This is a genomic window from Nostoc sp. C057 (genome assembly GCF_013393925.1).
GTDB classification, from domain to species: domain Bacteria; phylum Cyanobacteriota; class Cyanobacteriia; order Cyanobacteriales; family Nostocaceae; genus Nostoc; species Nostoc muscorum_A.
On sequence record NZ_CP040281.1, the window covers coordinates 1,631,994 to 1,862,679 of the forward strand.

Annotated in this window: 221 protein-coding genes, 2 tRNA genes and 4 pseudogenes (1 of these 227 running past the window's edge); 125 read left to right on the forward strand and 102 right to left on the reverse strand. The window is 41.2% G+C overall.

What is annotated here, in order from left to right; all coding sequences use genetic code 11:
• A protein-coding gene (locus tag FD724_RS07380) for a hypothetical protein (RefSeq protein ID WP_179072149.1) crosses the window boundary here: on the forward strand, positions 1-137 show its 3' end. It extends 445 nt beyond the left edge of the window; 137 of the gene's 582 nt are visible here — the last part of the coding sequence; its start codon lies off the left edge, out of view; the stop codon is at positions 135-137.
• Here FD724_RS07380 and FD724_RS07385 read toward each other — a convergent pair.
• The 4 genes from FD724_RS07385 to FD724_RS07400 all read right to left on the reverse strand — a co-directional run bounded on the left by FD724_RS07385 (position 91) and on the right by FD724_RS07400 (position 3,709).
• Positions 91-831: a DUF3102 domain-containing protein gene (locus FD724_RS07385; protein WP_179072150.1), complete on the reverse strand. Its 741-nt coding sequence runs from the start codon at positions 829-831 to the stop codon at positions 91-93. The genes FD724_RS07380 and FD724_RS07385 overlap by 47 nt on opposite strands.
• Positions 828-1,544, reverse strand: a complete 717-nt coding sequence (locus FD724_RS07390; protein WP_179072151.1) for a sigma-70 family RNA polymerase sigma factor — start codon at positions 1,542-1,544, stop codon at positions 828-830. The genes FD724_RS07385 and FD724_RS07390 overlap by 4 nt, the downstream gene beginning before the upstream one ends.
• Before the next feature lie 192 nt (positions 1,545-1,736).
• Positions 1,737-3,239: a phage terminase large subunit gene (terL, locus tag FD724_RS07395; protein WP_179072152.1), complete on the reverse strand. Its 1,503-nt coding sequence runs from the start codon at positions 3,237-3,239 to the stop codon at positions 1,737-1,739.
• The gene (locus FD724_RS07400) at positions 3,221-3,709 is read right to left on the reverse strand and encodes a helix-turn-helix domain-containing protein (protein WP_179072153.1); all 489 of its coding nucleotides are present in this window, start codon (positions 3,707-3,709) and stop codon (positions 3,221-3,223) included. The genes terL and FD724_RS07400 overlap by 19 nt, the downstream gene beginning before the upstream one ends.
• Before the next feature lie 100 nt (positions 3,710-3,809).
• Here FD724_RS07400 and FD724_RS07405 point away from each other — a divergent pair, with 100 nt between their 5' ends.
• Genes FD724_RS07405 through FD724_RS07425 form a run of 5 tightly spaced genes read left to right on the forward strand, consistent with a single transcriptional unit; the run spans position 3,810 to position 6,621 of the window.
• A complete protein-coding gene (locus FD724_RS07405; RefSeq protein WP_179072154.1) occupies positions 3,810-4,595 on the forward strand; it encodes a hypothetical protein in 786 nt (261 codons plus the stop codon).
• Positions 4,582-5,619 carry a DUF6464 family protein gene (locus tag FD724_RS41995; RefSeq protein ID WP_179071153.1) on the forward strand — a complete coding sequence of 346 codons (1,038 nt, stop codon included), beginning with the start codon at positions 4,582-4,584 and terminating at the stop codon, positions 5,617-5,619. The genes FD724_RS07405 and FD724_RS41995 overlap by 14 nt, the downstream gene beginning before the upstream one ends.
• The gene (locus tag FD724_RS07415; RefSeq protein WP_179072155.1) at positions 5,606-6,010 is read left to right on the forward strand and encodes a DUF6464 family protein; all 405 of its coding nucleotides are present in this window, start codon (positions 5,606-5,608) and stop codon (positions 6,008-6,010) included. The genes FD724_RS41995 and FD724_RS07415 overlap by 14 nt, the downstream gene beginning before the upstream one ends.
• 4 nt (positions 6,011-6,014) lie before the next feature.
• On the forward strand, positions 6,015-6,224 hold the full coding sequence (locus FD724_RS07420) for a hypothetical protein (RefSeq protein WP_179072156.1): 210 nt from the start codon (positions 6,015-6,017) through the stop codon (positions 6,222-6,224).
• Entirely contained in the window at positions 6,211-6,621 is a 411-nt protein-coding gene (locus FD724_RS07425; RefSeq protein WP_179072157.1) for a hypothetical protein, read from the forward strand. Before FD724_RS07420 ends, FD724_RS07425 begins: the two co-directional genes overlap by 14 nt.
• Here FD724_RS07425 and FD724_RS07430 read toward each other — a convergent pair.
• From FD724_RS07430 to FD724_RS07440, 3 genes are all read right to left on the reverse strand, one after another.
• Entirely contained in the window at positions 6,618-6,863 is a 246-nt protein-coding gene (locus tag FD724_RS07430) for a hypothetical protein (protein ID WP_179072158.1), read from the reverse strand. The genes FD724_RS07425 and FD724_RS07430 overlap by 4 nt on opposite strands.
• Complete coding sequence (locus FD724_RS07435) at positions 6,860-7,702, reverse strand: tyrosine-type recombinase/integrase (RefSeq protein ID WP_179072159.1); 843 nt, start codon at positions 7,700-7,702, stop codon at positions 6,860-6,862. The genes FD724_RS07430 and FD724_RS07435 overlap by 4 nt, the downstream gene beginning before the upstream one ends.
• Before the next feature lie 107 nt (positions 7,703-7,809).
• Positions 7,810-8,112 (reverse strand): HU family DNA-binding protein, encoded by a 303-nt coding sequence (locus FD724_RS07440; protein ID WP_179072160.1) that lies wholly within the window; start codon positions 8,110-8,112, stop codon positions 7,810-7,812.
• A gap of 91 nt (positions 8,113-8,203) precedes the next feature.
• Here FD724_RS07440 and FD724_RS07445 point away from each other — a divergent pair, with 91 nt between their 5' ends.
• From FD724_RS07445 to FD724_RS07475, 8 genes are all read left to right on the forward strand, one after another.
• Positions 8,204-9,082, forward strand: coding sequence for a hypothetical protein (locus FD724_RS07445; protein ID WP_179072161.1), 879 nt, complete (start codon positions 8,204-8,206; stop codon positions 9,080-9,082).
• 236 nt (positions 9,083-9,318) lie between these two features.
• Complete coding sequence (locus FD724_RS07450) at positions 9,319-9,792, forward strand: hypothetical protein (protein WP_179072162.1); 474 nt, start codon at positions 9,319-9,321, stop codon at positions 9,790-9,792.
• An 85-nt stretch (positions 9,793-9,877) separates the two neighbouring features.
• The gene (locus FD724_RS07455; protein WP_179072163.1) at positions 9,878-11,275 is read left to right on the forward strand and encodes a DUF4055 domain-containing protein; all 1,398 of its coding nucleotides are present in this window, start codon (positions 9,878-9,880) and stop codon (positions 11,273-11,275) included.
• A gap of 147 nt (positions 11,276-11,422) precedes the next feature.
• Entirely contained in the window at positions 11,423-11,761 is a 339-nt protein-coding gene (locus tag FD724_RS07460; RefSeq protein WP_179072164.1) for a hypothetical protein, read from the forward strand.
• The gene (locus tag FD724_RS42000) at positions 11,758-12,012 is read left to right on the forward strand and encodes a hypothetical protein (RefSeq protein ID WP_372726505.1); all 255 of its coding nucleotides are present in this window, start codon (positions 11,758-11,760) and stop codon (positions 12,010-12,012) included. The genes FD724_RS07460 and FD724_RS42000 overlap by 4 nt, the downstream gene beginning before the upstream one ends.
• Positions 11,942-12,088 carry a hypothetical protein gene (locus FD724_RS07465; protein WP_179072165.1) on the forward strand — a complete coding sequence of 49 codons (147 nt, stop codon included), beginning with the start codon at positions 11,942-11,944 and terminating at the stop codon, positions 12,086-12,088. Before FD724_RS42000 ends, FD724_RS07465 begins: the two co-directional genes overlap by 71 nt.
• Before the next feature lie 95 nt (positions 12,089-12,183).
• Entirely contained in the window at positions 12,184-12,405 is a 222-nt protein-coding gene (locus FD724_RS07470) for a hypothetical protein (RefSeq protein ID WP_179072166.1), read from the forward strand.
• A gap of 5 nt (positions 12,406-12,410) precedes the next feature.
• Positions 12,411-12,674, forward strand: coding sequence for a hypothetical protein (locus tag FD724_RS07475; RefSeq protein ID WP_179072070.1), 264 nt, complete (start codon positions 12,411-12,413; stop codon positions 12,672-12,674).
• 33 nt (positions 12,675-12,707) lie between these two features.
• Here the strand turns inward: FD724_RS07475 and FD724_RS07480 are convergent, their stop codons facing one another.
• A complete protein-coding gene (locus FD724_RS07480; protein WP_179072071.1) occupies positions 12,708-13,001 on the reverse strand; it encodes a hypothetical protein in 294 nt (97 codons plus the stop codon).
• A gap of 45 nt (positions 13,002-13,046) precedes the next feature.
• Between FD724_RS07480 and FD724_RS07485 the strand changes: the two genes are divergently transcribed.
• The 10 genes from FD724_RS07485 to FD724_RS07530 all read left to right on the forward strand — a co-directional run bounded on the left by FD724_RS07485 (position 13,047) and on the right by FD724_RS07530 (position 17,110).
• Positions 13,047-13,850 carry a hypothetical protein gene (locus tag FD724_RS07485; protein ID WP_179072167.1) on the forward strand — a complete coding sequence of 268 codons (804 nt, stop codon included), beginning with the start codon at positions 13,047-13,049 and terminating at the stop codon, positions 13,848-13,850.
• A complete protein-coding gene (locus FD724_RS07490; protein WP_179072168.1) occupies positions 13,850-14,542 on the forward strand; it encodes a hypothetical protein in 693 nt (230 codons plus the stop codon). The genes FD724_RS07485 and FD724_RS07490 overlap by 1 nt, the downstream gene beginning before the upstream one ends.
• 11 nt (positions 14,543-14,553) lie before the next feature.
• Positions 14,554-14,802, forward strand: coding sequence for a hypothetical protein (locus tag FD724_RS07495; protein ID WP_179072075.1), 249 nt, complete (start codon positions 14,554-14,556; stop codon positions 14,800-14,802).
• Positions 14,803-14,805: 3 nt separating this feature from the next.
• Complete coding sequence (locus tag FD724_RS07500; protein ID WP_179072076.1) at positions 14,806-15,093, forward strand: hypothetical protein; 288 nt, start codon at positions 14,806-14,808, stop codon at positions 15,091-15,093.
• A complete protein-coding gene (locus FD724_RS07505; RefSeq protein WP_179072169.1) occupies positions 15,090-15,503 on the forward strand; it encodes a hypothetical protein in 414 nt (137 codons plus the stop codon). Before FD724_RS07500 ends, FD724_RS07505 begins: the two co-directional genes overlap by 4 nt.
• Positions 15,503-15,934, forward strand: a complete 432-nt coding sequence (locus FD724_RS07510) for a hypothetical protein (RefSeq protein ID WP_179072170.1) — start codon at positions 15,503-15,505, stop codon at positions 15,932-15,934. Before FD724_RS07505 ends, FD724_RS07510 begins: the two co-directional genes overlap by 1 nt.
• Positions 15,931-16,233: a UPF0175 family protein gene (locus FD724_RS07515; protein WP_179072078.1), complete on the forward strand. Its 303-nt coding sequence runs from the start codon at positions 15,931-15,933 to the stop codon at positions 16,231-16,233. Before FD724_RS07510 ends, FD724_RS07515 begins: the two co-directional genes overlap by 4 nt.
• Positions 16,226-16,381, forward strand: a complete 156-nt coding sequence (locus FD724_RS07520) for a hypothetical protein (RefSeq protein ID WP_179072171.1) — start codon at positions 16,226-16,228, stop codon at positions 16,379-16,381. The genes FD724_RS07515 and FD724_RS07520 overlap by 8 nt, the downstream gene beginning before the upstream one ends.
• Positions 16,345-16,614: a hypothetical protein gene (locus FD724_RS07525; RefSeq protein ID WP_179072172.1), complete on the forward strand. Its 270-nt coding sequence runs from the start codon at positions 16,345-16,347 to the stop codon at positions 16,612-16,614. The genes FD724_RS07520 and FD724_RS07525 overlap by 37 nt, the downstream gene beginning before the upstream one ends.
• Positions 16,615-16,810: 196 nt before the next feature.
• Entirely contained in the window at positions 16,811-17,110 is a 300-nt protein-coding gene (locus FD724_RS07530; RefSeq protein WP_179072080.1) for a hypothetical protein, read from the forward strand.
• Between the two features lie 18 nt (positions 17,111-17,128).
• On the opposite strand, the gene FD724_RS07535 is transcribed toward FD724_RS07530, so the two are convergent.
• Complete coding sequence (locus FD724_RS07535) at positions 17,129-17,314, reverse strand: hypothetical protein (protein WP_179072081.1); 186 nt, start codon at positions 17,312-17,314, stop codon at positions 17,129-17,131.
• A gap of 15 nt (positions 17,315-17,329) precedes the next feature.
• Between FD724_RS07535 and FD724_RS07540 the strand changes: the two genes are divergently transcribed.
• From FD724_RS07540 to FD724_RS07555, 4 genes are all read left to right on the forward strand, one after another.
• On the forward strand, positions 17,330-17,752 hold the full coding sequence (locus FD724_RS07540) for a hypothetical protein (RefSeq protein ID WP_179072082.1): 423 nt from the start codon (positions 17,330-17,332) through the stop codon (positions 17,750-17,752).
• A gap of 28 nt (positions 17,753-17,780) precedes the next feature.
• Positions 17,781-18,359 (forward strand): hypothetical protein, encoded by a 579-nt coding sequence (locus FD724_RS07545; protein WP_179072173.1) that lies wholly within the window; start codon positions 17,781-17,783, stop codon positions 18,357-18,359.
• Positions 18,360-18,599: 240 nt separating this feature from the next.
• Positions 18,600-18,866 carry a hypothetical protein gene (locus FD724_RS07550; RefSeq protein ID WP_179072174.1) on the forward strand — a complete coding sequence of 89 codons (267 nt, stop codon included), beginning with the start codon at positions 18,600-18,602 and terminating at the stop codon, positions 18,864-18,866.
• 1 nt (position 18,867) lies between these two features.
• Positions 18,868-19,479 carry a hypothetical protein gene (locus FD724_RS07555; RefSeq protein ID WP_179072085.1) on the forward strand — a complete coding sequence of 204 codons (612 nt, stop codon included), beginning with the start codon at positions 18,868-18,870 and terminating at the stop codon, positions 19,477-19,479.
• 57 nt (positions 19,480-19,536) lie between these two features.
• On the opposite strand, the gene FD724_RS07560 is transcribed toward FD724_RS07555, so the two are convergent.
• Positions 19,537-19,812 (reverse strand): hypothetical protein, encoded by a 276-nt coding sequence (locus FD724_RS07560; RefSeq protein ID WP_179072175.1) that lies wholly within the window; start codon positions 19,810-19,812, stop codon positions 19,537-19,539.
• Positions 19,813-19,834: 22 nt separating this feature from the next.
• A complete protein-coding gene (locus FD724_RS07565) occupies positions 19,835-20,008 on the reverse strand; it encodes a hypothetical protein (protein ID WP_179072176.1) in 174 nt (57 codons plus the stop codon).
• A gap of 181 nt (positions 20,009-20,189) precedes the next feature.
• Between FD724_RS07565 and FD724_RS07570 the strand changes: the two genes are divergently transcribed.
• Positions 20,190-20,384, forward strand: coding sequence for a hypothetical protein (locus FD724_RS07570; protein WP_179072177.1), 195 nt, complete (start codon positions 20,190-20,192; stop codon positions 20,382-20,384).
• A gap of 69 nt (positions 20,385-20,453) precedes the next feature.
• Positions 20,454-20,765, forward strand: a complete 312-nt coding sequence (locus FD724_RS07575) for a hypothetical protein (protein ID WP_256874475.1) — start codon at positions 20,454-20,456, stop codon at positions 20,763-20,765.
• Between the two features lie 70 nt (positions 20,766-20,835).
• On the opposite strand, the gene FD724_RS07580 is transcribed toward FD724_RS07575, so the two are convergent.
• The 3 genes from FD724_RS07580 to FD724_RS07590 all read right to left on the reverse strand — a co-directional run bounded on the left by FD724_RS07580 (position 20,836) and on the right by FD724_RS07590 (position 22,001).
• Positions 20,836-21,087, reverse strand: a complete 252-nt coding sequence (locus FD724_RS07580; protein WP_218651504.1) for a hypothetical protein — start codon at positions 21,085-21,087, stop codon at positions 20,836-20,838.
• 62 nt (positions 21,088-21,149) lie between these two features.
• Positions 21,150-21,479 (reverse strand): hypothetical protein, encoded by a 330-nt coding sequence (locus tag FD724_RS07585; RefSeq protein ID WP_179072089.1) that lies wholly within the window; start codon positions 21,477-21,479, stop codon positions 21,150-21,152.
• Between the two features lie 6 nt (positions 21,480-21,485).
• A complete protein-coding gene (locus FD724_RS07590) occupies positions 21,486-22,001 on the reverse strand; it encodes a transposase (RefSeq protein ID WP_179072090.1) in 516 nt (171 codons plus the stop codon).
• Between the two features lie 62 nt (positions 22,002-22,063).
• On the opposite strand from FD724_RS07590, the gene FD724_RS07595 reads away from it, so the two are divergent.
• The 10 genes from FD724_RS07595 to FD724_RS07640 all read left to right on the forward strand — a co-directional run bounded on the left by FD724_RS07595 (position 22,064) and on the right by FD724_RS07640 (position 27,742).
• Positions 22,064-22,513 carry a hypothetical protein gene (locus tag FD724_RS07595; RefSeq protein WP_179072178.1) on the forward strand — a complete coding sequence of 150 codons (450 nt, stop codon included), beginning with the start codon at positions 22,064-22,066 and terminating at the stop codon, positions 22,511-22,513.
• An 80-nt stretch (positions 22,514-22,593) separates the two neighbouring features.
• Positions 22,594-22,956 (forward strand): hypothetical protein, encoded by a 363-nt coding sequence (locus FD724_RS07600; protein WP_179072093.1) that lies wholly within the window; start codon positions 22,594-22,596, stop codon positions 22,954-22,956.
• Positions 22,925-23,230, forward strand: a complete 306-nt coding sequence (locus tag FD724_RS07605; protein ID WP_179072179.1) for a hypothetical protein — start codon at positions 22,925-22,927, stop codon at positions 23,228-23,230. The genes FD724_RS07600 and FD724_RS07605 overlap by 32 nt, the downstream gene beginning before the upstream one ends.
• Positions 23,211-23,519, forward strand: coding sequence for a hypothetical protein (locus FD724_RS07610; protein ID WP_179072180.1), 309 nt, complete (start codon positions 23,211-23,213; stop codon positions 23,517-23,519). Before FD724_RS07605 ends, FD724_RS07610 begins: the two co-directional genes overlap by 20 nt.
• Positions 23,520-23,785: 266 nt before the next feature.
• Positions 23,786-24,400 carry a hypothetical protein gene (locus tag FD724_RS07615; protein WP_179072181.1) on the forward strand — a complete coding sequence of 205 codons (615 nt, stop codon included), beginning with the start codon at positions 23,786-23,788 and terminating at the stop codon, positions 24,398-24,400.
• A gap of 22 nt (positions 24,401-24,422) precedes the next feature.
• Positions 24,423-24,809 (forward strand): hypothetical protein, encoded by a 387-nt coding sequence (locus FD724_RS07620; protein WP_179072097.1) that lies wholly within the window; start codon positions 24,423-24,425, stop codon positions 24,807-24,809.
• Between the two features lie 5 nt (positions 24,810-24,814).
• Complete coding sequence (locus tag FD724_RS07625) at positions 24,815-26,557, forward strand: hypothetical protein (protein WP_179072182.1); 1,743 nt, start codon at positions 24,815-24,817, stop codon at positions 26,555-26,557.
• Positions 26,554-26,991 carry a hypothetical protein gene (locus FD724_RS07630; RefSeq protein WP_179072100.1) on the forward strand — a complete coding sequence of 146 codons (438 nt, stop codon included), beginning with the start codon at positions 26,554-26,556 and terminating at the stop codon, positions 26,989-26,991. Before FD724_RS07625 ends, FD724_RS07630 begins: the two co-directional genes overlap by 4 nt.
• Positions 26,988-27,389, forward strand: coding sequence for a hypothetical protein (locus FD724_RS07635; RefSeq protein WP_179072101.1), 402 nt, complete (start codon positions 26,988-26,990; stop codon positions 27,387-27,389). Before FD724_RS07630 ends, FD724_RS07635 begins: the two co-directional genes overlap by 4 nt.
• Complete coding sequence (locus tag FD724_RS07640) at positions 27,386-27,742, forward strand: hypothetical protein (RefSeq protein WP_179072102.1); 357 nt, start codon at positions 27,386-27,388, stop codon at positions 27,740-27,742. The genes FD724_RS07635 and FD724_RS07640 overlap by 4 nt, the downstream gene beginning before the upstream one ends.
• Positions 27,743-27,961: 219 nt before the next feature.
• On the opposite strand, the gene FD724_RS07645 is transcribed toward FD724_RS07640, so the two are convergent.
• Positions 27,962-28,465 carry a 2TM domain-containing protein gene (locus FD724_RS07645; RefSeq protein ID WP_179072183.1) on the reverse strand — a complete coding sequence of 168 codons (504 nt, stop codon included), beginning with the start codon at positions 28,463-28,465 and terminating at the stop codon, positions 27,962-27,964.
• 515 nt (positions 28,466-28,980) lie between these two features.
• Between FD724_RS07645 and FD724_RS07650 the strand changes: the two genes are divergently transcribed.
• On the forward strand, positions 28,981-29,697 hold the full coding sequence (locus tag FD724_RS07650; RefSeq protein WP_114085806.1) for an ROK family protein: 717 nt from the start codon (positions 28,981-28,983) through the stop codon (positions 29,695-29,697).
• An 879-nt stretch (positions 29,698-30,576) separates the two neighbouring features.
• On the forward strand, positions 30,577-31,131 hold the full coding sequence (locus FD724_RS07655; RefSeq protein WP_114085805.1) for a peptidoglycan-binding protein: 555 nt from the start codon (positions 30,577-30,579) through the stop codon (positions 31,129-31,131).
• A 45-nt stretch (positions 31,132-31,176) separates the two neighbouring features.
• On the opposite strand, the gene FD724_RS07660 is transcribed toward FD724_RS07655, so the two are convergent.
• The gene (locus FD724_RS07660) at positions 31,177-33,597 is read right to left on the reverse strand and encodes a sucrose synthase (protein ID WP_179075437.1); all 2,421 of its coding nucleotides are present in this window, start codon (positions 33,595-33,597) and stop codon (positions 31,177-31,179) included.
• A 1,192-nt stretch (positions 33,598-34,789) separates the two neighbouring features.
• Positions 34,790-34,862, reverse strand: a tRNA-His gene (locus FD724_RS07665).
• A gap of 124 nt (positions 34,863-34,986) precedes the next feature.
• On the opposite strand from FD724_RS07665, the gene FD724_RS07670 reads away from it, so the two are divergent.
• The 3 genes from FD724_RS07670 (at position 34,987) to cobA (FD724_RS07680) (ending at position 37,059) form a co-directional block, all read left to right on the forward strand.
• A complete protein-coding gene (locus tag FD724_RS07670) occupies positions 34,987-35,370 on the forward strand; it encodes a DUF4359 domain-containing protein (protein ID WP_114085803.1) in 384 nt (127 codons plus the stop codon).
• A 151-nt stretch (positions 35,371-35,521) separates the two neighbouring features.
• Positions 35,522-36,283 (forward strand): sirohydrochlorin chelatase, encoded by a 762-nt coding sequence (locus FD724_RS07675; protein WP_179072184.1) that lies wholly within the window; start codon positions 35,522-35,524, stop codon positions 36,281-36,283.
• The gene (cobA, locus tag FD724_RS07680) at positions 36,280-37,059 is read left to right on the forward strand and encodes a uroporphyrinogen-III C-methyltransferase (protein ID WP_179072185.1); all 780 of its coding nucleotides are present in this window, start codon (positions 36,280-36,282) and stop codon (positions 37,057-37,059) included. The genes FD724_RS07675 and cobA (FD724_RS07680) overlap by 4 nt, the downstream gene beginning before the upstream one ends.
• A gap of 30 nt (positions 37,060-37,089) precedes the next feature.
• On the opposite strand, the gene FD724_RS07685 is transcribed toward cobA (FD724_RS07680), so the two are convergent.
• Positions 37,090-37,710: a hypothetical protein gene (locus tag FD724_RS07685; RefSeq protein WP_179072186.1), complete on the reverse strand. Its 621-nt coding sequence runs from the start codon at positions 37,708-37,710 to the stop codon at positions 37,090-37,092.
• 428 nt (positions 37,711-38,138) lie between these two features.
• Between FD724_RS07685 and FD724_RS07690 the strand changes: the two genes are divergently transcribed.
• The 7 genes from FD724_RS07690 to FD724_RS07720 all read left to right on the forward strand — a co-directional run bounded on the left by FD724_RS07690 (position 38,139) and on the right by FD724_RS07720 (position 46,811).
• Positions 38,139-39,107: a homogentisate phytyltransferase gene (locus FD724_RS07690; protein ID WP_179072187.1), complete on the forward strand. Its 969-nt coding sequence runs from the start codon at positions 38,139-38,141 to the stop codon at positions 39,105-39,107.
• A gap of 3 nt (positions 39,108-39,110) precedes the next feature.
• Complete coding sequence (locus FD724_RS07695; protein ID WP_179072188.1) at positions 39,111-39,584, forward strand: M48 family metallopeptidase; 474 nt, start codon at positions 39,111-39,113, stop codon at positions 39,582-39,584.
• A 402-nt stretch (positions 39,585-39,986) separates the two neighbouring features.
• Entirely contained in the window at positions 39,987-42,128 is a 2,142-nt protein-coding gene (locus tag FD724_RS07700) for a hybrid sensor histidine kinase/response regulator (RefSeq protein ID WP_256874480.1), read from the forward strand.
• A gap of 181 nt (positions 42,129-42,309) precedes the next feature.
• On the forward strand, positions 42,310-43,539 hold the full coding sequence (locus tag FD724_RS07705; protein WP_179072189.1) for a tetratricopeptide repeat protein: 1,230 nt from the start codon (positions 42,310-42,312) through the stop codon (positions 43,537-43,539).
• Positions 43,540-43,629: 90 nt separating this feature from the next.
• Positions 43,630-45,219 (forward strand): uroporphyrinogen-III C-methyltransferase, encoded by a 1,590-nt coding sequence (cobA, locus tag FD724_RS07710; RefSeq protein ID WP_179072190.1) that lies wholly within the window; start codon positions 43,630-43,632, stop codon positions 45,217-45,219.
• A gap of 34 nt (positions 45,220-45,253) precedes the next feature.
• Positions 45,254-45,850: a dephospho-CoA kinase gene (gene coaE / locus FD724_RS07715; protein ID WP_179072191.1), complete on the forward strand. Its 597-nt coding sequence runs from the start codon at positions 45,254-45,256 to the stop codon at positions 45,848-45,850.
• Between the two features lie 634 nt (positions 45,851-46,484).
• Positions 46,485-46,811 carry a hypothetical protein gene (locus tag FD724_RS07720; RefSeq protein WP_114085793.1) on the forward strand — a complete coding sequence of 109 codons (327 nt, stop codon included), beginning with the start codon at positions 46,485-46,487 and terminating at the stop codon, positions 46,809-46,811.
• Between the two features lie 81 nt (positions 46,812-46,892).
• Here the strand turns inward: FD724_RS07720 and FD724_RS07725 are convergent, their stop codons facing one another.
• From FD724_RS07725 to FD724_RS07740, 4 genes are all read right to left on the reverse strand, one after another.
• Positions 46,893-48,296: a hypothetical protein gene (locus tag FD724_RS07725; RefSeq protein ID WP_179072192.1), complete on the reverse strand. Its 1,404-nt coding sequence runs from the start codon at positions 48,294-48,296 to the stop codon at positions 46,893-46,895.
• A 397-nt stretch (positions 48,297-48,693) separates the two neighbouring features.
• Positions 48,694-50,049 carry a Rieske 2Fe-2S domain-containing protein gene (locus FD724_RS07730; protein ID WP_179072193.1) on the reverse strand — a complete coding sequence of 452 codons (1,356 nt, stop codon included), beginning with the start codon at positions 50,047-50,049 and terminating at the stop codon, positions 48,694-48,696.
• A gap of 115 nt (positions 50,050-50,164) precedes the next feature.
• Positions 50,165-50,761 carry an NTP transferase domain-containing protein gene (locus FD724_RS07735; RefSeq protein WP_179072194.1) on the reverse strand — a complete coding sequence of 199 codons (597 nt, stop codon included), beginning with the start codon at positions 50,759-50,761 and terminating at the stop codon, positions 50,165-50,167.
• A gap of 466 nt (positions 50,762-51,227) precedes the next feature.
• Positions 51,228-51,677 (reverse strand): beta-lactamase hydrolase domain-containing protein, encoded by a 450-nt coding sequence (locus FD724_RS07740; protein WP_179072195.1) that lies wholly within the window; start codon positions 51,675-51,677, stop codon positions 51,228-51,230.
• Positions 51,678-51,843: 166 nt separating this feature from the next.
• Here FD724_RS07740 and FD724_RS07745 point away from each other — a divergent pair, with 166 nt between their 5' ends.
• A complete protein-coding gene (locus tag FD724_RS07745; RefSeq protein ID WP_179072196.1) occupies positions 51,844-52,545 on the forward strand; it encodes a hypothetical protein in 702 nt (233 codons plus the stop codon).
• On the opposite strand, the gene FD724_RS07750 is transcribed toward FD724_RS07745, so the two are convergent.
• Both FD724_RS07750 and FD724_RS07755 read right to left on the reverse strand, forming a co-directional pair.
• Positions 52,542-53,111, reverse strand: coding sequence for an IS630 family transposase (locus tag FD724_RS07750; RefSeq protein ID WP_179075439.1), 570 nt, complete (start codon positions 53,109-53,111; stop codon positions 52,542-52,544). The two genes, FD724_RS07745 and FD724_RS07750, sit on opposite strands and share 4 nt — an antisense overlap.
• A complete protein-coding gene (locus FD724_RS07755; RefSeq protein WP_179071244.1) occupies positions 53,093-53,602 on the reverse strand; it encodes a helix-turn-helix domain-containing protein in 510 nt (169 codons plus the stop codon). The genes FD724_RS07750 and FD724_RS07755 overlap by 19 nt, the downstream gene beginning before the upstream one ends.
• A 265-nt stretch (positions 53,603-53,867) precedes the next feature.
• Between FD724_RS07755 and FD724_RS07760 the strand changes: the two genes are divergently transcribed.
• Positions 53,868-54,977 (forward strand): LLM class flavin-dependent oxidoreductase, encoded by a 1,110-nt coding sequence (locus FD724_RS07760; protein ID WP_179072197.1) that lies wholly within the window; start codon positions 53,868-53,870, stop codon positions 54,975-54,977.
• Here the strand turns inward: FD724_RS07760 and FD724_RS07765 are convergent.
• The 4 genes and pseudogenes from FD724_RS07765 to FD724_RS07780 form a co-directional block, all read right to left on the reverse strand.
• A complete protein-coding gene (locus FD724_RS07765) occupies positions 54,949-56,337 on the reverse strand; it encodes an amidase (protein WP_179072198.1) in 1,389 nt (462 codons plus the stop codon). The genes FD724_RS07760 and FD724_RS07765 overlap by 29 nt on opposite strands.
• A 102-nt stretch (positions 56,338-56,439) precedes the next feature.
• A complete protein-coding gene (locus FD724_RS07770) occupies positions 56,440-58,794 on the reverse strand; it encodes an arylsulfatase (protein ID WP_179072199.1) in 2,355 nt (784 codons plus the stop codon).
• Between the two features lie 37 nt (positions 58,795-58,831).
• Entirely contained in the window at positions 58,832-59,734 is a 903-nt protein-coding gene (locus FD724_RS07775; protein ID WP_256874481.1) for a bile acid:sodium symporter family protein, read from the reverse strand.
• 119 nt (positions 59,735-59,853) lie between these two features.
• Positions 59,854-60,093 (reverse strand): annotated as a pseudogene (locus FD724_RS07780) (transposase); the annotation flags it as partial.
• A gap of 493 nt (positions 60,094-60,586) precedes the next feature.
• Between FD724_RS07780 and FD724_RS07785 the strand changes: the two are divergent.
• Together FD724_RS07785 and FD724_RS07790 are read left to right on the forward strand one after the other, a co-directional pair.
• A complete protein-coding gene (locus FD724_RS07785; protein WP_179072200.1) occupies positions 60,587-62,380 on the forward strand; it encodes an asparagine synthetase B in 1,794 nt (597 codons plus the stop codon).
• Positions 62,381-62,627: 247 nt separating this feature from the next.
• A complete protein-coding gene (locus FD724_RS07790; protein ID WP_179072201.1) occupies positions 62,628-62,876 on the forward strand; it encodes a hypothetical protein in 249 nt (82 codons plus the stop codon).
• A gap of 55 nt (positions 62,877-62,931) precedes the next feature.
• Here the strand turns inward: FD724_RS07790 and FD724_RS07795 are convergent, their stop codons facing one another.
• Entirely contained in the window at positions 62,932-63,963 is a 1,032-nt protein-coding gene (locus FD724_RS07795; protein ID WP_179072202.1) for a VOC family protein, read from the reverse strand.
• A 189-nt stretch (positions 63,964-64,152) separates the two neighbouring features.
• Between FD724_RS07795 and FD724_RS07800 the strand changes: the two genes are divergently transcribed.
• From FD724_RS07800 to msrB, 6 genes are all read left to right on the forward strand, one after another.
• The gene (locus tag FD724_RS07800; RefSeq protein WP_179072203.1) at positions 64,153-64,776 is read left to right on the forward strand and encodes a DUF3859 domain-containing protein; all 624 of its coding nucleotides are present in this window, start codon (positions 64,153-64,155) and stop codon (positions 64,774-64,776) included.
• A gap of 6 nt (positions 64,777-64,782) precedes the next feature.
• Positions 64,783-66,657 carry an asparagine synthetase B gene (locus tag FD724_RS07805; RefSeq protein ID WP_179072204.1) on the forward strand — a complete coding sequence of 625 codons (1,875 nt, stop codon included), beginning with the start codon at positions 64,783-64,785 and terminating at the stop codon, positions 66,655-66,657.
• A gap of 46 nt (positions 66,658-66,703) precedes the next feature.
• The gene (locus tag FD724_RS07810) at positions 66,704-67,942 is read left to right on the forward strand and encodes a decarboxylase (RefSeq protein ID WP_179072205.1); all 1,239 of its coding nucleotides are present in this window, start codon (positions 66,704-66,706) and stop codon (positions 67,940-67,942) included.
• A 179-nt stretch (positions 67,943-68,121) separates the two neighbouring features.
• Positions 68,122-69,318, forward strand: a complete 1,197-nt coding sequence (locus FD724_RS07815) for a hypothetical protein (RefSeq protein ID WP_306297083.1) — start codon at positions 68,122-68,124, stop codon at positions 69,316-69,318.
• A 458-nt stretch (positions 69,319-69,776) separates the two neighbouring features.
• Positions 69,777-70,310 carry an MgtC/SapB family protein gene (locus FD724_RS07820; RefSeq protein WP_179072207.1) on the forward strand — a complete coding sequence of 178 codons (534 nt, stop codon included), beginning with the start codon at positions 69,777-69,779 and terminating at the stop codon, positions 70,308-70,310.
• 213 nt (positions 70,311-70,523) lie between these two features.
• Complete coding sequence (gene msrB, locus FD724_RS07825; RefSeq protein ID WP_179072208.1) at positions 70,524-71,018, forward strand: peptide-methionine (R)-S-oxide reductase MsrB; 495 nt, start codon at positions 70,524-70,526, stop codon at positions 71,016-71,018.
• A gap of 139 nt (positions 71,019-71,157) precedes the next feature.
• Here msrB and murI read toward each other — a convergent pair whose 3' ends face one another.
• The 5 genes from murI to FD724_RS07850 form a co-directional block, all read right to left on the reverse strand.
• Positions 71,158-72,024 carry a glutamate racemase gene (gene murI, locus FD724_RS07830; protein WP_179072209.1) on the reverse strand — a complete coding sequence of 289 codons (867 nt, stop codon included), beginning with the start codon at positions 72,022-72,024 and terminating at the stop codon, positions 71,158-71,160.
• A 127-nt stretch (positions 72,025-72,151) separates the two neighbouring features.
• Positions 72,152-74,047, reverse strand: coding sequence for an N-acetylmuramoyl-L-alanine amidase (locus FD724_RS07835; protein WP_179072210.1), 1,896 nt, complete (start codon positions 74,045-74,047; stop codon positions 72,152-72,154).
• A 316-nt stretch (positions 74,048-74,363) separates the two neighbouring features.
• On the reverse strand, positions 74,364-76,259 hold the full coding sequence (locus tag FD724_RS07840; protein ID WP_179072211.1) for an N-acetylmuramoyl-L-alanine amidase: 1,896 nt from the start codon (positions 76,257-76,259) through the stop codon (positions 74,364-74,366).
• A gap of 830 nt (positions 76,260-77,089) precedes the next feature.
• Positions 77,090-78,568, reverse strand: a complete 1,479-nt coding sequence (locus tag FD724_RS07845) for a cation:proton antiporter (protein ID WP_179072212.1) — start codon at positions 78,566-78,568, stop codon at positions 77,090-77,092.
• Between the two features lie 199 nt (positions 78,569-78,767).
• Complete coding sequence (locus FD724_RS07850) at positions 78,768-78,968, reverse strand: hypothetical protein (protein WP_179072213.1); 201 nt, start codon at positions 78,966-78,968, stop codon at positions 78,768-78,770.
• 29 nt (positions 78,969-78,997) lie between these two features.
• Between FD724_RS07850 and FD724_RS07855 the strand changes: the two genes are divergently transcribed.
• Positions 78,998-79,738 carry an SIMPL domain-containing protein gene (locus FD724_RS07855; protein WP_114085770.1) on the forward strand — a complete coding sequence of 247 codons (741 nt, stop codon included), beginning with the start codon at positions 78,998-79,000 and terminating at the stop codon, positions 79,736-79,738.
• A 91-nt stretch (positions 79,739-79,829) separates the two neighbouring features.
• On the opposite strand, the gene FD724_RS07860 is transcribed toward FD724_RS07855, so the two are convergent.
• Positions 79,830-80,189, reverse strand: a complete 360-nt coding sequence (locus FD724_RS07860; RefSeq protein WP_012408517.1) for a single-stranded DNA-binding protein — start codon at positions 80,187-80,189, stop codon at positions 79,830-79,832.
• A gap of 363 nt (positions 80,190-80,552) precedes the next feature.
• On the opposite strand from FD724_RS07860, the gene FD724_RS07865 reads away from it, so the two are divergent.
• The 3 genes from FD724_RS07865 to mreD all read left to right on the forward strand — a co-directional run bounded on the left by FD724_RS07865 (position 80,553) and on the right by mreD (position 83,113).
• Positions 80,553-81,560: a rod shape-determining protein gene (locus FD724_RS07865; protein ID WP_094330992.1), complete on the forward strand. Its 1,008-nt coding sequence runs from the start codon at positions 80,553-80,555 to the stop codon at positions 81,558-81,560.
• A gap of 99 nt (positions 81,561-81,659) precedes the next feature.
• On the forward strand, positions 81,660-82,469 hold the full coding sequence (gene mreC / locus FD724_RS07870; protein WP_179072214.1) for a rod shape-determining protein MreC: 810 nt from the start codon (positions 81,660-81,662) through the stop codon (positions 82,467-82,469).
• Positions 82,470-82,495: 26 nt separating this feature from the next.
• Complete coding sequence (gene mreD / locus FD724_RS07875; RefSeq protein ID WP_179072215.1) at positions 82,496-83,113, forward strand: rod shape-determining protein MreD; 618 nt, start codon at positions 82,496-82,498, stop codon at positions 83,111-83,113.
• Positions 83,114-83,808: 695 nt separating this feature from the next.
• On the opposite strand, the gene FD724_RS07880 is transcribed toward mreD, so the two are convergent.
• Entirely contained in the window at positions 83,809-84,006 is a 198-nt protein-coding gene (locus tag FD724_RS07880; RefSeq protein WP_114085767.1) for a hypothetical protein, read from the reverse strand.
• Between the two features lie 945 nt (positions 84,007-84,951).
• Here FD724_RS07880 and sds point away from each other — a divergent pair.
• On the forward strand, positions 84,952-85,923 hold the full coding sequence (sds, locus tag FD724_RS07885; RefSeq protein WP_114085766.1) for a solanesyl diphosphate synthase: 972 nt from the start codon (positions 84,952-84,954) through the stop codon (positions 85,921-85,923).
• Between the two features lie 291 nt (positions 85,924-86,214).
• On the opposite strand, the gene FD724_RS07890 is transcribed toward sds, so the two are convergent.
• Positions 86,215-86,688: a hypothetical protein gene (locus tag FD724_RS07890; RefSeq protein ID WP_179072216.1), complete on the reverse strand. Its 474-nt coding sequence runs from the start codon at positions 86,686-86,688 to the stop codon at positions 86,215-86,217.
• A gap of 204 nt (positions 86,689-86,892) precedes the next feature.
• Here FD724_RS07890 and hetZ point away from each other — a divergent pair, with 204 nt between their 5' ends.
• The 3 genes from hetZ (at position 86,893) to FD724_RS07905 (ending at position 92,065) form a co-directional block, all read left to right on the forward strand.
• Complete coding sequence (gene hetZ, locus FD724_RS07895) at positions 86,893-88,098, forward strand: heterocyst differentiation protein HetZ (RefSeq protein ID WP_179072217.1); 1,206 nt, start codon at positions 86,893-86,895, stop codon at positions 88,096-88,098.
• The gene (locus FD724_RS07900) at positions 88,091-89,068 is read left to right on the forward strand and encodes a PatU (RefSeq protein WP_114085763.1); all 978 of its coding nucleotides are present in this window, start codon (positions 88,091-88,093) and stop codon (positions 89,066-89,068) included. Before hetZ ends, FD724_RS07900 begins: the two co-directional genes overlap by 8 nt.
• Positions 89,069-89,764: 696 nt before the next feature.
• Positions 89,765-92,065 carry a DUF3488 and DUF4129 domain-containing transglutaminase family protein gene (locus tag FD724_RS07905; protein ID WP_179072218.1) on the forward strand — a complete coding sequence of 767 codons (2,301 nt, stop codon included), beginning with the start codon at positions 89,765-89,767 and terminating at the stop codon, positions 92,063-92,065.
• A gap of 156 nt (positions 92,066-92,221) precedes the next feature.
• Here FD724_RS07905 and FD724_RS07910 read toward each other — a convergent pair whose 3' ends face one another.
• The gene (locus tag FD724_RS07910) at positions 92,222-92,698 is read right to left on the reverse strand and encodes a hypothetical protein (protein ID WP_179072219.1); all 477 of its coding nucleotides are present in this window, start codon (positions 92,696-92,698) and stop codon (positions 92,222-92,224) included.
• 85 nt (positions 92,699-92,783) lie between these two features.
• Entirely contained in the window at positions 92,784-94,058 is a 1,275-nt protein-coding gene (locus FD724_RS07915; protein ID WP_179072220.1) for a proton extrusion protein PcxA, read from the reverse strand.
• Positions 94,059-94,295: 237 nt separating this feature from the next.
• On the opposite strand from FD724_RS07915, the gene FD724_RS07920 reads away from it, so the two are divergent.
• From FD724_RS07920 to FD724_RS07930, 4 genes are all read left to right on the forward strand, one after another.
• A complete protein-coding gene (locus tag FD724_RS07920; protein ID WP_245246105.1) occupies positions 94,296-94,406 on the forward strand; it encodes a tetratricopeptide repeat protein in 111 nt (36 codons plus the stop codon).
• A gap of 96 nt (positions 94,407-94,502) precedes the next feature.
• Positions 94,503-94,625, forward strand: coding sequence for a hypothetical protein (locus FD724_RS40690; RefSeq protein WP_256874482.1), 123 nt, complete (start codon positions 94,503-94,505; stop codon positions 94,623-94,625).
• Between the two features lie 350 nt (positions 94,626-94,975).
• Entirely contained in the window at positions 94,976-100,399 is a 5,424-nt protein-coding gene (locus FD724_RS07925) for an ATP-binding sensor histidine kinase (protein ID WP_179072221.1), read from the forward strand.
• A gap of 184 nt (positions 100,400-100,583) precedes the next feature.
• Positions 100,584-101,435: an SDR family oxidoreductase gene (locus tag FD724_RS07930; protein ID WP_179072222.1), complete on the forward strand. Its 852-nt coding sequence runs from the start codon at positions 100,584-100,586 to the stop codon at positions 101,433-101,435.
• A 164-nt stretch (positions 101,436-101,599) separates the two neighbouring features.
• Here FD724_RS07930 and FD724_RS07935 read toward each other — a convergent pair whose 3' ends face one another.
• The gene (locus FD724_RS07935) at positions 101,600-102,322 is read right to left on the reverse strand and encodes a carbonic anhydrase (RefSeq protein WP_114085756.1); all 723 of its coding nucleotides are present in this window, start codon (positions 102,320-102,322) and stop codon (positions 101,600-101,602) included.
• A gap of 562 nt (positions 102,323-102,884) precedes the next feature.
• On the opposite strand from FD724_RS07935, the gene FD724_RS07940 reads away from it, so the two are divergent.
• The 3 genes from FD724_RS07940 to FD724_RS07950 all read left to right on the forward strand — a co-directional run bounded on the left by FD724_RS07940 (position 102,885) and on the right by FD724_RS07950 (position 111,471).
• Entirely contained in the window at positions 102,885-105,617 is a 2,733-nt protein-coding gene (locus tag FD724_RS07940; protein WP_179072223.1) for a toll/interleukin-1 receptor domain-containing protein, read from the forward strand.
• A gap of 133 nt (positions 105,618-105,750) precedes the next feature.
• The gene (locus tag FD724_RS07945) at positions 105,751-108,531 is read left to right on the forward strand and encodes a peptidoglycan-binding protein (protein ID WP_179072224.1); all 2,781 of its coding nucleotides are present in this window, start codon (positions 105,751-105,753) and stop codon (positions 108,529-108,531) included.
• A 348-nt stretch (positions 108,532-108,879) separates the two neighbouring features.
• The gene (locus tag FD724_RS07950) at positions 108,880-111,471 is read left to right on the forward strand and encodes a chloride channel protein (RefSeq protein ID WP_179075442.1); all 2,592 of its coding nucleotides are present in this window, start codon (positions 108,880-108,882) and stop codon (positions 111,469-111,471) included.
• Between the two features lie 131 nt (positions 111,472-111,602).
• Here FD724_RS07950 and FD724_RS07955 read toward each other — a convergent pair whose 3' ends face one another.
• Both FD724_RS07955 and FD724_RS07960 read right to left on the reverse strand, forming a co-directional pair.
• Positions 111,603-112,397 carry a MinD/ParA family protein gene (locus tag FD724_RS07955; protein ID WP_179072225.1) on the reverse strand — a complete coding sequence of 265 codons (795 nt, stop codon included), beginning with the start codon at positions 112,395-112,397 and terminating at the stop codon, positions 111,603-111,605.
• A 43-nt stretch (positions 112,398-112,440) separates the two neighbouring features.
• A complete protein-coding gene (locus FD724_RS07960; RefSeq protein WP_179072226.1) occupies positions 112,441-113,502 on the reverse strand; it encodes a DUF3365 domain-containing protein in 1,062 nt (353 codons plus the stop codon).
• A 435-nt stretch (positions 113,503-113,937) separates the two neighbouring features.
• Here FD724_RS07960 and FD724_RS07965 point away from each other — a divergent pair, with 435 nt between their 5' ends.
• The 15 genes from FD724_RS07965 to FD724_RS08035 all read left to right on the forward strand — a co-directional run bounded on the left by FD724_RS07965 (position 113,938) and on the right by FD724_RS08035 (position 126,032).
• Positions 113,938-114,177, forward strand: coding sequence for a CTB family bacteriocin (locus FD724_RS07965; protein WP_179072227.1), 240 nt, complete (start codon positions 113,938-113,940; stop codon positions 114,175-114,177).
• 85 nt (positions 114,178-114,262) lie between these two features.
• A complete protein-coding gene (locus FD724_RS07970; protein ID WP_179072228.1) occupies positions 114,263-114,502 on the forward strand; it encodes a CTB family bacteriocin in 240 nt (79 codons plus the stop codon).
• Positions 114,503-114,589: 87 nt separating this feature from the next.
• Positions 114,590-114,829 carry a CTB family bacteriocin gene (locus FD724_RS07975; RefSeq protein ID WP_179072229.1) on the forward strand — a complete coding sequence of 80 codons (240 nt, stop codon included), beginning with the start codon at positions 114,590-114,592 and terminating at the stop codon, positions 114,827-114,829.
• Positions 114,830-114,917: 88 nt separating this feature from the next.
• Entirely contained in the window at positions 114,918-115,157 is a 240-nt protein-coding gene (locus tag FD724_RS07980) for a CTB family bacteriocin (RefSeq protein ID WP_114085750.1), read from the forward strand.
• Between the two features lie 94 nt (positions 115,158-115,251).
• A complete protein-coding gene (locus FD724_RS07985) occupies positions 115,252-115,491 on the forward strand; it encodes a CTB family bacteriocin (protein WP_179072230.1) in 240 nt (79 codons plus the stop codon).
• 52 nt (positions 115,492-115,543) lie between these two features.
• Positions 115,544-115,786 (forward strand): CTB family bacteriocin, encoded by a 243-nt coding sequence (locus FD724_RS07990; protein ID WP_179072231.1) that lies wholly within the window; start codon positions 115,544-115,546, stop codon positions 115,784-115,786.
• Positions 115,787-115,850: 64 nt separating this feature from the next.
• On the forward strand, positions 115,851-116,111 hold the full coding sequence (locus FD724_RS07995) for a CTB family bacteriocin (protein WP_114085747.1): 261 nt from the start codon (positions 115,851-115,853) through the stop codon (positions 116,109-116,111).
• 29 nt (positions 116,112-116,140) lie between these two features.
• Positions 116,141-116,380 (forward strand): hypothetical protein, encoded by a 240-nt coding sequence (locus FD724_RS08000; protein WP_114085746.1) that lies wholly within the window; start codon positions 116,141-116,143, stop codon positions 116,378-116,380.
• A 50-nt stretch (positions 116,381-116,430) separates the two neighbouring features.
• Positions 116,431-116,802, forward strand: a complete 372-nt coding sequence (locus tag FD724_RS08005) for a hypothetical protein (protein WP_179072232.1) — start codon at positions 116,431-116,433, stop codon at positions 116,800-116,802.
• Positions 116,803-116,936: 134 nt separating this feature from the next.
• A complete protein-coding gene (locus FD724_RS08010; RefSeq protein ID WP_179072233.1) occupies positions 116,937-117,170 on the forward strand; it encodes a bacteriocin in 234 nt (77 codons plus the stop codon).
• Between the two features lie 187 nt (positions 117,171-117,357).
• On the forward strand, positions 117,358-118,455 hold the full coding sequence (locus tag FD724_RS08015; protein WP_114085743.1) for a cyclic nucleotide-binding domain-containing protein: 1,098 nt from the start codon (positions 117,358-117,360) through the stop codon (positions 118,453-118,455).
• Between the two features lie 152 nt (positions 118,456-118,607).
• Positions 118,608-120,050 carry an NHLP bacteriocin system secretion protein gene (locus FD724_RS08020; protein WP_179072234.1) on the forward strand — a complete coding sequence of 481 codons (1,443 nt, stop codon included), beginning with the start codon at positions 118,608-118,610 and terminating at the stop codon, positions 120,048-120,050.
• Between the two features lie 2 nt (positions 120,051-120,052).
• Positions 120,053-122,296, forward strand: coding sequence for an NHLP family bacteriocin export ABC transporter peptidase/permease/ATPase subunit (locus FD724_RS08025; protein WP_372726506.1), 2,244 nt, complete (start codon positions 120,053-120,055; stop codon positions 122,294-122,296).
• Between the two features lie 185 nt (positions 122,297-122,481).
• A complete protein-coding gene (locus FD724_RS08030) occupies positions 122,482-125,409 on the forward strand; it encodes an NHLP bacteriocin export ABC transporter permease/ATPase subunit (protein ID WP_179072235.1) in 2,928 nt (975 codons plus the stop codon).
• Positions 125,410-125,435: 26 nt separating this feature from the next.
• Entirely contained in the window at positions 125,436-126,032 is a 597-nt protein-coding gene (locus FD724_RS08035) for a DUF3455 domain-containing protein (RefSeq protein WP_179072236.1), read from the forward strand.
• A 299-nt stretch (positions 126,033-126,331) separates the two neighbouring features.
• On the opposite strand, the gene FD724_RS08040 is transcribed toward FD724_RS08035, so the two are convergent.
• Both FD724_RS08040 and FD724_RS08045 read right to left on the reverse strand, forming a co-directional pair.
• Positions 126,332-127,024, reverse strand: a complete 693-nt coding sequence (locus FD724_RS08040) for a response regulator transcription factor (RefSeq protein ID WP_114085738.1) — start codon at positions 127,022-127,024, stop codon at positions 126,332-126,334.
• Between the two features lie 371 nt (positions 127,025-127,395).
• Positions 127,396-128,070: a LuxR C-terminal-related transcriptional regulator gene (locus tag FD724_RS08045; RefSeq protein ID WP_114085737.1), complete on the reverse strand. Its 675-nt coding sequence runs from the start codon at positions 128,068-128,070 to the stop codon at positions 127,396-127,398.
• A gap of 107 nt (positions 128,071-128,177) precedes the next feature.
• On the opposite strand from FD724_RS08045, the gene FD724_RS08050 reads away from it, so the two are divergent.
• On the forward strand, positions 128,178-128,834 hold the full coding sequence (locus tag FD724_RS08050; RefSeq protein WP_179072237.1) for a DUF3386 domain-containing protein: 657 nt from the start codon (positions 128,178-128,180) through the stop codon (positions 128,832-128,834).
• Between the two features lie 181 nt (positions 128,835-129,015).
• Here FD724_RS08050 and FD724_RS08055 read toward each other — a convergent pair whose 3' ends face one another.
• From FD724_RS08055 to tmk, 3 genes are all read right to left on the reverse strand, one after another.
• Positions 129,016-129,306 (reverse strand): hypothetical protein, encoded by a 291-nt coding sequence (locus FD724_RS08055; RefSeq protein WP_114085735.1) that lies wholly within the window; start codon positions 129,304-129,306, stop codon positions 129,016-129,018.
• A 5-nt stretch (positions 129,307-129,311) separates the two neighbouring features.
• Entirely contained in the window at positions 129,312-129,818 is a 507-nt protein-coding gene (locus tag FD724_RS08060; protein WP_179072238.1) for a hypothetical protein, read from the reverse strand.
• Positions 129,819-130,214: 396 nt separating this feature from the next.
• The gene (tmk, locus tag FD724_RS08065) at positions 130,215-130,862 is read right to left on the reverse strand and encodes a dTMP kinase (protein WP_179075444.1); all 648 of its coding nucleotides are present in this window, start codon (positions 130,860-130,862) and stop codon (positions 130,215-130,217) included.
• Positions 130,863-131,460: 598 nt separating this feature from the next.
• On the opposite strand from tmk, the gene FD724_RS08070 reads away from it, so the two are divergent.
• The gene (locus FD724_RS08070) at positions 131,461-131,817 is read left to right on the forward strand and encodes a hypothetical protein (protein ID WP_218651508.1); all 357 of its coding nucleotides are present in this window, start codon (positions 131,461-131,463) and stop codon (positions 131,815-131,817) included.
• Positions 131,818-132,186: 369 nt separating this feature from the next.
• Here the strand turns inward: FD724_RS08070 and FD724_RS08075 are convergent, their stop codons facing one another.
• Positions 132,187-132,903 (reverse strand): heme oxygenase (biliverdin-producing), encoded by a 717-nt coding sequence (locus FD724_RS08075; RefSeq protein ID WP_114085732.1) that lies wholly within the window; start codon positions 132,901-132,903, stop codon positions 132,187-132,189.
• A 570-nt stretch (positions 132,904-133,473) separates the two neighbouring features.
• On the opposite strand from FD724_RS08075, the gene glmM reads away from it, so the two are divergent.
• The 7 genes from glmM (at position 133,474) to hpsP (ending at position 142,611) form a co-directional block, all read left to right on the forward strand.
• Positions 133,474-134,946, forward strand: a complete 1,473-nt coding sequence (gene glmM / locus FD724_RS08080) for a phosphoglucosamine mutase (RefSeq protein WP_179072239.1) — start codon at positions 133,474-133,476, stop codon at positions 134,944-134,946.
• A 459-nt stretch (positions 134,947-135,405) separates the two neighbouring features.
• Positions 135,406-136,173 carry a glycosyltransferase family A protein gene (locus FD724_RS08085; RefSeq protein ID WP_179072240.1) on the forward strand — a complete coding sequence of 256 codons (768 nt, stop codon included), beginning with the start codon at positions 135,406-135,408 and terminating at the stop codon, positions 136,171-136,173.
• Between the two features lie 36 nt (positions 136,174-136,209).
• Positions 136,210-137,865, forward strand: a complete 1,656-nt coding sequence (gene hpsL, locus FD724_RS08090) for a hormogonium polysaccharide biosynthesis protein HpsL (protein ID WP_179072241.1) — start codon at positions 136,210-136,212, stop codon at positions 137,863-137,865.
• A gap of 11 nt (positions 137,866-137,876) precedes the next feature.
• Positions 137,877-139,037 (forward strand): glycosyltransferase family 4 protein, encoded by a 1,161-nt coding sequence (locus FD724_RS08095; protein WP_179072242.1) that lies wholly within the window; start codon positions 137,877-137,879, stop codon positions 139,035-139,037.
• A 136-nt stretch (positions 139,038-139,173) separates the two neighbouring features.
• On the forward strand, positions 139,174-140,154 hold the full coding sequence (gene hpsN, locus FD724_RS08100; protein ID WP_179072243.1) for a hormogonium polysaccharide biosynthesis glycosyltransferase HpsN: 981 nt from the start codon (positions 139,174-139,176) through the stop codon (positions 140,152-140,154).
• 52 nt (positions 140,155-140,206) lie between these two features.
• Positions 140,207-141,382, forward strand: coding sequence for a hormogonium polysaccharide biosynthesis glycosyltransferase HpsO (hpsO, locus tag FD724_RS08105; RefSeq protein WP_179072244.1), 1,176 nt, complete (start codon positions 140,207-140,209; stop codon positions 141,380-141,382).
• Between the two features lie 56 nt (positions 141,383-141,438).
• Positions 141,439-142,611, forward strand: a complete 1,173-nt coding sequence (hpsP, locus tag FD724_RS08110; RefSeq protein ID WP_179075445.1) for a hormogonium polysaccharide biosynthesis glycosyltransferase HpsP — start codon at positions 141,439-141,441, stop codon at positions 142,609-142,611.
• 2 nt (positions 142,612-142,613) lie between these two features.
• Here the strand turns inward: hpsP and FD724_RS08115 are convergent, their stop codons facing one another.
• Positions 142,614-143,327 carry a hypothetical protein gene (locus tag FD724_RS08115; protein ID WP_179072245.1) on the reverse strand — a complete coding sequence of 238 codons (714 nt, stop codon included), beginning with the start codon at positions 143,325-143,327 and terminating at the stop codon, positions 142,614-142,616.
• Positions 143,328-143,760: 433 nt separating this feature from the next.
• On the opposite strand from FD724_RS08115, the pseudogene FD724_RS40295 reads away from it, so the two are divergent.
• From FD724_RS40295 to FD724_RS08125, 3 genes and pseudogenes are all read left to right on the forward strand, one after another.
• Positions 143,761-144,724 (forward strand): annotated as a pseudogene (locus tag FD724_RS40295) (IS110 family transposase).
• Between the two features lie 323 nt (positions 144,725-145,047).
• A complete protein-coding gene (locus tag FD724_RS08120; protein ID WP_179072246.1) occupies positions 145,048-145,272 on the forward strand; it encodes a hypothetical protein in 225 nt (74 codons plus the stop codon).
• Between the two features lie 272 nt (positions 145,273-145,544).
• Complete coding sequence (locus FD724_RS08125) at positions 145,545-146,183, forward strand: peroxiredoxin (protein ID WP_114085723.1); 639 nt, start codon at positions 145,545-145,547, stop codon at positions 146,181-146,183.
• A 68-nt stretch (positions 146,184-146,251) separates the two neighbouring features.
• Here FD724_RS08125 and FD724_RS42005 read toward each other — a convergent pair.
• From FD724_RS42005 to FD724_RS08150, 6 genes and pseudogenes are all read right to left on the reverse strand, one after another.
• A pseudogene (locus FD724_RS42005) lies at positions 146,252-146,427 on the reverse strand (two-component sensor histidine kinase); the annotation flags it as partial.
• Between the two features lie 92 nt (positions 146,428-146,519).
• Positions 146,520-147,218 (reverse strand): DUF305 domain-containing protein, encoded by a 699-nt coding sequence (locus FD724_RS08130; protein WP_179072247.1) that lies wholly within the window; start codon positions 147,216-147,218, stop codon positions 146,520-146,522.
• A gap of 108 nt (positions 147,219-147,326) precedes the next feature.
• On the reverse strand, positions 147,327-149,549 hold the full coding sequence (locus tag FD724_RS08135) for a dynamin family protein (protein ID WP_179072248.1): 2,223 nt from the start codon (positions 149,547-149,549) through the stop codon (positions 147,327-147,329).
• A 480-nt stretch (positions 149,550-150,029) separates the two neighbouring features.
• Complete coding sequence (locus tag FD724_RS08140) at positions 150,030-152,111, reverse strand: dynamin family protein (protein ID WP_179072249.1); 2,082 nt, start codon at positions 152,109-152,111, stop codon at positions 150,030-150,032.
• 16 nt (positions 152,112-152,127) lie between these two features.
• The gene (locus FD724_RS08145) at positions 152,128-152,454 is read right to left on the reverse strand and encodes a DUF3040 domain-containing protein (RefSeq protein WP_179072250.1); all 327 of its coding nucleotides are present in this window, start codon (positions 152,452-152,454) and stop codon (positions 152,128-152,130) included.
• 199 nt (positions 152,455-152,653) lie between these two features.
• The gene (locus FD724_RS08150; RefSeq protein WP_179072251.1) at positions 152,654-153,046 is read right to left on the reverse strand and encodes a hypothetical protein; all 393 of its coding nucleotides are present in this window, start codon (positions 153,044-153,046) and stop codon (positions 152,654-152,656) included.
• Between the two features lie 608 nt (positions 153,047-153,654).
• On the opposite strand from FD724_RS08150, the gene FD724_RS40700 reads away from it, so the two are divergent.
• Positions 153,655-154,080 (forward strand): hypothetical protein, encoded by a 426-nt coding sequence (locus FD724_RS40700; protein ID WP_256874483.1) that lies wholly within the window; start codon positions 153,655-153,657, stop codon positions 154,078-154,080.
• A 39-nt stretch (positions 154,081-154,119) separates the two neighbouring features.
• Complete coding sequence (locus FD724_RS08155) at positions 154,120-157,596, forward strand: tetratricopeptide repeat protein (protein ID WP_256874484.1); 3,477 nt, start codon at positions 154,120-154,122, stop codon at positions 157,594-157,596.
• A 46-nt stretch (positions 157,597-157,642) separates the two neighbouring features.
• On the opposite strand, the gene FD724_RS08160 is transcribed toward FD724_RS08155, so the two are convergent.
• The 3 genes from FD724_RS08160 to FD724_RS08170 all read right to left on the reverse strand — a co-directional run bounded on the left by FD724_RS08160 (position 157,643) and on the right by FD724_RS08170 (position 158,586).
• Entirely contained in the window at positions 157,643-158,071 is a 429-nt protein-coding gene (locus tag FD724_RS08160; protein ID WP_179072252.1) for a type II toxin-antitoxin system VapC family toxin, read from the reverse strand.
• A complete protein-coding gene (locus FD724_RS08165) occupies positions 158,068-158,298 on the reverse strand; it encodes a type II toxin-antitoxin system VapB family antitoxin (RefSeq protein WP_015131253.1) in 231 nt (76 codons plus the stop codon). Before FD724_RS08165 ends, FD724_RS08160 begins: the two co-directional genes overlap by 4 nt.
• 69 nt (positions 158,299-158,367) lie before the next feature.
• Positions 158,368-158,586, reverse strand: a complete 219-nt coding sequence (locus FD724_RS08170; RefSeq protein ID WP_179072253.1) for a DUF433 domain-containing protein — start codon at positions 158,584-158,586, stop codon at positions 158,368-158,370.
• A 118-nt stretch (positions 158,587-158,704) separates the two neighbouring features.
• Here FD724_RS08170 and FD724_RS08175 point away from each other — a divergent pair, with 118 nt between their 5' ends.
• From FD724_RS08175 to FD724_RS08195, 5 genes are all read left to right on the forward strand, one after another.
• Entirely contained in the window at positions 158,705-158,977 is a 273-nt protein-coding gene (locus FD724_RS08175; RefSeq protein ID WP_179072254.1) for a hypothetical protein, read from the forward strand.
• Positions 158,974-159,372, forward strand: a complete 399-nt coding sequence (locus FD724_RS08180; RefSeq protein WP_179072255.1) for a type II toxin-antitoxin system VapC family toxin — start codon at positions 158,974-158,976, stop codon at positions 159,370-159,372. The genes FD724_RS08175 and FD724_RS08180 overlap by 4 nt, the downstream gene beginning before the upstream one ends.
• Before the next feature lie 216 nt (positions 159,373-159,588).
• Positions 159,589-160,563: a cysteine synthase A gene (locus tag FD724_RS08185; RefSeq protein WP_179072256.1), complete on the forward strand. Its 975-nt coding sequence runs from the start codon at positions 159,589-159,591 to the stop codon at positions 160,561-160,563.
• Between the two features lie 129 nt (positions 160,564-160,692).
• The gene (locus FD724_RS08190; RefSeq protein ID WP_179072257.1) at positions 160,693-161,025 is read left to right on the forward strand and encodes a ferredoxin; all 333 of its coding nucleotides are present in this window, start codon (positions 160,693-160,695) and stop codon (positions 161,023-161,025) included.
• Positions 161,026-161,148: 123 nt separating this feature from the next.
• Positions 161,149-162,288: a DUF5331 domain-containing protein gene (locus FD724_RS08195; RefSeq protein WP_256874485.1), complete on the forward strand. Its 1,140-nt coding sequence runs from the start codon at positions 161,149-161,151 to the stop codon at positions 162,286-162,288.
• A gap of 5 nt (positions 162,289-162,293) precedes the next feature.
• On the opposite strand, the gene FD724_RS08200 is transcribed toward FD724_RS08195, so the two are convergent.
• The 3 genes from FD724_RS08200 to FD724_RS40705 all read right to left on the reverse strand — a co-directional run bounded on the left by FD724_RS08200 (position 162,294) and on the right by FD724_RS40705 (position 164,970).
• Entirely contained in the window at positions 162,294-163,289 is a 996-nt protein-coding gene (locus tag FD724_RS08200; RefSeq protein ID WP_179072258.1) for a folate-binding protein YgfZ, read from the reverse strand.
• 161 nt (positions 163,290-163,450) lie between these two features.
• A complete protein-coding gene (locus FD724_RS08205; RefSeq protein WP_256874486.1) occupies positions 163,451-164,647 on the reverse strand; it encodes a PLP-dependent aminotransferase family protein in 1,197 nt (398 codons plus the stop codon).
• 65 nt (positions 164,648-164,712) lie between these two features.
• On the reverse strand, positions 164,713-164,970 hold the full coding sequence (locus tag FD724_RS40705) for a GntR family transcriptional regulator (RefSeq protein WP_256874487.1): 258 nt from the start codon (positions 164,968-164,970) through the stop codon (positions 164,713-164,715).
• A 216-nt stretch (positions 164,971-165,186) separates the two neighbouring features.
• On the opposite strand from FD724_RS40705, the gene FD724_RS08210 reads away from it, so the two are divergent.
• Positions 165,187-165,402 carry a hypothetical protein gene (locus tag FD724_RS08210; RefSeq protein ID WP_179072259.1) on the forward strand — a complete coding sequence of 72 codons (216 nt, stop codon included), beginning with the start codon at positions 165,187-165,189 and terminating at the stop codon, positions 165,400-165,402.
• Positions 165,403-165,746: 344 nt separating this feature from the next.
• On the opposite strand, the gene FD724_RS08215 is transcribed toward FD724_RS08210, so the two are convergent.
• The 6 genes from FD724_RS08215 to FD724_RS08240 form a co-directional block, all read right to left on the reverse strand.
• Entirely contained in the window at positions 165,747-167,312 is a 1,566-nt protein-coding gene (locus tag FD724_RS08215; RefSeq protein WP_179072260.1) for a hydantoinase B/oxoprolinase family protein, read from the reverse strand.
• Positions 167,313-167,377: 65 nt separating this feature from the next.
• Positions 167,378-167,650, reverse strand: a complete 273-nt coding sequence (locus FD724_RS08220) for a hypothetical protein (protein ID WP_179072261.1) — start codon at positions 167,648-167,650, stop codon at positions 167,378-167,380.
• A 54-nt stretch (positions 167,651-167,704) separates the two neighbouring features.
• The gene (locus tag FD724_RS08225; protein ID WP_179072262.1) at positions 167,705-169,798 is read right to left on the reverse strand and encodes a hydantoinase/oxoprolinase family protein; all 2,094 of its coding nucleotides are present in this window, start codon (positions 169,796-169,798) and stop codon (positions 167,705-167,707) included.
• Between the two features lie 59 nt (positions 169,799-169,857).
• Complete coding sequence (locus tag FD724_RS08230) at positions 169,858-173,439, reverse strand: COR domain-containing protein (protein ID WP_179072263.1); 3,582 nt, start codon at positions 173,437-173,439, stop codon at positions 169,858-169,860.
• A 180-nt stretch (positions 173,440-173,619) separates the two neighbouring features.
• The gene (locus tag FD724_RS08235) at positions 173,620-176,445 is read right to left on the reverse strand and encodes an ATP-binding protein (protein WP_179072264.1); all 2,826 of its coding nucleotides are present in this window, start codon (positions 176,443-176,445) and stop codon (positions 173,620-173,622) included.
• A gap of 596 nt (positions 176,446-177,041) precedes the next feature.
• A complete protein-coding gene (locus FD724_RS08240; RefSeq protein WP_179072265.1) occupies positions 177,042-178,277 on the reverse strand; it encodes a tetratricopeptide repeat protein in 1,236 nt (411 codons plus the stop codon).
• A gap of 107 nt (positions 178,278-178,384) precedes the next feature.
• Between FD724_RS08240 and cobW the strand changes: the two genes are divergently transcribed.
• The gene (gene cobW, locus FD724_RS08245; protein ID WP_114082012.1) at positions 178,385-179,425 is read left to right on the forward strand and encodes a cobalamin biosynthesis protein CobW; all 1,041 of its coding nucleotides are present in this window, start codon (positions 178,385-178,387) and stop codon (positions 179,423-179,425) included.
• 121 nt (positions 179,426-179,546) lie between these two features.
• On the forward strand, positions 179,547-180,017 hold the full coding sequence (locus tag FD724_RS08250) for an ABA4-like family protein (RefSeq protein ID WP_179072266.1): 471 nt from the start codon (positions 179,547-179,549) through the stop codon (positions 180,015-180,017).
• Between the two features lie 47 nt (positions 180,018-180,064).
• Here FD724_RS08250 and FD724_RS08255 read toward each other — a convergent pair whose 3' ends face one another.
• The 3 genes from FD724_RS08255 to FD724_RS08265 all read right to left on the reverse strand — a co-directional run bounded on the left by FD724_RS08255 (position 180,065) and on the right by FD724_RS08265 (position 181,246).
• Entirely contained in the window at positions 180,065-180,280 is a 216-nt protein-coding gene (locus FD724_RS08255) for an acetyltransferase (protein ID WP_114082014.1), read from the reverse strand.
• A 280-nt stretch (positions 180,281-180,560) separates the two neighbouring features.
• Positions 180,561-180,869 carry a DUF3181 family protein gene (locus FD724_RS08260; RefSeq protein WP_114082015.1) on the reverse strand — a complete coding sequence of 103 codons (309 nt, stop codon included), beginning with the start codon at positions 180,867-180,869 and terminating at the stop codon, positions 180,561-180,563.
• Positions 180,870-180,988: 119 nt separating this feature from the next.
• Entirely contained in the window at positions 180,989-181,246 is a 258-nt protein-coding gene (locus FD724_RS08265; RefSeq protein ID WP_114082016.1) for a 2TM domain-containing protein, read from the reverse strand.
• Between the two features lie 539 nt (positions 181,247-181,785).
• Between FD724_RS08265 and FD724_RS08270 the strand changes: the two genes are divergently transcribed.
• Positions 181,786-181,983, forward strand: a complete 198-nt coding sequence (locus FD724_RS08270; protein ID WP_114082018.1) for a DUF2795 domain-containing protein — start codon at positions 181,786-181,788, stop codon at positions 181,981-181,983.
• Here FD724_RS08270 and moaC read toward each other — a convergent pair.
• Positions 181,964-182,494 carry a cyclic pyranopterin monophosphate synthase MoaC gene (gene moaC, locus FD724_RS08275; RefSeq protein WP_163939148.1) on the reverse strand — a complete coding sequence of 177 codons (531 nt, stop codon included), beginning with the start codon at positions 182,492-182,494 and terminating at the stop codon, positions 181,964-181,966. The two genes, FD724_RS08270 and moaC, sit on opposite strands and share 20 nt — an antisense overlap.
• Before the next feature lie 33 nt (positions 182,495-182,527).
• Here moaC and FD724_RS08280 point away from each other — a divergent pair.
• Positions 182,528-182,601 (forward strand) — tRNA-Arg (locus tag FD724_RS08280).
• A gap of 38 nt (positions 182,602-182,639) precedes the next feature.
• Here FD724_RS08280 and FD724_RS08285 read toward each other — a convergent pair.
• From FD724_RS08285 to FD724_RS08295, 3 genes are all read right to left on the reverse strand, one after another.
• Positions 182,640-183,893 carry an MFS transporter gene (locus FD724_RS08285; protein WP_179072267.1) on the reverse strand — a complete coding sequence of 418 codons (1,254 nt, stop codon included), beginning with the start codon at positions 183,891-183,893 and terminating at the stop codon, positions 182,640-182,642.
• Positions 183,894-183,983: 90 nt separating this feature from the next.
• Positions 183,984-184,997, reverse strand: coding sequence for a glycosyltransferase family 2 protein (locus FD724_RS08290; protein WP_114082021.1), 1,014 nt, complete (start codon positions 184,995-184,997; stop codon positions 183,984-183,986).
• A 14-nt stretch (positions 184,998-185,011) separates the two neighbouring features.
• Positions 185,012-185,716, reverse strand: a complete 705-nt coding sequence (locus FD724_RS08295) for a C40 family peptidase (RefSeq protein WP_179072268.1) — start codon at positions 185,714-185,716, stop codon at positions 185,012-185,014.
• Positions 185,717-185,725: 9 nt separating this feature from the next.
• On the opposite strand from FD724_RS08295, the gene FD724_RS08300 reads away from it, so the two are divergent.
• The gene (locus tag FD724_RS08300; RefSeq protein WP_179072269.1) at positions 185,726-186,658 is read left to right on the forward strand and encodes a serine hydrolase; all 933 of its coding nucleotides are present in this window, start codon (positions 185,726-185,728) and stop codon (positions 186,656-186,658) included.
• A gap of 195 nt (positions 186,659-186,853) precedes the next feature.
• Here FD724_RS08300 and FD724_RS08305 read toward each other — a convergent pair whose 3' ends face one another.
• From FD724_RS08305 to FD724_RS08345, 9 genes are all read right to left on the reverse strand, one after another.
• A complete protein-coding gene (locus FD724_RS08305) occupies positions 186,854-188,509 on the reverse strand; it encodes a metallophosphoesterase (protein WP_256874488.1) in 1,656 nt (551 codons plus the stop codon).
• A 229-nt stretch (positions 188,510-188,738) separates the two neighbouring features.
• Positions 188,739-189,998 carry a glycoside hydrolase family 10 protein gene (locus FD724_RS08310; protein WP_179075447.1) on the reverse strand — a complete coding sequence of 420 codons (1,260 nt, stop codon included), beginning with the start codon at positions 189,996-189,998 and terminating at the stop codon, positions 188,739-188,741.
• Between the two features lie 110 nt (positions 189,999-190,108).
• Positions 190,109-191,251, reverse strand: a complete 1,143-nt coding sequence (locus FD724_RS08315; protein WP_179072271.1) for a hypothetical protein — start codon at positions 191,249-191,251, stop codon at positions 190,109-190,111.
• A gap of 664 nt (positions 191,252-191,915) precedes the next feature.
• Positions 191,916-192,419 carry a hypothetical protein gene (locus FD724_RS08320; RefSeq protein WP_179072272.1) on the reverse strand — a complete coding sequence of 168 codons (504 nt, stop codon included), beginning with the start codon at positions 192,417-192,419 and terminating at the stop codon, positions 191,916-191,918.
• Positions 192,420-193,043: 624 nt separating this feature from the next.
• Positions 193,044-194,033, reverse strand: coding sequence for a toll/interleukin-1 receptor domain-containing protein (locus FD724_RS08325; RefSeq protein WP_179072273.1), 990 nt, complete (start codon positions 194,031-194,033; stop codon positions 193,044-193,046).
• 35 nt (positions 194,034-194,068) lie between these two features.
• Complete coding sequence (locus FD724_RS08330) at positions 194,069-194,815, reverse strand: toll/interleukin-1 receptor domain-containing protein (RefSeq protein WP_179072274.1); 747 nt, start codon at positions 194,813-194,815, stop codon at positions 194,069-194,071.
• A gap of 263 nt (positions 194,816-195,078) precedes the next feature.
• Positions 195,079-195,981: an ROK family protein gene (locus tag FD724_RS08335; protein WP_179072275.1), complete on the reverse strand. Its 903-nt coding sequence runs from the start codon at positions 195,979-195,981 to the stop codon at positions 195,079-195,081.
• A gap of 211 nt (positions 195,982-196,192) precedes the next feature.
• Entirely contained in the window at positions 196,193-196,402 is a 210-nt protein-coding gene (locus tag FD724_RS08340) for a hypothetical protein (protein ID WP_179072276.1), read from the reverse strand.
• 76 nt (positions 196,403-196,478) lie between these two features.
• Positions 196,479-197,375 carry an ABC transporter permease gene (locus FD724_RS08345; protein ID WP_179075448.1) on the reverse strand — a complete coding sequence of 299 codons (897 nt, stop codon included), beginning with the start codon at positions 197,373-197,375 and terminating at the stop codon, positions 196,479-196,481.
• A 224-nt stretch (positions 197,376-197,599) separates the two neighbouring features.
• Between FD724_RS08345 and FD724_RS08350 the strand changes: the two genes are divergently transcribed.
• Positions 197,600-198,016, forward strand: coding sequence for a XisH family protein (locus tag FD724_RS08350; RefSeq protein WP_179072277.1), 417 nt, complete (start codon positions 197,600-197,602; stop codon positions 198,014-198,016).
• On the forward strand, positions 198,004-198,339 hold the full coding sequence (locus tag FD724_RS08355; protein ID WP_179072278.1) for a XisI protein: 336 nt from the start codon (positions 198,004-198,006) through the stop codon (positions 198,337-198,339). Before FD724_RS08350 ends, FD724_RS08355 begins: the two co-directional genes overlap by 13 nt.
• Positions 198,340-198,391: 52 nt before the next feature.
• Here the strand turns inward: FD724_RS08355 and trxB are convergent, their stop codons facing one another.
• Positions 198,392-199,762, reverse strand: a complete 1,371-nt coding sequence (trxB, locus tag FD724_RS08360; RefSeq protein WP_179075449.1) for a thioredoxin-disulfide reductase — start codon at positions 199,760-199,762, stop codon at positions 198,392-198,394.
• 74 nt (positions 199,763-199,836) lie between these two features.
• On the opposite strand from trxB, the pseudogene FD724_RS08365 reads away from it, so the two are divergent.
• The 5 genes and pseudogenes from FD724_RS08365 to FD724_RS08385 form a co-directional block, all read left to right on the forward strand.
• Positions 199,837-200,157: pseudogene (locus tag FD724_RS08365) on the forward strand (Uma2 family endonuclease); the annotation flags it as partial.
• Positions 200,158-200,599: 442 nt separating this feature from the next.
• Positions 200,600-201,127 carry a methyltransferase domain-containing protein gene (locus FD724_RS08370; protein WP_179072279.1) on the forward strand — a complete coding sequence of 176 codons (528 nt, stop codon included), beginning with the start codon at positions 200,600-200,602 and terminating at the stop codon, positions 201,125-201,127.
• 165 nt (positions 201,128-201,292) lie between these two features.
• Positions 201,293-202,624: a class I SAM-dependent methyltransferase gene (locus FD724_RS08375; protein ID WP_179072280.1), complete on the forward strand. Its 1,332-nt coding sequence runs from the start codon at positions 201,293-201,295 to the stop codon at positions 202,622-202,624.
• 352 nt (positions 202,625-202,976) lie between these two features.
• Positions 202,977-203,525: a type IV pilin-like G/H family protein gene (locus FD724_RS08380; RefSeq protein WP_179072281.1), complete on the forward strand. Its 549-nt coding sequence runs from the start codon at positions 202,977-202,979 to the stop codon at positions 203,523-203,525.
• Positions 203,526-203,642: 117 nt separating this feature from the next.
• Entirely contained in the window at positions 203,643-205,853 is a 2,211-nt protein-coding gene (locus FD724_RS08385; protein ID WP_179072282.1) for an O-linked N-acetylglucosamine transferase, SPINDLY family protein, read from the forward strand.
• 213 nt (positions 205,854-206,066) lie between these two features.
• On the opposite strand, the gene FD724_RS08390 is transcribed toward FD724_RS08385, so the two are convergent.
• The 15 genes from FD724_RS08390 to FD724_RS08460 all read right to left on the reverse strand — a co-directional run bounded on the left by FD724_RS08390 (position 206,067) and on the right by FD724_RS08460 (position 224,774).
• The gene (locus FD724_RS08390; RefSeq protein ID WP_256874489.1) at positions 206,067-208,205 is read right to left on the reverse strand and encodes a glycosyl transferase family 1; all 2,139 of its coding nucleotides are present in this window, start codon (positions 208,203-208,205) and stop codon (positions 206,067-206,069) included.
• Between the two features lie 308 nt (positions 208,206-208,513).
• Complete coding sequence (locus FD724_RS41690) at positions 208,514-214,105, reverse strand: FkbM family methyltransferase (RefSeq protein ID WP_179072283.1); 5,592 nt, start codon at positions 214,103-214,105, stop codon at positions 208,514-208,516.
• Positions 214,106-214,391: 286 nt separating this feature from the next.
• Positions 214,392-215,087: a PIG-L deacetylase family protein gene (locus tag FD724_RS08400; protein ID WP_256874490.1), complete on the reverse strand. Its 696-nt coding sequence runs from the start codon at positions 215,085-215,087 to the stop codon at positions 214,392-214,394.
• Positions 215,087-215,704, reverse strand: coding sequence for a bifunctional 2-polyprenyl-6-hydroxyphenol methylase/3-demethylubiquinol 3-O-methyltransferase UbiG (locus FD724_RS08405; RefSeq protein ID WP_179072284.1), 618 nt, complete (start codon positions 215,702-215,704; stop codon positions 215,087-215,089). The genes FD724_RS08400 and FD724_RS08405 overlap by 1 nt, the downstream gene beginning before the upstream one ends.
• 74 nt (positions 215,705-215,778) lie before the next feature.
• The gene (locus tag FD724_RS08410) at positions 215,779-216,462 is read right to left on the reverse strand and encodes a TylF/MycF/NovP-related O-methyltransferase (RefSeq protein ID WP_218651509.1); all 684 of its coding nucleotides are present in this window, start codon (positions 216,460-216,462) and stop codon (positions 215,779-215,781) included.
• A 46-nt stretch (positions 216,463-216,508) separates the two neighbouring features.
• Entirely contained in the window at positions 216,509-217,216 is a 708-nt protein-coding gene (locus tag FD724_RS08415; RefSeq protein ID WP_179072285.1) for a WbqC family protein, read from the reverse strand.
• Complete coding sequence (locus FD724_RS08420) at positions 217,213-218,253, reverse strand: DegT/DnrJ/EryC1/StrS aminotransferase family protein (RefSeq protein WP_179072286.1); 1,041 nt, start codon at positions 218,251-218,253, stop codon at positions 217,213-217,215. The genes FD724_RS08415 and FD724_RS08420 overlap by 4 nt, the downstream gene beginning before the upstream one ends.
• On the reverse strand, positions 218,225-218,695 hold the full coding sequence (locus FD724_RS08425) for a DapH/DapD/GlmU-related protein (RefSeq protein WP_218651510.1): 471 nt from the start codon (positions 218,693-218,695) through the stop codon (positions 218,225-218,227). Before FD724_RS08425 ends, FD724_RS08420 begins: the two co-directional genes overlap by 29 nt.
• Entirely contained in the window at positions 218,692-219,744 is a 1,053-nt protein-coding gene (locus FD724_RS08430) for an N-acetylneuraminate synthase family protein (RefSeq protein WP_179072287.1), read from the reverse strand. The genes FD724_RS08425 and FD724_RS08430 overlap by 4 nt, the downstream gene beginning before the upstream one ends.
• On the reverse strand, positions 219,741-220,778 hold the full coding sequence (gene pseG, locus FD724_RS08435; protein WP_179072288.1) for a UDP-2,4-diacetamido-2,4,6-trideoxy-beta-L-altropyranose hydrolase: 1,038 nt from the start codon (positions 220,776-220,778) through the stop codon (positions 219,741-219,743). Before pseG ends, FD724_RS08430 begins: the two co-directional genes overlap by 4 nt.
• Positions 220,775-221,413 carry a pseudaminic acid biosynthesis-associated methylase gene (locus FD724_RS08440; protein ID WP_179072289.1) on the reverse strand — a complete coding sequence of 213 codons (639 nt, stop codon included), beginning with the start codon at positions 221,411-221,413 and terminating at the stop codon, positions 220,775-220,777. Before FD724_RS08440 ends, pseG begins: the two co-directional genes overlap by 4 nt.
• Positions 221,403-222,140 carry a cytidylyltransferase domain-containing protein gene (locus tag FD724_RS08445; RefSeq protein WP_179072290.1) on the reverse strand — a complete coding sequence of 246 codons (738 nt, stop codon included), beginning with the start codon at positions 222,138-222,140 and terminating at the stop codon, positions 221,403-221,405. Before FD724_RS08445 ends, FD724_RS08440 begins: the two co-directional genes overlap by 11 nt.
• Positions 222,137-223,342 carry a UDP-4-amino-4,6-dideoxy-N-acetyl-beta-L-altrosamine transaminase gene (gene pseC / locus FD724_RS08450; RefSeq protein ID WP_256874491.1) on the reverse strand — a complete coding sequence of 402 codons (1,206 nt, stop codon included), beginning with the start codon at positions 223,340-223,342 and terminating at the stop codon, positions 222,137-222,139. Before pseC ends, FD724_RS08445 begins: the two co-directional genes overlap by 4 nt.
• Positions 223,300-224,289 carry a UDP-N-acetylglucosamine 4,6-dehydratase (inverting) gene (gene pseB, locus FD724_RS08455; RefSeq protein ID WP_179072291.1) on the reverse strand — a complete coding sequence of 330 codons (990 nt, stop codon included), beginning with the start codon at positions 224,287-224,289 and terminating at the stop codon, positions 223,300-223,302. Before pseB ends, pseC begins: the two co-directional genes overlap by 43 nt.
• Positions 224,290-224,348: 59 nt before the next feature.
• Complete coding sequence (locus FD724_RS08460) at positions 224,349-224,774, reverse strand: M48 family metallopeptidase (RefSeq protein ID WP_179072292.1); 426 nt, start codon at positions 224,772-224,774, stop codon at positions 224,349-224,351.
• A gap of 908 nt (positions 224,775-225,682) precedes the next feature.
• Here FD724_RS08460 and FD724_RS08465 point away from each other — a divergent pair.
• Positions 225,683-225,901, forward strand: a complete 219-nt coding sequence (locus FD724_RS08465; RefSeq protein ID WP_012407469.1) for a DUF4327 family protein — start codon at positions 225,683-225,685, stop codon at positions 225,899-225,901.
• 65 nt (positions 225,902-225,966) lie between these two features.
• Here FD724_RS08465 and FD724_RS08470 read toward each other — a convergent pair whose 3' ends face one another.
• The 3 genes from FD724_RS08470 to FD724_RS08480 all read right to left on the reverse strand — a co-directional run bounded on the left by FD724_RS08470 (position 225,967) and on the right by FD724_RS08480 (position 230,542).
• The gene (locus FD724_RS08470; protein ID WP_179072293.1) at positions 225,967-227,241 is read right to left on the reverse strand and encodes a protein kinase; all 1,275 of its coding nucleotides are present in this window, start codon (positions 227,239-227,241) and stop codon (positions 225,967-225,969) included.
• 202 nt (positions 227,242-227,443) lie between these two features.
• Positions 227,444-229,435: a serine/threonine phosphatase gene (locus FD724_RS08475; protein WP_179072294.1), complete on the reverse strand. Its 1,992-nt coding sequence runs from the start codon at positions 229,433-229,435 to the stop codon at positions 227,444-227,446.
• A gap of 294 nt (positions 229,436-229,729) precedes the next feature.
• On the reverse strand, positions 229,730-230,542 hold the full coding sequence (locus FD724_RS08480; RefSeq protein ID WP_179072295.1) for a basic amino acid ABC transporter substrate-binding protein: 813 nt from the start codon (positions 230,540-230,542) through the stop codon (positions 229,730-229,732).
• Positions 230,543-230,686: the final 144 nt, after the last annotated feature.

The following is a 230,686-nucleotide window of genomic DNA, read 5'->3' on the forward strand; positions in this document are numbered from 1 at the left end:
ACAGTGATACTTTTGTTTGCGGAAGCTTCGCCTTTACCAAGACATGTAAAATTGGGCGTGAAACTGGCTGGGAGGTAACAAAGCAAGTGGTTAGCCTTGACTTAAAACAGCTGTTTCCTTTCCGCCAATCAACTTAGCAGCCATGCCTTGAGCATCACTTGGCAAGTAGTCTTTACCAATGCTCAAACTAGCTGCCAGAACAGCTTTTAGTTCATTTTCTGGCAGATATTCAATCACCAGCGCGATCGCTTCCTTCAACTGCTCAGAAATGTCAGTCACCTTCACATCAATAATCTCAGCATCCACCGGGTCAAGCGGTTGAGATTCAGGAACCAGTTCTTTTTTGAGGAAGGGAATCTCACCCTTGGAAGTCTTGCAAAGTATCACGTCTCCTTTGCTCAACTCCTCCTTAACTTCAACTGTCTCCCCGTAGCACGGGTGCGATGGGAGTGCTACCTTATACTTTGTTGTTGGTTCTGGTGGCGGTAGTTCTGGTTTTGGTTCGGCGGCTGCTAGAGCGATCGCAGTTCTTAATGAAGGCAGTACTAATTCGGCGGTTGTCTCACGCGTGGGACAAGCTGCAATAATTTTATCCCACTTGGAAGCGATCGTAATTAGGCGGTAAGCGTGGCTACGAGAAAAATTACAATTCTCCTCAACCCAGGTTTTGAATTCTCCGTAAGCTAAAGCACCTTTTACAATAATTAGTGATTCACCTATTTGTCTGTCGCTCAAAAGCGCAAGTTTTAAATATTCAATTCCGTCTTGATACAATTGCTTAGAACGCTCAAAATCCTTGTTAATGTTAATAGCTAATTCAGTTAAATTCATAATTCTTCTTGTGACAACGATATACGTAGCTTGACCAATCCCAGGTTAATATAAGCCTTGATTTTTTCAGGAGTTGCTTTTTGGCGTTTGGCAATATCTTGAATTGAGTTGTTGCTGAAAAATTTTTCAACAATGGCAGTTCGCTGATTAGCTTGCAGCTTGCTCAAGTGTTTTAACACCGCTTTATCATCAACCTCATCGTCATCAGCTTGCATGGGTTCATGCAAAAGCTCGTCTAAACTAATAGTTATATTGCTATCTAAAGCTTCTATTTCACGCCATTTGCTTTCACTTATACCTAGCCCCAATGCGATTTGTAAGGCATCTGTTTCTCTGCCCAGAGATGCAAGCGATCGCTGTAATCTTCGCACCTTTGCCTTCGTTTCAATAGCGGTGCGCGGCAGTTTTACTGATTGCCATTGGTCACGGAGAAAATGTTGAATTTCCCCTTGAATATAGGGGATAGCGAAAGAGCTAAAAGCATTTCCTGTGCTGGGATCAAAGCGATCGGCCGCTTTGATTAACCCGATATAACCTAACTGATATAAGTCTTCATAAGGCTCCCGGCACACCTGAGACATCCGGTGGACGACCTTATGGACTAATTTCTCATTTAATTGAGCTAATAAATTCCGTTCATCAACAGCGATCAACCGCATAAGCTTGCAACCAAATATATTAACAGGGTATTTGGTGGCAAGTAATACAGTCATTGTAGGGAGTACGGAAAGTTGATATTTACTTCATAAAGTGAATAGGAGAGCAAGGCTTAGGTAATTCCTGAGTCCTATTGAGGTCAAATCCAAATTCGGGTAAGAATACTCCGCTATAAAATGCGATCATTATCAGTGTTTGCAAAATCCAAAGAGCGGCATAAAATTCAATTTTCATAGTTGGAAAACTTTTCAACTTCCCCAAGCATTATCATGGCTCACAGCCCAGTAAGTAACCTTACTCGCTAACCAGTTAATTGCTTGACTAGTGCCGTCTACCTGGTCATCATTACTCCCATTGGGGAAGGTGCTAAATTCACCAACAAAATCACCCACCCATGAAGCGATACTGGGGTCGGGGAGAAATACATTGCCAGCTTCAACAAAAGGTGCGATCGCAACAGCCCGAACTAACTTCCCACCTTCTGGCTCAATGGCAATTAATCCTGGTATCTCGCGCTCCAGCATACTAATCACGGCTGGGCCATTCGCTTTATCTTCAATAAGTTTGGCGGTGGAGTTGGGATACTTGGCTGATAGGGCGCGAATTGCTGCGATCGTGGCGTTGATGTCCATGCGATCGCGTACCTGGTCGAGTAGGTAAAATTGTCCACCCCGCTTACCCCAAACCTGCCCGACTACGAAATCGGATTTTTTAGAATCTTTGAAGGTGCAATCCCAGGACTGAATAATTAGCTCAAAATCGTCCGGTGCAACCAAGTAATACTTCCACCAAGAGCGCTTGAAGTGTCCACCGTCAGCAGGTGCGGGTCGCTGCTGGTGTTGACCCGCATAGCCATAAGAACCGAGTGCTTTCTTTTCCTGCTCCAATATCTCTTTTGAGAAGCGCTCTGGAAACATCAGTTCATCTGGCTCTGTCCTGGGGTCAATCCAACCTAAAGCAGTTGGTGACTGCGCTTTTTCAAATTCTTGAGGGATGCACAGATGCTGCCAGCCGCCTTGCTTTAAAACGTGTCCAGCTAAGTCATCGGTGTGTAATCTTTGCATTATCCCGATTCGCACAGACGATCGCAGATCATTTACCCGGTTCCTGATTGCGCTATCCCAGCGATCAATAACTCCCTGTCTGATAAGCTCAGAATTAACCTCTTGGGCATCGTGCGGATCGTCCCACAGAAGGCAATCCCCGCGATCGCCGGTGATCCGGCTGTTGAAACCAAACGCACTGCGTACACCGCCTTTGGTATTCCAAAAACTCGTTTTAGAATTATTGTCATCTCGTAACTTCCAGTCTGGTGAAAAGCGCTTCTGATACCAATCGCTCTCAACTACATCTCGGCAATAGACACTATCTCGTAACGCAACGCGGGGATTAGCTGAAAGGAAGATAGCTCTCCATGAAGGGCAAATCGTCCAAAACCAAGCGGGTGTGCAAACAGACACTACGCGACTTTTTAAACTCCCTGGCGGGACGTTGATTAAAAGGTTTTGAATTCGCTGGACGTAATGCGGATTTGTTTTATGCTTAAACCAATCAAGCAGGGTTTCTTGGATATGCCAGCACATTGCATCAATGTGCCAATTCCAGAGTAGTTCCGTACTAGGTTCTAATGTCTCCCAGCTTTCTCGAACAAAGTCTGATAAAGAAAGAGTTATTTTAATTGTCTGCGATGCAGCTGCATTAACAGCAGCTTGCTCCCACTGCTGTCTAACGCTTATGCTCTTTTTTGCCACGCATTGTTTAACTCAGCTAAAAATTCTTCAGGGCCAATACCAAGCTCAATCACGCGTTCGACCAAATCAGCCACCGTCTCAGGTTTCAACTTACGCTTGAGTTCAATGAGTTTTACAAGCGCTGTTGCCATACTCCCTTTACCCATTTCCGCGCCTGGTAGTGAAGCATGAATATCAGCGATCGCACTTTCAACTACCCAAACATCATCCAGTTCCTCACTCGTGTCGCGCCGCCTAGCAGCTTCCCGTAGCTTCGTCCCTCCAAGTTTCTCATACGGCTTTGGCTGCAATTGAATGACATTACTGCTTTTGCCTAATTGTCTGTGCAAATCCCAATTACCATCTTTTGCCCAGCGATCGATAGTGCGACGAGTGACACCAAGGGCAGCAGCTATTTCTTCTGGCGGTTCACCTGTAATATACTTTGCTTCAGCAAGTTTGATTTTGTCGCTATCTTTCTTCCTGGACATTATTGGACAATATAGAAATTATGATTTTATAGACAAATCCAGGATTCCCTACTGAGTAGCGATCGCAACCTTTTTGTCTGATTTGTCTAACGATTTTTTTATGAGTAATTTTCCCCCAGAACGCATTGAGGATGCCCTAAAATTTTGCTGCTGCTCACCCTATCAGAACCGCCAAATTTGCATTTACGCCGGGGGAGGGAGCGCAAGTCAGCATGATATGTATTGGGCGTATGCGATTTACAGCGAGGCTGGCGATCGCATTGCCTACAATAACCTGACAAATTGCTTGGATGTAGACGATGGGCTAAGGTTTTGTGAGACGCTAATTGACAGATTGGACGCACCTTTGAGCTACGAGGATGTGAGATTGTGGCGCGATATCTGTGAGTATCTAAACCGATGGCGATCGCCTCTCCCCTCACACTTTTTGAACATCGCAGTTCCAGGATGCAACTATTTGGTTGACTACGATCGCACCCACAGGCAAAAGCTTTGGGATAAATTCAAAATCCAGCTAATCACTTATGAAAAATTTTCCAAGAAGCATGAGGGTTGGAGGCTGAAAGGCAACTGGGAAGATAAAATCGATTTCCTAGAGCAGGTTTACATCTTGGGGCGCGATCCTGATAGCCTACCTTGCCCTTGGCTGGATAAGTGGGAGAGGAAACAGCAAGCTAAGAAGTATCAGGAATTGGCGGATGCTTTGAGTGCTGTAGAGCAGAGATTAAATGTTATTCATAGCTGCGATCAGTGGACGCAAACAGGGACAATTGACTACCTAACAGACAGCCCAGATATACTTAAAAGTCAGTTAGAAAACCTAAGTTATCGTTGTAGGGAAGCTAAGGGTTTGTTGTCAGAACTATTAAGAAATGAACCAGATTGAGAGATTTGAAGGGGATGGCTACACGCTGCGTCTCTGGTCGGATGCTGTGTATGAAGTCAGTACGAGCGCGATTAAAAGTTTGTTGAACCTAGCAACTCAACGACTGGAAATTCAATTAGAGATTGATGCTCGTTATCATGGTGGCGATCGTCTATGGTGGGTTCGCTTTTCTTGGCACTCAGAACTTTCGGGACGACAAGGCTTTGAGCAAATTTTAGATCAGAGCCAGATTATATGTGCCAATGCCATATTTCTTGAGCGTTTAGCATTCGATCTTAGCGATCGCATCAGAAAAACCATCCCTCCCGATGACAGTCAAAGCTGGGTTATTGTCAACCACAGAGAGGGCTTTCTAGCCGGAATTCATCAGGCAGGAAAAACGTCAGTTAATCTGATTTTGCGTAAGTTCGCGCGACACATAGACTTCACCACTAACCCCACAGGAGTGACGATTGAGGCATTCAATCCCGGTAACGCCATTCTAAGGGGTGACAGTGTAGAAGTTGGTGGAATGTTGCTGCAAGGTAAATTACTGGAATCGCTCGAAATTGGCGAAGAAAGTTGGTTTCGTTTTTCTCCTAACACGCAGCAGGTGAATACGTCCGGTAGCTCACCAGACGAAATCCGCATTACCTTCACCACCCGCCCAAGAACTGACAAACGGGCTTACATGGAGCGAATGAGGCGAATGTTCGAGCAAGGGCAAATCGAGATACCCAGAAGTGGATATTTTGACCAAATTTTGATGGATTATCCCAGACAGCCTGGAGACAGAGCAAGGATAGTAATGCCATGTCAACAGCCAAGCGCTGAAATAAGATTTACTGAGCCATCTGGTGTGCCATTACAAGAATTGAGAGGGCATCTCGAAGTGGTTAGACAAGAAATCATGTCTCCAATCGCAAACGCAATAAACGCAATAGGCGATCGCACCTGCAAATATAATGCAGGATCAAGAATGTTGCGCTGTGCTGTCAACCCCTGTGGCCCGTGCGAAGGGTGTAATGATTATGAAAAAATTTGATTGGTTTACGATACTAGGGATAATCGCTATTACCGAAAACACCATCCTCATGATTGCCCAAGGTGGCTGGTTGACTGTTGCAGGAGTGATATTTGGCGGGATTTGGGTATGGGTGGCGTATTGGGGCTGGAAAAATAGGCGACTGGTTCAAACAGTTGACTATCTCTCACGCAATAGGGCAGAAGTGGAATCTGCTAACTCTTGTCTTCGTAGCCTAGCCGAAGCTGGAATAACGATTGCCGAGGCGATTGAGGCTTGTAGCCGCCACAGTGAATCTCGTGGTTTTGTGGGGGATGTGAGTTGCAAGTGGAATGCGCGATCGCCCTATCTCCGGTGTGCTATAAATCCGAGTGGAGAGTGCCAGCAATGCAAGGACTATGAGGGGGTTTGAATTTATGAACTATCAGCAATATCTAGAACTCAAAGGTGAACCGCCCGTCAAGCTTGCCGATGGGAGATTTGGGCTACTTGTTCGAGGTGATGAACAAGAAGCTGGAATTCAAGTCCCCGGAGAGGAGCAAATTAGATGGATACCGTTAGCATCCATTGAGATTGTCGGCGATGGTGCGTTGATTGAAACAGCAGACACGAATGAGAAGCTTTGACGGATATCGCCACAGAGAAGCATTCTGCCTGATGAAATATGCTGCTGAGGATGGCAGTGAGGTGGAGTGGATCTGGAACTCACGCGACGGTGTGACACCATTTTGTGTGAGTAACCGCGCTGGGGGCAAGATGCTAAAGCACATTGACTGGTATTTAGACCGTCGCATCTTGGATTATCAGCCACTAGCGTGTGAGCGCATCTTTGTTGACTTGTCGCCCGAAAGAGCAAGACAGAGGGCACAGCACCGAGTAGAGTTTTTTTGGGATAGGGATGATTGCGCTCATATCCGCGAAATGTATGGCACAAAAGAGAATGCGGTTGAGGGGTTTATCGCCGATTCCAGAGTAGGCGAGGCTCCCGATTTGGTAGAGTTTAGTAGCCTGTCCATCACCTAGTAACGATACCTCAAACCCATCTCAGCACAAATAGGAAACAGTCTGATCGCCATAGCTTCACCTATCTTAATCCCGTGATCAGCCACTGTATCCAGCCCCCATTCAGTGCCACCTTTGTAAACTGCAAAATCCTGGTTAAACCCGATTCTAGCTACATAGCAATGTTCGCCCCGGCTAACGTAAAGTCTAGCCCCTGGCTTGATATCGCTGATGGTTGCTTCTGAGGTTCGCAGGTAATTCATAAACCAAGGTAGTTGCTGCTGGAATCTGTGGGGTTAGCGTGTAAATATTGATTCGTGGTCGATACAGAGCTATGCCCCAACGTATCGCGTACCAGCGCCAGGGGAGCGCCTTTGGCTATGGCATGAGTCGCATGGCTATGCCTCAACCAGTGCGCCGACACTTCTGGGTTTATCCCAGCAAGAGTTGCTGCCTCTTTAATTATCCGATGAGCTGCCATCCGGTCAATAGGCAAGCTTTTGCTGTTGGTAAAAACATACTCTGTGGCGCGTAGCTGCTCTAGCTCCATCCACACTGCTATTGGTACTAATACCGTTCGCATTTTAGAGCCTTTACCTAATACAGTTACCTGAATTTCACCACTGTCGCGCTCGTGAAAATCAACCCACTTAAGGCGACACGCTTCACTTACCCGCATTCCTGTAGCGTACATAAGCTTCAACAAACAACGTGATCGCACTGGCAATGATGGGTGGTTGATTAATTTTAATACCTCAGTTTGTCTGAGGATGCGTCCTGCCAACGAATTATTAGCTTTGGGGATACGCAGTGCAGCTGCTACGTTGAAGCGGATGTAATTAAGCTTGGCAGCAAAAGTAAAAAGTGACTTCACTACATTTAACTTGGTACGAGCAGAAGATTCCTTGATGCCAAGTTCATTAAGATGTATAGCGTAAGCTTGCAAGTCTTCAAGGGCGATTTCCCCCAATGACTTACCCACGTAATTTAAAAAGTATTCTGCGTTTCGACGGTAAGCTGATGCTGTAGTGGAGGCCGGTCTGCCGTGCAACCACATATTCATTAAAGTTTGGTCGCTGGAAACGCGAGATAGTTCAGACAATTGTGTTTGGCGCAAGTGCTACAAAGCAGAAGTTCCCTTGTTTTTATTGGCGCGAACATTTGTCCGGTAATGTAACAAGTCCCCATTCAACATAGGGACTTTCATTCTCAAGCCGCAATCTTCAACTCTTCAAGGCCACCCGCGACTTTTTCCTTAAAAGCTTTTCCAGCCGAAAACCCAGGCACACGGGTCGCCGCAATCTCCATCTTTTCATTGGTTTTCGGGTTGCGTCCTTCACGGGCTGCTCTATCTCGTGGATTGAAGCTCCCAAACCCCACCAACGTCACCTTGTCGCCACTGGCTACAGCTTCAATAATCGCTTCCAGCGCAGCAGTCAAGACCGCATCAGCTTGTTTTTTGGTAACACCAGTTTTGTCAGCGATCGCATCTACTAATTCACCCTTGTTCATTTTCATACCTCAAAGCACTGGAACAAAGGAACTCTAGCACTGTTACCTCTTTACAGGGAAGGGGGAAAAGGAATAAAAATACTTGCGTTTTATGAATATTAACAATGGTGAATTACTCTCGCGGCTGTTTGATGAGCCAAAGCTGGTAACAGCGCTAAACCAAGTGATACCCTATATTTCAGTATTTAAGGAACAGACTATCTTAAATTTAAGGTGCGCGAGTATTTCATCGCTTTTGACTCTGCTGCGATATCGCCAAGAACTTTTTCTTAAATTAAAGCCACTTCTAGGCTATGAAATATGTTTAGAATGTGAAGAAACTGGAGCGAATAATATGGTTGCAATTGCAGAAAGAATAGCCGTTGATAATAGCGCCACAAAAACGAGATTCTTGAGCCTAGAAACGTTGGCAAAGGCCACAAGCACATCGCCAACTGAAGTGAAAAAACTACTTGGCAGAGCTAAAGAAGTAATTCACCCGATGGAAGACGGATCGGAGATGATAACCGAAAACGCCTTTGATAGTGTGGTCTTGCAATGGGCAAGGTCTTTCAAGGATGATACATCTTCTATTACTACAGCAATAACAGAGGCTCCTAGCAAGGCAAAAACAACTCGCAATTCTACGACAAAGCTATTAACTCAAAAACTAGCCTCCGATGACATTGCCAAAATTAAGGGGGGGAAATCCGCAGGTTCTGCTAACTTAACCCTCAAAGGGATTCAAATAACTCTTGAAAACTTTTTCAACAAGGTGCGATTAGAGGATACGACCATTGTTGATGCAGTTTCTGCCTTTATTGAAGGCACAAGCGAATTTGGAATGGCACTTAGAAAAGAGCTACTAGCAGCCTACAAGCGCTCATTCAAGGGTTTAGACATCTCAGAAGTAGAAACAAAGCTTATTGCTGGAGCTAAAGCTTACCTGGAAAAAACAAGCACTCCAGAAACAGAAGAAGTTCAGAGTTAATATATAGATGCAATTAAACCTATCTCTTGACGAAAAAGGGCAAGGATATAGGCTGCTAGGCAGACGGTTGATATTTCTCGTTAGCATACCGATAGCTGAAAAATAGCAAATAAACGGGGATGCGATCGCCTAAACCTTACAAAATGCTTGTTGGGTGCGGACAGGGCGATCGCTTCAATTAGGCTCGGCTACGTGCTTAAGGCAGCGTCCGCACATTGACCAGCGCATAGGTTTTAATGATCAAATTTGTTGCAGCGCTGCAAGGCGGTGGAAATCTATACGGATTCGGATTGTCGGAAGCCAATCTCAATAGGTTGGAGTTCAACGATGAACCTATATTTTTTGACTTCGGCTATACAGGGCATCCAGAATTATTTGGATTGATTTTATACTTTGGCGAATTTGAAGAACCCTCTGAAATTGCTACAAATGCTGATGCAGTTAATGATCGCTGTATTCCTTTTATTGACGAAAAGCATGGCGTAACAGGAGAAACGTTAAGAGTTTTCCCGATCGCAAAAAGAACCATGCGGGAATTGAGAGGAACACCATTCTGGAGCTTTCAAGCTAAGACTGAAATCACCAGTCCCAATGATATGCAATTGTTTCTTTCTGGACGAACCGAACAGGAGATTGAGCAATACTTTCAAGACAAGGGATTGATCGGATCTCGGACAAAGCGGACATATAAGGGATTTAGGAAGCGTTAACAATTGAGTTTGTAACCTTGCAAGCCCAACATGAACTTCTTGAGGGAATTTTGGCTACGTACACTCCCTAGAAGTGATGTAGCTCTTGCCTCCCACCAATTCCAACAATCTACCCTCGACCCTCTCCCTTGCGGCTGCTGCATATTCAGGCAATCTGCTTCTGCTGCTTGATTGCTGGAATAATTTGGAAGGGCGAGAGAGGGCTTATCTTCCCAAAGAAACCAAGGAACCGCCCCAAGCCTGGAGCGATCGCATCCGCCGCACCACTTTTGACAATCGCTTCGAGCCTGCAATCAAAGACTACGCAGGACTTTTGAGTGTATTCAGCCTCAACGATGATACCGCCCAAAGCATCCTGGATAACCAGAATAACATCGACCTGATGGGCAATGACCTCTGGACATTTTTTCACGAGGTTGACCAATATTGCTTGCGCGATGGCTGGTGTGGGGTGATGGTGGAACACCCTCCCGAAGACCCAAATATCAATTCTCAGGCGGATTTATTGGAGAGCGATCGCCGCCCATACCTGGTTTTAGTTGACCGCCGCGATATTCTCAACTGGCAAACAACCAAGATAAATGGCAAACCCCAGTTAACGCGAGTGACTATCCGCGAAACCCGATTAGAGCCAGATGGGGATTATGGCGAGAAGGAAGCTGTTTACTATCGTGTGCTGATTCCAGGTGAGTACTTCGTTTTTCAGATCATTGAGGGCAAGGGAGAAGCACAATTACTACTGGTGGAACAAGGGACAACGAGTCTTGCAGAAATTCCCCTGGTTTATTATTCGGTAACTGAAAGCGGTTTATTCAATGCCAAAGCGCCGTTTCTGAATCTGGCAAAGCTCAACATTGAGCATTTCCAGAAACGCAGCCAGTTGAATGAAGTGCTGAGAAAGTGCAACTTGCCAGTACCGGTGCGGAAAGGTTTAATCAGAACGGTAGATGACATAAAGAAAGTCCCCCCATTGGTGATTGGCCCCAACTCGGTGTTAGATATTCCGGCGGATGGGGACTTTTTCTTTGCTGAACCTAGTGGTGTGGCGATCGCAGCTTCCAAGGACGACATCAAAAACCTAGAAGCCGCGATGGACAGAATGACTCTGGACTTCTTGACCAGTGGTGAACATCAAAAGACAGCCACAGAAGTGCTTTTGGACTCTACCAAAACCAGCGCCAACCTCAAAGGCGTGGCCCGCCGGAAGGAATCAGCGATGCAGCAGATTTTTAAACTTTGGGTGGCTTACACCGGGGAAACCGAGGGCGGCGGCATCACCCAGGATGAAGACTTACTTTCTGTGCCACTGACCCCAGAGCAGATAGATAAGTTAGAATCCCTCGCCAATCTTGGATTCATTAGCCAGCGCACACTATTGCTGCTACTGCAACGAGGTAAAACATTGCCCCGACAATTTGACATTGATGCTGAGGTGGCAATGACTGAGAAGGTTCAACAAAAAGATGAGGTATTAGCGGCGTGATTTTAGAGAATCCCCAGCAGTCTTGCCAGGAATGGCAACGCATTCTCAAGCTTCAGGACTGGGAGGTGTCAGTTATTAGGGATCTGCGGGTTAATAGTATCCCAACTAGACGGGTTTCGACTGCGCTCAACCCTCAGCCATCGAGAGTTGAGCGCAGTCGAAACTCGGTTTACTGGTACTTTATTTTTACGCAAGTCCCTTATCGCCTCTATCGACTCAATGGATGAAGCCGAGGGGCTGGTCACTTGGGATATAAACAAGAAAATTGCTGACATCAAGCTAGTTAAACCCGAAGAGTATCCATTTGATCAAATGCGCCCTTATGAGATGGAAGCAGTGCTGGTTCATGAATTGCTGCATCTGCATTTTGCCCCTTTTGATGCCAAGACTGGAACTCCAAAGGGAGTAGCCCAGGAACAAGCAATTAACGCGATCGCCCACGCATTGGTGAAACTCAAAAATGCGTCACAGCAGCCCACTCTATGACTTACAGACTCATATCCCCAGAAGGCAAAATCGTGGAGTTTAAGAGTGTTACTCGTTTTTGCCGCGAACACGGATTAAATGTCGCCAATGTCTATAACGTTTTGCGCGGCGTAGGTAAAGTTTGCCACGGCTGGCGGCTTGTAGATCCTTCCAAACCTTATCAAGCGCGAAAAAGAAAAAATGACTATCCAATCTGGACAACCCCTAACCCTAGCCCAACTCCAATCTCTCGCCACCATCCGCCAATCTGATGTTGATGAGATGGTCAAGCGATCGCTACCTCATGAAAAATTTTTCATAAATGCCATACCAGTTCGACCCAAGTAGCCATAGATACCGCGACCTAGAGACAGGGCGCTAGGGCAAGGCTAGATAAAATCGAGGCTGAATCTGAATATTTGGTCAATCAAGTTTTGCAGATAATGGCTGATTTAAAAGCTGTGGAGAGGGCGATTGTGAGTGAGCGATCGTCTGTCAATTCAGCACTCAAAAAAGCTGATGTCCTGGAGTGGGAGACGGGTTCTAGAAGTGCAGGAATGTTTGCCCAACGTGATGAATTGATTGAAAAGTTAAGATATCAACTAGGTTTACCACCAAGCCCAGATTCGATGGGTGGAGGTGGGGGGATGTTGTTGAGGAGTTAGTTAAAATGATAAAACCGATGCGGACTCAGAAAGATGCTTTAGTTTTAGGGGTTATCGAGCTATTTAAATGCTTTAGGTTAAGCCCAGAACAGGCTTATCAAGTACTAGATGATGCGAGAGATGCGATCGCCTTGGCGGTCGAGCAAAAGACAGACAACTCCGAATGTATTGCAAGAGAAGCTGTTTTAACAATATCTTTCTCACCTAATAGCTTGGTTGAAGTTTCATCGCAAGTTGACACTAAAGCCACACCAATACTTCGAGACTAGCGAGATAGTGAAAAATTTTTCAGGTTCTATTTACTAATGCCGATTAACTTTAGCAAAGTCTGCTTCTCTTTGTATGCACCTGGCAGCACACCCAATAACCCTATAAATCTGCTGATGATTTAATCCAGATTTATACCAAAGTTTATTAAAGAATTCTTGCCAATCATGATCGCCAATCCAGTACCAAACCTCGAAGATAAATTCGTTGCCGCGCCAGACACAGAGTGTTTGATATCCACCGTGCCAGTCTTCCTGGTGAAGTTCAGTTACTGTACTTGAAAATCTCTCAAAGTTGTCTGGTAAAGAGTTTAGAAGATTTCTGTCCATAAAAGGGAATCATTGCAATGAAGTTTCTTGCAAGAAATTATACTCATGTCAGGCTCTCTAAGCGATTTTTGCGAAGCACAGCTACTCAATCAACTATTCGGTGGCGTGCCCTACGCTACACCCAATACACTGTATTTTGGCTACATGGTAGGCGTACCTGGTGAAACTGGCCCTGGTGCAGAACCCAATTCCGGCGGATACCAACGCATTGCCGTTACCAACAACACCACAAATTTTGCTGTTACAGCGAACCAAATCAAGTCCAACGCCACAGAAATTCAGTTCAGCGAAGCATCCAGCAATCACGGCTTGGTACAAGCGATCGCAGTCTTCGACTCACCCACCAGTGGCAACATGCTGGTGTATTTTCCCTTGAGCAGCCCCATCAACATCACCGTCGGAGATGCAATGCGAATTCCGGTCGGTTCCTTGACTGTGCAATTTGCAGTAAGCGGTTTGAGCAATTACGTCAAGAATGCGCTGCTCAACCAACTATTCGGCAACGTACCATTCAATGTGATTACTGCTCTGTATACCGCTTACGCTACCAGTAGCCCCACAGATGCACTAGCTGGCACAGAACCTAGTGGCAACGGCTACGCACGAGTTAGCGTAACCAACAATACCAACAACTTCCCCATCGCCACAGTGGGAAGCAAAACCAACGCCACAGACATCGCCTTTGGCGAGTCCACGGGTTCTCAAGGGACTGCAACTCATGTACAGCTATTCGACGCTTCTAGTGGTGGCAATTACCTCGGACGCTATGCCCTATCTCCTACTCAGGTAATTAGCGCTGGCACAATCCCCACAATTCCCGCCACTGCCCTCACTATCACTCTTGACTAATGACAAACCTTGCATCCGGCGTTATTGCATCCACTACCACCGCCGACATCAGCACAATCAAAATCCGCAAGAATTTCGGCAAGCCTGGGGTAATTGCCACAATCACAACTGCCAGCGTGGGGGCATTGGGTAAAAAACGTTCTGTTAAGCCCGACGCAGTTGCCTTTACCTCTGGTTTATCCGGCACACTCAAACGGAAGCTACATTTTCCCGCAGGGGCGATCGCATCCGTCACCCAATCTCAAGTCAAATTTTTCCTCAATGTCTCTCCTGTAGCCCCTCCCAAAGGTTCATTGCACAGGGCGGATTTGAGTACTTTGCTGCAACCAGGTTCCTCAGCACCTGTCTTCAGTGGTTCAAGACTGGTGAGGGGAGATTTAACCCCTGTATCGTTCAAGATTCAGGGACAAAAGTTAGATGGCTTGAACGCTGAATTTACCGCCAAGCGCAAAGACGATCCTCTGGCTGCACCAATTATCAAAACTGGGTCAGCGATTCATCAAACAGATCCGGCGGTGGACAATCAAACCAAGGTTGAAACTGTGATGGGGAGTTTCTATATTGAACCTGCCGACACAGAAGACTTTCCCGACTCTGAAGTGGAATTGAGTTTCGTTCTCAAATTCAGCGATGGCAATGGTCGAGTTTACACTGTGGTATCTGGAAGTTTCACAGTTTATTCGGCAGGTTAAGCAGGCACATCATGCCCACCACTTGGAATGAAACGCAGTCCGAACTACCTCAACCATCAAGCACCGTAGTTCTTGATAGCTTTGAAAATCGAGTATTTGCTAAATTCGAGCAAGAACATTGGCTGTTGGACATATCGCCCATCAATAAGCTAATTCATTGCGATCTTGATTGTTTCCCTTTGTGGAGATACCCGACAGAGCAAGAATTACGCGATTTTGAATCTTTAAAGCTTCACAATCAACTAACAAGATTAGGTTAAACCATGCACTCAGAAGAACTAGAACTAGCAAAAATTGCATATAAAGCTTACGGGCAAACAACGGATTTTAAAAACTATCAAGGGTTGCCTATGCCTGAATGGGAAAGCCTACCTGAGAAAATTCAGCAAGCCTGGATAGCAGCATCGCAGGCAATATCCAATGAATTTTATTTGGTGCTTGGTAAAGCTGTCCTTAACAATGAAGTGCTGAGAAACGCAATTTTAAGTCAGCTTCCGCATCAGTCAGAATTCAGAGAAACGATTCTCAGCCAACTTCCTCCTCAGTCATGACATCTCCCTTCTCCAGCTTTGAAAACACCACACTCACTTTTCAGGTTGCTGACGGCACTTACGCCACTAACGCCGTCGGCAACCGTTCTCTTAACACTAAATCTGAAATCATCAAAGCTGTCCTCAAGCCTACAACAGATACCAGCACAGTTAACCGCTATGCCAACGAAATTCAGCAATTTGCTGGCGCTGATGGTCATGCAACGTTGCTAGAAGGTTACTTGGTTGAGCCGCAAGTTTACCCCAAAGGGGTGGAATTTTTAGCAGAAGCTGATATTGAAATAAATGTGGCGATCGGCAAGCCAGAAACGGGGAGATTTAAGTTATTGCCAGTGGTGCAATCTCCTTATGTGGTGGCGATGGGGATTGATGCAATTACACCAATTCGGGGGATATTTCGGAGGAACTGATGCCACTTGCCAAAATCAAAGTTACCCCCGCAAAATACAATCCATTTATCAGCGATTTTCGGCATTACTACCACATTCATATATTTGAAGCCAAAGCCGAAATGTGGGAAACTGGAGCTAAATTATCGCCGTGGGATAAAGATGCTGATGGTGGATATGGAGCTATCACAATCCCAAGACGGCGAGAAAAATATGATGGCGGAAACTGGATTACTGCGCCAAAAATAGGGGATGTACTTTTTTACAAAGATTGCCTTGGCTCTGAGTGCGTTTCACACGAGGCTGTCCACATGGCAACCAATTATCTTAGATTCAAGAATCAATTATTGCTGACTGACCAAATTGATGATAATGAAGAGAAGTTAGCCTACTGCATTGGTAGCTGCACGCGGCAGATTGTGGATAATTTGTATAAATTGAGAATATTATGAATCTCCATCTTTCAACAGCAAAATACGATAGCGTTTTATCCTATAAAACTTATATCCATCCAGGGAAAGGACATCCGGGAGAAGGGTACACACCTTTTAACGCAATAAAAGATTGGGTTGCGAGAACTACTACAACTATTGAGCTTTATGAAAAACAGCAGATATCTCTTGGAAGGTTTGCAGAGCTACTTGGAATTTCACTAGAAGAAGCAAAGGAATTTTTGAGAGCGGAAAACATACCCCTTGATTTGGGTGTAGATACAAATAAGGAGCTAGAAGAAGATATAAAAAATGCCTAACATCAGTATCAATTCAAGTAAGTTAAACTCCATCATCAACCGCGCTTTTGATGTGGCCGTAGATGCGCTTGCTGATTCATTTCAAAACGCGATCGCTTCCGACATCTGGGAATGGCGCGTGAAACCCTCCGCAACAATGGTGACTTAGTAGGCAGTCCGCGAAATATTTTGGATGAAGAAGAATTATATAATTCTCTGGTGATTGCCCGAAGCGCCAATGCTGCTGAATACACTTGGGAATCCGATCATGCTGCGATCATTCATGATGGCGCGACTACCAAAAACGGCACAGAACTACCTGCAAGACCTTGGACAAAAGTAGGATTAGAAGAGTGTGACGCAGCAGAATTAATGCAGCAGCAGTTGAATAAACTTCTATGACCAGTCCTTTGTATGAACACCCTGAATATCCAATCGGCAGTCGTTACGAACTAATAGGCTTAAGCGACTCTTTCTCTGTGGTTGAGCATAGCTTTTTATCGCTTAGGGTTAAGTATCAAAAAAGCAATGAAACTATATGGATTGGCACTAACGAAATAAGATACTGGCTTGAAAGCTGTCAGATTAGCAAGTTGTTATGAATTCACAATACTTTTTAGAGGCGGGTTACAGACAGTATCAAGAAACTGGCTTTCGCCATGCTGACTTTCTACTGCAAAAACGAATTTATGACGTTATTGGCACAAAATATTTCTTGAACATCTATGTTTACAACATAGAAAGCAGAGAAGCGTTTGACTCAGAGGTAAGGTTTACTAAAAATCTCAAGCTTTATTGCATAACCGTTTCTAAGTTCCAATCAGTAGAGGAAATCGAAAAGATATTTGAGGATTTGTGGGAGCGAATGTGCTTCGACTATCAAGAGCGCACTTCATGAAAAATTTTTCATGTATCATCAAAAATTTGCATCGGCATACTCTTTTAGCCTATTAATAACTTTCTCGTAATCGTTCACAGCAATCATTTTTGTAGAAGTAACGCCAAACTCCAAAAACACCGCCCTTACTTCTCGCTCCCGCAAGCCAAGTTCTTTGTATGCGATCGCCCACAGCCTACCAGCTTGGGCTTGAGAAATAAACATTTAATAAGTAAATAGATGATTGATATTCTTATTTTACGAGCCGACGTGCTGGCAATATTAGAAGATTCATTAGGAACTTACACCTTTCCTGATCGCACCACAGCCCCATCGATCGCCTGTCTCCCCGACCCAGATAAAGGCTGGAATTACCCAGAGAATGGCACTAAAACTTCAGGCTTAGAAGTAGTAATTAAACAGCCATATCCTGACGTGAAATCGAATATTGGGGGCGATCGCACCTTCACAAACACTTGGGAAATTCACCTCAAGCAGTGGGATACAAATAAAAGTTTGGTGGAGGTAATTGGACTATTGAGTGGAGATTTACCTGCCTATTACCTAATAGAAAGAGTCAGTCCAATGCCAGCTTCTGATAAATTATTGACTGTCGAACAATGCAAGATTTTTATTAAAGATTGGCAGGTGAGGGAACCCTGACCCCGGATCAGAATCTCCGGAGATCAGAATGAGCAAGACTTTTCAAGTTGGTGCGGGCAATAAGGTAAAGCTGTATGTGGCGCTGTTACCACTGGGCGATCGCACCGAGCCAGAAGATGTGAGTATTACGGCTGCCAGTGGCATCACCAGTGCAGCAACTAGCGTGACTGTAACTGCTTTGACAGGGGCTATAGCTGGTGGCACACCTTTAACCTTTGACAACGGCACAGACACGCTGACTGTTTATCTAACAGCAGATGCTCTTATTGGAGCTACTACGATTGCGATCGAGCCTGCAACAGCAGCATTAACAGGCAGTTCCACTGCTGAATATGTGGCAAAATTGCGGCTGCTTGGTGGTACTCAATTGAGCGCAAAACTTAACAGCGATCGGGCTGATGTATTGGTTTTGAAGATGTTCTTGGCTACAAAGACGGTGCAATCACTGGACAATCCTGGGAACTGCCTTGGACTGCGAATTTACTTTCCAGTGATGAAGCTTTCCGTCGAGTTTTTTTTGCTGCAAGCAACGCTGTTTCCGGGCGCGAGGTTTATGTTTGGCAGCAAGATCCACCACCCGCAGGTTATGCCGTGGGCGATGGCTTAAAGGGCGCTACGGTCGTGATGAATCTAGACAAAAGTCTCACCAGTACAGCGATCTGCACAGTTACATTTTCTCTAATGGGCCAAGGTTCACCAACAATTACCCGCTATTCCTTGGTTTAATCCTCCACACACAATACCTGTTCAGAGCGTCCCTGTAATCCAGTGGCGCTTTTTATTTGGGGAATTTTTAACTAGTACACCAACCTTGCCAGAACAATGGCGATGCCTACGGCGCACTAACGTGAACGCACCCCCCAAAAACGACTCTCGCCTCGGCAAAGGATACTCCTATCTATTTGCGCTTTTTTTGACAACCCTGATCGCGGCTCAGTCTACAGATATTTCCTTCAAATTTAGCAAGTCTGGGATTGAATTTGCGATCGCCTCCCGCGAACTCAATGCCCAAATCTTCTATCCCTGTGTTGTGCTAATCGCTGGAATTTTGGGACTTCCCACAGACACCATTGCACTCGCTTTAGGGCAATTTTTGACCAAGGGGCGCGAGTAATGTGGCAGCTACTTGGCTCACAAAACTACAACGATGGATTAAGCAATTATTCAAGGGAAAGAAAAAGCGTCGCAGTTCCCCAAAAATTATCAAGCGATGGTACGGAAAGGACTGCGCTGTTTTGCGAATTGAACGTACCACGCCAGGGGGACTTAGCACCTATCGCGTCACCTCAATACATGGCGAGTGTGACTACCTCATCACCCTTGACTATCTCCCCGAATTGCTTGCAGAGATGGCTGGGGAATTCAACGGAACCTCTTTCCGTCTGCGATCGCATGATAATCAGTATAATCCTGCGCTCACGCATCGCTTTGCAATATGGCGTGTCTGGCGCAATGGCGATTCTTCTCCTGTTGGTATTTGGGACTGCGATCTTCAGGGGTTCACCCAAGGCTTTGCCCTCAGAGAACTTGCACCCCGTCGCGCAGTCGCGGGTGTTGCCCTAGCGCCGCTTTCACTTATTCATATTCAGAAAAATCCCAAACTTTCATGGCAAAACCAGATGGAGCATATAGACTGGCTTTTGCTCTTAGAACAGAGGATTAGAGGAGAGCTTTCAAATCCGCATCATAACTTGAAAGCGATCGATGTCTTGCAGGATTCTGAATAATTTTTCAGGAGCGACCTGCTCTGTCTTAGTGAATTATAGAGCAGCGATCGCAGCAAGCTATGAGAAATCTACCCCCGTGATAACTTTTACTGTTGCTAATGGTGTACCAACATCTTCTACCTGGCTGTAGCAAAAAAGGTCTACTTTAGTAACGATTCCGATGTTTCTGATCCCTGAAGATACTTCAATTGAATGAACATATTCATTAAGTGAAGGAACCCTTGCAACAAAAGCAATCTCATTAAGCAAAAACCGTTCGCTACCGTCTTTTTCTTCAAGCCACCACTCAAAACAAACTCTTACCATTTTTATTACCCAAGTGATAGCCCTCACGCATTCCGTTACCTTTCATCCGCTACTCTTTTTCGACTAATTCATAGAGCAGCGATCGCACTTTTTCTTGCCAACCTGGAATCGCTTGAATTTTTTCTAAAACAGATGGTTCAATTCTCAAACTCAGTTTTGCGTCTCTCGCCTCTGCTCTGTCTGTAGTAAATTTTCCTTGATTATTTCGTATTTTTTGCATCATTCACCTCCGATTACCTCTATTATATATTAAAACCATGTCCCCGTGGTATAGAGTTTATTGATGGTAAATGGTTAAAAATACAAAACTATTTATACAAAACTCTCTTTACATCCATGTCCCCACGGTATAGAATTAATGTATGAGGGAAAAAGTTACACCCTCAAATTAAGGAGGTGAGAAAATGAGTCAATCAGGAAACGGAAAAAAAGAAGATGTTAAGCCATCGGACATTGATATCTTCGAGAAGGTTGAAAACGAAAACCCGTTAACAGAAGACCAAAGGTGGTTCAAGGAGAACCTTGGTACAGGTGAACGGGAAATCGAGATTAACCCACCTGAGTTAGACGGTTCCGAGGATGAACCTCAACAAGGCTAATCCATAGAGAAAACCCCTACCCCAATAGGGGTTTTCAATGTTTTACCCATTTTATCAAATTCAGCGAGTATGAATGATTGCACTATTGTCTATCCAAGCTACTTCCGAATTTTTGAGTGCAGAGTAGGGCGCTGGTTCATTAAAGATACGGAAATTTTCATAGGGGCTGAAAACCCAGTCAAAGATAATGATATTGCTGCACTTTATGGCGTTACTGAGCAGCAAGTGGTTATTAATTTATTTCGTATCAATGGTGGAAAATCCGGCTTTTATTTGGCAAACCTCAGAGAGAAGAAGTATTACTATTGTGGACAAAGCAGGGAAGATGTCAAAGCCCACTTGCGATCGCTTGGCATTGGACGCGAAGATCCGATGGAGTAAGCGATGATTCCCTTGCAAATCATCCTGAAAAATTTTTCAGGATGATTTATGCTGTGTTGTTTTTACGCTCTTATGAAAATCGATTAGCCTCCAACACTTTAGAAAGCCCTGCTCGAAGGTTCTCTGCTTCTTTGCCAGTAAACTCCTGAAACGCCGGACATTGTTTTCCTTCATCTCCTCTTGATACCTGGAAAGAGACTCTTACTCCGCTTTCTTCAACTTCGCGAGGTTCCTTCTGAACGTAGACAACAGCTAGCAGAACCCGCTTCCAGCGAATATTTTTCATTTGATTTGGATATCCAAAAATCAATAACCAATACAACTTTTAACCCTCCTGAAAAACTTTTCAGGAGGGTTTTTGATTACCTAGAGCGATCGCATTAGTTAGTTGAGAGCCTTTGCGATCGCATTCCCTAATTGTCTCAATGTTCTCTCTTTAGCAAAGTCAGCTGCCGCTCGTGCAGACTCAGCCAAAATTGTGTCAGTGTTTGGGGTCAACTTGAATGCACCTCCCAAATATCCCAAAGATTTGCAGTAAGAATCAGCCAAATTAGTTGAGGCAAAACGTTTAACAGTTTGGTAATCACCATTTTGAAAAGCTGTCCAAGCTTCGATTTGCAAATTGTTCTCTGGATTTCCTAAAGCTTGGAGAATTGCATTAACAGCCTGTTGAACTTTTTCTAGTGTTAGTTCTTGTTGCACAGCTTCTACCATTATTATTTATCTCCTTTTAAGCCAGTCGTTAGATGTTTCAGCAGCTACTTGGGCGGCATATAGCGGTTCCCAGTTTCGTTGTAAATGCTCGTAGATAATCCTAGAAAGGTACTGAGCAATTTTTGAGCCATCGTAATAAATGGCTGTTCTGAGCAGTATGTAGTTTTGCTTGGTTAGGAAAATGTAGTTAATGTCTCTCCTATCAACCTTTGTGGGCAAGATGATGTGTCCCAAGGGTGAGGGTGAAATTTCACCATCTACTATTGGATTTTTGTACTCAGGAAGAGCATCAAACCCCTGCCCAACAATTACTTCTGCCCATTCATCCTCATCCATTTCCCTCTTGGCAACATCCAGTCTTGCCAAGGTTTCATAGTATGGGCGGTTACGGCCTAACCATCCCCGCACATACTGATTGATTAAATCCTGTCTAGAGTCTCCTGATGCTTCACTGAACGCATCGAGCTGTTTATCGTGCTGCTCTGTGATGTAGTAATACGAAAGCGAAAACTGATAAGCCATTATCTCTGGGGTTTCATAGAAAAGTACATAGCTTTACCTGTAGGTTTGCCTATAAGTTTACCTTGAAGTGCCATAAACTTACCCCAAAAATTAACGAATGTGATACGATTCAGAAAATCAAAGCGATCGCCCCCGGCAAAGACGCGATCGCTTCCCACCTTTCGGCAGTTCCCCCAAATGGTCTTGGAGGCAAATTAATGATCGCACAAATTGATGTTGCTAAAACGCAGCCATGTAACAGCGCTGGTGGCTGTCACAATACACGCAATAAGGAAAAGCTGCAAGAAATAGCTGTATCGCTGCTAGAACAAGCTGGACTTGGAGGCAGATTTTACCCAGAAGAACGGGATTTTGTTTCGACTTCCTCGCGCTTGATTCTGCCAGTAATTGAAAATTTCTTATCCTCCACGGGAGGGCAGCCGCCAGCGCTCGCAACCGTTAGAGACTGGTTTTACAAAGGTTGTTCCGATTTGATGATCGCAGTATTAGCAAGTCAGATTCAGCAAAAATAGTTGTGGGAAAATCCACAATCTTATGGCGCTCATTGAGCGCTTTTTTATTGTTGGAGGCGTGAGCAGATCGTGAGCGATTCATGAACGCAGCCGTGAGCAGATCGTGGTCGGATATTTACAAAACAGAATGGGCTTTCAAAAGCCTTGATGATGTCCTTCCCAAAGCGATCGCTGAACTTCCAAGAAAAACACTGGTTCAAGAGTTTTACGGAGGAGCAGACAGCACGCTAAGAAGAGACTTGTTATGTCTGGTGCCAATGGAAGTTAGACCCCGTGGATTCAACTTCATCCCTCAAGATGAAAGCTTTAAAAGAAGTTCTATTGAGGTGCTTTTTGAGTTTAGAAAACTGGTTAAAAAGTACCAGTACGATACAGCAGTTCGATTGATTCACCAAACAATGGAGGAGATTTATGAGTTACAAAACTGCACAACAAGCCGCTAAAAACACCGCCAAAGCTCCTGAAACTCAATCTGAGCAAACAGGGCAAGAAGCCGGGTTTAACATGGACGACCAGTTTGAGAGCTTCGACGCTGCCGTTGCAGACAGCATCGTTGATCTGCGCGGCGCTCGGATTATGCAGATGGTTCTGACCCGGATCGGTGGTGGAGATTTGGGGAAAATCGCTCCGCAGATGTTCAAATCCTTTGAGCAAGGGACTTTGGGCGCTTTGGGGAGCAAAAGAAACAGCTATCAGAGTGTCACGAGAAACCTCTGAAAGCCCTAGCGCCAGCCGCCAAGTCGAGCGCATCGTGACGCTATTTTATATGAAAAAAATTAGCAAGCTTGCTGACACTGTACTTTGGATCTTGATTGGCTTGGGGATTGTTGGAGGGGGACTTTCTGCCTATGTAATGAGTAGTTTCTGGATTCAAGGTAATGGCGGAGAAGCAACAGTTTACCCTGACCGACCTGTTCGGGATGCTAGTGATCGCAGTAACGATCGTCTTTCTCTGGACGGAGAACGCCCGACTAAAGCAGGAAATTCAAACCAAAGAATTAGATAAATGCTGCCTGCGGCGCTCGACTTGAGCGCCAAAAAGCAGAATCTGAAGGGCTGATAAAGGGCGTTTTGCTTAGGAGGTGAGATGGACGACAAACCAAAAGCTTTGCCTCCGCTTTTCGGAGCGCACTGGTAAAGCACAACGACAATGCTCGAAATTCGTCAGGTGCTGACGCTCCTGACACCTCGAAAACCCTTACTGACAGGGCAAATGCTCCCATCGCGCCGTCAGTCGTTGGATTGATAAAATCTTTCGATTCAGCGCCCGAAATGCAGACGCTGCTCAACAGCTATTTTGGGATTGGCGACTTCCTGACCATGCTGCCGGGAATGACCCCCAGCGAAATCGGGCAGATGGCCGACAAGTTAGATCGTTTCGAATTTCCTTTTGATAATTTGCCTGCTATTGAGCAGAACCTGACAAGCTACATCAGTGGGATAACCAAGTATCACGAATTCGTGAATCGCTGCGTCAAGCAAGGTGTCGCAGGCATCGATAAGATTGATCAGTCTGTTGTTGATATCTTCGTTGCCCATAAAGGGCTTCTAGGAAATCAACAAAAACTGGCGGCAGAGAGCGGGACGGCTGTTGCTCAAATTTCCAATGAAGTTGAGCATCACATTGAACTCCAAGAACACAAGCTACAGGCGGCTTTGAAGCGGGCTGCTAAAAAGCTCAAAGCTGATAAGGAAAAGGAGACAGCCAAATCTGAAACCGAACCCAATGAAAAGCCTGTTGAAATGGTCGCTATCTTGGACACGAGGGCGCGATTACGGCGATTAATGCAGTATGGAACGACCAGCCCGAAGGCGTTCGCCCCAACGAAATCGGCTGCTGTTCCTGAAGGTGGGAAAAAACGGCACGGCGCTCAATTCAGTTTTTGAATTTTTAGCAGGTAAGTAGCCAATGGCGAAGATATCGAAGCGCCTGAAAATGGTGAAACTTGTACATTTCGGGAGTGCTTATGGCTTCTGGTTTGCGCTTGGTGTGAGTGCTGCACACTTCTCCAGGTTGTTGGTTGGGGGCTGGATTATTTATATTGCCTTGAAGTTGTCGATCGCTGGCTGGCTTCTCCTAATCCCGCCTGAAGATGCAACGCAAGAAACGTTAATGCTTCGGCGGTTGAGCGGGTTAGCAATGGCCCTGAGTATCGCAGCTTTCTGGGATGTTTTGTTTATGCTGCTCAACAACCCGATTACGTTGGGCAGCTTGATTCTTCCAGTTTGGCAAGTTGGCTTTATTGGGCTTGCTGTTGTGCTGGCAATGACGATGCTTTTGGTATTTGTGAAGTAGAAATTATGCTGGACAGGCTTTATGCTCCCGCAAGTGCGGGGCTTTTCATTTGTGGGGCGATCACAGTAATCGGCAGCTTGTCAGGTTATTTCAATTCCCGCCTGGCTTACTGTGATGCGGCGACTAACCCCTGTACCAGAGTTGCGATTTCTGTTGATGTCGCTCCTCCGAAGACAGCACAGGATGTCGTTGTGTTGCCAGGGAATGGCAAAATGCGGCTGTCACTTGGACTGGTAGCGATCGGGCTTTTGGCTGGGGGCTATGTTGTCTCTGGCTTGGAAATTGAAGGGCTGAGTGCGAAGGCCAAGCAAGAACAAATTGACGCTGACCTTGAAGATAAGCGGCAGGCGATTGTCGCCGACGAGGAAGAAAGGAAACTGATTTTGGCTTCAGGCATCCGGTATCAGGATTTTGAGCAGCAGCTGCTTGATGGGTATGCCATGCTGCTTTTGGAAAACAACCCTGAATTAGCAGAGCAGGTTTTAGCAGAGAAGCCGCCTGTCCAGCAGATTGAGGCTCAGGCTGTTACAGCCACCGCCGCTTTAACGGCTAGCCCCGTCGCAAATGACCAGGAGTTGACTGATACTATCCAGGACACAAATTTACCCATAGTTGTTGACGATAATGCCTTAAGCTCACTTATCGCTGCTGGTTCACGAGCCATTGATGGACTGATCGACACCAGCCAGAGCATGATTTTTTTGGGAACGCCAGGAGCAGGTAAGTCTGTTTCGCTGGGAGTTGTCCTTGGCAGAAAAAAAAAGAAATATGGCGATCGCGCAAAACTCTATGCGATCGCCATGAAAAACGACACATTTTCGGGGGCTGAGGTCGGTCGTCTTAATGCAGATTCTGATGTTTGTTATGCCATTTTGTTGAAGGTCATTACCGAGCTACGCAAACGGGCAGCGCTACCCAAATCAGAAAGAGAAGAATATTGCCAAGGCTCTCCAGTGATTTTGATTTTGGATGATTTTATGTCGCAGCAGAAGCTGTTGAGTTCGTCGCTGAGTAAAAAAATTGTGCGGTATCCCGAAGAATCGGGAGCTTATCAGAAAATCCCGTTGGGCGAAGCTTTTAATGCTGCGATGGCGGAAATTGTTTTTAATGGTCGTGAGTTATGGGTTCTAGGCTATGTTGCAACCCAATCATCTAACATGGATGATTTGAAATTCTTGTCTTCAAAAGGCGGAAGGGCGGGTGTCATTCTGATGTATCAAGCATTCAGAAACACCATAAGCAACCAAGGCAACTACGAAATAATTAGCCAGGCAATCGGGAATCAACACGTAATTGCTGATGCCAAGGAACGGGAAAGGATGCGAGGTGTTTTCCCGCAAGCTAAAGCTTTGTCTGTGCAAGAGCAACGCCCAATGATCTTGTCGTCGAACGCCGACACCGGAGAATTTATTCTTGGGATTGTCCCGGACATTTTAGCCGAGTACAAGGAGTTTGATCGCCTGTACAACAGCGCAGAAGCTGAAGTCGCTAATTTCCCCTGGACGATTCGCAAAGTCAGCGAATTTTACCCAGACACGACACCAGAATCTCTGTTTAACGACATTCGCAATCGAGTTAAGGATGGGATGTCAACACGGGAAATTATTAGAACTGTCCTCAAGTGTGGGGAGAACAAACAGCATCCGACGCGATCGTACAGCGTCCACGGGAAAACGTTGTTTCGTTGGCTGATTGATAACTACGACAATGGCGAGTTGGCAGCAATGTTAAAAGGCGAAGAAGGTTGAAAAAAACCACATTTGAATACGCCGAAAATTGGCGACTGACCTGTAGAAATGGATTACGCTTGATGCCATTTTGTACATGCAATCCCATTCATGGCAGGGCGGTAGTAGTGCATCACGTTAAATACAAGCGCAGCCCACTCCGGCGCTTACTGGGATTGCTTCTATTTCATAGCCCGAAGGCAACTGTGTCTGGTCGGGAAATTATTGGCTATGATGCCTTCCCGCTTTGCGAAAACTGCCACCACAACGTTTATGGCCGGAGCGATCGCCCAAACAGTGTTCACCACCCCAAAGTATGGAAGCAATTGGGGGGCTTGGACAACCATAATGTTCCGGCACTGGCTTGGCGACTGAGGTTCAAGTTTTGGTTTTGGGTAATTGTGTTGCGATCTGGTAGATTTTTTATTTCCTTGTTCCGAAGGGCGAAAAAATGACTTGTTCTCGTTATGAAAGTCTTATTAAAACTGCAACTTGGTGGGCAGTAGTTAACGGTAAAGAATTGCCTTTGTGCAACGGGCATGGACATCCTGAAGTGCTGTCTCCTGAAGGAGAAGAGATCAAAATTCCAGGCGGTACTTCGATTTACGAAAGGAACAAAATTTTTATGTTGAAATTAACCCAAGAGCAACTTGAATTTTTGATAGTTGTAGATGGGCAAAATGATTGGCACCCCGCAGCTTTCCTTGATGTGATTGCGGAGCATTACGAAAATAGTACAGAAAAACCTTTTGACAGACCTGAATTTGAAACTATGATGCAACAGCTACGAAAGCTGACAACAGGAAAGATTGCCAACTTTCAAATTGCACTCAATATTCTGGAGAGTTTATGACTGAACTATCTGAAGCATTAAAAATCTTGGCAACCAGCCCAGTTGCCAAAGACCGAGAAGCGATCGCACGCATCGAAAAAGTTGCACAAGCAGACATCCATGCCATTGTGCAGACACTAGATAATCAGTCCACGCTGGCAGAAATTGGTCTATTCAATTCACTAGAGGAAAGGAGAAAACTAACAACAAGATTCATTGTTTCTGCGGGGTTGATGTGCAGTGGGCTATCCTGCCTTATCACGATCTGGTTTCGTCCAAGTTTAGCGATCACAATTACGCCAATCGGTTTTATCACGGGGGCGGCGGCAAGTAGTTTTTTGTTGGCGAATGAGGGTAGGAAAAACTTGGGATAAGCGATCGCCCTTCATAACCGCAACGACCTACTGCAAAAATTCGCCTCCTGAAAAATTTTTCATGATTGGAATTAGGGCAGATTTAGTGCAGACTTTATTTTGTTTCTCTGAAACGCTTATTTTCAAGTGATTGTGGCAATACGTAATACCGTTTCTCCTGCGGGGTTTTTCTTTGAGTTACCGATGTCTACAGAGAGTTACCTTAGCCAAGCAAATCTACTAAGCCTGTAATACCTTAAACCACTTATTCAAAACTGTGCTGATGGTTTTCTTAATCTGATGATTACGGCTCCACTTCTGGAATGCTATTTCATACTCTTCGCCTTTGATTTGAAAAGTATTCCATACATCCAGTCCTACAGGTAATCCGCAGAATAGCAAAATGTACAGCGACCAAGAAATTCCGCCACCAGTTAGTAAATTTAACAGTATAAAAAAGCCATTAAAAATTGCATAATTCCCTAGGCGCTTCTGAAATCTTCTAATCCGGTAAGCGTCAAAAGCTTTTCGCTGTTGGACTTGACCTTGTTGTACTAACCAGTCGCGCTCGGCTAATTTTAAAGAATCAGGTGAAATTTCTAACTCAGCAGCAATTTCTAATATCTGCTCATAAGAAAATTCTGTATTTTTGTCATTAGCTTGACGAGCGATCGCTAAGTGTAGAATTTGTTGGACATCTTCTTGGCTATAAGAGCGGATGCTTTGAGGTTCAAACGCCGTCATAATTCTTTCTCTTATTATTACTTTTAATAGAAATTTGCTGCCCGATAGATTTTAAGCAGCTATGCCAGTACTATTTCCACTATCTCTACATTAGCAAATCTGGATGTTGTCGTGCGTCTAATGTGTTGATATACTACTCAGGACTCATGACTAGTAGTCTGCCAACCCAAAAATGCGCTTGTGAGGTCTGGGGAAAGGGGAAAGGGTAAGGGATTTAAAACCTTTCCCCCTTACCCTTTACCCCGCCAAGTCACGAAAGCGAACTACTACTAGACTGTGATTGTCGATAGGCTTGGCACTCTCCAGGCTGGAGCGTCTCTGTGAGGAGCAGGGTAGCCACGAAGATTCTTTAATCTTAAGACATGAGTTGCTCAAATCTTGCTGGCGCTAAGTTGAGTAGATGACTCATCTCCTCCACTTTCCCCTCAATATAAAGACTCTCCAAATATCCGAATCCGATCGGATGCAGCAGAGCATAATATCGAAAGAACAAGCACTAACAAGGATGTAACTCAATGGTTGAAGAAAATGGATCGATTCGTACCCTATCGGTTGATATTGGTGGTAGTGGCGTTAAGGCTATGGTTTTAGATATTACGGGAAGTCCTGTAACAGAAAGAGCGCGTTTAGATACACCTCAACCTGCTACACCAGATGTTGTAATTAATGCAATTGTTGTGTTAGCTGCTGCTCAAGGTGAATTTCATCGTGTTTCGGTGGGTTTTCCTGGCGTGGTTCGATGTGGAGTCACGGAAACGGCGGTAAACTTACATCCAGATTGGATTGGATTTGATTTGGAAACAGCGTTATTAAAACACTTAAACAAGCCTGTACGGGTGATTAATGATGCAGACATGCAGGGGTTTGGTGCGATCGCAGGTAAAGGTGTAGAACTGGTGATTACTCTCGGTACAGGGTTTGGTTCAGCTTTATTTGTAGACGGTAAGCTAGTACCAAATATGGAAATGGGACATCATCCGTTTCGCAAAGGAGAGACTTTTGAGCAGCAGTTAGGGCGTGCAGAGTTAGAAAAAATTGGTGATAAAAGATGGAATAGGCGTTTAGAAAAGGCGATCGCATCCTTACAACATCTGTTCAATTATGATTACCTTTACATTGGCGGTGGTGAAGCTGTAAGAGTGAATTTCCAGCTACCTTTAAATGTAAAACTCATCCCTAATATTACTGGTTTATTAGGTGGTATTGCTTTGTGGCGAGATGAAAAAAGGTAAAAAGTTTTTCAACATCCACAACTAAGCGTACTAAGCAATGTCTAAGGGCGAGCTACACCTACGCGCTCATAAGGTGCATCCTTTCTTAACATTTAAAAATGTTATAAAAATTAACACAGGTTAAGCAGAGAATTGTATACACATTATTTACATTGCTACCATCTAACTTTGTCATGCAGTAGTCTCAACTCTAGTTTAAATTCAAGACCGTACAACAACGTTGTGCGGTTTCATCTTCTTGAGGTCGAAGTATGTGTTTTCTGAGAATAGGGCGAAGGAGCCATATAAATTCAATTACAAAGCAAATATTTAGGAAACATAGCTGAATATTTCCAGATTAAAGTTGACAAAACTAGATAATGGTGTGACGACCAGCATGTATCCTGCGATATAAAAGTGAATGATAAAAAGTTGATAACCCCCTCTAAAGGAGGACAAATTGTTTAAAATCAAGAGTTTATCATTATTGTCAAATATTGCATTGATAAAGGCCTAAAAAACAGACTCAGGGAATTCAGCAGGATTTTTGCTGGCAGTATAAATATGATAAAAGCAGCATCAGCATATCAAGCGTGAGCCAAAGGTAACGAGACAAATTTCTTGAATGGCATTCCCAGAGAATCATATAGTATGTTATTGTCTAAACCGTTGATTTAAATACCATATCTTAGAAGTTAGTGGCTTGCTTAAAGATAAAAAAGGCACAAAGCTAATAATATTAGTCTCATTAGATGAAATCGGAGGTGAGCAAATATGAGCCTGACAATATTATCTGAAAAAATTAGTACATGACTTTTTTATTTAGTCAGTATGTATTATCCCGGACAGCAGCAATGTTGTTAGTTAAAAGAAATATTGGTTGAAGTAAAATGAACTACAATGACTGAAATTGGCCTGATGATGACGGGCGTATTAACAATAAGACAAGCATTTGGAACCAATTTGCCACAACAGCAATTAGTTCAGATGGAAAATGACGAAAAGCAGTCAAAACAGAATGAGTCGGAGATAACTGCTCAAGTCACACCACCTGAATTTATGCAGACAAATGAGATTTCCCAAGCTTCTCCCTCAGCGATCGCACTAGAGAAAGGACACATACTTCAGAAAATCAGCAAAAATAATCAGTTCCTAGCTTCTTCTAACTTAGGTAAGTCTAAAAAGCATTCTCAGTCTGTAGGCAAAGTCCGCATAAAGGTTACAGGACGTTTCCAGAGGTTTAGTAGCCAACCTATGCCGACTCTTTATTTCGGTAGCTCTGGTCTTGCTGTCAGAGTCTTACAACGGCTGTTAGTGGCTAATGGCTATGCCGTAAGAGTGGATGGGATTTATGGCGCACTGACAGAAACTGCTGTCAAAGCCTTTCAAAACCAGCAGAATTTAGGAACGGATGGAATAGTTGGTCAGCGAACTTGGCGGGCGTTGACAACTTAGTCATTTGTCCTTGGCCATAACAAATGACTAATGACAAATGACAAATTACCGATACTTGTGCTGCTCTAATAGTTGTTGCGCTCTTGGCTTATAAATTAAATAGAACAAAGCCTCAAGATAACGTAACAAATCTTCCCGATTCTCCTTCGAGGTAAAGTTCCAGAAGCCATAAATCCGCGCTAATGATAATAGCTTGCTAGTATGAATTTTCCAAGTATAGGTGCTATAAACTCGGTCAATGCCTCGCTGCGAAATTTCATGCCAATAGTTAGGATTCTGTTCGCATTTAGTAATGAAGTCCACAATTTTTGTGGCTGTCTCATCTAAATTTGTTGGGTTAATCAAAAAGCCATTAACCTTATCTTGAATAATCTCTAGTGGCCCACCAAACTGTGTGGCAAAAGTCGGTAATCCTGAAACCATCGACTCTAAAATTGTCAAACCAAAAGCTTCAAATAAAGCTGGTTGTACAAAAATTCCCTGATGATCGGCAATGACTCGGTAAATTTCACCAGAATCGGTTTTAGTTAGGCGCACACCCAGCCAACGAATCTTTCCGTGGAGATTGTACTCCTCAATGATTTGATAGAGTTTGATAATTTCGTCACGTTCTTCGTTGTCGCCTGATTCCTCTACACGTAACTTACCCGCTACCAAAATTAAGTTGTAATGCTCTTGTAATTCTTTACTTTGACCATAACATTCAGCTAAACCTGTGAGGTTTTTGATGTGGTCAAGTCGCGCCATTGAGAAGAGAGGGCGCTTGTTAGGATCATCGAGTTTGCCAAATATTTGCGCGGGGTCTTCCAGAGTAAAGAGTGTTTCTGCAAGGCGTTGGCGATCGCTCTCGACTCTATCTTTAGTCCGGGTGTAGGGGAAGTAATTATTTTCGTTTACTCCAGGCGGTACGACATTAAATTTGGGACTAAATAATTCAATGCCATTGGTAACATGGTACAACTCCGGCATGGTGAAGCACTTATAAGACTCGTACTGTCCGACACTATCCGGTGTTCCCACAATTTCTTGATAAGTGCTGCTGACAACAAAATTGGCAGCATTCATCGCAATCAAGTCAGCTGTGAATTGCAATGAAAAATGATATTTCTCCTCTAATTCTTGCCAGTAGAGGTTACTGAACAAGTATTTAGATTTTTCCAACGCATGGGCAACATTGCATTGGGTAACTTTTAGCCGTCGCGCCAGCAAGAATGCTATTAAATTCCCATCAGTATAGTTTCCAACTATTAAGTCAGGTGTGCCGTGGAATTCTGCCCGTAATTCTCTTTCTGAGTCAATGGCGAAAGTTTCTAGGTAAGGCCAAAACTCAAACCGGGAAATCCAGTTTTGAGTCATGTTAGGATTAAATTCTCGTAAAGGCACTCGCAAAATCCAGGCATTTTCGGTACCGTGGACTTTTTCTAGCCGTTGATTACAAAGAGTGCCATCACTATTGGGAATCAAGCGGGTAAGAATAATTACCTTTGGCTCGACATTCAATTTCTCTAAACCAGCTAGCAAAACATCTTCTTGTAGCTGCTTCTCTAGGCTCTTAGCCTGGTCAAGGACGTAAACTACCTGACCGCCGGTATCGGGACGACCTAACACTCCCTCTTGCCCAAACCAACCGTGAGCCGACACTAAGACGATTCTAAAAATCATCGGGATACGAGAAATGAAGGCTTCTAGGGTCTGGGGGTCGGCAGAATCAATCAATTCATCGAGAATATTTAAAGTTTCCCGCACGCGTGCTGCGGTGTTACCCCAACCCGGCTCAAAACCCATTGACTGCAATTGGAACCGGAATTGTTCGTAGGGTTCATCTTCGGGGCGATTATTAACAAAGCCGATAGCTTTCTTAACTTGCTCTGAAAGTTGCTGCTGCGATTGAATGCGATCGTTGACTAGCAGTTGGACACCGTTGTAATGGTGCAGGCGCAAGAAATTCAATAAGCTGTCCAGCAATTGCTTGGAGTCTTGAAAGATTTTGCTGGATAGATAGCGGTTGAGAAATTGTACCCCTTTACCAATATTTTTGGGGTCGCGGATGATTGGGGTGTAGTCGTAAAATGGGCCGAAGTCCAATTCTAGCAGGTCGCCGTCGTTGGGATGAAATTTGTTCACCAAGCGATCGCGCAAATCCAGCAAATCCTGTACGGTCATCGGCTCAATGCTCAAGTCTGATGTCAACCAATAAACTTCTTGGCTAGCAATCTTCGAACGGATGATGAAACAGAAGTTGGAATCTTCCTGAATAATTTCCTGAGTATAGTAAATCAGTTTGCCTAACTCAGAGGTAGTGTAATAAGCCTCTGGTTTCTGGGACTTTGAGCAATACTCACTATATACATTGAGTATGTCGTTCCGCAGCAAGTACTTCTTTTCTTGTTGGCGTAATTCACTAAGAAAGGAACGCAAATCACTTCTTTCTTCACTATCTAAGACTGCTTGAAGCAATTCAGACATGGCAACTCCACTAGATGACGATGTTTGCATTGTTGACTTTCAAGGCGAGACGAAATAAGCCTCTACCTTTTGTTAGACCAGATATAAACATGAAATAATAGAGATAAATATGATTTATCTGTGTACCTAAAAGTATCAATTTTTCAATAGGTACTTAAATCATGTTCTACTTTACTTAAAGTATCTATGACTCAGTATTTTTGGCTCTAACTAAAGGAATACAATTTTTATTTCTTTTGACAGATGTTATTAAAAAAGCTCATAGTAATTTAGGCGCGATCTATTGTGCCTTAAAATTATTGATTTAATCTTTACTATATAATTTATTCGCGTATATCGGATGATTATCATACCGAGATATCAAGATTTAGCTAAAAACTTCTGTAATGCTTGTAAGTCAATACTTTTTTCGGTTTCCCCAGGATGCTAATATTCATTTTTTTAGTGGTGTAGATGATATATTATGCAATTTTGATCGTTGCCAACATTCTGAGAATTCAGATATAGATTATTCTATTGCTATTATCTATATCTAAATACATGAAACAAAAATTAATAATTTATTTTAACATAAACTATAATAAATTAAAATCAATTTTTGTTTAAATATAGACTAATCATTATTTGCATTAGTTATAGTTTAAGCAAAACTTGTTTAAGTAGGGTCTGTTTATATGGCTACTAATACACCTAAGTTAATAGCTTCTGACCACAGTATAGGCAACATTTTGATTATCTCCTTGCTGGCCTTTTGTGGGCTGACTTTTATCATCCTTCTAGGAATTTTCTAACGGCTAAATGTGCGTTCAAAAACTTCTGAGGCTTAGATTCCTGATTTTTCTAAAAAGTCAGGAATCTTATTAATATAAATAGTTAATTTATCCGAGATTGACGAAAAAAGATTATCAAGCTTTCTGCACTATCGAGGTTGCTTAGATATGTACTTCTGCAAAAAAACAACATTTTGTAAAAGAGAAGTGAACATTGCACACTTAATTTTATTTTAGCAAGTAGATTTGCTTATATACATCAAAACCTTTATAATATATTCTTATGAATTATGGCAGATTTGCGATCCTTCCAAGTTCATTAACTTGTAGGTGACAGTTACTTGCTAAAGTAATGGTTATGAATTATCACAACCGCAACCCATCTTTTATAAGAACTTATGGATCATTATGAAATTATATAGGGCGAACGACGGGACTCGAACCCGCGAATGGTGGTACCACAAACCACTGCCTTAACCACTTGGCTACGCTCGCCATTCAACAATTTGAATTATAGCAATAATTTGGCAAACGATCAAGAGTTTATGTTCAAGGAACGGACTCAGCTGATTTAGAGTCTCTGAAATCTAACGATTACAATGTATTTTACTTGGCAAACATGAAACCCCTAACCATCATTGCATATACTGGAGCAGCAGCAGGACTCGCCGCCTTGGGTGTGACAATGGCAAAGACTAATCCCAGTCAGGTTGAATATGAAGAATATGCAGTGCAACGGTTGACAGAATACTTAAAAACCGATGTATGCAAAAAAACTACGAATATTATAGAAAATTTAATCCATTTTAATTGTGATAAGTTGGTTGACTCAGCTAACCCACAAATCCAAGGAATTATTGCCAGGACTACAGAAAGACAAAATTTTATGATTTTTAGCATTTACCGTACAGATTTAAAAATAAATTCTTGGATACCTTCATACAAATTTGAAACGGTGGGAGCTTTTGATCAATTTTATACATACACTGCCGAAGAACAATAGCGCAATCAGAAGTGGAAGAATATAAAAGTGATTTAGAATACTTGTATTTAGTAATTTATAATAGTTTCAATAATCACCAGAGTAATTATTACCACCAGCTTAATATTAAGTAAAATATGAACATTAGTCACTGAGAGTTCAAGCTTTGCCGATGTCATCTGCCTATTTGCTAGTATCTCACGGAAGTCGCGATCCGCGCCCAGAAGTTGCTATGCAGCAACTAGCAAAGCTGGTATGCAACAAATTACCAAACAACTACAACCCATCAAGTAGTGAACATTTGGTTGGCATAGCTGCTTTAGAAATGAATCCTCAGCCTTTACATGAGCAGATTCAAAAATTTGCCAAGAGCGCTTTTGGCGATGCCTGGTTTGGGCTACACCAACCATCTCAAAACGAGAATAGCATCAAAATTGTACCGCTATTTCTGTTGCCGGGAGTACATGTGATGACAGATATTCCCGCCGAAGTAGCGCTAGCGCAACAGGCTATTGGTCAAGATATCATGATTGAGTTGCAGCCACATTTAGGCTCTCACCCCAATTTAGAGAAATTACTGGCCAAGCAAATATCTACTATTAAAGCAGAAGCATGGATTCTGTTAGCTCATGGTAGCCGTCGCCCAGGTTCCAAAGAAACTGTGGAAGCAATGGCGGCGAGTTTGTCAGCAGTTGCTGCTTATTGGGCTGGGCCTCCTAGTTTAGAATCACGGGTGAAAGAGTTAGTAGCCGCTGGTTATAGCGAAATTGCAATTTTGCCATACTTTTTATTCGCAGGTGGAATAACTGATGCGATCGCGGCCTCCATAGAGGAGCTAAAATTACAATTTTCTGCGGTGAATTTCCAGTTGGCGCAGCCACTGGGAGCAAGTGCAGAATTAGCCGAGCTTATTTGGGATTTAACGGATAGATGAACCGCACAGAAAAACAGGAGAACGAGTATTTGGGAAAGGTTTATTTAGTAGGTGCGGGGCCAGGAGATCCAGGATTAATAACCCTGAAGGCGAAAGGTTTGTTGGAATGTGCAGATGTAGTTATCTATGATGCCTTAGTGAGTCCGGCAATTCTGGCAATGATTAATCCCCAAGCCGAACAAATTAACGCTGGTAAGCGCCGGGGGAAACATTCGCTGTTCCAGGAAGAAACAACTCAATTACTGATTGAGAAAGCGCAGGATCATGCAATTGTAGTGCGGTTAAAGGGTGGCGATCCGTTTATCTTTGGTCGCGGTGGCGAAGAGATGGAAGAATTAGTCAACGCTGGGATATCAACTGAAGTTGTTCCAGGTATTACATCGGGTATTGCAGCCGCAGCTTATGCAGGTATTCCATTGACTCATCGGCTGTATAGCTCATCAGTGACATTTGTAACTGGTCATGAAGCGGCGGGTAAGTATAGACCGAAAGTGAATTGGAATGCGATCGCGCACGGTTCCGAAACTATTGTAATTTATATGGGAATTCACAATCTCCCTTATATTGTGGAACAGTTAAGTGCAGCTGGGTTGAATGTAGAAACGCTCATTGCTTTAGTGCGCTGGGGTACGCGCCCAGAACAAGAAGAATTGATTGGAACCTTAGAGACAATTGTAGAACAGGTAGAGCAAACTGGATTTGGTGCGCCTGCGATCGCAGTCATTGGACAAGTAGTAAATATGCACAGCATTTTGTCTAGTTGTCGTCCAGTTTGATGGCTGGCGCAAAAGTGAAATGAAGTGTTTTTAAGTTTCTCGAATCCAAAATGCCAATCCTCCTCCACGGCCGCGAGCTGCAATGAAATCTTCTGTCACTAAAAAAAAGGCAAAGAAGGGTAATTGAGCTATGGGCTGGTTGTAGAAATCTTCTGTTTGAACTTTACCAGAACGAATTGGTCTGTTATAAACAACACGACCAAACAGACTGATAAGCATCTGGTTAAAGTCAAACGCCAATAAATTTTTCTTACCTGTATATTTCACTGGCCCCGTGAGCTTCAATAAAAGTTGCCCCAATTCAACCTGATTACAAATTTCGCCTCTATCTGAATCCTGTTCTAAAGTCGCATCAAAGGAAACATGGATTTTTATAAACTTAGGTACATACAAACCCTTGCCTAATACAATTCCTCCATGTTCTCTGGCTTTCTTAGTGCCAGTGGCAAAGCAAAGTTGCCATTTACCTAGAAGAGACTCAAAGGGGTAAGTTAAGCGTTCCTGCTTGGCAGATTTTTCTGCTTGTAGCAACGCATTTACTAATATTTCAGTATTAGGGCGTATATTTTTCTGTTGTCGATATGCAGCCGCAGCCTGTGATAGCACGGTAACAAAGTCAAATTTGGCTACAGGTGTCAAATTAGCTGTCATAATTTAACTATTTCTTTGCTTTTTTGATAAATTGTAACCTTATGAAGAGTAGAGAGTACAGAATCGAGAAGGGGTATTTTTATAATCGATTGTTAGATTTTTCGCGATTGAGAGTCTTCCATAGGGTAGGTTAATTATTAGTCTCCTAGGTGTAACTGGTTTTTGAGTAGGGTTACGGCCAAATGTGCCTACCGCTACCTCCCCTACGAAAGCTCTTGTTAATGACCAAATTCTGTGACAATGGTTAACAATCTGACAATTCATGCAATATGGAAAAGTTAATGCGGAACCTAACGCCCCAACTTTTGTAGGGAATGGCGAAAATTCAAATTCTCTCAAGAGGAGGAGAGAGGAATGAAAGTGAGGTTTTCCAAATTTTGTGAAAAGTCAGAGTTAACAATAAGCCGGAATCTGAATCTAAGGTACTCATGAGCCAGAGTTCTCAAAACAGCCCTTTGCCACGCAAACCTGTTCAATCATATTTCCAGTGGTTATACGCTTTCTGGAAATTCTCTCGCCCTCACACGATTATTGGTACAAGTCTGAGTGTGTTGAGTTTGTATTTAATTGCTATTGCCATTAGTAATCCTACTAATTCCCTATTCCCTACTCCCTATTCCCTACTCCCTCTCTTCGGCGCATGGATAGCTTGTCTATGTGGCAATGTTTACATTGTAGGGTTGAATCAATTAGAAGATGTTGATATTGACAAGATTAATAAACCTCATTTACCGTTGGCATCAGGTGAGTTTTCTCAACAGACGGGACAATTAATTGTCGCGTCTACTGGGATTTTGGCGCTAGTTGTGGCGTGGCTAACTGGGCCATTCTTATTTGGTATGGTAGCAATTAGTTTGGCCATTGGTACTGCTTACTCTTTACCGCCAATTCGTTTAAAACAGTTTCCCTTTTGGGCGGCGCTGTGTATTTTTTCGGTACGCGGCACGATTGTTAATTTAGGATTGTATCTGCATTATAGTTGGGCACTTAAACAAAGCCAAACAATTCCGCCTGTGGTGTGGGTGCTGACATTGTTTATTTTGGTGTTTACCTTGGCGATCGCAATCTTTAAAGATATCCCAGATATAGAAGGCGATCGCCTCTACAATATTACTACTTTCACGATTAAACTAGGACCCCAAGCTGTGTTTAATATAGCTCTTTGGGTGATAACAGTCTGTTATCTAGGGATGATTCTGGTTGGGGTGCTACACGTGGCCTCAATTAACCCCATCTTTCTGGTAATTGCCCATTTCGGGCTGTTAGTTTGGATGTGGTGGCGGAGTTTGGCGGTAGACTTACAAGATAAAAGTGCGATCGCTCAATTCTACCAATTTATCTGGAAACTCTTTTTTATGGAATATCTGATTTTTCCTATCGCCTGCTTTTTGGCTTAGACAATGCTAGAAACCTTTCCTACCAGTTCTATTATCGCTGCGATCGCAGTTATTTTGAGTTTGTCGATCTTAGGCTATTTCGCTTGGAAAACTTTGATTACTTCAGACTTGTTTCAAAAAGGAATCAATCTTGCTCAAGCAAAAGATTACCAAGGTGCAGAAGCAGCCTTTCGCAAAGTGATTTCCCTCAACTCTACTAATGATGTAGTGCGCTTGTTTTTGGGAGATGTTTTAAACCAGCAAGGCCAAGTAGAGGAAGCAACAGAATTATTCCGGGAAGTGATTCGCCGCAGTCCAAAAAATCCCGATGCTTACTTGCGTCTGGCCAATATTCTTATGCAGCAAGAGCGAGAAGAAGAAGCTAAAACTAACCTGCTACAAGCTAAAGATTTATTGCAAAAACAACGCCAACCCGAAAAAGCTAACAAAATCACTCAAGTGTTAGATAAAATGAGTATTAAGTCAAGTCAATCTTAAGTTGAGTGAGAATTGCAGAAATTCATTTTTCCTGTTGCGTCTCCTAATTTTTTTACCATTCCCATCATTATTATGGTGAGAATGGTTTTATTTTGGAATTATCAGTGTTTACTGTAATTATGTCCACAACTTTCGTAAGTTTGATTGATGCAAAAACCCTTTGCAACTCTCTTATCTTTGCACTCTTCTCTACGAGACGCTACGCGAATGTGTCCTACCCTGCGGGTACTCCTTCGGAGAACTCGTAGAGTAGCCGCTCCGCGTCTATGCGGTTCGTTTACTCATTCTCTTATTCCTATCTTCACGCAAGATAAAAGTAAATTTCAAACGACGTGCAAAAAACTTGTGCTAATTAAAGGCATTTAGTAGTAGATTTTATAGATTAAAAATAATCCAGTATTTATGCCAGACATCATATCAGAATTGTGGGCTATTTTTTTTACATCAGGATCGTTTATTCCACATGGACATTGTTATCTATGGCAAACTAATTTAGTTTGGTTACATATATTATCTGACGCGTTCATTGCACTAGCTTATTACTCGATTCCAGCTACCCTATTTTACTTTGTCCGTAAACGGCAAGATTTACCCTTTGATTGGATATTTTTGCTATTTAGTGGATTTATTGTGGCTTGCGGGACTACTCATTTAATAGAGATTTGGACACTTTGGCATCCCACTTATTGGGTATCAGGGTTTGTCAAAGCATTAACTGCCATGATATCTGTAATTACGGCAGTACAACTTGTGTCTTTAGTTCCGCAAGCATTAGCACTTCCTAGCCCTGCTCAAATAGAACAAGCAAATCAAGAACTTCAAACACAAATAGCCGAACGCTTACGGGTAGAAAAGGAACTACGAAAATACCAGAATCATCTCGAAGAAATGGTTGCTATTCGCACCAATGAAATTACCAAAGCCAACGAGCAATTACAACAAGAAATCCTTGAACGCCAACGAATTTTAGAAGTTCTCCGACAAAGTGAAGAGCGTTATCGTTATCTAGCTGAGGCAATTCCTCAACTTGTATGGACAACCAAGCCTAACGGCGAATGTGATTTTTTTAATCAAAATTGGTGCGAATATACTGGGCTAACATTAGAGCAGTCCTTGGGTTCTGGTTGGTTAGCTGCATTGCATCCAGATGATATCCAAAATGCAGATAAAGTATGGTCTAATGCCGTAAAAAATGGCACCATATATAACAATGAATATCGCTTTAAACGAGCTTTTGATGGTTCCTATCGTTGGCAGCTAGCGCGAGCTTTACCGCTTAAAGATGAGCAAGGTATTGTAGTTAAGTGGTTTGGGACATGTACAGATATCCACGAACAAAAACAAATACTTGAAGAACGGGCGCACTTGCTGGAATTAGAACAAATAGCACGAGCTAAAGCAGAAACAGCCAATCGAATTAAAGATGAATTTCTAGCTGTCCTATCTCACGAACTACGCACTCCACTAAACGCAATTCTCGGTTGGTCAAAATTATTGCAAAGTCGTAGGTTAGACCAAGCAAAGACATCGCACGCACTAGCCACAATTGAGCGGAATGCCACTTTACAAGTTCAACTCATCGAAGACTTGCTGGATATCTCTAGAATTTTACAAGGCAAACTGACGCTAGATATTACGAAAATTAACCTGGAGTCTACGATATTGTCCGCACTAGAAACAATGCGTTTAGCGGCAGAAACAAAGTTGATTCAGGTAAGTACAGTATTTGAACCGGATGTGGGAGAAGTTATGGGCGACTCGACTCGTTTGCAGCAGGTCGTCTGGAATCTCCTTTCTAACGCTCTCAAATTTACACCCAAGGGAGGAAAAATAGAAGTGCGATTAGAGCAAGCCGATGGTTATGCTCAAATTATAGTTAGCGATACAGGTAAGGGAATCAGTCCTGAGTTTTTGCCATTCGTCTTTGATTACTTCCGCCAAGCAGATAGCACGTCTACGAGAAATTTTGGTGGATTAGGATTGGGGTTGGCAATTGTGCGTAATATCGTCGAAATACATGGCGGTATTGTCAAAGCGAAGAGTGAAGGTGAGGATAAAGGGTCAATATTTACTGTTAGTTTGCCGCTTCTGCCAGATGAAAGCCGAAGCCTAACGGATAAACAAAACTCTGCTGTATTATTAACTTCTAACTTCTTAGCGCTCAATGGCATCCGCATTTTAGTTGTAGATGATGATACTGATTCACGAGATTTTATTGCTTTTGTACTAGAGCAAGATGGGGCTTTTGTGATTGCGGTATCTTCCGCTTATGAAGCATTACAAACCCTAGCAGAGATAAAGCCAGATGTGTTGGTTAGCGATATTGGTATGCCTGAGATGGATGGCTATATGTTAATACATCAAGTGAGAACTTTGATACCAGAACAAGGTGGACAAATTCCAGCAATTGCCTTGACTGCTTTTGCTAGAAACGATGACCAGCAAGAAGCGCTAAAAGCTGGGTTTCAAATGCATTTATCCAAGCCTGTTAACCCAGAAGAATTAATTGCAGCCATTACTCGAATTGTCGAAACAAAAGTGTAAACAATTACTTAGTAAACAACTTTTTACTCGTAATAAAGCCTCATATTTTGTATGTAAATGGGCAATTGGATGAGAATCCACTTGTATCAAGTTAGGCTAATAACTTATAATTCCTGCTATAAGTACGCCAAAGCTATACAAGTCAATTTTATATATAAACCAAGCAAGTAAGGTAATAAAAATGCTGAAAAATAAGAATGTACTGGTAGCAGCTATTATCTGCTTGTGTTTGAGTAATGGCAATACTGCTTTTGGTAAAGATGTTGGCGTTGTTTTATCAAAAATTCCAGACTCAAATAGAGCAGCACTTCCTGGCAACAAAAACGCAGTTGCTAACTTTGAGCAAGGAACCAATCTATACAAACGAGGAGATTTCAAAGGAGCAGAGGCGGCTTTTCGAAAAGCGATTGAACTTGAACCCAATTTTGTACAAGCTTATATTGCTTTGGCAAATACTCTCGACGATCAAGGCAAACCCCAAGAAGCGATCGCACATTACAAAAAAGCCATCAGCCTCGATCCTCATGACTCTGGGGCCTACTTTAATTTGGGTTTGACTTTAGCAAGGCTAAATCAGTTAGAACCTGCGATCGCGCAATACAAAAAAGCCCTCAGCCTTGAACCCAACTATGCAGACGCTCACTATAACTTAGGAAATGCTCTCTACACTCAAGGTAAGCTAACCGAAGCAGTCACCGAATATACAGCAGCTATTCGCCTCAAACCCAGTTATGCCCCAACTTACACGCGTCTGGGAAATGCTCTGTACGATCAAGGTGAGCTAGCAGAAGCAGTGACTCAGTACAAAAAATCCATTAGCTTTGATCCCAACTATGCAGACGCTCACTATTACTTAGGCAATGCTTTGTATGCTCAAGGAAAGTCAGCTGAAGCGATCGCCGAATATACAACAGCCATTCGCCTCTCTCCAAAAAATCCCGCAGGTTATAATGCCTTGGGAAATACTCTCTACGCTCAAGGCAAACTAGAAGAAGCGATCGCCCAATATAAACAAGCCCTCAGCCTTGAACCCAACTATGCAGACGCTCACTATAATTTAGCAAGCGCTTTTTACGCTCAAGGCAAGCTAACTGAAGCAATCGCCGACTATACCGAAGCGATTCGCATCGATCCGAAACACGCACAAGCTTACACAGGTTTGGCAAATGCGATGGACGATCAAGGTAAACCCCAAGAAGCGATCGCACATTACAAAAAAGCCATTAGCCTCGTACCCAACGATGCATTCACTTACTATAATTTGGGCATCACTTTAGGAAGAGAACAACAGCTAGAAGAAGCGATTGTTAATCTCAAAAAAGCTAGAGAGTTATTCCAAGCTGAAGAAAACAAGGAAATGGTTGAGCAAGTCGATCAGCTAATCCAAAAAATTAATATCCGAACGAATTGAATTTAGGGAATTGGGAATGGGGAATGGGGCATTGGGAAGTAATAACAAATGACAAATAACAAATGACAAATGACAAATGACAAATGACAAATGACTAAGATTAAAGAAAAGGGCAAAGTCTACCTCGTAGGTGCTGGGCCTGGAGATGTGGCATACCTGACGGTAAAAGCTTACAATCTCTTAGCTAATGCTCAGGTTTTAGTCTACGATGCCCTGGTAGATGCTCAATTATTGCAGTGTGTACCACCTGATTGCTTGAAGTTGGATGTTGGGAAACGCGGTGGTAAACCTAGTACAACCCAAACTGAGATTAACAAGTTACTAGTAAAACATTGCCAGCAAGGAAAACAAGTTGTAAGGCTCAAATCAGGCGATCCGTTGATTTTTGGGCGTTGCACTTCTGAAATTGAAGCATTGAAAGCATCTGGTTGTGATTTTGAACTGATACCAGGAATTTCTTCTGCCCTTGCAGCACCCTTGTTTGCAGGAATTCCCCTTACAGATCCGGTGTTGAGTCGTTGTTTTGCAGTGCTTACAGCTCATGAACCAGAGGTTTTAGACTGGGAGGCACTCTCACGCTTAGAGACACTGGTAATTTTGATGGGAGGGCAACATCTGTCAGAGATTGTACACCAATTGGTGCAACACGGGCGATCGCACTTAACACCCATTGCAATCATCCGTTGGGCAGGAACTCCTCGTCAAAAAATTTGGACAGCGCAACTGGGCAATATTTTGGAACAAACCACCGGATTATCACTTTCCCCGGCGGTAATTGTTGTTGGCGAAGTTGTTGGGCTACATAAGTACTTACAACCTGAGAAAATAGATTGTCAGGATTCGACTACAGCCCAAACTCCAATGTTAAACAACCTCTCCGCTTCTTCCCAACCCCTCACAGGTAAAACAATCTTGGTGACACGTTCAGTTGGGCAGTCGAGTACATTTAGCGATCGCCTCATCACATTAGGTGCAACAGTCATCGAAATGCCTACCTTAGAAATCGGCCCACCCTCAAGTTGGGAAGCTTTGGATGATGCGATCGCTCATTTATCTCAGTTCGACTGGTTAATTCTCACTTCTAGCAATGGCATAGATTACTTTTTTGAAAGGTTAATTGCCCAAGGTAAAGATACCCGTGCTTTAGCAGGTGTAAAAATTGCCGTCGTTGGCGAGAAAACAGCCAATAGTCTCAAACAATACTCTCTCCAAGCAGATTTTATTCCCCCCAACTTTGTTGCCGATTCTTTAATAGAAAATTTTCCAGAGGAACTGAATGGTAAAAAAGTTTTATTTCCCAGAGTTGAAAGCGGCGGAAGAGAAGTTTTGGTTAAGGAATTAACTCTCAAGGGAGCAAAAGTAATTGAAGTTGCTGCATATCAATCTTGTTGTCCTAGTGATATTCCACCTGCGGCAGAGTTAGCTATCCAAAACCGTAAGGTAAATGTAATTACTTTTGCCAGTTCTAAAACTGTGCAATTTTTCTATCAGCTTACTGACAAGATATTGTCCCAAAACTCTAATGTTAGTCAACTCTTAGAGAGCGTTTGTATTGCCTCTATCGGCCCTCAAACCTCTAAAACTTGTCATGCTTTATTCGGACGTGTAGATGTAGAAGCCCAAGAATATACTTTAGATGGTTTAACCCAAGCATTGGTAACATGGGCCATTAATTCTTAATCTTAAATGACAAATGACAAATGACAAATGACAAATGACAAAACGTATAATCGGCTTAACCGGAGGTATTGCCACAGGCAAAACCACTGTCACCAATTATTTAGCTAGCGCTTATAACCTGCCGATTCTGGATGCAGATATTTATGCAAGAGAGGCAGTATCTTTAGGTTCGCCTATTCTTGGTGCGATCGCCGGGCGTTACGGCGAACAAATTTTATTGCCAGATGGCAGCCTCAACCGCCAAAAGCTAGGCGAAATTATCTTTAATTGTCAAGATGAACGCAACTGGATAGACAATTTGATTCATCCTGATGTGCGCGATCGCTTCCTCAAAGCAATTGACCAATCTTCCTTACAAACACTGGTGTTAGTAGTGCCTCTATTATTTGAAGCGGGAATGACTGATTTGGTTACAGAAATTTGGGTAGTGTGTTGTTCTCAAGAGCAACAACTAGAAAGATTGATACAACGAAACCATTTAAATAGAGAACAGGCGCAAGCCAGGATCAACAGCCAGTTATCTATCGAAGAAAAAGTGGCTCGTGCAGATATAGTTTTAGATAACTCTTCTACCCTCGAAAGACTACTGAAGCAGATAGATGTCGCTCTAAAAACTACAAGTAGGGACTAGAAGCTATCTATATTAAAAAATATACATAGATTGCATTCTCAAGACATAAAATCTTTATCATTTTAGATGATCTAGTCCAGCAAAAAATCTTATATTTGACAAGCTTTATGTAACAATTCGGTGATTTTACAGTTGAATCTGCGATTGATGGTAATGTAAATTTAAATGATTGTTGATAAAAAGATATCTTAAATAAAATTAAAGACTAATAATTAAGAATTAAGAAAAATTAATTTTAAATTATTGATCTTATTTTAAAATTATTTTGTGAGTCTTTTTTCGACGAATTGCTTGTAATTTAGTTTTGCTAGCTATAGGGTACAGGCACTTAATTGGACATTGGGTGATAAATTCCTTTACTAGCTAAGCTGTTACGCATTTAAGTTGCACATCAACTGGTGAGGTTGTCCTTTGTTAATTTTCCTTTGTCCTTGGTAAACACAAGTGACTAATGACTAATGACGGTCTACACGGAAAATATTGCAGTATGTAGGCGCGTTAGCTTATCAATGCGGTTGATTCCTAACTAGAGTGTCCACCTGTTCGATTCTGGATTGGTGATTTAAAAATGATTGAGATTCACCTAGAGTCCAAAACTCTTCGTTATAGATTTCTTCTTTGGGAGAACTCATTTATGTCTTTGATCAGGACAGGTATGAACTTAAGTTTTAGTTTTTTAAGCAAGTTAGCTTTAGTGAGCTTTCCAGGAATTGAATTAAAGAATAAAAATAAAATACACGATTATAGCCAACTATCCTGGGGAAGTGACTACGTATTTGAGCGCCTCAACCAAGGAATGATCGGATATCTGACTGGAGTAGGGAAAGGCGTTAAACCCTGCGATCGCATTATTTTACGAGAAGGTTGTGAATCTTATCAATATCAAGTAGAAGAAGTTGATTATTATTCCGATCCATCTGATATGTGGATAGCTTTGCTTAAGCAAGTACCGATTGACTAAATATTAAAGTCAACCAGTTACTTCAATTCTATCTGTCAAGATTTTCCCTATCTTACTAGACGAATAAGAGAAAGGATATATCTATTTTAAATCGATCAAAAAATGAGCTATTAAAGTATTCCTTTCGTAGGATAGCAAGTAAAGATGCAAAAGATTTGGGTTATCTTTATCAAGGTGCATCACTGAACCATCAACAGCTAAATGGTGATGATCTATCCATCGCTCCTGCGAATCTAGTAAAAAACTGAAGTATGGGCTGACATCTGGATGATTTTTCGTTAATTCATCGTAGCTTTGATAAAAAGGAGGTATGCCAATTCCCATAGGCATATATAAACCTTTAGGATACTCTTCTATAGGCAATTGAGGAAGCTTTTTAAGATTAATGCCACTGATGAGTAATCTATTTTGTTCACTAGTCTTAATATCTGTGAATACTAACTCAATTTCTTGTAAATTTTGTTCAATGCCAATCGGTTTAATGTTCCTTAAAATAGTTTTGTCAAATTTGCCTATTCTCCAGTATTGATTTCCCCAAGGCTTATTTTGATCGTAAAATCCTGGTGGTCGAAAACTGGCAAATTTAATTTCATTTTTAGTGTCGTAAAAGTCTCTCCATGTTGTAATATTTTTCGCTAGTGTAGTTCTAACTTTTCTACTCTGCTCTCCCGACACAATTATCTTTTCATCAAGAGGGAATTGAGTAGCAACTTCTTTTTGATCGATTACCTTTCTCAGAAGATTACTCTTGACTATTGTGCTACTTGGATCTTGCCAGTGTTCTAATTTCCACCAATGCTTCCAATAAGAAATATTATTAATTTTTTCAAAAATATTTTTGTAATGTCCCATCGGGAAGGTAAACCAACTTTGATAATAAAGGGATTTATTACCATCCTCTTTAGTGAAAAGTAAAATTTCCCAAAATCCTGCATTTAAACAATTATTAGCCAAAGCGACTTCTACCAGATTTTGCTTTTCAAAACCGTCTCCGCCGCTAATTTCTATATTTGGTGAGTTAGCAGGAAAACTAACCTGTTGTCTGTTCCACTCCCGGTCGGTAAAAGCGATTATTTCTAAACCTTGATCTTTTTTAACCCATTCTGGTGCTTTAGGGACTAATAGCTCTAAATCAACATTTTTTATAATGATTTGCGCCGTTTTGTTGTCTGTTGGCTCAATCACAAAATCGAAATGTGTATCATCTCTCTTAATAATTGTTAATTTTCGCTGAGAATATCTTTGAAAATTTTTACCCAAGGGTGCGGGATTGACTGGATAATCGACATTAGATAATTCTTGCAGATTTACACTCATCTTATTATCAAATTTATATCTGGATTTAAACCAGAAGCCAGCCAATCCGAGCAAACCAAGACATAGAATAAGGGTGCTAAATAAAATCTGTTTATTCGTGACTCTAAAATTAAGCTTGCCAAATCGTAAAATGCCTGCATTCTTTTCCTTTGCAGAAGTGTTTTTCATGGGATAGATTAATTGTTATGAGAATGGTACTTTACAGCATACCGTTATGTGAAACTGATTTTTAATTCCCATTATCAAAGGTCACATTAATAAACAATTATCTGAAATTAAGGGGTTTAATATCCATTTACTGCTGACTTTTCACGGGTTCTGGAAAACCTCTCTCTAAATCTCTTTCTTTCTAGGCTACGGTATACACATAAGTCTTTTAAAGTTGTCCTACAACCTTTTGATCCACTCCACCCAGTCCTGCGATAAATTGGTGGCAAAAACCTCTCAAAGTCCCCCAATTTATCGGAGGATTTAGGAGGAATTACAACATTTTGGTTTTGTAAAGAGATGTGTATACGCCTTGCCTAGAAGAAGAGAGACTTTGAATTTCCTCCCAGTCAGGATTTTAGTGACGAGTGTAGGAACGCTCAAAGTGAGTTTTGAGTGTCTGAGCCATAGCGGATATTATAATTGCTGTTATAGAAACCGATATTGCTGCTATTCTGATTCTAGAATCATCTGCAAGTATCCCTACAGCAGCTAAAGCGATCGCTACACCGATACAACTTTGTCTGACTTTATTTGTCACTTGATAAGCTTGATTGCAGGAATGACAAATAATTGTATGTTGCGAAAATCGGTCTAATGTTATCAACTTCTCATCGGACTCGCTATTACCGACATTTTTTGAGGTGGAATAACCTTGATAAAAGGGTAAAGATGATCCAAATTTATCTAGCCACTTGCGATACTCAACCACCAAAGTATCAGATGTCTTTAGAGGTAAATACACTTCTTTGAGATTTTTTTTCAAACGCTCAATTTGTGCTTTTTGTTCAACAACTAATTGCAAATCACCTTCCAAGATTTTGTTTCTTATCAAAATGTGATCTAACCAGGGAGGTATCAGCTTGGTTTTTTGGGGAAAAGAGTTACTATAATTTCTGATGAGAATCCGACATCTATTCTTACCTAGTGGAATTGAATACAAGGCTGTGCCCCCAAATTTCCCTTGCTGTCCATTACTAAATTTGTAGAGAATCAAATTAGGAGCAATGAAATCTAATGAAATCCAAGGCAGATTGGGTTTCCGTGTTCGTCGCCACCTTCCCTTAATTCCCTGAATATTGCTTTCAATGACTTCTATTTCCAACGCTTGGGCATCTTCTCGACTTCCCATGATGCCATCATGACTGATTGGAACATGAGCCGGGTCAATAATATTTTCAATAAAATAGCTTTGGTCGTAAGGTAGGTCACGTACATAGTCTAGGTTGAAGCATTCCGGGTTGTTCCAATCTGGTAGTGATGGAATTAGCTCATCAATAGCTGTTTCAGCTTCACCTGCCCACATCCAAATGATACCTTGACGTTCCAAGACCTTAAAGGATGGGACGCAAGCATTTACCGGAATTTTTGCATCGCTTGGTAACTGGGGAATGTGTAGACATTGACCATTATTGCCAAACTGCCAACCGTGGTACGAACATTCTATTTTGCCGTCAATAATTTGTCCATCAGAAAGTCTAGCTGCACGGTGAGAACAACGATCTGTTAAACAGACAAGCTGTCCATTTTGGTCTTTGAACAAAACGAAGGGTTCTTCATATAGCGAAAAAGTATAAGGACGATTTGTAGGCAAATTTTGCAGAAAACAGACAGGATACCAAGATTGTCTCCAGTTAAATTCCTGCTGATTCTCAGGTGTTTCAAAGGTAGAATTTGATGATGTCGCCTGTAGTATCTCTGTTTCTAATGTCATCGTTTTCTCCAGGTTTATGCCATTCTAACTTTTATAGAAAACTCCTATTTAATTTTTAAACATAAAATTACACATAATGCCTAATTTTTACCCAACAAACGATAATTCTGACTTCTTAATTATTCTTCAACAAAAGCTGCTCATAATCATCTGGAGTATCTAAGTCGAATACACCTTCTGGGAAAGGAATGGCTAAAGCTTCTTGAAAATATTTTTTAATTATATGCTTTGCACCATCTGTACCACTTAGTGTAGTTAGTTTTGCAAATAAAGTGCGGTTAAATAATGCAGGAACACCTAGAGTATCTGCATATTGTGACGCAACGATTGGATTAAGAGTAGTTTCGTGAACTTCAACAAGTTGATTGATGAGTTGAGGTGAAATAAAAGGTTGATCGCATACCATCAAAACAACAGCTTTTGCTTCTTTACTGATTATATTCAGAGCTTCTATGCCAACACGAATAGAGGTACTTATTCCCTCACTTAAAAGTGGATTTTCTACAATATGTACTTGTTCTGAGTTAATCTCTGGTTTGATACGTTCAGCGTATGACCCTAATACAACGATAATTGGGTGGCAAACTGAAGCGTTCGCCACTTGAACTACATGCCTAATCAAACTCTGTTCACCGTAACGTAGAAGTTGTTTTGGCGTTCCCATACGAGTGGATGCACCAGCAGCAAGAATAATTAGACCAACATCAGACATTTGATTTCCTCTCCATGAATTGAGCTAAGTCTTGACCTCAGCATTCCACCAGCGGATTTGCCAGCACTGCTTGAATTTCTGCTACGATTGACAGTGCGATCGCTTCTGTTGAATCTGCATATCTCAATGCTGATACAGAAGAGGAATAAGCTTTTGTCCATAAGCATTGCAGTGATTTGTGCTATTAAGTAGTGAATAGTTTAGGCGATCGCTATCTCTTGCAGAGATTGTCCAAATATTTCTTGTAGGTAGAAAAAGCTTACTCGTTTATGAAACACTCTTTTTGATCTGAATAAGCTAACACGATAAATTATCAAATAGAAGTTTAGTCAAAGTTTGGGATTAAGGAAGCAAGCTTCTCTCACCAGAGTTAAAACAGTATTAACCTTTCTGGCAAATTTCTGAAATATTACCCAAATGAAATATCACGATCGCCCCAGTGTGACTGGTATTTTATTGCAAGTCCCTAACTTTGCTCTGCTTGCTTGGCAATATACTTCTCAAGCAAGAATTGCTTAAGGTGCGGTTGTTCTAAGTTTAAACCAAGCTCTTGCGCTTTTTGACTAATTTCTTCATAGGTCAGACCTTCGCTAATAGCATTGGAAATCAAGGCAATACCACCAGCCCTTGCTCCAGCCGCGCAGTGAATTAAAATTGGTTTGGGTAAATTTTCAATCTCCTGGATTGCTGCGTCTGTTAGCTCTTGATTTGCTTCTGAAGGCTTTAAAGGGATATTGGCATATTGCAATCCAGCAGCTTGGGCTTGCTGCTGTTCATCACTGAGAAAACTTGGTTCATCGGGAGAACGCAGGTTTAGCACCGACTTAAATCCCTCTTGGGCTGCCTGTTTTAAATCTTCAGGAGTTGGTTGTCCAGCAGCGCTCAAGTCTTCACTAACTTTTTTAGTGTTGCTCATAAAATACACTACTTAGATAGGCTTAATGTAGTATATTAGCAATTTCGTTCAAAAATCTAGGGTTTTCCTTAATTCAAGATTCTGTAATAGTTGGCTCAGATCATTTGCCTATATGAGATAATTTCCTATTAATGATTTTATTCCACACAAAGGAAATTAGCTCAGTATGCGTATGCAGCAAAAAGCATCATATTTTAACATAGAGCTACCAATTCATCTGTGTGCTAAAACAATTGCTCGACGTTTAATGACCGCAGTTATTTGCCTCACCTTAGCAGGCGCTCTAAGTGCCTACTTCTGGTTCACGGAGTTTTCCTTCCCAGCTAGCAAATGGTTTTACGAACTATTTAGCTTAGATGAAGAATTGAATATTCCTGCCTGGTATTCTGCATTTTCTCTATTATTTTGTTCGGGATTACTTAAAGCAATTACCGCTATTAATTCGGAAGATCGCTATTTATCTGGCTGGAAAACCTTATATTTTATATTTATATATTTGAGTTTGGATGAAGCATTTAGTTTTCACGAGCTTTTAATAATTCCGTCAGTGCGGGAATCGCTTAATCTCAATCCTATATTTTTCCAAACCTGGGTGATACCTGGTGCTATTTTAGTGGGAATTTTTGCATTTAAATATCTAAAATTTTGGCTTCATCTCCCTTACAAAACTAGGTATTTATTTCTAATTGCCGCTGTTGTTTATGTGAGTGGAACTTTAGGTATGGAAATGGTGGGTGGATTTTTGAGAGAAGATTTTGGGCGACGCAGCCTAATAACGTTAATTGGTATAGTTGTTGAAGAATTTTTAGAAATGACTGGAATTGTGATTTTTACTTATGCGCTGCTAGCTTACCTTATACCAATTTAATATGAAGCTGCATAGAATAAAGCTTCCAGGATAAAGTTGTAAGAAGAGACAGAAATTACCTGCTCAAAAGTAAGTTGGTCGAATATTTCTTGGATGCGCTCGCGTAAAGCTTGTAAAGAAGAAAAAAGTTGATTTTTGAGTGGTTTTTTGAGGAGTTGCCAAAGTCTTTCAATGGGATTGAGTTCAGGGGCTGAAGGTGGTTGAAACAAAGGAATAATATTTTCTGGCCAACGGAGTTTTGAACTTGTATGAGCCGGTGCTTGGTCAATCTGTAAAATTGCATAATCCGAGCCTAATTGCACAGATAGCCAGTCCAAAAACTGTTGAAAACACTCGCCATCTAGTTTTGGATATTCATAAAGAAAGTGGTCTCCAGTTAATGGTTCAATTGCACCATAAATCCAAAAGTTTTCCCTCAGCCATATCACCTTAACAGTGGGCTTGACTCCAAAAGCTGTAATCACTTTTCCTGTAAGAGTTTTGAGTCCAACCCTAGTTTCATCCTGGCACAGGTAGCGAACACACTTGCCGGGTGCTAAATGTTCTTCTAGACAATTGAGTATGATACCGAGTTTTTTTTAAACTCAGATACCAACTTTTCGTCCTGCTTATGGCTTTGAGGGCGAGGCACTTTTAGTTTTGCCCCCAATCGATATCGAACCCACGCATAAACCGTTGCATACTCTATATCTTGTCCATGTTCTTCTTTTAACCACTCAACTATTGCACCATAGCTACTAAAGCCTTTTCCTGTTTTTAACTCCTCCTCAAGTGCTGCGATCGCAGCATCATCGATTTTCCGTTTTGCTCCTGGTGCTTTTTTGATTTCTAATAAGCCTGATATCCCATCAGTTTTGTACTTCTGCAACCATCTCGTGACCGTTGAAGTATCTCTTGCCAAGCGTTTTCCAATATCTTGCTGCTCTTTAACCTGCCCGCTTTTTATCCACCACAGCATAATAAGCTTTTCTTTCTGGGTTCCTAAATTCGCTGTTTGTAAACGTTTTTTAAGTTCTTCTTCGCTCTCTGCGATTTCAATCTTAAAAGGGCGGCTCATGGTTCTTTTAATTTATCGAGTTTGTTTCCTCTATTATATGCAGCTTCATATTAAATTGGTATTAGCAGTTTGAGAGAAAGCCTTCAAATTAAAATTTATATATCTGAAAATTAATTTAAACAATTCGTAATTCGTAATAACGCTCTCTACAATACATTATGATCTTTAGATAGCAACACCTATTCCGAGCATTAACCCACATTGTTAACTGTTGCATGGTTCAAAATCTAGTGCATAATTGAATCGAAATTTAAAATTTGCATAAATGTTTGCAAAACAGAAACTGGAATTTAATTGGTGCGCTCCGGTATCTGGTGATGGATTCTATTTAGGTTTGCCCGTTTGGGAACGTCCTCCCAGTCTTGAGTATACAGTTGAGATTTTTAAAACAGCAGAACGATTTGGGTTCCGGCAGGTTCTAATTGGTATGGGTTTCAACCACCACATTATGGAGGCTTGGACTTTAGCAACAGCAGTTTTAGCCCTTACCCTTAATGCTGGAGCGATAGTAGCTGTGCGTCCAGGGTTTTATTCGGCTCCAGTATTGGCAAAGATGGCTCTTACCTTAGATCATATTAGTAAAGGTCGCCTTTCCCTTAACATTGTCACAGGTGGACGACCAACAGAACAGGCAATGTATGGTGATTATTTAGATCATGATAGCCGCTATCGCCGCACTCGTGAATTTATGCAAATTTGTCGGCAGTTATGGTCAACAACTAATCCCTTTGACTATGAAGGAGAATTTTATCAGCTCCATCAAACTCGGTTAGAAACATTACCTCTGCAACCGTCTGGTCCGTTATTTTATTTCGGTGGTGCAAGCGAGATGGCTCAACAAGTGGGTGCAGAATTTGCAGATGTTTATCTAATGTGGGGAGAAGCACGGCAACAACTAGCTGACCGAATCAACCAGATGCAGCAATTAGTTAGCAATTGCGGACGAAGAAAAGCGGTACGTTATGGATTAAGAATTAATATTATTGCTCGAACAACTGAAATTGAAGCTAGAGAAACAGCAAAAGAAATGCTGGCAAAAGTTTCTCCACAAATATTAGCTAAAGCACGAGTTACTGAATTTCCCAATACCAAGCGGGAAAGTGTCGGTCAAAGTCGACAATGGGAATTACGGGGAAATGCTGATGAAGATTGGTATGTTGAACCACTGCTTTGGGCTGGTATTTCTGTGGTGCGAAGTGGTGCGGGAATGGCTATTGTTGGTAGTTATCAGCAAGTGGCAGAGCGTCTTTTACAATACATAGACTTGGGAATCACAGTTTTTATTTTGTCTGGTTATCCCCATTTAGAAGAGTGCGAAAATGTGGGACGAAATGTTTTACCGTTAGTTAGAGAAGGCTATCTTCAGAGAAAGTAGTAGCAACTTGCAAGGCAAAAGCAACTCTTAAAATCAAAGCTTCGGTATAGGAATTACCAACAAGTTGCAATCCTATAGGTAAACCCTGAGTGCTTCGTCCACAAGGCAGCGATATTGCAGGTAAACCCAGAAAACTGAAAGGTAACATAAATCGCTGATTTAATCGATAGATTTTAGCATCTGCGTCAATAAGAGGTGCAACCATTGGTGTTGTGGGTGTTAGCAAAATATCCACTTCCTGAAACAGTTTTTGCCGTTGCAGAAAACATTCTTCCTGTTTCTGCTTTGCTTTTTTGTAACTGTGATAAGAAATGTTTACTCCTTTAGATAAATCGCTTTGTACTTTAGCTCCAAATATATTTGAGTTTGTAGTATAAGCTGCTTGCAAAGCTTGATGGAATTCATAAAGAGCAATAGTGGAATAAGTCACCTCATCAAATTCCTCTATTAAAAATGGAGAATTTATAGTGATAATTTCCGCTCCAAGTTTTTTAAAGATGGATATGGCATTATAAATTGCCTTAGCAATTTCTGGTTCAATTCCCCGAAATGTATAGTTATTAACTATGCCCAATTTTAAGCCGTTGATATTGGTTGTTAGAGGATACAGTTGTTTGAAATTTGTGGAGAGCGGGAAGAGTACAGCATCAAGTAAAATGGCAATATCTTCTACACAATTTGTCAAAAAACCAACTGTATCAAAACTACGAGCGCGGGGAAAAATACCTTCATTGCTAAGTAATCCGTAAGTTGGGCGTAGTCCTACCACTCCTGACCAACTGGCGGGAACTCGAATTGAACCACCAGTATCAGTACCAATTCCAGCTAAACAAAGGCGTGCAGCAATAGCGGTTGCACTTCCGCTAGAAGAACCTCCTGATGAGTGGTTGTGGTTCCAGAAGTTGCAAGTATTTCCATAAAAAAGATTGTTTCCAGAAAGGTCAGCCGCAAATTCGCTTAAATTTGTCTTACCTAAAATTACCGCACCTGCTGCCTTTAGCTTTTGGACAATTACACTATCAGATAATGGTATGCGATCGCGCAAGCCCTGACTTGTCAGTTCGCAAAAAAGTTGTGAGCCAACTGTAGTTTTTACTCCTGCTGTATCAATATTGTCTTTGATAACAACAGGAATCCCGTGTATTAATCCGCGCTCTTGACCGTTGCTTCGCTCAAAATCTATTTTAGTAGCAGTTCCTAGGGCTTGTTTATCCAGAACGGTAATAAAGGCACTGAGTGTAGGATTTAACTTTTGGATACCTTCGAGATAATGCTTGACTAACGTTTTTGAAGTTAGCAAGCCACTTTGCATCTGCTGACTTGTTTGTGCGATCGTTTTAGGGATAGAATCTGCTTCCATATTGGAAAAAGCGATGAGAGTGGAATGGCACTAAGAAAAGCCTAAACACTTGTGGTTTAAGCAGTTTGTATCTGTTGTGCCTCAAGGAGACAAATGGTACATCTACTGTCGTGCCATAATGGTACGCATCTCGGCTTCTGTGTCTTGAGTCAAATCTCCACTAACATCTACGATCGCACGATAAATCTTGCCCGTAAACTTGAAGGGTGGTTCATAATCAGGTGTTACAGGCGCACCAGGGGCTATGCCACAGGTTACGCCACTGGTCAGACCTAGTGCTAAGGGAGTAGTTACAGGGACATCAGCTTGTCCGACTAATTTCCCATCGATATAAAGTTGTGCGTGACCCGGCGATCCTTTCCCCTTCGCTAAATCTGGCTGACCCGTCACTTCAAACTCAAAACGCAACTGATGGCGACCCTCCGGGACTGACTCTACAGACTCGACATGATAGAGCGATCGCGCTACATAGTTATGAACCCAGTGCAGTTTGCCATCTTTGACATAGAAAGAGTAGCCACTATCATTACCCCCGTGAGCAAGTAATACTCCTTCTGCGCCACCGGTGGGAATTTCGACATCAGCCGTAATACTATGGGGACGATTTAACACTCTAACGGCACTATTGGCTGGAATCGCCTGAGTATCGGGATAGTAAATATAGCGGGTAAGATTGACAGCAATCTGAGGACGTTCTTCTGCCAATCGTTGCGTGCCACGTCCATCCACGGGCAACACATTATATTTACCCGCCTCTACATACCAAGTAGCAATCATCTCAATTAGCTTAGGGCGGTTGTCAGCAGCAATGTCGTGATTTTCCGCAAAATCCTTAGCGACATGATACAGTTCCCAATGATGGGTATCCAAGTCTGTAAGGGTTTGGGCTGAGATTGGCGCACCAAAAAACTGCCCTGCTTCTGTAAATGATGGCCCAGGCCAAGGACAAACCGCCCGCCAGCCATCATAGTAAAGAGAGCGATGTCCCATCATCTCGAAATACTGGGTAAGATGCTTAGTGAGTGCGTCAGTATTATTCAAAGTATGGGCGAAGCTTACACCTTCAAGGGGGGATTGAGTAACACCCTTGATAGTTGTGGGTGGTTCAATTTCTAGTAGGTCAAGCACCGTCGGCACAAGGTCAATGGCATGGGCATATTGAGTTCGGATTTCGCCTTTTGCCTCAATGCCTTTAGTCCAATGGACAATTAAGGGATCGCTGATTCCACCCCGATAGGTTTCCCGTTTCCAACGACGAAAAGGCGTATTACCTGCCCAAGTCCAGCCCCACGCATAATGGTTGAAGGTTTCTGGACTGCCTAGCTTGTCGAGTGCCTTGAGATTTTCCTCTAGGGATTCTGGCACATTGTTAAAAAAGAGGTTCTCATTAACCGAACCAGTGGGCCCACCTTCCGAACTTGCCCCATTGTCCGAGATGACCATAATTACGGTATTGTCGAACTCCCCGATAGATTTGAGGAAGTCGAGTAAGCGACCAATGTGGTAGTCAGTATGGGTTAAAAAGCCAGCAAAGACTTCCATCATACGGGCATAAAGCCGTTTTTCTGCTGCTGAGAGAGTATCCCAGTGAGAGACATCGGGATCATGGCGGGAGAGTTCGGCATCGGCGGGGACAATACCCATTTCCTGCTGACGGGCAAAAACCTTTTCCCTGTAAGCTTCCCAACCATCATCAAACTGTCCGGCGTAGGCATCAGCCCATTCTTTCGGCACATGATGAGGGGCGTGCATCGCCCCAGGACAGAAATACATGAAGAAGGGCTTATCGGGGGCAATCTGCTTGGCATCAGCGATGAAGCTAATTGCTTTATCTGCTAAGTCTTCAGTTAAATGGTAGCCTTGTGCAGGGGTCTTTTCTGGCTTGACGGTGTGGTTATCATAAACCAATTCGGGATAATACTGGTGGGTTTCTCCTCCCAGAAAGCCATAAAAACGTTCAAAACCGCGACCGAGAGGCCAGCGATCGTAGGGGCCGGCGGCAGAAAGCTGGTCTGAGGGTGTTAAATGCCACTTCCCGATCGCATAGGTGTTATAACCCTTCTGTAGTAATATCTCCGAGAGAAACCCATTTTCAAAGGGAATATTCCCATTACCACCGGGATAACCCGTAGAAGCTTCTGTAATGCAGGACATGGCGTTGGAATGGTGATTGCGGCCAGTCAGCAGACAAGAACGGGTGGGTGAACACAACGCTGTCGTGTGTAAATTGTTGTAGCGCAAGCCATTGGCGGCTAATGTGTCTAGGTTGGGTGTTTTGATCGGACTTCCGTAACTCCCAAATTGCCCAAAGCCTGTATCGTCGAAGACGATAAATAGCACGTTTGGTGTGCCTTCTTTGGCTCGCAAAGGTTCTGGCCAAGCAGGACTGGATTTATCAACTGTCCGTCCTATGACACCGGGGAAAGTGTTTCCGGGTTTGTATTCACGCAGAGACATAAACCAAAACTCCTTATCTAGGTTGACGGGTGGCTGACTATAACGAGTTAATTTCCCGACTCAATCCGGCTAATCTACGCTTATTCCAGATTGAGTAAGGAACACCTACAAAAGCTCCCAAAATTACATAAGCTACCAGCGTCGGAATCACCTGCTGCTGTATATGATTCAAAATAGCGATAAATAAAGCTAAACCAAAATTGCGAGCAATACAGAAAATCGCTAAGATAGACCGCATATCATCATCAAGTCTGCCTAAAACGTGTCCAATTCCTAGAGAGGCAATCACCATAATCGCGATCGCTACAAGTGGTAATTGCCAAACTCTGGAAAACAGTGGCAGCCCTAAGATGCACGCTAAAATAACCAGTATTGAAAAGACACCATTAGCAATAAAAGTCAAAGGTTGGGCAATCTTTTCGGCAAATGTAGGAGCGAACTTTTGAATCAAAAGACCGAGACTGACAGGCAATATCTGTACCATCATGACTTGTCGGGCAACTTCTAAAATCGCCACCTTTTGTGAAATACTCTCAAATAAGGCGGCGAAAATCGCCAAGGTGAGGGGAGTAACAAAAACCGCAAGTATTGCCAGAGTTAGCTGAAGACTCGCTGCGTAGGATAAGCTGCCTCCAGCCCTTTGCGTTCGCTTTGTGCTTAGAGGCGCACCTGGTGAAGCTGCCAACAAGGCCAACCCTATCATCACTTCTGATGGTAATTTAAACAGTTTCAGCAAGAAAATAACCACTAGAGGAACTAGCACAATAACGGCTAGAAGCGCACGGAATACTAAGGCAGGTTTTCGCCAGAAGGAGAGCATTTTTTCAAAAGAAAGGTTGCTCCCGATGGCTAACATCAGAGAAAAAATAGTGATTTTAACGAGAATCAATAGTAAAGGATGATCCATGCCTTTAAAATGGCTAATACTGGGTGTGGCCAAAAATAGTCGCTTCCCAAGTCACAAGTTATGTAATTGGAATTGTCATTTAAAATTTGGCAAAATAAGCTAATCGGCATTTTAAAGTGTAATAGAGTCACTGTTTGCCTTGTTTCTTTACTCTTAATGACTAACTCGCCCTGATTCAATAGCTTATCTAGTAAAGATTTCAACTCATCTACTGATTGGAATAAACGACAAGCAATTCATTCTTTACAGAAATACCAGACTAATTTAATGATGTTGTAAGCCGGATTATATGCGGGGAAAAATTTTAGTAGAAAGTTATTGAGTTCTTGGGTAACTAATCTAGCAATATCTTGACGTTGATGAAAACTAGCATTAGAGACTTGCAGAGAAATAAGATACTAGCTAATGTAAAGGTTTGCGACTCAAAGTGGGTGTAAATGGTGGCTAGTACCGCAAGGCGGAATTAAAAATTAAAAATTAAAAATGAATACAGCGTAAGTGTTTTATTCATTTGGAATGGGTGGTTTATTTCCGCCGACCTGTGCTAGGCGGTTAAATTATCTGGCTGATGATTATCCCACTGCTGACAACCAATCACAGAAGACGGATTTGCACCCCGGCGCGAAGTTAACAACCACGCATAATGAGTGTATTTGTTTGAGATGATGAAAATTTTACAAACAGGACTTACGCAAAATAATGGAAAAACGAACCGCAAAGGACGCAAAGGACACAAAGGAATAAGAGTTTTAGAGAGTTATTGCGTAAGTCCTAACAAATTGTCTTTGGTTTAAGAGTGAAGGGGAGAATTCAAAGTCTCTCTCCTAAAAAAAGAGAGGTTTGTGAAATGCCCTAAAATTACTGATTATGCGTTAAAAATTTCCCATGCTATTTGATGCGTTTAAAAACCGGAAATATCCTAAAATCGAATCTATCAAAACTAACCCAACCTGGCGCGTAGCGTGGGGAACAGTTGATGAAAATTATGAAGATATCGTTTGGCGAGATGAAAAAATTTCTGTGATTGTACCATGCACAGCTTCTGAATTTCTGACGGAAAAATTAGCCATCAGTTCTGGAGGACGATTTGTTGTTGTTGGTGATATTTGGTTAACTAACCAAGTGCAGTTGCTACAAAAGTTAGGAATTGAACCGGATAGCTTTCAAAGAAGTTCTCTGCAACTGGTGGCCAATCTTTGGGAACGATGGGGTTTTGAATGTCTTCACCAACTTGTCGGGATGTTTGCGCTAGTGATTTGGGATAGAGAAAGACAAGTATTGAAGTTGGTTCGCGATCGCATCGGTGTTCGGACTCTCTATTACACTACCACTGGTTCGGTTCGTTGGATTGCGCCTCAACTGAGAACTTTATCACCTCACCGTTCATCCGATTTAGATTTGGTGGCGTTGCGAGATTATCTTTGTTGTGCCTTTGTTCCAGGAGAAAGAACGCTTTGGGAACAGGTGCGGGAACTACGACCTGGAACTGTTTTAGAATTTCCCGACCACAAAGTTGAAGCTTATTGGCAGCTTCAAGAACAGATTGTAGCAGTAGATCAACCCTTAGCATGGCATGGCGATCGCTTGCGAGAACTCCTAGACCAAGTTGTTCAAGAATATTTACCACCAGCCAACGAACCCGTTGGCGTTTTTCTTTCTGGTGGTTTGGACTCTAGCTGTATCACTGCTTTAGTAACGAAATTCCACAAAGCACCAGTTCACACCTTCTCGATTCATTTCGGTTCAGAATGTCCCAATGAGTTAGACTTTTCTAGTCTTGTTGCTTCTCATTGCCAGACGCAGCACCACATTTTAGAAATTACTTTTAAGGATATGTGGGAACGCTTACCAGAAACAATGGCCTATTTAGATGACCCCATTGGCGACCCACTGACTGTTCCCAACTTATTGCTGGGACGACTGGCGAGAGAAAGCGTAGAAGTAGTTTTAAATGGTGAAGGTGGCGACCCCTGTTTTGGTGGGCCAAAAAATCAGCCAATGCTCATCAATAGTTTATATGGCTCTGTCACCAATCAGGATGCTTTGCAAGCTTATTTAATTTCCTTTCAAAAGTGTGCTGTTGACTTACCGCAACTTTTAAAACCAGAAGTTTGGACAGCAGTACAAACAGCACCTTGGGTTTTTGAAGAAGATTTATATTCTCAAGCCAGCTATCTAAATCGTTTGATGGCAATGAACATCAAATTTAAAGGCGCTGACCAAATTCTGACAAAAGTAAGTAACTTGACTCAAGCAGCCCTTTTGCACGGTCGTTCTCCCCTGTTTGACCAACGAGTGGTAGATTTAAGCATGGAAATACCTCCAGAGTATAAGCTTTCTGGAGTGGAAGAAAAAGCAGTCTTAAAGCAAGCGATTACCTACGGTACGTCTCCGACGAACGCAGATATCTTACCAGAGGCAATTATTCATCGTCCCAAAAGCGGCATGATGGTGCCTGTGCAGTTAGGATTTCGGAAATATTGGCAGCAAGAAGCCAAAGATTTATTACTAAATCGGAATGCAGCCATCACTCCTTACTTGAACCAGTTACCTATTCGCAATTGGTTAAACTATCAAGGAGATACTTGGAGTCGTTATGGAGTAAAGCTTTGGTTACTTGTGAGTTTAGAAATTTGGTTACAGGTGAATCAAAAGTGCAGCAGTGAAAGCAAGAAATGAATACACGACGACTAGAGCCAACTTTGGGAAGTAAATAAGTTTGTAGTAAGGATTTTAACCTTTGTCTTAATAAACACTAAAATACTTACTGCGTACCAACATATTTCTGCCGTACTGTAGTAGTCAATAAAATATTTTTTTTACTACAATATGAACTTCTTCTGGAATTGGAATTTTCTACTGTGTATTTACACGTAGATAACAATCAAATCTAGAACTCTGACAAAAAATTACAGACAGCAAATTAATGACACAATCTAACTCGCAAGATAAAAATAACTTTCTTTACCCTCGTAGTCGATATTATGGTAAATTCCAGCCAGAGACTTTAGCATTTAATGCCAACCTGCAAGAATTTGCCCAAAGAATTACTTACATTTCCTGTCTAGAAACAGGCGGAAAACTATCTCCAGAAGAAGCTTACGAGCAAATTAGGGCGCTTTGGAAAGAGTTGAAACATAGCAAAAAGGAACTGTCTATTGGCGTAAATAAATGAAAGCTAGTTTTTGGGCATAGGGCATGGGCAATAACTAGAAATGCCCTATGCCCCGTTAATTAGCTTCCAGCAAAGTCCAGAAATAACCATCTGGCGCAACGAATGAGAAACTCGTCTCGCCAAACTCATTACTAATAATGTCTGTAAATTGTTGTACAGTACTTGCTTTAATGCGATCGCAATACTCCTGTATTTCCTTAACCCGATAGGTGTATAAAGACATACCCAAGCTACCTGGTTGGGCTGCTTCAAAACGCGATTCTAAATTAATAGATTCTGGGAATCGAACAATATAAAGTCTACCACTGCGTGCAGCCATCAGGTCAGACTTAGAAGAACGTGGATCATCAAAAGCAGTAACAATAAATTTTTCACCAGGGTTAAGGTCAAAAATATCTCGACCTGCTGGCGAAGATTCATAGCTAGTTTCGACATCATCACGCACACGCAGCAAACCTAAGACTTCTTCGTAAAACTTGAGGGTTTCTTTGCTGTCATCTTGAGAGATGATTCCTATATGAGTAAACTGACTAGCTTTGAGAGCAGCATTATGATTAACTTGTCCGTAATGCGGTAATGTATAGCCAAAGCGTTGAAATAAAACTTGTCGAGCTAAGGGTTGAAGTAGCAACATTTCTCGTACACCAACTGCTGGTTCAATAAAAGGACGGCTTTTCCTCTCTTTGTTGTAAATGACTTCCCAATAAGGATTAGAGTGCCTAATAGGAAAACCTGCGGCTTTTGCATCCTCTATATGATTTAAGATACTTAACACATCTGTCGTTAAGCTTGTCGCCCAACGATTTCCTTTTATTTTCATCGATGCTATTCCCAAACCTTCATGGGTGGGGTTTTGCCAAACCATCAACCGAATCAAACCATGATCTGAATTTTGGTGGTAAAGGCGAATTGAGCGTAAAGACGAATTTACTCCATATAATTGATAGGCTACATCTGCGGTTAATTCACCCACTTGACCAATACGATAGCCAAATTGCTCCCAATACTGAATTGCAGAAATTGGTTCCGGAATGCCGATACAGACTTCATAGATACCTTCAATTGCGGTTTGTTGTTCTTGAGCCATAACAATTTGGGATTTTAGATTTTAGATTGGTCAAATAAATAAAGCTTTCGGAAAGATATCTCAGAAAGAATGCGAAAAGCAACAACTTTAGGTTGTAGCTTATGATGTACCTAGAAAAGTGAGTATAGAGTTCTTCTGATTGCACGTAATCAAGAATCGCCATCAAGTTTTTTTAACAGGAGTTAAGCTATGACGCAGCGACTGACTCAAGAGCAATTAGCACAAATAGTTACCGAAGTAGAAGGTCTGCAAGTGCGTCGAGAAGCGGAACTAGACCAACAGCAGGTTAGAGAAATTTTACAGGAGTTGAATTTACCGCCTGAGTTACTAGATGAAGCGCTGATTCAGTTAAATCGCCGCCAAGCGCTGGAGGTACAGCAACGCCGCAATCGATGGATTACCTCTGGAGTTGTGGCATTCTTAGTGATAATGAGTGCATCTACAATATTTTTCATCCAGCGACAGAATTCTGCACTCTCTCGTGTTTCTGCTCAACAAGACCGCATCACCTTGGTATCAAATACTGGCGGTGACTTGAAGACAATTTCTCGCCAAACCAATCCAGAAATTTTTTACCATGTCACTTTAAAAGATGCACCCTTGGGTAAAAAGCTGGCTCTCTCCTGTAATTGGATTGACCCAAGTGGTCAAATTGTCAAGCAGAACAGTTATCAAACCCGCGAAATTAATACGTCTGTCTGGGATACCCAATGTCGCTACACGATTAATCCGGCTGCAACTGTTGGCAATTGGAAGGTGCAGATGTTGCTGGAAGGTCGGCAGATTAGTGATGAAACCTTTGAAGTGAAATAGTTATAGATGGGCAACATCCCGCATCACTTTCTTGGCTATTGGGGTTATGGCGCTCAACATGAGTTGGAGGCGCTGTTAAATAGCGTTCTGGAAAACCTCTCCCCTACAAGGGGAGAGGCTTTGAATTTTCCCATCTGGAATGTTGTTTATATAGGACTTGATGGGCATTTCGGACAGCAACAAAAGCAGGACTTAGACGCTGAACATCTGAAATCTAGATCCCCCCTAACCCCCCTTAAAAAGGGGGGAAGAGTAGAAGCCCCCTTTTTAAGGGGGTTGGGGGATCTCTTATGTGTAAGTCCTAAAAATCAAATTGCTGCTATTTCGGCATCAGGATTATTAACTTCACCCGATGCTTGGGTAAGTCTCCAAGAAAATAACTGCCTGATTTTGGGTAGAGAACCTTTCGGAAAGATGCCCTTGTATTGGACTCAGCAAGGACAAGTTATCTGGTTTGCATCACAACTGCAACTACTCTTACCAATTTTGCAACAGTCAGAAGTTAGCATTTCTGGGTTATATGGCTATAGCTGTTTTTCTTACGTTCCCACACCCTTAACCCCTGTTAAGGAAGTGTTTGCAGTGACGGCGGGAACTGAATTAGTTTGGCAGAGTGATTCTCAATCAGGTAAGCTGCAAACACCTAAATCTAAGCACATCTACTCGTGGCGAGAAGCCCCAGAACAGTTAACAGATGAAGCTACAGCAATTACCGAATTGCAAACCCTCCTTAAAGATTCCATTGAACGACAGATTGCCGATTTAAAGGATGAACCTGTTGCGGTATTTCTCTCTGGCGGACTCGATTCTTCAGTGGTGGCGGCGCTGTTGGTGCAAGCAGGGGTGAAAGTCCGCGCCTACACTCTAGATTTTGGTGATGTAGGCATTTCAGAATATCCATACTCTGAACAAGTTGCCCAGTTTCTCAAAATTCCGCTTATTAAAGTTGCAGTAACCCCAAGTTCCATCAAGAATGCCCTAATTCCCACTGTGCAAGCATTAGATTTACCTTTTGGAGATGGGGTGTGTGTTCCGTTGTATCTCTTATCTCAAAGGGCAAGTCAAGAAACTCAGGTAATTTTTAACGGCGAAGGTGGAGATCAATTGTTTGCCGGTTGGACGAACAAACCTTTAATTGCCGCAGGTGTTTATCAGGCAGAAAATCCCACCGGACAGGAAACTTTTATCCAGCAATATCTCCGCACCTTTCACCGTCTTGGGGGATACGAATCTCAAGTTTATCAGCCGGAGGTTTATGCACAGATCCAAAATTTGCATCCTGAAGATTGGCTATTGGCGGCTTTAGATCGCAATGAATGTCCATCTTTGCTGCATCGCCTCCGCCGTGCTAGTTTGATGCTCAAAGGGGCGCAGAATATCCATCCTCGTGCGACTGCATTGGGGTTTGCTCATGGGTTGTGGGTGCGATCGCCTTTTTGTGATTTACCTTTGGCAGAATGGACATTCCGCCTATCTGGAGAACTCTGTTTGCAAGGAGCTTGTGAAAAATATATCCTCAAACGGGCTGTAGAAAATTGGCTCCCGCCTGAAATTGTCTGGCGACAAAAACGGGGGATGGGGGTTCCCTTAACTTCTTGGTGTTTAAATGATTTTTGGCATCAGCTAGGCATCTGGCTCAATCCAGAAATACTTCGCGCCAATAACCATTTTTATCCGCACATTGCGGCCCAAATCGTTGAAGGCAAACTAGGAGCAGCTATTCAAGGTAGGCGGATTGGTGAAACTCTCTGGTTACTTATTATGTGGCAACTTTGGCGATCGCACGTCTTAAATGAAGAACTAGGTAAACAATCCTTGGATCATCCTTTTTGGTTACATCGTTGGCTATGGAGAAATTACAAGATAATTCGTAATTCGTAATTCGTAATTCGTAATTCGTAATTTACTGTATCAGTATTTTTGGTAAATGGTATCAAACAATCTAACTCAAAATCGTCTTAATCCCCCATTCTCCAGGGAACTTGCTCAGGAGTTACTGAATAACTACGGTTCTCCGCTTTATGTTTATAATGGCGATCGCTTACGCGAAACTATTGAGGGCATTACTAAAGCAGTCAGTTATCCCCGCACGCAATTTCGGTTTGCAAGCGTTACTAATGGCAACATTGCGTTGTTAAAAATTTTTCGCTCATTTGGGTGGGGACTTCACGCTAATACCCCAGGAGATATCTACCTGGGATTGCAAGCTGGTTTCGATCCTAGTGAGATTGTTTACAGTGGTAGCAATTTGAATCGGGCTGAGATGTTACAAGTCTTAAATTGGGGAGTTACAACTCTCAATCTCGATAGCCTTGCTCAATTGCAGTTATGCTGCGAAGTTTTACCCAAATGCAGAGAGAAATATATTCGGCTGGGTTTGCGCCTCAATTTGCCAGAAATTACCGGAGATAGCCGCATTGGTGTGCGTCCTGAAGAATTTGGTGATGCGATCGCTTTAACTCGTGAGGTTGGATTAAAGCTAAGTGGTTTACACTTCTATCGAGGGACTGGAACTAATGCCACAGAAGCATTTACCCAGGTGATTGACACAGTAATCGCCACAGCACAACAGTTACCAGATTGGGAATATTTAGATTTTGGTGGTGGCTTTGGCTACCCATATCACCACAATAAAACAGCCTTTGACTGGGAAATGTTTGGGGCTGAGTTAAGCGAAAGAATTACTCGTTTAGGACGGAAAATTGATTTAGTGATTGAACCGGGACGAAGTGCGATCGCAGGATGTGCAACTTTGCTTGCTCAAGTTGTTTCTGTGAAATGGCAAGGAGAAAAACAGATTGTCGGAGTTGATACCACCGTTGCCAATCTTTCAGTACCATCAGTACACGGCGGCTACCGAGAAATCGTCACCTGGAAGCAAGCAGACAATCTTCACTCTTTATTCACAACTGATATTTGTGGTAACACTACTTATTCACGAGATTATCTGGGTAAAAATTGCCAACTCCCAGCGTTAAAAATTGGTGATATCGTTGCCATTTTAGATGTCGGTGCTTATGGTTATGCTATGTCGTCTCACTTTTTACACCGCCCCAAACCTGCTGAAGTCTTGCTAGAAAATGGCACACATCGCTTGATTCGTCGGCGGGAAGACTACAGTGTTTTACTAACAAATCAGGTTCTTGATAATTCCCTCCTTTTTTAAGGGGGGTTAGGGGGGATCAAGCCTCATCTGAAGCGTATTGGCTAACAATTAATAAATAACATTGGGCAACCATTATGAAGTGCATTAACTGCGGAACTGACAATAAACTAAAAGACAGGACAGCTAATCAAGGTCGGTGTATAAAATGCAATTATCCCTTTGCCTTTGAACCGACCAGTATGAGTAAAGTTAAAATTACTGATCCTTTTTTTGCAAAGGCGATCGCTGATATTTCTGCAAATCACACCTTATTTTTTACACCCAAGCAACTGCTTTATTTATTAGATAATCGGATAAAATCCAAGTCTACCTCAATATTTGGTTTGTTATTTATATATTTATTTTTTAATATTTGGACACCAGGATTCGTAGGTGGATTTGCTTCCTTCTTGTTTGGTGCTAATTCTTTTTTGACAGTATCTATTCTATTTAATATATGCTTTGTATTATATTTATATACAAAATCTACATCAAAGAAAACACATCTTAAGCCTCGCCAAGAATATGCTAGATGCTTACAAATAATAGGAGGCATTATTCTTGCTGTAGGAATTTATGCTAGCTTAATTATATATAAATCGTTTAGTCTATTTGTCATCGCCGTTATTCTAGGGATGCTATCGATATACTGGGGAACTCGACAGCTAGGACAAACTAAATTTGCACAGGAGTTTTCATTTTCTCAAAATGATTTTCAAGGTTGGTTAAGCCGATGGCAGAAAATCAATGGTTCAATTCTTAAAATCCTACCTTTCCCGCGTGAGGAAAATACACCAGCTACGGTTAATCCTGATGTGACTGCTTACAGTTTCGATAGATTAGTCGTTTGTGATAGTGCTACTATTGCTCAACTATTAATTGCTAATAATTTTCACTTTGAAAATAACTGTGCAATTCTCAGCATTACTGGATATCCGCAAAGCATTTTTGACACCACAATGCAAATGCTACGCCGCAATCCCGATTTAAAAGTATATGCAGTTCATGATTGCAATCCACGAGGAATTGGTTTAGTTCATCGTCTTAAAACCAATGCTAGTTGGTTTCTCAATAGCGAGATTGCAATTATTGATATCGGATTAACGCCAAGTCAAATTATCGCTACTAAACGCGGAATGTTCATTCAATCTTCTCTAGATTCGGCGCAAGCAGCTAAACAATTACCTCAAGAGATTCGTCAAACTTTGTCTGCTGAAGAATTAGCATGGTTAGAATCTGGAAAGTTTGTGGAATTAGAATCTTTCTCTCCCCAAAGGCTGATTAAAGTCCTGCAAAAGGGTATTGCTGGCAGTCGAAATCTAGAAAGTGATGACAGTAACTTGCTTTTAGTAGGGGATACTGGTAATGATATGTATGTTGTTCAAAGTTTTGGTTGATCTAGCCAGAATGCGTAAGCGTAGCCCGTTGCAGACATCACATTTAAAAATATACAAAATTCCCCTCAGACTGGAAGTCCATTGCTCATAATAGAAGGTTGAATTCCTGCTAGAGAGCATTCAATACTTTTCGGGTTTTGGGGAAAAGGGGAAAGGGAAAGGGTTTGAATTTCCCTTTCCCCATTGCCTTTTAACCTTTCCCCAGACCAAAAGAGAGATTATTGAGTTTATCCGAAAAGTATTGAGAGAGCATTCGCTTTTGCAGGAAAACTTTATACAGCAATGGTAGTTTTGTGTATATTAGTTTACTTATTCCTAACCTTCTGTTAAATTAACCTTAATGTACGCCAAACCTATTGATTTACTGTACTTGGGTTTTCAGCTACAAACGTGGGTAGCCATCTAGCTCACTGGCAATAGGCGCAAAATTCCATTCTGTCTCTAGGAGGAAAAAGGTAATGGGGCCGATGTTTATTACTGCCAACGATTGGCCACATATAGCGTTTAGATTGTCTTTGGCGCTTCTGGTTGGTTGCCTGATTGGATTTAACCGTCAACAAGGGGGCAGACCAGCAGGGATGAGAACATTTATGCTGGTGAGTATGGGAGCAGCACTATTCGTAATGATTCCTTTGCAGGCTGAAGGTGATAGTCCTTATGCTGCCACCAATGCACTGAGTCGCACCATTCAGGGTGTAGCTACCGGGATAGGATTTCTCGGAGCCGGATTGATTTTACAAGAGTCTCCTAGAAAATCTGCGACACCAAAAGTAAAAGGTTTAACTACAGCCGCCTGTGTCTGGACTGCGGCCGGTTTGGGGGCTGCGATTGGTTGTGGTCTGTGGCAAATGGGATTATTAGGAGGGCTACTGACCCTAATTACCCTCAGTGGGGTAAAGCGACTCAATCGCGCATTTGTATTTTTGACGAATCAGGGTAAACAGGGGACTACTCAGGAGTTAACAACCACCTCTGATGAAGATGATGATTGAGCGTCCCTACACATCCAGGTGTATTCAAAATCAAGTCAACTTGATTCCGATTCCTTACAGTGTTTGATTGCAGAATAATTTTTTGTTTCTTAGCTAATTTTAATCACTTTATCAGCGCTAATTCAGAGCGATCGCTGATTATAGTGATTAAGTAGGGAATTCCGTACTGGAGTTGATTGGCCAGTTAACCGGAAAATAGAAAATAATAGATATATGGACAAACGGTATTTTTTACAAGCTAGTGCGGTAATAGTCGGCACAGCATTGTTATCAAGGTATATCAACTGGGGGGCAAAAGCGATGACAACTTCTAATAGTGGATTTGAAATTACCAAACCAGAAGAAGAGTGGCGCACGATTTTAACGCCAGAACAGTTTAATGTATTGCGTAAACACGGGACTGAACGCCCTCACACCAGCTCATTAGATAAGGAATACGACAAGGGTACTTATTATTGTGCCGCGTGTGAACTGCCACTGTTTACCTCTGATACCAAATTTAACAGTGGTACTGGCTGGCCAAGCTTCTTTAACCCGATTGAAGGTGCGATCGCTACTACTGTAGATAAGTCGCTGTTTATGACCAGAGTTGAAGTACATTGTAGCCGTTGTGGTGGCCATCTTGGTCATGTTTTTGATGACGGCCCTGCACCTACAGGCAAGCGCTACTGTATGAACGGTGTTTCGCTGAAGTTTACTCCCGCCTAATTTACGTTTCACTTTAAGGTTGATACAAATAGGCAGCAGAGGGACAAGGAGACAAGACGAATAAGGGAAAATGATTATCTCCCCCCTCTCCCTTGTCTCCCTTGTCTTCCTTCTCTCTTCCCCCTGCCCCCTGCCTCCTTCAAAGAAGTTGGGAAATAGCGCTATCAGTAAAGCGAACCTCTTCAACCATCGGGGTATAGCCTAGCCATTGCACTCCTGACTGGGAAAATTGTTGTGGACACCCGCTAACGGCGAAACGAGTTGGTAGTGGCAGGTGAGTATTTTTTAAGCCTAGCAAGTCTAACTCTTGGGCACAAGCTGCCACGACATGAACAGCTGGGTCAACTAGCTTGACTTGAGAGGGGAGGAGCGATCGCAATACTGGTGTAAGGTGGGGATAATGGGTACAGCCATGAACTAAGGTGTCAATTTCTTGCTCTAGTAAAGGCTCTAAGTAGGCTCGTGCCACTTCAGCAGTGTAGGGGTCATGAATCCGATTTTGCTCAATGAGTGGCACAAACTCTGGACATCCTACTTGCCAGACTTGAACATCAGGAGCAATTTCAAGGATGGCGTGCTTATAAGCATTACTTTTTGCCGTAGCTGGAGTGGCAATTACACCAATGCGTTTTCCTTCCTGCACCGCAGCTTTTGCACCCGGTAGAATCACCCCTAAAATGGGTATGTTGAATTCTTGACGGACGGTTTCTAGGGCTAGGGCAGAACTAGTATTGCAAGCCATAATTACCATTTTTACCTGCTGCTGTTGTAGCCAGGTAAGAATTTCGCGCGTAAATTGTAAAATTTCTGCTTGTGAACGAATTCCATAAGGAAGTCGGGCTGTATCCCCAAAGTAAACAATTGATTCATTGGGGAGTTGCCGATATATTTGTCGCAGTACCGTCAATCCACCCACACCACTGTCAAAGATGCCAATTGGGGCACGTTGGGGTTCTTGAGCCGAAAAATCGTCCAGATTCGCTTCAAAGATCGAAGATGAATACACAGGCTGATATTAATTTAGGTTTTGGGATTTAAAATACAGAATTTAGCAGACAATCGGCTAATTGACCACTAAATTCTGCACGCCAAAGGATTCTAAATACCACCTTTTAATAGTAATTTGTACTATGTTAACGCTGCTGTAAGTATTTTAGGATGCCACGAGCGATCGCTTCTGCCATCTGATTTTGATACTCTCGTGATGCCAATCTGGGATTGTCTTCTCGACCAGTCATATAACCTGTTTCTACTAAAATCGAAGGCATAGAGCTTTTTCTGAGAACGTAGAATCTGGCTTTGCGGGTTCCCCGGTTTTTGATTGTATCGATGTTTTGCAGAATGGTATTGCGAACTACTTCTGCTAGATCATAACCGCTATCGTAATAATATACTTCTAACCCATTCACGTCAGGGCGATTATCAACAGAATTAGCGTGAATACTGACAAACGCAGTTGCATTAACTCGCTCGGCAATTTCTACCCGTCCCTGAAGTTCTACGAAAAAGTCAGCATCTCGCGTTAGTACTGCTTGTACACCATGTTGCTCTAAAATTGCAGCTACCCTTTTACCAATAGGCAGAATTACATCCTTTTCTAAAAGTCCACCTAGACCAGGAGCGCCTGAGTCTTTTCCACCATGTCCTGGGTCAATTACAACTAGTAATTTCCCTCTCGGAACTGAGGGGCGCGGCTTTGGTTGAGATATAGGACGGGGATTATCTATCGGGTTGGGGAATTGACCTTGGTTTGGCGATAAAGGAGGTAAATCAATGGGCTGCTGTGTAACGCTACCAGAGCGTTGTAATTCTAGAGCCAAAAGCTGGTCGCCAACTTGGTTAAGTTCGCCAATTCGCACTCCGGCTGCTGGCTGAACCAAGACGTTAACTGTATTAGATTCTTGGGGTTGCAGGCGGACTCGTAGGATAGGGCTATTAGAATTAAAAGTCGGCCCTGTAACTTTGGGAGCTAACCGAGCATTGTTGATGATAATGCGGTACAAACCAGAGCTTCTATCCCAGCCTCCTGTTGCAGATAAAGCTTGGTCTGCTCTAATTAGCAGTTGTGTGCCATTATTAGCCAGTTGCACAGACTCAATAGTCGCTGTACTAGATGGTATGGGGCGTGGACTATTACTATTACCTCCAGGGAACTGAGCAATGCCACGACTGGGCAGAAGCACAAAACCACTACTGTTACTATTAGTTGCTCGCCAATTTTGACTATTTTCATCCACCTGTAAAGTCATGCGAACAGCAGATGGACTTGTTTGTAGTTGGCTGAACTGAATACGGCTGACACCATAACGATTAATCGACAAATCGCGTTGCTCTAGACTTGGTGATAAAGTAGCGCTGGCAATGTCGATGTTAATTTCTCTTTGATCGTTGCTACGATTTACCTGAATCTGAGGATTACCACCATTGGTACGGATGAAAAACCCATCGCCTGTAACTTGTAAGTTCTCAATTTGAGTTACCCTGGCGGCAAGCATTCCGTTTTTAGGTGGATTGATGGGGCTTGTTCTCACCACGTTGTAAATATCTCTTGGTGAGAACACAGATGGAGATGTTCTCGGTGAAGGTTGTGTTGCTATAGCTTGTTGTTGCCCACCAGTATTTCTTGAGGGAACATTTTCGGCTACTGGCGTGGGTAATTGCACCATCCAGCGATCGCCAGTTCTACCAACAAATTGTACACCCTTGGGGTCTAAAGTATAACCAGGAGTCAGTTCAACGACTATGCGCGTTGTTTGTTCGTCAAACTGCCCAACACGGATAGCACGAATTGCACCGCCCACCTGTTGGGTTAGCTGCGGACGGCCAAATGTCGTTCCTGGTAAATCAATTACCAAACGAGTGGGGTTAAAAATTAATTGTGCTTGGGGTTGAACATTCCCTACAGTATTTATTTCCAGCTTGTTTTGATTAACATCAAAACGCCAAGATTCAAGTTTCGCAGCCATTGCGGGCGACGATAGCATGAAGATAGTTCCAATAGTACTGGATAGTAACCAGCGTAATTTCACAGTCTTTTCTCCTGATTCACATTCATGGGAGCCGTCAAAATTTCAATATATTGGCAAATCCTCACACCATCACCGCACACACTTGAGTATTACGCTGTTATTAAGACACAGCTAATGGCGTAAAATATAGCACGCTCCTCTGATTTTGCCATGCTATCCATTAGCCTAGATAAATTTGACTTGTAAAGCATCAGATGACAATAACAAAGATGCTACTCTTGTCCCGCCGCAATAATACTTAAATTGGTTTTACTACTAAATTGGATAAACATGGTAAAGATTAGATGTATTTACTCAATAATTTCGACTAAATTACTTATCTTCTCTTTAAATACTGAAGAACGCCACGAGCGATCGCTTCTGCCATTTGATTTTGGTAAGCTGAGGTTCTCAGCCTAGCCATATCCTCTCGACCAGTCATATAACCCGTTTCCACAAGAATGGAGGGCATAGAACTTTTTCTGAGAACATAAAATCTGGCTCGCCGTACTCCCCTGTCTTTGAGAGTACCAATACTTTGGAGAATGCTACTACGGACAACGCGAGCAAGATCCAGACCACTGTCGTAATAATAGACTTCCAAGCCATTAACATCGGGACGACTCGCGCCTGCTGAATTTGCGTGGATACTCACAAACACATCAGCATTAGCTCGCTCTGCTAATTGCACTCTTCCCGGAAGGGTAACAAAATAGTCAGAATCCCTGGTCATAACTACTTGTACACCATTTTGCTGCAAAATCTGTGCCAGTCTTTTACCAATAGGCAAGATCACATCCTTTTCACGTGCCCCTCCAATACCAAGCGCTCCTGAGTCTTTACCGCCATGTCCTGGGTCAATAATGACTACCACTCGTCCATTGGTAACTCGGCGCTGTGGTTGGAATTGGGGCTGGGGATTGGGATTGTTTGGGTCTGGGAATGGTCCCCGGTTTGGTGGTGGTAGCCCAGGTAAAGCAAAGGACGGTCTTCCGGGGAGGGAAACAATTCGACGAGAACCTTGTATTGGTATAGCCAAAAGCTGGTCGCCGATTTGCTGGGGTTGATCGAGTTGTACTCCAGGTGCTGGTTGAACTAAAACAACGACTGTGTTGGCTGCTTGGGGTTGCAGACGTACCCGAAGAATGGGGCTATTGGGAGCAAAGGTAGGGCCTGTAACTCTAGGAGCTAACTTGGCATTGTTAATTGTGACGCGGAACACACCGGATGATCTATCCCAGGTTCCCGTAGCAGATAAAGTTTGGTCGGCTCTAATCAGCAATTGTCTGCCATTATCAGCCAGTTGCACAGACTCAATGGTTGCTGGGGAGTCGTTAGCAGCAGATAATCTGCTAGGAAAAGAGGGTGATTGTGATTGATTGTCCGAATTACTACTTCCAGGCAATCTGACAACGCGACTAGGCAGAACCACCAAACCACCACTGTTACTATTACTGGCTTGCCAATCTGGACTATTTTTATCTACCCGCAAAGTCAAGCGAACGATAGGAGCTTGGTTTTGTAGTTGGGTGAATTCGACGCGGCTAATACCATGTTTGTTAACAGGCTGATTATTCTGTTGCGCCAGACGTGGTGATAAAGATGCGTCAGAGATATCTATGAAGATACTAGCGCGATCGCGGCTGCGAATTGTCTTAATCCCCGGATTGCCACCACTGGTACGGAGGAACAACCCATCGCCTGTTACTGTCAAGCCTTCAATTTGAGTCGCCCCTCGTGTAGTAGTGGCAACTCTTGAAATACTAGGTTGCCGTTCAGAGTCTGGGGTAACGACAGTGTAAGCACTTCTGGGAGGTGAGGCGGGAAATGAGGCGACTCGATCAACTTCTGGTCTAGGTAATTGCACCGTCCAGCGATCGCCAGTTCTACCAACAAATTGGACGCGTTTGGGGTCTAAAGTATAACCAGGTGCCAGTTCTACAACTATGCGTGTTGTTTCTGTATCAAACTGCCCAACCCTGATTGAGCGAATTCCCCCACCCACCTGTTGGGTTAGCTGCGGACGGCCGAATGTTGTTCCTGGCAAATCAATTACCAGCCGAGTCGGGTTGAAAATTAGTTGTGCTTGGGGTTGAACTGCTCCCACAGTATTAATTTCCAGCCTGTTTTGATTGGCATCAAAGCGCCAAGATTCAAGTTTCGCAGCCATTGCCGGCGACGATAGCATGAAGATAGTTCCAATAGTGCTGGGTAGTAACCAGTGTAATTTCACAGTTCTTTCTCCTAATTCACGTTCATGGGAGTCGTCAATATCTCAACTCATTGGTAAGTCATCACACCGTCACCACCTAAACTTGATCTTTGATGCCTTGTTTGATTTTTAAGCTGGTATAAAGACACGCTTAAATCAGTTATCAGATTTCATATTTGCTTGAAATCCCAATATAAAATCTTCCACCTTTGGAGGTGGAGGAATCTGACTCCCAAGGAAGCTAGAAAACTAATAACTGATAACCGTTCACTGATAACTGTTTTTTGTTTTTTGCCATCAATGCACTAAGTAGATAATTCCCATTACTGTCAGACGATCTAGCAAAATTTATGGGTGTTACTCCCCAATTACCTGGAAAATATTCAGATAATGGCTCACAAGCCTAGGGATACTGGAAATAAATAACATTCCGAATGCGGGTAGAAATTATAAACAGACGATTATTCTACAATCAGATGGGACGGAAATTTGGAGAGAGAAGTTTCCACTTTATAATTACAGAATCTTCAAAATACGGTGATTTTACTGAATTTAAAGTGCTGAGTTCCGAGGGAAAATCACTCAGAACTCAGTAAGAATTTACCGAAAAAGAATTCAGAATTCAGGAGCCAGAATCCATTCTGGATTTTGTGCGACTGGATGTCCAAGGGAGGTTTAAAGCCCCCGATTTGAAGACGCTCGAACAAGAGCGTGCCTACGGCAAGACTCACTTTCTGCGTCGCTATCGGGAGAAGAAAAATTCTTTCCGTGGATGTTACCCCTGACTTGACTGCTGGGGTATTCTGAATTCTGAATTCTGTCTTCTGACTCCTTCTCATCCAAGATTTTGATTAGCGATCGCCAGAATCTGGAGTGACTTCCAAATTGCCACTGTCATTTGATGCTGGCACCTTCGACTTAGGTGTTTCAATTACCAACGAGGCTCCAGAAGAACCATCTAAAACCAGTTGGTCTGAGCCTGCATCCACAGTTTTTGGATCTGGGAACACAAATCGTAACAAAGGAGGAGCTAAAAAGGTTGTCAAGATAACCATCATAATGATTGCCGCCCCTAGTGGTTTCGAGAGAGCGCCACTGGCTGCGCCGACACCAGCAAACACTAATCCAACTTCCCCTCTAGGAATCATCCCCACACCGATCGCTAAACGGTTGATTCCCGGTTGACCAAACACGCTTAAGCCTGTGATTACTTTACCGAGAATGGCTACTATAATCAGGAAAGTTGCCATAATTAAACCTTCTCGATTATCGGGAATTGCTGGGTTTAACACTCCTAAATCAGTTTTTGCCCCAACAGTTACAAAGAATATTGGCACCAACATATCAGCAATAGGGCAGACTTGCATTTGCAATTCTTTGCGCTTCTCTGTCTCTTCTAGGACTAAACCCGCCGCAAAAGCTCCCAAAATCGCTTCTAAGTGGATGACGGCGGCAAGGTATGCCATAGCAAAGGCGAAGATGAATGCTGGTATTACCAGTCCACCGCGTGTTTTGAGTTGATCAGCGATCGCTACAAATGATTTATTGAAAACATTCCCTAGTAGAATTGCTCCCAAAATAAAACCAGTGGCGCTGATAATCAAGTAAATAACTTTGCTGACATCCACCACGCCATCTTTAGCGAGGCTGGCAACTACCGCTAAAACGATGATTCCTAGAACATCGTCAATTACAGCAGCACCCAAAATAATCTGCCCTTCTTTAGAATTGAGTCGCCCCAACTCTGACAGTACTTTGGAAGTAATCCCAATACTAGTGGCAGTCAAAGCCGCCCCAGCAAAAATTGCGGGTACAGCAGCAATTCCAAATAAAGTCATCAGTCCTACAGTCCCAGCCGCAAAGGGTACTACTACTCCCACTATTGCGACGACGGTGGCTTGGATACCAACTGCCATTAAGTCTTTTAAGTTTGACTCCAAACCGATTTCAAACAGCAGGATGATCACACCCAATTCTGCTAAAACGGAAATAACCTCAGACTGGGCTGCAAACACGGCTGGAGTGGCTTCAGGACTTAAACCAGCAGTGATTTGAAGGAAGGACATGATCAAAGAGTTAGAACTGTCTGTGCTGCCTTCTGGAAACACTAAAAGGTGGAAAACAGAGATGCCAACTACCACACCACCTACTAGTTCGCCTAAAACGGGCGGCAAACCCACTTTGTTTGATAACTCTCCACCAACTTTGCTGGCGAGGTAAACGACTACTAAGCTTAGTAGCACTGCGGCTACTACCATTGAACTGTCTGCGGCTTCTGTTGCAGTAGCCAGCAGAGGAAAAGAGAAGTTAATTGGATCTAACAAATGCATGGGTTCTGTGGAAATCCTTCTCTTTGATTTTGACGTGTTTCTGGAAAACATCTATCTGTGGAGACGCTATTGGCAGGTTCAAAAGCTTAATTTGTGCCATTTCTCCACTTCATCAAGCGCTATCAGAAAACTTCGGAAACCTTTGCTACAGACAGTTTAGAAAGTTGTAGTAAGTCAAAGTCGGTGAATTAATTTACCATCATGACAAAATCTTTAAAAATGTTGGTGTAATTTTTTTAGTATCAAAAAATGTAACCATTTTAGGTTTTGACGATCGCAGTGTCAAAGTAAGAACATACAAATCGTATCTAGCGATCGCACTTAAGTTGTGAAAAACTTGTGGTGACTGTTGACTTTTAACAGCCGCCAGAAGATTGCTAAATACGCTTATTAAAAACATCTGTGGATACTTTGAGGAGTGCAAATCTTATGACTAGAGCCGCTTTACCCGGTTCTCAGTTTCCATCTGGAAACTTGTGGAAAATACTGCCTTTAGCCCTGCTAGTATGTGCAACTTTTGTACTACCTGCATTGGCGCAAGAGAAGGAGAAAATGTGGCGAACCCTTAGTGTCAGTGGTCGCGGAGTTGAAACGATTCCGACAACTTTGGCGCAAGTTAGCTTAGGAGTGGAGATTCAGGGGAAAACAGCAGAGGAAGTACAGCAAGAAGCCGCCCGGAAGTCATCGGCTGTAGTTGCGTTTCTCAAAAGCCAAAATGTAGAAAAATTACAAACTACTGGTATCCGGTTGAATCCAGTCTATAGCTACACCAATAATGTACAAAGGATTACAGGCTATGCTGCCAGTAACACGGTGAGTTTTAGGATTCCCACAGAGAAAGCTGGTACGTTATTAGATGATGCAGTGAAAGCGGGTGCAACACAAATTAATGGTATTAGTTTTGTTGCGAATGATGAAGCGATCGCAGCTGCTCAAAAACAAGCATTAAAAGAAGCCACCCAAGATGCCCAGCAGCAAGCTGATGCTGTTTTCAGCGCCTTGGGTTTCAAATCCAAAGAAATAGTCAGCATTCAAGTTAATAATGCCACTGCGCCTCCACCACCCATGTTTTTACGGGCTGAAGCTGCCAAGGTAGCTGATTCTTCCACTCCTGTCGTTGGTGGTGAACAGGAAGTAGAAGCATCGGTGACTTTACAAATTAGTTATTAGTCATTTGTCATTAGTCCTTTGTCATTTGTGAGGGCAAAGGACTAATAATCAATTCCCAATTCCCAATTCCCAATTCCCAATTTTCAATTAATTAAAAATGTTCTGAAGACATATCTCCACCGCCCTCTCCATCGCGCTTAGAGCCTAATAATTCTAGTTGGTCTACTCTAATAATTGGTGTAGAACGGTTTGCTCCTGTTTGGCGATCGCTCCATGTGTCAAACTTTAAGGAACCTTTGATGCCAATTAAGCTGCCTTTACGCACATAATTACCTGCTACTTCAGCCGTTTTATCCCATAATTCCAGAGTGAACCAGTCAGGTTCGTCGCTGTTGCGCGATCGCCTTTTTACCGCTAGTGTCAATCTACACTTAACACTACCAGACTCAAAATATTTTATATCTGGGTCGCCGCCTACACGGCCAACAAGGGTGACAATATTGATACTCATAGGTTTTACCTTCCAGTACAGGTGTACTTGTTAATTCCGACTTTCATCATAGCGAATTGTGAAACACTTGAAAATAATGTGTTAAACAGTTAACAATATAGTGGAATTGAAAAATTATACATAACTACTTGGAGAAACACATAAAAGTATACGGATATACTAAGCAAACCAGAGAATATCAAAAAACAAGGGCCTGAGACATAGTAAATATTCCTGGGAATCATATAAAAATATAGTTTAGTTTGCTGAACTCAGGATACAAAGATAATCGAATCCACTCTTACCGTTGTAGTCAAGAAGTATCGCACATAGGGGGCTTAGAGAAGCGTGGGTATTTTTAGGAACTTTCGCACATCATGGGATATGGGTATCGACCTCGGTACTGCTAACACCCTGGTTTATGTATCTGGGAAAGGTATTGTACTGCAAGAACCTTCTGTAGTTGCTATCGATGTCAACGAAAAGGTAGCACTAGCAGTAGGAGAAGAAGCCAAAAAAATGCTCGGCCGCACACCTGGAAATGTGATTGCCCTCCGCCCCTTGCGTGATGGTGTAATTGCTGATTTTGATATAGCCGAGCTAATGCTGAAAAGCTTTATTCAGCGTGTAAATGAAGGCAAATCTTTAATTTTACCCCGAATTGTCATTGGTATTCCCAGTGGGGTCACGGGTGTAGAAAGACGGGCTGTGATGGATGCGGCTCACCAAGCAGGAGCAAGAAAAGTTTATTTAATCGATGAACCTGTAGCTGCCGCCATTGGTGCAGGACTGCCTGTTGCCGAACCCACTGGCAACATGATTATCGATATTGGTGGTGGTACAACCGAAGTCGCAGTGCTAAGTCTTCAGGGCACAGTAATCAGCGAATCAGTACGCATTGCTGGGGATGAACTAACTGATTCAATCATTCAGTATATTAAGAAAGTTCATAACTTAGTCATTGGTGAACGGACTGCTGAAGACATCAAGATTCGGCTTGGTTCTGCGTATCCTACCCATGATGATAATGATGCCATGATGGAAATCCGAGGTTTACACCTACTTTCTGGTCTACCGCGAACTGTAACCATCAAAGGTCCAGAAATCCGTGAAAGTATGTTGGAACCACTATCAGTAATTATAGAAGCTGTGAAGCGGACACTGGAACGTACACCTCCAGAACTAGCAGCAGACATTATTGACAGAGGAATTATGTTAGCTGGGGGTGGTGCTTTGCTCAAAGGCATAGATACCTTAATTAGTCATGAAACGGGGATTGTGACTCACATCGCCGCCGACCCTCTCTGTTGTGTTGTGCTGGGAACCGGTCGGGTGTTAGAAAACTTCAAACAGTTAGAACGGGTTGTTACCGAAAGCTCTCGCAATATGTAGCAAAAAAATATCATACTTGAGTTCTATTTGAGTTCTATTTGGGTTCTATATAAATAGAATCCAAATAGAACTTAATTGTATAAGTAGATAAAGGTATATATGGTTACAATACGGCGCTGGTGGGATCGTAAAGGCTTACAAATAGGGTTGTTAGCTCTAGTAGTTGGTAGTGCTTGGGTATTGCGACAAACTCAAGGTGAATTGGTGCTTGAGACATACCAGGCACTTACCCGTCCATTAGAGATGTTGCAGTCAGGGCCAACTCCAGAAGAACGTATCAGAGATGCCCGGATATTAGAATTGCAAACCCGTATAGTAGATTTGGAAAGTCAAAAGACAAAGCTACAAGATTTATTAGGCTATGTGGAAAAAGAGCCACTGGCATCACGGCCAATTCCAGCCAGGGTAGTAGGACGTAGTGCTGACCAGTGGTGGCAACAAGTTACTCTGAATCGCGGTGCGAATGCAGGCATTCAGGAAGGCTTTGTAGTCAAGGCCGATGGCGGATTAGTCGGTTTGGTGGAGAGTGTAACCCCCAATACTAGCCGCGTCTTGTTAATCAGTGACCTCAAGAGTCAAGTTGGTGTATCAGTTAGTCGCACAGCAGCTAAAGGCGTTTTGCGAGGAGATTCTTCTGCCGAAGCTGTGCTGGAGTTTTATGAAAAAGTCCCAAATGTCAAAATAGGAGATTTAGTTTCCACATCTACCTATAGTCAGAAATTTCCATCCGGCTTGGCAGTAGGACGAATTAAGTCGCTGGATTTAAAGAAACTTCCCGCATCAGTAGCGAAAATTGAGCTTTTTCCGCCAATCCGCTCTCTTGATTGGGTAGCAGTTTATCCAAAACCAGAAAACCAAGAGCCGGAAAATGAAAAGTCGGCAAATCAACTGCCGCAAAATTCTAAGTAAATTCTCTCTTGAAAATCCATAGAAAAATGAAGATTCCTGCATTTGGTATTAGCAGGCAGAAAAAGCCAAAATCGTCAGAGCGAAAATCGAAATTCCGAATCCAGCCACTTTCTCGTTGGCATCCCGGTGTACGGCAGTTGTTTAGTTGGATAGTGACTGCTAGTTCTGTACTGTTATGTTTACTATTATTACCAACCCGCCTGCCAGGTATGGAATTATTGGGAATTGGCCCTAACTGGCTATTAATTTGGGTGGTAACTTGGAGTGTGAAGCGTACAGTATTTGCCGGAGCCTTGGCAGGTATAGTTCTGGGGCTACTTCAAGATTCCATGACAGCACCTAATCCTAGTCATGCCATCAGTTTAGGAATTGTAGGAATTTTAACTGGTCTGCTCCAGAAACAGCGTTTTATTGAAGAAGACTTTATTTCGATTGCTGTAATTGTCTTTGTGATGGCAGTTTTGGCAGAAACTATCTTTGGGTTGCAATTAACTTTGATAGGAAATGAGCGCAAAGTAACAGATATTTGGACATATTACCAGCGTGTCGCCCTCGCCTCTGCCATTCTTAGTAGTCTGTGGGCACCCGTGGTCTATTATCCCCTCAATCGTTGGTGGCAACGATTGAAATTGTTGGAGCAATAGTCAGTCAAGGGAGTTAGAATAGAATTTACGCAAAACCACACGCGGTAGAGGCAATTCATGATATTACCCCTACCGCGTGTGGTTTTGGCTATTATTTGCGTAAGTCTTGCAAATCTTTAATTATTTAAGCCGATTTACTTAGGTTATGATTGCCAGAAAAGAAAATTCTCCTCTGTAACCTGAATCTTGATGAAATTTGGGCAACTTCTGGCAATATGGATTCAAGCTACATTAAATCAAACAACACCGTATCATTGTAGTTAGTAGCATTTATGTTTGATACTTTCTTTTTTGCCTTACAAGAATATCAGGTAAGTCATGTCCTGATTTTCTGACGGCAGAATATGGAAGCTTTCACTGAATAACCTAGTTGGAGAACGCTAATGTCGAAGGAAAGAAAAAGTAATAAAGAAGTTAAAAAACCTAAAAAAGATCCCAAGGACAAAAAGGATAAAAACGACCCAAACAAATAGAACGATTTAGACCAAGGGCATTTCTAAGGTTTTTTATATTTTTTGGCAGAAAAACCACAGGTTTCGAGCTAGACGAGGTTTATACCTATTCTTTGTGAAACTTTACAGAATCAAACTAGTGAGGCAAGGGGCAAAATCCCCTTGTTCGCAAGCAACCTTAGATGTAATCAGTATTAGGAGTTAAAAATTTTGAATTAATAACTCTTAACTCCTCACTACCCACTACTGACTATTAACAGCTTCAGTCACTTTTGCCCTTACTGATATCTCCTGCTTGTGTTTTCCTTCGGCAGATGAAGAAAAACTTTTAGGAACAGTCTTTGTACCCGTTCGCTTTGCCAGTGCTAATAACAGGTAGACTGTGAACAAATATCCAGACGCTAAAATAAAAATCATCATAGGTATACTTCCGTAAATCATTGTTCTACTAGCACCCTTTCAAACGAATATAAAATTCCATAAAATTAGTAGAACCTCAGCCAACCAAGTACATTCTTGATTGCTGTAGCTTCCTATGGTAAAATTACCTATAGAGATAAAATTCTCTACGGACAAAGAATTTATTGTCTAATGAGACTTTTTGCAGACCATAGATCCACACCAGTTAGATTGCTAAACGGCAATCTAAAACTACGATTCTCAGCGGTCTACTCGATCTGCGTTATTTTTCTCACACTGCTGTGAAAAGAGCAATGCTTGCGCTCAACGTGCGCTGAAGACGTGTAGCGGCTTCCCATAGGGATATAGCATAGCTCCAAGCCAGGAGTTTTGCATATCGTAGGAAAAATCAAAGGGATTATTCCCTTAATCTAGGCTACGACTAATTATTTTAGACTCACATCACCGAGCCAGTAAAATCACTTAGTAAGTGAATCACTTTGGGGTGTGAACATCTTAAAAATTTAAAATTCCTATATTTTAGCGTAACACAACGACCCTGAATTTGAAGCCCATTCCACTGCTAAATTTCAAATTTTTTGAATAGCTACACTTCAGTTCTGAAGAAATTTAGTTTTATCCATTGGCAACTCAATTTAAATTATATCCATTTTGTCAATAAGTAATATTGCTTGAATTTTGCTTTGATCTGTGGCGGTAAATGTGTACTTGCAAACTACTTAATACAATTAAAGCTGGTATTTGCCTCCGTGTACTGAGAAGTCATGTTTTAAGTTAGTTTAAGATATTATTATCTCAAAAATTAAGCACAATTACTTATTGACAAAAGTAGAGCAACCTTAATTATCACCGATAGACTCATGAAAATGGGATTGTCTTATGAAAACTTTGCGCTGGCACAGGGTTATCTTAAAATGAGTGTAGGATATGTAAACTTTCGTAACCTAAGTCAGAGTCCGCCCATCCATGACCCCAGCCACCTCCCTGTTTACCCCTGTGGAAGCAGACCTGCGACTACTAGCAGATAACCTAAAACAGCTAGTTGGAAATCGCCACCCCATTTTGTTTGCAGCAGCCGAACATTTATTCGGAGCTGGGGGAAAGCGTATCAGACCAGCAATTGTCCTGCTAATATCGCGGGCAACAATGTTAGAGCAAGATATTACACCGCGTCATCGCCGCCTAGCTGAGATTACAGAAATGATTCACACAGCAAGCTTGGTACATGACGATGTGGTAGATGAATCAGACGTGCGGCGAGGCGTTCCTACCGTTCATAGTTTGTTCGGTAATCGCATTGCCATATTAGCAGGAGATTTTCTTTTTGCCCAATCGTCCTGGTATTTAGCAAACTTGGACAATTTGGAGGTTGTGAAACTCCTCTCAGAAGTCATTATGGATCTGGCTACTGGCGAAATCCAGCAGGGACTAAATCGTTTTGATGCTGGTATCTCTATTGAAACTTACCTCCAGAAGAGTTATTACAAAACAGCTTCGTTAATCGCCAACAGTTCTAAAGCTGCTGGGTTACTTAGTGAAGTCTCGCGGGAAACTGTTGAGCATCTGTATAACTACGGTCGTCATTTTGGTATAGCATTTCAAATCGTTGACGACATTCTAGATTTCACCAGTACGACAGATACCTTGGGTAAACCAGTGGGGTCTGATCTCAAAAGTGGTAATCTGACTGCGCCCGTTTTATTTGCTTTAGCGGAAAAATCATCCTTGGAAGTGCTAATTGACCGAGAGTTTGCTCAAGATGGAGATTTAGAGCAAGCACTAGCACTAATTCAAGATAGTCAAGGCATAAACCAGGCACGGGAGTTAGCTGCTCACCATGCTAAGTTAGCAATTGAACATCTTGCAGTTCTCCCACCCTCAGAATCTCACCAGGCATTAATTAACATAGCTGAGTACACACTGAGTCGCCTCTATTAACTCAGTTATTAGTTATTAGGTACAAAATGGGGTTTTAGATGCCAAGTTAAACCTACCAGATGTTCTAAGGTGGGGAAATTTGGCTCAGTTGTCAGCTAAATTTTGAAAAATGTTCACTGATAACTGTTTGTTCACCAATTTTAGATTAGGCCGATCGCCTGGTTCTTTAAAGAACTAAAAGGGTAGTAATTGGCATTAATTTCTTTTCATCAAAAACTTTTTCAAACAAATTTGAGATTTAAAATTTGGGATGTGGGATTGTATCTAAAAAATCCCACATCCCAAATTTTTCTATGCAATATCAGGGGGTATCTGTTTAGGCGATCCCTGCTCCCGCAACCTTTGTTGCATGAGTTTCTCTAGATCAGTTCGCCGAATTTCGACGGTATGAGTGGTCTTACCCGGCGTTTCCAAAAAAAGGATACTATCTACGGGTTCCAATGCCACCAATTGGAACAAAATATGGGTGACAGGAACAATTTTAGCTAGCATTTGAGGGTCAAGCCCAGCAGGGGAAATTAGAGAGACATCCTGTATGGTAGGGAAAGCGTAAATAACGCGCTTTTCCAATCCTGGATTAGCACGATTGCTCAAGGTAGTTAAAACCCAGCTTGCCTCCGAATTTTGGAGAATATAGTACTGGGAGTGACGTAATTTTTGAGCGATCGCTCTAAGGGCAGGAGCAATTGCTGCAATCAGATTTGGTGTTATACCATCGCGGGGTGCATTGTCAATCAGCAATTGAATTTGTGCTTCTAAATCCATAATGACTTGTATACGGCTCCTGGGTAATGGCAATAACATCTATCAAAGTGTGAACAATCCCATCCAAGTTGGGAATAATAAAATCAGCCATATCCTGAATGTAGGATTGGTCTGCGTTTAGCTTATACGTAAAACCAAAAAAGCCAATACCCACAGTCGTACAGGTTGTATTTAAATACTTAAGGTCTTTTGAAAACTGAGACTATGAATTCAGCCGCAACCGCAACAATTCCATCTGCAAATATTCTGGGAGAAAATTCTAAAGGCGTGGAGGTGATCTTTCAACTCCTATCCAAGGAGTTTCAACAATCGACCAAAGCTTCGGAACAGAATTGCCATGATGTAGCAAGACGTATTACCACCGAAGTATATCGGATTTGCCACGAGAGCAAACGTATTCAAGCTTCTGGAACTGTAGAAAGCTCGGCGATGACCCTGGCTCGGCATCGGCTACAACAGTGTCTCAGGTACTATCAGTTGGGTTCAAATCGGGGCAGGGTAGAATTACACAGTACTCTGAGTGCAATTATTTATCGATACATTAATCCGCCTCAGAAGCAATTGAGTTATCAAGGGCGACTGACTATAATCGAAGATTTTTTACAAAGTTTTTATCTGGAAGCATTAAACGCTTTCCGGCGAGAAAATCAACTTGGTGCTACTTATCGCCCTCAGACGCTTCTAGAATTGTCTGAGTACATGGCATTTACCGAGCGCTACGGCAAACGACGCATTCCCTTACCAGGCCGTCAGCAGCAGCTAATTATCCTGCGGGCACAAACTTTTTCTCAACAGCAGCCGCCAGAAACCAGCGTAGATATAGAACAAGCCGCAGAAGGTAGCAATAACGAAGGCGATGGTTCTTGGGAAGAACCCGCAGTGCATCAATTGCGCTCCACAATGGCAACGCAAGCCGAACCCGAACCTGAAGAAGATACCTTGCGTTCGGTTGTGGTTACAGAATTAATGAATTATCTAGAACAACGACAACAATCTGACTGTGCTGATTACTTTTCCCTCCGCCTCCAGGATCTCTCAGCACAAGAAATAGAGTCGATTTTAGGTTTAACCCCTCGTCAGAGAGATTACTTACAGCAGCGCTTCAAGTATCATTTAATTCGGTTTGCGTTATTACACCGTTGGGAATTAGTTCACGAGTGGCTGGAAGCTTCTTTGCACACCAATTTGGGCTTAACTCCCCAGCAATGGCAAGTATATACAGCACAGATGGACAATAAGCAACGGTCTTTATTAGAGTTGAAGCAACAAGGACAAGCCGATGAAAAAATCGCCAAAACTTTAGGGCTGTCAATGGCACAACTTCAAAAGCGATGGTTTAAGATTCTTGAGCAAGCTTGGGAAATTCGTAACTCATTAGTGTCCGGATCAGGTGCATCTACTCATGAATAGTGACTCAGAATCCTCACAATACCAGTATCTCGGTTGGTTATTGACAGATGATGTCAAAAATAACGAGCGATCGGTAGAATCTGAGGAAAATGACGGGGTAAAAAAACTCATCAATGAAGCCACTGCTTCAAAAAGCAGTGAGCCAAAATTGGGAGTAACGCCCCAGACCCTTCAATTGGGAGAAATTCCTACTGTGCAAGATCGTTTTCAAGCCGTCATTAAACATCGGTTACAAATCCAAGCCCAAGACCACCCACCTTTGTTTCCCTGGGAAACACAATTAATCGACTATCCCGATTTTGTTGATGAGCCGTCAATGACGCTCGTTCCTACCTGGGGATGGATGGTACAACAGTCGAAGCTGAAACTGCCTTGCCCCTTGCCGGAGAGAGTTTTCCAGCAATTGCTGGAACAGTGTCAGGCATTGGTGACATCTTCAGTTCCTCTAGGGGCAAAATTAGTTCAAGTGGTGGAGAACTTTTTTCCCAACGAGTCTCAAGCACTAAATGATATAGCTGGATTGGTGCTAAGAAGTACCTATCGCTCTGTCAGTACTCTGGAGACAATGCCCAATATTCAGAGCGATTACTCAGATTTACAGCCGCGTCAACAGATGGCTTTGTCGTTGCTGGCAGCTAAACAACTGCTGGAAAATTTGACTCTACCGCTTTCAGCAACCAGTCCAGTGGTAGAAAGACAATGGCTAACCACTGTCGGTAATTTGAACATCAAAGTAGAGTATCAGTCTGAAGGTAAACTTACGAAGTTACTTGTTCAGGCTGAGTTACCTGTTAAAGGAACTTTGATACTTCGTGGAAGTGGCACTTTAGCAATGGCAACATCTTCGACTTCGGGATACTTAAGTGTAGAGTTAGGTTGTGAGCAACTTAACCCAACTTATACTCTGGAAGTTGAGTTTCCCGAAATAGACCAACAGCCGCTTTTGTTTGTCATTAATCCCACTATGTAATCTTAATTACCACGGCTAGTACGTAATGCCGCATATCTTAAGGTAACTATTCCCTAGCTGTTGCCTTGGGGCTTTTTCAGTCTCTAGATACTACTAGCAACAGGGTGCTTACTTATACTTAGGCGTGGTTACAGTTAACTAGTGATGTAGACTCACCCTCCATCCCATAAATTGAATGTTCGTGGATACTCGTCAGTCCACTCGGTTACTAGCAAAGCCTGGGGAACGAGTTAATTTGTTGTGCTGATTTCGCCTCTATTTTACCAAGCAACCAATTTTTCACAACGAATTTATTCGATTGTGCTGTTTTTTTATACAAAACTATGTTCACTCTTGGCACAATGAAACCCTACGACAAGAGAAGGGAAGCAAAGGTTGAAAACTCTGTTTTCAACCTTTTTATTTTGTAAAAATAGGCGCTAAACCTTGATATAGGAATCCGCTTTGATTTTTGTATCCCTCACGGGAGCGTAGCCATATTTACTTGCGTGGGAAGGCAAGAGGCAATAGGAAAGAAGGCTTTTTGAGTTGTATGGAGTTTTTTCAAAAATCAAATATCAGTCCGATAGATGAATGAAGACAGCATAATAAAGCTTCTTCTAACGGGAATACTTTAAAGTAGGGCGAATAGTTTCGTCCTCAACATTATTTCCGTGGCATCTATAACTTAGACTCGAAATGCTCAACTTATCCAGGATGAATCGGTTTTGGCGTGTCCCTGTGGGTAATTGGCGGCAAAATTTGCAGCGATCGCCTTTGACAGAAGTGGAAGATTCAATTTCCTTGCGGGTGCTGGTGCTAGCATTGGTTATTTTGGGAATTGGGGCGACAGATATCGCCGCCGAGACTTCATTCAGTTTTTGGGCGTTACCCCTGAGTGTATTGGGTGCGATTTGGAGTTACTATCGTCGCCGCGATCGCAATGTTGCAGTTCAGTTTTGCATCGCTATCGGAATGTTAATAGCGCTGGGTGCTTTCTTTGGGCGGTTAGTGGGAGAGTTGAATGATACGCGGTTGGGTTTGGCGGAGTTATTAATTCAACTTCAGGTGTTGCATAGCTTTGATACACCCCGGCGGAAAAATTTGGGCTATTCGATTGTTATAGGACTGATTTTGTTGGGTGTGGCGGCAACGCTAAGTCAGACTTTAGCATTTGCACCTGTATTGCTGTTATTTTTAGCGATCGCTCTGCCAACTTTAGTGCTAGATTATCGCTCACGCTTGGGTTTGCAGCCATTAAAAACTCAAAAGGAAAAATTCAACCCAAAGAATTCCTCAACTCTTAATTTTAAATTTTTAACTCTGACTTTTTTACTAATTGTCAGTCTGGGACTGGCAATTTTTGCTGTTTTACCCCGATTTCCTGGCTATCAGTTACGGAATTTTCCTGTAAGTTCTTCTATCCAGTTAAAAGGTAATTTTACTGGTCGTACTATCATCAATCCCGGTTATGTCCGTCAAGGTAGTGGTAATAATCAAGGCAGTGGTACGGGACAAGGCCAAAGTGGTCAACCAGGTAAGGTAGATAATAACTTTTATTACGGTTTTAATAGCCAAATTAACCAAAATCTGCGCGGTGAGATGAAACCTAAAGTTGTGATGCGGGTGCGATCGCAAGCTGAGGGTTTTTGGCGAGTACTAGGATTTGACCGCTATACGGGTAAAGGATGGGAAGTTTCGCGTAATGAAGATGTTACGACCATCAAGCGATCGCCTTGGTCTTACCAAATTTTCCTGAACCCACCTCTGACTACTGCTAAAACCCAAGAAATAGTACAAACTTATACAGTAGTGGCGGACTTGCCTAACCTAATTCCGGCGATGGCTTATCCCAAAGAGATTTACTTTCCGACACCAATGGTCGCGGTTGATAAAGAAGATGGATTGCGATCGCCTGTGGAATTATCAGAAGGACTCACCTACACAGTAATTTCTGAAGTACCATACCGCGATCGCACTAAATTAGGTGAAGCTTCTACTAAATATCCACGAGATATTAAACAGCATTATCTGCAAATTCCTCCCGAAATTGCCGAAAAAGTCCGGCAACGTACCGAAGAAATCCTTGCTAACTACAGTCGGGAAGGAGTCACAAAGTCTTCTAAAAGCCTAGATTCAGCCTATGAAAAGGCTCTCTACTTAGCTCAATATTTAAAGCAACGTTACTCTCTTCCCCAAAATCCCTTAGATTTGCCTTATTTGGGAGAAAAAGATGACTTAGTAGAAGCTTTTTTATTCAAATATAAAGGTGGTTATCCAGACCACTTCTCCACAGTTCTCACGGTGATGCTACGTTCCATTGGTATCCCAGCGCGGTTAGTGGCAGGGTTTAGTTCAGGAGAATTTAATCCATTTACAGGACTATATGTTGTCCGTAATACTGACGCTTATGCGATGACAGAAGTATATTTTCCGAAATATGGCTGGTTTGCCTTTGACCCGATTCCCAATCATCCCCTCATACCTCCATCAGTAGAAGATACTCAGACTTTTAGTGTCTTGCGCCAGTTATGGCACTGGGTTGCTGGATGGCTACCTTCTCCAGTGACAGGTTTATTGAATAATGTATTTGAGACAATATTTAGGTGGGTGATTAGAGCGATCGCTTGGTTTTTAGCTTTATTTTCTCAAGGTTGGTTTGGTATATTAACTGGCTTAATCTTGGCAACTACAGCGGCTTTCTTTGGTTGGCTGGGTTGGGGTCAGTGGCGAGAGTGGCGCAACCGCCGATGGTTAAAGAGATTGCCAGCAATGGAAAGCCTTTATCAACAAATGCTGCAATGGACAACCCAAAAAGGTTTAGGTAAACATCCAGCACAAACACCTTTAGAGTATGCCAGAGGATCATACCAGCATCATCCCCCAGCAACTGCTGAGGTAATAGATGAGATTAGCCAAGCCTATGTTGACTGGCGTTATGGTGGTCATACGCCTAACTTGAAGCGACTGCGGCAAAGATGGCAAGGTATCAAAAAGGTTGGTAAGGCTGATAATTAACTCCAGTTGCGGGTTATCAACTGACGTGTGTTTGCTAACCCTCAATTCATACGATGTTTTGTGTAAGTCTTATAGAAGAAACTCTAAATGCAATAAATCCTAAAATACCAAATATAGCTGTAGCTACACCAGTCTTTCAACCTACCTCCTTAAGAATTATTTCCGTCGTTTCGGCATAGGACGCATTGCTTCCCGACCCAACATAAACATCCCTGCAACACCCAAACTAACAAACCAAACATATTGATACCAGTATTGCCGAATCTGCTCACCAGTGCTGAGTTCTGGATGCAAGGTGTTCAAGTACAGTAGTAGCACTAATATCATCAGTGCCCCAAAACCAACAAAGCTTAAGCCAACACGAATTCGTACAGGTCGCAGTTCAAAATCACTAATAGTGTCTAGGTCAATTTCTGCCAATTCCTTAAAGGAGTCATCTGCCAAAGATGAGGTTGCTTGGAATTTATTGCTCAGTTTTGGTGGCAAAATCGGCGACAGTGTTGCTACAGTTGGGCGGCGTAGTAAAGCCTCGGTATCTCGCAGCAATTGCAATGGCTTACGGTTAGTAGTTTGTTGAGCAAACTCTATATTGTCTGTGGAAGTTGGGGCATTGGCTTTACTTTCAAAATCCATAGTACGCTTCAAAAAAACCAGGATATACATAGCCTAGCGAATCATCAGAAAAATGCATCAAAATAATATAATTATGAATTATAAATTACTCGTCCATCTCTTTTAATGTTGCTAATGCCGATGGAGATAAGCGACTCAGATAGCGGAATATCCAGTACTTAAAGATAGTGTTTAAAATTACAGGAAATGTCGCAATAAATAAAAATATTGCATTTCTACTGGCTGGCAAACCTAAATGTTCTGCAAATCCTTCCAGAAGAACCTCCCACCCATCTGGGGAATGGAATCCTACGAATATATCTGTAAAGAGAATAATTATAAAAGCCTTAGCACTATCGCTCAATCCATAAACTATAGTATCTATGAAAGACTTCACAATCACAATTTCTCTTTTACTATAAACGATAATTATACTAAAAGAAATTAATGATACCAAATCAGCAAATACATTACTAACAGCACTATTAGTTTTTAGATTAAATTCCTCAGCTATCTCAATTGCTTTCTCCTTTATTTTTTCTTTAATTACCTCCGAAGAAAGGGCTGGTGCATTTTTTAATAAAGATTCAAACCTCAAATTTTGTTGAAAATTAGATAATTCATGTAGAGCTTCTTTTTCCATGTCAGAATTGATGAAGATTTGAGATGTATTCTCTCCTCTAGTCTTTTCTAATATAGGAATAACTAAGAATTGTTTAGATAAAATCTGAGTCAAAAGTGGAACAATAATTAAAGTGAGCAAAAATCTTAGACCAATTTTTGTTCTATTTCTAGAAATTCGGTAATTTCTGACAAATTCTTCTTCTCCCTGTGGTGAAAAATCTCCTTTAATTTTATTAATAGTTCTGCCAAGAGACCCAGGTAAAGCTCTAGCTTTTTGATTTGGAGGCAGACGTTTAATATTAGATAATTCTGGTTGTTTATTGATTTCACTCTGATGAACTTTTAGTGGTTCATAATTTGACAATAACTCACTGTTACTAATCAGCTCATCTTTGATAGCATATTTTTCTACAACTTCATCAATCACCTTCAGCTTTTCTAATAAAACAGAATTAGAGATATTGACAATTCCCCGACTAAGTTGGAATTCTGCCAGCCTGAACTTGATAATAGTTAGGTTTTTATCAAGATAGACTTGCCAATAAGACATCGCGGTTTCAGTATATTTTACTGATTCTGAAGATATTTTTTTACCTTCAAAATGTTCTATTTCGATGTTTTTAATTCTCTGAGCGGCTTGTTGAGCTTCTAAGAGTGCCCTTTCTGGTGTATCGAAAAACCAATTTTTAAGCGATCGCAAATAATTTTGCAAATTTTGGCGAAGCAATTCTGCTGTTTTGGTAAATGAATTTTTCATTATACGTATAAATATTTATACTATGTATATTATAGTTATATAAATATAAAAAGTAGGTAATACCTAGTTTAAAATATTATTAACTATTAAGGCAGAGTATTAATAGACTCAGTATTCAACTTTATGGTAAACAAGCCTTAGAGGATGTTTTAAAAGTCCTTTCGTCGGTAGTAAAACGTTATCGATACCCTCAACCTTGCGCCACCTTCCGCCAGTCGAGGAATTGCCTGCTTTGAGTTGGGAGACAAGAAGGGAGCAATTACTGATTTTAATCAAGCTTTGCGGATTAATCCTAACTTGGCTCCCGCTTACACTGGTCGGGGAGTTGCCCAGGGCAAACGCATCTAAAGTATAAGAATCCTTTAATAGCAAGGGTTTTGGCGTTTTTTAATTTAGCCTATTTTTTCATCAAGATCCTTGCCCAGCAAGGGTTTCAGAAATCCCGTGCGTTCGCCCTGGGGGGTTGACCGTTATGCATTTGGAGATAAACAGGGTGCGATCGCGAATTTACAGAAAGCTGCTGATCTCAATTCGGAACAAGGGATTATCAACAACTACTGGAGTTAATTAAAAAGCTTCAATAGTAAGGGTATGGGAAAAATATTTTCTAACGGTTCTCCGTTCAATTCAATACAGACCTAAGAGGTTGTTTGAAAAGTGTTTCACTGTGACTTTCATTGCCGCTCTGTCAATTAGCCTCAATGCTGCGGTACAAGAATTATAGGTAAATGCTAAATTGATTAATCTTTAGAATTTTCAAGAATTTTATCGACTTTTAAAACACGCCCTAATTAAAACATCCAAGAGATTTCTTCATTATTCCTTGAAGTAAATGTCATTAATTCTACCAATGCAGTCAGAGTTTAAATGATTGATATTAGAAAAGCCATAAAAAAATCTCGAAGGATGAACCCAGTATGTTTAGCAGCCAAGTCAGTATTCCCGGTTATCAAGTTAGCAAAGAACTTTATAACGGCTCTAGAACCCTAGTTTATCAGGGATATAGAGAAACTGATCAAAAACCTGTGGTGATTAAACTGCTAAAAAATCTTTATCCTACATTTAGCGAACTCGTACAATTTCGTAACCAGTACACCATTACCAAAAATCTCAACTATCCCGAAATCATTCAAACCTATACTCTGGAACCATACCAGAATGTTTATATATTGGTGATGGAAGACTTTGGGGGAATTTCCCTTAAGGATTATTTCGCCAATAATAATAATGTTGCATCTCTAAATGAATTTTTACAAATCGCAATATCTTTATGTGATGCCTTAGATATACTTTCCCGTCATCGAATTATTCATAAAGATATAAAACCCGCCAATATATTAATTAACCCCGAAACTAAGCAAATAAAGCTAATTGACTTTAGTATTGCCTCTTTATTACCACGGGAAACCCAAACGCTCATCAGCCCTAATGTATTAGAAGGTACGCTGGCTTATATTTCCCCAGAACAAACAGGAAGAATGAATCGGGGAATTGACTACCGGGCTGACTTTTATTCTTTAGGTATTACTTTTTATGAATTACTTACAGGAAAGTTACCCTTTCAATCAAACGATGTGATGGAGTTAGTGCATTGTCATATTGCGAAACAAGCTCCGCTTTTAGGAAATAGCGAAGAAATTCCCCAAGTTCTTTGTGACATCGTGACCAAATTAATGGCAAAAAATGCCGAAGACCGTTATCAAAGCGCATTAGGTCTGAAATTCGATTTAGAAATTTGTTTACATCAGCTAAACGAAATTGGCAGAATTGAGAGTTTTCCAATTGCTCAAAGAGATGTGTGCGATCGCTTCATTATCCCCGACAAACTCTATGGAAGAGAAACAGAAGTAAAAACTCTGCTTCAAGCATTTGAAAGAGTTAGCCTTGGTGCTACAGAAATGATGCTGATAGCGGGGTTTTCTGGTATTGGTAAAACTGCGGTTGTTAACGAAGTTCATAAACCGATTGTTCGTCAACGCGGTTATTTTATTAAAGGTAAATATGACCAATTCAATCGCAATATTCCCTTCAGTGCTTTTGTGCAAGCTTTTCGAGATTTAATGGCACAATTGTTAACAGAAAGCGATCTTCAAATTCAGCAATGGAAAACTAAGATTTTAGAAGCGGTTGGTGAGAACGGACAGGTAATTATTGAAGTTATCCCCGAATTATCAAGAATTATTGGTCAACAACCACCTACTACAGAATTATCAGGAACTGCGGCCCAAAATCGATTTAATTTATTATTCCAGAAATTCACCAAAGTCTTTACGAGTGATGCACATCCATTAGTGATGTTTTTAGATGATTTGCAATGGGCTGATTCGGCATCACTGATGTTAATGCAGTTATTAATGGCTGATACAAAGCATTTTTTATTGATTGGTGCTTATCGTGATAACGAAGTCAACCCAGCACACCAGTTAATGTTGACTTTGAATGATATCCAAAAAACAGCAGCCACGATTAATACGATTACTTTAGCACCACTCAGTCAAGAGCAGGTAAATCAATTAGTTGCTGACACACTTCAATGCTCAGAAAATTTGGCATGGACTCTTTCTCGCTTAGTATCTCAAAAAACTCAAGGTAATCCATTTTTTGCTACACAGTTCCTTAAAGCATTACATCAAGATGGAGTAATTGAATTTAACTTAGAGTCTGGATGTTGGCAATGTGATATCACGCAAATAAATCAGCGATCGCTCACAAATGATATCGTTGAATTCATGGCATTGCAATTACAAAAGTTGCCAGAATCAACTCAAGGTATTTTAAAATTAGCTGCCTGTATTGGCAATCAGTTTGATTTAGAAACATTAGCAATTGTTTCTAAACAATCAAAAATAGAAACGGCTGTTTGTTTGTGGAATGCTTTACAGGAAGATTTGATTTTACCTCAAAGTGAGGTTTACAAGTTTTTTGTGGGGTCAGAAAATCAAGCTGTTACTCAAGAAAATTCCGAAATTATTGGATATAAATTTCTGCACGATCGCATCCAACAAGCAGCTTATTCCTTAATTCCGTCAGATCAAAAACAAAAAACACATTTGATGATTGGTCAATTGTTATTGCAAGGGTTATCCAAGCAGGAGCAACAAGAACGGATTTTTGACCTAGTAAACCAACTGAATTTGGGACAAGGTGCGATCGCTGAAAATGATTCTCTTTCGACCATTGCTACCCATGAGCAGAAAAAACAACTGGCTCGCTTAAATCTGCAAGCAGGACAAAAGGCAAAACTGTCGGCTGCTTATCAAGCATCTCAGAGCTATTGTACCAGTGGGATTGATTTGTTACCCGTAACCGCTTGGCAGACTGACTATGAACTAATGTACAGCTTGCACCGCGAGGGTTCAGAAGCAACTTATCTGTGTGGTAATTTTGACCGAGCCGAAGCCCTTTATGGGGAAGCACTGAGCCATGCTCAAACACCCCTGGACAAAGCAGTGATTTATCGCATCCAGATGACTCAATATCAGCTTCAAGGACGCAATGCGGAAGCGATCGCTATGCAAAGCCAAAGTTTACAACTACTTGACTGGGAAATGCCTACAGAACAAGAGTTGATTCAAGCGAGTCTGGACAAAGAAATTGCCATAGTTAATAGATTTTTAGAGCAACAGACTGTTGAATCCATTCTCAATCTTCCCAAAATGTCAGATGCCAGTATTGCAGAAATGTTGCGAATTTTACAAATTCTCTTCTATGCTGCATGGCTTAATGGTCAACCGACTTTAGGATTGCTGGTACTCGCCAAGATGACCACTTTATCTTTGCAGTATGGTAACAGCGATATGTCTCCCTTTAGCTATGCCGGCTATGCCTTAATTGCCAATGCCATCCTCCAGGACTTGGGAACAGCTTATCAGTTTGGAGAAATGGCGGTGCAGCTTTGCGAACAGTTTGATAATGCAGATGTCCGGGGAATGACTAATTTTTTGTTTGCTGCGGATGTCCATAGCTGGAGTCATCCAATTAGAGAAGCAGATACATACTATGACAACGCCTACAAGTATGGTATGGAAGCAGGGAACTGGCTGACCGTTGGCTTTATGATCATCCTAAGTGGTTCCGATCGCCTCACTTATGGTAAAAATCTAGATGAACTATATGCGATCGCCCAAGCCCATGCAGATTTTCTCCGTCGCATCAAAAGTTTAGAGAATCTAGATGCTTTAATCGTCGGAGTTATTCAACCAATTCGCAATCTGCTTGGTTTAACAAAAAACCCCTTCAGCTTTGATGACGATACTTTCAGTGAAACTGAATATTTACAAAAATATAGAAATAGCCCTTATCATCTAGCTTGGTTATATTCTGTCAAAATCCGTCATGCTTATTTATTTGACCACAAAGCCGCATACCCAGATTTAATTCCCCAACTGAGCATAATTGAAAATACCATTTCCAGTCATGCCAAAGTTCCTTCTAGCGTGTTTTATGTAGCATTAATGCATCTATCTCTAGCTGAAATTGCTAGCGACGAGCAAGAGCATCAGTTCCATTGGCAAGCGCTAATTCCCTTAGAGGAACGCTTAAACAGTTGGGCAAAAGCCTGCCCAGAAAATATTCTCCACAAGTGTCTGCTAATACTTGCAGAAAAAGCACGCTTAAAGGGACAAAAAGCAGAAGCACTCGATTTTTACGAACAAGCCATTGCTCAAGCTCAACGTCAAGGTTATGGCTATGAAGAAGCCCTCGCCAACGAACTTGCAGCTAAATTTTTTCTCAATTGGGGCAAAGAAAAAGCCGCCTCAGATTATATACATGAAGCCTACTATTGCTATAGCCGTTGGGGTGCAAAAGCCAAAATCTCGGACTTAGAAAAACGCTATCCTCAACTTCTCAAACCCATCTTAGAACAGCAACGATTTACCCTCAACCCCCTAGAAACTATTAGCTTGCGTGGGACTTCCTCATCTAGTTGCACAAATAGCACTGGCAATACTGCTATTTCCGATGGTCTGGATTTTACCTCTGTCCTCAAAGCAGCTATTGCTATTTCCAGTTCTCTGGAATTAGAGCAACTTATTGCCAGCCTCACTCGCATTATCATAGAAAACTCTGGTGCGAAAAAAGCTGTACTGCTGCTTCCCGAAGAAGACACTTGGCAAGTTCGAGCAATTACTTTTATTGAGCATAAAGAAATGCAGACTATACTCGAACCTCAATCATTAAATAATTGTCGAGACATTCCTTTAAATATTATCTATTATGTCAAAAATACCCAACAAACAGTTGTGATTGACAATTGCAAAACAGATATCCCTGGTTTAATTGGAGAATATATACTGCAACATCAACCTAAAAGTATATTTTGTACTCCGATTATTAATCAAGGGCATTTAGTGGGAATTCTCTACCTAGAAAATCAACTGACTCAAGGAGTATTTTCTAGCGCTCGTCTCAAAGTCATTCATTTATTGTCTTCTCAAGCAGCAATATCTCTAGAAAATGCTCGACTTTATCAACAAGCTGGACAAGCATTACAAGATTTGCAACAAGCACAACTGCAAATTGTCCAAAGTGAAAAAATGTCTGCACTGGGTAATTTAGTTGCTGGAGTAGGCCATGAAATGAATAATCCATTAGGCTTTATTTTTGCTACTCTTCAACAAGCTAAACCGACCCTAAATGATATTATTAAACACTTAAAGATATATCAAAACACCTTGACCAACAAAAGTGATGAAATCAAAGACCATGCCGAAGAAATTGACTTAGATTATACGTTAGAAGACTTACCAAAAATGATAGACGCAATGGCAGTGGCTTGCGACAGGTTGACAAATATTAGTACTAGTCTCCGCACTTTTTCCCGTGCTGACAAAGATTATAAAGTGCCATTTAATATACATGAAGGAATTAATAGTACAATATTAATCCTCAAACATCGCTTGAAAGCAAATGAAGAACATCCCGCTATTGAAGTAATTACTAACTATAGAGATTTACCCTTAGTTAATTGTTTTCCAGGGCAATTAAATCAGGTATTTATGAATATTATAGCTAATGCAATTGATGCGTTTGAAGAATCAAATATTGGGCAGACATTTGCAGAAATCAAAGCTAATCCTAACCGGATTATAATTACAACATTAAAGGCAGATGAATATGTAAAAATATCAATTACTGATAATGGTCAAGGGATTAATGAAGCAGTAAAACAAAAGATTTTCGATCATTTATTTACTACCAAACAGGTAGGTAAAGGAACGGGTTTAGGATTAGCGATCGCTAAGTCTATTGTGGTAGAAAAACATGACGGGAGTTTGGATGTGAATTCTACCTTGGGTGTTGGAACTGAATTTGTCATCACCTTACCAATTCTCGCTTGATTTAACCTGAGTTAGGCGGAAGAAAAAGTCTGAAAACTCATTCAATACTTTTCGGATAAGCATAAACAACTTTCTTTTGTCCTGCGAAAAGATTAAAGGGCAAGGAGTAAAGCTGATTGCTACATCACATCAAAAATTATTAATTATAATTGGTGTTATTAATAAGTAACAGTAATAGCTGACTATGCTGAAAATTTTAGTGGCAGGTGCAACTGGAAACGTCGGACAAGAAGTTCTTCGCTTACTGCAATCCCACGATTGTAATGTCTGTGCCGCAGTTAGAAATCCAAACAGCGCTAAACACCTTTTAGGCAGCAATATCCAAACCATCCCCTTCGACTTTACCAATCCTGACACCTTTGATTATGCTTTTTTTCAAGTAAATAAACTTTTTTTAGTGCGTCCACCTGCTCTTGCTAATATTCGTCTTCAAATTGCCCCAGCTTTAAATGCGGCAAAACTTGCAGGCGTTGAGCATATCGTATTTCTTTCAATACTGGGAGCCGAACGCAACCCTTTTGTGCCACACTCCCAAATTGAACGCTACATAAACAAATTGGGTATTAAAGCCACTTTTTTACGGTGCAGCTTTTTTATGCAAAACCTTAATACCACACACAGAGAAGACATCAAAGTTCGTGGTGAATTGCGTCTTCCGGCTGGTAACGGGAAAACAAGTTTCATTGATGTGCGGGATATTGCTGCCGTTGCAGTTCGTACTTTACTCGAAGATGGGCATCAGGGAAAAGCATATCCGCTTACGGGTGCAGAAGCCTTAACCTATTACGAAGTAGCAGACATTTTCACATCGATTTTAGGTAAACCGATACGCTATAATCCTTCTCTGCTAAAGTTTATTCGACAAATGCGCTCATCGGGGCTACCAATAGACTTTATTTTAGTAATGGTAGTAATCTATACTACAGCTCGGTTAGGATTGGCAGGCAACATCACATCTGATACTGAGCAATTGCTCAATCGTTCACCTCTAACCATACGGCAGTATATCGAAGACTATCGACAGTTATGGCTATAAGTTTATTTTGCTTACTGCCAGCAGTTATAATTCCATTATTCCTAAAATTTAACGTCCAATTTCAAATTTTTGGCACCATGATCCATACGCATAAAAATATTTGATAAATAATTTTTTATAACATTATTAAGCTCAGAATAGTACGCCTAAAAGGTATTATGTATTCAAGTAATTATGTTGACTTTACCAGTGTCAATATCGTAACAAGCACCAACAATTTTTAGTTTACCTTCACTGAGCAATTTAGCTAAAATTGTTGAGCTTTCCTGCAATTTTTCAGTCTGATATTGAATGTTGGCAATAACTGCATTTTGCATATTATCACCCGTTCTTAACTTTACCCTTTCAACAGATGGTTTGATGCCCTCAATAATCAAACCAATTCTTCCAGGAAGTGGTTCGTTTTTGATTGCTTCTGCCACTGCACCGCATCTTTTATGACCTAAAATCACAATCAACTGCGAACCCAATACTGTTGTAGAGTATTCTAGACTACCTATAACTGTGTCACTGACCACATTACCAGCAACTCGCACGACAAATAAATCTCCAAGTCCTTGATCGAAAACAATTTCCGCAGGGACTCTGGAATCTGCACAGCCCAATATGGCGGCAAAGGGATATTGAGCTTTAGCGACTAATCGTAGATGCTCTAATGATTGATCGGGATATTGGCGTTTTTGATTGATAAATCTTTGATTCCCATCTAGTAAGCGTTTTATAGCTTCATTAGGACTCACTGGATTAGAGCTAACTGGGTGAATATCAGCAATAGCAGTTTGCTCTGTATTCAAAAAGCTATCACCAAAAGCAGTAGCCGCAATACCTACCACACTGGCAAATTTTAAGAAATCACGTCGCCCTACAAATCCATTAATTCGACTCATTAATCTAGCTGATAACAACAAAGCTGTTCTCAGGAAGATATCACCTTCAAGCAAGATGCAAGAGTACCATCCTACACCATTTAAGAGTCATTTAATCTTCATGTGCGATCGCTACGGCTACTTCATGTATCTAGCTTTTACAAACACAAGAGTTGTATTAGACATCTCCAGAAATTAAATATGCCTTATCTATAACCTTTGTAGAAACATAGCAATGCTACATTTCTATATTTTTTATCAGATATTTATTGACACAAATGCACAATTATGCAATCTACTGAGATTGTGATTTTAATGGATGAAAAAGAATGTAGAGTTGCCGTCATTTGAACATTTACTTTAAGCTTTGTGTCAAAAAAGCTGATTTTGGTCTGCTAGTGAAAACCTGCCTAGAATATCATCATATATTGAGAATATATAACCAATCAAGTAATTCTTTTTCTAAAGTATATAGATTTTTTACATAGATAGTAAACAAACAGCATTTTCTTAAAGAAGACAGTAACATATTCGTCAAGTTACCACCTAAACTAAATTTTATTAAGTATTTATAGAAATTTATATGGCTGAGGCTTTTATTTCCTACTCGCGCAAAGATAAAGAGTTTGTCAAGAAGCTTTATGAAGCACTCAAGCAACAAAAGCGCGATATCTGGGTGGACTGGGAGGGAATTCCGTCCACGTCAGATTGGCGGAAAGAAATTTATGAAGGAATTGAAGGCGCTGATAATTTTATCTTTATTATTAGTCCGAATTCAGTAGTTTCTGAAGTCTGCCGTGAAGAGATTGAACACGCCCTCAAGCACAAGAAACGTTTAGTGCCAATCGTGTGGCAGTATGTTGAGGGTGTTGATCCCGAATTAGCCAAAATCAACTATATTTTCTTCCAAGAAAGTAATGATTTTGAGCAAGCCTTTCAATCATTACTCAAAGCCCTCGATACTGACCTAGCTCATGTTAAACAGCATACCCGCTTACTCGTGCGAGCCTTGGAGTGGGATCAGAAAAAACGCAACAATAGTTACTTGCTAGAAGGTAGTGAATTAGAAGAAGCGGAGCAATGGTTCACCCAAGGGGCAGGTAAAAAACCCTTGATCGCGCCACTCCAACAAGAATACATCGGCGAAAGTCGCAAAGCTCAGAAGGTGCGTCACAGAACAAGATTTATTGCTTTAACTTCAGGGTTGGTAATTTCAATAGGATTGGCTATTGTTGCAGTAATTAAGTGGAAGCAGGCTGACGACCTGCGCGTAAAAGCACAAAAATCGGAACTCCAAGCTCTAATTTCTGCGTCAGATGCACGTTTTACCTCGAATAGAAATACGATTGATGCCCTGATAGAAGCTTTAAAAGCCGGCAAGCAACTTAAAGAACTAATTCAAGCCAAAGTTGAGATTCAACTTCAGCAACAGCAAAAGGCAATCGAGGTACTGGGACAGTCGGTTTACTGGGTAAGAGAACGCGATCGCCTCCAGGGACACAGCGATTATATCCAAAGCGTTAGTTTCAGTCCCGATGGAGAAGCGATCGCTACCGCTAGTGGAGACAACACCGTAAAACTTTGGAACAAACAGGGTCGTTTGCTGAATACTTTAAAAGGACATCTAGATCAAGTCCTCAACGTGAGTTTCAGCCCCGATAGTCAAATTCTTGCTTCTGCCAGTTTAGACGGAACGGTGAAACTCTGGAAACAAGATGGCAAGGAACCTAAAACCTTTAAAAAGCTGAATACTGGAATTCGGGCCGTGAGTTTTAGTCATGATGGCAAGACCCTTGCCTCTGGTGGCGACGACGGCATCGTGAGACTTTGGAACATACAGGGTCAAGAACTAAAAATACTCAACGGACATACAGGCCCAATCTATAGTTTGAGTTTTAGCCACGATGATCAAATCCTTGCCTCTGCCAGTTATGACCGCACTGTAAAACTGTGGAACAAAGACGGTAAAGAATTAAAGACTCTAGACAAACATGATAATACAGTCACTAGCGTAAGTTTCAGTTCTGACGATACCCTTGCCTCTGCCAGTTTAGATAGAACAGTGAAACTTTGGAATCCCGATGGCAAATTTCTTTCAACTCTTAAGAGATCAGAACCACAAACTAGTCCCATTTACAGCGTCAGTTTCAGTCCTGATGGTCAGATATTAGCCACTGGTAATAATGATAACAGCGTGACACTCTGGCAGAAAAATGGACTGGAACTCACTACCTTTACAGGACATAGTAGTAGAGTCAATCAAGTTACTTTCAGCCCTGATGGTCGTACCCTTGCATCTGCTAGTCAAGATAAAACGGTAAAACTGTGGCAAATTGACCACCCTTGGCAGACCATTCTCACTGGACATCAGGCTGGGGTCAATCATGTGAACTTCTCAGCCGATGGAAAAGCGCTCGCTACAGCCAGTGATGATGGAACGGTGAAACTCTGGAATCAGCAGGGTAAACAGATTAAATCGCTAAAGATAAATGACTACAAAATCTGGGATGCGAATTTTAGCCCAGATGGTCAAATAATTGCTGCTGTCAGTTCTGATGAAGGGGTAGTGAGATTGTGGAATCGGCAAGGTCAGCTACTGAATATTTTATTAAAGCATAGCGATCGCATTCATAGCGTAAGTTTCAGCCCAGACAGCAATACGATTGCTACCGCTAGTCAAGATAAAACAGTCAAACTCTGGAATCGCCAGGGTCAGTTGCTCAACACCCTAAACCATAGTGCTACTGTCTATAGTGTCACTTTCAGTCGAGATGGCAAGATGATTGCCACTGGTAGTAATGACGGGATAGTGAAAATCTGGAATCGGCAAGGTAAGTTGCTTAAGACCATAAACCATAACGCTTCTGTCTACAGCGTCAGTTTTAGCCCTGATAGTCAAACCCTTGCTAGTGCTGGTGGAGATGATAAAGTAAAACTTTGGCAGCTTGACGGTCGTGCGATCGTTAGTCTTGATGGGCATCTTGCTGGAATCGGGCAAGTAACTTTCAGTCCTGATGGTCAAATGATTGCCACAGCTAGTGATGATAAAACAGTAAAACTTTGGCACAAAGACGGAACTTTGATTATTACTCTGACTGGCCATACTGGTGAGGTCAATGGGATCAGTTTCAGCCCTGACGGTAAGACTCTCGTTTCTGGCAGTAAAGATGGTACAGCAATTTTGTGGAATGTAGAAAATCTCACCCTAAATAATTTGATGGGGCGTGGGTGCGATTGGCTACATGATTATCTAGCTAATAATTCTCAGGGGCAAAGCGATCTTTGTGATGGAGTTAAAACTCAGGCTAAATATTGAGTTAGCCAATTTTCACTATTATTTCAGGTGGTCAGATGCTTCAAGAAAAGTAATAAACCTTAAATACTTTTTTGCATAAAAAGAATCAAAACGATAGATAACAATAACAGCATCAATCTGAGAGGAAATCACCGTGGCTAAAAAATCAACAGGCTGGGTACCAGACTACCCCGATTTTCGAGACTACCGCATGGACGAAATAGATCAGAAGTTAATGATTACAGTTCAAGATATACAGATAAATGATGATGATTCACAAAGTAGTATAGAAGAATTATTTGAGTTATTAAATTCAATCAAAAATGGACTAAAAGTAGAAGAAGCTATCAAAAATACACTTGAGCAAAAGTTTAAAAACTTTGGCAAAAAGATAAGTAAAGGCTTTAAATTAATCAATGCTAAAGCTATTAAAGAACAAATATTTTTAGCTCCTGGTTGTGCAGGTGAGGAAGTCTATAATCTTCAACAAAAGTTGCTGAAATTGAGCAGTTATGAGGATAAATTTGAAATGTGCATACAGGAGATAAAAAATTTAAAAGAAGCTTTTGAAGAATTAGATTATATAGAATATGGTTATTTTGGTAAAAATACAAAGGAGGCAGTAAAAATATTCAAAAAGATTTTTGGCATTTCACTTGTATCAGATGACAAGCTCGATAGTGTTGTAGATAAAGTTACAGTCTATACTTTAAATCAAGTTTTGGAGATTCTAGAAAATATAAAAATAGAAACAAATTCTCAATATGAAGTCAAAAAGCTGGGAATGTTTGATGAAGAAGTTAAAAAAATTCAAATAAAACTGAATAGACTAGGTTATCTCAATAATTTAGGAGAAAATAACGGAGCAATTCAAGGATTTTTTGATTATCTAACACAAGATGCAGTTCAAGAATTCCAAAAACAATATAATTTAAAAGTTGATGGGATAGTTGACGATAATACAAACAAAACTCTAGATTCTCTAGCTCAAAACTATAACAACCAACAGAAAAAAGCTTATGGAGATGAGAAAGTTAAAAAACTACAGCAACTTTTACGTGACTTAGGGGAATTTGATGGACAAGTAACAGGGTATTGCGGATTACAAACAAAGATAGCAATCAAATCATTTCAGGCTAAATATGGACTAGTAGTAGATGGTCTAGTTGATTCGCCAAAAACCTTGGAAGTATTAAATTACCTAGTTTTGCTCAAAAAACAACAGCAGTTAGTTTTACCTGCATCCTCATCAATACACATAAGCCTTTATGAAATCATTTTAAGAATTTTTGAAATTTTTGAATTTAAAGCTGAAGATTTTGTTAGCGAAAAAGGGTTTCAAGTAGTCACAGATAGCGATAAATCTGATATTAGTCAACACCATAGTGTATTGAAGCGATCAATTGATATGATGGTTAAATTAGTTGCTCAACTAATCTCTCCTTTAGCTCAACATAGAAATCTTGAAAAAGCTGTAAGAGACGCATTAGAAAAGCTAGATCAATACTTCAATAAATCGGAATACGTTAACTGTATTCGTAAAGATAATATAGAACTTTCTAGGCGAATGAGGTACACCAAAATCTCTTTTACTAAGTCTAATAGCTATACTGTAAATAAAAAATCTTTTCAGCAAGATTTTTTGGGGAAATCTAGCACTTTCTCGCCAGAGGAAAACGAAAAAAACTTATTTAAAGACTGGGATTTTAATCCACTGTCTTTATATATAGCTCTTTCAACAATTTTAAATTTAAAACTATCCCTGAAGAACATCAAGGAAACAATTGACCAAAAGGATATCAAGGATAGAATAGCAACCTCTTTTAATAAGATAGATAATATATTTAAATCTCTCAAAAATTTAGAGGTAAGTTTAAAAAATTATAATCCTCCACTTCAGGACGAAGAAAACTCAAAAAATAAACATAAAAATCTTAGAACAGTTATCCAAATACTGCCAGAACTGCAAGATGAACAAAATGAGTTACAGAAAAGCCTGGAGTTTCAAAGTGATTTACAACTTTTGGTACAAGGTAATTTACAGGAATGTATTATACCAAAACAAAAAGAAGGAAAAAATGGTAATATCGTATATTTATTAATGCCAGAATTTGTAGATTTAAGCTTCTGGTGTTCCCCAGTTGAAGACCAAGGGTCATTGGATTCATGTACAGCACACGCCGGTGTTGCTTTAATGGAATACTTTGAGAAAAGAAGTTTTGATAGATATGTTGATGCTTCTCGACTCTTTCTTTACAAAGCAACACGCAATCTTATGCATCGTCAAGGTGATGCAGGGGCATCTCTTCGGGAAACTATGAAGGCAATGGCATTATTTGGCGTGCCTCCAGAAGAGTACTGGCCATATACAGAAGACAACTTTGATGAGGAACCAACCCCTTTTTGTTATTCTTTTGGTCAAAGTTATCAAACGCTGAAATACTTCCGTCTCAATCCTTTGGGTACTACAGAAGATATACTGTTATTCCGAATTAAAACAGCTTTAGCTGCTGGTTTTCCCTGCGCCTTTGGGTTTACTATGTATTACTCAATTGAGGATTTAAACCCAAGTGGCTATATTCCATACCCAGTTAAAAACGATAAGGTAAAAGGAGGTCACGCTGTTGTTGCAGTTGGCTACGACGACCATAAAGTAATAGAAAACCCTGATGGTAGTAGACGATCGCAAGGAGCATTGCTAATCAGAAACTCTTGGGGAACCGATTGGGGTGAAGGGGGCTATGGTTGGCTTCCCTATGACTACGTATTAGAAGGGTTGACAAATGATTGGTGGTCGCTGCTCAAGTCTAAGTGGTTTGAGACAGGACACTTCGGTTTAGGAGCAAACGATTGGGTGTCTAATTTGGGGACACCACCGAAAGATGGTACACCGAGAGATAACCCTACAGGAAGAACGCCCAAACCCATTAAGTGAACGTGAATTTAATAGGGTTAATTGAGTGTAGTATCAGCTTAAAGGTTAACTTTTAGAAGCAGGCAATTTTAATTTTTAGAGATATCAAATTAATATTTGCAGTCTGAGTTCTTACAAAGTCAACATCCTATTATTTCACTGTTTATTCATCTGTGGCTTCGTACAGAATTTATGCGCTCATTCTGAGAAGGTCGCGCATGAATTCTGTTTTGATAATTTTGAACCCATATATCTCTATCATTTTACAGAGAAAAATTTCCTTTTTTAATGAAATACTATAAACAAGTACGTAAAAAATATTTTTGAGATTTTTGCAGTTGTAACAGATGAGAAGTGATTACTAAAAATATGTTAGCCGGGGGAAAAATTTTGTGGTTGAGGCTTTCCCGTCAGCTGCTTCGACCAAGGCGCTTGGCTTTCGTTGAAGCTTGCATAATTGGTTTAGTTTCTGGGCTAGCAGCAGTTCTGTTAGGACAGGCGGTAGACTGGGCGGGAGCATGGCGAGTGCATCTTTCTTACATCTGGCCTGCCTACTTGGTACTACCAGGTATTGGATTGCTAGGGGGAATATTAGCTGGTTGGCTAGTAGAGCGCTTCGCACCTGAAGCATCAGGTAGTGGGATGTCTGAAGTGAAAGCGGTATTGGCTCGTGTGCCGATGCCATTAAATCTGCGAATCGCTTTGGTCAAGCTGGTCAGCGCTACACTAGTTCTGGGTTCTGGAATGCCTTTAGGACGGGAAGGGCCAACTGTCCAAATTGGGGCAGCTTTGGCAAACCAACTTAGTAACTGGGTACCGACTTCACCAGAGCATCGCCGCCAACTGATCGCCGCCGGAGCCGGGGCTGGATTAGCTGCTGCTTTTAATGCACCGATCGCAGGTGTGCTGTTTGTAGTGGAAGAATTACTCCAAGATGTGTCAGGTATCACTCTTGGCACTGCGATTTTGGCTTCTTTCATCGCTTCAGTCATTTCCCGGCTATATGGTAGTCACAGCTTGGATCTGAATCATCTGGATTTAGGCTTTTCACATACCACTTTCTTCGCTCAGGAAATCCCTTTCTACTTGATTTTAGGGGTGTTGGCTGGGCTAATAGGCATTCTGTTTAATAAAAGTATTCTTGCAAGTCTGGCAATTAATCGGCGTTTACTAAATCTGAGTTTACCCTGGCGAATTGGAATTGTGGGGTTAGTGACTGGTGTTGCGATCGCTCTGTTACCTGTCACCTTTCGCAATAATGCTGGACTGAGAGAAATTTTGCTTGTAGGTAGTGGGAATTGGCTATTTGCAGCGATCGCTCTTTTAGTCCAATTTACCCTAATTATTTTAACCTACGGCTCAGGAGCGCCAGGGGGTTTGCTGGTTCCTACATTGGTCTTGGGTGCTGCCCTTGGCTATTTGGTTGGTGCTGTCGAACAGAGTTTGCTGGGAATGAGTGCTGCAACAACCTACGCTCATGTGGGGATGGCTGCACTTTTTAGCGCCGTCTCTAAAGTGCCGATTACAGCAGTCGTCATTGTGTTTGAGATGACGACAGATTTCAATCTGGTGCTACCGTTAATGATTGTATCTGTGATTGCTTATTTAGTAGCAGAAAAAATTGACCCGCGATCGCTCTATGACCTTTTACTAGAGTGGAAAGGGATTCACATTACAAAAGAGCCAGGCACAGAGGGGATTTTAGCACAAATAAGTGCCGCAGATGTGATGCAGCGACGTGTCGAAACCCTATCTAGCCAGATGAGTATTGATGAGGCAGTGCAGGCATTTTCCGACTCTCACCATCGCAACTTCCCAATTTTAGAAAAAGGTAAAGTTGTTGGTATTGTCACTCAGAAAGATTTAGTTAATCTTGCCTCGCAACAGTTAAGTGGAAATACAACTATTAGCGAGATTATGACACCAGAGCCAGTAACAACGAGTCCCACAGCGACGCTGGCTTATGTGCTGCATATACTCAATCGTTATCACCTAAGTTGCTTGCCTGTTACAGAAGGTCGGAAGCTAGTAGGAATTATTACTCGTAGTGATATTATCCGTGTAGAAGCAGAGAGGTTGAATGGTAATACCCAACAGATAGAATCAAAATCAGCAACTTCTTATGTGATTTACCAAACTCGCGCTCCGGCTACAGGCAAAGGAAGGTTACTAGTACCACTTTCGCATCCACAGACAGCCGAGACTTTATTGGAAATGGCAGGGGCGATCGCTAGAGCTAACAATTACGAAATAGAATGTTTACAAGTAATTATTGTTCCATCTAACCGTATCCCATCTGAAACACCAGTACAAATTACCAAAAGCCTTGAGCTTTTACAGAAAGCAATACTGTTAGGAGAAAAGTGGCGGATTCCCGTTCACACCCAGATTCGAGTTACCCATAATGTCGCTGGAGCAATTTTGGAGACTGTCAAAGATCGACATATTGATTTGATATTAATGGGATGGAAAGGCACTACATCAACTCCTGGTAGAGTTTTCAGCCGAGTGGTAGATACCATAATTCGACAGGCAGGTTGTGATGTTGTCTTGGCTAAATTGGATGATAAAAGAGCTTTTGACCGTTGGTTGCTGCCAATGGCAGGTGGCCCTAACTCCAGCCAAGCAATTCGGTTATTACCTGCTCTTGCTTCCTTAAGTAAATCCCCCCAAATCAATCTATGTCAAATATTTCAGCCTACTAAATCTCTACCTGACACAACATTACTAGATAAATCTGTTCACTTTCTCCAACGCCGAGTTAAAGGTAAAGTGGTGGCGACTCCAGTCCAAGCCAATTCTGTTTCTGAGGCTGTACTTGAATGCGCCCAGCAAGACAACAGTGATGTTATTGTTTTGGGAGCTAGCCGTGAAAGTCTACTACAACAGGTAATTCAAGGAAATATTGCAGAAAATATTTCTCGCAAAAGTAATTGCACAGTTATTATGGTCAAAACTTAATTACGTAGGCGCAAGCTTACACGTAGGGAATTACGAATTAGGGTAGCTCTGAGCAATAATACTGCTCCAGTTAATGCACTCGTCTAGTTTCCAAATCTGTCACCCTAGTACCCACCCTTGATAACTAACGCTTATTTGGCAAACAATCTGACTCCAGAACCAGTGATTTGTTTAGCAATCGCACTAATTTTTTGAGTCCATGAATGATCTGGATACCGTAAACAGAAGATTCCACCACTCCCTAATTCAAACATCTCTTCACAAACAGGGAGTATTCCAGCAACAGGGGTTTTGTAGGTATTCTCCACTCGTTTGCCTAACTCTTTGAAATCTAAAGATGGCAGAGCTTTGTTAATCACTATTAGCATTTTAGGTACTTCTAGCTTACGAGCAACATCTATCGCCACTGCTGTACCTTGATAATCTTGTTTATCTGGACGGAGAATCAGCACCAAGACATCAGAAAGAATAATAGATAGCAATGTTTCTTCGTTAATGCCAGGATGAGTATCGATCAACAGATAGTCAAGTTTTAAACGACGAACTAGATTATGTAAACCATCATTAAGCCGACGTGCATCATAGCCCTCGCGCAAGATTCGAGAAATGTCACTCATCTTAATGCTGGAAGGAATTAGATGAACACTTCCCTGACGACCAAAAAATGTTTGCTTTTGTTTGAGAACGGCGCTAACATCATAAACGGCTTCTTCAATTTGACAACGACCCCAAAGATAATCGTTCAATGTATAGCGGATTCGTTCTTGTTCAAGACCAAATAGAACGTGGATTCCAGGAGATTGGATATCTGTATCAACTATCCCAACTCGCTTTCCAGAACGAGCAATTAGGGCAGCAAGATTACTCGTAACATTTGACTTACCAGTTCCGCCTCGAAATGAGTGAATAGAAATAATTTCAGACATAATAAATCCTCAATACTAATTTTTAATTCGTAATTTTTAATTATTAATTTGGAGTATTCCGTTTATTTCTGATTTCTTTTGCCTCCTCCTGCAATTTTAGAAATGTTTTTGATTCAGCAATTTCTGCAACTTCACGCGCACGTTTAGCTTCATCAACTTCTATACGCAGTGTATGCAACTGTTGTCTGAAATGTTGTTCACGGGCAGAAATTTCATGCACCATGCGTTGAAAAACTCGTCCTAATTGTCCTAACTCATCATGACGTTGCACAATCGATGTTAGCTTTTCACGATCGTACTCTTGCGCTTCCTCGACACTAATTTCATTCATACTAATTTTCTGAGCAAGTTGAGCCATTGGTTTAAGCGGTTGTAGTACATTTCGCTTTAACAAATAATTAATGAGCAAAATCATGATGGCGAAGATCGTAATAAATAAGCTAATGAATAGAACAAAAGCACGATGAGCATCCTCAAAGACTTGCTTGGCAGGAATATAAATAATTTGTGTACCTAAAATTTCATTGAGTTTCCACCCAAAGCCATTTTCTGAACCATAACTAGCAATCTGACTTTTTGGAGCAACTTCAGGAGTGCTATGACAGCGTAGACATGTTGGATTATTAATGGAAAATGGACGAGCGTTATAAAACATTTTCTCGTCATAAGAGTCATGAAAACCGGATATGTTTTTCAACCCTGGTTCCTTGCGAAACCGTTCGATAAGTTCCGTTTCAAATGCATCTGCTTTATCTCGTAAGTTAGTCGGGTTTAGGTTGGCATCTTTGTATAAAAAATCTTTAAAATCTTCGTTTTTCCGAAGATTGTCAAACACTTCTCTTACTGCAAAGCTAGGAACAATTTCAGGGATAAATGTGGCTTGAGTATCCAGCATTGGTGTCAAAATAGGATTGATACGCGTGTGAGTATAGTTCCTCACTGAGTTCATAGTTTCTGCAATAACTTGGCTACGATAAGCAATTTCGGCTTCTGCTTTTTGCTCAAGTGCATGAGATAAAGCAAAACCACTAACTGCGATCGCACCGATGAACACCAGTAATAAAAGTAAAGTAAATTTAGTTGCTAATTTGAATCTATTAAACATTGTTGTTTGAGTTTTTATTTACAACATTGCTAGAGACTGATAACTATAATTTCTTAATTTAGTTGAGTTAGTGATGGATGTAGAATACTCTCATTTATTGGGTTCGACCCTAGTTTTGCATTCGTGCTTCTACGTTTAGTCATACTACGATATTGCAGTGAAATGCCACATCTGCAAGCAAATCCATGACTTTTGTAGTAACTAGCTTGGTTAGCCTATGACGAAAGTCTTACCTATTGCCCAATACTATATAGCGAAAGTTAGACCACATCTACTTACTTCGCTTAGGTAAAATACTAGACGTTTTTCAGATGTACATAACTAAGTTGATTTCGTATTCTAGAGACATCAAGCGAGGGAAGCGGTAAGCGACTAACCAGCAAATCACTCTTTCTGCTTGATGCAACACACATTACACATTAAGGAAAAAAGATCATGTCTGACAACATTCAACCCATAGAATTATCTTCTGAAGAATTGGACAACGTTGCTGGTGGTGCTTTTAGCTTTGTCGATGCTGACAACTACAACGCAATTGATCAGCAAGCTGGTGCAACTGTTATCGGCGCTAATGGCGGTATTAGTTCTTTGAACACTCAGCAAACTGCTGTATCTCATCAAAGTTTGCACGAAATCAAAGCAACTGGTTTCTTTCCTTCCACTCTTGAAAGTTAGTAACAGAGCAGTAATTACACAGAGCAGAACTCAATAAAGCATTCTGCTTGATACAACACACATTACACATTAAGGAGAAAACATCATGTCTGACAACATTAAGCCCGTAGAATTATCTGCTGAAGAATTGGACAATGTAGCTGGTGGTGCTTTTAGCTTTGTCGATGCTGACAACTACAACGCAATTGATCAGCAAGCTGGTGCAACTGTTCTCGGCGCTAATGGCGGTATTAGTTCTTTGAACACTCAGCAAACTGCTGTATCTCATCAAAGTTTGCATGAAGTTAAAGCAACTGGCTTGTTTCCTTACACTCTTGAGAACTAGTAACAGAACACTAATTACACAGAGCAGAACTCAATAAAGCGTTCTGCTTGATAAACCATACACATTACACATTAAGGAGAAAAGATCATGTCTGACAACATTAAGCCCGTAGAATTATCTGCTGAAGAATTGGACAACGTTGCTGGTGGTGCTTTTAGCTTCGTCGATGCTCACAACTTCAATGCATTGGATCAGCAAACTGGTGGAACCGTTCTTGGTGCGAATGGCGGTATTGGATCTTTCACCGCTCAACAAACTGCTGTATCTCAACAAGATTTGCACGAAATCAAAGCAACTGGCTTGTTTCCTTCCACTCTTGAAAAGTAGTAACTAATTGCACAGGGCAGAACTCAGTAAAGCAGCTTGCTTGATAGAACACACATTAAACACATTACACATTTAAGGAGAAAACATCATGTCTGACAACATTAAACCCGTGGAATTATCTGCTGAAGAATTGGACAACGTTGCTGGTGGTGCTTTTAGCTTCGTCGATGCTCACAACTTCAATGCATTGGATCAGCAAACTGGTGGAACCGTTCTTGGTGCGAATGGCGGTATTGGATCTTTCACCGCTCAACAAACTGCTGTATCTCAACAAGATTTGCACGAAATCAAAGCAACTGGCTTCTTTCCTCCCACTCTTGCTAGTTAGTAACAGACTACTAAGTACACAAACTAGAACTCTATAAAGCGTTCTGCTTGATAGAACACACATTAAACACATTACACATTAAGGAGAAAACATCATGTCTGACAACATTCAACCCATAGAATTATCTGCTGAAGAATTGGACAACGTTGCTGGTGGTGCTTTTAGCTTTGTCGATGCTGACAACTACAACGCGTTGGATCAGCAAGCTGGTGCAACTGTTATCGGTGCTAATGGCGGTATTAGTTCTTTGAATACTCAGCAAACTGCTGTATCTCATCAAAGTTTGCACGAAATCAAAGCAACTGGCTTGTTTCCTTCCACTCTTGAGAGTTAATCACAGTTTTATTTGAGATAACACACACATTACACATTAAGGAGAAAACATCATGTCTGACAACATTAAACCCTTAGAATTATCTTCTGAAGAATTGGACAACGTTGCTGGTGGTGCTTTTAGCTTTGTCGATGCTGACAACTACAACGCATTGGATCAGCAAGCTGGTGCAACTGTTATCGGCGCTAATGGCGGTATTAGTTCTTTGAATACTCAGCAAACTGCTATATCTCATCAAAGTTTGCACGAAATCAAAGCAACTGGTGTCATTCCTCCCACTCTTGAAAGTTACTAACCAGAACTTAATAAAGCGTTCTGCTTGATAAATCATACACATCATAAATTAAGGAAAAAACATCATGCCTGACGACATTAAACCCGTAGAATTATCTGCTGAAGAATTGGACAACGTTGCTGGTGGTGCTTTTAGCTTTGTTGATGCTCACAACTTCAACTTTTCGGATAAGCAAAGTAGTGCAGTGATTATCGGTGCTGATGGTGGCATTGCATCCTTCAACAGTCAGGAAACTACTATATCTCAACAAGATTTGCACGAAATCAAATTCACTGGAGAAGAATTTCCTAGCGGAATTCCTAGTAATTTATTTCTAGGCTCATAATCAACACCACAAGGAGAACGACAACGATCATGGAAAATGTGCAGCCTAATGAAATGCTGGAACTATCCAATCAAGAACTTGATTATATTGCCGGTGGCGCAACTAGCGATGTCTTTGGAACAAACGCAAATGCTATAGATTCTCAGTTTGGTTTTGTGGAAATTCCTAAAGAAGGCGGCATTAAGAGCGTTACCTTTCAAGTAAGCGTTTTCTCTGAGCAAGACCTTAGAGAGTTTAAGGAAGCTGGTATTTCTAGCCCTGAAGCTTGATCTGGATTTCTCGGTTTGACGAATTTCGGGAGCAGGAGGGGTTGTTAACCATGAGCCTAGCAGCCAATCAGTTAACTCCCTCCGCCTTATTTAACTTTAACACGTGGGGTCAAGGAGCTTCTATGTCAGGTGACGAAATTACTCCGAATGATGAAGCGATCGAACTATCAGATGAAGAGTTAGACGATGTAGCTGGTGGTTTCAATTTGCAGTTTACATCTATACGATCTCATAGATCGACAAGGGGATTTAGCCAACAATCATCACGAAGAGGAGGGTTTCACTCAAAACGGTCGGCTTTTCATGCAGAGACAACAGACTCTTCTGTGTTCCACCTCTCCATCACCGACGCGACAACAGAGGATCTAAAAGTTCTTGGTGAGTTGTTTGGAGATATATCTGCGATCGAAGGTTCTACATAAACGGAGTTTCTCAAATCAATCAATTGCAGTTGAGCAAAAGTCCAACTGCTTTCTGAAATTATTCTTGTGTGATTAATAATTTCACTTTCATAAAATTAGGTCCATTTAGTAATAAATGAAATGACAAGGAAAAAATGGCAATGGAAAACAAAAAGCAAAATGAATCACAAGAGCTATCGGCTCAAGAACTCGCAAATATTTCGGGTGGTATTGCCGTAGGTGAGCATTATCCAGGTGAGTATCCTATGGATGAGAAATATAACAATCTGTCTGAAGCGATCGCAAAAAAGTTTGAGAATATAAAGCTTCCTGATTGGAATGACAATAAACCAATAAGTGTTGAGCCGAATGAAGGTCGCGGTGATTGATGCTAAAAACCTATAGCAACTCATCAACCTAGTTAATCGCGCAATGGGGAGTTAAACAATTCAAAATTCAAAATTGCGGAAAGTCTCAGTTAAGGCTTCCCTATATCTGAACCATAAATTAAATTACGAATTACGAATTACCCGTCTCCATTTCTCTCCCGTTAGCAGAACACAAGGAAGTTAAATTATGACAGAAGTTCTACTTAAGGAACTGACAAATAGCGATATTGACTGGATCTTGGCAACGGGTCAAAGAGAAGAAATTACTGCTGGTACGACCCTCATCCGCCAAGGAACACCTGTTGATGCCCTCTATATTTTGCTTGATGGTGCATTAAGCGTTTCTGTCGCTCAGGCTGACGATAATCCTATTGGTCGGGCATTTGCCGCCCTTGAAGGTGGCGAACTATCAGGACGAGAGGTTGCACTGCTGGCAAATGGTGAAGTTGTAGGAGAAATGCCTTTTTTAGCCTCCTACCAGTCTTCCACTACGGTCAAAGCTGCTAGAAAGTCGCTTGTGTTGATGATTCCTCAGCAGCAATTGATTCAAAAATTGCAAGAAGATGTCACATTTGCAGCCCATTTTTATCGAGCGATCGCAGTTCTACTTGCTCACCGATTAGAGCAGATGATGGGTCAAATAGGCCAAAGCACAGTCGTGCTTTTTCAGCCCCAAATTCGAGAAATCTTATTTACATTTGCAGAATTAAATGATAGCGATATTGGTTGGATGATTGTTGCAGGCAATGCCATGAGACTTCCTGCGGGAACGGTGTTGTTTCAAGCCGGAAGGCCCGTTGACGCTCTCTATATTTTATTAGATGGGAAGATGGTGGCTTCGATTGCTGAAGATACAAGCAATCCTCTCACCCGCGCCTTTTCAACTTTAGAACAGACAGATCATATCGAACGGGAGTTTGCTCAATTATCGCGGGGTGACATAGTTGGCGAAACGCCCTTTGTCGAAGCCAGTCCACCTGCGATGACAATTCGGGCGGTTGAGGATGCGACTGTGTTATCGATTCCCAGATGGCGACTTTCTGCCAAATTGTTACACGATGTGGGTTTTGCTGCCCGATTTTATCGAGTCTTAGCGATTTTGTTAGCAGATAAACAGCAAGGAATCATCAATAGTCTGGGTTACGGCAGGATTAACTATAGCTCAGGTAAATCTTTAGATGAACGCTTGACTTATGAAGATGAACTAAGTTCTAGCTTTTTGGCTCAAGTGACACTGGCTGGGACTCGATTTGATTGGATGCTGAAGCAGATTCGTGGGAATTAGGTCATTTGTCATTTGTCATTGGTCATTTGTCATTGGGCATAGGTTATTAATTCTTCTCTCTGATTTTCCCCGGCTTCCTTTGCTCCCCCAATTCCCCATTCCCAATTCCCAATTCCTAATATACAAATTTCTACAACTTGAATGGAGTCAGTATGGTAACGACCAACAAAAGCAATCTATTCCGCAAAGAAGCACTCGATCGTTTATCCTCACCGGAGCGGCTCGATCAACTTATGCAGGTGGTTCAACCAAAGAAGTGGATTCCGTTAACTGCGATGGGATCTCTAATTGCCGTTGGACTTGTTTGGAGTGTTTTTGGTCGCATTCCCATTACTGTAGCTGGACAAGGCGTAGTGGTTTTTCCTAGCAAAGTAGTTGGATTCCAGTCTCCTAGTTCCGGGCAGATTCTCATGCTTTTTGTTCGTACAGGCGATGAGGTGAAGAAAGGACAGGTACTAGCGACAATCGACCAAACTGAACTTCAAGATAAGTTGAAACTTGCACGAGTCAAACTTGCTCAACTTCAGGAACAAGACCAAAATGCCAATTCTCTGCAACTTCAGCGAACGGTTTTAGATAAGGGTGCAATTGGGCAACAACGTCAAGCACTTCTGCAAACTCTCAAGACAACCCAATCACTAACGCCAATTCTCAGAAGTAAAGGTCTGGAGTCGATTCGGCAAGAGCGTCAGAACTTACAGGAACAGTTGCAGACAACGCGAGATTTGATGCCCACGTTCAAAGAACGATTTGACATTCGCCAAAAGTTACGTGAAGAAGGAGCAGTTTCGAGCGATACCGTTCTTCAGGCGCAACAGGAATTTCTCAATAGTAAAACTAGAATCAATGAAATCGAATCGCAACTGAAACAACTTAATGTTAAAGAAGCGGATGCAGAACGAGAATTTTTAGCAAATATCAACTCAACTAAAGAACTGCAAGCACAGTTAGCAGTATTAGATAGTAAGTTTGCTGGGCAAGCAGAACAAGATTTAGCTATTTCTACTAATCGCAGAAAAGAAATTCAAGACACCCAGCGAGCGATCGCAGAATTAAAATTAGAAATCAAAGCAAACAGCCAGGTTACTAGCAATTTCAATGGACGAATTCTCGAACTTTCTGCTGTTCCAGGACAAACCCTGGAAAAAGGCGCTCGCATTGGCACAATCGAAGCTAGAGACTCTGGGAATAAGTTAGTTGGGGTGGCATTCTTCCCAGTCAGCGAAGGCAAAAAGATTCAAAAAGGTATGGAGTTGCAAGTCACTCCTTCGACCGTTAAACGAGAACGCTTTGGTGGTATTATCGGGAAAGTCACAAGTATTTCTGCATTTCCGGTTAGTAAGGAAAGCGCATCAAGTGTTGTCGGTGGTCTAGAAGTTTTACAAGGGTTAACCACAGAAGGCGCACAAATTCAAGTTTTTGCGGAACTTGAGCCAGATCCTTCGACTAAAAGCCGTTTTCGGTGGTCATCCTCTAAAGGGCCAAATAGCCAAGTTACACCGGGAACCACGACCTCAGTGCGCGTGAAAGTGGATGAACAATCCCCGATTTCCTTTGTGTTTCCGATTCTGCGATCGTGGAGTGGAATGTATTGATTATGCGGCAAATTCAATCACAAATTGGGCTTAGATTAAAAAAAATTCAACGACTCTTCAGCCGTCCCGATCGCCGTCGTCGGACTCCCACCCTCTTACAAATGGAGGCAGTAGAATGCGGTGCAGCCGCACTGGGAATTATTTTAGGCTACTACGATCGCATTGTCCCCCTTGCAGAACTCCGTCAAGCTTGTGGTGTTTCACGGGATGGCAGTAAAGCATCTAATATTCTCAATGCGGCTCGCAGCTATGGATTGCAGGCAAAAGGCTTTAAGGTCGATTTGGCTGGGTTACGCAAACTGCAATGTCCTTATATTGTCTTTTGGAATTTCAACCATTTTCTAATCGTCGAAGGATTTGCCAAAGACAAAGTTTATCTTAACGATCCTGCCACCGGACCACGTACAGTATCGCTCCCAGAATTCGATCAGTCTTTTACCGGGGTAGTACTAGTTGGTGAACCGAGTGCAGAATTCCAGCCAGGAGGACGGAAACCGAGCCTGACATTATCCTTATGGGATCGATTGCAGAGTTCTCTGGGAGCGTTGGTTTATTGTGTCATCGCTGGCTTGCTGTTAGTGATTCCCGGATTAGCCATCCCTGCGTTCTCCCAAGCCTTTGTTGATAATGTCTTGATTGAAGGCAGAAGTGATTGGTTGCGACCATTAATTTTAGGGATGATCCTCACAGCTATTTTGAATGGTTTTCTCACATTGCTTCAGCTGCAATTTCTGCGACGCATGAAAATTAAGCTAGCTGTGGGGATGTCTAGCCGATTTTTGTGGCATATTCTGCGGCTACCAGTGAGTTTTTACGATCAGCGATTTGCCGGAGAAATTAGCAGCCGTGTCCGCCTCAACGATAGTTTGGCGAATCTGCTTTCAGGAAGATTAGCGACGACAGTAATCTCAGCCTTCACCGTTGTCTTTTATGCCGCAGTCATGTTGCAATATGATGTCGTTCTCACTGCGATCGGCATTGCCTTTGTAATCGTGAATGTCAGCGTGTGGCGATGGGTTTCACGTCAGCGTGTCGATGCCAACTTGCGATTAATGCAAGAACAAGGCAAAGTCAATGGGGTAGCGATTTCTGGACTGCAAAGTATGGAAACGCTCAAAGCATCCGGGCTAGAGTCAGAATTCTTTTCGCGCTGGGCAGGTTATTACGCTAAGGCAATTAATGCCCGCCAAGAAATGGATACGACTAATCAAAACCTGGGTGTGTTGCCATCATTTCTCACCTCCATTACATCCATGCTTTTGCTAGCGGTGGGAGGGCTACGGGTAATGGATGGCGTACTCAGTATTGGGATGCTGATTGCCTTTCAAGCCTTGATGCAAAGATTTTTAGAGCCTGTAAATAATCTGGTGAGTTTAGCGGGTGAACTCCAGGAAATGGAAGGCAATTTGGGTCGGTTAGATGATGTGTTACGCAATCCCATCGATCCTGCCGTAGAGCGAGACATTAGTATATCGGCAACTCAACTACCTGCTGCAAACGTTCGGCTTCAGGGTTATGTTGAACTTCGTAATATCACCTTTGGCTATAACCGCTCCGCACCGCCCTTAATCGAAAATTTCAGTCTTTCACTTAAACCCGGTCAACGAGTTGCTTTAGTGGGTGGCAGTGGTTCGGGTAAGTCAACCGTTGCCAAGCTGGTATGTGGATTATACGAACAGTGGGCGGGAGAGATTTTATTTGATGGTAAACCCAGAAAACACATTCCGCGATCAATTCTCACTAATTCAATTGCGCTTGTTGAGCAGGATATTTCGCTATTTGCGGGCACTGTGCGCGACAATCTTACACTTTGGGATTCGACTGTTCCTTTTAGTAACTTGGTTCGCGCTTGTAAAGATGCCGCTATTCAGGATGTAGTACTTTCCATGCCTGGAGGTTACAACGCTGACCTCGCAGAAGGGGCATCTAATTTGAGCGGTGGACAGCGACAAAGATTAGAAATTGCCCGCACTTTAGTGAATAATCCGGCAATTTTGGTGATGGATGAAGCGACCAGTGCGCTCGATTCCGAGGCAGAAAAAACGATCGATCAGAGACTTCGGGAGCGTGGCTGTACTTGTGTAATTGTGGCGCATCGGTTAAGCACAATTCGGGATTGTGACGAAATTATTGTTTTCGATCGCGGCAAGGTAGTGCAACGGGGTAGCCATGAAGAATTGCAGAGGGTTGAAGGTAAGTATTTGCAATTGATTCGCAGTGAAGGGGAAGCAGTTCAGGAAGAGTGAAATATACCTATAAAATCTCTTTTTTCTCTCCGCGTCCTCTGCGTCTCTGCGGTTAAAAAGTCTTTTATTTAACCACAGAGGCGCAGAGAACACAGAGTTAAGAGGTTAGCAAAATTTTTATCCACAATTACTTTATTTATTGAACCGCCAAGCCTTTGTATTAATTTTATGGAGCAGGAATATATATGTTAGATCAAATTCGCAGCGCCACCCTGCCGGGAGAGTACTATCACTTCAAAGGCAATGAGCCAATTATTCTCAATGACCCGAAGACGATTTGGATCGTAAAATCGGGTTCATTGGCGGTGTTTGCGATTCCGGTGAAAGAGGGAATTGCTGAGGGAAGTCGCCGCTATTTATTTACTACCCGAACTAGACAGGCAATGTTTGGCATCATTAGTGATTCTCAGCCGATACCGTATCAACTGCTGGCGGTGTCGATTGAAGAAACGGAACTTATGAAAGTTTCAAGGAAAGATTTTCGGGAATTTATTAGCGATCGCAATGGCGAAGCCGTAACTTTAATAGAGGGATGGATTGAGCAACTAGGATTGGCGCTGTCTTCTATTACTCCACCTGGACTGCCGTTTCAAGAAGAAGGGGTTCGCTATTTCTCACTCAGCAATGGTCAGATTTTCCAACCACAGCGAGAGCTGGTATCCTGGGTACAAATTCAGCGTGGTTACGCGGTTTGGATGGGGTTTGAGCAACTGTTAGTTATGCCTCAATCAGGATTGGTGCCGTTGAGTGCAGATATGTGGTTTCAAGCTGAAGATACAACCGAGCTAGAAATCCTAACTACGTCTGAGATTGAGGATGCTAATACTCTGTTGAGGGGGATTTTCCAAATTCAAGTCTACTTTCTTCAGAGCCTTTTTCTTCTGGAACAGCAGGAAAAAGCGGTAGAATTAAACCGATTTCAAGAACGGCAACACCTCAACGATCATGTAATGAAGGAGACGCTGGGCGAGTTAGCCTCGTTGCTGCAATCTCCGCAAATTGCCGCTTCTGCTCAAATTGAAGCCAATGATTTTGACCAAGCTTTGCTCATCGCTGCGGGTGCTGTGGGGCGGACTTTAGGTGTGACGATTCGACCACCAGCCAAGTCTGAAGACCTGAAACGAGTTCAAGATCCGCTACAAGCGATCGCTCGTGCTTCTCGTTTACGAACCCGAACGATCGCTTTACAGGGTCAATGGTGGAAGAAGGATTGCGGTGCGATGCTGGCTTACACGCTAGAAGATAACAATCCTGTGGCGCTGTTACCTGTATCTGATACCCGCTATGAAATTTTTGATCCAATTAAGCGATCGCGCACTCCGGTTAATGCTAAAACTGCGATTAAACTGGCGCTGACTGGCTATACCTTCTATCGCCCATTACCTGATAAAGTCCTCACCACCATCGATTTACTGAAATTTGCTCTCCAAGGACACTACAAGGAATTGTTGATTGTCTTGGCTGCGGGTATGGCGACGAGTTTATTAGGAATGATCGTCCCCCAAGCTATGGCAATCTTGATTGACAGTGCCATTCCTGATGCCAATCGCGGTTTATTACTGCAAATTGCCTTAGCGCTGCTAGCAACTGCATTTGGTAGCACCTTGTTTCAACTTGCCCAAGGCTTTGCAATCATGCGCGTGGAAACCTTTGCTGATGCTTCCACGCAAGCAGCAGTCTGGGATCGGTTATTGAATCTAAAAGCATCATTCTTCCGTCAGTACTCAACTGGAGATTTGAACTCACGGGTAAGCGCCATTAGCCAAATCCGCCAAAAGCTCAGTAGCACTGTTCTCAGAAGCATTTTCACCAGTTTGTTTGCGTTTTTAAATTTAGGACTGCTTTTTTATTACAACGGTTCGCTAGCATTGATTGCCACTCTTGTTGCTTTTGTCAACATTACTATTACTCTGGTTTCGGGAATTTACACTCTGCGGAAGGTTCGTCCCTTACTAGAGTTACAAGGGCAACTCTCAGGGGTAATGGTGCAGTTAATCAACGGCGTTAGCAAATTACGAGTTGCAGGCGCAGAAGCCCGCGCCTTTGCTTTTTGGGGAAAACAGTACAGTCAGCAAATTAAATGGATGCTGAGTACCCAAGGCATTGAAGATGCTCTAGCTGTGATTAATAAAATCTTACCTGTATTGACTACAGCAATCCTTTTCTGGTTCGCCAGCAGTTTACTTCAGCAAGCCAATTCCCCAGAAGGTGGTTTATCTACAGGTGTATTTTTAGCATTTAATGCGGCATTTGGCACATTTATCGGTGGGGCTACCAGTCTTAGCGGCACAATTATAGATGTTTTACAAGTGATTCCTTTGTGGGAACGAGCGCAGCCGATTCTCGAATCCAAACCGGAAGTAGACTCGGAAAAAGCTGATCCAGGTCGGCTTTCTGGACGAGTGGTTGTAGATCATGTAATTTTCCGGTATCGAGATGACGGGCCTTTGACATTGGATGATGTTAGCATCCATGCGGAACCTGGCGAATTTATCGCTTTTGTCGGAGCTTCGGGGAGTGGAAAATCAACGCTGTTCCGATTATTACTGGGGTTTGATGTCCCGGAATCTGGCACGATTTATTACGACGGACAAGATTTAACGGGTTTAGATATTCATGCAGTGCGTCGGCAATTAGGAGTTGTGATGCAAAATAGCCGATTGACATCTGCTTCCATCTTTGAAAATATCGCCAGTGGAGCAATGATCTCGATGGATGAAGCGTGGGAAGCCGCACGGATGGCTGGCTTTGCTGAAGATGTCGAATCGATGCCAATGGGAATGCACACAGTAATTAGTGAAGGAGGAACCAATATTTCTGGAGGGCAACGCCAGCGATTATTGATTGCCCGATCGCTAGTATTAAAACCCAAAATCTTGTTATTTGATGAAGCCACCAGTGCCTTAGATAACCGCACTCAAGCGATCGTCAGTCAAAGTTTAGAGCGTTTGAAGGTGACACGGATTGCGATCGCTCACCGTCTGAGTACCATTCGCAACGCCGATCGCATCTATGTATTCGAGAATGGTCGTGTAGTCCAAGAAGGCAGTTTTGATCAACTCGCCAATCAACCAGGATTGTTTGCCCAACTGATGGCACGACAAAAGCTTTAAAATCACAAATGAAGGAGATGTATATTATGTCACCTACTTTTGGTAAAATTATTCAGATAAATTGCAGCCTTGTTGTTTCGCTGCTGATGTTGAATGGGTGGGGTGCTTCTGTAAAAACTGCGATCGCAGGAACTATGGAGCCTGCCCAACGCATAGCGGATGTCGCTGCGATCCCTGATAGTATAAAAGTCCCAAATGGTGAGCAACTTCTTTTAAAAGCATCTGCCAAGGGTTCACAAATCTATATCTGCAAACCAAAATCAGAATCTCCTGAGCAGTATGAGTGGACGCTTAAGGCTCCCGATGCCGTGTTACTGAATGAGCAAGGGCAAGATTTGGGCAAGCATTATGCAGGCCCAACCTGGGAAGCCAAAGACGGTAGCAAAGTCGTGGGTAAGTTGAAATCTAAGGTAAATGCACCCCAAGATGATGCAATTCCCTGGCTATTATTAGAGGCGCAATCTCATGAAGGAAATGGTATCTTCCGCCAAGTAAATTGGATTCAACGGATCAATACAGTTGGCGGAAAAGCCCCTGTTCAAGGGTGTGATAAATCATCTGAAAACCGAGAAATTAGCGTAAATTATACGGCTGATTACCTATTTTATAAGATTAAGCAATAAATTTTAATAAACAAGAGAAAAATCCCTTTGTTGAGATGTTTTATATAAGAATTTAAGACTAGCCCCTGAAGAGGTGACTCGTAAAATCTCTTTTTTCTCTCTGCGCTACGCCAGTTGCTACAAGTCGGGGAACCCGCCCAACGCACTGGCTTCTCTGTGCCTCTGCGGTTTAAAAATAATTTATTTAACCACAGAGACGCAGAGAACGCAGAGTCAAGAGATTGAAGAGGAATTTTGTGACCAAAATTTTTACCCACTTTGAAAGGGCTATTCCTAGAATTGTTTTATCGCCCTCTGGTTTATTCTGGTAGTTTCCCGGATAGTTTCTTTTCTTGATTGAGAACAGAATTTGCATAGATTGCTAGTTGCGATCGATTTTTGAGATTGAGACGGTTTAAAATACTCGTCACATGAGTTTTTACCGTTCCTTCGGTAATATAAAGTTGTTGGGCAATTTCGCGGTTCGTTGCACCAACACCAATCAAACATAAAACCTCTTGTTCTCGTGCGGTAATTTCCGATGGCTTTGATGAAGCGGAATTTTGGTTAGCTGAAGCTGCTTCCGTAACTAATAATTTATCAAATAACCCCGGCCCAAATTGAGTATAGCCAGAATGCCCAAAGCGAATTGCATCTGCTAGCTCACTTGAAGGCATATCTTTAAGCAAATATCCTTTTGCACCTGCACGCATTGCCCCTGTTAGATAAGAATCATCATCAAATGTACTCAAGACGAGAACTTTGATATTAGGAAAGCTTTGCATAATCAGTTTTGTTGCAGTTCGTCCATCCATTTCGGGCATTCGAATATCCATTAGCACCACATCGGGCTGAAGTTCTGCAACAAGCTCTAGAGCAACTTTACCATTCTCAGCATCACCGACCACTTCCAAATCAGGTTCCTGTTCTAGCATTGCTTTGAGTCCCTGACGAATGAGGCTCTGATCGTCAACGATTAACAGGCGAATAGGAGAGGATTTATCATTTTTCATGGTAATTATCTCTTTCTAGTTTTGATGAACGATCATAGATATCTCCAAAAATTAATGAAGGATTACCTGAAACCCTTGTAGAAAGGTTACAACATTTAACAATTGGGCATTGGGCATTGGGAAGAGGACTTGGGGACAAGGGGAAAGACTTGTTTCAAGTTCTCACCTCTTGTCCCCTTGTCCCCCTATCCCCCTATCCCCCTGCTCCCCTGCTCCCCTGCTCCCCTGCTCCCCTGCCCCCTCTGACAGGTGTAGGTTTTTTACAATTAGGAGGAATTAAAGAAAAAGAAATCGTCAACAGGAGTATAAGGAAAAGAACTCCAGCGATGAAGAACTATTTGATACCGACAAGAAGACTTTTCGAACATCCTCTAAGAAACTTTGATATCTTGCAGTTTTGCCACCATTTCTGCACGCGCCGAAACCTTCAACTTACGAAACATCCTCTTCAAAGCTTGTTTGACAGAATTTTGCGTAATCCAAAGTTTTTCCCCAATTTCTGAGTTTGTTAACCCCTGCGCCACTAACTCGGCAATTTCTAACTCACGCGCTGTTAGAGGACTTACTAAAAGGGAATTGGATATTTGTGGTTTTGTCGTCCGTAGAGTCGCCATTTTTGCTGATAAATGGATGCATAATGCACTCAGATCAGCCAGATCGTTGCCATTAAAAGCAGGATTTCCCTTATCACGAGCCAAGTTAAGTGTTCCTACAAGACGACCATCGCAAACAATTGGCCCAGTCATTACGTGTTCGTGATCGGAACGCGAGCAAAAATGCTTCCAGTCTCCTGGTGATAATAATAACTGCTCATGGGCGGGAGCGTGACGCTCAACCACGTAGCGCCCCACTGGATTACTTTCTAAGCATACTGCCGGAATACCCTGAACATCGATTTGGGCCGTTGGCCGATCGTCTAGGAGATAAATACCCCAATTTTGCACACCAAAATGCTCACCAATTTTATCCGTGAGAGCTAGCCTTAATTCTTGCTCATTTCGAACATTGGCGATCGCATGAAATATGGCGTGGAGAGAATTAACCATAAGCATAAGTGTACCCAGTTGGGGACTATCCAAGCCTCAACAATTACTTCTATGCTAATACCAACGAAACTAAAACGCTAATTTACAGTAGCGACTAGGAGAAGCACATGACAGTTACACAACTCTCTGCTCAGGAACTTTTCCGGGCTGCTTATGAGAACCGCTATACTTGGGACAAGAATTTTCCCGGTTATACTGCCAATATTACCTATAAGCAAGATGATAAAGTATTTACAGGCAAGGTTATCATCACTGCCAATCTGAAAGCCGAAGTTTTGGATGTAGATGACGAGCCAGCCCAGAAAGCAATTCATGGTCAAGCATGGGAGATAGCGATTCACCGCGTCCGCCGCAGCTTTGAAGACACCCACAGCGCCAATACCTTTAGCTATGGCAAAACTGACGAGACTGGTGCGGTTGAGCTTTTAATGGGTGGTAAGGCTGAGGGCGATAAATACAAAGTCCGCAATAATGAAGTGTGTCATGTTCACCGTCTAATCCACGGTACTTTCGTGACAATTGACACCTTTAGCAGCCACGACACTGGGGAAGGCTACTTGTCCCACCGCTATGACTCTGTTTACCATGACCCCAAAACTGGGGAACAAAAGGGCGGTAGAAGCGAATTTGTCGATGAATATGAAAAAGTTGGTGATTATTTTATCCTAAATCGTCGGGAGATTCGTACCGAGACAGCAGGACAAATATCTATTCAGGAATTTATCTTCTCTGACATCAAATTATTAGAACCTGTTGCTGCTTAATCTCTATTTTGTAGTTAAAAAATTGCGATCGCTCTTTAAGTTTAAGGAAGCGATCGCTTTTTTTTACATTCTGATTGATGAATATGAGGTTTTAAAAGAGAGCTTGATATGCAAGAATATCGATAGCTGAGTTGACATTGGGCTAAAGGGCGATCCGCTTTACTTATTAAGCCTGTAGTATTTAGAGATATTTTTGGTAATATTCCTCTATCGTACCTACAGCTTTTAATAATGGCGAATCTAACGGCTCAATCCAATCAGCCACTTCACGAGCCAGCCCAAGGGTTGAGATTCCTCCTGATGCTTCAAGTTTACCAATCAGCGTCTTACTTTTAATAGATTCCAGGGCACCGATCAGATTGTTTAAACGCTCTGAATGTTTAAATTCTGGTTGTTTATCTCTACGAATCTGTTCGGCAATCTCAAGAGCTTTATCGAGCAATTTGATGAATTCTTCTGTCTTGTTTTCCATGATTTTTACGGACAACTAAAATCTTTTTCGATGATATTTTGTCCCTCAGACCACTTAATGTTTGGATCTCTTGTATCTTTAATAAAAGTCTGTTGACCACCGCCAGGATAGCATTGAGTGGGGGTTTGAGGGGCAACAATGCCTTGATAAACTGTCGTTCCTGCCGGCAAAGTAACTGGTTGAATCATAGTGGCTTTATTGCCCCATGATTGATTAAGAGCTAAATTCCTAATTACTTCTACATTTGTTTCGTATTTATCAGTTGTTAAATACCTACCATATCTATTCTCGCTGTTACTATAGTAACGATAAAAAGTCTTAGGCTCCTCTAGTTTGACTTCTTTACATTTAGAATTTAGGAAGGTAACGGCAATATCAGATGGTAGAGGACATGAAGAACTAACTTCTTGGGCAAGGACTCTTGGTGAATTGAATACAGTCCGTGGGGATGAACTAACTGAAAAACTGAGAATGCTTAAACCAATACCTATGGAAACAGACTTAAATTTCATACAAACTCTTCCTCCCAAGCTTTTATTGAAATATATAAATGGCAAATTAAGCTTCGTTTCAGTGTAGTGGGTTTGTTAGACCCCTGAAGATAACGATGCCTGCGGCAGTCTGCGCCAACGCTTTTGTGAGCAATGCAATGGTCTTAAATTCGGGTGTGGAATCGGAAAATGCCACGTCTTTTATATTCTCAGGCTTAAAGCAAGGATGCAAGGACAGTTAAGACAGTTAAGTAAACACTTCAAAATTTGAGATATACCTATGGGAACCCCTTCAACCTTGATTTCTCACTTGTGAGAAATCAAGGAGTGTGGGAGGTGTGGGAGGTGTGGGAGGATGGGGAAGAAATCTGACCCCGCACACTCCCCACACTCCCCACACTCCTCTTCTCCCTCTGCCTACACTATGCGTGAGAAATCCGGGTTCAAGTGTACGCGCAGAATTCCTTGAATTACTTGTTGCACAGCTTCTTTACTCAAGCTGCCATCTACCCGCACAATTCTTGAAGGATAAGATGCTGCTAACTCTGCGTATCCTTGCTGAACGCGCCGATGAAAAGCGATTGTTTCTTGTTCAATGCGGTCTAATCCGATTCCATCTCCCCGTTTGCGGTCTAGTCCAACTTCGACATCGATATCTAGCCAAATAGTTAAGTCACTCTCTAGTCCAGCAGTGGCAATATAGTTAAGCTGATTGATTAAACTCATATTCAAACCGCGACCATATCCTTGGTAGGCAATGGTAGAGTCAGTGTAGCGATCGCATAAAATATATTTCCCTGCTGCGAGATTTGGTTTAAGTTCTTGTTCCACGTGTTGCGATCGGTCAGCAGCATACAATAAAAGTTCTGTCACTTCTGCAACTGGTTTATCCTCTGCCTTCTCTAGTAGTAAGCGGCGAAGATGTAAGCCTAACTCTGTTCCCCCTGGTTCACGAGTGACCACCACAGAAACACCCAGATTTTCCAACCACTGAGAACAAAGCTGCATTTGGCTGGTTTTGCCGCAGCCTTCCACCCCTTCAAATACAATTAATTTGCCACCCATGCTTTTTAAAGTTCGCTGCAATAAACTTGTTCGCTGACGTTTGATCAAGAATAGCGTGAAGTGCTACAGGCGGGTGAGACGCTTACCCCACAATCAGTAGTTAGATACTTTTTTATTTGGAAGTTTCGAAATATAAGACTACCCCTTTCAAGGTGCGTAAAAATTTTGGTAAATAGATTCCTCTTTAAGCTCTATACTCTGTGTCCTCTGCGCCTCTGTGGTTAGAAAAAATACTTTTAAACCGCAGAGGCACAGAGAAGCCAGTGCGTTGGGCGGGTTCCCCGACTTGTAGCAACTGGCGTAGCGCTGAGGAAAAATAAGAGATTTTATGAGTCACCTTGAAAGGGCTAGTCCTAAAATACACAAAAAGAAGTTTTTGGCAATTTGGCAGATCAACTATTTTTGATACTGATATTTTTGGGATTGTGCAACGAATGTAACAGAAGTTGCCATAACCAGGTGGTCGAGATTTTTAAGTTACTTCGTAACTGCCTAGCTAGTAGGATTTGAGGAAAGGAAAACAGAGACATTACCAAGTAATGCAAAAGCTTAATAATTTCCAATCAAGGCAGCAGATTTACTAAATAAAGTGATTGATGTGAGAACAACTCAAGTAAATCAATTTTTTAATCCTGTATTTGGGAACCGTATCGATCCCACCCTCAAACCTCAATGGTCTTGGTTACTAAAAACTTTAAATCGGAGGTTGGAAGGGAAATATGGTATTTCACTATTTGATGTAGATTTTTGGATCGATGATTATTTTTTAAGACTTGTTTACAATCTACTAAATCTAGATTATCACTTTCATCAAGTTTCTTTTGCAAGTGAATTTTCTAGCAGCTATTTTGTTGAGGAGCAATTTAGCCGACATATAAAAGTTCTGTATGATAGATATGATTTACCGCTACAAGATGAAGATAGCGATCGCACAGCAATATCCAGTTTAGGATGAAGAGCGCCCAGAAATTACCTAATTTTGAATCCTAAATCTAAAATCGATGACTCCTAACCTGGATTTCTCACAAGTGAGAAATCCAGGAGTGTGGGAGGTGTGGGAGGATGGGGAAGAAGTCTTACCCCCCACACTCCCCACACTCCCTCTGCCTACACTATGCGTGAGAAATCCGGGCTAACTCTTTTAATCATAATTGAGGGGCAATCTCCCCATGCTTGCTTTCACGAATAGAAAACAGTCACAGGGCTATTGCCCCTAAATATTTTGAGCGTTAATCGCTCTTATTCCAGAAATACCTGTAAATTATCTTGCATCAGGCTATCTGGACTTAGACTCCACACACCATACTCCGCAATGTCAATACCGTTACTCAGCAGTGACGAGTTCAGTACTACCGCGTGTCCGTCGCCGTGTGAGGCTGTTGAACACCATTACACCGATCGCTTTAATCAAATTGCCTTCCAATTCTTGGAACATCTTCATGTTCGTGCCAAAGGCGGCGTTTGCTTCTTCAACAATGCGATCGGTTGCCGCATCGTCAAGGGGTAATTCATCCAAAATTTGCCGATACTTGGCTTTAAATGCCTTCTCGTCAGAAATTTCTGGAAACTCATAAAAAGCTGTTCCTTGCCCATCAGACAAATTCATCGCTGTTACTGCAATGTTTTTGAGAATTTGTCCCCCAGATAAGTCGCCCAAGTAACGAGTATATGAATGAGCGATTAACAGTTCTGGTTCTGTGGCAGAGATTTCTCGGATGCGCTTTACATAAGCTTCACCTGCGGAAGATAGTTTGATTTGCTCTTTCCAGTTAGCACCAAAGTAATAACTCAGGTCTTGCTCTAAGGTATACTTGCGGTTTAGCTGGGGAAAGTTGATTTTAGAAAGAATTGGGTGCTGGCGGTGCTTTTCCATTTCTTCTTCCATCGCTGAGTAGACGAAGTAGAAGTTAGCAACTAGTTTCCGGTAAGAGTTTTTTTCTACTACTCCTTTTAAAAAGCACTTGACAAAACCTACATTTTCTGCCATTGTGTGGGCTTTCTTAGTGCCTACACGTAATTTGGTTGCTAAATTGCTGCTCATGCTAAATTTCTCAACTTTAAAAAGTTAACTGCCGAGTTTTAATTCACTAACGGCTAAAAAAGCCATTAAAACGTTACCTTAAAACTATTTGATGAGAATTTATATTAAAATTTTTTAAGCTGCGATGATTTTGTAGTTTTTTACACAGTAATAAAAGCACGTAATATAACTTTACATTCCGGTGTTTTGATTTTCTGTTGTCATAAGCTAACTTTTGCTTTCATTATTAGTTTTCTCAAAGAATATCCATAATGAAATCTAGGTAATATTCCTTACATTGTATTTCTTGTTAATAGCATTGCAAAATGTGAACTAAATACAAATAAAAATCAAGACTCAAGTTAATGGCATAAAAGGAATAATTAGCTAAAATGTGGAGACTTTACTAATAATGTAAAAACCAATACTGACTTTATGAAATATTTACAATTAGAAAGTCTGTAATTCAGTATAATTACGTAAAAATGGCTTAATTTAGAATGAATTTCTAAAGAGAAAAAGCATGTCAAAATTGCTGAATAAAGTCTTAAGTGCTATTTTTCAGTGTGATTGTGTGGAGTGTTTAAATATATGGTTTCATCTATAACTCGGATACCAGGCATTCCTGGAGATTCTCCTTCCGAAGCTGAAGGATTAGGCAAAGGGATTGAAAGCAGTTTTGGACTGAATTTAATCCCACTACCGGCAAATCCTTTATTTGGTACAGATGGGATTCGCGGGCGAGTCGGAGAATTGCTGAGTGCGCCCTTAGCATTGCAAGTTGGTTTTTGGACGGGGATTGTTTTACGTAACCATGCTAATCAAATAGGGCCAGTCATTCTCGGACAGGACTCTAGAAACTCCAGCGATATGCTAGCAATGGCTTTGAGTGCAGGGTTAACAGCAGCAGGATTAGAAGTTTGGTATTTGGGATTATGTCCCACTCCTTGCATTGCCTATCTCACCAGCATCAGTGATGCGATCGGTGGAGTAATGATTTCTGCTAGCCACAATCCCCCAGAGGATAATGGAATTAAGGTTTTTGGTGCAAATGGTGGAAAGCTACCGCAAATATTACAGGCAGAAATAGAAGCGGGGCTGCGTGGGAAAATATCACCGATCGCTAAAGTCAGTAATTGCGGACGGCATTACTCACGTTTTGAGTTAGTCGGGCATTATGGCGAGGCGTTAAAAAAACCTTTAAACAGTGGCCTCAATCTCGAAGGAATGAAGATTGTTTTAGACTTGGCGTGGGGTGCAGCAGTCGGGTTAGCACCGTCAGTATTTACAGAAATGGGGGCAGACGTGATCTGCTTGCATAACGAAGCAGATGGCGATCGCATTAATGTTAACTGCGGTTCCACTCATTTAGATATTCTTGCCGCCACAGTCCAAGAACACAACGCCGATATCGGCTTTGCCTTCGATGGCGATGCCGATCGCGTCTTAGCAGTAGACAATACTGGCAGACAAGTTAACGGCGATTACATTCTCTACCTGTGGGGACGGCATTTACAAAAAAACCAACAACTACCAGACAACCTGATTGTATCTACAGTCATGGCTAACTTGGGCTTTGAAAAAGCTTGGCAACAAATTGGTGGTAAATTAATTCGTACCGCCGTCGGCGATCAATACGTACAAGCCGAAATGCAGCGAACTGGGGCAATGTTAGGTGGCGAACAATCAGGTCATATTCTTTGCCGTCATTATGCTGTAACTGGAGATGGCTTGTTAACAGCCTTGCATATAGCAGCTTTGGTGAAAGAAGCGGGTGTTTCCCTAGCAGAATTAGTAGATCAAAGCTTCCAGACATATCCGCAAATCTTGCGGAACGTGCGAGTTACAGATCGCGATCGCCGTTTGGGGTGGCAAGATTGCGAACCGGTGCAACAAGCGATCGCTCTTGCTGAAGCCGCAATGGGTGATTCTGGTAGAATCTTGGTTCGCGCCTCTGGTACAGAACCAGTAATCAGAGTCATGGTAGAAGCCGCCAATGCCGAACTTACCAACTACTGGACAAATGAATTAGTTTCAAAAGTCCAGCAACATCTGATGGACTAAGTTAGCTATTATCTCAGCTTTTAACAAACGCCAATTTTCCGTCACAGCTTCTACAAATTAACCAGCCTTGGTTATCTGTAGAAGCTGTGACATTTGTATTTGTATTGTTATATAATGTCCGCCTAATTAATTATCAAAAAAATCACCACGTCATTACATCAGTCTGAACGTGTTATTATCGAACAGAATTCAGGAGTCAGGAGTCAGAATTCAGAATAAATTCTGAACGAAAAAGCGGATAGCGAGCGTTAGCGAGTCATCGAGCGTCTTGATTCTGACTCCTGAATTCTGAATTCTGAATTCTTCTTCAATTACTTCGAGATTCTTCTCTATAAAACTCATATTTTATTTTTGAACAAACTCAGCAATACTCAAAAATGCTTCTTTTACTATTGCCTTTTAAGCGAATTAACTTTAAAACTCAAAGCAGATTCCTATACTTGATCTAAAAATAATATCATGCTTGTTTTTGTTATCCCACTTAAAAGTGCAAAAGTTTCCAATTCCTGGGAACGTGTTACCCAATTATTTGAAAGATGCATTAAATCAGTTTGCAATCAAACCTCACCTAACTTTCACGTTATTGTTGTTTGTCACGAAAAGCCAAAAATCGAATTCACCCATTCTCATATTACATACGTTACAGTTGATTTTTCTCCTCCCAACGAGACTAACCCTGTAGCGAAGGGAGACACAGATAAAGGGCGTAAAATCCTGAAAGGATTGATTTATGCTCAACAATTTTCTCCGACTCACACTATGGCAATTGATGCTGATGATTGTGTCAGCAAAAAATTAGCCCAATTTATTCAACAAAATCCTGATTCGGATGGATGGGTTATTAACAAAGGTTATAAATATCAGGAAGGTAGTAAATATGTATATATTAAAAGAAGAAATTTTTATAAAATGTGCGGTAGTTGTAACATTATTCGCTACGATCTGAACTATTTGCCCGAAAGCGCAGAGTATAATCGTGGCTACGGATACTATAGATATTATATAGATCACGGCAAAGTTAGGGATATTTTAGAGAATAAAGGAAAAGCTATTAAATCATTACCATTTCCAGGAGCAGTTTATATCCTGGACACAGGAGAAAATCTTTTTGATAATTCCAAAAGATTAAAATTTAACATTTTTAATCGCAAATTATTAAATCAATCGGTTGAGGACGAATTTGGGTTGTACAACTTACAGCAATCCCAAAATATTTGTCAAGTATAATGTATTCTCTTGATGCTGATAGGCTACAGCGCTACTATGCCGAAAATAAAGTCAAAATCCAAGACATCTAAAAAATCGAAAAAGCAGACTTCTAAGGAAACTTCTACTCTTAGTCTCAAAGAACAGTTAGCCCAAAAACGCAAAGCAGCCCTAGCACGTAAAGAACTCATTAGTTTACTCACCACCGCCACTTTTGGCGGTTTATTCATTGGCGTTGTGCTTTTTTTCGTAGGTGGAATTAAAGCAGCACTCCCCGGTGTTTTAGGGATAATCATCATGTCCCTTTCTTACAAATATCCGCGCCAAGCGCTATATGCCTTCATCATTTACGTACCTGTTGGGGGTACTATCACCTACTATTTAGGCAGTAGTCCCATACTCCAATTAGCTAAAGATGCCTTTTATGTTCCAGCGCTAATTGGACTTTGGCAAACTTGTCGAAAGCAGGGATTACCTTTAATTATTCCCCAAGGCATTAAAATTCCGCTTTATATTGTCTTGGGTTGCAGTGTATTAACACTATTATTTGTCAATGGTGGACAGCAGTTTAACCCGCCTAGCGTCGGACTATTAGAAAAAGCAGAAAAAGAAATACCTTTAGGTATGGGAATTTTGGGGCTAAAAGTATTTTTAGGCTATGTCCCTCTGATTGGTTGTGCTTACTATCTAATTCGGGATAAGCGGGATTTTCTCTTTTTATCGCGCCTCCAAATTGTTCTCATACTGTTTTGTTGTGTGTTGGGATGTATCCAATACCTCTTACTGCTAACTGGTATATGTCAAGGCACTAGGGGTCTTGAAGGAAATGCCCTATTTGTCACATCACTAGAAGCCCGGTGTTATTTTGGTGGAGCGCTTTTATATAGTCCCGAAGAAGGGGTAATTCGTCTGCCAGGAACATTTGTAGCCCCTTGGCAATGGGCGTGGTTCTTAATTTCCAGCACCTTTTTTACCTTTGCCACTGGCTTCACCGATCCCTCTTTTATTTGGCGGATAGTCGGTTTAGGTTCTTTAGTGACAGTCTTTATCAATGCTGTAATTTCTGGACAAAGAATCGCCTTAGCCTTAGTACCAATCTGTTTCGGGATTTTGCTATTGCTGACTGGTCAAATTGGCAACCTTAAAAAATTTATCCCCATAGGTATAGGACTGGCTATAGTTTTAGGAATTGTGATGGTAACTAACCCTACCGTCGTCCAAGAGAGAACCGAGAGTTTTACCAGTCGCTGGGACGCTTCACCACCTCAAGATTTTATCGTCCAGCAATTTGAAGAGAATTGGAAAAACGTAGATGGGCCTTTGGGAAGTGGCTTAGGTCGAGCAACTAACTCTGCCCGCGCAATGGGTAAAACTAAACTGGTAGAAACCTACTATCCCAAAGTCCTTTTTGAAGTTGGAATTATTGGAGTACTAGCTTTTTTGGGTTTGGTAACAACTTTAACAATTATGGGCTTTAAAACCTATCGCTCCATAAAGAACCGTAATTTCCGCAGTTACGGAGCAGCTTTATGGGTGTTTATATTGTTTATTAGCTACAACACCTACTACTATCCTCTAGATGTTGACCCGGTTGCTGTCTATTATTGGTTTTTTGCAGGAGTTCTTTTTAAACTGCCAGAATTAGAGAAACAAGATAAGGAAGATGCCGACCCTGAGCAAAAAAACAAGAGAAAACGTCTAAAAACAATTTAAATGAAATAAAAATGGCAAAAGTTATCATAGGAGGTCAAAAACACCTCAGCATTCCAAACTTACCTCGAAATTCTCGGCATACACTCATCTACCCCAAGCCTTTCCCCGCAGGCAGATATCCTATAGAAAAAATTTGGTATCCTTTAGCCAGTTTTATGGCTTGGCAACCTGTATGGCAAAGATACCAAGCAATTCATTCTTTCAACAGAATTTTATATACAGATAAACCTTGGTTTCTCACCTTTGAGGATCATCGTGTTTTATATAGAAATCCTCAAAATCAAGTTGAAGCAGCAATTTATGAATTATTAAATAATCGATTAGCACTAGACAATTGTCAAAAAATTATTGCAATTTCTGATTATGCCAAGTTGAGATTAATCAAGCGGATAGAAGGTTGGAAAATAGAAGAAAAAGTAAGTAAGAAAGTAGATGTTATTCATCCCAATTTCCCAATAAAAGTTAAGCAATCGAAACTTTATCAGGAACAACAAAATCTCCAGCTTGTATTTATCGGAAATCACATTGCCCGTAAAGGTGGAGTTGTTGCTTTAAGACTAGCTCAGAAAGCTGAAAAACTAGGTTTGCCGATTACTGTACATATAATATCGGGACTAGAACATGGTTCAGGAGTTCCAACTGATTTCCCCGATCGCAGTAAATATGTAGAGGATTTAAAGTTACTGAAATTAAGTAACGTTGTATTTCATAGAAATATTCCTAATGACAAAGTTCTTGAGCTATTATCGCAAAGCCATTTTCAATTAATGGCAACATTACATGATACTTATGGCTATAGTATCATCGAAGGTTTTTCTGTTGCAACTCCTGTAATTACGACAAATGTATGCGCCTTACCAGAGTTTGTTCGTAATGGTGAAAATGGCTATATTTTAGAGTTGCCAATTAATGAAATTAGGCACTGGAGCAATTGGCTACATGGAGAGAAAACTAAAACTGATGAATATTGGGAAATTGTCAATAGCACTTATGACTATTTAGCAGAAAAAGCATTGCAACAAATTATGCAATTTCTTGATAGAAGTGATAAACGAGAACATTACGAATTTCTAAGTGCAGGAGCATTAGCTCAAGCGCAACTTGTACATAACTCCGAAAAGCAAAATGAGTTATTTGATAATCTCTATGCGGCTGCGGCGGTGGGAGTATAAAGAATTAAAAGCAATCTTAATTAGTTCTTCGGTTCTTGACTGACTGTAAATTAAGGCAAGAGTAGCTTAATAAACTTAATGAAAATTAATTTTTATAAGGTTATTATCAAAATAGAAAAATTACTTAATAAAAATCATGGATAATTATCCTTTAATTTCTGTAGTTATCCCGACTTATGGTAGAGAGGAAGCGCTACGAGATAGCATTGTAGATGTCCTGAAACAGGATTATCCCAATTTTGAAGTTTTAGTAGTAGACCAAACCCCAACGCACCAACCAGAAATTCAAGCCTACCTAGAAGAGATGGCAGATGTAGGTAAAATTAAATGGTTGCGATTAGATTGGGCAAGTTTGCCAGGGGCGCGAAATTATGCTGTGCGGCGGTCTTCTGGTGAAATAATATTATTTATAGATGATGATGTTCAGCTAACCCCAGAATTGTTAACAGCCCATGCGAAAAATTATTTGCAAAATCCAGAAGTGGGGGCTGTCGCTGGACGGGTGTTTGACAGAATGAAATTAGGTGATTCTGGAGGAGATTTACAGATTGAATATCTGCCTCCCGAAGCTATGGACCCAGGAATTGCTTGGTATCATATTGATTTAGTACATACCACCAAACCTCAGCAAGTACTGACAGCCAGGGGTTGTAATATGTCATTTCGCCGCGAAATATTTACTAAGTATGGATTGAGGTTTGATGAGAGGTTTCGCGGTAGTGCAGTGCGCGAAGAATCAGATTTTTGTTTGCGGGTAAGACAGACGGGGTATAAAATTTGGTACGACCCAGAAGCCCATTTGGTGCATTTAGGCGAAGAAACAGGGGGTTGTCATGATATTAGTATGCGATCGCTAAAATATCAACTCACCTTTTATCACAACCATTTCCTACTAGGGCTGAAAAACCTGACTGCGACTCAAGCTTTACGCCTATACGGTCGTTTATTTGACTGTCACGTTCTGGGACGACCACCTTGCCATAAAAGTGGTTCCCCTATCAAAATTGGCACTCGCGGTATTTTCTATATTTTGGGTTTTTTCAAAGCCTTGGGTACTGTCATCCAATCACTATGGAACGATGGTCAAATTTACAGCCGATTGGATAAACAAGTTTAGTTATTAGTCATTTGTCATTGGTCATTAGTCATTAGTGAATAACAAAGGATAGATGAAAATCTTAGTTGCTAGTCATACTTATATCGTAGACCTCAACTGTGAGAAATTACGCGCTTTATCTCAACTAGAACCTGACATTGAAGTGACAGTTGTAGTCCCAAAGCGCTGGAAACCAGGCGGTGTACAAAACAGAATTATTGAAACTGAATACCGCGATGAAGGCAAATTTAGAATAGTTCCAGTTTCTAATTTTAGTCAAAATCATCAGGGACTCCTTACTTTTGGAGCCGATTTGATATCTTTATTAAAACAATTTCGCCCGCAAATCATCCAAGTTGAACAAGGTTCTAGAGCCTTGGCTTATACTCAGATGATTGCCTTAAATCAGCTATTAGGACTCAAGGCAAAAAATATATTTTTTACTTGGTGGAATCTTCCTTACCAACTGAAACTACCAATTTCTTTATTAGAAAAATATAACCTCAACCACAGCCACGGCATTATTTCTGGCAATCAAGATGGAGCAGAAGTTTTGCGACAACGGGGATATAAAGGAGCAATTAAAGTCATGCCACAACTGGGTATAGATGAAAGTTTATTTACTCCCAAAAATCAACCAGAGTTAGCAGCTAAATTTGGTATTCATAAAGAGGATTTTGTAGTAGGTTTTGTAGGGCGATTTGTCCAAGAAAAGGGTTTATTAACGCTTTTACAAGCCTTAATTGCATTGAAAAATAAACCTTGGAAATTACTATTATTGGGGCGAGGAGAGTTGCAGACTGAATTACTCAAAATCGCGGCAGAAAACAATATTAAAGAACGGTTAATTTTAATCGAAAGTGTTCCTCACGATGAGGTTGTAAGTTATATCAATTTAATGAGTACTTTAGTATTACCTTCAGAAACAACTTACAAGTTTAAAACCTTAACTTCTGCTGGCTGGAAAGAGCAATTTGGTCATGTGCTAATTGAAGCGATGGCTTGCCAAGTTCCTGTGATTGGTTCTGATTCCGGGGAAATTCCCTATGTCATTGGCGATGCTGGCTTAGTATTTCCTGAAGGTGATGTTCAAGCTCTTGCTAATTGCTTAGTTCAATTAATGGATAAACCAGATTTTGCTCATAATCTCGGTGAAATGGGTTATCAAAAAGCAATGGTTCAATATACCAATAAAGCTTTGGCGAAACAGCAATTAGAGTTTTATCAAGAATTGGTCATTAGTCATTAGTCATTGGTCATTAGTGAATAATAAAGGATAAAAGATAAATGACAAATGACAACAAAATGAAAGTATTACAAATTGTTCCCTCAATTTCTCTAATTTACGGTGGGCCGAGTCAAATGGTACTTGGATTAGCTCCGGCGTTAGTAAAAGAGGGAGTGGAAGTTACAATTCTCACAACTGATAGTAATGGTGATAATGGCCAAACACCTTTGGATGTTCCTTTAAATTGTCCAATTAAACAAGATGGTTATGAAATAATTTACTTTCGTTGTGCGCCGTTTCGCCGCTACAAATTTTCTCTAGATTTATTAAACTGGCTAAAACTTCATGCTCACGAGTTTGACATAGCACATATCCATGCTCTATTCTCCCCAATAATTAGCGCTGCTGCTATTGTGTGTCGCCAGCAAAAGCTACCTTATATTTTCCGCCCTTTGGGTACTCTCGATCCGGCTGATTTACAGAAGAAAAAACAATTAAAACAGCTTTATGTTGCAATTATAGAACGCCAAAATTTAGCTGGTGCGGCAGCAATTCATTTTACTAGCGAGCAAGAAGCTAAAATATCAGAACGATTTGGAGTATCTACACCAGATTTGGTGATTCCCTTGGGTGTGATTCCTCGTCAATCTTCTATTAAAAATGTATGTAGTCAGCTAGAAATACCAAAAGATGTGCCTTTGGTGCTGTTTATGTCACGAATTGACCCGAAAAAAGGGTTAAATTTGTTGATTCCGGCGCTAGAGAAGCTGTTAGCGGTTGATTATAAGTTTCATTTTGTTTTAGCTGGGACTAATCCTCAAGATCCAGATTACGAACAAAAGATAATATCCCAAATTCAAAATTCACCATTGCGATCGCACACTACAATTACAGGCTTTGTCACTGGTGAACTCAAAGTTAGTTTACTACAAGCTGCTGATTTATTCGTCTTACCTTCCTACTACGAAAATTTTGGGATTGCTGTAGCTGAAGCGATGGTTGCAGGTGTACCCGTAGTCATTTCTGACCAAGTGCATATTTGTCAACAGATACGTGATAGTGAGTCGGGTTGGGTAGGCGCAACAGATGTCCAAGCACTGGTAGAGTTACTGCAAGAGGCTTTGGAAAATCCCGCAGAACGCCAGCGACGGGGATTAAACGCCCAAAAATATGCCTTAGAAAATTTTAGCTGGGATGCGATCGCAAGGCAAACAATCCAAGCCTACCAAAAAATTCTCACGAACAAATAAACTTAACCTAACGCAGATAACAGCAGTTTTTGCCAAATAGGTGCGAGAATTGCTTTGACAACGATATCCGCAATCACAAAACCAATCCCAATTAACATATAAGTTTTCGGAAAGGGAGACTTAGGAACTTCGCCTCTGATGCGATTTAATAAATTTAATCCTAATGCAGCTAAAGCCACCCCAGTGGCGATAAACCCGATTATCCGCAGAAGTGACCAAGGATACCACCCTAAAATAGCTGCTAACCAAGGTTTAGCACTAACCTTTACCAGTTCTGCAACATAAAAATTCATGTAGTTCAGCATCCAAGTGCCGAATATCAATGCCACGCTACTAATAGTGGCAACGCAGAGAATACAAAAAATACCGTAGTGCAATAAATGGTCTGGTAAAAATAAATTGAGTGAACCTTCCATACCTTCTCCCGTGCGAATCCAGTGGAACATCTCTGTAGTGTATGACTGTCCACGAAGGATGACTTTTGCTGCTGTTTCTGGTGCGATCGCAGTTGCTACAATTACAGCAATACTCTGCAACACTCCCCACAGTAACATCCACCAAAAAGCACTTTTATATTGTTGACGACGCACTTGTAACAAGAAGATGGGATAGGGAACAGCAGTACCTAAAATCGGCATCAACCAGGGAACTCCAAAAGCAAAACTTGCAGTTGTGCTGAGGATAACACCAATAACCAAAAGGATTACTATCATCATAAGTAATTCAAAATTCAAAAATAATAAACATATTTGTAGTCTTTATTCTGACTATTTGCTTTATAACAATTGAATTTGTAATAAACCTCATCTATGTTGAAACCTAGAGTTTTTTTAAAGATATATTGATGTAAGTAGGTTGGGTGGAGTGAAACGTAACCCAACATTACCACCAAATTTTATGTTGGGTTACGCTATCGCTGCACCCAACCTTGTATCTTAGAAAGAGTAGTAGACCGTCCCAACCTTGGTCAAGAAAGACCGCTTTGTAGCATGGGTCACTACAATAATCTCTTTGACAGAACTCGAACAGTCGCCAGGGGCAAAAATTTAAATACTGATGTTTAGATTATACAGTCCGTATCGTGCAAGGATGAGTGTAATCAAGGGGATAAGAATCAACTATAACAAACACAATCCGTGAGAGTGAAATATGGAAAATATTGCTCAATGGGTAGGTATTGATGTGAGTAAAGCCACATTAGATGTTTATATCCGTCCTCTGGGTAAAGCTATGATTGTGGCAAATACAGAATCAGAAATATCAAATCTAGTGGAGCTACTCTTATCCTATAGTTTAAATCTGATTGTACTAGAAGCAACCGGAGGATTAGAAACTGAACTAGTAATCCAATTGCAAGCTGCACTTTTACCAGTAGCATTAATTAATCCCCGTCAAGGACGAGATTTTGCGAAAGCTACGGGTAAGCTGGGCCAAAACTGATGCCATTGATGCACAAATATTGGCACATTTTGGCGAAGCGATGAAACCCCAAGTTTTAGCCATTCAATCCGAAATGGCGCGTCAATTATCGGAATTAATTAGTCGCAGACGACAATTAGTGGAGATGCAGACAGCCGAAAAGAATCGCCGCTCACGCACTCGTGGTCAAGCCTTGGCAGATATTGAGGCTCATATTGAATACCTGGAAGAACACCTCAAACAACTCAATCAAAAAATTGCCGAATTGACGCAAAACAATCTTCAATGGATTGATAAAGTTAATTTACTTAAAAGTACTCCTGGTATTGGTCAAGTAATTTCGACAACTCTGGTTTCGGATTTACCAGAACTGGGTCAACTCACTGCCAAACAAATTTCTCGCTTAGTTGGTGTTGCACCAATTAATCATGATAGTGGTCAACACAAAGGTAAGCGCATGATTAATGGCGGTCGCGCTCATGTTCGTGCCATTCTTTATATGGGTGCTGTTGTTGCTATGCGTCATAATCCGGTTATAAAGGCCTTTTATGAGCGCCTCGTCGAACGTGGTAAATCGAAAAAATTAGCTCTCACTGCTTGCGTTCATAAAATGTTAGTCATTCTAAATGCAATGGTTCGAGATAATTTGCCTTGGCGTGTAACTGACAACTTACAACCCATTGCCAACGCTTAATCACAACTCAACGTTTTTATACTTTGGAATAGTCCCCCCGATGATCCCATTGCGGCATTTGGGTCAACTTTTTATGCTCTTTTTTATCTCCACGGGAAATCCAGCAACTGGGGAAGATTCTGCGGCGAAGCGGAGTGGCTGGTGCGGGCTGCTACCATCTTAACCAAGAGCCACAAGTCTTTTTGCCCGTACCAGCCACCGCAGAATCTAGCGCTGCGTTCCCCAGTTGCGTCAATGTTAAGAGTCCCGGTTTTTTGTTAACGTTCGCTTGACTTTTAAGACAGTCGCTACTTATCTAGTTCCACGCCAGGAGGAAGTAATTAATGAGTATCAATCTGACTGAAAAAGAAGCTTATACTGCAATGTACGTCTTCTTAGTTGAAGTGTATGAAAGAACCCAATCAAATGACTTGGGAGGATTACTTGGAGACATGAGTACTATAGGAGATGGTGAAACTGCTGACCCTGCTGTTTGGCATGAGTGGTTACGATGCATTGCTCAAGTCAAGCAAGGTAGAGTTGATATAGACTTACACATTCAAAGCTAAGATAAGTAAGGCGGCGTGGAAATTTATAATTATAGAATTCCTATTTGATTTTTGAAATCTAAAAAAAACCTATAAGGAAAACATACTAATTTAAAGCATATATGTGTATTTTAGTCAATAGTTTTACCTCTTTTTCATCCTTTATCCGAGAGTGCTGACAACCTAAAATTTTGTTTCAAACCGCTAAAGCCCGATTGGGAAATGGGAGTTTTATGTAATGATGGCATAGCATACTAAAATATATATGCCTTTCTAACTACAGGGAATCTCACATGGCTCTCCGTCTAGGTGACACAGTACCCAACTTTACGCAAGCCTCAACACACGGCGACATCGATTTTTACCAATGGGCAGGTGACAGCTGGGTTGTGCTGTTCTCTCACCCTGCTGATTTTACACCTGTTTGTACAACAGAACTCGGCACAGTTGCCAAGCTCAAACCAGAATTTGACAAGCGCAATGTCAAAGCGATCGCACTCAGCGTTGATGACGTAGAATCTCACAAAGGCTGGGTTGGAGACATTGAAGAAACTCAAAGCACCACCCTTAACTACCCAATTTTGGCGGATGCAGATCGTAAGGTTTCTGAGCTTTACGATATGATTCACCCGAATGCTAATGCGACTGTGACAGTGCGATCAGTTTTCGTGATTGACCCCAATAAAAAACTCCGTCTCTCTTTCACCTATCCTCCCAGCACGGGACGTAACTTTGATGAAATTTTGCGGGTGATTGATTCTCTGCAATTGACTGATAATTACAGCGTGGCGACACCAGCTGACTGGAAAGATGGAGAGGATGTTGTAATTGTCCCCTCACTGAAAGATCCAGAAGTACTTAAAGAGAAATTCCCCAAAGGTTACGAGGAAATCAAACCCTATCTGCGAATGACTCCTCAGCCTAACAAGTAAATCTGAAAATGATTTCGGATAAAAAAGCAAAGGCACAAAGTTATATCTTTGCGTCTTTGTTTTTTTGGGTGAGAATGATGAATGGCGCTGAGAATATGCCTTTTAGAATTTGACTGCTGTTGAATGCAGCTTTCCCAATTACACAAATATTTGGTAAAAGCTGCTTTACAACTGGTTCAATACGTCCGGGTTGCTTTAGTTTCAGTTCGATACTGTCGTGTATCGTTCCCGCGACAGATTCCAGTTATCGGTCTAAACCGCAAATACATATTGGTTACTTGCAGATTTATACAGATACTTATAAAACCTCCGCAAAACCATATTACGAATTACGAATTACTTGTTGTACCAGGCTTTCCGCCACTGTTGCATTTCTTTAATTTCTATCTCTTGGGCTTTAACAATTTCTTGGGCTAATTTCTTGATTTCAGGTCGCTTAGACTTACTTAAGGCATCTTGCGCCATTGTTACAGCCCCTTCATGGTGAGGAATCATCGCATTGATAAAGCGCAGATCAAACTCAGCATCGGCTGCACCTAAATTCTGACTCATCATCATAGTTTGCATCTGCTCAGATGACATTTCCATCATGTGGCCCATTTGACTGTTGTAAGCCATTGGTTTATCTCCCGCCTTGGGATACCAAGCTTGTCGCCACTGCTTCATCTGAGTGATTTCTTGGTTTTGCGATTTGATAATATTGTCTGCTAGTTTTTTGATTTCAGGACGTTTTGATTTTACCTGCGCTTCTTTAGCCATTTCCACCGCCCCTTGATGGTGGGGTATCATAGCGTCGATAAATCGTAAATCAAAATTAGCATCGGCTGGGCCTAAATCCATTCCCATGCTGTGATTCATCATGCCACCACCGTGATTCATCATCTGCTTGTCGTTAGCATTGGTGGTGGTTGCCTTTGTTGCTTGGCTTTGGTTCTGGGAAGCACTACTAGTACAACCTGTCATTAACGCACTGGCTGAAGCGATCGCAGTAAAAGTTAACGCCAAAAAGCCATTCCTCAAAGATAGGAGTTGCATAAATCTCACCTCATAGTTTCCTAATTCTATATTTACTTATTAGCTTGGCAGCCAGAAATGAAATTAGGATGAAATCTAACTTATTAAATAAGTCCAGTATCTTGTTGTTTATTTATCACTCAAAATTGTGTAAGCATCATTAACTAAGTGCATTTTTTCTTGTGCTTGCTTGAGCAGTTGCGGCTGATTCACAAACAAATCTGGATGCCATTTTTTTACTAAGGTTCGATAAGCCTGCTTTACCTCAGCCTGAGAAGCATTTGTTTGCAATCCTAAGATGCCATAGGCGCGAGTAATCTTATCTTTTTCCGTTTGGGTTTTTGTTTGGCTGGGTGCTTTATTGCTTTGAGTTGTATTTTGCTGTTTGCTAGTTTGGGAACCAGGCGATTGCATCTCTGCTTTCATCCACGCTATTTCCTCATTGAGTTCCCAATCACGAAATTTCGCCTCCACCTCTTCAGGACGCGGAGACGGAGAAGCTTTTGGCGATGGTGGTGGAGAAACAGATTCTACCCTTGTGCCACTATTTTTAGCAGTCTTTTCCTGTTGTTGCTTAATAACAGGATCTTTTTCAGGGGAAAGTTTAACTCTTTCTGGCTGTGGTGAATATTTTCTATTGGTATTTGTGTATTTTGGTATTTCTTTATAAGGTTGATCATTTGAGAGTATTTTGACTTTTTCTAACTCTCGTAGCAACCGATTAAAACCATTTTGTAATAGCTGCAAACTCTCACGTTTATTAGTAATTTCCCCTGGCTCTTGGCTGAATTGAAAGCAAATCACTTTTTCCGATTGCCGTTCATATTCAGTTAAAATGGATAAACCTTGGCTGCTAAAACTAGAAAAATAATCTTCAATTGTGCTTATACAAAGTTTAGCAACTTCCTGATGATAAGATTCTTTTGCTAATTGATCATCTTGTTTTTGGATATTCTTGTTTAGCAAATAAGAAATACTCCCGACGACAGCAGCGCCAACTGGGCCGCCTAATAACCAACCGATACCACCACCAACAGCGATGGAACCTGGTTCACTCAAATCATCTGTATTGTTTGGCTTTGGGGGTAGTATTACTTGTGGTTCGCTAGGAAAAGGAATTAATAAATCTTGCGGTCGTTCTTCTTGGAAAAATTCGTAAGCTTGATAAAGCCATTTTACAGCAGATAATTGTAATTGATTCAGGTCTTTTTTAAGAGTATTTGTTTGCCAATCTTTAAACTTATTTTCTGCCAATGCAACTGCCGCATCAGCTTGATATTTTGTAAGTAGCTTGGGTAATTCTAGCCAATCGCGTAATTCTTCGATGCTGGTAGTGAAACCTTTATAAATTAAGTTAGCTGCTTTTTGCTTAATTTCAATTTTACTATTTTGTTTATCATCAAAAGATTTTATTTCAAGAGTAATTGGGTCAATTTTAGCTTTTAATGAGTATTGGATTTGAGAAGCGATCGCTTGTACTCTTGGCAAACGCACGCTACCACGATCTGGTTGCAAAATCCCCACAATATTTTGCAAAGCTGTTTCAAAAGCCGCTAACCCGCTACTATTAGCAGCCGCAACATCACCTTTTAATCTAGCTCTTAAAGCAGGTAAAGCATCAACGCGATATAAATTACTAAAACCTGGAGGTAATTCGGCTCGAAAGCTTTCTGCAACAAACAGCAGGCGATTTTGGACTTGTTTTTGCTCGTCGGGTTCGAGTAAGTTCAGAAAATTAGCAACAAATATAACTGTTTTAATACCGCGATCTAATAGCCAATCTCGCAAATTTTCGCGTTCACCTAAAGTCATTAACTTCCGTGCATCTAATAATTGAATAACTAAATCTGCACCTAAAAGTTGTTCTCTGACTAAATTATCTTGTTCATCTCTATCATTAGTTCCCGGTAAATCAAGAAATTCTACTCCCGTTTCCAAGAAGGGATGTGGGCAAAAAACTTCCACAGATGCTACATCTTTTCGCATCTGCCTATTGCCATCAAGAATTGCAAATTGTTGTAAAATTTCTGTGCCACTGCGATAGATTTCTATGCCATCTACCAACATGATGCGAGTTCGCACATCAGAGCCATACTTGACAGAAATCGATGCGCCTGTAGTGGGGATTAAATCAATTGGTAAGGTGCGATTCCCTAGCATGGCATTCAGTAAGGTAGACTTGCCATGATTAAAGGGGCCAAATACCGCAATGCGGAAGCTAGGATTAACTAGATGATTGCAAATGGTAATTATATCTTGATGCAATTGTGATTTGCGTTCTAAATTCAGTAATGCGGATGTAGATTTGAGAGAATCTGCTAAATCCTTATAACCTTCATATTGTTGTTGCATAGTTATTTGTTCTCAGGCTCCACGTGGTAATACAAATCATTAAGGCTACTGTCTCACATTATTAAGTAGTTAAGCATAATTCAACATCCAATAAAATCCTAGATCGTAGTGAGTAATTAATCGCTGATAGTAAACGTTATTAGGACTAAAGCCTTTACTACAACAATCTTAAATGAGTGGTGAAAATAAATCTATTATTCTTCTCTCTGCGCTCTCTGCGTCTCTGCGGTTAATTTATTTTTACAAATGATTTAGGACTGCTATACAAACTTTAATTTATTTACGTTTAGCTACTTATACTTCAATACAGTTCAGTTAATGCTAAAAATCTTTGTCAAAGTTTGTTTTTTTTACTAACCGCAGAGGCGCAGAGAACACAGAGAGAAGAAAGAGATGCTTAACTGAACCGTATTGATTTATATTTATGGGAGGTAGAGCCTCCCAATAGCCATTCTATGCTAGAAGCTGGGAACAGATGTGTTAGCTATAGTAGGCTAATAAATTGCTATAGGCTGCCTCTATTTTTTGCAACTGGGCTATTACATCTTCCTGTAAGTTTTTTAAGCGATTGAACTCACCCTCACGATTGATTTCGCGGGTTTGTTTCTGTTTAACTAAATTATCTAATTCAGATTTGCGAGAGACAATATCATCGTTGATCCGCTTACTCACTTCTCTTTCGTAAGAATCAAAACACTCTTTCACGGCATTATATACAACCTGAGATTGCTCATGTGCTACTTGAGGTAGATGTTTAACTAACTCTTTCTTCGCCGTTTTAACTAACTCTTTACGGGCTTGATCTGCTTGCAAAAAGCCTACTCCCAAACCTAGTAATGCAAATCCGATTGGGCCAAGCAAAACCCCTGTCACTGCTGTAATTATCCCGCCAATGCCAATTACAGTGAAGTAGTTTAACAAGATATTTTTCCAATCAAATCCAGCCCCCGCCATTGCGAAACCAGCAAGATTTCCCTTAGAGAGTGATAACAATCCCATTGCCCATTTTGCCCAACCGGGAGAGTTATCTTCTTCAGCAGTAGTAGTGGTATGTACCTTTACATCTTGTCCGGTGAGCTTTTCTGTAATTTGGTCTGTGATTTGATTGTAAGATGCGCCATATTGTGCAGCACTGCGAGAAAGTTCTTTAAAAGCTGCGTTAATATCTTTTTCAGCAGTTAATGTCCAAGCCGCAGATTTGTCAGTAATATATTGCTCAAAGGCTTTTTGCAGTGCGGCGTTAAATGCTTCTCGTTTCCCACTGCTGAGAAAATCAAACAAATTTAATTCTGGTTGATAGCGTAAGAAGTCGTTTTCAAAGGTATTACCTAAGTTTAAAACGTAACTGCGGAAAGATTCAGAAATCGTTCTTGCTTGAGTGTCCCTGGTATTGATAATTTCTTTTTGGAATTCATCTCGGATACCTGTGAGTTTGTTAAACTCAGGTTCTACTGAATCAATCCGTTTTTTTAATTCATTTACATCTTGGTCAAGTAATGGTATTCGTCTTGCAACTGCTTCGCGGGTATGATTGCAAGCTTGTCTCGCTAAGGTTCTGACTTGACGAAGTTCTGCGATCGCACGTTCTCTGGTAAGAAAAGTATTAAGCGCTTCCATAAACTTCGGAAAGCCAGTCCCATCTAAATCAGCTTGGGGGTTCTTCAACCGTCGTCTGAGTGCTTGAATTGACGAAAGCTCAAACACGCGTTCGTCATAAATATTCTGACCTTCTACAGTACAATATTCTGCTAAATTCGCGTTAAATACTTGCCGCAATCTATTCTCAGATGCTTGTAATTCTTCGACATCATCAGGATCAATCAATGATTCCCGCACCTGATCCCAAGCGTTAACTAAAAAGAAAACCGTCAATCCCCGACCTTTGATATAATTTTCTAGGTAGCGACGCTCACCCAAGGTACAAGGTTGAGAAGCTCTCATCACAAACAAAATTGCATGGCAATTATTTACATAACCCAAAGATAATTCGTTTCGTGCTTCTGTATCATTCAATCCTGGGCTATCGACAATTTCAATTCCCTTTTGTAGTAGCGTTAAGGGATACTCAACTACTGCATAATCAACATCGGGAAAGGCTTGTTTTTTCTCCTGCTCTAGTTTTTTAGCTTCAGCCGGGTCAATAGTATATTTATATTTAAAGTTCTGGAAGTCTAGCTGTTGTGGGCTTTTTCCATCATTAAAATGAATGGTGACTTTCTTTTCTGGCCCATAGCGTAAAACTGTTAAGACTGCGGTACAAGGGTTAACATCGCTCGGTAATAAGTTCTCACCAATTAAGGCATTGAGAAACGTACTTTTTCCCCGCTTCATATCGCCCAATACCAAAAGGCGAAATACACCTTGGCGGAGGTTTTTACTAGCTATTGTAATATCTTCAATATCTCGCTCTAAACTGAGCTTTCCTGATGAAGAATCTCCAGCTAACTCAGCTTGATTAATTGTTTCAGCCAGTTTACTTAAACATACAGACATCTCTGATCGCACTTGAGCAACCCGCTCTAAATCTTGGATAAATCTGTCAGTTGCTACCTGATTTGTCATAAAAATTACACCTTTATTAAAGACTGGTTTTTTTAGATTCCAAAAATAATTTGTAAGACATCCATCCCAGCGCCCCAACAATAATAAACCCAGCTAACACTGAGGCTATTCTTACTGCAACTAGTGCTACTACACCGAGAGCAAAAAGCTTTCCACCCAGAATCACTTTTTTCATCCAAGGTTTCTGGGAATTTTCTGGCTGATGCTTCACAGTTTGATGAAAAGCCGCATCGTTAACATGGAGGTTGGTTTCCATTTCCCGGAGTCGCAATTCAACTTCTCGTTCCCGTAATAAGCGTTCCCGGTGTTCAAGTTCTTTTTGGCGATCGCTCTCAGATGTCATCAGTGTCCATCCCGTCTAAGACAATGAAAAGATATCAGCATTTACTCATCAATTATGCTGTATAGTAACTTACGTAAGTATTTAACAACCCCAGTAAATTTACTATTTAAATTTTCATTGCCCATTAAGTTGTGATTGTCCAATGCCATGCAAGGCAATGGGCATCATTCACGGTGTAATGATGCCTAATTTTTGCTCATTACACTGTTTGCATAGCAGCCGCTTTTGAGTCTGCGGTGGATTTTAACCGGGTAATGGTGGCTTTACGAATGCGATCGCTTTTGCGTACCCCGCCTGTCATCTCGTATTCCCGGCTATCTTTGCCATACTTTGACACCACACCACTAACTAAACGTTCTGAGGTGTCGCAAATGTTCTTTTCAAGGGTTTCTATTTTTGCCTTTGCCGAATCAAGGGCAGTTAGCATCATATTATACTGGTCGATCTGGTTGCGGAGTTGTCCAGTTAACTGGATTAAATTGTTTAAACTGATAGAATCACCAAAGTCAAGGCTGGAATCAATCGATTTAAATCCGACTACTCTCTTTTCGGTTTTTTCTAGCACGGAAGAGCTTCTTTGTTTGCGTGGCATCAATCTATGCTTTTTACTAAACTTTATCTTTCTAGAGTGTCTCAATGGGACAATGTAGCGGTTCAGTAAAGCTTACAAAAATAGGTATTTTTTTTAATAAGATTGGATTGCTAACTCAGTAATTGCACGATATCAGACAAAAAATTGTTGAGAATAAACTTGTGTTCTGACAGAATAAACTTGCGTTTTGACAGAATAGACTTGCGTTTTGACAAAATAGACTTGCGTTCTGACAGAATGGACTTGCGTTTTGACAGAATAGACTTGTGTTCTGACAGAATAGACTTGTGTTCTGACAGAATAGACTTGTGTTCTGAACAAATATAACAATTAATAGAACCACAGCCCTAATAATGTCCAGATTTTATAGTTGAACTGCGATCGCATCAATGCAGTATCTCGCTAATCACGCAATTTGTAACAGTTATAGCGTTTCCCAGTCTGCTGAGGTACAAATCTCTGCGTACCTCTGCGCTTTACCTTGCGTCCCTTTGCGTTTTAAAATATTATCTGTACCTCACGTAACAGGGAATCGCTATATCGGCGAGAATTTCGGGAAAAAGGGGATAATACGGTGAAGGTTACTCTGGAAACCACTGCTGTCAGCCATGCCCCTAAACTTTACTTTCGCCCTCAGTCAACAGCAAACTTTTGAACTGCGCTGTAATTATGGCTCGCGTCGCCTGGATAAAACGGAGTTGGCAGCGCTGATTGATTTGTGCGAGCAAAATTATTATCCTCGACGAACAGATAACTTACACGATCTCGAACAGTTGGGACGGCGACTTTATCAATGGCTGGATGGTAAAGAAGGATGGTTGAGAAGGGCGCTGAATGAGGCGGATGAGCAAACAATTCTTCTAGATTTGATTCAAACCAGCGAAGCGCAGGGGTTGAATCCCGAAACAGAACGGGTAGCCTTGGGATTGGGACATTTACCTTGGGAGTTGCTACACACTGTTGGAGGGTTTTTACTAGAACGCGAGGATATTTCCGTTTTGCTAGTGCGTTGTGTGCAGCAGCGTCAAACTTAAGTGATTGGTGTGCAAAATCGCCCCTTGCGGTTGCTATTTATGGCGACTTCTCCTGAAGATCCGAGAGTTCCACCACTAGGGTTTGAGCGGGAAGAAGCAAACATTTTGCAAGCAACTAAGGATCAGCCTTTGGCGTTGATTGTTGAGGAAAGCGGCTCGGTTGCAGAGTTAACTAATTTGGTGAAATCCTACACAGAAGACTATTTTGATGTCTTTCACCTCACGGGACACGGGATAATTTATACCAAAAAAGATTACGGCTCTTTGGTGCCAACAGGTACAACGCTGGCAGAGAATACCCCCTGCTTCATCACTGAGGATGAGGTGGGGAATATGCAGCTTACTACCGTCAGTGATTTAGCTAAAGCCTTTCGGGGACGCTGGCCGCGTGTAACTTTTCTCTCTGGTTGTCATACAGGACAGGTTGCTAACAAGGGGACAGTACCCTCAATGGTGCAAGCATTGGTGAAGGTGGGAGCAGGTATAGTTTTAGGCTGGGCGCGTCCGGTGTATGACCGCACGGGTATTGTAGCGGCACAGGCACTTTATCAAGCTTTAGCGACGGGGGCAACTGTTGAAGAAGCGGTGAAAGCGGCGCAGCAGAAGATGATTGAGAAAGAATGCACCGACTGGCATCTGTTGCGGATGTATCGGGATACGCGCCCCATTGCAGAACTAGTGACACCTCTGAGAACAAGAAATCGTGAAAAGCTGAAATTCACAGCGTCAGAGCAAGAATTTTTGGATGAGAATAATCAAGTTAAAGTTGCCAGTGGGTTTGAGTTTGTGGGACGCAGACGACCTTTGCAACGGTGTCTCAAAGCTTTGCAGGAAACCAGCGATCAAATCGGCGTGTTTATTGCCGGGATGGGTGGACTGGGCAAAAGTACTCTGGCGGCACGGTTATGTACGCGGGTGCAAATGCAGCGTTCTAATTTTGCGCGAGTCGTGGTGATTGGCCCTTTGGATGAGATAGGTTTGCTGACTAAGCTTTCTAATAAGTTTGAGCGGTTTGCAGATGTGCCTGCACTTTTGAACGAACCAAAGGTGTCTTTTAAAGGACGGTTGCAAAACTTTTTTGAAGCAATAGAAAAAGAACACAACCAACCCTTACTGCTGGTGCTGGATGACTTTGAGCAAAACATTCCCGATCCTAGCGTTAAAAATGGTTCACTGCGGATGACGGCAGAGGCTTACGAAATTTTAGAGGCGATTTGTACAGCATTGGAGGAAAACGCGGCAGAAAGTCGGCTGATTGTCACCTGTCGTTATTTGAATGAAGACACCTTGCCACCTCATCGCCTGCATTTGGAATCTTTGGCAGCGATGAGTAGTAGTGATATTGATAAAATCTGCTTTCCTTTAGATAAAGAAGTTAGGCAACAGTTAAGAACTCAGAGGATTATCCACATTGCCGATGGTAATCCCCGCTTGCTAAAGTGGTTGTTAGAGGTGATTCAGCAGCCAGGAATAGCGGCGGATGAATTACTGAATCGGCTGGAGGCGACTGAGCAGAAATTCCGCGAAAATATCTTGGCACAAACTCTGCTGGATGCTTTGGAATTGGAAGAACAAAAGTTTCTCGCACGTTTGAGTGTGTTTCACTTGCCCGTTACTGTTGAAATCATTAACGCCATTTGTCCCTCTGTTGCTTCTCTACAAAAGCTTGTCAGCCTCAGCTTAGTTGAGTCTGCCACCACTCACCCCACCCAGCCAGCTAATTATCGAGTGACGACAATTTTAGAATCGTTGTTAGAAACAGTGTTGATTCAGGAAGAATGGCAAGCAACGCGACAGCAAGCGGTGAGGGAAATCTATCAAGTTTGGTGGGAGAAGACTAGCAAATGCACAGAAGCAGAAGGACTAGAAATTGTGCGGTTGGGACTGCTGGCAAAAGAGCAGGAAATTGCTGTTAGCGTTGGGGAAAGAATCGCTGCTTTTTGGTTCAATACTCACCGTTATGTGGAAGTAGTAAAACTTTGTTCTCAAGTACTACAAAATTTCTCGGATTACCGCATCTTGGCAAGCATTGCACCAGCAGAATTTGTATTAGGAAGTGCCGAAAATGCACTTAGCCATTATCAGAAAGCCTTGGATTCTTGTCCTGAAGAGGATGAAATTCGTAAAGCTACTATATTCCATAACACAGCAGGTTTAATGGCCCAACAAGGGGAAATTCATGGAGCGCTACAATTCTGGCAGGAATCACTAAAAATTAAGGAGTGCATTGGCGATTCCAAAGGAAAAGCTCTTACCCTCAACGATATGGCACGGGTAATTGCCCAACAGGGTGACATCCACAAAGCACTTCAATTGTCTAGACAAGCGTTGGAAATCGAGGAACACGCAGGGAATCTCCAAGGAAAAGCTAATGTTCTCCACCAAATAGCGAGAGTCGTAGCCCAACAGAGTGACATCTCACAAGCACTGCAATTATGGCAGGAATCTTTAGAAATTAAGGACAAAATTGGAGATGCTGTAGGAAAAGCTGCTACCCTCCACCAAATGGCAAGAGTCATAGCCCAACAGGGAGACATTTCACAAGCACTGCAATTATGGCAGGAATCTTTGGAAATTGATGAGGCTATAGGCAACGCCCAAGGAATTGCTGCTACTCTCAATGATATGGGACAAGTGATTGCCCAAAAGGGTGATATACCGCAAGCACTGAATTTATGGCAGCAAGCCTTGGAAATTAGTAAGCGCATAGGATCTGCCCAAGACCAAGCTTCCGCCCTCAGTGGTATAGGATACGTACTTTTCGAAAAGGGTGATATACCGCAAGCACTGAATTTATGGCAACAAGCTTTGGCAATTAGTGAGCATATTGGCGATGCAAGAGCAAAAGCCTACATCCTAAATAACATGGGGCAAGCAACCCTCAAACAGGGTGATATACCGCAAGCGCTGAATTTATGGCAACAAGCTTTGGCAATTAGTGAGCATATTGGCGATGCCCGAGGAAAAGCTTTCACCCTAAACAACATGGCGTATACAGCCTTTGAACAAGGTGAAATTGATCGAGGTTTAGAGTTACTGGAATTGTCAGCACGAGCTTTAGGGGAGTCAAAAGCTTATGTCAACTTAGTAACAGTCCTAACTAATTTAGGCGTAGCATCTGCAAGTAACTGTCTTGTCTATCTAACTCAAGCTACATGGCTTTGCCTAAGACTTGAAAGCCCTTTATCAGAGACTATTGCGCTAATTATTGCTTTATATAATGCAGTACCTCAAGGCGATGAACTACAAGCTTGGCTAGGAGCAACGGCAATATTCTTTTGCCAATTCAGAGGTAAAGGTCATCCCCAGTTAGAGAGACTCCGAGAATTGAGTCTTATGATGCTATCAGGTGTAGGGCGTACACAAGGAATTGAGACGCAGGAAGCGTTTGATGCTTGGTTTACTCAGCAAAGACTCAACAACCCCGAATATTTCCTCCCGCTACTCAATCAACGCCTAGAGGAAATAGTCGGTGATGGGTGGTTGTTTGACCCCAATCAGGTTGTGGGGGGATGAGGGAGTGCGAATATCTCGACTCAATACCGGGTTGGGTGGTCATAATTTACACAAGACTGTAAGGATTCATAATTTTAACTGGTGTCAGTTTAAAATCATCAACATTACGGGTAACTAGAGTTAATTTATGATGATGTGCTGTTGCGGCAATTAGACTATCCATTACAGCTAATTTTTTACCTTTCAATTCGGCATTTGCAGAAAATTTTGCCCAATTATCTAAAATATCATCGGTTAGCGGTAAAATATGAGAAGTAAATTCAATTTCTACTCTTTGCAGCCATATTTTTAGTTTTTGATATCGTTCAGGTTGTGAGTCTTGGATCTTATAAATCCCTTTTTTTATTTCAGCGATAGTAATACTACTTAAAAATAGTTGTTCAATCGGTTGCTGATTAAACCATTGACTAACTTGGGAGTTGGGAGCTTTTTTAACAAACTCAGACATTACACAGGTGTCTATTAGATAAGTCATAGTTCAAAATTCCTACCTGTGTCTCTATCACGTTCAAACAACGAGGCGATATCATCTTCAGCAGATTCGTCGTCTATAAAACGTAGTCGCTCAAATAAAGGCAGTTCTTTTTTTTGTTGCTGCAAGTAATTGGATAATATTTTAATGACTGCTTCCTGTGGATTTTTATAGTGACTGACTGCGATAATTTCATTAATTAGTTCATCATCTATTGTGATAATGGTCATCGCTTTGTCCTCGGTTGTGTAAAATACAATTTATGCAATCTGAATAATTTTTTTAAGCTTATTGCATACTTATAGAAAAGATTCTTCACGCATACACTCTGCTGTAAAAGCAAATACTGCCCTTAATGCTTCTGGAGTTAGAGTAGGATAGTTTTCTACCACTTGTTGTTCTGTCCATCCTGCTGCAAACAAACCCAATAAGAACTCTACAGATAAACGAGTTTCTTTGACGGTCGGCTTACCCAGCAGAATTTTGGGGTCTGAATGAATGTACTGTTGCCAGTCCATAGTTTGTACTCCGACTAAGCTACAGCTATTGTTGCACAGGATGATGATTGGTTGGCTTGGTGAAGAGGGGATGCGATCGCGTTAATCTTAAATTAATCGCTAACAATATAACCAGTTTATGCAATCCCTAAATATCATACTGCCAGATGCGATCGCTAATGCTCTCAGTGCTTACATCGGCGATCAAGAAGTTTCCTTACCTGCTAACGCTATCGTAGAAAATGCCCTCGAAGAATTCCTCAGCCAACGTGGTTATTTACCTCCACAAAAGCAAGGTTTACGCCTTACTCCTGCACCCAAGGGAAGCGGATTTAAAGATACGTCAGTAAATCACGATAAAATTCTAGCTGAACAAACGTTTTTGCAGTCATTGCCACCAAACACACCTTGAGAGCCGTAATTGCTGACACTGGGCCTTTATATGCTGCTGTAGATATAGACGACCAATATCATGAGCGCTCCCAAGCCGAACTACAACGTATAAATACAGAAAATTTAATAATCCTAGTTCCCTTTCCTGTTTACCTGGAAACATATAATCTTTTGCTATATCGTCTCGGAACTGAACAAGCGATTAGCTTTGCTAGACAATGTATAGGAGCAGTTCATTTCGTCAATCCTTCACAGGAACAATATATGGCAGCAGTTGAAAAAGCTGCAAGTTTTCCAGATCAACGGATTACCGTCTGCGATGCTGTCACTGCCGTTTTGTCAGAAGAAATGAAGCTACCAGTGTGGACGTATGACTTTCATTTTGATCTGATGCTGGCTCAGGTATGGCGGTAAACAACTATGATTATTGTTGGATTGCTCAGAGACGAAATGCGATCGCGCTAATCTTAAATTAATTGACGACAATATAACCAGCTTATGCAATCCCTGAATATTACACTGCCAGATGCGATCGCTTAGGTAACTATGATTATTATTGGATTGCCGAGTGGGGAAATGCGATCGCTATAAGCCAAAATTTTTATAGATACTCACACAGGTATAGTCAAAATGGATATTAAAAATGGCTTCGTCGGCGCTGTTGGCAACACACCCCTGATTCGCTTAAACAGCTTCAGTGAAGAAACAGGGTGTGAAATCCTCGCAAAAGCTGAATTTCTCAATCCTGGCGGTTCCGTCAAAGACCGCGCCGCACTTTACATCATCGAAGATGCAGAAAAGAAAGGTTTACTCAAACCTGGTGGTACTGTTGTAGAAGGGACTGCTGGTAATACTGGCATTGGACTGGCGCATATTTGCAACGCCAAAGGCTACAAATGCCTAATTATTATTCCCGATACCCAATCACAAGAAAAAATAGACGCACTGATCGCATTAGGCGCAGAAGTCCGTCGCGTTCCTGCTGTACCTTACAAAGACCCAAATAACTACGTCAAGCTATCTGGAAGAGTCGCTGCTGAGTTGGAAAATGCTATTTGGGCGAATCAGTTTGATAACCTAGCCAACCGCCATGCCCACTACGAAACCACAGGGCCGGAAATTTGGAAACAGACAGATGGTAAAATAGATGTATGGACAGCTTCAACTGGTACTGGTGGTACTTATGCTGGTGTGGCGTTGTACTTAAAAGAACAAAATCCAGCAGTTAAATGCGTTGTTGCCGATCCACTGGGTAGCGCACTTTATAGCTATGTCAAAACCGGCGAAATCAATATAGAAGGAAATTCCATCACCGAAGGTATCGGAAATGGTCGTGTCACAGCCAATATGGAAGGCGCACCTGCTGATGATGCCATCCAAATCGATGATAAAGAAGCTTTACGGGTAGTTTACCAACTGCTGAGGAAAGATGGGCTGTTAATGGGCGGCTCAACAGGTATTAATGTTGGCGCAGCTGTCGCCCTAGCAAAGCAGTTGGGGCCTGGACATACCATTGTCACCATCTTGTGTGATAGTGGTTCCCGGTATCAGTCGCGGATATTCAACCCTGAATGGCTAGCCTCTAAAGGACTTTCTATAGATTAGTTATAGGGAATTGGGAATTGGGCATTGGGCATTGGGCATTGGGCATTAGCTACGGTTCAATAGTTCTTCCCATACTCCCCCTGCTCCTCTCCCCTCTGTGTCCTCTGCGCCTCTGCGGTTCGTTAAAAAATGTCAAACATAACTCAATCATCAAACTTCTCGACAATAGACCAACCCTCTTCTTCTAAATGTGTGCGGGTTTGCCAAAATCGCACCTGCAAAAAGCAAGGTGCAGCCAAGGTTTTTGCAGCTTTTACAGCTTTGCCGATTCCTGATGTAACAGTAACGGCTAGCAGCTGTTTGGGACAATGTGGTAATGGGCCAATGGTGCTGGTATTGCCCGATATGGTCTGGTATAGCGGTGTTCGACCCGATGAAGTATCTCTACTGATAGAAAATCATTTGCTAGGTGGTCAAAGAGTCAAACAGATGCTCTATTATCGGTTTCATCCCCAGAAATAAAGCTAAATATTTCAATATCAGGGTCGAATGGCACGCTTGTTAATCGCAAAGCCCTGATATAACTTGCTTTTTGAGTGTGGGGAGTGGGGGAAGTGTGGGGAGTGGGGGGAGAAAGAGGAGAAATTGAATAACTGCATATCAACAAATGCTGCATTGCCTCCCCATCCTCCCACACCTCCCCATCCTCCCACACCTCCCCATCCTCCCACACCTCCCACACCCTGCCAGCAAGGAGGTTTCAGCTTTTCAAGCGTGCCATTCATATCAGGGTCTGTAATCTTGTTGACTGAAGCGAGGCATCCAATGAATATCCAACAGCTGCGTCAATCCTTAAAACAAAACTGGCTTGTTTACTACGAGCAAAATATTTCTTGGCTGGTCAAAATGCGAATTTGGGGGACTTACGATGGTCTGCGCCGTCCTTTGTCCGGTTTTATTTTGGCAACACTGTCTGTTTTAGAACCCCAGTTTGATGAAATACTTGCTTTTATGCTGGATCTGAATAACGATCCAGATAAAATAGTTGCCGCTTTAGGTCTTAACTTCAATCCTGATGAAGAGTTACGTTTAATAAAATCAGAGCATTCTCTGACTATAAGCCAAGCTGAAATCGAGTCGCCAGATGAGAAGCATTCTGAGGATAAACATCTATCATCGATTGTAACTGCTAGCAAAATTGTGCCTAGTTCTCTTGCCAAGACTCTAGACTCCCACTTGTCACGCACCGATCGCCTTGCGCCATTATTTACGGCTACCACAGAGGTCGATTACACCCGTAAACCTGAGTTAGTAGTTGCATTTGCTACTAAGATTGCTCCAGATACTCCGGTGAAAACGCCATCATCAGGTTTCTTGAACGAATATCAATCAGTACGTAGCGACTTTGCAGCTTCTCGTCAGACATCGCCCCTTGAACGTTTTCCTTCAGGAACATCGCTAACAATGACTGCTGAAGCCAACAGCAAAGCCAAAACTATGCCATCTGTGGCATTAGCTAGCGAGGTTAAAAGCAACGCGCCATCTGTCCGCATCCCTGTAGGGGCATTGCTGGCAATTACTACTGAAATTAACAGTAATGGTAAACCAGTGCGATCGCTAGCAATTACTACTGAGGTTAAAAGTAACGGCAAGCACCCGAATATTCAACCACAAAATGTTAAAAGCAAAGTGAATTTACCAACCACTAATGCCCGTAGTTTAGCTTCTTGGGTAGATGAATTTTGTTACGGCACTAGGAATAAAGAAGAAGATATTTTGACTTAAATTAGTTATGGGTAATCATGAGAAACAAAGGGGATTTCTATGACTTCACCCTCAGTTTCTCCCACTTGGACTTTTAAGCCTACGCCACCAGCTTTGGTGCGAATGTAACCTAGCCCAAAATAACCATCAGCCGTTTCTGTGTAACTGGTAAGTTTGCCGACCTTTTCATCTCCCACTGCGATCGCACTTCCAACTGATGCAGGGGCACTGAGGCGGATACCCAAAAGGTGTTGTTTTACACCTTTATATGTATTTAACCTAGCAATGGTTTCTTGCCCAATATAGCAACCTTTAGTAAAAGAAATTGTTTGCCACAAACCAACTTCCAGAGGATTGTAATCATCTGTGAGTTCCGCATCTGGCGCGGGGCGGCCTTGTAAGATTCGCAAAGCATCCCAGGCGCGATCGCTCATCTCCACCGCCCCAGCTTCTAACAATTTGTTCCACACCGAAGATTTGTCAGTATAAGGGAAAGTGAAGGTGTATCCGGGAGCCGCTAACCCGCTACCCACAGCAATCCGCACCCCCTCAGCCGGAGCGATCGTGTATACTTGGTGATTACCGTAAGGTTGGCCGATGAGTTCGCCAATACCCAATTTTTCTAAAACAGCGTCGCTTCCTGGGCCAATGAGGCTGAAGGTGTTGGTGTATTCTGTGATATCAGATAATTCCACCTTGTCGGCATAGAAAATATATTTATCCAGCCATTCCATGAGATATTGGCGGCGGTTGGGTGAAACTAGCAGGATTACCGCATCTTCTCTAATATAGGCGGTTGCTAAATCAATTGTTCTGGCTGTAGAAGTGACGAAAACCGTATCACAACCTTGTCCAGGCTTGAGTATTTGGAAATTGTTAGTACTTTGGTTGTGTAAGAAATTGAGGCGATCGTCACCAGATACTTTGATACGTCCCCAGGCGGTGCGATCGCATATAGCAACCCCAACTCTGGCAGCTTGGATTGCTGCTGCGTCTTTATCGTCAAGTGTAGATGTTGGCATGGTGATGAGAAGTTGCCCTGTTTTAATGTTGTTGCACTGGAAATCTTAGCAAATAAGCGTTTCCGGCTTCAATGGCAAAGGGATGAAAGGAATTATGCTGATAGCGATCGTTTAAATTACGAACTCTTAACGCGAAGTACATTAGGATATCTTGTGCCAACCTATGAACTGTAAACAAGAGGTTGATAATTAGATATGCGATGTTTGACAACAAGCCGCTCTGTATCTACGCTTCCTCTAGAAATATACTTTTTCAGCAACTTACCTACAATCGAAATACCTTGCTCAATCTCCTCTGGTGAGAGACAAAAAGTTAGACGCATCGCCGGATAACCTTGCTTATCGGGGAAAAATGCCGAACCGCACGCCAGGTAGACATTTTCTGCAAAAGCTTCGTTACGAATTGTCCCAATCGGAATATCATCTGGTAACTGTACCCAGAGAAATAATCCACCCGTGGGAACTGTCCACCGGATTTCTTCAGGGAAATAACGCTCCAAAGCTTGCAGCATTATATTACGACTTTGCAGATTATCTGTGCGAAGTCGGCTGAGGTGACGGCGGTAATGTCCTGAAGCGAGATATTCGCTAACTATTGTTTGCGAAATACTGGATGTGTGCAAGTCATGGAGCAACTTCCGCTCAATCATCGCTTGATAATGCTTACCTGTAACTACCATATAGCCTACTCGTAAACCAGGCATTAAAGTTTTAGAAAAGGTGCTTAAATAAGTTACCAAATTATTTTTATCTAAAGCTTTAATTGGCGCTGGCACAGCATCAAAATTTATTCCTTCATAAGCATTATCTTCCAGAATAGGGCACTCATATTTTTCTGCTAATGCCAGTAATTGTTGACGATGATTTTGTGTTGTCGTCAATCCTGTTGGATTGTGAAAAGTACTAATTGTATAAATTAATTTCGGGCGGTGGCTGCGGAGATATTGCTCTAATAAATCTAAATTCATTCCCTCCGCAGTCATGGGAATACCAATAATCTTAGCTCCTAAGTTTTCTAAAATAGAAATTGCACCATAATAAGTGGGAGCTTCCACAATCACCCAATCACCAGGTTGTACATAATAATTCATCGCTAATGACAACCCTTGCTGAGAGCCATTAGTAATAATTAAATCTTCTGGAAAAACCTCTAATCCTTGATGTACTAACATCTGAGCAATTTGTCTACACAGAGTTAGTTGTCCTTGAGGCATCTCATGGGGAAAGAAAATATCAGCATCGTCTTGTCTTAACGCTCGTCTGGCAATGAGGTTAATATCTTTTGGTGGACGAGGATAACCGTAGCCAAAATTAATTATTCCTGGCTGTGTCTGTGCTTGCACCAGTGGAGTATACATATCATAAAAAGAACACTTTCCTGGTTTTGTAATTATGACATTTTGGGCTGGAGCGAATTTAGATTCTAGGTTAGTGCTTTTAGAGAAACGCCGCTGACAAAATATCCTGAACCTTGACGAGCAGAAACAATCCCATCTGCTTCTAAAACGTTATATGCTTCAATAACCGTGAGTTTATTAACTTGTAAGCTTTCTGCCAGAGAGCGGATCGAAGGAAGGCGATCGCCACTTTTGAGTGCGCCAGATTTAATCAGATGACTGATGCGATCGCGGATCTGTAAATAAATCGGTTTGGGTGACTGCCGTTCTAATAAAATGTTCATTTGGGCGCACTCGTCAATGACTAAATAATCATCAATACTGGCAATATAAACTATTTCTACCAACTTTACCTAGTACAGTTGAGAGTTTTTTTACTATACCAGTTGTAATGCGCCTTAACTGTACTAGATCAAATTGTCCAAAACTGTACCTTCTCAGTTGAAAAGTATTACGTGAAAGTAAAAGTAATAGTTCACTGTTTATCAGGTGCTTTCACTATGAATAAATTTAATTTTTTGTTAAATTTACAAAAATATTGGCAAAATTTTGTCATTTGGATGGCTAGTGGTTCTGACCTCCAAGTGTGGCACGAATCAGACTGGCGTGGTCACATTTCTTCTTGGCACGCCTACGATCCGATGACAGGACGATCTGCCTGTTTTGGTTCTGAAGAAGAAATGCGAATTTGGATTGACAAATGTCATTACAGATAAAATCTTTTGTCAATCAATATCACAAATAGACACTTCGGAACAATCGGTGAAATTTATTGATAGCTTTTAAAATCAGCGTAAATTATTGGTACTAGTGGTCTGTTCCATTAATTCTGATAGGTGAATCAGTTTTAAATTTCTCTTCTTTCCTTCTTTCTTTGCGTTCTTCTCTGACGAGACGCTGCGCGAATGCGTCCTTTGCGGTTCGTTCTCTTATCCCTCAAATTTAATGGGACAGACCACTAGTTTTGAGGGTTTGTAGTAAGCACTTTAGTGCTTGAAAAATAAGGACTTAAGTCCTTACTACGAACTCACTTACCCATAAATTTAAACTTGACAGACCACTAGGAGACTTTACCAAATCCGCCTCCTCCAGGAGTTTCTATCACAAAAACATCTCCAGGTTTCATCTCTACTGTTGCTGTGCTGTCTAAATTTTCTTCAATTCCATTTTGACGTTGTATCCAGTTACGTCCAACAATTCCGGCTTGTCCACCATTTAATCCAAAGGGAGGAATAACTCGATGTCCAGAAAGAATATTAGCTGTCATAGGTTCTAAAAAACGGATGCGGCGGACAACTCCATTACCACCTGAATATTTTCCTTTACCACCGTTATCAGGACGAAGGCTAAAGCTTTCTAAAAGAACAGGATAGCGGGTTTCTAAAACTTCTGGATCGGTCAAGCGAGAGTTAGTCATGTGAGAATGAACACCATCAGTTCCATCAAAATCAATTCCTGCTCCAGAGCCGCCGCAGATAGTTTCGTAATATTGATATTGCTCATTACCAAAAGTAAAATTATTCATCGTTCCTTGAGAAGCAGCCATCACACCCAAAGCGCCATATAAAGCATCAACAATTGTTTGAGAGGTTTCTACATTACCCGCTACCACTGCTGCTGGATAAGTTGGGTTCAGCATACAGCCGACTGGGATAATAATTTCTAGAGGGTTAAGACACCCGGCATTCAGAGGAATATTATCATCAACCAAAGTCCGAAAGACATACAACACTGCTGCTTGAGTTACAGCTTTCGGAGCATTGAAATTACTATTTAGTTGCTCAGAAGTTCCAGTGAAATCAATAGTAGCACTGCGGCTTTCTTGATGAATCGTCACTTTTACTTTAATTGTTGCCCCATTATCCATTTCATAACTAAATGAGCCATCTTTGAGAAGGTTGATAGCCTTTCTTACTGACTCCTCAGCATTAGCTTGCACAAACTTCATATAAGCTTGAACAGTTTCAATTCCATATTGTGAAACCATTTTATAAAGTTCTTTTCCTCCTCGTTCATTTGCGGCAATTTGTGCTTTAAAATCAGCAATATTTTGTCCAGGGTTACGAGCAGGATAAATATGATTTGAAAGATGCTGTCTTACTGCGGCTTCTCGGAAACTGCCATCTTCAACCAAGAGAAAATTATCAAAAAGAATTCCTTCTTCTTCTACTGTGATACTGTGAGGAGGCATTGAACCGGGGGTAATTCCACCGATATCTGCTTGGTGTCCACGAGAAGCAACAAAAAATAGGGGAGTGGAGAATGAAGTATTTTTACAATTCTCTAGAAAGACAGGAGTAATTGCAGTGACATCAGGAAGGTGGGTTCCGCCGTTATAAGGGTTATTAGATAGATAGACATTTCCTGGTTTTAGGGTGTCGCCTTTATCGTTAATTAAACTGCGAACACTTTCACTCATAGAACCTAAATGTACGGGAATATGTGGTGCATTTGCTACTAATAATCCCGATGAGTCAAAAATAGCGCAGGAGAAATCTAGCCTTTCTTTGATATTCACAGATGTTGCTGTATTTTGGAGAACAATTCCCATTTGTTCGGCGATAAATTGATAGAGATTTTTGAAGATTTCTAACCGGATGGGATCGGGTTTAGTTGTTATGTACATTTTGAGATTTTTTAGATAGATGATTTCATAGCTATATTTGCCCTATCAACAACAATTTTATTCATTTAAGGAAATCTAATTAGACATTTCTTGCTTTTCTCCTTAGCTAGCTCTTCATTAAGATTTTGTCTAGCTTTTTCAGCATTATCTAATTTTTGTTTAAGCTCTTGAATCACTTCTGGTTTAGCGATTTTTTGTAACTCTTGATTTTCGGATGTCAAGTCTTGAATATCTTTTTTATAATTGTCGACTTGCAATTCTAAATTTGATATTTTGCTTTTGTAGTCGGATATAGCCTCAGACTCCTTTACAAGATTAGCTATAAATGGTATAGCCATTTTCAATCCGGTGAGGTACAGGTATGCAAATACAGGCAAACTCTGATAAATTTATCAATGTTTACGCTGTAAAATTAAATGATTAAGTTCAGTTAATCTTGCTTGCCACTTAGGTTCTACTACAATTGTGCCAATTTTTTCAACAACGATCGCAGGCCCATTAATACTATCTTCTGGTTGTAAATCTTCCCGTCGGTAAACAGGCGTATCATGCCATTTATCAGCAGTAAACATCCTTACTATCTCAACTGCTTCGGGGGCTTCAACTATAGAACGTGTACGAGTAATTAAGGGTTCTTCGGGAGTCTCCATTTTCTGAATTACTTCTACCGAAGCTGATTCAACAATTAAAGTTTTATCTGATTGAATGAAACCATAGCGGGATTTATGTTCATTCTCAAACTCTTGCCGCATCAATACCACATCATCGGCAAAGTTAACGGTTAAAGTAGAGTTAGTTCCTTCATATTTTAAGTTTACTTTTTTGACTATTTGTGTTTGAGCATTAACTTCATTTATTTCACTTCTAGCTTGAGTTTCTAAATATTCCATTAACTGTTGTAATTTAGGAATTAATGCTTGGGTTAAAGGCTGTTCTACTCCCCCTTCTCTAATTGCCCTGACATCTGCTAATCCCATTCCATAGGCGGAGAGAACACCAGCATAAGGGTGAAGAAATATTTTTTGCATTCCCAAGGTATCGGCAATTAAACACGCAACTTGCCCGCCTGCGCCGCCAAAACAACAAAGCACATATTGGCTGACATCATAACCCCGTTGCAGACTTATTTTTTTAATTGCGTTCGCCATATTTTCTACTGCGATCGCAATAAATCCAGCCGCGACCTGTTCAGGAGTACAATTATTTAATGTAGCGCCTTGAATATCTTGGGCTAATTGTGTAAATTGCTGAATGACAGTATCTTTATCTAAAGGTAAATTGCCATCAATTCCAAAAACTGAGGGAAAATATTGTGGGTGAATTTTGCCTAACATCACATTGGCATCAGTAACCGCTAATGGCCCCCCGCGTCGATAACAAGCAGGGCCAGGATTTGAACCAGCAGATTGAGGACCGACACGATAACTAGAACCATCAAAATAGAGAATTGAACCGCCTCCAGCCGCAATGGTATTAATTGCTAATACGGGAACTCGCATCCGCGCCCCAGCAATTTCTGAATCTAGTTGTCGTTCATACTCTCCTTTAAAGTGGGCGACATCTGTACTTGTGCCTCCCATATCAAAGGTGATAACTAACTCAAAACCTGCTCTTTTACTAGTTTGAACTGCGCCGACAATACCACCAGCCGGGCCACTCAAAATACTATCTTTGCCTTGAAATTGTTGGGCTGCGACTAAACCGCCGTCAGATTTCATAAACATTAATTTTACTCCAGGTAACTGACTCGCTATCTGGTTAACATAACGACGTAGAATAGGGGTTAAATAAGCATCAACTACTGTTGTATTTCCTCGGCTGACTAATTTCATTAATGGACTAACTTGATGAGATATAGATATTTGTGTAAAGCCGATTTCTTGCGCGATTTTGGCTATTTGTTGTTCGTGTTTAGGATAGCGATCGCTGTGCATAAAAACAATTGCACAACTCCGAATTTCTGTGTTGTAAACTACTTGTAAGTCATTTTTTACTTGTTGAATATTTATCGGGATTAATTCATTCCCATGAGCATCATAACGTTCGTCAATCTCAATTGCCTGCTCATAAAGCATGGTTGGTAAAACGATATGACGCGCAAAGATATTAGGACGGTTTTGGTAGCCAATTCGCAGCGCATCTTTAAAACCTTTGGTGATGAGAAGAACAATTCTGTCTCCTTTCCTCTCTAACAGCGCATTTGTTGCTACTGTTGTCCCCATTTTTACCACTTCTATCGCCTTAGTAGGAATGAGTTCGTTGCTAGCGATACCCATGATATCCCGAATTCCTTGGATGGCTGCATCTTGATATTGTTCGGGATTTTCTGAAAGAAGTTTGTAAACTATAATCCATTGCTGATTAGGCAAAGTCACAATTAAAAAACGTTCAGGATATCTTGATAGTCTGTCTATAATTGCCTGATTATTAGTAACGGCAACAATATCTGTGAAGGTACCACCGCGATCGGCAAAAACTTTTAACATTATTCTGTTTCCTATATAATCATGAAAAATTAGGAAATAGCTCTAATATCTCTTGTCAATTAATATTCATCTACAAATTGAGGATGAACCCACAGAAATTCACGGCGTTTGTTCTGCACCCGCACTAGACCACCAAAACTAGGATCTTTTTCTTTCAATAAGGCGTGTAATTCTCGCAAAATCGAGCCTTGAGCGCGGATTGCATCGCCTTCTAAGAAGGAAGCATCGCTCTTGGATTTTCCAGCCAAAGCCATATCACTTCCCTTCAAAGTAGACTCGATGCTTTTCTGTCCTAAATCGAGTTGTTCTTCAATGGCTTTGTAGGTAGTATCATCCAGTATAAATTTAGTTGCCGAACCTGCCACAGGTAAGACTAGGCTCAGGGTTCCGGTCAAAATTCTGAGATAGGGGACTGCCTTGGTGAACCACTCACGCGGCAAGTCTAATTCATAGACTCCCTTTTTTTTATCGTTGGGATTTAAGGCTGGAAGTGGCTGACGTGCGTGTTCGCACCAGAGGGTGAGTTGAAACTTGGCACTGATCCATTTGGGGCGATCGAAAAATTTCGGATCGATAGGCTTAAAGCTGAACAGGCGCGGGCCGTCTTTTGCTTCATCGGTGAGCATCTGCATTAGTTCTGCAAACTGCTGATCGACCTGGCTTAAAATGGTACGTTGCTCCTGAGATAATACCTGAAAGCGTGCTTGATCTAGGCGATCGTACATAACCAAATCTTTGCGGATGACGTTTAGCTCGTCTTTCACAATGTATCGGAACTGCTCAATGCCAATTTCTTGGGATGGGGGTTGAGCAGTTGGCGCGTTATTCAGCAATTGATCGATGTTTTGCCATTCGCCACACCCGGAAATGGGACACGGGAACTCATGGCGATTTTTCTTTTTGCTTTCAATTAGTTTTTGTACCTCAAACAGTCCGTTTCCAGGGGCATTCATACCGCAAGTTTCAATGCAGGGAACCATCACATTACAACGCAATCCTTCCCAGAAATTCTCGACTAGCCATTTAATCTCTTCCGTGAGATATGACAGGAACCTTTCTGGATAAGCTGCTCGTACCGTGATTTTTACATCAGTGCCAACATATTCCAGCAATGCCCGACCGTTGTAATCATTGTCAAGCATTAAGCCCCGTTGCCAGTGGATGCTGTCTTCGTAATTCGCCCGCCCAAGTGAGTATTTGTGCAACCGAACAATTAACTGGTAAAACAATCCTTCTGCCACTGCAAACTGTCCGCGACTGTCCACAATGCGGCAGATTTGCACCTGTTGTCTATCTCCCGCTTCTGGTTGCTCTCCCCAATTGGGCAATGGCTCCGGGCGTGTATCGGGAACAAGTTGAGCAATGAGGCTGGTATTGCTAGTTTCTGACGGATCGAAAACCACTTTGTAGGATAGATCAAAGCGTTCCATCAGTCGCAGAAAAATTGGATGCAACTTTGAGGGGTAGCCTTCTTCGCCTGCAAATGGCGGATGGCTCCACAACTGGCTAAGATGCTGAAATTCCACTAACCCGTTGCGTTTACGTGTCATTTCATCATCCAGCACGAAGCTGATCGCCTTTGCCAGCCAGTCGGGTTTGAGGATGACGATATCGCGTAGTGTTGGGTCGTAATGGTAATGGATGAAATGCCCTAATATATGGGAGATGCGAAGAAACAGTTCTGCTTGCTCCTCATCGATTCCCTCTTTAGCGCAGATGGCAATAACATCATCGTATGGCAGATAGGCTTTGTCACTTGTCTGTAAGGTTTCCCGCACCCGCTGCCACTTTGCTGGAACGGAACGCCCCATTTCGGGAAGAGATGCAGCGACACGAGCAATAGTATCTTTTAATTCTGCAAGACCAGCGCAATCCGTCGTATCCTGCTTGGGTTTGCTGTCTACATGGAAGAAATCGATTACCGTATCTTTGCCGAATTGATCCAAAATTTCTTGTCTGTCAATATCCGGTTGTCGCTGTCCGGGACCACCGTGAGTTGCGACGACCAACACCTTTGCATCTGGTTCCCGATTTTTGATCAGCGTAATCCACTCTTTGACAAAGCCCTGCTGGGGACCTTCCCTTGGTTTCCAGATAACGAGATACACGGCTGGCGCACTGAAAAATAACTGGTGCGTCGGTCGATAAACCCTTTGACCGCCAAAATCCCAACCATTGAGTGACATCTCTGTGCCACTGGTGGGATCGGTGACAATTACAGGTTTAATCTCAATTCCATGAGTAGTGGGGCGACCATCTACCCATTTATCTCCCCGCAATGCTCCCAACAGACAACTCTTGCCCACCTCACCCTCGCCAATTAGGATCATTTTGGCTTCATTAAGGGTTATCTGTTCTTCTGCCTTCGCCCGCAGGTATTGCAAGACTGCTTCAGTGCCTTGTTCGTAAGCGGCTGCAAGGTCAGGGTTAAGGGGGTTATCATCCAGTTCAAGCTTTTTTAAGTGAAAACACTGTCCTAAAGATGCTGGCAAGTCGGTCAGTTTATTGATTTTTAATTCGATTTCTTGAAGCTTTGTCAATTCACCAATCCAATCGGGCAAAAATTCTAATTCACATTGATAAGCCCATAACCTTTTGAGTTTCTTCAATTGTCTAAGACATACTGGGAGTTTTGAGAGCGGGTTCCCTCCAGCTAGATAGCCTAAACCTAATTCTTGCAAACTTAGTAATTCACCTAATGCATTAGGAAGATCAGAAATCTGATTGTTAACAATATTCAGATACTCTAAAGACTGGAATTCAGAAATCCACTCTGGAATAATCTTCAAATTACATTCAGCAATACCAATTTTCCCCAAACCTGTTAACCTTTGTAGAACTCTTGGAAACTCACCAAGCGGATTGACTGTTAAGTCGATATCTGACAATTGCATTAGGTTAACGATCGCCTCTGGCAGTTGGGTCAATTGGTTGTATGAGAGGTTAAGCGTTTGCAACTGGGTCAGGGATGCGATCGCTTCTGGCAGTTGGGTCAATTGATTGCCAAAGAGGTTAAGCGTTTGCAACTGAGTCAAGGATGCGATCGCTTCTGGCAGTTGGGTCAGTTGGTTGCTGGAGAGGTTAAGCTGTTGCAACCCAGTCAGGGATGCGATCGCTTCTGGCAGTTGGGTTAGTTGGTTGCTGGAGAGGTTAAGCGTTTGCAACTGAGTCAAGGATGCGATCGCTTCTGACAGTTCGGTCAGTTGGTTATTTTCGAGGGAAAGCTGTTGCAACCCAGTCAGGGATGCGATCGCTTCTGGCAGTTGGGTTAGTTGGTTGTTGGAGAGGGAAAGCTGTTGCAACCCAGTCAGGGATGCGATCACTTCTGGCAGTTTCGTTAGTTTGTTACTAGAGAGGGAAAGCACTTGCAACCCAGTCAGAGATGCGATCGCTTCTGGCAGTTTCGTTAGTTTGTTACTAGAGAGGGAAAGCACTTGCAACCCAGTCAAGGATGCGATCGCTTCTGGCAGTTCGGTCAGTTGGTTATTTTCGAGGGAAAGCTGTTGCAACCCAGTCAGGGATGCGATCGCTTCTGGTATCTCAGTGAGTTCTATGTTGCTGAGATTGAGTTCTATTGCTCCCTCTTGCCGTGCCTTTTCAATGCGCTGCTCTGCTTTTTGATAAGCTTTATCTCTTGCCATGAGCAAATCCTTTCCCTCACCAACAAAATCGGAGTAATAGCCAGACTTTTTCTGGGTAACAGCCTATACAGGTGATTTAGCCAGAAAATCTCAGCCTAACACTCTAATAAATAGCAAGCAACACCAAGGTAAAAATTTCACTTGAGTTAAAAATTTAACCACTTGAAATGATGTTGACAATTAAATAGCTTTCTGGTTTAGCGGAATTAAAACTACAAATTCTGTACCCTGTCCCTGAGTAGAAATACATTGTAATTGTCCCAGATGTTTTTGGGTGATAATCTGGTAACTAATAGATAAGCCTAATCCTGTGCCTTTGCCAACTGGTTTAGTGGTAAAGAATGGTTCAAATAAGTGTTTTTGGATATTTTCTGGAATGCCTGTACCATTATCAGCAATGCTAATAACTACCTGATTTTCACTATTAAGTTGAGTATTAAGTTGAGTATGAATTTTAATTTGAGGAGTAGATAAGGCTGATTTCTTTACTTTCCACTCACCATTCTCCACAGCTTCTTCTAAAGCATCGATCGCATTTGCTAGAAGATTCATAAATACCTGATTCAGTTGTCCAGCATAACATTCGACTAATGGCAGATCGCCGTACTCTTTGATGATATCAATTGTTAGAGAGTTAGATTTAGCCTTAAGTCGATGTTCTAGAATGAGCAATGTATTATCTATACCTTCATGGATATTTACGGCTTTCATCTCTGTTTCATCTAACCGAGAAAAGTTTCGCAGAGATAGGACGATTTCTGTGATTCTTTCGGCACCAACGGTCATAGAAGTTAACAAGTTAGGCAAGTCTGCTATTACGAAATCTAGGTCGATGGCTTCTGTTTCTTTTTGAATTTCCGTTACTGGATTAGGATAGTTTTGCTGATATAATTGCAGTAGTCTCAATAAATCTTGGATATATTGATTGGCATAGCTGACATTGCCATAAATAAAATTGATTGGGTTGTTGATTTCATGCGCTACACCTGCTACCAACTGCCCCAAACTGGACATTTTTTCACTATGCACGAGTTGAGATGCTAAATGATTTGCCTCTTGGCGTAATTGTGCTTCTGAATATCGCAATATCTGCTCTGCTTGTTTGCGCTGGGTAATGTCGTGGAGAATGACGACATACTCTTGAAAATCCTGATGTGGTCTGTCTGAGATGGAAACTTCTAGGATTTTGTTTTTGCCATTGCGGAGTAAGGTTTGTTCACTGCGCTTTGTCCACTCCTCTGGATAGTAGACTAATGCAGTTAGCCATTTGTTGAGGTGATTTCCCTCTAACTCAGATGGGTTGACACCAAAGAAAGATTCAGTGGCTGGATTCGCCTGCTTGATAATACCTCGATCGTCCACGACTAAAATACCATCTTGGGCAACAGTAAATAGGTGTTCAGCAGCTTCACGGGCTTCTGCGATCGCAACCACTTGCGGTAAACTTGTCCAACAAGCGATCGCTACTCCCACAAATGCCACCGTCATCAGCAGCACCACAAATATATTCTCCCTCGCCTCACTTGCCGTTTTATTAAGTTTGACACCAAACAACCAGCCAACTGCCACTGCGCTGCATAGTAAAAAAATCAGGATGCTCACCTGGAGAACTACCGAGTCCTTGATAATTACCTGAGAGCGTGTGCGATATCGCCGCATCCACCAACTGGGATGAAATGGAGGGAATTTCACCCGGCGAATAACTGCATCTATTCCCATAACCCCAATGGGAAATAATAGCCCAATTAGCAAGTTGAGCCAACCCCAGGCAAGTCCGCCCACCACTAGCACCACAACTTCTAACAGCAGAATGGCCAGAGATATGCGAGGGAACAAAACTTCCGAGCGATCGCGCCGCAGCCAAAGCCCCAAATGCAATAACATAAAGGAGACAAACCAGCCAACATTACCAACGGCTACGATTCGCGCGACATCTCCCCAAATCAAATAAATCAGGCACAACACCAGTGTTAATGTCAGTGCTGGCGCAAACACACCCCGACGTGAAACAACGGAAAATACAGGTGAGATGTGTTTGTCTAAAGCCAACTGATACAAAATCCGAGGGCAATTAGAAACAACCGTTGCCGAACCTAAAAGACAAGCAGCTACTAGCAAAAAGGAAACACTTATAGCTGCTGATTTTCCCCAGAAAGGTTGGGAAGCCGCCACAAGATTCATAAAAGCATTGTCTTTGAGGCTGGGATCGGTTGCTAACCGCATCATTACCCAAGATCCCCCCAAAAAGATCGGTGGCATCATCCATGCCGCAACATCTAGAAAACGTAGCGTCTGGGTGGGTTGGCGGCTATCGGCGACAAAAGAAGAAGCCGTTTCACAACTGTAGGTGGCATAAGTGACGAAAAAGAACCACTTTGCCCAATCGACAAAACCCAGAGATGACCAATTGCTAGGAAAAAACCCAGGACTATCACCAGAGAAAGCTAACCAGCCAAGACCCTGTACACAGAAGGTAATTAGCAATCCAAAGGCTGGAATTACAAAAAATAAATGTAAAATACTTAGGGCGCGAGTCCCACTAAACGCGACTATAAACGGTAACAGTGTAAAGCCAATATCTAAAAGTATTTCTGGACAGGCAATACCCAGCGCCTCCAAATTTACCTTAATTAAATCTTTGAGGACGATAGTATTAACTGACAGGTAAGAAACCCAGTTGAGCAAGTATCCAATTGCTGCATAGCAAGCTATTCCTGGATAGTTTTGCAGCAACTTAGTAGCATAGTTAGGCGTTCCTCCAGCCACATTTATAAAATGCATACCCAAGCGTTTTACCTGGTAGTTGAGCAGCATTCCAAAAATCACCGCAGGTATCCAGACAAAAATAGCTTGGGGGCCGAGAGCAGCATGAATTGCTGGAACCAATGCTGTCCAGGAAATATGAGCTGTTAAACCGAAACCCCAACTTTCAACAGCACTTAAGCTTCTAGTCAAGCGCGGGTAAGAAGATTGGCCCAAAGTGGGATGAGCAGGATGGGACATCATTGGCAGTGCTGGGTGGGATACTGTAATTAAACTTATTAGCTAGAGTTCCCATCTTCTAAATGTTGTGAACAGAGACTTTTTGCTCGAAATCATAACATATTCACAACACCAGCATTTCTTTACACCATAATTTCCCCTTCCAGATGCCGCTGTCTTTGGGAGTTTCAAAAATTAAATTATTCAATTTTGGGAGAGACGATGATCCTTAGCTTGATATCATCCAATACTTCAATGTCTTTGCGTTTAGGCGCAACTCGATACCATGTTTCTGTTTGGGTTGAAACTACGGCTATCTAACCCCAAACGCCTCTCTAGTAGTTCGCCAAGTGAACTTGCCGGGGTAAAGGGTAAAGGGGAAGGGGGAAAGGTTTCAAATCCCTTACCCCTTACCCCTTCCCCTTTACCCAGCCATCACGCAGCATTTTTGGGTTGGCAGACTACTAGCTCTGCTATTTTTTGACGCAGATCCTGATTTTCCAGTTCAAGCCTCTCAATTTTTTGATCTTTTTCTTCTGGACTCATACCTGAACATTACCATTACTCTTCCTTGCTTTGAATAATCCTGAGCATCCTACCTGGGGATTTACGAGAATCCTTTAAGAAGTAATTAAGTTCTTGAGAGCATCTTGAGCATCAGTGTTTTCTGGATCTATTTGCAGCACTTCTCGAAAAACTGCTGCCGCCTCTTGTTTTGAGCCATCACCAGATTCACCATAAGAAATCTCTCTGCCAAGTTTGATGTAAAGTTCTGCCATTTGGCGACGTGGTATTAGATTCGCCAACGGCTGATAAAATTCCATGACCCCAGGAAAGCCTTTTTGCTTGTAAAGTGGCAAGCTAATATTTGAGCAGGTGTCATAACTGCCTTCACCAATTTTTACCACCTTCTGGCAATTTGCCAAGGCTTCATCTAGGTTTCCGTGTTGAGCTAGTGCTTCATTTAATTTACTGTAATAATAATCAGTGGGTTTTGCGGCAACGGCTTGGCGGTAAATAGCGATCGCTTCTTGGTGTTTTTCTTGTGTCATCAGCACATCACCCAATTCTACATACCTTGAAGCTTCAGGCTCGATTTTAATTAATTGGCGGTAGGCTGCGATCGCTTCGTTTACAAAACCGCGCTTTAGTGAGAGTTCAGCTAACCTTTCGTAATAAACCTCATTTTTTGGGTCATTTTTACTCGCTTGACGATAGATTGCGACTGCTTCGGAATATTCGAGAATATCACCCAGGCTACTGTATGCTTGATAGCTCTTTGGGTTAATTTTTAGGGCTTCTCGGTAAGCGGCGATCGCTTCTTCTCGTTTGCCTATTTTGAAGAGGGTATCGGCTAAATTGTTGTAATTATCGTCATCAGGCTCGATTTTAATGGCTTGACGATAAGCCACTACTGCTTCCTCTGGATTGCCCATTGCTATCAAATTCATCGCTAAAATGATGAAAGCTGTATCACTTTTAGCATCGAGTTTGACAGCTTGACGGAAAGCAGCGATCGCTTCTGCGGTTCGTCCCTTTTCAACCAGAAAATTACCTAATTTGAGGTAAATCGCCGCATCAGGAGTTAATTGCAACCCTTGACGATAAGCAGCAATCGTCTCTGCAATCTTTCCTTGGGAAGATAGAATGTCTGCTAGCTTGATGTAGGCATAGCTGTTTTTGGAATCCCGTTCAATCAAACTCCGCCAAATATTAGCAGCTTCTTGATAATTTTTCACTTCTTCGGCAGATGTCGCTTTTTGTTCCAACTCCTCTACCGTTTGCGCCACACTGATTTGAGGAATCAAAACCAAACCTAAACTCAATAAAAACGGCAATATTTTCCGGCTAACCATAGACTTTCAGCTTAAAATAACTAAGTCAATCTTCAAACCAAGCTTAATCTCAGTATTTAAGTTTGTAACCCGTAAAACTTCTCATACTGAGTAAATCAGGCAAAAATATGGCAACGAAAATTCCTGTCACAGTGATTACAGGCTTCTTAGGTAGTGGAAAAACCAGCCTAATTCGCCACCTGCTACAAAACAACCAAGGTCGTCGCATTGCCGTTTTAGTCAATGAATTTGGCGAACTCGGTATTGATGGGGAATTATTAAAATCCTGTCAAATTTGCCCCGAAGATGGTGAGGGCGACACTAATATCTTTGAATTAACCAACGGCTGCTTATGTTGCACCGTGCAGGAAGAGTTTTATCCGACGATGCAAGAGTTAATCAAGCGGCGAGATAGCATCGACTGTATTTTGATTGAAACCTCTGGTTTAGCTTTACCAAAACCATTGGTGAAGGCTTTTCGCTGGCAAGAAATTCGCAACGCTGCTACTGTGGATGCGGTAATTACGGTGGTAGATTGTGCGGCGGTAGCAGCAGGGACATTTGCTAGCGATCCAGATGCGATCGCAGCCCAACGACAAGCAGATGATAATCTAGAACATGAAACACCCTTGCAAGAACTGTTTGAAGACCAACTTGCTTGTGCAGACTTAGTGGTGTTGAATAAAATTGACTTGGTGGATGCCGAGACAAAAGCGAGAGTTGAGGAATTAATTAAGCAAGAGTTGCCTAGAGTGGTGAAGATTGTCGAGAGCGATCGTTCTCAACTAGACGCATCTATATTATTAGGATTCCAAGCCGCAGTTGAAGATAATTTAGATTCTCGTCCCAGTCACCATGATACCGAAGAAGACCACAATCACGACGAAGAAATTACTTCAACTAATTTAGTTTTGGATCGTACCTTTGATCCAGAAAAGTTGCAACAGCAGTTAGAGAAATTAGCACAACAACAAGAAATTTACCGGATTAAAGGCTTTGTTGCAGTGCCAAATAAATCTATGCGTTTGGTGATGCAAGGCGTAGGAACGCGATTTGATAAATTTTACGATCGTCCCTGGAAACCGGAAGAAGCTAGGCAAACGCGCTTAGTTTTTATTGGACGTGATTTGAAGTCTTCAGAAATCGAATCTCAACTTGTAGCTTTATAAGTATAGTCAGATCCCCGACTTCTTTAAGAAGTCGGGGATCTATATCGTGAGAGATACAAGTTAATAATAATTAGTTAATTCAAAACAAATAATAACTGAAAATTCTTCACCTGGCAAAAATATGACGATCTCTCAACTGTTTAATGCTGCCAATCTTTTTGTTTTGCCCTTTTGGGCGTTAATGATTTTATTGCCAAACTGGAAAGTTACACGGCAGATAATGTCATCATATTTGCCCTTTGTGCTGTTAGCTGGAGCGTATTTGTATTTGTTTATCAGCAGTATTACGCCAGAAAATGCCCAAGCTTTATCAAATCCTCAATTAGCTGATATTGCACGATTCTTTACAGATGAAACGGCTGCTGCAACAGGTTGGATTCATTTTTTAGTGATGGATTTATTCGTCGGCCGCTGGATTTATTGGGAAGGGCAAAAAACAGGTATTTGGACAATTCACTCTCTTGCACTGTGTTTGTTTGCTGGCCCTATGGGATTACTGTCTCATATCTTGACTTACTGGATTGCTAAGACATTTTTCCCGAAATCTCAGCAGAATGAAACGGTAAATGCAGAAGAAAAAGCTGCGTCATAATTTGGCACTTATTAGGGTAGCATGGCTATGCTACCCTTCTTTAATAATTAACCGTTGTCGTGTCTATAGTCGGCATCTAACCAACAGCGTGGTAAAACTTCACCTGAAGGAAAAACGAGATTTTCTTTTTTAAAACTTTCAGGTTGCTGTTCTTCTTGACCTTCTTGGTCTTTTGCGTGAACAACATCATTATTCGGGTCAAGTAATTCCTGAATTTCAAGAATCTTGACTAATTCGCCACTATCTTTGACTTGTAAAAGCATAGAAATTGCCTCAATGAATTTGCATGAAAGTTCAAAGCGAGTCTCAATATAAACTCGCTCAAATCTAAACTGATTTTGAACGCGGATATTCCTTAATTGTTAAAGGAAATTTTTATTACAAATCCACACAGAAATTACACGAGATTTATCTGTGTGTACCTGTAGAGTTAATTTTTATAAAATAGACACAGCAAACATATACCTAATTCAGGAACTAAAATCGAATTAGGAAATGCTGATCAATAAAATTGTCAAACTAAGATAATCTTGGTTTTAGCGATTAGAACTCGCGTTGATATTTTTCCAAAATATCAACTAAAGTAACCTGGCATTGCAGTGGCAGTAAATCGATTAAAGGAATTTCACTTCTACCGCCGCCAATTTTTACTGAAATCGATTCCAAGACTTTTAAAACTTGGTCTTCATTTACACTGTTGGAAGTAATTAAAGGATAGAGTCGTTCGGCAACAAGGGTATGCAGTTTGGCATTCGATAGATAAAGATGCCATTTGGCAATGTCTATGTAGACATTTTCGCCAATTTCAGCTGCTAGGGCTTCTAGTAATTCCGTGGTGTTAGTCTTAGCCATAAAAATAACCCTACATTAAGAAAAAGTGCGAAATCTCAGGCTTTTTTACATTATCACTCAATTAAAAGGCTGATTCCACTACCACAGGTTACAATCGCCCTAGCATTAGTAGTCCGTCTTCAGGTGGATTTGGGTGGAGTTTCGGTGTAGTTAGCGATCGCACTAATATAAATCAGATGCGCTAACACTATTCCTGTCCAACTTAAAGTCACCCACGGCAGCCACTCCCAGGTAGTGCCTTTCAAAATGTGGAAAAACCACAAGCCAGAGTTAATCGTAGCAGCGATCGCTACATGGGTGGCAAAATTCATCCGGTCATCGATCTTACGATAATCAGCGTCTTTGCGATCGGGTTTGCGAGGCCAACGAGGAGGCATAAATATTTGTTACAGATTTAAATACACCCTATTTATTCTAAGGTTTTTGTGGCAGTGGTTGCTATTAGACCCTTACAACCGGAAGAAGCAGGGGGCAGGGGGCAGGGGACAAGGGGACAAGGGGGAATGGCACGCTTGAAAAGCTGAAACCTCCTTGCTGGCATGGTGTGGGAGGTGTGGGAGGTGTGGGAGGCAATGCAGCATTTGTTGATATGCAGTTATTCAATTTCTTCTCTTTCTCCCCACACTCCCCACACTCCCTACACTCAAAAAGCAAGTTATATCAGGGCTTTGCGATTAACAAGCGTGCCATTCGGGACAAGAAGTGAGAACTTGAAACAAGTCTTTCCCCTTGTCCCCAATTCTCCTTGTCCCCAAGTCCTCTTCCCAATTCCCCATCCCCCATCCCCTATACATAATTCATCAACCTAGTGGATGACCTTTTAAGTTATCTCAGTTAAAAATGATTCATCTGTTTGATAGAGGGAGCAAATATATCCACTTGTGAATATGGAAAGAACCTTTAGAGGTGGATAAAAATGGCTAAGGCAAACCCAGTTGAAATGCAAAAACACTTAAAAGGTGTTGACTACCCTGCTGGAAAGAAAGACTTGATTAAGCACGCTAAAAAGCAAGGGGCAGATAAGGAGATTATTTCTCTGTTAGAGAAGCTGCCAGATGATGAAGAGTTTGATAGCCCAGCCGATCTCAACAAAACTATAGGTGAGATAATCTAGGTTCTTGCTCTGGCGGGGAATAATCTCCTGATTTCCCGCCACTCTTACTTATTAAACGAATCGATTCAATTTGAATCGACTTCTCTAAGGCTTTTGCCATATCGTATAAAGTCAGCGCAGCCACAGAAACAGCAGTTAAGGCTTCCATCTCTACACCAGTTTCAGCTTTTGTTTTGACTGTGGCTTGAATTTGATAACCAGGTAGTTGCGGGTCGGGTATAATTTCGACCGCTATTTTTTGCAAAGGCAACGGATGACATAGAGGAATTAAAGCGGCTGTTTGCTTGGCTGCCATAATCCCAGCCAATCTTGCAGTTGCTAACACATCACCTTTTGGGACATTTCCGGCTTGAATAGCAGCGAAGGTTGTTGGCAGCATTCGCACATTGGCAGCAGCTACTGCTTGGCGGATGGTGGGTGCTTTATCAGACACATCTACCATCTGTGCCTGTCCGTGTTGATCTAGATGGGTTAAGCTGGCAAAATTAGATAGAAAATTATCTTGCGTCATTTAGTTGAACGTGTTAATATAGATTGTCGGTGAGGGCGTGTAGCTCAGTGGACTAGAGCACGTGGCTACGGACCACGGTGTCGGGGGTTCGAATCCCTCCTCGCCCGTTTTATCAGGCTAAGAGTCAAAAGTTAGGAGTGAGGAATTAAATTTCTTCACTCCTAACTTTTAAGTTTTTCAAGGCATAAGCATCTGGAGCTAGACCTAGTGCAAAGCGCAGGGAGTTGGATAGGTTTTTGCTCGACTGGGTGACGAAGATAACAAGTGCAACAGAAGTGATCGCAGCACCGTAGCCAAACATATCGCGGTAGCCGACTTGTTCTGCGATAATGCCCAAAAGAGGAGCAGCGATCGCAATTCCTAAATCAAGTCCAGCTATGCATAGAGCAAAAATTTGCCCCCGTTCTTCTGGCAGTGAACGATCTGCCATCATCACGATCATCATCGAGATTAGTGTACCACCACCAGCACCTTCAGCGATCGCAGCCAATAAGAAAACCATCGGGCTGTAAGCCTGCCACAGCAGTATTAACGCTAAAACATAACAAAAAATACCAAAGGTGATAAACAAACCACGACCAAAGCGATCGCTTGCCTTACCAGCAAATATCCTGATACTAAAACTAGAAATTGCCGAAGCTGTAAAAAACAGTCCGCCATTGAAGTCTACCTGACTGGATTTGAGGAACAACGAGACAAAGGTATGTACAGCACCGATAGACAAACCAACCAGCAACATAACTATAGTTGGAACTTTCACCTGTGGACTGCTCAAAATTTGCCAATAATTGCGATTTTCTGCCTCAGTTTGCTCTTGTGTATGCACTGGCGGATTTATGACTTGTACAATTCCCAAGAGAGCGAAAAAACCCAATTCCGCAGATACCAGAAATAATATTCCGTAACCACTTGTAGCTTCTAAATACCCACCCAAGGCAGGGCCAATTGCTAAACCAAGGGGAGTTGCTAGGGTCATGTAACCAATGATTTCGCCACGAGTTTCTGCGGGAGCTAAATCTGCGATTAAGGCACTGTAGCCAGTTGTAAAAGCAGCAACGCTAATACCGTGAAAAATCCGCACCAGGATCAACAGCCCAATTGATTGAGTTGCCAAGTAACCAAAGGGTGCGATCGCAGCTACTATCGTACCAATCAACAAGACAATTTTTCGACCACGTTCATCGGCTAACCGTCCCAGCATCGGGCGAAATAGCAATAACCCAATGGCAAAACTGCCCATCACAATCCCAATTTCTTGCTTGCTTGCGCCCACATCATCGATGTAAAGCGGTAAGGTTGGTAAGAGCGAAGACAAACTCGACCAGAATAATAAACCTGCTGTAAATAAAACCAGCAGGTTGCGCCGTAGTTCGGTGTCAAAAGTATTAAGTGCTTTCAAGGTAGATGCAATTTAATGAGGTTTTGTCATTTGTCATTTGTCATTTGTTATTTGACCAATGACCAATGACCAATGACTACTATTGTTACGTTACTTAACAATTTTTGCTACTACTTCTCGCACGCGATAGATAGGCCGTCCTTGGGATTCATGGTATGTACGCATGAGCAATTCTGCTAAAAGACCGAAGCAAAATAACTGCACCCCAGTTACTAGCAGGAGAACAGCCAAACTTAGCAACGGGCGATTGCCAATCATCTCACCTAAAGCTAATTTGACAAAAGTCAAGTAAATTCCGATCGCTGTGCCTGAAACCATTGAAATCAAGCCCAACAGCCCAAAAACGTGCATTGGCCGGGTGAGGAATTTTTTCATAAATAGAATGGTTAACAAATCCATCAACACCCGGAATGTCCGCCAAATCCCATATTTACTGCGACCAAAACGACGGGCGTGATGACGCACGGGTATTTCAGTAATTCTAGCTCCTTCGATGTACGCCAAAGCCGGTAAAAATCGGTGTAGTTCACCGTAGAGGTTCATATCTGCCAACAGTTCTGCACGATAAGCTTTCAGCGAACAGCCATAATCATGAATATTCACGCTAGTGGTGCGACGAATTAGCCAGTTAGCAATTTTGGAAGGAAGTAACCGATTTACAGCACCATCTTGGCGTTTTTGCCGCCAACCACTTACCAAATCGTAACCTTCATCCAGCTTTGCTAATAACATAGGGATATCAGCCGGATCATTTTGGAGATCGGCATCTAAAGTAACGATCGCTTTCCCGGCTGCATAATAAAATCCAGCAGCCATCGCCGCAGTTTGTCCGTAATTGCGACGCAAAATTACCGCCTTTAAATCAGTGCGGTTTTGCGCCTCTTTTTTCAAAAAATCCCCGGAACCATCTGTAGAACCATCATCCACACAGATGATTTCATAATTTACCTGACTAGAAGATAAAGTAGATGCGATCGCTTCTAATAAAAGCGGCAAACTTTCCACCTCATCATGTATCGGCACCACCACCGAAACATCTGGGACAATAGTCGAAATCGTCCCATTCTCCTCACTCAACCCTTGATCAACCAACCCACTCCTCATAAGCCTCAGCGCCCTCAGCGTCTCTGTGGTTCGTAACTCTTAAAAACTCTACCAGCACCTCGCAGCTGCTGATAATACGACAGACTAACAGCATCTCCCTGTTCCGAGAGAATATCAATCCCAATTCCATCCCGTCCTTGATCTTTACCAGAACTATGGATGTAATAACCATCAGCTAAATAAAGTCCGACATGGGTTGCTTTTTGGTTAGTTCCAAAAAATACCAGATCCCCGGCTGCTAGTTCTGCAATAGTAATTGGTTGGGTGAATCCTTCCTGTTGATAGGCATCTCTAGGTAGCCAAATCCCCACCGAAGCAAACGCCGCCTGCATCAACCCAGAACAGTCATAATTTGGCCCAACCGTACCACCCCAAAGGTAATAATTGGATTGTTGCATCGCTTTCTTGGTAAAGGCGATGACCTCTGCGAGGAGTTTTTTAATTTCAGATTCAGAAAATGTTGCAGCCTGATAAGGTACAGTAGCAGGTTGTAATGAATCAAAATCTGAAAGAGATAACCATCCCGGATAGTCATCTTCACACAAATACACCTCGAACGCTAAATTTTGACGATTTGATGTTACCCACAAATGCCTTCCAGATGCAGATTGAGTTGCTAAACGTGTACATTCAGGAGAATCATATAAATTTAGGTCAGCTAAACACTGATACTCCCCTAATTTTGGATTTTGGACTTCGGATTTTAGATTAAAGGACATTATTAGAGAATGATTTTTTTTAATAAAGACGAACAACTCGAAAATATTGGTAATGGCATTTTAGATGCAACTTGGGCAGCATTTCCGACTTTAGCCCGGAATCAAATTGCCTTGACTTGGGTTGTTTACGATCCACCAGTGCGAGTAAATACTGGTGGGGCGCTGACTCCCAACGCTTTTTGGGATCATCCAGTCCGTGGTTTTACTTATCGCGGTGTTGAACGGATTTATCCCGCCAGTGTAGTCAAGCTATTTTACCTGGTGGCGGTAAATGAATGGCTAGAAAAAGGCATGACTCAAACCTCCAAAGAGTTGGAACGCGCTTTGCGGGATATGATTGTCGATTCTAGTAACGATGCTACCAGCTTGGTTGTGGATATTTTAAGTGGTACTACATCCGGCCCAGAATTACCAACCGGGCCCTTTGAAACCTGGAAATATCAGCGTAATATCGTTAACCGCTATTATCAATCTTTGGGTTGGGAAGAAATGGAGACGATTAACGTCTGTCAAAAAACCTGGAGTGAGGGACCTTATGGACGAGAACGGGCATTTGTGGGAGAGTTACTAGAAAATCGCAATATGTTGACCACAAATGCGATCGCTAGGTTACTGCATAGTATTGTAGGTGGGGTTGCGGTTTCCAGTGCGCGATCGCAAGCTATGATGGCTTTACTCAAACGTCCTCTCAACGATTTGCCCACTGACATAGAGGAAGATCAGGTAACAGGTTTCTTAGGTGGTGGAATTCCTGAAAATGCTCAAATTTGGTCAAAGGCAGGTTGGACAAGTCAAGTTCACCATGATGCCGCGTATATTGAATTACCAGAACAGCGCCCTTACCTATTAGTGGTATTTACTGAAGGGAAAGCCCAAGCTAAGAGTCGAGATATTTTACCCTTCGTTTCTAAACTAGTTGCCGATGCGATTAGCAGCTTATAATCCAATAGCATGGATTAATAACTTCTTTCTTCTCTCTGTGTTCTCTGCGCCTCTGCGGTTCGTTAAAAAAATTGACTTTAATAATGAGCCATAACTGAACCGTATTAGCCTATAGCAATCCTTGATTATTTGCAAACAACAAGATCCCCGACTTATCGAATAAGTTGGGGAGCTAAATCCGCCGATTTTCACAAATCAAATAGGATTGCTATATTTCAACTTAAATTCATCAAACTTCACTACTTCCGAATCAGGATTGTGAGTGTCAAAGCGATAACTACTTATTGTCCCCGCCCCCGTATCAAAAATACTAAAAACCGTAATATTATTACTCGAAATATAAGGCATCGGCTTTGCATCTTCACCCAACAAAGGGGAAATTGTGGGTACTATTGGTTCCAAACCATTGGGATCGCCAACCTTAACATAATCCTCTTGATATCCAATTGGCACTTCTCGCTTTCTGTCACCCCAAGCAGCGCCGTAAGTATTGCCAACATTAGATGTTTCTAGAAAGTGCATTCCACTGGGACTAACAAAGCGATTCCACAAATGAGAATGCCCATAGAATACCAATTGCACATTAGCCGCTTCTAATAAAGGCACAACATCGCGGATAATATAATCTGCATCTTTCGGGTATTCGTAACGCACTGCTTTAATATTATTACCATCTCGTTCAACTATTTGAACAGGTTCTGTATAAGCAGGAACGATATTATCACCCAGAGTATGGGGAGGATGATGGAACATCACAACTTTGTATTTTGCTTGTTTAAATTCAGGGCTGTTGAGTTCTGCTTCTAGCCAATTATACTGCTTGCTTCCTTTAGCAATTGGCTCATAAATTAGCTGTCCATAACCCCAATTTTCAGGATTATTTAAATCGTTTTCAGCTTCCTGATATCTCCCTCTGCGCTTTCTATCTAAGTTGGGAGTTCGCCACATATTCGTAGCGTACAGTACCACTAAACGCACATCCCCAAAACTGACTGCATAATACCTTTTTCCACCCTCTTTACTTTTTGGTAAAGAGAAAATCTCTTCGTAGGTATTAGTATTAAAAGAATTATCTATTAAAGATTTGTCTCGATAAATTTTTTGAGCAACGACGCGGGGAATTGTATCATCAAATTCATCATTTAAACTTCCCATCCTGGCAAATCGCCCCATCACCTCATGATTACCAATGCAAGTAAACATGGGTGCGTGTTGAATTATTTGTCCACCAGTGTAGGTTGTCTTAATGTCGTTGTGCGTCATTTCATAAGTAGCACGACCTTGTAAGCCGGGAAACAACGCACCACCACTATTATCATCAAACCATTCTGAGGCGCGATCGCTAACATTGACTAAATCACCGGCAAACCAGACCCCATCAACTCGTCCAACTGTTTCTACCACCTTTTGCAGATTTGCTGCTGTCATCGGCTTTAATTGATGATCTGAGGTAAGTAAAATTTTTAGTGGTGTATCTGGTTTGGGAGTAGCCGCAAGGGTAAAAACATCACTGTTAATACTCTCGCCGTCTTCTCGCACACTCGTAACCCGATAGTTTAACCGCACACCAGGAGTTAACCCACCTACCTCAGCTTCATGTCGCCAAATGTCGCGCTGGACTGGTTTTTGATAAACTTCACCGTCTTTAGTTTGGTTTCCAACTCTTGATTGCTGGTCTTCACGAGTGCGACTGAGTTTAGTAGTATTTGCCTTAGCAGTTTGTTTAAGATTTTCACCATAAGTTACTGTGTGGTTAACACCAGCAAACTCAGTAAACCAAACTACTTGCACTGAGGTTTCAGTTGGCAGTTGTAAAAATGGATCGGTGAGCAGTTGGGGTGCTGATGTCATAATTGTTTGCCCAAATGAACGCACGCTTACCAGAGTAAGGCATATCACAAGCGCCAGCATAGCCACTAAGGAAATTTTACGGCTGTGTAAGCGTCTGATCATGAGTAACATCCCAAATTTTTAGAGTATTCACCGACTCAACGCTTCGCTCGTTTTCATAAAAAGCCGTGGAGAAATCGAAGTCATTAGTACCAATGACTAATGACCAATGACCAATGACTAATGACTCTTAACTAAATGGTTTCCAACCTGCTAGCAAATTCGGGTAAGCTACAGGTGTGGGGAAAATCTTCTGGAAGCCAGTTTGACGTTCTTGTGGCTTTTCTTTGCTCATATTCCAGAGGGATTCATAGAAAAAGAAAGAGACTCCAGCAAAATTGCGATCGCGGACTTTTTGCACTTGTGTCTGAATCTGTTGCATCGGCACAGATCGGTTTTTTAACCCAGCCAAAATGCCCACACTCACTGGAATATGGCTCTTTGCCGCTTTTACTTCTGGATATTCTAATTCGCTAACAAAAACATTCAAATCATCACGATATATCTGCAAAACTAAGTCTTCAATGATTCCCAACCGTTCCCACTTTTGCCAGTCCGCTAAAAAGAATTCGTAGGAAAAACGTTGAGGATTGGGTGCAATGGAAACTAGGCAATCTTTTTTAGTAGCTTTGATGGTTTTGAATACCCGTTTCATAAACTCGGTGATTTTGTTGGCTCTCCAACGCACCCATTCTGGATCTCTAAAATTTTTAGAGGGAGCTTTACCACGGTGTTCTTTTTTGTAAAGTGCCACTGTGTAAGCATCGTAACCTAATTCTGATGGTAAGCCAAAATGGTCATCAAATTGAATGCCGTCAATATTGTAGTTTCTGACAATTTCAACGATTAAATCTTGGATAAATTGTTGTACTTCTGGGCGAAAGGGATTTAGCCAAACACGGTTATGCGTGCCTTCTTTGACAATCCGAGTCCCGTCGCTGCGGCTAGTAAGCCATTGGGGACGATTTTTAGCTAATAGAGAATCGGCTGGTGCCATAAAGCCAAACTCAAACCAGGGAATCACTTTTAGCCCTTTTTGATGTCCCACATCGACAATTTCTTTGAGGATATCTCGCCCTTGCAATCCGGGTGTGGGATCGAGCGATCGCCCAATTACTTTTTGGGCAACTTTACTGGGATACAATGTATATCCCCAATTCCAAACCGCCGGATATATGGTGTTAAAATTGAGTTCATCAAGACGTTGCAAAGATCCCTTGAGGCGATCGCGCTCAAATAATACATCACTATCAATATTTGTTAACCACACCCCCCTTAGTTCAGATGCTAGTTTTGGCGGTAGATTAATTTGAGCGTTCAATGGGAACGATAGCATCACCGTAGCTACCACACTCAAGGTAACGATAATGGCAAATAACCCCGACTTTCTGCTTTGGCGAATATTCCACCAAGAATGAAACTCAACACACCACTTTACAAACCTTTTCATCATTTGGTTACAGACACGATCAAATTATGAACAATCAGCATGAATAGCGATCGTTTTGATTGTAAGCGCTAAAACAATCGCTATTTAATCTCATTGCTGAGGTTGATCATTTATTGGGCGCTGGCTACGAGTTGATTCCAAGCTTTGACTGCTGCTTGTAAATTCGTTGGCAGATTATTTCGAGAAATATCATTGTACTGAACTGTACCCTTTTGGCTGGTAAGAGTGAAGGTGATATAATCAGCAGCACCACTAGGGGCTGGGTAACTCAAATTTTGGAATTTACTAAAATTAGAGCGTTCCAAATATCTCTGAAATTGTTGCACCTGTTGCACAGAAACGCTGCGAACACTACGTTCAGAATCGTTAGCATCACCAATTCGCACGCGAATCAATCGCCCATCTTTTAGTAAGACAGTCTGGTAGGTTCTGCCAGCAAAACCGCCACTGGAGATTTGCCGAAATACTATATCTCGATCTAACGGTGGTGGTAACTCGCTAGCTGGAATTTGCACAGGGGTAAGTGTACCTTCGTTAGCCTTTTGATTCAGTCTGACTGCGGAACCTGTTTGATTAGTATGATAAACCAAGGTTTGGTCAACCGCACCAACAACTACTCGCCAGCCTGATACCAAATTTTGGGTACAGAGTTCATCAGCATTAGCTAATTCTAAACAGCCATTTCTCCAAGTTTGCTGTTGAGCCTGAATGATGGTTAGCTGAGAAATTGGCTGTTGCAAACGTCTGGATGCAGCTTGCAAAACAGCATTTTTTACAGACGCAGGTAATTCATCTGGCAGGTTGTTAGAGGGAGTATTTGCCGAAGCTAAACGTAGCGATCGCCCATTGTTATTGGTATGATAAACCCAATTTTGTTTGCCATTAGACACCACAATCCGCCAACCAGGAACTAATGCTTGGGTGCAGATTTCATCCGATTGAGGCAGTTCCAAGCAACCATTGCGCCAAGTCTGTTGACTATAATCAATAATTTGCAGTTGGCTAGTAAAAATTCCCTGTTTGCGGGCTAAATCTCGCAGTACCGCCTTAGCTACTGGACGTGGCAAGCGATTTGGTTTAATATTATCCTTAAGGACTTCATTGTTTGTTTCTAACGAAAAGTTAGCAGAAGCGCCCGTCGCATCTTTGATAAGCGTTAAACTGCTAGTTACAGACAAAATTCCAGTCAAAATCAAAGCAGTGAAAATTCGTGCTTGATTGGTGTTAAGGTATTTTTTCATCATGGTTTTCATCGTAATATAGCGATGTTACTCAAGAGTTATAGAACTGGGAAATAGTATCCAACCACGTATAGGCAATAAAATATATAATTCCAGTACTTCACCAGTTGGAATTAATTTAGTATATTTGTCCTAAAACAGATATAAATACAGACGCTGATGTACTAATTGTTTGTTCCTTATACAAATTCTGGATGAAAATTGCACTCAATCAAAACGCTCTATATCCCAATACGCTGGGGTTAAGCGCTATTTATACAAAATCGTGGGTTTTGAGACGCGATAAATCGCCGTCTCTACAAGTGTTTTGGTCTTATCTGAACTGTATGGCCCTATATCCTACGGCAATCTAGGAATAACTCAGAAGCGTTGCATTGGATAAAAAGTTTGTTCTGGATTCTCTTCCACGTCCCTATCTGGGAAAATAGCTTGTTTCGCTCCGGTGTAGAGGATGAGAACGAGGAAAAGCTTATGAAGCTAGGTTTTTAGGACTTATGTGTACACTATATCCTCGCATTACAGAAAAATGGAAGCAAGATTTTCCATATCCCATGAAAAGTTAGGGTAAGCGAAGGTTAAATAAAAGTAATTTTATAAATAATTGAACAGAACCGTAGTTTATATTTTGCTCGGCTCAACCTAGCATCTACAATATTTTGAGTAATATCAGGCAATATTAGGCGCTGATGGCTCGTTGTTCAGATTCAACTAACTGATTGTGAGGTACATCAAATCTAATAGTACTTGCTGCCCAGTCTTTGAAATCTGGTGCTAACCAGACTAGCTTGCGGAGAATTTCATCATTAACCCACAACATCAAGGGAAACCGAAACTGTTTCCGAAACTCATTTCGCATGATGTTAGTACTGATGATTAGTTGGTTAATTTCTACTACGGATTCTAAACCCCGTACCATCAAAGCTTCGGGTTGGGTAGCACCAATTGCACTTGTAATAGCTGTATACAATGTGTCAGCCGCAGGTGAGAGCAAGATTTCGTGGATATCTGTTGATGAAAATTCTGTTAACAGATTCAGCACTTGCTGCTGTCTTTCAACACTGTTACAACAAGCCAATATCAGTGAGAACTCCCCATCAGAAACCATCATCGCCCTTGCAAGCCTCTTAGTGGATGCTGTGCTGCTAACTTTGTCGTTTTCTGAATTATTTAAGCTGATCATTAAAAAATCCTGCTTTTAATTTTAAAAATATCTGAGCAATATTCAGTTATTCTACCCTATGTATTTTTATGCAAAAGTGTTAAGCGGGTAATTTATGATAATTTTTTCTCTTAAATTAACTCTAATACTACGGATTGCCTAACAAAAGAGGATATTCTGCATGATCTCACACTTATCAATTAAGGGATAATGTAAAGGTAGTATTAAAATCACGTAAGCAAAAGATAACGCAAGTAAAAGAAAGATGGGAAAAAATTAACAATTTAATTACACTATATTTTTATAAATTTTGGCATCTACCATTGGTTAAGTAATTATTTTTTATATTGAGTTAAAAAAATATTCAGTATTAGTCTAACAATAAATATTAGCAAGTGGGAAAAAATTTAATTCATCCTTTTGATAGAAATGTAGCTAGAAGATTCCTCTTTATTCGGAGGTCACGGAATTTTTAGCTTTATTAAGATTAGTTAAGAATATTTGAAATATAACAATTCATGAATTCAGACAAATGTGAAAGGGAAATACAACACGCTGAGTTTATTACGCATCATCAACAACAGGCGATGTCTACGACGAGCTATGCTAACGCACACCCTTGAGATGAATAAGACTGAGAATCTTCTACCCACCAAATAAACGCCCCCAAAAACCCTTCTTCTTATTTCTATAAATCTCTAAGTTTTTACGAAAAATAGTACTACTAGGGTTAAGGCAAACAGCTATTTCCAGTTCGGCGATCGCTTCTTCCAACTTTCCTTGATCGTACAGCGCTAACCCCAGGTTACGATGAGCGTTTGCATAGTTAGGGTCAATTAGCAAAGCTCTTTGGTAGACGGTGATCGCTTCTTCCAACTTCCCTTGATCGTACAGCGCTAACCCCAGGTTATTGTGAGCGATTATAGAGTTCGGGTCGATTAGCAAAGCTCTTTGGTAGGCGGCGATCGCTTCTTCCAACTTCCCTTGATCGTACAGCGCTAACCCCAGGTTATTGTGAGCGATTATAGAGTTCGGGTCAAGACGGAGGGCTGCTTTGTACTTGACGGCTGCTTTCTCGAACTTTTTAGCTTCGTACAAACGATTCGCTTCGTTTATCAAGCTTGTAACTTGATATTGACGTTCTTCCAGTTCTTGTGTTGTCTGTTTTGGGGGTGAGGAATTCGAGTTAGCAACTAATTGCGCCGCCTCTCGAATTCCTTTAACAACCTCCAAGAATGCCTCATCTCGATCATTCCAGCCTCCTTTTATCGGTTTGCGATTACTTGGCAGTGGGGACAATTGATTAATGGGAGGAGTTTCCCAATCCGTATAGCGTAGCAAGATTGGGATAACACGAGCCTTTTTAGTTGCATTCTGTTCTAAGGCTCGTGTAACTTCAATTGTCCAGTGATAATCAGAATCCATGAAATCAGGGCTAATTAGCAATAAGATCAGCCCAGCCTGGTTTAAATGCTGATCAATTTCGCCTTTGATTTCTTGTCCAGCGACGATTTTGCGATCGTTCCAACTTGTAATAATGTTTTCTCGACGCAAAGACGCTAAATGCTTCTCTAACTCTTGGCGTAGCGTCTCATCTTCCTGGTGGTAAGAAATAAAAACTTCAATAGATTTCATAGAGGATATGGCAGGCTGGCTGGTTTAAAAGACAACTACAATAGTTTTTGCTCGATTTCCTCAAGCTGTCGCTCTAATCTATTTTGTTCTGTTTTGGTATCCTGAATTTGCACTTCTAGCTTCAGCTTTGTAGATACATCCGTTTCAATGGCGTGTGCTTTACCCAGCAGTCCCAATTTTTTGCTCACGAAGTCATACTGTTCTTGCACTGAATCCCGTTCTTGCTCCCATCGCCGACGCTGGCGCTCAGTTAATACCCCACTTGTTCCAGAAGGGCTGGAAGTTGCAGGTGTAGTATTTTTAGCAGGAGTTAAGGAAGAAGTGTTTGATTTCGCCATTTCTTTAACTACTCTGCGAATCCCTTGAGCAACATTTAAAAAAGCCTCATCTTGATCTTGCCAGCTTGTGATAGGTTTAGCATTTTGAGGCAGTGCTTGCAGTTTACCAAAAGGTGCGCTATTCCAGTCGTCAACTGGCTTGAGAATAATGGGAATTACACGAGCTTCCCGCGTTTGGTGTCGCTCCATTGCCCGCTTCATTTCTTTGTCGTAGCAGTAATCTGAAGCCAGAAAGTTAGCACTCACTAACAGCAGAATGATATCTGCAATATCAAGATTATCATCTATCTCATTAGCCCATTCTCTACCAGCACTGATTTCGCGATCGTGCCAAGCTTCGATAACTCCCTGACGTTTCATCATGCTTAGATGAGTTGCCAATTCGTCACGCAAGGCTTCATCTTTGTGGGAGTAGGAAAAGAATACTTTAACTGTATTAGACATATTCTTGGTTCAATATCATCACATTACTGTACATGAATATACAGTTGAACTTTTCAACGATAAAAGCCCAAACAAAGAATTATGATTAATACCCTGTAATTAAATTCACAGATCCCCGACTTCTTTGAAAAGTCGGGGATCTTATCTCTCACGAATGATTAAGTAGGGCTGATCAAAGCAAATTATTTTGCGATCGCTATTCACCAATTCTCAAAGCAAATAAAGCGATCGCCAAACTATATGTATAACTGAGATTACACAATCTAAAATCTCGAATAGTGTTGTAATGCCAGCCTTGCTGCACCCACGATCCCAGCAAAATTGCCTAACTCTGCTGGCAGAATCTGTAAACCATCTCGTGATAAAGGCTGCACCCGCTTCTCAATTTCTGCCTTCACTGCTGGAAAGAAAAACTCAAAGCTGCCACTTATACCGCCACCAATAACGATCGCTTGCGGTGTGAGTACATAAATCAAACTCGTCAAGCCAATGCCCAAATTTTTACCATATTCTTGCCAAAAAGTCAATGCTTCGGGATCTCTTTGTTGAGCAAGAATACCCAATTCGATGGGTTCTTTGAGAGTGCGGCGACGAATGGCAGTAGCAGAGGCATGTTGTTCTAAAGAGCCTTGATTGCCACTATTACAAATTGGCCCATTAGGATTTAATGAAATTAAACCCAATTCCCCGGCTGCTCCCTGATGTCCAATAAATAGTTTGCCATCGAGGATAATTGCGCCACCAACCCCAGTTCCTAAAGTTAGGAGAATCAGATTTTGAAATTGGCGACCGGCTCCTAGCCAAGCTTCTCCCAAAAGAGCGCAGTTGGCATCATTAGCGATCGCAGTCGGTTTGCCAGTTTTAGCTTCTAACCAGTCTGCTAAAGGTACATCAATCCATCCAGGTAAGTTAATGGCGATTTTAGCGATGCGTCCTGCTGTATCAGAGGGGCCAGGAGTCCCAACACCAATAGCAACAGTTTCATTATTTGGATCAATTTGCGCGATCGCATCTACCAGCACCGCCAGCACGGCCTCCGGCGTTGTCGGCTGGGGAGCCGCCATAGTCAAAGATTGCAGACAAGTTCCATCGGCTGTAAACCGCCCCAGCTTAATTGCTGTTCCCCCCACATCAATGCCAATTACTTGAATTTTGTCATTTGTCATTTGTCATTTGTCATTTGTGATTGGGCATTGGTGAACAGCTATTCCCTCAGGGCGAACGCACGGGATTTCTGAAACCCTTGCTGGGCAAGGATCTTGATGAAAAAATAGGCTAAATTAAAAAACGCCAAAACCCTTGCTATTAAAGGATTCTTATACTTTAGATGCGTTTGCCCTGGCTATTCCCTATTCCCTATTCTCCAGTTCATTTTTTTCATCCGCGATCTGTTCGCGTAGCATCTCCGCCTGGAAGAAGACGCGAAGCTTTCAACTCCGATTTCTGTAAATTAGCAAAAGTCGTGGTGCGGAAACTCGATTGTTCCTGCCAAGCTGTAACTGGCGCACCTCTTAAGATGCCAGCAAGGGCAACAGAAAGGAGAAACCCACCAGTAGCGGCGGCAATTAACGTCAGGTTATCTTTCACACAAATCTCTCCAGTTATCAAATTACTAGTTATTAATGATTAGCCCGTTGACTGATAAGTGTCCACTGTTTACTAACTATTTTCGGATTCTATTTTCTCTCCGTAATCGGGGATTGACAAATTCGTTTAACCCCTCACCAAGTAGTGATAACCCTACCACCATGAATGTCATGGTTAAACCAGGGAAAAGCGTAGTCCACCAAATGCCAGTAGGTAGAGCTTCTAGGGCTTGTTTTAAATCATGTCCCCATTCTGGCACTTCTTCGGGAAGTCCTAGCCCCAAAAAGCCCAAACCTCCCAACACCAAAATTGCATCAGCAGCGTTGAGTGTAAAGAGGACGGGTACGCTTTGAATGACGTTGAAAAATAGATAACGAGAAAGCACAACCCAAGTGGAAGCGCCCATTGCTTGAGCTGCTTCGATGAAGACTTCAGTTTTCACGCTAACAGTGTGGTTGCGAACAACGCGGTAATATTGGGGGATGTAGGCAATGCTAATAGCGATCGCTGCATTTAATATCCCACGCCCCACCACAAACGCCAGTGTCACAGACAGCAGTAGCCCCGGTAAAGTGTAGATGCTATCCATCAAAAACAGCAACACTTTATCCAATTTACCGCCGAGATAACCACTCAGCATCCCCAGAGGCACACCGATAATCATACTCAGTGCTGTTGCCAAGATCACCACCTGCAAAGCAGCTTGAGCGCCGAACAATGTCCGGGAGAAGACATCATAACCCAGGCGACTAGTGCCAAACCAATGTTTAGCTGAGGGTGGCTCGTGAATTGGATTAGAGAGAAAATCTTTCGGGTTTTGCAGCCATCCCCAAGCCTGGAATAGGGGAGCGAAGAATGCCAGGAAGATGAAAAATAGGGTGATGGCTAACCCAATGAGCATGAGTTTTTGGGAAAGATTGGAACTTTTGCCAAACTGTAAAAATGTCGGTAGTCGCCGTTTTGTAATGGCCATAAAGCGATCGCCTGGATCAAAGCTTGATACGCTGACCATTTTACATATCAGATAGGTTATTGCGTAAATATTCTGGATAAAAGTCCGGCTGCTTCACGGTATATACAGAGTTAGACTGAGGTAGAGATGAGACTATGCCTTATTTTTGCTAGAGATAAATTACCAGCCAGTGTTACCACAAAGTTTAATTATTCCAAGTAGAAAAAATTTTAATATGCTTTGATATGCCTGCAAGAGATATTTATCATGATGCTGTTAAGAATGCCTTAATTCAAGAAGGCTGGATAATTACAGATGACCCTTTACATTTAAAGTGGGGTCAAAAAGATATGTATGTAGATTTAGGAGCTAAACAACTCTTAGCCGCAGAACAAGGGTGTAAAAAAATAGCTGTAGAAATTAAAAGTTTTGTCAGCCCCTCAGAAATGGGAGACCTCAAAGATGCTATTGGAGGATTTATCATGTATCGTGCTGTTATCCATCGTCTGGAACCAGAAAGAACATTATATTTGGCAGTACGGGACAGCGTATTTACAGCTTTGTTTGAGGAACCAATTGGTACACTTTTAATAGAAACTGAGAATCTCAAGTTACTCGTTTTTAATCCAGAAACTGAGAGGATTATCCAATGGATACCTTAGATATTTATCGACGGATCATCAAAGAGGTATTAGTACCCTACACACAAATTCCTTATTCGCACGCAGCTATTGAATGTAAAGCAGTATTTGATAGCGAAAATGACAGTTATTTGCTGATAACTTTAGGCTGGGATGGTGTAAAGCGAATTCACGGTTGCTTAGTTCACATTGATATTATTGATGACAAAATTTGGGTGCAACGGGATGACACAGAAGATGGTATTACCTACGAATTGGTAGCAGGAGGAATTCCGAAAGAGAAAATTGTCTTGGGATTTCACCCGCCAAATGTTAGGCAACACACAGGATATGCTATTGCCTAACTTATTAAGGCTACCATTTAAGCCAACTGTAGCGGGTTATTGGGCAGAGTCCCTAAAGATTACTTTCAATTAACTGGCGATATTCGGTTTTTTGCTTCACGCCTTTAACTTCCTTCACCAGTTCCTTGTTTTTGAACAATTGAACCGTTGGAGTTCCTGTCACACCAGCATTTTCAGCAATATCTCGGTCTTTGTCGATGTCAATTTCTACAAAATGAATTTTGCTGTCAAATTCATCCACCACTTTATTTAAAATTGGCTTCAGGGTATGACAAGGGCCACAACCAGGAGAGACGTATTTAACTAGGAGTAAGCGATCGCTTTCATGAAACAATTTCCGTAAAGCATAACCTCCCTCATGGCGCGTTCCATTCAAATTAAATCCAGCTTCTTCCTCGGCTTCAGTCTTTTTGGCTGGCTGATGTTCTAATTCATTGTCTGCTGTTTCTGGCTGTTGATGGAATTCTTGAATCAAGCCACTGGATGACAACCAACGTTCTGCTAACATCGCCGCCATACAGCCAGTACCCGCAGCTGTAATTGCTTGGCGAAACTCATGATCTTGTACGTCACCGGCTGCAAAAACGCCTTCTACGCTGGTTTCCACAGAACCGGGTTTAGTGACAACATAACCTACCTCATCCAGTTCTAGTTGCCCCTTAAATAAAGAGGTGTTGGGACTGTGACCAACGGCGTAGAATAAACCCTTAGCGTGCAGTTTGCTTTCTTCACCAGTTTTAGTATTGCGGATTTTCACCCCTTCCATGTGACCGTTACCGAAGATATCCACGGCTTCTGTGTTCCAATGGACCTGGATTTTTGGGTTGCTCAAAACCCTGTCTTGCATAGCTTTAGAAGCCCGCATTTTATCGGTGCGTACTAACATATTTACCTTAGAACCGTATTTGGTGAGGTAAATTGACTCTTCCGCCGCCGAGTCACCAGCACCAATTACAGCTAATTCTGCGCCGTGAAAAATTGGTGTTGCACCATCGCAAATTGCACAAGCGGAAATACCCCGACTCCAGAATTCATGTTCGCTGGGTAAACCCAAACGCTTTGCTGTCGCACCCGTAGCAATGACAATGCTATTGGTTTTAATTTCCCTTTCTTGCGATCGCACTGTAAATGGACGCTGACTCAAGTCGACTGATATAACATCTTCAGTATATAGTTCCGCTCCCCAGCGTTCCGCCTGCGCCTTCATCTGATCCATCAGTTCCGGCCCAGTGATCCCTTTGGGAAACCCTGGAAAGTTCTCAACTTCCGTTGTTGTCATTAATTGTCCACCAGGTAAACCCCCGGCTTGGAAACCTTCAAATACAACGGGTTTCAGGTTAGCACGTCCGGCATAGATGGCAGCTGTATACCCTGCTGGCCCAGAACCGATAATTACTAAGTTTTCTACTGTGGGGTTAGTCATGACCATATATAAACTCATAACGACTACGTTTAATATAGCATAACAAATTGTGATTGGCTATGCCAGATGGTAAGCGATCGCCTGATGTGTCTTTTGTTAAAGCTGATCGCCTCAAGAAGACCAAGCGCGGCTTTGTAGAGTTAGTTCCAGACTTGATGGTTGAGATTAAATCTAAAAGCGACAGAATCAAACCGCTTGAAGAGAAGATTCAGCTATTTTTGCAACTTGGGTCTACAGTGGGCATATTGATTGACCCTGACAAATTGACGGTAACGGTTTATCGAATAAACCAAGCTCTGGTGGTAATGCAGAATGGCAGCACACTCACACTACCAGACTTGCTACCCGGTTGGGAACTGGCAATATCAGAGTTGTGCCCACCTGAGTTTGAGTAAGGCACTTTCACAATCGAAGTTGAAAATCTAGCCCTTGGTTAACACCAGTGGCTCAGTAATGTTTGTGCCCTTTTGTCTGGATGCAAGAATTATCGCCACGAGCAAAAACGCCTTCCACACTGGTTTGTACAGAACAGTGTTTACCCACAATGTAACTTATCTGATCCAGTTCTAATTGACTCTTAAATATTGTGATAGAAATCCTCGTAAGTTGGGAATACTCAAGATTGGGCGTGCCGCTAGCTTGGACAGCGTGGCAAATGTTTGCAGGTATGTCTTAGCTGTCAACAAGAGTTGGCGTAACGGTGGGGAGCATCAGAGCAAAGTTAGTATGAGGAGCAATTTCAATGCCCAGTCCAACATCTGATTTTTTCTATAAAAGTTTTAATGCTTGACCCACAATAGGTAGAAAAAACGATACAGAGTAGCAAAATACAAAAAAATGACAGATATTAAACTTCATATTGGTGGACATCAAACACATCCAGACTGGAAAATATTCGATATCGAACCTCGTCCAGAAGTAGATTATATTGGGAACGCATCTGATTTAAGTCAATTTGAAAGTAATTCAATTGCCGCAATTTATGCCAGTCATGTTCTAGAACATTTTTATCATGCAATAGATAATGAGCTAATCAATACATTAACAGAATGGCATCGTGTTCTAAAACCAGGTGGACAACTTTTTATTAGTGTTCCCGACTTAAATACATTGTGTTGGCTTTATCTTTTTCCAGGAATTAAATTAGTTGATCGTTTATATTTAATGCAGATTATATTTGGGGCGCAAACCAATATATATGATGTTCACAAAGTAGGATTTGATTTTGAAATCTTGGCTGTATGTTTAGAGCAAGTTGGTTTTACCAAATATCAACAAGTACAAGAATTTGATTTATTTAATGATTCCAGTAAAATACGTGTTTCAAGTATACTTATTAGCCTAAATGTAATTGCTAGTAAATAAAAATTTCAAATTCAAATCAACCTTTTATTTAATATATAATAGGCGTTAATTTTTAAATTATTGCCAAAAATGGTAGCTTTTGACCGTCAATGTTTTTACAGACAACCTAAAGAAATAGCCCAATCTAGTTTATCCATCTAAAAACTACTACCAGGAGCAACTTTAATGACCAGTCCAGCATCTGATTTACTAGATAAAATTCGTCAACAATTTGACACTTCTCCCTATCCGAGAGTTCCTCTTGATAAATCTCCTAAAGATAATTCTAATTTACTTTACATTCATAACTTAATTACACCTTACTATTTAAGGAATCAAAAAGTTATCGATACCAAAGATAAAGTAATTTTGGATGCTGGATGTGGTACTGGTTATAAATCATTAGTCTTGGCAGAAGCTAATCCAGGTGCAAAAATTGTTGGTATTGACATATCAGAAGAATCAATTAAATTAGCACAGCAACGCTTAGAACATCACGGATTTGACAATGCAGAATTTCATGTATTGCCAATACAGGAATTACCAAAGCTAGATTATCAATTTGACTATATTAATTGTGATGAACTTCTATATCTTTTTCCTGATTTAGCTGCTGCCTTGCAAGCAATGATATCTGTTTTAAAGCCTAATGGTATAATTCGTAGCAATCTGCATAGTTCAATCCAGAGATTTCCTTATTTTCGCGCTCAGAAAGTCTTTAAAATGATGGGTTTGATGGACGAAAATCCACAAGACTTAGAAATGGAAATTGTAGTAGAAACAATGAAAGCTTTGAAAGATAATGTCGAACTCAAAGCTAGAACTTGGAATTCTAATAAGTATGAAGGAGAGAACGGAAAAGAAGGAATTTTAATGAATTACTTATTTCAAGGAGATAAAGGTTACACCATTTCTGATATGTTTACGGCTTTAAAAGTAGCCGATCTAGAGTTTATCAGTATGGTTAACTGGCGACAGTGGGACTTAATAAATTTGTTTAAAGAACCAGATAATTTGCCTGCTTTTCTGGGCATGAGTTTACCAGAAATTTCTATAGAAGAGCGGCTACAGTTATTTGAACTAATACATCCTATTCATCGGCTGATTGACTTTTGGTGCGGTCATTCTAATCAAGTACAGACTTTTATGCCAGTTTCACAATGGGCTGACTCTGATTGGCAACTAGCAAAGGTGAGTCTGCATCCTCAGTTAAAAACTCGTGATTTCCAAGAAGAACTCTTAGCCTGTATTACAGAATTCAGAATATTTCCTATCAGCAACTATTTATCATTAGTTGAGGAATTTGTAGGGATAGATAGCTCATTAGCATTTTGCTTAATACCTTTATTAGAACAATCCCAGCCGATGAAGTTCTTAGTAGAGCGCTGGAAACAATTTAGACCTTTAGATCCTATAACCTTAAAGCCTACAGATGAAGAACAAGCTTTTCAGATGGTGAAACAGCTGTTACTGATGCTGGAGAGTTTTGGTTACGTAATGTTGGAACGCCAATCCTAAGCAAGTATGTATAGTACATTCCAACCTGTCAACTCTCCCATAGAGTCTTCGTAAGTTGGAAAAGGGCTGAAGTGATCTTTAATAACCCGCAACCAGTATCAATCATATCTCCCCAGATGGCTTCAACAGTAGATTTCTTTAACTGAATAATACCGAGATTGGAGGGTCTGCAACTGATATAACCCTTTCTATATAAGGAAAATAGCCTAATAATCTAGCAAGATCGCCATATAAATAAAAACATATTTGAATAGTTGAAAAAATTTTTGAGATGGGGTGATATGAAACCAAATACGAGTGGGTAAGTTATATCTAGAACACACAACCACTTCCTACACCAGGGAAAACACTTATGAAAACCGAATTGAAAGCAAAGTTTCTCCAACACATCATCGGTAAAAAGAAGGAAAACGAAGGTTTCACACTTATTGAATTACTAGTAGTAATTATCATTATCGGTATTTTGTCTGCGATCGCACTACCTTCTTTCTTGAACCAAGCTAACAAAGGTAAGCAGTCAGAAGCTAAACAGTATACTGGTTCCATGAACCGCGCTCAACAAGCATACTTTTTAGAAAATGCTGCATTTACTACTAGTATGGATCAGTTAGGACTTGGTATTAGAACCCAAACTGAAAATTATGTTTACAAGGTGGCCGGGGATACTACTCTAGTTACCAATAATGGTTTATCTCTCAAAGCACCTCTCAAATCCTATGCAGGGGTTGGTGTTAGATCAATAGTATTATCTACCAGTGAAGCAACTACTCTAGCTGTGTTATGTCAATCGGATGCTGTTGGTTCAAATGCTGTAACAGCTAGTGTCTCTGGAACAGCGTCAGCAGTTTCCCCAACCCAACCAACATGTCCCACTGGTTTTTCAGAGTTGACATCGAAGTAAAAACTGGATTTATATATCTAATTGCAAGCTTTATAAAGTGGGTAGTTTAAGCTACCCACTTTAATTTTGTTCTCAATTCTGGGAATAGTACTAGTACTATCCTAAAAATTATTGATTATGACTTCTGTGCAAATCCCTACTAACATCACCCCATCAGAGCAGCAAGCCCAGCAGTATTTTATCAAAGGTAACTATACTCAAGCTGCTAGCTGCTATGAACAAGCTATCGAAACAGAACCAGAAGTGAAATCTCACTACTGGAACTTAGGATTAATGTTGCTATTGCAGGGACAAGAAGCAGAAGCACAGATGACTTGGCTGCTGGGTATGGAAGAAGGTGAAGCCGAACAAGTTGAGCAATGGACTGTGGAATTGATAAAGGTTCTGCAAACCGAAGCCGAACGCAGAGAGACACTGGCAGATTATTCAGTTGCTTGGGCAATTCGCCAACATATACGAGAAATTTCTCCTATATATGTGAATAATCTTCTGTATTTGATTGAGCTATCTATCAAGCTAAGAACTTTTACTGGTGATGAATTAACTTCCCTAGAGGTAATTGAGTTAATTCAGTCAGAAGCAATTATAGATATTGAGTTATTGTTGCAAGTATTGGGGAGTATCATCAATGATGACCCTTTGCATCCCTCTGTTTTAGAGTTTGTAGAATGTTGTCTAACCCATATTAATGAGCCTCAATCTTTCATTAATATTTTGCTGCCAGCAGCAGTTAAAATTATCTATTCTATGCGGCAAGCTAAAGTAGCAATATCATTGGTTGAGCTATGTTTACGGCTGGAACCTGAAAATACAGAACTTCTGCGCCATCTCGCTGCCTTTTATATAAGAGATTACAATTATTATCAAGGAATAGAAATTGCTAAACTATGCTATTCACTTTCAAAGAGTTTAACCGAGAAAATCTTTGCTAAACACTTAATACAGCGAGGATTAATGGAATGTACTGGTTATTGGAATGAAGCTTGTACAGTTTTCCTAGAGCAAGAATTTTTAATTAATTCTTTAATAGAAGAACAACCTATCAATGTTGAATCAGCTAGCGTTCTACGTCTATTTAATGCTAACTATTATGCCCCTTATTTACAAGATAATCCGCATAAAAATAGACAAGTTCAGAATCAATTGGCGCAGCTTTGCCAGCTTAATGTGCAAGAATATGCCACTGAAAAACTTCAGCGATATAAACAACGTAGTTCACATAATATAAATAAGAAAATAAAGATTGGCTACTTATCTCATTGTTTATCTAGGCATTCAGTTGGCTGGTTAGCTAGGTGGCTAATTCAACACCATACCCGTGAACAGTTTGATATTTATGGCTATTTTATAAATTATAAACAGGTAGATGATTCGTTGCAAGAATGGTATATCCAGCAATTTAATCAAGCTTATCTAGGGGGACTTTATAGTGATGACATTGCTGAAAAAATCTCCGAAGATGAAATTGATATTTTAATCGATTTGGATAGTATTACTCTAGATATTACTTGTGAAATAATGGCGCTTAAACCTGCACCTGTACAAGTAACGTGGTTGGGTTGGGATGCTTCGGGTATACCAGCAGTTGATTACTTTATTGCTGATCCTTATGTTTTACCCGATTCTGCTCAGGAGTACTATACAGAAAAAATCTGGCGATTACCGCAAACTTATATAGCGGTGGATGGTTTTGAAATCGGTGTACCAACTTTACGACGGGATTCTCTAGATATTCCTAGTAATGCTGTAGTTTTTCTGAGCGCTCAAAGAGGATTTAAGCGCCATCCTGATACAGCACGGCTGCAAATGAAAATTATTAAGGAAGTGCCTAATAGCTATTTTTTAATTAAAGGGATAGCAGATTCTGAAGCTGTGCGGAAATTTTTTATGCAGTTAGCAGAAGAAGAGGGTGTAGAGTATTCACGTCTACGATTTTTAGACTTAGATCCTTCTGAGTCTGTCCACAGAGCAAATTTAGCCATTGCTGATGTTGTATTAGATACTTATCCTTATAACGGCGCGACGACAACCTTAGAAACACTTTGGATGGGTATTCCCTTAGTAAGCAGAGTTGGACAGCAATTTGCCGCCCGAAATAGCTACACCATGATGATAAATGCTGGTATCACAGAAGGTATTGCGTGGACTGATGAAGAGTATGTAGAGTGGGGTGTGCGTTTGGGGAAAGATGAAGCTTTACGCCAGCAGGTGGCTTTGAAGTTGAAAGCATCTCGACAAACAGCACCACTATGGAATGGTAAGCAGTTTACCCGTGAAATGGAGAAAGCTTACCAGCAAATGTGGCAAAGGTATATTGAGAAAAAATAAGTTCGTAGTGAGGGCTTCAGCTCTCACTACGAACTTATTACAGCAACTAAAAACCCCTCTCCAAACCTCTCCCCGAAACGGAGAGAGGCTTTGAATCTTACTCCCCTTCCCTTGTAAGGAAGGGGCTGGGGGTTAGGTCTGTATTAGACTCAACCCAGAAGTGCTATAGGCAAAACAACCCAAGCACAAATTATTAAGTTTGTAGTGAGCGCTTCAGTGCTTACTACAAACTTCTTTATAGAAGGCTTCTAAACCTTCGACACAAGCTTTATCATCAAAAAGACGATCGTGATTTTGGCTCATTCTTTCAGCAATAGCGCCTCGCCAAGCTTGATCTAGTCCTAATTTGACAGCAATTTCAATATATTCGGCTTCGTTTTGAGCGATGGTATCCGTCACCCCTAGCATTTTTAAGAAGCTCTCAGAATGACGACCCCGCATAAATTCTCCAGGACAGGTGACAATGGGAAGATTACAAGCGATCGCTTCTAAAGTAGTATTACCACCAGACCAAGTAAATGTATCTAGATAAACGTCTGAAAGTAAGTTAATCATTAGATAGTCTAGCCGCTCTGGAATGCTGAGGAATACACAATAATCCTCACTGTCAAGTCCAACAGCAGTAAAAGCACGCTTTAAACGTGGCTCAAGTAAAGTACCACGCAAAAACACAAATTTAGCTTTAGGAAGACGACGAGCAATTTCCGCAAAAATAAAATCATATTGCGGTAGGTATTTAAAAGGAGCTTGACAACATAAGTAGATGACTGCATCATCTCCTAACCCAAAATCTGAACGGGTTTTAATAACAGGAGGAATATATGGTTTAGGGTAAGAAACTCCAATGTTGGGTAAGCGAATTAATTTTTCTGAATAATGTTCTTGGGCATTTTCGGGTTCCATTAACTCGCTAGATAAAAAGTAATCAATTGTGGGTAAGCCAGTCGTTACCGGATGTCCCCAAGCCACGCATTGCAAAGGCGCAAGCCGCAGACCGGCCATTTGCATGGTTTGTGCGTCCATACCTATTTCAGGAAAGACTAAGATATGCAATTTATCAACAATTATCTGTTCACAAGCGGCTGATAAGTTATAAGGAATATGGTGAAAAACATCGCTGTAATTTTGGAACTGTTGGGTAACAGGATCTGGCTCGTTTCCTGTGTAGTAGCAGTAAATTTCAAAGTTTTGGCGATCGCAGTAACGTAACCAGCCAGTTAACCAAAGTGTGCCACTATAAGAATGCAGGTAATGTGAAGCATAACCAATACGAATTTTTTGATTAGGCTGAAGCTTAGGCATAGGTAAAGGAACTACCCATTGTGGATAGTTAGCTGCCATAATTTCATGTACTAACTTTCCATACTGGCATTGCAAATCTATATCATTTTGTGCTTGATATGATAGGTAAAAATTTGTGAGGCGGCCTATACCTGCTAAAGCACTTTGTTGCTCTTGTGTAGTTTTCAGATATGTTTGCTGAATTAAATCTTGCAGTCCTTGAATAAAGCGCTGGCGATAGAAGTTAATTTCTTCTTGATTTTCGTATATTGATGGAACTGTTAAATATTTGAGAATTTTAAAAGTGTAATCATTCGGTAAGCATTTAGCCGCATTCTCTGCACTTAATATAGCTTCTTGAATACGTCCATTACGCCGCAAGTCGATGATTAATGAAAAATGTAATCTTCCTTCTTGAGGGTAAAGTTTAATTCCTTGCTGAAGAGTGTTAAAATATTGTTCTAGCAGGTTTAAATGTCTATAGCAATAGCTTAAGTTACAATAAATATCTGCATCAACTACTTGAATTTCTAAAAGTTTTTGATATTGTGCGATCGCTTCTTTCCATCTGCCCTCTTGAAATAATCTAGTGCATAAATCAAAAACTAATTGCCCAATATGTATATTATGGAATTTTTCTATTTTATAAGCTGGGATCTTCTCTATTATAAGTAATGCTAAACCCTCCAGATTTTCATGTTGTAAAATAATTCGACCGTGGAGGAAAGGAATTATAGCTCTTAGTTCAATTTCATCTAAATTTCCCAGCAGAGAAATTTCACATTCTACAGTAATATCAAAATTTTCTGTTAGTAGCAGATTCATCGCTACAGTAGATAGAACTAAATTGGCATCATCTTCAGAAATACCATTAGTATTTATAAGTAACGTTATCTGATTACTATCAGAATGATTGATTACTGTTTTAATTACTTGCTCTAATTCTATAATTAGCCCCTCTTCTAATTGTGACCAATCAGGAAGAATTATAATATTGATATTTCCCTCTTTCACAGTTAATGCGTCTGAAATAGATACTTCCACTGTGTTAATTAAATTATTTTGCTTCACGTTTAAATTACCTTTAATTAGCTAATACATATATTTAATACAAAGCATTTAAAAACTAGAATTTATTTTTAAAAAGTATAAACTAAAATATTTACAACTAAAAATAAAATCATTCAAAGTATTTATGTAAATCTTTAAGATAGAGTAGATGGTTGATTAATCAAGCTATTTGCTTTGGCAGGAATGCGAAGTAGCAGAGCTTATCACTGAATATTTGCCAAATTCCCAAACAGAGAAATTTCTAAAGAATATTTATAGTGACACTAGATTAAAACACTTTGGTATTCTCAACAGCAATATTACTCGTGTTAATAAGTAGGATATATATTTGAGCCTTGAATAAAATCATTATACTCAGATGCTATTTGTGTAATAACATAACTATATTTTTCTGGAAAAGCAACTATATCTGTATAATAAAAAGTATTATTCTTAGTATGAATATTGTTAAATAGATACTCATTAATTTGCTCTAAGCATTGAGATGAACATCCATAAAACAACGGATTACCAAAATTATCTATAACGATATATTTTGTATAATTTATACTTTCTAGCTTTTTAAGTAAATCTTTCGCAAGCTCTATGTCTTTTAAGGATGAAATCTCATTTTCCCAATAAAGTATTGGACTATGTTCTTTGATTATACTCAGAGAGGATAGTAGAATTTCAAAGTCAAATCCATCAGTATCAGTTTTTATAAGTATGCACTTACCTAAATTTGACTTTTTAATAATTGATTCTAACGAATCTGATTTCAAAACTTTAGTTTGACTTTCTACTGCTCTTGCTGTACCTCTATTTTTTACCAGTTCTACATTTTGGAAATTGTTTCCCGATACAAAAGAATTTACAAAAACAATTCTTTGGTTATATTCTGAAAGGTTATGTTCCATAATACCAAAGAATTCTTCATCTGCTTCTATACATATAATTGGATTTAAGCAATATTGCAGCAACAGGGCTGTTGTATCACCAACGTTTGCTCCAATGTCAACTATAAAATCTTGATTGTTTGGTAAATATTTAGCTAGAACGCCTATAAATTTATCATATAGTCTAAACCTATTCTGATAATGTGGCAAAACATGATCGTAAGGAAGAGTTATAGGAATTTCTTTAATATTGTAAGTAATAATTTTTTTTGTTAATTGGTATTTAATTTGTTTTTCTTGCTTCAAAAAAATATTTAGTTGATTGCTTAAATTCTCTATTTGACAAGAAGATACCTTAGCTACTGAAACTTGTGCTAAAGCTTGTTGATCCTCATGTTCTAAAACAATTCTGGCATTTATACGAGCTAGTAAAGCTTCCCACTGAATATCAGCCAAGTTTTCTAATAGAGAAATTTCTAATCCTTCGGTAACGTCTAAATCTTCCTCTACCAAAAGATTCATAATCACACTAGATAAAAACAGTTCAGCATCCTCTCCAGGAATGTTACCAGTATCGATAAGTAGGGTAGTTTCTTCACTATTAGGATGAGTGGCGATCGCCTTAATAACTTGTTGTAAGTCTAAACCAAGAGACTCTTCCGGTTGTGACCAATCAGGGAAAATAATTAGATTAATTTTATTGAGATTTAAATAAATAAGTGTAGTATTAATTAAAACATTACTGACAGTTTGCGCCATTTTTGACCAAGAAAACTGTTGTGCCTGTACTAAACCTGCGCTAATTAATGACTGACGAGTAGTATATTTTTGCACTTCACAAAGTGCATTTGTCATTTCATGTACATCATCATCATTCACATATATTGCAGCTTCACCTGCAACTTCTGGAATTGAAGCATTAGGACAAGTAATTACAGGACAACCACAAGCCATTGCTTCTAATATAGGCATACCAAAACCTTCATACTTAGAAGGATAAATAAGCGCCACTGCACCAGAGTAAGCTATTGCTAACTCTTCATCACTAAGATACATCAGATGAACGATGCTACCTGATGTATAGGCTCTGAATTCTGGTGGTAATACACCGTCACTTCCTGTAACAACAATATCAAAACCATAGCTACTTGCAAGCTGTGAAAAAGCTTTGAAAAACAAAATACTATTCTTATAAACATTACCAAGGCGGATTAACAGAAAGTAGGGTTTGGTAATACCGTATTTTATTTTAAATTGATGAATATCTTTCTGACTAGCTACTGAAAAGGTTGTATGATCAATCCCATTTTCAGCAATGATTACAGACTCCAAAGAGATTTGTGGAAAGTAGTTTACTAAATCGCGTGCTGTATTTTTTGAAACTGCAATAAAAGCAGAGGCTTGTTTAATTGCATAATTTTTTTCTTGCCAGATGATATGATTTAAGTTTGAACCTATTAGTTCTGCTATCATATCATGAGCCATGAATACAGAAGGTGTAGTAGTCGGCGTTGTATGGTAGGATGAAATAAATAAATCTGCGCCTTCTTCATCGCACACTTGCTGTAGCATTGATCGATCGGAGTCAATATTATCGTAATCATGATATGAGATTGTGCGATATCTAATACCAGGAATTATGGGTGCAGTGCCACCACGGTCAAGCACAACAATATGTTTTGCAAAGCCATTATTAACCCATTCTTCTAACAAGGATTTCCAGACACGAGCAATGCCAGTTTGATAAAGTTGAAAGAAAACACCATCAACTATAATTAATGGTTTTGGTTTTTCAATTTGTGCAATTTGCTGCTGTATTTCATTCGGTTGTAAGAACCGCCAATTATTGCTGCTAAGTTCTTTTTGTGCTATTGGTACTATACCCAATTTTTCAGCATTATCAACCCTTGTTTCATCTCTTACCCATGATAAGTATTCACGCAAAAGAACTGGAAACGTAGTTGCTTCCTGCAAGGTCTGCCACTCATAAGTAGCATTACTGTAACCATAATATTGCTCTTTAAATCGCAATTGTTTTGCTGTTGCATAGGCGAAATGCTGGAAAACTAAACCAAGTTTCTCAGTTTCTTTATGCAAAAAAGGATTAATTGCTGCCACATTTTGATATTGACCATCTAATGAGGTTTCTACTAATACAGGAGGTTCATGTGCTGCCCAAAATGCTCCTGGTTTAAATCTCCAAGTTCTTAGCCACTCTAGTTGAGGATTTTGTGTGTAACAGTTACGAGTACTGATAACTAATTTTTCTCCTACAAAACACCAACACCAATAGAAAGCAGCTGTTTTCTCAGGGTTGCTAATGAACATTTCTCTAGCATCACAAATCTGCTCTAATGTCCACAATTCATCTACATCAACCTGCCATAGCAAACATTCCTCTTGAATGTTGATAAGTGGTGCATTGACCATTTCTCGTTTTCCGTCCCAGAAAACACCCTCTGGTTTTCGGTATATTGTGACTTGAGTCAGGTAAAGTTGCGCTACTTCATCTAGATATTCTGTAGTCCCGTCGTAACTACGACCATTTTTATGGATTTCATCACTGATATTTCCACCTAGTTTCACGCTCCAACTTGTGTCGTGTTTTAAGTCTGCTACACCTTCAACAATATGCCAATGCCATTTAAAAGGAAGATGTTTAAATACTTCAATGTGATACTTAATAAACGGTTGCCCATTTAGGACTATTGTAAAAAAATGAATTGGCAATTCTGGCATTGAGTTATTAACAGCCTTCAATACTTCTAACTCTTGACGAATAACCAGCTTAGGCAGTTCAAATTTACAAATATTATCACTATTAAAAACGTATTCAAATAAGTATTGAGCAGCTTGATTTTCTGGTATTGTTCTGACTTCTTGTAGAATTTCTCTGAGTGTACTCTTTCTAAGTATTCCAAATGACAACACACTAAGCGGAATTTTGACTAGTGGAAGTACTTCTAATGCTTGTGGATATGTAATGTTTCCCTGGCGGAATACAAGTTTTTCTTGCTTATTGAATACCCCAGAAATAAATACGCCATCCTCTATTCTGTTTTCTACAGTTGATAGCCACCCCCCTGTAAAAACTCCATTTATATCTTGAGAATCTGTAGATGTTAGGATATCAATGGCTGAGGATATAAATGATTCATCATACTGAGTATAGTTGTTAGCGATAAGTATATAATCTGCTACTATATTTTCTGTTAAAGATAAAATAGAGTCTATGATAGTTTGATAATTGCTTAATTCGCAATCATTAACTTCATATATCACTATGTTTTTATATCGAGATTGATGCAAATAATCAGAGGGAATTTGACTTTCAATGGTTGATGAAGTATTGTATTTTAGATATACAATAGCTACTAAACAAATATCTGGAACTAAATTATTATGATAATTTAAACTCTGTTCTCTTATGAGAATTTTATGATTTTCTATTTCTTGCAATTCTTGCTTGTAAAAATCTTCTTCTTGTTCTGGTAATCGATTATCCAAATCGTTGCTAGGTAAATTTTCAAGGGAAGAACCTAGCATAATTCTGTTACAAACTTTATCTAAGGTTGGATCATTACCTGGCTGCAAATCATCTAAACTTTCAAATCTCAAGTCGTGGGAATAAAAATTCTTTATACCAATTGAGCGAAATTTATGAGAAAATTTAAAGAAGTAAGCATTCGTAAAGCGATAAAGTCTCTTTAAATCTTCTGATGTTAGTTTAGATGAATCTTTCAATAGGTTATCAACGAGTTGATTTAGATATTCAATACTAGTGTCTTGAATAGTGTATCGTGAGGCTTTTTCATAGGATGAAGTTGCTAATGTTGCTGTTGGTACACCTCTAGCGATCGCTTCAATTGCCACTGTGCTAAAAAAAGCGATCGCTGCATCTGTATGCCAAAGCAATGTATAAGAACTTAATTGCTCCGAAGGCATTACAACGCGGACATTTTCTGGTAGAGAAAATACCTGTTGATAAGCTTTTGATAAAGAATCTGTTTCTATTGGAGTATCTTTATTACCTCCTATATAAGGATGATGACGAATTACTAAGTATTCATTTCTATTTTTAAATATTTCTATTAAATTGGTAATTATATTAAATTGCTCAGTAATTCTTGCTCTATCATCTAATGCTGCTAATTCATCTTCACTTGAGCTAAATACTGCAAAAATTTTAGCCTCTAAAGGTATTCTTAATTGACGACGAATATCTATATGATTTGTTGGAAAATTATAAAATGATGGCCAGTTCATATCCAAGCCATATTCACGATTTGTGAAATAATTCTTGGTTTGTGCTAGTTCTTCATTAGTTAGTGTTGTATTTTGCCAATTTTTTACACAATTTAAAAGCGGCTGTGTATTCAATGTAGTAGTATTATCAAAAAAGATAAAGCTATCATCAATCCAACCTCTTTCGTGAGTTATGACATCGATTTTTAGCTGACGTGCTACTTCAAATGCAATGCGATATGGAGCAAATCGTCCATTAAATAAAAATAGATTACTTGGTTTATAATTATTAAATAGTCTAATCAGTGCATTATAAGTCACTAAACCATCGATTAAATATTTTCTATGGACTCTTTGGATGTGATTACTAGCTAGTCCTGTAACAGATGTACGAAAGTGTGTATAAATAGTTGAAGTTACCCATTTACCAATTGGTAAGTCATTATATTGAGCATTATTATAATTTTCAGGACTGACTGTTTTTATCCAATTGTTAGCAATGGTGTAATCATCATTTTCAAGAAAATTGCGTATTTGTGTGTATGGTAGACTAAATAAATCTTCAAAAAAGTTTTTGCCTACTTTATAACAGCTTTTGCATAATTCTTCGCTGCTATTAAACCTTGTAATAGCGCAGTCATTGTAAATGCCGTCACAACCTACAACCAAAACTTCACAGTCACGAAGTTGTAATGCAGTAGCTACAACAGCATCCAGTTGGTTATGAATTAACCACAAACCATACGGAGAAAAGAAAAGAACTTTCTTTTTGGTAGACATAGCGTTGATTTACTTCCTAAAAAAATATTTTAGTGATGTGAAAATATCTCCCATTTCCATGACTGGAGTAATGCAAAGCGATCGCCTATTAACTCAAGCAATCTAACGCTATATTTACTATGTATCCAAGGGGAATTTTACTGAGAAATTCTTCTAGATTTACGCTAACCGCAAAATTACTTCTGTGAATTCACGGTGATTGCAGGATAGCAAGCCTTTGTAAAAATTTAAATCTACCACTTAGAGTTATGACTACAACAGCAATACCTCACCTTCACTGCCTCAACTAACTCAGTCTTCTCCCTAAGATAAATGCCTCAGCAGCTTCGACACCTACACTAGCACCACGCCAGTGAGCTAGATGCTCTAAAGCCGCAATAGAACGAGCATGAGGCCAAGGACGCATCTCAGACTCATAAGCTGCTAATGCCTCTAGTTTCAAACTTAAGGTTTCTGATATATCCACAAACCAGTTAGGGGCAAAGGCAGGTGCTGAACCCGGAGTTTGCCATTCAGTACTAGAAGCAATTTCAAAAAACAGTAGGGTTTTAACAGTACTACCAGGCATCGGTCGAGTAGCAGTTACTACCGCTTGATGAATACGGCAGTGGTCAATATTAACGTCACCAATATGGTGAGTATAAATAATTTCTGGCTGATATTGAACAATTTCTTGTTCTATGACTTTAATTATGTCTAACAAGTCGCAACTGTCCATACGGTTATCAGGGAAGTCATGCAGCGTAAGGGAAGTCACCCCCAAGATTTCACTAGCTTGATGTGCCACTTCAGCCAAAGCTGAAAGCTCATGTTGTAGCTTTTTGCGATCGCGCTGTGGAGTACGGCTGGTAGCTCCTTCTGCCAAAATGAGAACATGAACAATATCACCTTGCTGAGTGTGTTTAGCGATCGCACCACCACAACCCAGTACCTCATCATCAGGATGAGCAGCAATAACCAGGACTCTTTTTTCTATCAACACTAAACTCTTCTAACCACCAAATTCCAAAAGGCAAGGATATGGTTATCTGTAGGTATATATCTGGCAACTGTTTTATGTTCCATTACTTCTATGGCAAACGCTGCAAACAGTTGCTCTAAATGAGCTTTGTCAGCAAAATGCACACGACCAACATCAGTAAAGTGACCTTCGGTATAGTCTCGACGAGTGTAGATATCTTCGTCAGGTATACCAAGTTGATAATCCGAATCTAAAGTAGAGAACCAGTCAATACCCACATATTTCCCACCGATTTTTAATTTGGCGTATACCAATGCCAAACTATCTTGAATAGAAGTAGTTGTATTGTGAGTTAGTGAACTTCTATCGACTATTAAATCAAATTGCTTGGAAAAAGGAATATCTTTAGTGAAATCACCAACAACAATATTATTTTCTATATCTGGAAACTTTTCTCTCAATTTATCTACGATTGCTGGGCTACCCTCAATAGCGTGATATTGCACTCCCAACTTTTGAAAAAAAGGAATATTTGCTCCAGCACCACAACCCAACTCTAGTACATGAAATTCGGGTTTACTTGGACGAGCATAACGCATTACATAGCTGACCAAATCTGACCATGGCCAGATACTCATCTGATTGTTTTTTTGATATATCTGATCCCATTGCTGTGAAAATCCCATTATTCTTCCTAATATTTGAATAGAGTTTACAGTTGTATAAATGATACATTTGGCTCAAGCTCAAAACATTCAAGTCTATACTTATTTAAATCAAACTTGTTTAGCAAAGCCATAGTTTCACCAGGCCATTGTTCATTATTAACCTCATCAAAGGCTATAATAGATCCCTTTGACATTCGAGGAAGAAAATACTCTAGAGCTGTTAGTGTTGGTTTGTATAAATCAAAATCAAGATAAAGAAGTGATACAAGTAAATGCTTATTATCATTTATATATTGTGGAATTGTTAAATTGGCATCTCCTTTAACTAGTTCCACTTTATTTATATGATTAATAAATCTGTTATCATCATATTCTTTAATGACTTCAGATAACTCTCCATAAGTGTCATAATCTTCAGATAACATACCTACCGTTACTTCTTGATTCTCTCTATCTACTTCTGACACATCTGGAAAACCACAGAAAGTATCAAATCCAATAATTTTTCTATGATAGTTATAGGGTTCCAATGTAGTTGATATTTTTGCCCATGCCATTACACCCCCACCATTATGTACTCCGCACTCAACTATACTACCCTTAATATTAATCTGTTTTTTGAATACTTCGTATTGTGCTAAAAAACATGCTATGTTCTGTCTCCGAACATACTTCGGAAAATTTATCAACTTTTTATCTGTAGAGCAATTTGATTCTTCAAACAACATACCAATTTTTCTCCTAATTAATAAAAAAATGATTGCTCAGTGACTTTTATGTTTGCCTTAATGATGAAGTATTATTCAATAAAATTATTTCTTTGCTCTTCGGTCCTTCATTGAACAAAATATCTATTAAGGACATATATGGCAAAAAATCACCATGTAATTGCTTATAAACAGGATGTTTATAATCTTGAAAATAAACTTCTATGCCATGATTTTTAAATGATTCTATATTAGCATAATCTCTCCCTTGGCTTCCAAATATGTACTTTTGGGCATTTAACTTAACACACATATCAAGTACAAGATCAGACTTGTATCCAGTAAACTCATAGTCACTTGCTTTAATAATTGGTACATTTATATCTAAACTCTTTAGCATAAAAGTAAGAATATCAAAATTTATTTCTGTTAAATATTTATATTCTGTTTTCATAAGAATCACTTCCAGGCTATCAATATATAAATCGAAGTATGCTGATTTTTTGTAAGCTAAATAAATTGATTTAAAGTGCTTTTTATTCCAGCCATCATTTATGATTTTTATATCACATATTTTTTTATTAAAATGATCTTTCGATTCTACAGGAACTGAAAGCCACATTTCACCACTATTTGTTTTAATTTTATTTCTATTGTTATAATCTTTTTTTTGATACTGTACAATATCAAAAATGCAAAAAACGTCAGCTAGTAATATTTTATGTACTAATCCTAACCAAGGTAAATATACAGGTTGATGTGCTGTTAAAATCATAATAAAAAATTTATTTGAGATATTATATATTCAATTTCTTCGTCAGTTAGCAAAGGATATATTGGCAATGATATACTTTCTTTAGCTAAGGTTAATGCATTAGGAAATAAATTATTTTTTCCGAGTAATTCCCAATCTTCGAGTGGCACAATTGCCTTAATTTTCCTAAAATTTAATAATTCAATCATGTTACGAGAGGAATAAGAATTTATTTGTAAAACTGCTCTATATCTAACAGGACATAGTTGAATATTCAACTCCGAAGTTATATCTAAAAGCTTTAATCCAGATTGAATATACCGTTTAAATATCTCCACTCGTCTTGATAAAAAAATAGGCAGTTTACGTAGTTGTACTCTTCCAATAGCAGCTTGTAAATCTGTCATCTTAAAATTAAATCTTTTGTTTTGATCCTGTCTGCAATCAAATTCTCGATAATCTCGGACAGTATCTATTAAAGCCTTATCTTTAGAGATAACCATACCACCTTGACCACCGGAAGTAATTAGTTTAGTAGCATAAAAAGAAAAAATACCTATTTTTCCTTGTAAGCCAACCGCAGCGCCATTGATAGATGCTCCTAAAGCCTGAGCGCAATCCTCTATGATCTCTATATCTTTTAAATTTGAAAGGCATAGTGGCAAACCAAACATATGAGGCACAATAGCAATGTCGGCTCCAGTTTGACTAAGTGCTTGTAAATCAATATTAGGCGTGCCAGGACTTATATCTACCAGTTGCTCTATTGCTCCTATCATAGCTACTGCATGTCTCAAGGAGGAGCAAGTATAAACAGGAAAAGCTACTCGTTTCCCCTGTGCTTGCAATGCCCATAAAGCCATAAATATAGCTGATGTCCCATTGGCAACTGCTACAGCATAACCTCTTGGTAATCCGATAAATTCACAAAACTCATTTTCAAATGCTTCTACTTCATGCCCTTGCGCTACCCAACCTGAGCGAATAACCCTCAGAGCAGCTTGTTCTTCTTCTATACCTAAAGTTGGTTTATTGTGTGGAATCTCTGTCGTTGACATGAAATTGTTTTAGATAATATCCTGGTTTTACCTGCATTGGGTTGCCTATAATTAGTGAATACGGAGGTATTATTGCTTCTTCAACAATTGTTCCTGCGGCAACAACAGAATTATGACCGATATATGCTCCACCTTTAATAACACTATGTGAACCCACGAAAACATTATTTTCGAGTACTATATCCTTGCGCTGTATTTCATCTAGTAAACCAATACATTTTTTGTGAGAATCTGCACAGTTAATTGAAACAAATGATGCAATATCACAATTGTCTCCAATGAAGACTTTAGCACCATGTGCATTTATCTCTGACATCCCACCTATATACACATTTTTGCCAATTTCCGGCTCACCATTAATCCAGACTAATGGATGAAACTGATTGGGCTTAAAACTAGTCAAAAGTGAGAATAATTCTTGAAATTTTGTAATATCTATCACTCGAAATCTCCAAATTTAAGAATATTTCCTTTTGGTATATATTGTGTAGCTTTTAATCCTAAAACTCGCTCTAGAAGGCTTGATGGCAATCCGCTACCTGGTCTTCTCAAACCTATATTACCTGTATGCAATATCTCACCCTCGGCAATATTGTTAAAAGCAACAATACTACGCCTTGCTAGGATTTTCATATCCTCCTCAGCAACAGTTGGTCGAACAATAGCACTCCCCATCATAGAGTAAGACTTTTTGATTGAAGTAACCCAATGTTTCAAATCTATAGGATCTTCAGAAAACCAATGATCTGGCCCCGGCAAGTTACGATCTAGCGTAAAATGTTTTTCAAACAGACAGGCTCCAAAGGCAACAGCTAAAGAAGATGCTATAGCCCCCTGAGTATGGTCAGAAAACCCAAGCGGTATCATTGGGAAGGCTTGCGATAAAGTTTTCAGTTTGAGCAAATTTACATCTTCTGGCGGCGTTGGATACTGAGAAGTACAAAGCAGTAAGATTGTGGGATAACCGTCTAGCGCCCCAATTATACTTAATGATTGATATACTTCTGCCAGATCAGCCATACCACAAGAGACAATCATCGGCAATCCAGTCACAGCATAATTTTTTAACAAAGGCAGATTGACAAAATCATCTGACCCAACCTTAATAGCTGCTATACCTAACTCCAAAAGTAAATCTAAATCAGAGAGATTTTGTGGTGTAGATAAAAATAGAATATCCTCCTTATCACAGTTTTCTTTAATTAAAAACCATTCACTCCGAGATAATTCATAACGTCGAAACATCTCTAGCATCGATTCAGTGATTTGTTTATTCTGGGATTGGTAAGTATAGGTTTGACTCGGATCACCAACAAGTTCATCAGCCTTGAAAGTCTGAAACTTGATAGCATCAGCACCTGCTTCTTTAGCAACCCGGATCATTTGTAACGCTTTTTCAATATCTCCATTATGATTGATACCTACTTCAGCAATAATGAAAGGCTCATAAGTACTGCCAATTAGACGATTGGCAATGTTAACTACATTCATCCTTTTGCTCCCGTTAATATGGGTAATATTCGGGTAATGCCATAACCATCGATCAATTTCTGACCCTTTTGGGTAATTTCCATCCTGACTTGCTTTGCTAAGAGTAATTTTTTAATTTTTTGCGCTATGTCTACTTCTGAAATATCTTCATGCCACCCTAGATTAACAGCCACATTGAGATTGGCTAGTTTTTCGGCAATATCTCGCTGATTATCTGCCAAAATTAGAACAATGCTGGGTAAACCCATAAAAGCGAGTTCCCAAGATGTAGAGCCACCAGCAGCGATCGCCACATCAGCCCAAGCCATGAGATCGGGCATATTCGTTACATTTCTTTCTAGACGGATAGGAAACTGCAACTTTTGACTAGCCGATCGCAGTTGCTCATAATGCGGATTACTTCCTCCAACTACAACAACTACTTCTAGCCCTTCCACTTCTACTTGTTGCAATCCTTGAATTACCTTGAGAGTTACATTATTTGGATCTGCACCACCTAGTGTAACTAGTAACTTCTTAGCTATTGGAGGCAGCGATCGCTGCCATCCTCGCCACTGCCAAAATTCCCGTCGCAAAAGGCTATAGCTTGTACCAAGTAACAATTGAGTATATGGCTGTCGATTTATATACAATCCCTCATCAGCATGAATATTTTGATTTAAAATAATGTCAGCATGGTAATGTTTTGCATGTCCATAATCATCAATAAATAAAAGTTTTAGCTCAAATTCCTTGATGATTTCTTGATACTTAGCACCGAAATAGTAGCCATCTACCACAACCCAACTCGCATTAAACTGACGTGCTAGTTTTGCTGTTTCTTCAGCATCTTCAGTACTTCCAAGCTGAATCGGCAGGTGGATAACTTCCATTCCCTCCGACTTTAACCGAGTTTTCAAATTTGCTGCTTCCGTCGCCATAACAAAAATTGCCTGACCACCTGCATCTTGCCAAGCCTGAGCCAAAGCCAGACAGCGCATTACATGACCTGTACCTATTTGTGTTGATGCATCTGCCCGAATAAATAGTTTCATTTGCAACCAGTCTTTTCTAATAAAAACCAAGTTACATCATCCTGTGGAAATTGATTATCGCGGTGATAGACAAAACCATAATCTAATAGATGTAAATCATCAAATTTATCAAGCATCTCACCTGCAAAGTCCCGCTTAAATAATTTACCCTGATGACCACGATAATTTACCTCTACAGGTGTGGAATTATAATATTCTGCAATACAAATATAACGATTGCTAACTTGATAAAGTAGTTCATATACCTTCGGAAGCATATCTGAACTGATATGTATCAACACTCCCTTAACAAGAGCTAGATCATATTTACAAACAGGTACAAAGTCAAAAATTGACTGGTGGTAAACCTTATAATTATTATGTAGTCGCAATTTTTCTACAGCTTTTTGGTTAATTTCGACTGCTGAAATTTCTACTCTAGGAATAAGTTCTTTAATTGCCTGTAGATTAAGACCTATATTAGCACCAAGCTCAATTAGCGATTGAATAGAGTTAGTTCTTGAAAGGATTTTTGCAAATAGTGAAATATTGCTAGCATCGGAAATATCTTCCTGATTTCTATTGATGTATTCATCGCCAAAGCTACCAACCCAAAATTCTTCTTGTTCAGTTCTAAAATCAGAGTTATTTACCATATTGTTTTTGTTCCACATGTGCGTTAATTAGTAGCCAATCAGGATACTGTTTAAGTAAATCCAAACAATCCTCCAAAGTAAAATTTGGAAATTTAGGATAAAGCGCTTCAATAATTCTTTTGATAAGTTCAAAATCATCTGTTGTATCCACTGTCCAGCGATGTAAACTTTGATTTTCTGAATAAACTACCTGAGTCAATCGATAACGTTCAGGCTGCATATTAATGAACGGAGTAACATGCTCTCGATCGGGTTGTTCTGTTGCTTCTAAAAATGCCTGATGTAATGCTATAAAAGAAAAAACCTCAGTATCCATTCCTCGTGGGTAACTTCTCTCTAAACAGTTAGAAACATAATCATATTTATATCTATAATCCTGATAAAATTGAATTACTTTGTCAATCACTTGTGGATCAATAAGCGGGCAATCGGAGGTGATCCGAACCACTACATCTGCATGATGCTCTTTAGCCGCGCTATGATATCTGGCTAGGACATCATTTTCTGAACCTCTAAAATATGCTACTGAAAGGCGATCGCAAAGTTCAATGATTGGCAAATCTGTACTATTGATGGTAGTAGCAATTACAATTTCATCAGCCAACTTGACTTGCTTTAATCTCTCAATCTGATATTCTAATAAAGGCTTATCCAATACCTTTTTGAGTACTTTTCCAGGAAGGCGAGTTGAAGTCATTCTTGCCTGAACAATAATTACAGTTTTCATGTCAGGCTCTCTCTTAGCGGAATTACTACTTTATCCTGACTCTCTTCATTTAGCCCATAATATAAGGGGATAGTAATAGCTTCCTCGTAGTATTGCTCAACCTTTGGAAAGTCTCCTAATTGAAAACCTAATTTTTGGTAGTAAGGTTGTATATGAACTGGAATGTAGTGCAAATTCACACCAACTCCTGTGCTGCGAAGTTCTTCAAATATTTGTCGATGAGTTTTATTAATCTTATCCAGCTTGAGCCGAATTACATATAAATGCCAGCTAGATTCAGAATCAGGGTGTTGCCAAGGTAATATGAGGGGTAAATCTTGTAGTAGCTGATTATATCTTTGAGCTATCAACTGCCGACGTTCCACAAATTTATCTAGTCGTTGCAGTTGACTAGCACCCAATGCTGCTTGGATATCTGTCATCCGATAGTTGAAGCCTAGTTCTAGTTGCTGATAATACCAAGAACCGTGAGATTCTCCTTGCATTAAATCTGGATTGCGAGTTATGCCATGACTTCTTAATCTAATCAATCTCTGATACAATTCATCCTGATTTGTAAGCACCATACCGCCTTCGCCAGTCGTGATAATCTTTACTGGATGAAAGCTAAAAACCGCCATATCGGAAAATTGGCAGGAACCAATAAAATTTCCCTGATAGCTTCCGCCAATCGCATGAGAAGCATCTTCGATAATTTTGAAACCATAACGCTGTGATAAAGCAGCAATTTGTTCCATCTCACAAGATTGTCCTGCAAAATGCACGGGTATTAATATTTTGGGCAAACAACCTTGCTTTTCTGCCTCAGCTAACTTACTTTCTAATTCATCTACGCTCAAATTGTAGGTATTTGGGTTAATATCAACAAAATCAACCTTTGCCCCACAGTAAAGTCCACAATTAGCTGAGGCAACAAAGGTATTTGGTGATGTCCATAGAATATCTCCTTGTCCCAAACCAGCAGCAAAGCAAGCAATATGCAATGCAGCTGTCGCACTAGAAACCGCTACGGCATATTTTGCTCCACAATAGTTGGCAACAGCTTGCTCAAATCTCTCTATAGCTGGGCCTTGAGTAATCCAGTCTGAGCGTAAAACTTCAATTACAGCATCAATATCTTCTTGATTAATATCTTGCCTTCCATAAGGAATGTAGTCACTCATTGCTTTAGCATATTGAGTAATTGGAAACCTTTTAGCCATTCTGTATTTATCTCTGAGCTATACTCAAAACCTTCAGAGATAGAGACTCCTTTTTCACTTAAAGCGTTACAGGAGTAATCCACAGAATGAGTATATTCAATAGTTGGTTTAATCACATAATGATCGGTAAACTCCAAGACTAAATGTGAAGCTTCAGAAGAAAACATGGCTTCATGTAATTTTTCCCCTGGTCTAATGCCAACAACTTTAATTGGGACTCCCGGTGCAAGTGTTTCAGCCAAATCAATAATTTTCATTGAAGGAATCTTAGGTACAAATATTTCTCCACCATGCATTCGTTCAAAACTGTTAATTACTAAATCTACACACTGTGGAAGCGTAATCCAAAAGCGGGTCATGCGCGGATCTGTAATGGGAATCTCTGGAGATTTTTCTTGAATCAGCTTTTGAAAAAAAGGCACTACTGAGCCTCTTGAACCAACAACATTACCGTAGCGAACTACAGAAAACCGAGTTCTCATTGTCCCAACAATATTATTAGCTGCAACAAAAAGTTTGTCAGCAGCTAGCTTGGTTGCACCATAGAGATTAATTGGATTAACTGCCTTATCTGTTGAGAGGGCAATCACCTTTTCTACTTCTTGATCGAGGGCGATATCAATAACATTATTTGCCCCATGAATATTAGTTTTAATACATTCCATTGGGTTGTACTCAGCAGCAGGAATATGCTTGAGTGCCGCAGCATGAATTACATAATCGACACCCCGCATTGCCAGACGTAGCCGATCGCGATCGCGCACATCTCCAATGAAATAGCGCATCACTGGTGCATTAAACTCCTGCGCCATTTCGTACTGCTTCAGTTCATCCCGTGAATAAACTATGACTTTCTGAGGTTGATATCGGCTAAGAACTGTTTTTACAAATTGCTTGCCAAAGGAGCCTGTACCACCAGTAATTAAAATAGATTTGCCGTTAAACATCTTGTATTTATTTTTAATCTCAAAATTAATGATTTTCCAAAAATATTTAAGTGAAATTATTACTTAGATTTGGGCTGCTTATTTGGGCTGCGATCGCTATTTCCCTCTTGCTTCTTAATCTGCTCTAATACAACTTTGTAATCTTGCCGATCGGGGTGCAACTTCACCAGCTTCTCCAAAAGTGTCATCGCACCCTTAGCATCCTTCAAGTGCAACCGCACTATAGACAGTTTCTCTAAAGCAAGTTGGTTTTCTGGTTCCCGTTGTAAAATCAACTCGTAGCCCTGCGCCTGTTGCTGTAATCCTGACTCAACAGAAGGAGACGCAGTTACTGGCTTAGGTTGACTAGCTTGTTGGATTGCCGGAATTACTGCAAACACCGTAGAACCAACAAACGACACTAACGACACTATAGTGACGATCTTTTGTCGCCGCTCAATCTGCTTTTTGCGGGAAATTAGGTATTCATCCCCCGAACCAGTCATGCTTTACATACTTGCTGTGGTAAATACTGAGATATTAGCAAGCCTCCCGTTTTGAGGATACCCATCTGCTCAACAGAAACTAACATCTTGGCTAAAAATTTTTTACACAAACTTTAAAAGCTGACTCTGAAGACGAGGGAAATTTATGGTAAGCCCATGTGGTACAAACAATTTTGCTATGCGTAGTTTACCGCCGTAGGCATCGCTCCCATACTTCAAGCAAAAACCTCTCCTACGCCTAAACAGAGCCAAACCTAGAGGTCTTATTCTTTAGGCGGAAAATTAAAATTATATAAATATTTGCGATGATTCTGCCTAATGCCAGATGTTTGCGATATTCTAAATAACATTTAAATAAACAGAAATAGAGGACATTTCTACTAAACTGCAAATTTTCCTTGTCAGGCAAAAACCTTCAAACTAGCCCTTGTCATTGTGCGCTGTTTAAAAACCAAACATATTATAGAATTTTCCTAGTCCTCTTCAGTATCACTACTTAGCGCAACTTCCAGAAGGACTAATTATTTTCGTAGGTGTTCACAACAGATATCTGACAAAAGGTACTGTTGTACTCTAGTGCTTAAAGGGTAGAAGTTAAGGGGAAAAATAACACGGGGAAAGGTTAAAGGGAAAACAGAAGCATCCTTTATTTTTTAACCATTACCCTGAACTTTTGTCTGGTTTCTGCAAAAAGTTTTAGGACTACTTGGTAAAATTGGAGTTTTGTGGTGGTAATTACCGTACAAAACCGAATTTACCAGTAATTTAGTAGAGTTTGTTATGGTATAGTTAAAAAGTTAAGACTAGCTTTACCAAAATTACACCACTCTACGACCCGGCAACAATTGCAGAATGGGAAGCAGTTTTAATTAAGTATTTACCAACAAAATCTGAATTCAATCGAGGTTATGACTCAGCAAGTGATTCACCCGATGGTGAAATTGCAGCGCAACGTGCAATCACTCATAGAATCGAATATTATCAAGCCAAGTGATAGCATCTGGAAAATCGCTTTGCTCTATGGTAATGAATGGCAGCACTGGAAACAGGAACTGCTAGACTTTGGCTTTAGTATGCAAGATCCAGTTAGTGAACTGCTAGCTGTAGAAACTTGGGATGAAGAATAGGTAATAGGTAATAGGGAGTAGAGATTTTTAATATTCACCACTCCCTATTCCCTATTCCCCATTCCCTAAACTTTACAAGCAGCTAAAGCCGCAGCTAATTCCTTTGCAGTTTGGTAGCGATCGCGTGGTAATGGTTCTGTAACGCGATCAATCACATCTCTTAATTGGGAACTGATGGTGGGAACTTTTGCCACATCAAACCTGAAGTTGCGCCCCCTTTGGCGGTAATACTTGAACGGGTTTTCGCCTGTGAGCAGAAAAATCAGCGTTGGCCCAATTGCATACAAGTCAGATTGAGTCAAAGGTTGTCCTCGTTCTTGTTCAGGAGCGCAATAACCTTCTGCACCAATACGGGTACCGGGCGCTGTGCCAATTTCCTTAACTGCGCCAAAATCCAGCACTACTATGCGATTTAGTGAACTTCGCACCATTAAGTTGGCGGGTTTAATATCGCGGTGAATTAGTGGAGGTTCTTGGCTATGAAGATATTCTAAGATATCGCAGGTTTGGATCATCCAAGCGATCGCTTGGCTTGGCGTAACTGGCCCAGTTGTATAGACACGTTTCTCTAAATCTTGTCCGTGGATTAGTTCCATTGCCAAGTATTTTTTTCCGCCTTCGACAAAGAAGTCGTAATACTTGGGTATTCCCGGATGGTTAAGGGATTTGAGAGTATGTGCCTCCCGCTCAAATAATTCTTGAGCTTTGGCAATTTTTGCCATATCAGCATTCATTTGCTTCAACACCAGCAGTTGTGGGATACTCCCAATCTGACCAGCCCCATCCCAAGCGAGATAAGTAGTACCCATACCTCCTTGTCCGAGAGTTCGCAACACCTGATAATGGCGAATTTTCTGTTGCACTGAGAGAGGTTGACCGCAGTGGATGCAAAACAGATTGTTCGGGGAGTTCCCTTCATGCGTACAAGTGTATTGCCCTTGGGCTGAATAGACTGTTGCAACGGCGTTTTCTTCTGTTCCTTGTATTTGTTGTAGCGATCGCAAACCAGTCTCCAGTACTGTTAACTCCTGAATTTGGAATTGCAGTATTGGGCCTCCTTGTGCTAGTTGCAAAAGGGAATTATCTGGTAACGGACTCTGAATCACAAGGACACCGTTGAGGAAAGTCCCATTTGTACCCTGACTAATTAGCCGCCAACCACTGCCATTGTCGGCAGAATCAACGTGTCTCAGTTCTAGATGATGCCGCGAAACTAAACTATCAGTTAAAACAACGTGATTATCTGTTGCTCGACCAATCCGAATTATGGAAGAGTTCTCAAAGCACCACTGCTGGAGGGGCGTTTTCTGTTGCGGTTCTAAGAGAGTCAGACTAACCACAATACAACCTACAAGGTAAATGGATTAGGGAATGGGGGATGGGGTATGGGAAAATGGGAATTAGGCATTAAACTATATGTAAATTAGGTCTCAGCCCCTGATTTATAAGGGTTTAAGGTTAATTTGAAGATATATCTACTGGGAATTAGTGATTCTTTTTATTACCCATTCTCAATTACTCATTCCCAATCCCCATTTATTTTTAACTTTCCAAATTTGGGCGTACTTTTGCCCGAATAAGTATACCAGTAATGTTGTCGTGACCATTGTATTGGTTTCCTAAATCAATTAATTTGGTAACACCTTGTTCTAAGTTAGCGCCCGAACTAAGCAAGGGTTCTAAATGAGTCTGCCAATGGGTTTCTAGTAAATCATTATCTGATAGACCGTCCGATGCCAAAAGCAGAAGAGTATCTTCATTAATCTCAAAAAAGCCTACATCAGGATTAATCGAATTTTCATCACGAGGCCCCAAAGCTTGGGTAAGTTGGTAGGCATCCGGGCGGGCGTAAGCTATGCTTGCTTCTACTCCTCGGGTAATTTCCCGTTGCCCAACTTCATGATCTACTGTGACTTGTTCTAGTCCCCCCTTACGCGTCAAGCGATAGAGACGGCTATCTCCCACATGAGCAACTGCTGCTTGAGTATCTTGAATTAAGAGCATTACTAGAGTTGTACCCATACGCCCTACTCCAGAACGGGCATCTTGTTGATTGAGCTTGTAAATCGCCTCATTAGCTAAATAGACTGCCTCACGAATGCTATCTTCTGTTGGTAATTGATTGGCAATCCAGTGTTCTTGAAAGTATTGCCGTAGGGTGTTGACTGCTAACTCACTGGCTATCTCGCCGCCAGCATGTCCACCCATACCATCACAGAGAATATACAAACCATGCCCTTCTAGAACTCGACTTTTAGGGAACTCCAACTTTTGAATTTTGGTTTCAATACCAAAGTAGTCTTCATTGTGATGGCGTTGACGGCCTACATCTGTGCGTCCTGCATCTTCCAAGCTACTTAACTGCATCGCCAGCACAACAGTTGGCATATCATCAATTTTGCTAATGATATCTTCTGGTTCGTCTGATTGCGGCATAGTCGGCACAGTAGTATTGTTCTCCTTTATTGGGGGCAAAGTTGCGGTTCCTAGTGCTTCCAGTTCAATAGAGATTTCCTCCAAACGCGATCGCAATTGTGCGATCGTGTGAATCTTACCTACATCTAAATCTCCCAACATTTGGACTACAGAGCCAAATTGAGTGCGTTGAGACTGCCTAAATAGTGCTTGCCAAACTCGCCCCAAAGCTTGAATGGTTAACGGCTCCTCTGGAATAGCAGATGTTTGGGCTTCGGCATCTTCTGGGGACTCGCTGACAGATAGAGAACTTGATGATTCCACATACAATCTTTGTAGCGCCAGCGTTTGGTCTTCATCCAATCGCAAATTTGATAAATCTAAAAGGCTTTGACGACAATTTACTGGTTCCAACAATGCCCAAAGTTGGGTCATTTGATAACACCAGTGTAAAATTTTTAACGAACTTGTTGTCTCTTCTTGCCATAAGTCAACTAAAGGCTGCCAATTTGAGCGGTCTTCAATTATCACTACCTGCATATCCCCCTGCTGCCATGCATCGTGAATCAGTGGTATCTCGCGCTGATTTTGAGAGTGTAAGGCAATATAAGGTTTCGCAAGGTGAGGAATTCCAGTTGCATCTACTGATGGCGTTAGTAAATCGGATTGCTGACTTACTAGTATTGCCTCAATTGGTGATATTTGATACGGCTGGCAGTCTAGAACTCTCACACCTGTAACAGTAATGGTGGCAGTTTCCGTTTGGGTAGGTAGCGGATCTAACAATTGATAGCGCTCTTGGGAGTCTAAATAAGAGCCTAATGCATGAGAACTAAGGGATAGAGGAGATGACGAGGATATTGCTTCTTCATCTCCTTCTAATCCCACATCTTCCTCATTTGTCTTTACTCCCAAAGCTTCCCCAATCGTTTCTTTAGCAATAATTGCCCAAAACACTGTTCCACATTCCGTGCCACAGTTGTGACAAAGTAGTGCATTTACAGGTACATCTTCGGCGCTGCATTCAGGACAAACTTTGTGGGTCAGGGATGTGCCACAGCTTTGACAGAATTTATTGCTTTTGGGGTTTTCAAATTTACACTGAGGGCAAATCAGCATAGTGGAAGTTCCTTTATTCGCGCTCCAAGGTGCTTCTAGCCACTAAGATCAAAGGTGCCACAATTGGCTGTCCCTGACTAAAGTAGACCTACAAGAGATTGTAGTTTATCAATGAATTTTGGTGGCAGTATTAATTGTGACGCATATTAGATAAATATTTAATATATTGGCAACCAATTGCTTATGAATGGGGAATGGGGATAGGAGGCAGGAGGCAGGGGAGCAGGGGGGCAGAGGGAGACAAGGGGGACAAGGAAAATGAAAATAGCCATTCCCAATTCCCAATTCCCAATGTCAAGAGTTTGGCAATTCCGGGGGTTCTGCGTTAAACCATTTTTGATAAATTTGCTTGTAAGTTCCATTGGATAACAAAGTCTCTATACCTTTGTTTATTGCATCTAAATAGGGGGAGTCTTTAGGTGTAGCAATCCCGTAGTATTCTTCAGTAAGGAGATCGGCAACAACTCTGATGCCTTTTAGTTTGCCATTTTTAATCGCATACAAAGTTGCAAAAGCATCGCTAACCACAGCATCAACGTTGCCATTGAGCAAGTCCTGGAAAAATTCTGGCCCAGAATTAAAAGTACTAATTTTGGCGTTAGGGATGGTTTTGGCAAAATCTGCCCCAGTAGAACCAATTTGTACAGCGATTTTTTTACCTTTGAGACTGTTGAAGTCTTGAATATTTTGATTGTCTTCGCGGACAGCGATCGCTAGTCCGGCTTTAAAATAAGGTCGTGAAAAAGCAATTGTTTTCAGGCGTTCGGCGGTAATGGTGATTCCGCTAATTGCCGCATCAACTCTTTTAGCTTGCAAGGTCGAGATCATGCCATCAAAAGGTAGACTTTCAAATTGGACTGCAAAACCTGCTACTTTAGCGATGCCTGCGGCGGGCTGCGCCAACGCATTCATCAAATCAATATCAAAACCTTCCAAGTCCCCGCTAGCCTTTTGGATTTCAAAAGGGACAAAGGTGGGATCTGTCGCCACCCGAAGAGGTATAGCATCTGAGTTATTAGTAGGATAGAAATTTTTACAGGCAATAATCAGTAGCAGACAGCCTAAGCTTAAAATTAGCTGCTGCCACTTGAGGTTAAATAATTTCACTGTAGTAATTCCGTTCTATCAGTCAAGATTCACGATAGTTGTCATGATGTTATAAGAAAGAATACATCCGTCAGCAGCCACAATCCACCATGAATGCTGGGCGAATAACGAAACTTTCAGATCCCCACTCTCGTTAAAGGTTGA

Bases quoted from the DNA above. Each gene is read 5' to 3' on its own strand.
- FD724_RS08420 (WP_179072286.1), bottom strand. From the start codon at position 218,253: ATGTCAACGACAGAGATTCCACACAATAAACCAACTTTAGGTATAGAA.
- FD724_RS07660 (WP_179075437.1), bottom strand. From the start codon at position 33,597: ATGTCTGAATTGCTTCAAGCAGTCTTAGATAGTGAAGAAAGAAGTGAT.
- FD724_RS07475 (WP_179072070.1), top strand. From the start codon at position 12,411: ATGATAAAACCGATGCGGACTCAGAAAGATGCTTTAGTTTTAGGGGTT.
- FD724_RS08380 (WP_179072281.1), top strand. From the start codon at position 202,977: ATGAAAACCGAATTGAAAGCAAAGTTTCTCCAACACATCATCGGTAAA.
- FD724_RS08295 (WP_179072268.1), bottom strand. From the start codon at position 185,716: ATGTCCTTTAATCTAAAATCCGAAGTCCAAAATCCAAAATTAGGGGAG.
- FD724_RS40705 (WP_256874487.1), bottom strand. From the start codon at position 164,970: ATGAACATTTTATTAGAACGGCAGTCACCCAAACCGATTTATTTACAG.
- FD724_RS08205 (WP_256874486.1), bottom strand. From the start codon at position 164,647: ATGTATACTCCACTGGTGCAAGCACAGACACAGCCAGGAATAATTAAT.
- FD724_RS07770 (WP_179072199.1), bottom strand. From the start codon at position 58,794: ATGTCTCTGCGTGAATACAAACCCGGAAACACTTTCCCCGGTGTCATA.
- FD724_RS07935 (WP_114085756.1), bottom strand. From the start codon at position 102,322: ATGAGTCGAATTAATGGATTTGTAGGGCGACGTGATTTCTTAAAATTT.
- FD724_RS08215 (WP_179072260.1), bottom strand. From the start codon at position 167,312: ATGTACATAACAACTAAACCCGATCCCATCCGGTTAGAAATCTTCAAA.
- FD724_RS07535 (WP_179072081.1), bottom strand. From the start codon at position 17,314: ATGTTTATTTCTCAAGCCCAAGCTGGTAGGCTGTGGGCGATCGCATAC.
- FD724_RS08265 (WP_114082016.1), bottom strand. From the start codon at position 181,246: ATGCCTCCTCGTTGGCCTCGCAAACCCGATCGCAAAGACGCTGATTAT.
- trxB (WP_179075449.1), bottom strand. From the start codon at position 199,762: ATGACTAACCCCACAGTAGAAAACTTAGTAATTATCGGTTCTGGGCCA.
- FD724_RS08260 (WP_114082015.1), bottom strand. From the start codon at position 180,869: ATGGCTAAGACTAACACCACGGAATTACTAGAAGCCCTAGCAGCTGAA.
- FD724_RS07390 (WP_179072151.1), bottom strand. From the start codon at position 1,544: ATGACTGTATTACTTGCCACCAAATACCCTGTTAATATATTTGGTTGC.
- FD724_RS07590 (WP_179072090.1), bottom strand. From the start codon at position 22,001: ATGGCTTATCAGTTTTCGCTTTCGTATTACTACATCACAGAGCAGCAC.
- FD724_RS07805 (WP_179072204.1), top strand. From the start codon at position 64,783: ATGGGCAACATCCCGCATCACTTTCTTGGCTATTGGGGTTATGGCGCT.
- FD724_RS08125 (WP_114085723.1), top strand. From the start codon at position 145,545: ATGGCTCTCCGTCTAGGTGACACAGTACCCAACTTTACGCAAGCCTCA.
- pseG (WP_179072288.1), bottom strand. From the start codon at position 220,778: ATGAAACTATTTATTCGGGCAGATGCATCAACACAAATAGGTACAGGT.
- FD724_RS07950 (WP_179075442.1), top strand. From the start codon at position 108,880: ATGTTAGCCGGGGGAAAAATTTTGTGGTTGAGGCTTTCCCGTCAGCTG.
- FD724_RS08240 (WP_179072265.1), bottom strand. From the start codon at position 178,277: ATGGTTAGCCGGAAAATATTGCCGTTTTTATTGAGTTTAGGTTTGGTT.
- FD724_RS07575 (WP_256874475.1), top strand. From the start codon at position 20,454: ATGAATGATTGCACTATTGTCTATCCAAGCTACTTCCGAATTTTTGAG.
- FD724_RS08015 (WP_114085743.1), top strand. From the start codon at position 117,358: ATGACAGAAGTTCTACTTAAGGAACTGACAAATAGCGATATTGACTGG.
- FD724_RS08155 (WP_256874484.1), top strand. From the start codon at position 154,120: ATGGCGACTTCTCCTGAAGATCCGAGAGTTCCACCACTAGGGTTTGAG.
- FD724_RS07910 (WP_179072219.1), bottom strand. From the start codon at position 92,698: ATGGATTTTGAAAGTAAAGCCAATGCCCCAACTTCCACAGACAATATA.
- FD724_RS08150 (WP_179072251.1), bottom strand. From the start codon at position 153,046: ATGCCACGCAAACAAAGAAGCTCTTCCGTGCTAGAAAAAACCGAAAAG.
- FD724_RS08465 (WP_012407469.1), top strand. From the start codon at position 225,683: ATGACTCAGCAAGTGATTCACCCGATGGTGAAATTGCAGCGCAACGTG.
- FD724_RS07585 (WP_179072089.1), bottom strand. From the start codon at position 21,479: ATGGTAGAAGCTGTGCAACAAGAACTAACACTAGAAAAAGTTCAACAG.
- FD724_RS08410 (WP_218651509.1), bottom strand. From the start codon at position 216,462: ATGTTGTTTGAAGAATCAAATTGCTCTACAGATAAAAAGTTGATAAAT.
- FD724_RS07925 (WP_179072221.1), top strand. From the start codon at position 94,976: ATGTTTAGCAGCCAAGTCAGTATTCCCGGTTATCAAGTTAGCAAAGAA.
- FD724_RS07430 (WP_179072158.1), bottom strand. From the start codon at position 6,863: ATGAATTACCTGCGAACCTCAGAAGCAACCATCAGCGATATCAAGCCA.
- FD724_RS07540 (WP_179072082.1), top strand. From the start codon at position 17,330: ATGATTGATATTCTTATTTTACGAGCCGACGTGCTGGCAATATTAGAA.
- hpsO (WP_179072244.1), top strand. From the start codon at position 140,207: ATGAAAATCTTAGTTGCTAGTCATACTTATATCGTAGACCTCAACTGT.
- FD724_RS08310 (WP_179075447.1), bottom strand. From the start codon at position 189,998: ATGAAAAGGTTTGTAAAGTGGTGTGTTGAGTTTCATTCTTGGTGGAAT.
- FD724_RS08320 (WP_179072272.1), bottom strand. From the start codon at position 192,419: ATGATCAGCTTAAATAATTCAGAAAACGACAAAGTTAGCAGCACAGCA.
- FD724_RS08075 (WP_114085732.1), bottom strand. From the start codon at position 132,903: ATGAGCAGCAATTTAGCAACCAAATTACGTGTAGGCACTAAGAAAGCC.
- FD724_RS07965 (WP_179072227.1), top strand. From the start codon at position 113,938: ATGTCTGACAACATTCAACCCATAGAATTATCTTCTGAAGAATTGGAC.
- FD724_RS07465 (WP_179072165.1), top strand. From the start codon at position 11,942: ATGACTATCCAATCTGGACAACCCCTAACCCTAGCCCAACTCCAATCT.
- FD724_RS07810 (WP_179072205.1), top strand. From the start codon at position 66,704: ATGGTATCAAACAATCTAACTCAAAATCGTCTTAATCCCCCATTCTCC.
- tmk (WP_179075444.1), bottom strand. From the start codon at position 130,862: ATGGGTGGCAAATTAATTGTATTTGAAGGGGTGGAAGGCTGCGGCAAA.
- FD724_RS08120 (WP_179072246.1), top strand. From the start codon at position 145,048: ATGAGTATCAATCTGACTGAAAAAGAAGCTTATACTGCAATGTACGTC.
- FD724_RS08055 (WP_114085735.1), bottom strand. From the start codon at position 129,306: ATGGAAAACAAGACAGAAGAATTCATCAAATTGCTCGATAAAGCTCTT.
- FD724_RS07880 (WP_114085767.1), bottom strand. From the start codon at position 84,006: ATGATTTACGGAAGTATACCTATGATGATTTTTATTTTAGCGTCTGGA.
- FD724_RS08025 (WP_372726506.1), top strand. From the start codon at position 120,053: ATGCGGCAAATTCAATCACAAATTGGGCTTAGATTAAAAAAAATTCAA.
- FD724_RS07495 (WP_179072075.1), top strand. From the start codon at position 14,554: ATGCCCACCACTTGGAATGAAACGCAGTCCGAACTACCTCAACCATCA.
- FD724_RS07635 (WP_179072101.1), top strand. From the start codon at position 26,988: ATGACTTGTTCTCGTTATGAAAGTCTTATTAAAACTGCAACTTGGTGG.
- FD724_RS08430 (WP_179072287.1), bottom strand. From the start codon at position 219,744: ATGAATGTAGTTAACATTGCCAATCGTCTAATTGGCAGTACTTATGAG.
- FD724_RS08210 (WP_179072259.1), top strand. From the start codon at position 165,187: ATGAATAAATTTAATTTTTTGTTAAATTTACAAAAATATTGGCAAAAT.
- FD724_RS41690 (WP_179072283.1), bottom strand. From the start codon at position 214,105: ATGTCTACCAAAAAGAAAGTTCTTTTCTTTTCTCCGTATGGTTTGTGG.
- FD724_RS07505 (WP_179072169.1), top strand. From the start codon at position 15,090: ATGACATCTCCCTTCTCCAGCTTTGAAAACACCACACTCACTTTTCAG.
- mreC (WP_179072214.1), top strand. From the start codon at position 81,660: ATGGTTACAATACGGCGCTGGTGGGATCGTAAAGGCTTACAAATAGGG.
- FD724_RS08255 (WP_114082014.1), bottom strand. From the start codon at position 180,280: ATGCTTTTACAAGTCAAAGATAGTGGCGAATTAGTCAAGATTCTTGAA.
- FD724_RS08000 (WP_114085746.1), top strand. From the start codon at position 116,141: ATGGAAAATGTGCAGCCTAATGAAATGCTGGAACTATCCAATCAAGAA.
- FD724_RS08230 (WP_179072263.1), bottom strand. From the start codon at position 173,439: ATGGCAAGAGATAAAGCTTATCAAAAAGCAGAGCAGCGCATTGAAAAG.
- FD724_RS08135 (WP_179072248.1), bottom strand. From the start codon at position 149,549: ATGCAACAACAATATGAAGGTTATAAGGATTTAGCAGATTCTCTCAAA.
- pseB (WP_179072291.1), bottom strand. From the start codon at position 224,289: ATGTTTAACGGCAAATCTATTTTAATTACTGGTGGTACAGGCTCCTTT.
- FD724_RS07865 (WP_094330992.1), top strand. From the start codon at position 80,553: ATGGGTATCGACCTCGGTACTGCTAACACCCTGGTTTATGTATCTGGG.
- FD724_RS08130 (WP_179072247.1), bottom strand. From the start codon at position 147,218: ATGCAACTCCTATCTTTGAGGAATGGCTTTTTGGCGTTAACTTTTACT.
- FD724_RS07820 (WP_179072207.1), top strand. From the start codon at position 69,777: ATGGGGCCGATGTTTATTACTGCCAACGATTGGCCACATATAGCGTTT.
- FD724_RS08085 (WP_179072240.1), top strand. From the start codon at position 135,406: ATGCTTGTTTTTGTTATCCCACTTAAAAGTGCAAAAGTTTCCAATTCC.
- FD724_RS07525 (WP_179072172.1), top strand. From the start codon at position 16,345: ATGGCGCGTGAAACCCTCCGCAACAATGGTGACTTAGTAGGCAGTCCG.
- FD724_RS08250 (WP_179072266.1), top strand. From the start codon at position 179,547: ATGACGATCTCTCAACTGTTTAATGCTGCCAATCTTTTTGTTTTGCCC.
- FD724_RS07795 (WP_179072202.1), bottom strand. From the start codon at position 63,963: ATGGCTCAAGAACAACAAACCGCAATTGAAGGTATCTATGAAGTCTGT.
- FD724_RS07705 (WP_179072189.1), top strand. From the start codon at position 42,310: ATGCTGAAAAATAAGAATGTACTGGTAGCAGCTATTATCTGCTTGTGT.
- FD724_RS08115 (WP_179072245.1), bottom strand. From the start codon at position 143,327: ATGATGATAGTAATCCTTTTGGTTATTGGTGTTATCCTCAGCACAACT.
- FD724_RS08345 (WP_179075448.1), bottom strand. From the start codon at position 197,375: ATGGCCATTACAAAACGGCGACTACCGACATTTTTACAGTTTGGCAAA.
- FD724_RS41995 (WP_179071153.1), top strand. From the start codon at position 4,582: ATGAACCAGATTGAGAGATTTGAAGGGGATGGCTACACGCTGCGTCTC.
- FD724_RS08175 (WP_179072254.1), top strand. From the start codon at position 158,705: ATGCAATCCCTAAATATCATACTGCCAGATGCGATCGCTAATGCTCTC.
- FD724_RS08035 (WP_179072236.1), top strand. From the start codon at position 125,436: ATGTCACCTACTTTTGGTAAAATTATTCAGATAAATTGCAGCCTTGTT.
- FD724_RS08475 (WP_179072294.1), bottom strand. From the start codon at position 229,435: ATGCTGATTTGCCCTCAGTGTAAATTTGAAAACCCCAAAAGCAATAAA.
- FD724_RS08270 (WP_114082018.1), top strand. From the start codon at position 181,786: ATGGCTAAGGCAAACCCAGTTGAAATGCAAAAACACTTAAAAGGTGTT.
- hpsP (WP_179075445.1), top strand. From the start codon at position 141,439: ATGAAAGTATTACAAATTGTTCCCTCAATTTCTCTAATTTACGGTGGG.
- FD724_RS07760 (WP_179072197.1), top strand. From the start codon at position 53,868: ATGTTTGCAAAACAGAAACTGGAATTTAATTGGTGCGCTCCGGTATCT.
- FD724_RS08235 (WP_179072264.1), bottom strand. From the start codon at position 176,445: ATGATGTCCCATCCTGCTCATCCCACTTTGGGCCAATCTTCTTACCCG.
- FD724_RS07385 (WP_179072150.1), bottom strand. From the start codon at position 831: ATGAATTTAACTGAATTAGCTATTAACATTAACAAGGATTTTGAGCGT.
- FD724_RS07445 (WP_179072161.1), top strand. From the start codon at position 8,204: ATGAATATTAACAATGGTGAATTACTCTCGCGGCTGTTTGATGAGCCA.
- FD724_RS08220 (WP_179072261.1), bottom strand. From the start codon at position 167,650: ATGGCTATACCATTTATAGCTAATCTTGTAAAGGAGTCTGAGGCTATA.
- FD724_RS08165 (WP_015131253.1), bottom strand. From the start codon at position 158,298: ATGACCATTATCACAATAGATGATGAACTAATTAATGAAATTATCGCA.
- FD724_RS08305 (WP_256874488.1), bottom strand. From the start codon at position 188,509: ATGACATCAGCACCCCAACTGCTCACCGATCCATTTTTACAACTGCCA.
- FD724_RS08350 (WP_179072277.1), top strand. From the start codon at position 197,600: ATGCCTGCAAGAGATATTTATCATGATGCTGTTAAGAATGCCTTAATT.
- coaE (WP_179072191.1), top strand. From the start codon at position 45,254: ATGACAAAACGTATAATCGGCTTAACCGGAGGTATTGCCACAGGCAAA.
- FD724_RS07960 (WP_179072226.1), bottom strand. From the start codon at position 113,502: ATGTTTAATAGATTCAAATTAGCAACTAAATTTACTTTACTTTTATTA.
- FD724_RS07415 (WP_179072155.1), top strand. From the start codon at position 5,606: ATGAAAAAATTTGATTGGTTTACGATACTAGGGATAATCGCTATTACC.
- FD724_RS08330 (WP_179072274.1), bottom strand. From the start codon at position 194,815: ATGTCTAATACAGTTAAAGTATTCTTTTCCTACTCCCACAAAGATGAA.
- FD724_RS07520 (WP_179072171.1), top strand. From the start codon at position 16,226: ATGCCTAACATCAGTATCAATTCAAGTAAGTTAAACTCCATCATCAAC.
- FD724_RS07440 (WP_179072160.1), bottom strand. From the start codon at position 8,112: ATGAACAAGGGTGAATTAGTAGATGCGATCGCTGACAAAACTGGTGTT.
- FD724_RS07855 (WP_114085770.1), top strand. From the start codon at position 78,998: ATGACTAGAGCCGCTTTACCCGGTTCTCAGTTTCCATCTGGAAACTTG.
- FD724_RS08170 (WP_179072253.1), bottom strand. From the start codon at position 158,586: ATGGACTGGCAACAGTACATTCATTCAGACCCCAAAATTCTGCTGGGT.
- FD724_RS07990 (WP_179072231.1), top strand. From the start codon at position 115,544: ATGTCTGACAACATTAAACCCTTAGAATTATCTTCTGAAGAATTGGAC.
- FD724_RS08145 (WP_179072250.1), bottom strand. From the start codon at position 152,454: ATGACATCTGAGAGCGATCGCCAAAAAGAACTTGAACACCGGGAACGC.
- FD724_RS07450 (WP_179072162.1), top strand. From the start codon at position 9,319: ATGATCAAATTTGTTGCAGCGCTGCAAGGCGGTGGAAATCTATACGGA.
- FD724_RS08335 (WP_179072275.1), bottom strand. From the start codon at position 195,981: ATGACAAATGACAAAATTCAAGTAATTGGCATTGATGTGGGGGGAACA.
- FD724_RS07565 (WP_179072176.1), bottom strand. From the start codon at position 20,008: ATGATGCAAAAAATACGAAATAATCAAGGAAAATTTACTACAGACAGA.
- FD724_RS07625 (WP_179072182.1), top strand. From the start codon at position 24,815: ATGCTGGACAGGCTTTATGCTCCCGCAAGTGCGGGGCTTTTCATTTGT.
- FD724_RS07850 (WP_179072213.1), bottom strand. From the start codon at position 78,968: ATGTTTTTAATAAGCGTATTTAGCAATCTTCTGGCGGCTGTTAAAAGT.
- sds (WP_114085766.1), top strand. From the start codon at position 84,952: ATGACCCCAGCCACCTCCCTGTTTACCCCTGTGGAAGCAGACCTGCGA.
- FD724_RS08005 (WP_179072232.1), top strand. From the start codon at position 116,431: ATGAGCCTAGCAGCCAATCAGTTAACTCCCTCCGCCTTATTTAACTTT.
- FD724_RS07470 (WP_179072166.1), top strand. From the start codon at position 12,184: ATGGCTGATTTAAAAGCTGTGGAGAGGGCGATTGTGAGTGAGCGATCG.
- FD724_RS08225 (WP_179072262.1), bottom strand. From the start codon at position 169,798: ATGTTAAAAGTTTTTGCCGATCGCGGTGGTACCTTCACAGATATTGTT.
- FD724_RS08445 (WP_179072290.1), bottom strand. From the start codon at position 222,140: ATGAAAACTGTAATTATTGTTCAGGCAAGAATGACTTCAACTCGCCTT.
- FD724_RS08020 (WP_179072234.1), top strand. From the start codon at position 118,608: ATGGTAACGACCAACAAAAGCAATCTATTCCGCAAAGAAGCACTCGAT.
- FD724_RS07755 (WP_179071244.1), bottom strand. From the start codon at position 53,602: ATGAGCCGCCCTTTTAAGATTGAAATCGCAGAGAGCGAAGAAGAACTT.
- cobA (WP_179072185.1), top strand. From the start codon at position 36,280: ATGAACCGCACAGAAAAACAGGAGAACGAGTATTTGGGAAAGGTTTAT.
- FD724_RS08415 (WP_179072285.1), bottom strand. From the start codon at position 217,216: ATGATTTTAACAGCACATCAACCTGTATATTTACCTTGGTTAGGATTA.
- FD724_RS08325 (WP_179072273.1), bottom strand. From the start codon at position 194,033: ATGAAATCTATTGAAGTTTTTATTTCTTACCACCAGGAAGATGAGACG.
- FD724_RS08385 (WP_179072282.1), top strand. From the start codon at position 203,643: ATGACTTCTGTGCAAATCCCTACTAACATCACCCCATCAGAGCAGCAA.
- FD724_RS08405 (WP_179072284.1), bottom strand. From the start codon at position 215,704: ATGAGTATCTGGCCATGGTCAGATTTGGTCAGCTATGTAATGCGTTAT.
- FD724_RS07480 (WP_179072071.1), bottom strand. From the start codon at position 13,001: ATGGACAGAAATCTTCTAAACTCTTTACCAGACAACTTTGAGAGATTT.
- FD724_RS07930 (WP_179072222.1), top strand. From the start codon at position 100,584: ATGCTGAAAATTTTAGTGGCAGGTGCAACTGGAAACGTCGGACAAGAA.
- FD724_RS08440 (WP_179072289.1), bottom strand. From the start codon at position 221,413: ATGGTAAATAACTCTGATTTTAGAACTGAACAAGAAGAATTTTGGGTT.
- FD724_RS07530 (WP_179072080.1), top strand. From the start codon at position 16,811: ATGAATTCACAATACTTTTTAGAGGCGGGTTACAGACAGTATCAAGAA.
- FD724_RS08355 (WP_179072278.1), top strand. From the start codon at position 198,004: ATGGATACCTTAGATATTTATCGACGGATCATCAAAGAGGTATTAGTA.
- pseC (WP_256874491.1), bottom strand. From the start codon at position 223,342: ATGGCTAAAAGGTTTCCAATTACTCAATATGCTAAAGCAATGAGTGAC.
- FD724_RS08370 (WP_179072279.1), top strand. From the start codon at position 200,600: ATGACAGATATTAAACTTCATATTGGTGGACATCAAACACATCCAGAC.
- FD724_RS07510 (WP_179072170.1), top strand. From the start codon at position 15,503: ATGCCACTTGCCAAAATCAAAGTTACCCCCGCAAAATACAATCCATTT.
- FD724_RS07515 (WP_179072078.1), top strand. From the start codon at position 15,931: ATGAATCTCCATCTTTCAACAGCAAAATACGATAGCGTTTTATCCTAT.
- glmM (WP_179072239.1), top strand. From the start codon at position 133,474: ATGGTTTCATCTATAACTCGGATACCAGGCATTCCTGGAGATTCTCCT.
- FD724_RS07490 (WP_179072168.1), top strand. From the start codon at position 13,850: ATGACAAACCTTGCATCCGGCGTTATTGCATCCACTACCACCGCCGAC.
- FD724_RS08045 (WP_114085737.1), bottom strand. From the start codon at position 128,070: ATGGTTAATTCTCTCCACGCCATATTTCATGCGATCGCCAATGTTCGA.
- FD724_RS08140 (WP_179072249.1), bottom strand. From the start codon at position 152,111: ATGACAAATCAGGTAGCAACTGACAGATTTATCCAAGATTTAGAGCGG.
- FD724_RS08315 (WP_179072271.1), bottom strand. From the start codon at position 191,251: ATGAAAACCATGATGAAAAAATACCTTAACACCAATCAAGCACGAATT.
- FD724_RS08185 (WP_179072256.1), top strand. From the start codon at position 159,589: ATGGATATTAAAAATGGCTTCGTCGGCGCTGTTGGCAACACACCCCTG.
- FD724_RS08160 (WP_179072252.1), bottom strand. From the start codon at position 158,071: ATGACTTATCTAATAGACACCTGTGTAATGTCTGAGTTTGTTAAAAAA.
- mreD (WP_179072215.1), top strand. From the start codon at position 82,496: ATGAAGATTCCTGCATTTGGTATTAGCAGGCAGAAAAAGCCAAAATCG.
- msrB (WP_179072208.1), top strand. From the start codon at position 70,524: ATGGACAAACGGTATTTTTTACAAGCTAGTGCGGTAATAGTCGGCACA.
- FD724_RS07790 (WP_179072201.1), top strand. From the start codon at position 62,628: ATGACACAATCTAACTCGCAAGATAAAAATAACTTTCTTTACCCTCGT.
- cobA (WP_179072190.1), top strand. From the start codon at position 43,630: ATGACTAAGATTAAAGAAAAGGGCAAAGTCTACCTCGTAGGTGCTGGG.
- FD724_RS07690 (WP_179072187.1), top strand. From the start codon at position 38,139: ATGAGCCAGAGTTCTCAAAACAGCCCTTTGCCACGCAAACCTGTTCAA.
- FD724_RS08030 (WP_179072235.1), top strand. From the start codon at position 122,482: ATGTTAGATCAAATTCGCAGCGCCACCCTGCCGGGAGAGTACTATCAC.
- FD724_RS07730 (WP_179072193.1), bottom strand. From the start codon at position 50,049: ATGACATTAGAAACAGAGATACTACAGGCGACATCATCAAATTCTACC.
- moaC (WP_163939148.1), bottom strand. From the start codon at position 182,494: ATGACGCAAGATAATTTTCTATCTAATTTTGCCAGCTTAACCCATCTA.
- FD724_RS07970 (WP_179072228.1), top strand. From the start codon at position 114,263: ATGTCTGACAACATTAAGCCCGTAGAATTATCTGCTGAAGAATTGGAC.
- FD724_RS07900 (WP_114085763.1), top strand. From the start codon at position 88,091: ATGAATAGTGACTCAGAATCCTCACAATACCAGTATCTCGGTTGGTTA.
- FD724_RS08290 (WP_114082021.1), bottom strand. From the start codon at position 184,997: ATGAGGAGTGGGTTGGTTGATCAAGGGTTGAGTGAGGAGAATGGGACG.
- FD724_RS07980 (WP_114085750.1), top strand. From the start codon at position 114,918: ATGTCTGACAACATTAAACCCGTGGAATTATCTGCTGAAGAATTGGAC.
- FD724_RS07845 (WP_179072212.1), bottom strand. From the start codon at position 78,568: ATGCATTTGTTAGATCCAATTAACTTCTCTTTTCCTCTGCTGGCTACT.
- FD724_RS42000 (WP_372726505.1), top strand. From the start codon at position 11,758: ATGACTTACAGACTCATATCCCCAGAAGGCAAAATCGTGGAGTTTAAG.
- FD724_RS08040 (WP_114085738.1), bottom strand. From the start codon at position 127,024: ATGAAAAATGATAAATCCTCTCCTATTCGCCTGTTAATCGTTGACGAT.
- FD724_RS07725 (WP_179072192.1), bottom strand. From the start codon at position 48,296: ATGAAAAACACTTCTGCAAAGGAAAAGAATGCAGGCATTTTACGATTT.
- FD724_RS07600 (WP_179072093.1), top strand. From the start codon at position 22,594: ATGAACGCAGCCGTGAGCAGATCGTGGTCGGATATTTACAAAACAGAA.
- FD724_RS07815 (WP_306297083.1), top strand. From the start codon at position 68,122: ATGAGTAAAGTTAAAATTACTGATCCTTTTTTTGCAAAGGCGATCGCT.
- FD724_RS07985 (WP_179072230.1), top strand. From the start codon at position 115,252: ATGTCTGACAACATTCAACCCATAGAATTATCTGCTGAAGAATTGGAC.
- FD724_RS07400 (WP_179072153.1), bottom strand. From the start codon at position 3,709: ATGTCCAGGAAGAAAGATAGCGACAAAATCAAACTTGCTGAAGCAAAG.
- hpsL (WP_179072241.1), top strand. From the start codon at position 136,210: ATGCCGAAAATAAAGTCAAAATCCAAGACATCTAAAAAATCGAAAAAG.
- FD724_RS07405 (WP_179072154.1), top strand. From the start codon at position 3,810: ATGAGTAATTTTCCCCCAGAACGCATTGAGGATGCCCTAAAATTTTGC.
- FD724_RS07650 (WP_114085806.1), top strand. From the start codon at position 28,981: ATGGTTGAAGAAAATGGATCGATTCGTACCCTATCGGTTGATATTGGT.
- FD724_RS07670 (WP_114085803.1), top strand. From the start codon at position 34,987: ATGAAACCCCTAACCATCATTGCATATACTGGAGCAGCAGCAGGACTC.
- FD724_RS08060 (WP_179072238.1), bottom strand. From the start codon at position 129,818: ATGAAATTTAAGTCTGTTTCCATAGGTATTGGTTTAAGCATTCTCAGT.
- FD724_RS07545 (WP_179072173.1), top strand. From the start codon at position 17,781: ATGAGCAAGACTTTTCAAGTTGGTGCGGGCAATAAGGTAAAGCTGTAT.
- FD724_RS07955 (WP_179072225.1), bottom strand. From the start codon at position 112,397: ATGTCTGAAATTATTTCTATTCACTCATTTCGAGGCGGAACTGGTAAG.
- FD724_RS07640 (WP_179072102.1), top strand. From the start codon at position 27,386: ATGACTGAACTATCTGAAGCATTAAAAATCTTGGCAACCAGCCCAGTT.
- FD724_RS08050 (WP_179072237.1), top strand. From the start codon at position 128,178: ATGACAGTTACACAACTCTCTGCTCAGGAACTTTTCCGGGCTGCTTAT.
- FD724_RS07615 (WP_179072181.1), top strand. From the start codon at position 23,786: ATGCAGACGCTGCTCAACAGCTATTTTGGGATTGGCGACTTCCTGACC.
- FD724_RS07940 (WP_179072223.1), top strand. From the start codon at position 102,885: ATGGCTGAGGCTTTTATTTCCTACTCGCGCAAAGATAAAGAGTTTGTC.
- FD724_RS07890 (WP_179072216.1), bottom strand. From the start codon at position 86,688: ATGGATTTAGAAGCACAAATTCAATTGCTGATTGACAATGCACCCCGC.
- FD724_RS07570 (WP_179072177.1), top strand. From the start codon at position 20,190: ATGAGTCAATCAGGAAACGGAAAAAAAGAAGATGTTAAGCCATCGGAC.
- FD724_RS08375 (WP_179072280.1), top strand. From the start codon at position 201,293: ATGACCAGTCCAGCATCTGATTTACTAGATAAAATTCGTCAACAATTT.
- FD724_RS07420 (WP_179072156.1), top strand. From the start codon at position 6,015: ATGAACTATCAGCAATATCTAGAACTCAAAGGTGAACCGCCCGTCAAG.
- FD724_RS07655 (WP_114085805.1), top strand. From the start codon at position 30,577: ATGACTGAAATTGGCCTGATGATGACGGGCGTATTAACAATAAGACAA.
- FD724_RS07700 (WP_256874480.1), top strand. From the start codon at position 39,987: ATGCCAGACATCATATCAGAATTGTGGGCTATTTTTTTTACATCAGGA.
- FD724_RS07915 (WP_179072220.1), bottom strand. From the start codon at position 94,058: ATGAAAAATTCATTTACCAAAACAGCAGAATTGCTTCGCCAAAATTTG.
- cobW (WP_114082012.1), top strand. From the start codon at position 178,385: ATGGCAACGAAAATTCCTGTCACAGTGATTACAGGCTTCTTAGGTAGT.
- FD724_RS07485 (WP_179072167.1), top strand. From the start codon at position 13,047: ATGTCAGGCTCTCTAAGCGATTTTTGCGAAGCACAGCTACTCAATCAA.
- FD724_RS07645 (WP_179072183.1), bottom strand. From the start codon at position 28,465: ATGACGGCGTTTGAACCTCAAAGCATCCGCTCTTATAGCCAAGAAGAT.
- FD724_RS07740 (WP_179072195.1), bottom strand. From the start codon at position 51,677: ATGAGCAACACTAAAAAAGTTAGTGAAGACTTGAGCGCTGCTGGACAA.
- FD724_RS07995 (WP_114085747.1), top strand. From the start codon at position 115,851: ATGCCTGACGACATTAAACCCGTAGAATTATCTGCTGAAGAATTGGAC.
- FD724_RS08460 (WP_179072292.1), bottom strand. From the start codon at position 224,774: ATGACTGGTTCGGGGGATGAATACCTAATTTCCCGCAAAAAGCAGATT.
- FD724_RS08300 (WP_179072269.1), top strand. From the start codon at position 185,726: ATGATTTTTTTTAATAAAGACGAACAACTCGAAAATATTGGTAATGGC.
- hpsN (WP_179072243.1), top strand. From the start codon at position 139,174: ATGGATAATTATCCTTTAATTTCTGTAGTTATCCCGACTTATGGTAGA.
- FD724_RS07785 (WP_179072200.1), top strand. From the start codon at position 60,587: ATGCTATTTGATGCGTTTAAAAACCGGAAATATCCTAAAATCGAATCT.
- FD724_RS07800 (WP_179072203.1), top strand. From the start codon at position 64,153: ATGACGCAGCGACTGACTCAAGAGCAATTAGCACAAATAGTTACCGAA.
- FD724_RS07745 (WP_179072196.1), top strand. From the start codon at position 51,844: ATGCGTATGCAGCAAAAAGCATCATATTTTAACATAGAGCTACCAATT.
- FD724_RS07765 (WP_179072198.1), bottom strand. From the start codon at position 56,337: ATGGAAGCAGATTCTATCCCTAAAACGATCGCACAAACAAGTCAGCAG.
- FD724_RS07735 (WP_179072194.1), bottom strand. From the start codon at position 50,761: ATGTCTGATGTTGGTCTAATTATTCTTGCTGCTGGTGCATCCACTCGT.
- FD724_RS40700 (WP_256874483.1), top strand. From the start codon at position 153,655: ATGCCCCTAAACTTTACTTTCGCCCTCAGTCAACAGCAAACTTTTGAA.
- FD724_RS08095 (WP_179072242.1), top strand. From the start codon at position 137,877: ATGGCAAAAGTTATCATAGGAGGTCAAAAACACCTCAGCATTCCAAAC.
- hetZ (WP_179072217.1), top strand. From the start codon at position 86,893: ATGAATTCAGCCGCAACCGCAACAATTCCATCTGCAAATATTCTGGGA.
- FD724_RS08200 (WP_179072258.1), bottom strand. From the start codon at position 163,289: ATGCCAACATCTACACTTGACGATAAAGACGCAGCAGCAATCCAAGCT.
- FD724_RS07720 (WP_114085793.1), top strand. From the start codon at position 46,485: ATGTCTTTGATCAGGACAGGTATGAACTTAAGTTTTAGTTTTTTAAGC.
- FD724_RS07860 (WP_012408517.1), bottom strand. From the start codon at position 80,189: ATGAGTATCAATATTGTCACCCTTGTTGGCCGTGTAGGCGGCGACCCA.
- FD724_RS07695 (WP_179072188.1), top strand. From the start codon at position 39,111: ATGCTAGAAACCTTTCCTACCAGTTCTATTATCGCTGCGATCGCAGTT.
- FD724_RS07500 (WP_179072076.1), top strand. From the start codon at position 14,806: ATGCACTCAGAAGAACTAGAACTAGCAAAAATTGCATATAAAGCTTAC.
- FD724_RS07975 (WP_179072229.1), top strand. From the start codon at position 114,590: ATGTCTGACAACATTAAGCCCGTAGAATTATCTGCTGAAGAATTGGAC.
- FD724_RS07675 (WP_179072184.1), top strand. From the start codon at position 35,522: ATGTCATCTGCCTATTTGCTAGTATCTCACGGAAGTCGCGATCCGCGC.
- FD724_RS07605 (WP_179072179.1), top strand. From the start codon at position 22,925: ATGAGTTACAAAACTGCACAACAAGCCGCTAAAAACACCGCCAAAGCT.
- FD724_RS08190 (WP_179072257.1), top strand. From the start codon at position 160,693: ATGTCAAACATAACTCAATCATCAAACTTCTCGACAATAGACCAACCC.
- FD724_RS08010 (WP_179072233.1), top strand. From the start codon at position 116,937: ATGGCAATGGAAAACAAAAAGCAAAATGAATCACAAGAGCTATCGGCT.
- FD724_RS07425 (WP_179072157.1), top strand. From the start codon at position 6,211: ATGAGAAGCTTTGACGGATATCGCCACAGAGAAGCATTCTGCCTGATG.
- FD724_RS07905 (WP_179072218.1), top strand. From the start codon at position 89,765: ATGAATCGGTTTTGGCGTGTCCCTGTGGGTAATTGGCGGCAAAATTTG.
- FD724_RS07685 (WP_179072186.1), bottom strand. From the start codon at position 37,710: ATGACAGCTAATTTGACACCTGTAGCCAAATTTGACTTTGTTACCGTG.
- FD724_RS07620 (WP_179072097.1), top strand. From the start codon at position 24,423: ATGGCGAAGATATCGAAGCGCCTGAAAATGGTGAAACTTGTACATTTC.